A 230,686-nucleotide genomic window follows, 5' to 3' on the forward strand; every position below is an offset into this window, starting at 1 on the left:
CTGGCTCATGCGTGGCTTTGGTAGTTTACCTAATTCTCCATACCTGTAATCAAACGTGTGATAGGGATAAATATCATATACATACACATCGGCAAAACTGCCGCCCCATTGAAACACATCATCTATGGCCACTTTGGAATTTGATTTTACACCGGCGCCAAAACTATTGTGACTATCGTGCGTCATTGCAACTTTAGCACGGGGCTCAAATGTTTTGGCTATTTTGTAAACCTTCTCCCAACCATCACTAAACGTATTGGATTGAAAATTGAGAAAATCTATCCATTTTTTACAATCGTTTTTCACGGCCGGCAAGCTGTCAGGCATTTCATACCCAAAACGTCTCCTGAATTCTTTTTTCGCATACCGGCTATAATCAAATGACTCAGGGCCGGCATGAAAAGGCTCATCCTGGAACGGAAATATGTAGCGAATAACATCCAGCTCTTTCACCGGCAAAAGACCTTCTTTCATTTTCTTTCTCACTGCTACTTCATAATCCGGGGCATACACACTTATTGCAGGCGGGGCATAACGGTCAAACAACTCAAAGCCGTTGGTCATAAAATCTACGGACATTCCCTGCTGCTGTGCAAACTTTAATAAACCCTGAGCCTGTTTATTTGAAAAACTACGCACCCAAATAGTATTGAATCCTTTCTTATAAATATCTTCAACAGACCTTCGTTGCAATGCGGCAGTATCCCCACCACATTCAGAAGCGAGCGGTGTAAACTGAATGCTTGAAGGGAAAAAACTGTTGCCTTCAGGAAAAAATACCTGACGGGTTTCAGTACTCTGCGCCTCCGCTTCAACTGAAAAAATAATACCTAAAACTAATAGTGATATATAAATGAGTCTGTGCAAAAGATCAATTTTAGTTAGTTTAGAACAGCTTAATTACCGCAACAAATAATCTGGAAACTCCGCTACCTTCGAACCTGATTTATTCCTCAAATTGTTGGGCTCGCCGTTGTCAGGATACAAAGGCACATACATGCCGTCTCTCTTTTTCAATTCATCAAACATATCCTTGTTCATTTGTTTAACAACTTCTTTGTATGCAGGATCCCTTATAAGGTTCTTCGCTTCCTGCGGATCGTTTTGCAGGTCATACAATTCATCAGTGTCCCATATTCCTGTGTAGTGAATGTATTTGTATCTATCACCTCGCAATGCATGAATTGTAGGCGTTTGAGGATAATTGCGTTCCCAGTAATATTCATAGAGTAAGCCCCTTCGCCAGTTGGTTTGTTTGCCTTGCAGTAATGGAAGAAAGCTGACACCGTCCATATATGACGGGGCCTTTAAACCAGCCGCATCGAGCAATGTTTCTGCCACATCAATATTTGCTACAACATTGTCGACTACAGTACCGGGCTTTATAAGATCAGGACAATAGGCCAGCATAGGCACACGCATGGATGCTTCATAGGCAGTGCGTTTATCTATAAGGCCATGCTCGCCAAACTGAAACCCATTGTCGCCCATGTAAACTATCAATGTTGAATTCAACAGACCTTCCTGTTTCAATTCGTCCAGCACGCGACCCACACTTTCATCAACGCTGTATAATGTTTCTGCGTAGCGTTTATAATATTCGCCAATATCAAGGCTGCTGTGATAAGGGAACTCCACGCCATGCCATGAGTTGCGTTGATTCTGCAACCACATGGGTGCATCGGTCAAACTGCCGGGTGTCATTGTAAGAGGCGCAACAAATGTGTAATCTTTGAACATTCCCTTGTTGCGCGCAGCAGGCACAAAGTCTGCATGCACACCTTTGTGCGAGAGATACAGCATAAAAGGTTTGTTCTTGTCGCGGTTCTTTAAAAAGTCGATAGCGTAGTCTGTAAGTTCATCTGTGATGTATCCTTTTTGCGCCACATGCTTTCCATTCACATTTAATCCATTCGCCTCTGGCAAATAAGAGCCTTGCCCTTTGAAAGAAACCCAATAATTGAAACCGCGCTGTGGATCATCATGATCGCCACCCATGTGCCACTTGCCTATCATGGCAGTCTGGTAGCCTATTTGCTGTAAATACTGAGGATAGAAAACAAGGTCTGTACCAACAGGATTGTTATTATCAACCACTTTGTGTTTGTGCGCATACAACCCTGTAAGTATAGATGCTCGTGAAGGGGAGCATAGGGAGGTTGTTACAAATGCATTCTTCAAATAGGCACCGCCGCCTGCAAGTTTATCGAGGTTTGGCGTTTGAATAAAAGTTTGCGCTTTCAGAAAACCCAATGCATCATAGCGATGATCGTCCGTTAATATGAAAATGATGTTTCGTGGTTTTGCACCTGCGATTTTTTGCAATGCCAGCGAGCCTTTGGGCTGCTGCACCACGCCATTTTGCGCGAGCATAAACAATGGCATGGCTATGCATGCAGCCAACACACACCTACTGCTTTTGTAAATAGAATTAAAGCGATACTTCATCACTGGGTCAATTATGTTTTATAAAACAGCTATTACATTTTTCTACATCAACTTTATTTCATGATCACCTGATCCTAATTTTACTTTGATCGTTCCATTTTGTTTATCCACCGTTACATTGGATGTGTTCGTTGTTAAGACAACATCATCCACCAATATTTTTTTATTGCCTGGCAAAACGACATCTCCTGTTGTGTTTGCAGGAATCGAAATATTGTACGTGATGACATCTTTCGATCTTGTCCAACCTGCCTTCACATCGCCATACATCGTTTGATGTGAGGCTTTTGCCCATGTAAGCTCCGGCGCAAAATATGGCCGGAACAAAATGCGCTTGAAGCCCGCTGCGTCTTTATCGGTATTGATTCCTGCAAGATTTTTATAGAACCATGCACTTACATCGCCAAACATGATGTGATTGTGCGACTCGGTGCCGTTCCATTGTTCCCACAAAGTTGTAGCACCTTGTTCTATCCAATTGCCCCAGCTTGGAAACGTACGCTGGTTCACAATTTTGTAAGCAACATCACTACGACCATTGTCTGACAATGCATTCAATAAATATTTCGTGCCCAGCATGCCGCAATCAAGATGGTTATCGTTTTTCTTTATGCTGTCTGCCAATGCTGTAAGTGTGGCGTTCAAATTATTTCCGCAAAGTCCCTGGTAAATTGCACAGGACAAGGCTGTTTGACTGCCTTCTCCATAAACGCCTTTGTTGTGGTAATAGCGTTTGTTGAATGCTTCGTTTATTGAGTTGGCAAGAGTTGCGTATTTTTTTGCATCCTCACTGTAACCAAATATTGTCGCCATTTTCGATAACAACATTGCATCGACATAATAGTACGCCGTAGATGTAATGTCTGCAGGTGTTTTTGTTTTTGCAGGCGCCCAATCTCCCAATCCAATGCTCACAATATTATTCTCTGCTCTGGTGCCGAGATAGTCCACATATCTTTTAATGTGCGGATACATTTGCTGTAGTATCGTTTCGTCGCCACTGTATTCATACATGTACCATGGAATAAGCACCATCGCGTTATCCCATGCAGGGCCATTTCCCCAGAAATAACCCCAGCCCGCAGTTGGTACGATGGCTGCCAATTCGCCTGTAGACTTTTGTTCATCAGCTATATCGCTGAGCCATTTAGTATAAGCATTTTGCGACCTGAAATTGTAAAGACCGGTTTCCGCAGCTAAGTGCGCATCGCCCGTCCAGCCGTTCTTTTCACGTTGCGGACAATCCGTTGGATAACCCATGAAATTGCTTTGGTATGAATTGAGTGTTGCTTGCTGAATATTGTTAAACAGCGTATTGGAACATTCAAAACTACCTGCACTTTCCATCGCCGTGTGTACTTTGATACCTGTTAGCACTTGCTCATCAGGAGCTTGTGGCAGGCCGCTCACTTCCACATACTGAAAGCCGTGATACATAAATGATGGATGCCAGATTTCGGTTCCATTTCCTTTGCAGATATACTTATCTGTCTGCACCATTTTCCCTGCAACGTGTTGCGCAATATCCGCCTGATCTACTCTGCCGTTGGCATCGAGACGTTCAGCATATTTTAATGTGACTGTTGTTCCCGCAGGCGCCTTTAATTTCAACTCCGCAAAACCGGCGATATTTTTTCCAAGATCAAATACATAAATGCCCGGTAACGGTTGTGTTATTTTTTGGGGAACGAATCTTTCGGTTGCAGTTACAGGCTGTATCATTTGCGCTTTCAGCTTTCCTGCCGGACCGCTTACGATCAATGGTGCCAACCAGTTTGCATCATTGAAACCTGTTTTGTTCCAGCCTGTTGTTTCTTTAGTGGCATCGTAGAATTCACCTTGTCTTATGCTGTTGAAAACGATAGGACCTGGCGCAGTTTTCCATGATTCATCTGTGACAATAATTGTTCTGCTGCCATCTTCAAATATCATTTCTATTTGTGCCAGCACGCAAGGTGCACTCCTCCATTGGGCGTGATCATAACCCCAAACATCTTTGGTAAACATGTTGTACCAACCATTTCCTAATGTTACGCCAACAACGTTTTCGCCTGTATTCAATTTATCAGTGACATCATAAACTGAATACAATACTGTTTTATCATATCGTGTAAATGCAGGATCAAGTAAACGTTCGCCAATCTTTTGGCCATTTATACATGGTACGTTATAACCGATCCCGGAAATATAAAGTCTTGCCTGCTTTACTTTTTTGGCGACCGAGAAAGTCTTTCTGAACTGCGGCGCAGCATCACCCGCTTCAGGCTTATCTTCTTTAATGTACGATTTTCTTTGTGCAACGAATGAGGCCCAGTCATACACTTTAGGTGCTGACAACCATTTTCCCTGCCAGTCATCTTTCTTCATCAATGCCATTTCCCAACTGGCAACATCGCTATATTCAGAAGCTTTATCGTTCGTGTTCCAAACACGAACTTTCCAGTAATAACGCTGTCTTGAATTAAGTTGATGATCTTTAAAAGGAACAAGCACAGAACGATCTGACTTTATTTTTCCACTGTTCCAGACATCTGCACTTTGCTCTGTCAATTTCCCCGGTGAAGAAGCAATCAAAATCTGGTAAGCAGATTGCAAATAATCCTTTTCTTTACTTTCGATGATCCATGACAATCGCGGTGTTTCCACATCGATACCAACAGGGTTTGAAAGATATTCGGTTGTCAATTTTGTAACTGCTACCTGCGCACATGAAGTAGTCCGCGATGCAGCGATAAGAAACCACAGTGATAAAAATATAAGTCGCTTTTTCATCAGTCGTTTGTCTGTTTTTTGATCGAAGCCATCGAATTATTTTTCGGAGTTACTTTCAGCAATCTTGTAACGCCTGTTGGAGTTCCTTCCACAGCCATGATGGTGAATTTGGTTTGTCCATTTTCGTTTGTAAAAGCAACAGGGCGCCCCCACTCCACGTCCATGACTTCTCCGGGTTCAAAGCCAAGTCCAGAAAGGGTTAGGTCGCTGACAGGATTAGATGATTCGTGATTGATAACAAATACATAAGCCGCCTTATCACTTGCCCGTACTGTTACTTCCATATCAGGATTGGATGAATACGCATGAGAAGAAATCTTAGTGTCTGCAAAAATATTGTGTATCAAATCATACAATTGATTGCGTGAAGCAGTATCTTCTTTTAAATAAGTTTGGAAATAAGTGTCCTGCAAACAAAATCCCAACAAGTATGTTTTTCCTTTGCCTGTTTGTTTTTGTATGAGCAAAGGCTCACCTGAGTTCATTTTGGCAACAATGTTTCCTTCTGCATTCTGGCAATTTCTTGGCGACACAATGTTGAGGTCATATTGTTTTCCGAATGCATTACCTGCTGCTTTATCAAATACTTTTTCCGGCATAGGCGGTGGCGTTTTTAAACCATGCGCCCACTGTGCAGGCAGCATTGAGAAAGGGTTCCATTGCCCTTTTTGCAAAGCTCTGTCTGTGGATGCACTATTTACCCCAAATAATTTTTTCATTGATTGCAGCGGTTGCAAAGTAGCATCCTGTTGCGGCACACAATCTGCAATTACGATGCCTCCGTTCTCAACGAAGCGTTCAATGTTAGCGGCAACCTGAGCAGGCAGAACTTTTACATCTGCCAGTACGAGAATATCGTAACCATTCATTTTTTCATCTGTCACTTGTTCTTCATGTATGATGTCCATTTCACCAAAGGCACGCTGGCAAAGCTCAAACGTAAGTCCCACGTTGAAATACTCTTCGTTCAATTGCACATACTGACTTCTTGGGAAAAGAAAGCACGCACGTGATCTTAATTTAGGCGCAGTTAATATTTCGCCACCTACTTTTTGTATGGCACGCATGCCTTTTCCAAGATCGTCCCAATGGCGTGCATCTTGTGGAATGTTGATGCCCGTGATGATGAAGTTGGCGCCATTTGCAATAGCGGTATAAGCTAGTTCACGTTCGCCCCAATATTGCTTTTCCATTTCAGCGTTCATGTACCGACGGAACCAACCTTCGTTGTAAGTGCCTAACCAAAATCCAAGTTCTTTCTTGTAGGTTGTAGTAAGGTTGCGCATTTGCGCCATGGTGTAATGCATTTGGCTGATACGAGGGTTGGGCAATTTGCCATATTCACCATATCGATAATCGAACATGGTGTAAGGATAAATGTCGTAGAGGAACATGTCCGCATATTCTCCACCCCAGTGAAAGATATCGTCAATGCCATATCTTGAATCTGACTCCACACCACCACCCATTGTGTTATGACTGTCGTGTGTCATTACGATCTTTGGTCGTGCATCGAATGCTTTTACTTCTTTGTAAATATTTTTCCATGCCACCACAAAAGTGCTTGACTGGAAGTTGACAAAATCAAGATGTTTCTTCGGATCTTTTTTTGCTTCCGCATAACTTGCCGGCATTACATAGCCGTATTGTTTTTTGAATGCATCGGCAGTTTCTTTGCGATAGTCAAATGCAGTAGTGTCAGCATGGAAAGGCTCATCCATAAAAGGAAACATCGTGTTGGGGTTTGACAACTTTTTAATGCTGCCAAGCACGGGATCTATCTGTTTCCTAACTGCATTCATGTACTCAGGAGAATACACGCTGAAAGGAGGAGGATCATTGCGTTTAAAGAGTTGGACCCCGTTGGAGGTCCAATCTACTTTCATACCAATTTTTTGAGCATAGTTCAGCACCTGCTCATTTGCTCCACCTTTAGAAAATTCACCGGAAGCAATATGAGTAAAACCATGCGCAACGATGTTGTGCATGGTTTCTTTCATCAACTCATCGGAGAGCGGAAGTGGCTCATCCCGCCAGCCTTTACCGGAGGGCACAGGGGTGAACTGTACCGCAGCCGGAAAAGTCTTGGTTCTTATTGTATCCGTAGGGTTCGGTTGTTGCGCGAAATTTTTGGCTCCTGCCAGCAGCAACATTAAAAGTATATAGCTATGGTTCTTCTTCACTGTTGATTTGGTTTTAAGTTTAACTCCTAATTCCTATTTCACCCATCTTGCATACAAAATCACATCAAGGTATATCGGCTTGTTAGCGATATCATATGCAGGAAATTTTGGCGCCGCAGTGTTTTTTGTGGGATCGGGATTGGCATCCGCAGAGTTTGTAAACCAACCGGCAAATGTGTAACCGGTGCGAACCGGTACCGGTGCGTTCTGAACAAGCAACCCTGCAGTGGCAGCAACATTTACCGTATCTCCTGCCGCATTGGTTTGGTTAAGAATAAATGTAACGTTGCAGGTTTTATCTACCTCTTCGCTATTCTTTTTACACGCATTGATCAATCCAAAACAACCGATGAATGCAATGGATAGAAGTGTCAGTTTTATTGTTGATGTCTTCATTGTCTTTACTTAAAAAGTTATTGAATGAAAAGCTTACCATCCTGGATTTTGCGTAAGCGCAGAACCATTCCTTTGGTAGAAATCTACCTGATAAGTAGGCACGCAATCAAAGTAATTTCGGTCAAGCACATTACCATTGGCTGCGTTGCGCAATGTTTGCGATACTTTTAAATAACCGCTGCCGGTTGTAACGTTCGCTGCTGATGTAACATTGCCATTGATGTCTGCAAGGATAAGTCCTTTGGTTGTTGCATTTTTTGTTACCCATGCACCAAGGTTCTTTTTAGGATACAGTTCTGTATTTGCGTAGTCCAGTTTTCTCCAGCGTTTCAGATCGCGCAGACGGAAACCTTCATACAGCAATTCCAGTCTTCTTTCGCGACGGATCTCCCAGATCAATGAAGGCACTGTTGGATCTCTGTCTGCATCTTCATATACCGTTGTGCCTACTGCAGGCAAGCCGCCAATGATTTTCATATCCGGAAGTCTTGATGCAGTTGCATAACCCGTTCTTTTTCTCAATGCGTTGATGGTTATGTCAAGGTCATTTTGCAAAACTGTGTATTGCCCCATGTCAGCAAGCTCCGCGGCTGCTTCTATGTAGTTTAACATCACCTCTCCAAGACGAATAATCGGCGCATCTGTTATATTGAAACTTTGTACTGAAGTTGCATCGTTTTGTGTAGGTTCATCCAAAAACTTCCAGCATTTATATCCTGTAGTTGAATAACCGGTTTCAATGTATTGAAGATAGTATCTGTCTGTGCGGAAAGTGTTTGCCAAACGAAGATCTCTGTTTGCCAATTGTGATGTAACGCTTTGATCGCCCTGGTACTGCGGGTTTACACCGTTCGTTGTTTTTATCGGCATCCCATTCGTACACAGATAAGCATCTATTACATCTTTAGGTGCAGCGTAGCCTTGTATAGTGTTGGCGTTGTTGCCTGATTCGATCGCGTGTGTAACTTCACCGGTGTTATATCTGCGATAGAGGATCATTTCTTTGCTAACAGTTGCCGTAGCACTGATGTCGATGGTGCTGCAAAGTTTTTGATAGTTATCTGCCACAGAGAATCGACCAGAATTGATCACTCTTGCTGCTGCATCTTTCGCGGCTTGCAGGTAACCTGCTGCTTTGTTTTTGTCAGCAGCAGTCTTTGCAGGATCGTATTTAAGTTTAGTGCCGACATACAATAACAGTCTCGACATGAATGCATTAACTACATCTTTTGTAATTACCAACCCATTAGGACCGGTAAGCGGATCAGTGAGTTTTACATTTTGCGAAGCATAGTTCAAATCTGCCAATACACTATCCATCACAACTGTAGCCGGATCACGAGGTTTGAAAAGCAACGGATCATTATCGGTGAGTGGTTTGTTGTAAAAAGGTACGTCACCAAAATCGAACACGAAGCTTGCATAATCAAACCCTCTGAAAAAGCGTGCAATTCCGTTCCAGTGTTTGTATGTAGCGGTGTCGCTAAATTTCATTTTCGACACGTTCTCAATAAAAATATTATCCTTTCTTATTTTACTAAAGTAAGTGTCCCAGCTACCTCCGTTGACAGTTGGCTGTGCAGCAAAACCTGAGAGATTGATGTTGGTATAATCATCGTTCAATGTTTCGCGAACAGAATACGAACCACCCAGATCGTTCACACCAAAGCCGGAAAATCTGTCCGGATAATAACCCTGTGCAAACGCTCTCACACTTGATTCAGAAGTCCAGAAGTCTTCGTTGGTAAAAGATGCGAGGGGCTCCTGTACAAGGAAATCTTTTTTACATCCCGTGATGGCCATTGAACCGGCCAGTATGTATAGTAAGAATTTATTTTTCATGACAATGTTGAATTTTGGTTTATAGATCTACCTGCAGGCCGCAAGACCATGTTCTGAAATAAGGATATGTTCTTCCGAAACTTTTAGGATCAGTAAAGCCCTGCACAGAGTTTTGTTGAACTTCCGGATCGATGGACATTGTTACTTTATCGATGGTGAACAGGTTTTCACCGCTTGCAAACACGCGTGCCCTCGCGATGCCGATTTTTTGTGTCATTGTTCTTGGCAATGTGTAACCAACGGTAATGTTCTTCATGCGCATATATGCCATGTTTAGCAGATAGCGTGTTTGTGGTTGCCAGTTCGCATTGTGATTGTTTGCACCAGGATTGGAAGCTGCGGGATAGAAGGCGTTGAGATTATCTGGCGTCCAGTAGTCCATTTGATTTTGATACACTGCTTCTGCAATGGTGAAGGCGGGAATGAAAAGAGAACCGGTTCCCCAATAATCTCTTTTACCTACACCCTGAAAATATGCGCTGACATCAAAGCCCGCATAGTTGAGTCCTAGTCTCAATCCATATAAATAACGCGGAGTTGTGTTGCCGATCACATGCATATCACCATGATTGAGGTTTGTTCCTTTACCAAAGTCTACCGCGCCACTGCCATCTGCGTCCACATACTTTACATCGCCGGGACCAAAGTGAAATGCAGAGCTTGTATTTAATGCATCCTGGTTGGGTGTTTTTGCGTCGTAGTTCCATGTTGGATTGGCCTGGCCGTTGTTGCCGTTGAAATCAGAGGTCTTAAACAACCTGTCTGTTGTATAGCCCCAGATCTCCCCCATTGTTTTGCCCTGGTAGTTAGGCACATCGTTACCACCCGGCATGATGTTCACTTCTGTGTTGGCAAACTTTGTGATCGTGCTCGTAGCATCTGAAATGTTGCCACCGATGCTTATGCCAAGACCATTATTAAATATTTTGTCGTAAGAAATAGCAAGCTCCCATCCTTTTGTCACCATTTCACCGAAGTTGCGCTTAGAAGCCGCAGAACCCAGTGAAGACGGCACTTCCACACCTGTTGTCACCATTCCTTTTGTTGCGCGGCTGTACATATCGAAGTCAACAGACAACGCATCGTGGAAAAATTTCGCATTCAATCCAAGGTCCGTTGTTTGTACGGTTTCCCATGTCAGGGAAGTAGACACGTTATCATACACGTCCACTTTTGTTGGGTTTTGTCCCGCGCCGATCCACCAGCCCGAAGGTGATGCATTCATGCTGCGCAGGTATGAGTTTGAACCGATGTCGTTGTTACCAACAGAACCCCAAGAACCTCGTACTTTGAAAAACGACAATGGTGTTTTCTCTTTCACGCCCTGCATGAATTTTTCATTGGTAACAATGTAGCCCGCAGAGAATGAAGGGAACGTACCCCATTTTTGCGTTGGAGGAAAATTGGATGCTCCATCTCTTCGGATGTTTGCTTCCAGCAAATATTTTCCTTTGTAAGAGTAGTTAAGACGACCGAAATAGCCGAGTGTTGACCAGTGTGTAGGATAACCGTTCACTGTTTGTGTACCCGTTGTAAGATTCAATGTAGGTTTGGATGCCAGCATCAAACCTGTTGCTGAGGAATATTGGAATTCGGAAAGATAGTATTCAGCATCAACGCCGGCCATTGCTTTAAAGCTGTGGCCATTCATATCTTTTGTGTAAGTAGTGTATGCTTTGGCAACGTTTCTTTTTGTCCATACTGCATTCTCTCTTACGTAGTCTTCTGCAGGGAAATAGTTCGTTACCACTTTTGTAAGCGTTGCATCTGTCCAACTATCGATACCGGATATTGGTGAAGTGGCGATGTTGGAATGAGCGTTTTCTATAGAGTAAGTATAGTCAACATCTGCAGTCCAACCTTTCATGAAGGTCAGTGTAGCACCGGTTTGCAAACGAGCCTGGTCAGTACTCAGCGAGTTCATGTGGGCCTGTTGCAATTCCGTGAGAATGTTTTTCATTGGCGTTCCGTTGAAGGTGCCATAAGGATATGTTTCAGGATAACGATAAATATTGAACCAGTATTCATTCGCACCTGCTGTAGCATTAGCGAGCCTGAAGTTTGGATATTTCTTTTTAGAAGTAAACGCCATCAATGACGCCCGGGCGGTGAACCAGTTGTTTACTTTTGTTTCTACTCTTGCAGTACCATTGAAGCGTGTGAATCTGTCTGGCTCAGGAGTTACTTTCACCAACCCTTTCTGATCCATAATGCCTACGCTGGCATAATAAGTTGTTTTACCATCACCACCGGAAATAGAAAGGTTGTGTTTCATTTGCGGTGATGCGTTATTTAAAAATACATTGTCAGCGTCGAATGCACGATAGTAGTAAGTCTGACCCGCACGACGCTCAAAGTCGCGTCCTTCCACTAAGTCAGGACCGAGGTCCATGCCGCCGTATAATTTTTTCCATTGTCTCATACGATCGATGCTAATATCATCATAGTATGCTCCAAGAATGTTGAAGCTAGCGGTGTTAGGAGCTGTTCTTCTGTAGGCTTGTAACATGAACTCCGCACCATCTGCGCCGTCAGCGATCTTTGGCGTGTTCATTGGAGATGACCATGCGAAGTTGTTTTCGTAAGAAATGCGCGGAACGCCTTTCTTTCCTTTTTTAGATGTAAGCAAGATAACGCCCCACGATGCACGTGATCCGTAAATAGAGGCTGCTGCTGCATCTTTAAGAACAGAGATCGACTCGATGTCTGAAGGGTTTACCATCATCATGTTTGGAATGGGCACGTTGTCGAGCAGGATCAATGGAGTAGCGTCTGCATTCACAGAGCCGTTTATACCACGAAGGTGTATCTCCGGAGATTGTCCAAGATCGCCACTTGACGTTGTGATCATCAGGCCCGGGGAAGCGCCTTGCAAGCCACGGGCCAGATCAGGCACGGGCCGGGAGTCTAAAGTTTTTTGCAGATCAATGGTAGAAACAGCACCGGTGAGATCGGTCTTTTTCTGGCTACCATATCCCACTACCACCACCTGTTCGAGTGAAGAAGCTGTCTTCTTCAAAGTGATATTGATAGTGGTGTTGCGGCCGAGCACTACTTCCTGAGAAGCAAAGCTTACTGAAGTGAACACCAATGTTTGCCCGGTGTTGGCTTTGATAGAATAACTACCGGTGGCATCTGTGTGTGTGCCCTGTTTGGAACCTTTGACGGTGATGGTAACCCCCGCCAGCGGCAGAGAGCCTTCATCCACAACTTTACCATTTACTGTTGCCTGTTGCCCCCATGTGAACATGCAGGCAAAGAACGTGCACAGCAATAGCAGGGTCATTCTTTTTTTCATATGTCATGTTAGTTTTTGAGAGAATAAAGTCAATACATCAATCGTTAGAAAAATTATGGCAAATACAAAATGTTGTTATTGTATCGATCGCATTACGTCGGTAAACTCAAATGACTCCTTTTGCTGCCATGTGCCATGGTGCGTAGTGTTGTCCTTGAGGAATGCGATCTATATTTTTGCAATTCAATCGTGCTGTATGTTACACGACAATTGTGTTAGTAAACGGGTTTCTTTTCTGGATCCGGCTCTGCACCGTATTCACCACCACACTTGATCAATACGCCCTGTCCTGCCGTGAGCCAGATACCGTCTTTATGTCTTGCCTGCACCAGTTCTCCATTCTCTCCTACATTTAATGTCCAGATTTTCTCCTGGTCTATTTTTGTTTTGATATCAAACTTTGCAGAGCGTTCAAGACTAAGATTTACAACCATCACATATTTTGTTCCCGACACGCTCACAAATTCGCCTACCATCATCGGCGCATCTGTTTCTATTTTCTGCACCCAATTACCGGGCAATGCAGGCAACGAACTATCGGGTGCCGGTGACGTGAAATATAAACCTGTTGAAGTAAGTTTTTTCATGACAGGACCAAGCACACTCAATTGCCTGTTTACTTCCTGCAGGTATCTCCAGGTTAGTGTTTTATTTTCATTTTTATCTATTGGATTGTAACCGTATGCCTGTCCGTGGTAAGTGTACCATCTTATACCACCTGCGCCTGCTGCCAATGTAGTGTATGCCTGAAAGGCAAGATTGGCGGGCGATGGAATGGTAGTAAACGGTCTTATCTGATTAGCAGAAACAACATTCACAAACGGAAGATTGTACTTTAAAGCAATGCGGCGCATTTCTACCAAATTAGTATAGTAGCTTAGTCCTCTTGCCTTGTTAGTCATGTCCATAGACATTTCCACCATGTAGTTATCGTAGCTCAGTATCTGAGGCTTTACTTCGTTTACAAATTTTTCAAGATACTCTGTATAAGTCTTCGTGCCCAGTTGCGATTTAAGTTGATCAAGTTCCCAAATCGTTGCATAATTAGGATAAAGATTGATGGCTGCCAGTTTATCAGGAGCATACTTTTTTACTGCTGCCACCGCTTTTGCAAGTTGTGGAAAAGCTAACGCAGAAGGCTCATCACAGATATGATATCCAATGATCGATTTGCTTTTGCCCGCTTTTTTGATCATATTTTTTATGTAGGCGTCGATCTCATTGTCAGACATTTTCATCCACTCTTTGCCAGTTAGATGCGGTCCTTCGGAAACGATAACAGACAATCCAAGTTTTTCGCAAAGCTTGTAATTTTGCGGATCGGCGGCATCAGCAATGGTGAAGTTGCAATCTGCCATGCCTTCCAATCCTTTCTCGCGGTCAACAAATTTATTGTGGTGATAATCCCTGCCAATCAGGAAAGCATCGGTGGCAAATTTTTGTGACTTAGTTTTTCCAATACCCAGCTCGTCAACACTATTGCTTGTATTTACATTCTCAATATTTGTTTGCTGCGCAAATGAAGCAGCGGAGAATGTGAGTGCCGATATCAACAAATAATGTTTGCAATTGATCAACCTTCCGGCGAAGATTTTTTTCATGTGGTTCTCTATTTAAGCGATCGTTAGTTTAAAGCATTTTAAGACAAACCAAAAATAATTTGAGCAATTAAAAATTTCTTCAACTATTGTTTGGAATAGTAATACTATTTTTCAGAAGACAGGTTTGTAAGAAAATATCACAAGGACAAGTATGAAAGGTAATAAATACACTTATTCTGACCAACGAATGAGCGCTTAGGGACATAATAAGTCCGATTTGAGTTTGCACTCATTGCAAATGGTCTTAATAACAGATTTTACGGTCTCTTGCGATGATATTCCATGATCCGGCAACAGCACCATCTTCTATTATTACGGCATTTTTATACAATGCAACTGTAGGACACACATGCATAGGCAATGCATACAGCACATCATCGATCTTCCATGAATGCGCTCCGCTTGTTTTCAGTACGAGATGTTCCTCGCTTTGCCCAACAGGCGTTAACCCCGGTGCATTGAGAAAAGAAAAACGGTTGGCGAGCATATTTTCTGCAGCAATGGCTTTGTGCCCCATATCTACACATATCAATCCTTCTGCGGGCAGCGACACAACTCTTGTGATGACCAGTGCAGCTGTAAAAAATTTTTGTTCCGGCAAGCCATCGGTATATCCTTTATCCCAAAAAATAAATGTTCCGGGACTGCATTCCACATCCTGCTCCTTTGCATAAATGGGAAATGAAGGTGAACCACCACCCACCAGTTGCACATTTTCGTTGTGGCCACTGTCTGTAATCGCGGTTTTTAATTGTCGTACAGATGATAAAACTTCATTACACTCGCCACTGCGCTTTTCAAGATCAATCTCTTTTATGTGGCCATCATAAAAATGCAGGCCGCCGAATGATATTCCTTTAAGTGATGCAATATGCTTGTAAAGGTCGATCGCATCTTCACCTGGTGAAATGCCCGTTCTGTTCATGCCCACATTCAAATCAATGAGCACAGGAATCACTATATTTTCGCCGATAGCTGCGTTCGAAATCGTTTCTGCAATGGTTCTGTGATCAACAAGGCACGAGTATTTAGTAGCGGGATAATTTTTAACCAGGGAAATAAAACGCTGCAATTTCGGTCCCGCCGGCTGATAGGCGAGCAGCACATCGGGTGCCTGCACCATTCCCAGCATTTCCGCTTCCGCGATGGTGGCGCACTTAAATTTCCTGATACCTTCATCCATCATCATCTGTGTCGCCTCTTTCGTTTTATGTGTTTTCACATGTGGACGCAACCGTGAAGCATCGCCGATCATGAGTTTCAGCAACTTCACATTTTCTCTCATTCTGTCCGCATAAAAGATCAATGCAGGAGAATCTATGTTGTCAATTCCGGGAATATGGTACCAGCTTTCGGTTGTCATGACATTTCAATTTGTAGTAAACGCATCACGCCCAGGCATTGCGCAGAAACCTGATCCAGTTTTTGTGAAATATATTCTCTACATCATCCATCGTGTATCCACGCTTGAAAAGTAAAGACTGGTATTTCTGCAAGTCTGCAATGCTGTCCATATCCCAGGGCGATTGTTCGGTACCAAAGATACCGTCAAGATCGCTGCCAATTGCAATGTGATAACTGTTGCCGGCTATCTGGCAAATATGATCCCAATGATCAATTAGTTTTTCAAGTTTAATATCCAGTTGCCATGGATCAGATACAGTATCAATGAAACGTATGTCCATCGCCCAGCAATCAAGCATGCCGCCTATTACAGCACCATGATCAAGCAGTTGCTTTATCTGTTCGTCAGTAAGTTGTCTTTGCGTGGGCACGAGTTTGCGCACATTGTGATGGCTCGCCCATATGGGACCACGATATGTTTTCATGGCTTCGTCAAAGCCATCATCAGTAAGGTGTGTAACATCGAGAATAAGATTCAACTTGCTCATTTCTTTCAGCAATTCTTTTCCCAATGGTTTGATGCTTCCTTGTGTTTTAGTGCCCGGGGCATATCGTCCCGGTCCGAAGTGTGAGAGGCCAACTGCTCTTAAACCATAGTCGTACGCTCTGTGCAGATATGAAATTTCAACAAGCGAATCAGCACCTTCAAGACTCAAAATATATCCAATCGGTTTCTTTTCATCGTCTATACTTTCATCGTTCCAAAGTGCAAGATGAGCATCTAATTGTTTGGTGTCTGTAATCTGCACCATCTCGTTCATTGCTTCCATTTCTTTGTACCATGCAAGCTGTGCCTGCGTCATGGCCCATGCCTGTTGTGGGGAGTGCCACCCCGGCAGCGAGCTGCCACTCGCTGATACCCGGGAAATTTGTGTGGCTACTACCAAGCCGATCTTGCCTTTTCTCAGTTCCGGCAGGCACACTGTGCCACGGCCTCTGTCAGGTTTATCTTTCATATGCATTTCCCTCGCTCTTATTTCATCCAGCGGACGCGTAAGGTCGCGGTTCCACTCAATGGCATTCATTGCGAGATCAAGGTGTGCATCGAATATCAAAGTCTTTTTCATTGCTGTTTTTTACTGATCTTCTCCGAAAGGATATTTTCGAATGATGTGTTGCACTTCGTGACTAAATTTTCCTACAACTTCTTTCCATTGCTCCACTGCATCCTTATCATATTCATAGAAACCAAAACCATTCTCCATTCCCAAACCTCCCTGTCCCATTATCTCCTGGAAGAATGCAGGCGCCTTTGACGACCTCGACAATTCACGATTAAGATCTTTCATCACAAGCCCATACGCATAAGTTCCCATGAGGTCCATATATCTGAAATTACCGGCAAACGGCAGATAATAGCCCGCATCGTTTCTGCATGCACGATCCACGTCCTCTATTGATGCGTAGCCATTGTGTACCAGATGAAATGCCTCTCGGGCCATCGCATATAACATTTTGGCTCGCACGCTCACTTCACCCCAAATCAGATAAGGGTCTTTCGTCCAATGTTGTTTTGCAAGATTGAGAAGGTTAGCGGCCAACACTTTGTTAGTAATGTCATTGGTAATAATCTCGAGAAAATGTGTTGTATGGGCAGGTTCAGTCCAGTTCAACCCCATCAACCTTTCCGGTTGGCTGCAGTCTTTCTGCAACTCCTGCAAGGCAATACTTTCCATGTTTATGGCGATGATGGTTTCTACCCCAACCATTCTTTCTACAGTGCAGATGGCCATCTTTTTTTCAGACAGATCTTCCTCAGTAACAATTATTGCTACGCCATATTTTTTTTCATCAGGCTTTGTCTTTATCATTAGCCTGTCAGTCGCTATCCTATTGCCATTTGCCTTATATGCTTCATTACAATGTTGTTTTATACAATCTGATGCCTGTTCATCTTCTGTTATCATAGTCACCCAACATCCCGTCTGTAACATACAAACAGCTATACTGTGCGATAATTTTCCTTTTCCCCAAATCAACACGGGCAAGCGCTCATAGTTTTTATCCATATCAGTTATCATAGTTTTAAACAAGCCGCATCGCTGCTAATAACCCGCATCGAACTACACAACTTGCTGAAACCAAAACTAATTTTAACAACTATTTTTCGCTCTCACTTTTATATGGATTTATGGTACTATTTTTCAAAGGCATACTCCTGACATAAACGTAAAACTGATTCGAGAAATGAGAGCCCAATGCAGCTTCTGTTCACTGATTTGTTCACTGGAACTATAGCTAAAAAGTGCTATAAAGTAGAGACAGGCTAGAAATGAAATGCCTGCAAACACTTAATTTTGCAAGCTTCTTTAATGATGCTTTATCTGAGGGAATCGAACTTGTGTTGAAAAAGATGTTATTCAAGTTATTAGCAATCTCGCAAAACCATGTTCAATGAATTGTTCACTTCAATTTGCCATAAAAAAAGGCACCGATTACATTTGTGCCTGTCATCCCCACCAAGGCCGCGTTGCGCAGGTAGGCACTTTTCATAAGCTAAAATTCATATTCTAGCTTTCATTACAATTTAATAGAGAAACAAATCCCAAATGATAACCTACAACTCTTTACTGCTATCCGATTTCACCTTGAGTTGTGGCAACATTTGAACACCCCATTGTATTAAGTCTATACCATTAGAATTTAGTGTCAAGCGCTCACAGGAACCCTTTTAATGAATTTGTATTAAAAGCAATAATTTATACCAAATAAATAAGGGTTATCAATTATAATAACCATACAAACATTACTGCAATTTAAAATCGCTTTCCAGTCTTATATCATCCGAAGCACTACCTATCATCAAATGAAAATTACCAGGCTCTGCAATCCATTCAAGTTTATTGTTATAAAACGATAATTTTTCTTTGTCGATACTGAATTCAACGTATGTCGAAGCACCTGCCTCCAGGAATACCTTAGAAAAATCCTTCAACTCTTTAACCGGTCGGCTTATTGATGCCACATCATCGCGCAGATAAAGCTGCGCTACTTCCGTACCTGCATATTTTCCAACATTTCTTAAGCGAAAACGAACGGTGATTTTCCCGCGATCACTCATTGTGGTTTGATTAAGTTGAAGACTATCATATGCAAACTGCGAATAGCTAAGGCCATGCCCAAACGCATACTGTGGCTTGTTCCAACTGTCCTTATATGCAGAGACATAGCCGGTTTTACCTTCTTGTTTCAGCGGACGCCCAGTATTTGTATAGGCATAATATACAGGCACCTGTCCTATGTTGCGTGGAAAGCTAATAGGCAGTTTCCCTGCTGGATTAAATTTACCGAGCAACACATCTGCAATAGCATCGCCACCAGCCTGGCCCGGCCACCAGGCATACAAAATGGAGCTTGCTTTTTGAGCAATGTCATTGAAGATCATGGGCCTTCCGGCCATCAATACAACCACTACAGGCTTGCCCGCAGCAACCACGACATTAAACAATGCTTCCTGAACACCAGGCACATTGATATTGGTTTTGGATGCGGCTTCGCCCGTCATGGCTGCATTCTCTCCCAGTACCATCACGACTATATCAGCTTGTTTTGCTGCGTCAACAGCTTCAGCGAAACCGGCTGTAGCGCTGTCTTCTATTCCACATCCGTTGGCATATACTACTTGCATATTCTTTGCATGCGATAACATGCCTTCATATACACTGGAAACATTTGTCGTGTCTGTGTTGATGGTCCAGCTTCCCAACAGGTCTTTTTTATTTTTAACCAACGGCCCGATAAGTGCTATTTTGTTCTTTCCGGACAGCGGCAATATGGCTTGATCATTTTTTAGCAAAACCATTGAAGCACGTGCCATATCCAATGCAGCTCTGATGGATGCCTTGTCATTCATCACCAGCTGTTCCCGTGCCTCATTGCAAAATTTAAAAGGATCATCAAATAAACCCAATTCAAACTTCTTTGTCAGAATTCTTGCCACTGCGCTATCTACCAGCGCAGGGTTTACTTTCCCCTCCTTTACCAGTGCAGGCAAATTTTTTACATAAGCTCTGCTTTCCATATCCATATCGTTGCCGGCGGTGATGGCTTTCCATGCGGCATCTTTCATATCAGCGGCATACCCCCATTGCGTCATTTCCCCAATCGAGTTCCAATCGCTTACAACGAAGCCGGGGAATTTCCACATGGTTTTTAATATAGTTCTTTGCAGGTAATCATTGCCTGTTGCCGGTATACCATTCAATGTATTAAAAGCATTCATAAAAGTGGCGGTGCCCGCATCCACCGCTGCTTTGAACGGCGGCAGGTATGTTTGCCAGAGTTGTTTCTCGCTCATATCAACTGCATTGTAATCACGGCCCGCTATCACGGCTCCATAGGCTGCAAAATGTTTGGCACAAGCCATCACTGCATCTGTATCGCCCGGCGCTTCACCCTGAAAACCTTTTACTCTTGCTTTGGCAATCATGCTTCCAAGGCAGGGATCCTCTCCTGCTCCTTCCATAACGCGGCCCCAGCGTGGATCGCGTGCAATGTCTACCATAGGTGCAAAGGTCCAGTGTATGCCTGCCGCTGCCGCTTCTTTGGCAGCAATGTGCGCACTCAGGCGCATGGCATCCAGGTCCCACGAAGCGGCCTCTGCAAGCGGTATTGGAAATACAGTTTTGTAACCGTGGATCACATCCAGTCCAAACAGCAAGGGTATTTTACGTCTTGATTTCAATGCAACCTGCTGGATGGCCCTTGTATTGGAAGCACCTTTTACATTCAACAACGAACCGATCTTACCTTCCTGTATCTCTTTTAGCAAATTTGTTTGCCTGGCAGTAACAGGCCCTGTGGCATCACCACCTGAGTATTGATTCATCTGCCCAATCTTCTCTTCTATTGTCATTAATTTCAGTAGAGAGTCGACCCTTTGCCGAACTGGCTTATTCTGTGCAAATAATCCAAACGAATGCCCGACAAACAAAATTGTCAAAAAAAATGACTTGTTCTTTCGCATACCACTCTTAGATTAATACTGTCTTACAATGCAATTAATTTTTTTATCACCACTGTATTAGAACCTGCATTCCAGTTGCCGCTTTCTTACCACTTGATCACCATCGTTCCTTCAGGGTTAATAGTAACTGCTGTTTCTTGCAGGCTCCCTGCTCTGTCGTTAAAAAGCAATTGTGGATGTGTTGCACCGATGGTCGTCTTTAATGCAATTGTTTTTGTCTCTTTGGATTTATTGATGATAACAGTAATATAGCTGTTGCCGGAACGCAATGTTTTCATTAGCAATTGCGGTTGTATATTGTTAAACATGATGGGCTGCGTAGCCAGCACATTGCTCAATTCCTTTTGTAGAAAGTGCGACAGCGGCGCATAGTCTTTGCTGCATCTTGCGCCAAACCCCAACATGGACGGCACCCATATTACGTGTCCTTTACCGTATTTATTGAAAACAGCAATCGTATCTCCGTTTGAAATTCCTGCTACTTTACCAGTTTGGGTGAATATAGAACCTCTCCACAAACAAGCAGGCATTTCAACACCATCAATGGTTTCAGCAAAAGCAGTATCCATCATTTGAAACTCCTTGATGTCACCACCAAAAAGATCTTGCAGCGGAAAACCCTGGCGCAATATGCAATGAGCATTTTCATCATAATAAGCAGTAAGGCCATCAACGATCAGTTTACCGCCTTTGGAAACGAAGTTTTTTATTTGCGGCCAATAACTGGATGCGATACTGATCTGGTGCGATAAAATAATTACTTTACCGGTATAGTTTTCCTTTGAAAAATCATATTCCCCCATCTCCTGCAAGCTAACTTGCACACCCATTTGTGATAAGGTTTCAAAATATCCCAAAGCAGATTTCATTACACCGCCTACATCTCTTGCCTCATATTTACTGCCATTTGGCAATAATTTTTTTTCTACCCAAAGCGCCTCCCTGGAATATAAAATACTGATGCCACTTTCTGCAACTCTTGCCCGTGCAAACAATTCCTTATTGTCATCAATTACCTTGGCCACTACGGCAGCAGCTTCCATGCGCTCACTCGGCTTATCCTGGAAATCAAGCATCGCCCATTCTCCTGCTTCAAAACCACTGCTCCTGGGGTTAAGGCACCAAAATATAGCGCCCTTGCTGCCCGTACCAATAGTGGTCCATAGCCACTGGCTTGTCTCTTCTTTCGTAGGACACATAGGGTTACCGCCACTATATACATTGTTACCTCCTTGGATTTCCGTCATCAACCATGGCAGGTCACCCGCACCACTCCTGATGATTTCGCTATTGGCACTCATGGCCATTGCAAATTGGCGGCGATCGAAATAATTGAAATGCCAGCTGGCATGCGCAGAGCCGCCAAGACTTGTCAAAAATTTTCGCCATTGCGGAAAATCATATTCAGCTACGTTTTTGAAGATGTCATGATTGTTCACATGTATGGGTTTCGTCGGATCGTACTTATGAATTTCTTTTACCAGCCAATCAAGGAACCAAACGTTATAATACACAAGAAAACGCTGATCGGAAAAATCAAAAACCGGGTAGCCATTGCTGTTATAACTTGCAGTACGCTGACTCGTTTTCCATTGATAAAAAACATTCTTTGCAAACGAATCATTCGGCACGGCTCCATTGCCCGGCTCATTCACCGGCACCCAGCCGTATAAAGAAGTAAATTGTTTGAAATGATTGGCCACGTGTTTTATATAATTGGAAATGGCCGCAAGATTCTCATCACTTTTAGGAAACTTAAATCCGCCTACATCGGTAAAAGCGGTGGCAGGAAATAAATTTGCATAGATTTTAATATTGTATTTCTCCCCTGCTTTAAAAGCGAGATCAAATAAAGAATAGTCCCAGCTGCCATCAGGCTTGTGCATATAACTTTCAAACATGCGGATGCGTGTAACCGACATGCCTGCGTTTTTCATACTCTTGAACCAACCATCAATTTCTTCAGGTGTTTGACCAGGCTCAATAAATACTTCCGCGCCAATCATCGGCACGTCATTCATGCTTGTCTGCGCCTTCGCATATCCACTGCAGATAAGAACCGTCAATAAACCGGCAATGATTATTTTCGTTAGACTTAATGTAATTTTTTTCATACTTCTTTGCTTCATAGAATAATTATTAAGTACTGTTCATTTTTGAAGAGAGCAGGTTTGGGGAATGGTCATATTTTTTCTTTTTTGCGGTACGGTTTGTATGTATTGACCGGTGCGGAAAAAGAAGCCGCTGTATGCTTTTGTTTATTATGTTCATGATCCACTTCCAGGAAATCTAGGTCTTTGTGAAATGTTTCATCCATTTTCCATAAAGCCAGTACCGCTGCCGTGAGTGTGGCAAATCCCACTATCCATGCACTAAACAGCATATTAGTATCTGCTGCGATGTAGCGAAACAATAAGGTAAGCACCACAACTGCTCCCCTTACAAAATTGGGAACCGTTGTAGCCACTGTTGACCGCAGCTCCGTGCCAAATTGTTCTGCAGCGATGGTCACAAACATTGCCCAGTATCCAACTGAAAAACCAACAAACAAGCAAGCGGCATAAAAGCCTGTAAGTGTGCTTACCAGCGACAAGTAAGCGAACATGGAAATACCGGATAGAATCATAAAAATAGCAACCGCCTTTTTCCTGCTTTGCAGCCATTGACTGATAAGGCCGCTGCTTAGATCGCCAATGGATAAGCCGATATAGCAAAACATAATTGACTTGCCCGCGTCAACACCACTGATACCAAGTATCGCAGCAATCTCAGGCGAAAAGGTGATCAGTATACCGATCACAAACCATACGGGTAGGCCGATAACAATACAGCGTATGTATTTGAGAAATCTTTTGGCATTGGTAAATAAGGAGAGAAAATCACCTCTTACAATCTTTGGATGCTTACCAGTGTTTTTATAAATAGCAGATTCAGAAACTTTGATCCTCAATAATAGCAAGCACAAACCAAGACTGCCACCAATAACATAAGCTGCGTGCCAGTTAGTGTAGCTGGCCACAAAATAGGCGAAAACCGCCCCCAGCAAGCCAACCGCGGCAATGAGCGTAGTGCCGAATCCTCTTATTTTTTTGGGTAAAATTTCTGCCACCAAAGTAATACCCGCTCCCAACTCACCAGCCAATCCTACACCAGCAACAAACCGCAGGACCGCATACTGGTTAATGTCGGTAACAAATCCATTCAGGAGATTGGCAGCCGAGTACAAAAGAATAGACCCGAACAACACAGAGAGCCTGCCTTTTTTATCGCCAATAATGCCCCACAAAATACCTCCGATCAGTAATCCGATCATTTGGATATTGATAAGAAGAATGCCCTTATCAAGCACATCTTGCCCCTGGTAGCCAATTGCCTGCAAACTTGGTTTTCGAACAATACCAAATAAAAGCAGATCATATATATCTACAAAGTATCCCAACGCTGCCACGATCACAGGTGTCTGAAACAACAGCTTTATTGTATGATGACGCGTATTTTCCATTGTTATTTTTTGTTTGCAATCTGCACTGAAATGTTTGCAGGTAGTATGTTTGCAGCTGCGGCCTTTATTTGAAACATGCCTTTGCTACCAGCTTTTATTATGAGCTGGCACCTGCCATTGAATAATTTCCTTTTATATTGCCCAACAGCGATCTGGTCCGGTTCATGGCTGCTGGGGTCACCGTTACCAACGCCGATTATAGTCGCATCTCCTTCTATAAAAAAACTGATTTCATTGTCTGCATCGGGCACACTCCTTCCGTTGCTATCCAATGCGGAAACATTTACAATCACAGCATCGCCAGCCGAAACATTTGCCTGATCAGCTTCTATTTTAATTTGTGAGGACACACCTGTCGTTTCAATTTGCGTTTGAAATTGTTTGCCTTTTTTATAACCGATTGCTTTCAATACGCCTGCTTCATATGCAACGCTCCATTGCAGGTGGCCGTTCACAGGCATTGTCTTTTCGCCCAGGCTTTTATTGTTTAAAAAAAGTTCCACTTCTGCTGCGTTGCTATTTACCCAAACGTCTATCATCTGGCCGTTTTTACCTGAATGGTTCCAATGTGGGGAAAGCTGCAATACATCTTTATTGCTCCACCATGCCTGGTAGTAGTAATAATTATTTTTTGGAAAACCACACATATCCATGATGCCAAAATGTGAACTAATATTCGGCCATTTAAAAGGCGTTGGTTCGCCACGATAATCAAAACCCGTCCATACAAAACCTCCCATGAACCATGGTCTGCCATATGCCCACTGCCACCATTTCTCTGCCGTAGTGGCCCAATGCGGATAAGTAATATCGTGGTCCGGAACATATGCACTGCTGGTATCTTTCACATAAATGCCACGTGTGGTAACGGTACTTCCTACTTCAGTGCCAATCACAGGCTGCGACGGCCTTTTGAGATGATACGCATCAATGGCATCAAGAAAATAATTCACTCCTCTTACCGGGATCACTTCGTTGACGCCGGTAAGTATACTACCGTTGTTGGCGCCATATGTACAGGTGCGTGTTGGATCAATTTGTTGCTGCAACGCAATCATGGATTGCGCAATCCGTTTTCCATAGCTATTGTCCTGCGCCATTTCTTCTTCGTTTCCAATGCTCCACATCAACACGCTTGGGTGATTTAGGTCGCGGCGGATCAGCTGCGCAAACTGCTGAAGGTACTCGTTGCTGCTGTTGAGTAAACGTGTTTCATCCAGCACCAGCAAACCTAGGCTATCACAGGCATCCAGCACATCGGGTGATGGTGCATTGTGGCTAGTGCGATATGCATTGGCACCCATTTCCTTTAACAGGCCGATCCGGTAATATTGCAAATGCGTCGGTATCGCGCTGCCTACGCCTGCATGATCCTGGTGACAGCAAACGCCTTTTATCTTTATACTTTTACCATTGAGTAACAATCCCCTCGCACTGTCAATCACGATGCTACGGATACCAAAACGGTTAGTGGTTTGCTCCACAATGCTTCCTTTGTTTTTTATAACCGTAATAACGCGATACAAATAAGGATCATCAATATCCCAAAGATGCGGCGCACTGATAAACGAGCGTAACTGCAGAGAGGCCGAACCATTGGCAGATATTGAAACCTGTTGCTCTGCGGATCTTGCCACGATTTTGCCCAAACGATCTATGCAGTAGGCAGATACCAAACATTGCCCAGCAGCAATATTTTTATTATCAATAGCTACTGTTGCAGTAATCTCAGCTACTTTGTCTTTAATAGCAGTTTGTATAAAAACCCCATCAGGCTGCACATGTAAATTATTTTGTGTAGTAAGCCATGCATGCCTGTAGATGCCGGCTCCTTCATAGAACCAGCCTTCATATTGTGATGCATCTGCACGAACGACAACCACATTGTTGCCACCCCATTTTACAACATCAGTAATATCAAACCGGCACCCCAGGTAGCCACTAAAATTTGCGCCGATATAAAAGCCATTGACCCATATTTTGCTATCGCGGTAAATACCGTCAAACTCGAGCGAAATGCGTTTACCGCTATCAGCTGCGGGTATGGTAAATGATTTGCGGTACCAGCCGATGCTGTTTTCGGGATATAGACCACCAACAGGTTTGTAGCCATGTGCGTCCACGTCGCGATTGGTATTAAAAGTAAATGGCAGCCCAACCACCCAGTCATGCGGAAGGCTTACAGATGTCCAGTTGGAATCTTTAAAATCAGGTGCGATACAGGTACCTTTTGCTTTGCCGGTTTTATCGAACGTTTTGGCAATGCTATAATTGAAATCTTTTGCTGCATCTGCCGCATTCCCCAAATGGAATTTCCAATCACTATCAAACGATACATGCTGTGCATATACGCCGACGCAACAAAAGACAAGCACGACAAACTGAACGAACAACCTTACGCATTGCATAGCCAAAAAAATTTTAAACCGAAACATCGTTTCACCGTACAAATAGCGGAAGATCGCGTGACTGGCTTTTACTCATTTGCTCTTTTTCTTTGCTCTATCCTCCGTGATGCCAGTATTTTGAAAATCAATAGTTCCTTGTAAACGGATATCAGCCGATGAACTTCCAATCAGCACCAGGTTAGCCGTTGGATCTATCTCCCATCTGTTAGATAAGTCATTGAAATAAGAGAACGCTTCTTGAGACAATGAGATGACCACTTTCTTTGTCTCTCCGGCTTTTAGAAATATTTTTTCAAATCCTTTGAGTTCTTTCTCTGGTCTTGGTAAAGCACTCTTGCCGGACTTGATATACAATTGAGCCACTTCCGCCCCGGCTGTCCTCCCATTGTTGGTTATTGTAAACTCAACTGCATTCTTTTTTATTTGCAAATTGCCATAGCTGAAACTTGTATAGGACAGGCCATGACCGAACGCATACTGAGGCGCCACTTTATACGTATCGAAATAGCGGTAACCAACATAGATATCATCATTGTAATACACATTCACACTGTCCCCGGGATATTGACCCAGCACATGCGCAGGGCAGTCGGCCAGTGCTTTTGGAAAAGTCATGGGAAGTTTGCCGGAAGGATTAATTTGTCCGAAAATGATTTTTGCCAATACATTGCCGCCTTCCATACCGGGATACCATGCCTGAAGAATAGCGGGAACATTTTCCTTCCATTGCCTTATATCCAAAGGACTACCACCGCTTAGTACCACAATGGTTTTTGGATTTGCTTTGCGAACCGCGTTGATCAATTCATTTTGTCCCCACGGCATATTCATATCGGTTTTATCTGCGCCTTCATTATCTTGTATATGCGTCCATCCTGCCACGACAATCGCCACATCAGCTGATGCAGCAGTATTCACCGCTTTCTGTATAAGGCTATCGTTTGCCTTGTTATTTCCCACCATATACCCCATTGCATAATTTACCTTCGTGGCATTGCCAGCTATATTTTTAAATCCTTCCAAAGGTGTTATTTCATAAAAAGGCCTCACGCCGGAACTACCGCCACCATTGGCCAGTTTGCGATCAGCAATACCTCCTATCACCGCAATATTTTTTATCGTATTGGGCAGGGGTAACAAATGGTTTTCATTTTTCAATAGCACCATTCCTTCTTCAGCAATTTTTGCAGACACCTGCTGGTGTTCTTTTGTATTGGCAGAACCAGTATTAGAAGTTGTTCCAATCATTTTCGCTTTTAACATCACAAACAATATGCGGCGCACTTTATCATCCACCACATATTCCTGGACTTTACCTGCTTTGGTCAATGCAACAACTGTGTCGCCCATATAACTGCGGCCCCAGTTTTTACCCACGTTGGTGCCCATCTCTATATCGCAACCATTCCAAAGCGCCTGCATGGTGCTATGTATGGCCGCCCAATCGCTAATCACTACGCCTTTAAAGTGCCACTCATCTTTTAAAATATGTTTCAACAAATAGTTGTTGTGTGATGCCCATTCACCGCGAAACTTATTGTAGGCGCCCATTACAGCGTTTGCTTTTCCTTCTGTAACTGCGGCTTTAAAGCCCGGTAAATAAATTTCTCTTAACGCCCGTTCACTCATTTCTACATTGATGACGGTGCGTTTCGTTTCCTGGTTGTTGGCTGCAAAATGTTTTACACAGGCGATCACTCCTTGTTCCTGTATGCCCTGTATGTATTGAGGCGCCATACGTGATATGAGATAAGGATCCTCACTCATGTATTCAAAATTGCGTCCGTTCAATGGTGACCTGATGATATTGATGCCAGGTCCCAGCAATACATTCTTTTTCCTGAACGCCGCTTCTTGTCCAAGCGCAGCGCCGTAAGCATGCCCCAGCGCGGGGTTCCATGTAGCAGCCAGGCAGACACCTGTTGGGAAGTAGGTACTTTCTACATAGTCAATACGGATACCATGCGGCCCGTCTGTCATCGCCATATCAGGAATGCCGAGCCGTGACACACCGCCAGATGCAAAGCCTGAGACGGCATGCAGCATGTGTACTTTTTCTTCCAGCGTCAGTAATCGCAGGATGCTATCTGCTTTTAACTGAATCACTGCATCTGATTGTGCATTTGCGATCCTGCCAAACGAAAAGATCAATAAGAATACAAGGGAGATAAAAGATCTGCTGTTTTTCACTATACTTTGTTTATATTTTTTTGTACTGCTTTTCATTTGGCAGGCAATCGCAAATGGATAAAAGAATTATAGGTTTATTGTCGTATCAATTTGATATAGTCATTTTTTTACAGCCGAATGCAAACAGACATACCGCCAGCACTCCTGCACAAATCTCTTTTTTCATAAATGGCAATTTTTAAAATTGAATGGTGATATATTAAAAAACAATCGTTGATTCATTTTAATAAAAGAGATAGCAACAGCTTGCTGAGCCTTCCATTTTATCTGAAAGCGAATAAAAAAATGATATATGGTTTGGTTAGACTTTTTGTTGCAACGCTTTGTTGATTACCTGCATGGTATCTTTCTGTCGCGCATGTACAAACTGCATTGCTTTGGCTACCTTATCTTTTGCTACTTGGTAATTGTTATAATTCTGCATCAAAACATTTGTCCAATCTGCCGCTTTGGATTCATCTACGGGGAATAACCATTCCGGCAAACCGATGTCCCGGAACATAAAACACTTTCTGCCATGTGATGGCGGCCAGGCATGGATAATAGGAACGCCCATGGTTAAGCCCATGATCAATGAATGTGGCTCCATCCCGAAAATGCTGTGTGCACGGGCATAAACACTCATCGCTTCACTCACGTTCCAAAATGCACTTCTCCAAACAACTTTGCTTTGCACATCTTCGGGTAGCTGGTCATATACCCATTCTTTGGCTGGCTGCATTTCTTTGTTGGCCTCAGGTGCCAGTAACACTTTATAACCTGTATTGCGTACCCATTGTATAATCATTTCCCGCACATTGGCCATCCTGTCTTCATCCTGCTTTTTTTGCAGGGGCGACCTGTTTACCGGATTCAACGGATCACCTTTGCTGCCAATAGGCGGTGTGTTGGTGAGCGTGATCACGGCAAGGAATTTTTTTTCTTCCAATCCCGCTTCTTTCATATATGCAAGTCCTTTTTCTTCATCCCTGATATTGATACCAAACACGGCATCTGGACCAAATTCCAGCACCGGTGTTCGAAATTTATTTTCCTGCAAAAACTTTAAGGACTCTCCATCACGACAATATACAAACGCCGCCTGGCTCATCACGTTCCGGTAGATCTCCATGGAAGGATGCTCAAACTTGTCGAAGGATTGTCCGTAAATACCAAACGGAATACCATGTTCCCTACACCAGACAAAAGCAGTGAGGCCGCTCATGGCGCCCGCCCAGTCATGGCCATACAAACCAAAGTTCATTGCCATACCGCTGTTGAACACAAAAAGATCTGCTTTATCGAAAGCTTCTTTCAACGGCCCTTCGAAAGGCTTTTCAGGTTCATAAAATTTACCATGAACAATCTTTACATCGGGATAATTTTGCAGCATCTGTTTCTCTGTTTCAGGTACATCTTTACCGTGCCATAAAATAATCTGCACACCAGGGACATATTGGTACAACAATGCGATAAGGCCCGGCGTATGACCCTGGTCGCCAATATTTGTATCACCCCACGAAGTACGGATGATTACCACAGGATTTTTCTTACGGCTCCACTCCTGCTGATTGATCACTTTTTCTTCGTGCATAGCAGCAGCCGCGCTGCCTACAAAGCCAATCATGGAAGCAGCTGTTGCCAATCCTGATTTCTTTAAAAAATTTCTTCTATTGGTACTCATAGATAATTTTAATGGCAAATGCCAGTATATAATTTTCGTTGATCCTACCCGGATCAATTTTTTTCATATAAAACGACCCATCACTTCCGTTTGCTTATCTTGCTCCACCACTATTTCCTTTATCATCATTGTGTATCGCCGCCCCAGGCGATGCATTCATCATTAGCATTTGCTGTTGCTTATAATAAGACCATCCTTTATTCATGCTGCGCAAAGTGTCGTATGCGGGGTAAAATATTTTTCTACCTGTTGCGGAATCAAGGCCGGTTAAATTGAAATAATTTTTGCCTGGCGCTTCTTCGTGTAGCAGGTACCAGCAGATGGGTCGTTTCCAATGCATATTCGCCATCAGCTTCTCATACATACTTTTCATTGCCTGAGCTTTTTCCGCTTCATTGTTCAATCCTTTGTGCCCGAGTTTGCCAACAAAAAAACCTATCTCTGTTATCCATACAGGTAGATCATTTTTTGGTGCGGGCCATGTTTTCATCATGGCTTTAAAGCGCAGAAAGCTGTCTGTCACTTTATCGGGTGTGGTGGCATAGGGGTGATATGCCACTTCATCAAAATACTGATACGCTTGTTCAGCAGTTAGCCGTTTTACAAACGGTTCTGCCATATAGCTTGAAAGCCCGCCCAGCACCACCGTGGCGTTTGCATCCTGCAGCTTGATGGTGTTATAGGCCAACTTCAACCACTGTACATAATTGTGTACGCCCTTATTGTAAGGAGCCTCAGGGTCAACACTGCCCTGCCCGGCATTTTTACCAAGCTCCCAGTATCTTCCGTGGAGGTTGGGCTCATTATGAATTTCCCAATAATGAATGTTGTTTTTATAACGTGCCACCAGGAAAGCAAGCCTGGCTGAATCCTTTAGTTGTTGCCCAGGTGTGCCGAGATCATTCTTCGGATATGATTTTTTATAAGCTGCAATTATTTTCACACCGGCATCATTGCAATGCTGCACCAATAAATCAAGGGCCGCATCGGAGGAGTCGGAGCGAAAAAATACCCGTACCCATTTGATGCCTGCATGGGAAATATCCATCGCATCATCGTGCAGTGTATTGCCCCGCCAGCAATCATTATATGGCGCCCAAACAAGTCCCTTCCAATCCTGTTCTCCAAAATCTCTGGCAATATATGCTGAAGAAAAAATCTGCCGTTCTGTGCTTTTTGCAGCATGGTGCACACAACTTGCTACCATAGCAAGACAAAGGAGAAAGCATATTCCATTTTTTATCTTCATAATATTATTGCAAACAGTTCCTGTACTTATGTTTTTTTCTTCATCTTATAAATTACTACCCAATCTATCTCCACTGTTCCTTTGGCATTGCCTTGCGGGCAAGCCATGTCCACACAGGATTCAGATTGCAATGTCATACGCATGGGCTTGGTGGGCACTTCATTTCTTTCCGATACGCCAAACACTTTATCATCCAATAAGAATACAACTTTCGAAGGTGTCCATTCGCAACTGAATACATGCCATTGACTCATGTCCACATCCGGCAGTTTGAATTTATCCTGCTGCCTGGGTGCTCCTTCAAAATGCATGAAGGCTGCGGAGCCATTATTTTTATGCCCTTCGGCAAAATCAATTTCACCATCGTTCCACTGATTGCTTTTCGGCCAAAGCAACCATGCGTATTTATAACCACTATCTGCCTGCCACCTGAACTTCACGCTCCACTTGCCATACAGCTGATTCAGATAAGCGCCACCCTGCATCGGACTGATGGCTGCGGTCATACTGATATTGTTTTCTACATGCAGGTTCTCCGTAAGTACCCCTTTGTTTACGCTGATCACTTTGGAGGGATAATATTTTCCTGTAGGCGGATTATTTGTTACACCCATACCGTCGTGATATACGCTCCATTTCTTTCGATAATGTTTTCCGGGAAATTCCCCAAGGGGCACCTCTTTCTCGAAGTCTTCCCGAAACACTTGCTCCCATTCATTCAAATGCCCTTTGGGTGCATTGTTCAGTGTATCGTGCAGGCTATTACCAAAACACCAGCTGCTGAACAAACATGCCAGGCCACCAAGCAGGATGTTGTTTTTTTTCATAAGGAAAGTTTTATTGGTTAATAGCCCGGATTTTGCAATAGCGCCGGTGATTTGGATATCTCTGCCTGCAATATTGGAAAGAAATAATTTCGTTCCATGAATACATGTTGCGCGTAAAATGCAACAGGCACTTTTGAATATTTGTAACCTGCTCCCACTTTATCTATCTTAAGTGCCATCAATGTGATGTTCTGATTTTCCATAGCCGTTTTCCATCGACGCACATCGAAATAACGATGGTCTTCCCACGCGAATTCCACCATCTTTTCATTTTGAATGCAGGCTCTCATTTGTTCTTTTGTCATACCAGCTTTAAGGCCATACATGCCATCTGCTCCCTCTATTATGCCCGCTCTTTTGCGAATCAGTTTCAACTGATCATATGCGGCGTTCACATCGCCCAGTTCATTTTTTGCTTCCGCATAGTTCATCAATATTTCAGCATAGCGGATAAGGGGAATGCACCTTTCTGTGTTGCCACCGGCAGTTCCCGAAGTATTGTCATCCATCATTTTTCTCCAGAAATAACCTGTTGAATATGGAATGACACCAAAGCCATCTGTAGGTGCGCCATTGTAAGTATAGACAGGTTGTTTATTGCCCGTGCTGCCGAGATACCATGGGGTGCCATTGTAAATAAATGTGTACCCGAAACGCGGGTCGCGGTTAATGAACGGGTTGGTTGAATCAAAGCCGGATGCAGGATCTGTCAGGGCTTTACCATTGCTCATACCAAATGCCTCTGCAAGATTTTGTGAAGGCACTGCACGCGGCGTCCCTGCAAACGTGCTCCTGCTACGCGGTGCAAAATTTGTTTCCAGTACTTTGTTCAAGCCCTGCGTGCCGGTGAAAACAAACTCGGAATTTTTGCGCATGAGGAACACCTTTGAAAAGCCATATCCCGGCGCTGTTTTATTGTCTTCATACAAGGAGTAAATACCAAGATTCATTACGTCCTTCGCTGCATCTGCCGCTTTTTGCCAACGGGATTCATCATAGTTTTCATAACCCACGAGCTTTCTTTGTGCTGGCGTTTGTCCGATATTGCCGCCATTAAACAAAGGACTTGCGGCATACAACAGTACACGTGATTTAATGCCCTTACATACCCCTTTGGTAACACGTCCGTAATCGGCAGCCTGTGCATATGCAAGCGGCAGATCATTGCTCACCTCATCCAGCTCGCTGTTGATATAGTTCACACAATCTTCGTAACTGTCTCTTGGAATATTGAAATCATCAGTGGCTTCAAAAATGCGATCACCGATAAGGGGAACACCGCCAAAGTTTTTAATAAGCACTGAATAATACCAGGCCCGCAGGCAACGTGCTTCGGCTTTTGTACGTTTCTTCAATTCGTCTGAGATGGGCGACTTGTCTACGTTTGCAAGGAACACGTTTGCAGCACGTATACTGCTCCAGCCAGTGTACCACGCATTGCTGTAAGGGCCAGGTGTTAACGGGCTCAATGATGCTGTGGAAATAATCACGTAGTTGATTGTTGGTCCGGCATACGAGCCGTTGGCTTCATCGCCGCTTTCACCAAGCCCGGAATCGCTGTTCCATCGCCTCCATGAAAAAGTGTAATGCACCTGCGCGTATACACCTGCCAGGAAATCCATTGTTCTTGCGCTATCTGCAAACACAGTTTCTTTGGTAAGATCTGTTGTCGTTTTAGGATCAAGAATATCTACTTTGGCACAGGAAAACATGCCTGCTGTTATTAATCCTATTATTATTGCGAAATATATTTTTTTCATAAAAGCCTTTTGAAAGTTTATGGTTTGGTTATCTGCAGGTAGATTGTTTCTTTTCAGAATGACAACTGAATCCCTGCGTTATAAACCTTTTGTTGTGGATACGTACCATCGTTCAGTGTGCCTGAATTTGATTCCGGATCAATATCATATTTAAGATCACCTTTCAGCATCCAGGTTGCAAGGTTGTAACCATTTACATAGATCCTTGCGCCGGTGATCACCTTTGTTTTTTTGAGCAATGACTGACCAATAGAATAACTTAACTCCAGCGTTTTAAGTCTTACATAGTCAGCTCTTGTATACCAGTAATCAGAATTAAAACTGAGTGCATTATTGACTGTTCCTTCAATAGAGGTCAATCTTGGAAAGCTTGGATCAGCATGGTTTTCAGGTGTCCATGAGTTCAGGTGTATCTGTCTGAAATTATTCTGGAAAGGATTTACTTCAGCAGAACCGCCTTGCAAACTGAAATTAAGTGCCCCCTGGAAAGTAGCAGAGAAGCTTATGTTTTTCCAGCTCACTCCCAGTGTTGTTCCTAAAATTGTGTTGGGCATATTCGGATAGCGCATTACGCGCTGGTCATTCTGATCAATGTTACCGTCACCATTCAGATCAGCATATTTCAGGTCGCCTGGTTGTACTTTTGTAGTAGATGGCTTTGCGCTTTTTGCGATATCTATTGAGTCGTTGTAGTAACCTGTAAAAGTATAGCCAACAATGCTGCCAACCGGGTTGCCCGTAAGTGCCAGCCATGGGTAAGCAGGCTGTGCTTCTGAGCGTTGCAGTACTTTATTTTTTGCAAAAGAAGCATTGGCATTGATATAGTAATTTACTTTTCCAATACTGTTGCGATATCGGATATCAATTTCATAACCTCTGTTTTCTACAATACCGATATTCACCGCATTGAGGTTGACACCCAGCATAGATGGTATATCCTGGCGGGTAGTCAAAATATCATAACGATAGCGGTAAAAATAATCCGCTGTAAATGTTAGTTTGCCATTGAACATATTCATGTCCAAACCGATATTGCCGGAACGTTCTTTTTCCCATGTTACATCCGTACCAATCGCACCTTCTACAAGCGGTGTGTACGATGTGGGCGATTCACCGAAGGTATAAGTAGCTGTTCCGCGATTGTAATTTTGCTGGTATACATAGTTGCCACTTACAGTAAATTCATCGCTACCCATCAGGCCATAGGAACCTCTTAGCTTCAGCAGGTTAATGAAATGCAGTGCGCTGCTATTCTTAAAGAAATTTTCTTCAGAAACGTTCCAGCCCACAGATGCTGCAGGGAAGAATCCATATTGCGAGCCTTTGGCAAATTTGCTGGAGCCATTATAAGCACCGTTCAATTCAACGAGGTATTTCTTTTTAAAATCATATCCAGCTCTGAAAGTGATGCCACGAAAAGTAAGCGGCACATTGGCTCCGGCGATATTCTGGTACTGGTTCAGCAAGCCCAATCCATACACATGGTGCTTACCAAAATCGCGATCATATGCCAGCGCTATCTGCGTGTTTAATCGCCTGTAGCTAACGTTGGTAGGAATGTAGGTCATATTGAGCTTCTCCGGCCTGCTGATATTCGCGCCACCGATGTTAACTGGCGTATAGGTTTCTTTGTCTGCATTGTAATAATAAGACGGGAAGACGGCTCTTGTCAGATTTCTGCCGTATGAGTAGCGTGTGTTGTAACCCACGATACCTTTTATTGATAAGCCTTTTGTAACGAAGTCAAGCTTTTGCGTCAGCTTCACATTTACCAGCATATCGTTGGTATTTGTTCTTTCGTAACCGCCCCATGTAAGCCTGCCAACAATATTATTGGTCACCAATTGAGGACTGTAACCATAGCTGCCGTCAGGATTGTAAACAGGATAAGCAAATGGTGGCAGCGTTTTATAATCGCGTAGTTCGAGGAAAATATTGTTGGTTCCTGTGCCATTCTTTCCTTCACTGTGTGGTTGATTTTGCTCGCTTAGGTTACCAGAAAGGTCTACATTCAGCGACAAGGTTTTTGTTAGCTGTGCATCCAGGTTGGTTCTGAAATTATATCTTTTGTAGTAAAAATTATTGTTCAGGTTTTCAGAAGACTTGAAGGAACGAACCGTTCCGTTTTGCCACAGGTAACCACCGGCAATAAAATATTTCACCTTGTCATTACCACCCTGTATATTAAGATTGGTGCGGTTTTGCAAGGTATATGGACGTAAAATTGTTTTCAGCCAATCTACATTGGGATGGTTGTATGGATCTGTACCATCTTTAAAAAGTTGCAGGTCAGTATCTGTAAAACGCGGGGTCATACCATCATTTGTAAGGGCAAGATTTGTGAGACGCGCCGCCTCATAGCTGTTTACATATTTTGGCAATTTGCTGGCCACCTGTGCACCTGTTTCATTGCGAATGGTGATAGTAGGCTTGCCGCTTTTGCCTCTTCTGGTAGTGATCAGGATTACACCATTGGCTCCCTTCACGCCATAGATAGATGTGGTTGCAGCATCTTTCAACACACTGATGGATTCTATCTGGTCAGGATCTATTTCGCTAAGCAGGCCAGGAAATTCTACATCATCAACTATGTACAAAGGATTACCACCGCCGCTTACGTAAGTGTTCACACCACGTATGCGAATGCTGGCACCATCTGCACCGGGCTTGCCTGAGGTTTGTTGTGTAGTAACACCGGGCACGCGGCCCATTAATGCATTCTGTACGGATGCAGTAGGCGTCTGGCGCAGATCCGCGCCACTAATAGAACTTACCGCACCTGTGTTGGTGATCCTTCTTTGTTTGCCATAACCTACCACAATCACTTCATCAGTTCCTTTGCTATCTATGGTAAGCTTTATGGTAAGATTGGTTCCGTTTGCTTTTACTTCCCTGGTAAGATAGCTGACACTGCTAATGATAATAACGCCACTCTTTCCTTTCAATGTAAGAACGAATCGTCCGGCTTTATCAGTAGTAGAGCCGTTTTGAGGCAGGTCTTTCTCGTACACACTGGCGCCTTCCAGTGGTTCTTTATCACCCATTACTATGCCGCTCACCTGTTGCGCATAGCTGGATAGGGAGAAAAACACAAGTAGTATGGTAAGAATTTTTTTCATTGGTCTGCAATATTTTGGTCGGGTGTATAGGTCTTGTTTCTAATTCGCTAAGGGCATGGTATTACCAGCCGTAATTTTGTATGAGTTCCCTGTCTTTCATCAGCTCGCTGAATGGAATGGGATACAGGTACATTTTGTTGGCATCAAATACAGGTTGAAATACATCGAGCTTCTTATAGGTTGTTGCACCTGCAATGGCATCTTTTGTAATGATCAGTCCCGAAAGTTTTTTATTCATCACCACTTCTGCATCTTTCCATCTGCGGAGATCCCAATAGCGGTGTTCTTCAAAGGCCAGTTCCAGCCTTCGTTCCAGCTTAATGGCATCTCGCATCTCATCCTTGCTCATGTTGCTTTTTAATCCATACAATGAGGAAGTGCCCGCACTAATGCCTGCTCTTTTTCGAATATCCTTTAGTACCTGGTACACTTCTGTTGTGGCACCATCCATCTCGTTTTTTGCCTCTGCATAGTCAAGTAATATTTCTGCATACCTGAATATGTTGAAGTTGTGATTCTGAACTGTAATGGAAGTAGAAGTGCTAAGGTTGCCCATGAACTTACGCAGGTAATAGCCTGTTCTGGTTTGAGTAAGGTTGCCGATATTGGGTTTATCCAATCCGCCTTCAAACATTTCAAGGTTCCTGTTGAGCCATTTCACGCCGTTGTACAATACTGTATTGGCCAATCTTGGATCGCGGTTCGCATATTGGTTTTGCAATGAATACGTGGCCGATGCTGTAACAGGCGTTCCATCGATCATAGGAAACGCTTCTACAAGATCCTGCGTAGGGCTTGTGATTCCATTGCCCGTAGTGCCTGTGCGAAAACCAACAGGACCGTTGTTTACCTCTACATCATTGGAGGTTCCGCGTAAATAAGAAAGAATGTTTTCATTGCCTCTCCTATTGATAAATATGTTGTTGAATGTAGGATCCAGTGAATATTTATTAAGGCTGATCACATCTTTGGCTGCTTGTGCAGCAAGCGCCCACCTGTTGGCATCATAGGTTGGATAACCTGCCAGCTCTTTTTGAACAGCGCTTCCTTGCGATACAACTCCATTATACAAAGGACTTGCGGCATACAACAGCACTCTTGCTTTCAATGACAACACAGCGCCATTGGATATACGGCCGAAATCTGTTGTGGACAAAGGTTCCTGCTTTACCAAAGTTTTAATTGAATCGCATTCGCTTACGATATATTTGACACATTCCGCAAAACTGTTTCTTTTCAATTGCAAATTATCGGTGTACGTGTACACGCTATCACCTATCAATGGAACGCCGCCATATCTTTTTATTAGTTCGAAATAAAACATGCTGCGCAAAAAACGTGCTTCTGCTTTCCAGTTAGGTACTTTAAGCGGAATAGGAACAATAGCCGCATTTTTCAAAAACAAATTAACCTTGTGTATGCCCGTAAAGTTCTTGTTCCATGCGTCATCGGGATGTGTGGCCGCACTGTTGATATTGCTCAGCGCAATGTATTCCACAGCCTGGTTGTATTGTGAAGAGATGGCATCATCCGTGGCTGCATCCAAAAAGTTGCCACCCACCCTGTTGAATCCATTTGGTAAGATGGAATAGATATTATTCAGCACCTGCTCCACATTGGTACCAACCGAATCTCTTGGGTCGAATACATAATCCTCGGTGTATTTTTCAAGCGGCACTTCGTTTAGTTGTTTGGAACAGCCTGCAAATCCGGCAGCCGCCAATAGAAGTAGTATGTAGTATTTCATGAGTTCAAGCAATTTCTAAAAGTTAAAATTTGATGTTCAATCCTGCGTTCACCATTTTCTGCAACGGATAGTTGGCATTGTACCCTTCAGGATCCGCAAGCTTGAATGGACTTGCGGTAAGCAGGTTATATCCATTTATATAAAACCTTACCTCGTTCAGTTTTATTCTTTCTGAAATTTTCATGGGAACGGTATAGCCTAACTCAACACTTTTCATGCGCAAATAATTACCAGAGCAAACCCAGAAAGAAGAGAGTTGGCTATTGTTGGCATTGGTACCAACCGATACTCTCGGATAGGTAGCAGTAGTGGCTGTTTCAGGCGTCCACCTCTTAAGGTTGTTTTCATACGCCTGCCCACGGCCATTGTTTTGAAACTCCCAGAAATTACTGCCTGTGGTAACGATGTTACGATTCGCAACACCTTGTATTAAGCATGACAAATCAAAACCTTTCCAGCCAAGCGAAAGATCCATTCCATAAGTAAGCTGTGGCTTGGTATTACCAATCGCTGTTTGATCCAGCCCGTTGATGAGGCCATCATTATTGAGGTCTTTGTATTTTATATCGCCCGGTCTTACTGTGTTAAACGGCTTTGCCGCAACATCAGCATCATGCTGCGATTGAAAAAGACCATCAGCTACATAACCAAATAATTGTCCAACCGGCTGCCCTGTTTGTCGCATGTACGCATAAGTCCTTGCAGGCTCATCCTGGAACAAGACTTTGGTTTTTAAAACAGCTGCATTGGCTGAAACACCATAGCTGATTGCTCCTGCGTGATTCTGATAGTTCAATTGTAGTTCATATCCCGAATACCTGCTGCGACCAAGATTTTCATTGGGATAGCCAGCGCCCAGGATGGCAGTGGATTTGCCCCTTGTCAACAGCTGGTCATAATGTTCGTTGTTGAAATAATCGGCGCTCAATTGCAAATGATTATTAAAGAAAGCCGCATCGAAACCAATGTTTAATTTTTTTGCCTTTTCCCATGTTTTACCTGAATTTACCAATGCATCCTGGCTAAGACCATTTACGGCAGTTGGTGTATTGCCAAAATTGTAGCCCGTACCATCATTATAATATTGAATGTAATCGTAGTAGCCGGCAGGGTCATACCCACTGATACCATAGGATGCTCTTAGTTTTAATAAACTGAGCCAGCCTACGCGTTGTAAAAAACTTTCTTTGCTCAATACCCATCCAAATCCAATGGCAGGAAACATACCATTGCGATTGCCTTTGGCATAATGCGTGGAACCGCTGTAAGAAGCCGCCGCCTGTACGATGTATTTTTGATCGAGTGAATAAGACACATTACCAGACAAGCCCGGATAAAGGATAGTAAGATCACTGTTATAGGTACGATTGTCATTGTTTGCCACTACCAATGCATCCCATTTGCTCCTTCCAATTTCCCTATTGTAGCCAAGTGATACTTCAGAATAATATAGTCTGTTCTGGCTACTGATCGCCGATGTATTGGTCTGGTCGCCAATCGTATTGAATTGCTTGTAAGGAACATTGGCGCCCATATCCTGGTACACTGCAAAAGTGCGGCTGCGGTTGATATCTTCCTGAGTAAAACTGGTTAATGCCACAAGCGACCTTGCCCAAAGTCCAGTAGTGATATTATCCAGCTTCAGTTTGAGGCTTCCATCTACTTTAAAATCTTTTGCATTGGATGGTCTGTAACCACTCTGGTACACCTGTCCATATATATTGTTTTGAAAATTCAGGTTGCCTCCCAGCGAGCCATCCCTGTTCAGCGCCGGATAAGCACTATTAGGTGTGGCTCTGATGGCAGTTAAAATAGATTCAGATGTTGAGCCTGGCTGGTTATAGTTTTGGACACGTCCAAACATATTGACTGTAGCAGTTAGTGATTTGCTGATATCCAAATCGAGGTTAGAACGTACGATATATCTTTTGTAATCGGCATTGCTGTTGTACACACGGCTGTCGTCATTTTTAAACATCCCTTCCTGGTGCAGGTAATCAAGATTTACAAAATACCTGAAGCCAGCACCACCGCCGGAAACAGCCATATCGTAGCGGCTGAATTTGGATTGTTGTTTCAAAACCTTATCCTGCCAGTCGACATCCGGATGGCCGATGCTATCGGTTCCATTTCTAAAAGCATCCAGGTCCGCCGGTGAATAGGCAGGGCTATTGCCATCGTTTACTCTTGCTTCATTGTATAAGGTAGCGTAGTCATATGCGTTCAAAAACTTCGGCATGCTCATTGGCCGTTGAACACCGTATTGCGCATTGAATGAAAAATTTGCCTTTGATGGCACCCCTTTTTGGGTAGTGATCAAAATGGCGCCATTGGCAGAACGGATACCGAGCATTGCAGTCGCCAACGCATCTTTCAACACCGTAATTGATTCAATCTGCTCAGGGTTGATGGAAGAAAAGCTTTGTGGCGTTCCATCGATCAAAACCAAGGGCGTGCGACCACGCAAGTACAGCGCCACATCGTCATAACCGGGATTGCCGCTTGACTGGTTGGTGTACAAACCTGCAAGACGACCTGTAACCATCGTGCCCCAGTTGGCGGCAATGGTTTTTTGCAGGGCCGGCGTTTGTACTTCACTTATAGATTCCAGTGAAAGTTTTTCCTCACGTTTATGATACAATAAGTTGAATGATTTGGCTGAATTTGGTGCGACCGTATCTTTTTTTACAATCTTGTCCCCTTTATTGCCTTGCTGTGCTCTTAAAGATTGGGCAGGTACGGCAACCATGCCGCAGGCAAGTACGGAGATCAAAGGCAGGAGTCTTTTCATAATAGTTAAGCAATATTAGTTTACAGGTTACCGGAACAGCATCGCTTCATTCCGACATCACAAATATGCGATTACATTGGCCGTAGCCTTTGCTCATATCAGTCTTTTTTTTGCTTTTTTCATTCGATGGGCTTTTTTTTTCAAAATAACAGTGACTGTGCCTCGCAATCTTTTTCTTTTTTAAATGGCCTTCACCGGCTAAATCATCCGATTATTTTTTTCGTTTACCTTGTGCTACCTGTCACTTCCATCGCAGTGTTCATACAACCTGCTCATTTGTTCCTTTCTTTTGCTCATTTGCACGAAAGCGCTAAAAATAAGGGCTTTCAAGTCATCGCCAATGAATAAAAATCTTAATTTGCCTGTAACGAGCTGCGAAAAATTGCTATATGAGACCAAGTACCCTTAACCGAAATAATAGATTGATCCGAATTTTATTGCTCCATTTGGTATGCCCCGGTTTTATTTTGTTGTTTTTTTCGTCCATTGTTTATAGCCAGCCCCACGATGTGAAATTTACAATCATCGGTCGCGAGCAGGGACTTAGCAACAGCACCGTACTTTCCATTTACCAGGATCAAAAAGGTTTTATCTGGCTCGGCACTGTGGACGGCCTGAATAAGTATGATGGCCATAAAACCATTGTGTACCAAAAAAAACCAATTGACAGTACCAGCATTAGCGGCAATTATATTTCAGGAATACAGGAAGATGCGAACCATGACCTATGGGTGGGAACCAGCACAGGCCTAAATAAATTTTCCACCACCACCAACAAGTTTACAAGGTTTCCCTTTTTACCGGAGAATAAAAAAAGTATCAGCAGTTTCAATATTGAATGCATATATAAAGATACAAAGGGCAATATCTGGATCGGTACCAATGCAGGAATGAACCTGCTGGAAAAAACAGGAACCACATTTTTGAGATTTGCCAATGTTTACCCAAAGCCCCACGTCAATATCATTAAAGCCATTTATGAAGACAAAAATGGCATCTTTTGGGTCGGTACCGAGGCAGGACTGTTCACATTTGACCGTCAAACGAAAAAATATACCCCCTTCCAGGATGGCTCCAATACCGATTTGTCAAGCATGTCCATTGCTGCCATTACAGAAAACAACGAAGGGTGTTTATTTATAGGCACTTCTGTTTCGGGACTATTTATTATTGATCCTTCGCGAAAAAACACAACGCATTATACCCACAATGAGGCGTTACCCGGAAGTATCAGCAATAATGTGATCAAATGCCTGCTACACACCCAAAAAAACAATATCTGGATTGGCACCGAAAATGGCGCCCTGAATTTATGGAAGAAAGAAACCAGTACATTTATCCGTTTCGAAAACAACATTGATAACTCTTATAGTTTTTCACAAAAGACAGCGTCCTCCCTTTTTGAAGACCGCTCGGGCAATCTTTGGGTAGGCACCCATCGCGGTGGTGTAAATCTGTATAGCCCCGATGATAATAAGTTTGCCGCCTACACACAACGCCGTGGCGGGCTTGGTTATAAAGACATCAAAACTTTTTTTGAAGACAGCGACGGCAAAGTATGGATCGGCACAGATGGCGGGGGATTAAATATATGGGATCGCAAAACAGATGCATTCACTTATTTGCGGCATCAGGCTAATGATCCTTCATCCATCAGCAGCGATGCAGTATTGCATATTATGAAAGACAGTCACCATCGCATATGGGTCAGTACATGGGGTGGTGGGCTCAATTTATATACCGGTAATGGCAGGTTCAAAAAATACTTGCATGACGACAAGAATCCTTCCAGCATAAGCTCTAATAATGTTTGCCGGGTTATGGAAGATAGGAAAGGACGAATATGGGTGGGCACATATTATGGCGGGCTCAATCTGTTTGATCCTGCTGCAGGCACATTTATGCGCATAATGAGCGACCCCGCCAAAACCACTCCATTCATTGGAAACAATGTGGTGTCTATGAACGAAGACAAGAACGGTGATCTTTGGTTTGGTACAGATGATGGCGGACTCAATTACTTCAATGTGCAGGACAATAAATTCGATCATTTTTTTAACCAGAAAAAAGAAGATGGTACTGGCGGGATCGGCAACCTACGTGTCATATTTGTAGATAGTAAGAACCGTTTATGGGTGGGCCAAAAGGGCTTGTACCTGTTTGATTACAACAAAAGGAAGTTCAACTCGTACACCGACGACCCTTCCCTTGCGTTTGAAAACATACAGGTGATCAACGAAGACAACAATGGCATTTTCTGGATCACCACGCGCAATGGATTGATTGCCTTTAACCCTGAAACGAAAAAACTGCAACAATACAATACTGCCGATGGTTTGCAAGGGTTGGAATTTAACCAAAATGCCTGCCTGAAATTAAGCGATGGCAAAATGTTGATTGGTGGCTTTAACGGGTTCAATCTTTTTGATCCGGCAAAAATAAGCAACAGCCATTTGGACGCACCCGTGTTCATAACAGATCTGCAGATATTCAACAAAGACATGGGTTATGGCGTGCAAGGCTCACCACTGAAGCAATCCATTACAGAAGCAAAAGAAATTGTTCTTCATCATAGTCAATCCGTTTTTTCGCTGGAATATGCTGCACTTGATTATGCACCCCATAGCGAAACACATTATTCTTACAAACTGGAAGGCTTTGATAAAAACTGGAACTATGTAGGTAATCAACGTAAGGCTACCTTTACCAATCTCGACCCGGGCACCTACATTTTTCATGTAAGATCGGGTACCAGCGACGGCACATGGAGTGAACAGCAGGCAAGCATTCAAATTACCATCCTGCCGCCTTTCTGGGGAACATGGTGGTTTGAGCTGATTGGTATGCTGGTGATTGTAAGTATTGTTTATTTCATTTTGTTTTACCGCAGGAAATATGAGCTCAAAAAAATAGACGACCAAAAAGCAAGCGAGATGCACCAGATGCAGCTACAGTTTTTCACCAATATTTCTCATGAGCTCAGAACGCCGTTATCGTTGATTGCAGGGCCTCTCGAAAAAATGAAACAGGAAGATATCCTGCCGGCACACAAACACTACTACGAAATGATGCAGCGCAATGTAACCCGTTTACTGTCGCTGATCAGCGAGCTGATGGACTTTAGAAAAGTAGAAGCAGGGGTGCTCAGGCTAAAAGTAATGCCGGGCAATATGCACACATTTGTACAGCAAATTACGGAGGACTTCTCGGCTATTGCTCTACAAAAAAATATCGATTTTAAAGTACAAGTGCCGGCGTCAACAAAAGAAATGTGGTTTGATCACCAAGTGGTTGAAAAAATAATTATCAACCTTGTTCACAATGCCTTTAAATATACCAACGATAAAGGCAAAATTACCGTGGAGCTATTGCATTCATTGGAAAATTTCAAACCAATGTTTGAAAATGATTTGCTCGTAAAAAGCGATTACCATCCTGTTGCAAATGCCTACTTGCGTATCGCAGATTCCGGACGCGGCATATCCAAAGAAAGTATACGATATCTCTTTGAAAGATATTACCGCATCACCCAGGAGCATCTGGGATCTGGTGTGGGCCTCGCTTTTGTGAAAAGTCTCACGCTATTGCACAAAGGTTTCATTCATGTATACAGCGAGATCAATAAGGGTACCGAAATTATTGTTGCCATCCCTTCATCCAAAGAGGATTATTCAGATGATGAAAAATGGAGCGATAAGAGTAAGGAAGCCCTCGCATCATTAGAGAGCAATCACTACAACACAATTGGCCAGGACGTCTACAGCCATGCAACACCAGCAGCATTCGGACAAACACAAATAGCGAAAACCATATTGATCGTTGACGACAATGAAGAGCTTAGGCATTTTATGAAAGCAAGTTTTGGCGAAACATATCACATATCAATAGCGGAAAATGGACTGGTCGGATTACAAAAAGCACGCGAAGAAATGCCCGACCTGATCATTAGCGACTTGATGATGCCTGAGTTGAACGGCATAGAATTTTGCAAACAGCTTCGTGAAGACATCGAAATCAGTCATATACCTTTCATTTTGCTTACTGCAAAAGATGCCCTGGAAAGCAGACTGGACGGCATGAACGGCGGCGCCGACCACTACTTTACCAAACCCGTGAGCATTGAACTATTACAAATCACTATCAAAAACCTCTTTCTGCAGCGCCAGAAAATAAAGGAGCGTTATTCGCAAGACTATAAAGTGGAAGTGCGTGAACTGGTACATTCTGCAAAGGACAAAGAATTTATGGACCGCCTGCTGGAACTGACTGAACAGCAACTGGAAAACACCGAACTAAATGTGGATTTCATTTGCCACAACATTGGCATGAGCAAAACGAAACTATATAAAAAAGTAAAGGATATTACCGGTCAAACCATTAATGAATTTGTGAGAGCTTTCCGTCTTAAAAAAGCGGTTGATATAATGACTCATGAAGATGTCACCATTACGGAGGTGATGTTCAGGGTAGGTATACAATCCAATTCTTATTTTACCAATATTTTCAAAAAAGAATTCAACAAAACGCCGTCGCAGTTTTTGCAGGAGATAACGAACAAGGGACAGAAAGCAAATCTATAGTAGAAACTAAGACACGCTAGATTAATTCTGGCAACTGCATTATATATAGGCTTCAATGTGTCTGAGGGAATCGAACCAAGGCTGAATTACTGTTGACTTCAATCTATTGCAAACTAGACAAAAAGTTGTTCAATGAATTGTTCACTCTAAGTAACTGAACGCAACCAGTTTTTAATTTAAGATTAAAATGGCCGTCCTCACTGGACAGTTTCCGAACCGGTTTGTTGATGATTTGGAAAAAATAGCAAAGAAAATAGCTGAATATCCCCAAAAGAGATTGAATGACGTAGTCTTGCTATTTCAAAGGCAGACCCTTTATTGAACTAGGGATACTTGCTTCGCTTCGATGCCACGTTGTACATTTTCAGTTTTCTTTTACTGACGACTATTACCCCTTATGAACCCTTGTTTCGAATATTCCGTACAAAAAGCAAAATAGAAACATTCTTTTCTTTATTGCATCGCAAATAGATTGTGTCTTTATTTCTGTCCCACTTGCCTTGGCAAGCAATGCCTGCATCAACAGCAAAATATTTTTCTAACAAATCAAATGAACTACCAGCGTTACTCAAGACTAGTTGCATTTTTAAATCTTTATTTCTTTCCAGATATGTTCCGTTAATAACACTTTTTGAAGTATTACATGAACAATAGACTAAGATCGCTAAACAGCTAACGAGGTTTGAAGTCTGTTTTTTAAGTCGGCTACCATTTTATTTAAACCGGTCTCAAAAATTTCATGATACTTGCTTAGTGTATCCTTGTAATCGGCAGAAATAAAATAGTTGGATTCTTTACCCGGCTCTTTTAAAATAGTATCTATAACTCTCCTTCACCATTTATATCTCCCAAGTTTTTATGCTCCTTTGTCTTTTCATTATAGAGACTATAGCATTGGTTCTTTTTCTCCGTCACATAGTTTGTGTAGGGACGGCAGATTTGATTTAGTCCGTAATTCGTCGTTTTGTAAAAATTTCTAAATTATAAGGGAGGAGCCAGCGCTCCTCCCTTATACATATTTTACTTAATCATTAGTGATTAAAACCTATTGCCATCCTGGGTTTTGAGAAAAAGATATTCCATGATTGGTGTACAACTGCAACTGTCCTGTAGGAATAAAATCCAAATAGTTTTGAGGTGTTTTTACAACTCTTTTTGCTGCAGTGGTTGTTGAATACGGCAATATATATCCTGTAGCATCTTGTCCGCCTTGTGTGCCCGAAGTTCCGGCAGGAACTTTTGCACCTTTAAAGATATCCGGTTTTACAGACGCATCTAAGTAAGACAGTTTAGCCCAACGACGCAGGTCCCAATAGCGGAAACTTGTTAGCATCAATTCTGCCCTTCTTTCGCGACGAACCTCCCAAAGCAAAGCCGGCACATCGCCATCCCTTTTAGGATCATTGGGCACATTGGTTACGTTTAAAGAAGTTACACCAGCTCTTGCACGCAGCAGATTAATGGTTTTGTCAGCATCGGCTTGCGTAAAACTTCCCAGTTCGGCAAGCGCTTCAGCTTCATTAAGCAACACTTCCGGCAACCAGAAAACAGGAGCATCTGTTGGGTTATTGGGTGCTAACAGTTGTGTAGGTGTTAAAGTTGCATTATTAAAACGGGTGATTAAATAACCTGTGGTAGATACAAACCCTTTGGAGTTTGGCTTTCCTGTATAGCACAAAATACTGTCAATACTTGCGGTTAATCGCTTGTCCCTGTTTTTTAATGTAGTTTGAGCAATAGAAAGTGTTGTGGGATTACTGGCATCCCCCTGGTAAAGCGATGAAAGATTTATTGGTAACCCATCAGTGCATAAGAAAGATTCCACCGCATCTTTTGTTAATCCGTACACTTGTGTACTACTGTTACAATATCCAACCACAGAATGGGTAACAATGCCATCCAGGTAAACACGATACAGCAGCACTTCTTTATTCCCCGTCAAATCCATCGAACTGAATACAGTTCGAAAGTCAGGGTTCAATTGGTATCCACCACCATTCATTACAGCCTCCGATGCTGTTTTGCATTCCGTCAGGTATTTTGTTGCTCTTGTGGCACTGTTCAACTGATATTTACTGTAAGTGCCTTCGTACAAACAAATGCGTGATTTTAAAGCCTGGGCAACATCCTGCGTTACGGAATTGACGTCGGCCACACTTTTGGAATAAAGCAGGGTAACTGCATTGTTCAAATCATTTAAAACACTGTCCATAACTGTATTTCGTGGCACACGTGGTCCCCAAATGATAGAAGTATCAATAACCTGATCAAGATATGTATTTGTGTACGGAACATCACCGTAATGCCGCACCAAATCAAAATATTCCATGGCCCTAAAAAAATACGCTACTCCACGATAATGATTTTTTTGTACATCACTCATGGAAGACACACCGCCAATTCTTGTCAGCAAAAGATTAGCCATGCGAATATGGTAATACGGAGTCGTCCATGTAGTAGCGGTAGACCCGGCCGCTGTTGGAAATATATCAATGGCACTATTGACCTGGTCATCTGAGAAAGATGGAAAGTAGAAATTAGACTCGGTTCCGGCAGTAGTAGCAGGAGGTGCAATATTTGAACTGATGGTTGAGGTTGCTCCTTGTCCAAAACCGTTAAACAAGCAATAAAATCCGTTACAAAATATTTTCACATTCGATTCGCTTGTCCAGTATTCATTGTCGGTAAATTGTGTCAATGGTGGTTTGTCCAAATACTTTTTGCATCCCGCCAATATAAACAACAATAGAAATGTTATGCCTATTTTATTTATTGTTTTCATAACTTAAGCTCTTTTCAATTTAAAATGTTAATTGCAATCCAAATGAAGTAACCTTGTTGAAAGGAGATACAGCACCATACCAATTGTTGGTAGTAGATCCGGATGTTATTTCAGGGTCGATTGGAATATTCTTTTGACTGAAAGTAAGAAGATTCATCCCTTCAAAATAAATACGCAATTTATCGATCCCCGCTTTTCTTACAAGCTTAGTGGGTAATGTATATCCCAGCGATATTGTTTTTAATCTCAGGTATGCCAGGTTAAGCAAGTATTTTGTTTGCGGATAAAAATTATTTCCTGAAGGCTGGTAAGTGGTAACCAATGATTGCCCTACCCAATAATTTTGGTTAGTATAATTTGAAGAGCTGTTTCCCTGGTATGGAACAGGATATGGTGCGTTTGTATTGCTCGTTGTCCAGTAATCCATTTGATGGGCTAAAAAATTACCGTTGCCGCTCCATCCCGGAATGGCTATATTACCGGTGGCCCACATGTCGCGTTTGGCTACTCCCTGGAAGTATCCTTCTAAGTCAAATCCTTTCCAGCTTCCACCTAAACGGAAACTATATTGATATTTTGGAGTAGTATTTCCTATTCTTGTCAGATCACCGTGGTCTTTCACTGTCATTGCGCCGGCATCAATTTTTCCATCATTGCTTAAATCGGTGTATTTAATATCGCCGGGAGCGAAAGTAAAACTGCCGGACTGTAGCGCTTTTTGGGAAGGTGAGTTGGCTACATCAGTAGCATCTTTAAAATACCCTGCTGTTTTAAAACCCCAGATCTCGCCAACGTTTTCTCCCGCATAAAACTGAGATGCATTTAATGAGTTGGCGTCATTACCCTGCCATTTGGTTATAACAGTTTTATAATTGCTTACCGTAGCATTTGCATAGAACTGTATTCCATTAGTAAACCGGTGTTGATAATTCAATCCTACTTCCCAACCGGTTGTCCGCAAAGTTCCCATATTTGCTTTGCCGGGCGCTGTTCCAAATGTGGCAGGAAGTGAAGCCGAAGGCGCCACCATTCCCACATTATCGCGCTGGAACCAATCAACTGTAACATCCAGATTTTTCAACAATTTCATATCGGTTCCGAAATTCAAAGTATTAATTTTCTCCCATGTTAAAGAAGACGGAACTACCTGTGGCATGCCTGTATAAACGGTTTTTGCACCACCCGCAATCCAATTAGATGTTGAAGTGTTCATGGTAGGTAAAAAAAGATTGGTTGGTCCCAAATTCTGATTACCAATAGTTCCATACGATGCACGAATTTTCCATTCGTTTATTACATTTTTTACGTTTTCCATAAACGGCTCTTCCGTAATTCTCCAACCTGCAGATGCGGACGGGAAAAATGCCCAGCGATCATCTATGGGGAAGTTGGAAGACCCATCATACCGGGCAGCTACTTCCAACAGGTATTTACTTTTATAATCATAATTGACGCGTCCGAAAAAACCGGCTGTACTCCACCATGTATGCCCGGGTGCGTAGTTAACGCCTGTAGTTGTAATTACCGGCGGCTGGGTGTTGGATACTAATGCAATCTCGCCCCTGGAGTTATCCATCAGGCCATATCCTTTTGCAAAAGTTTGCTGAAATTCTCCCTTTTCGGCGTTCACGCCTGCTACAGCTTTCAAATTATGCACGCCAAATTTTTGATTGTATGTCAAATATGTATTTGACGTTAGTTGGGTAGTGTAAGAGTTTGTAAAGTCCGTTTCGTTCGCAGATGCCGAAGGCAATGCATTGTTTAACAAAAGGCTACCACCCCAGAAGTCCCACAATGTCATAAGTCCCCCGGTTTCATGCCGGATGCCGGATTGATACAAATAGCTGAAGTCCGAACGCAAGCTTAACCATGGCGTAAATTTCACGGTGGCTGCTACATTGATGTTTGGTGTATTTTGGCGGAAAGTACAATTATTGGCATTTGCTATATAACCATTATCATTTCTGAAATAATAAGAGTTTCCGGTGGCAGGGTTGGTATATGTTCCATAAGGCATGTTGGCCCCCCATCTCCACATATAGAAGAAGTAATCCTGGTATCCATAAGGATAGTCATAGTTGTACTGGCGATCAGACATTTTTGCATCCAGGGTTAGCCACTTGGTCACATCTGCCGTAATGCCTGCAATGAAATTATATTTATTAAGTTTATCAGGATGGATCTTCAAAATTCCTTCATCATGGCTGTAAGAGCCGGATAGGTAATAGGATATTTTATCTGTTCCTCCGGAAAAACTAAGATTATGGTTGTTTGACGGCATCGTTTGAAACATGATATCCACGGGATCCCAAATGCGATAAAAATTCGGTACACCGTTTACTAAGGAAAAATCTTCTCCCAATACCATCTCATCGCTTTTCCTGTTACCGGCATACTTTTGTTTCCATGTGGAAATGCCGGCCACCAATGAAGTTGGATTGGCGCCAAACATATCATAACTGCCTCCTGCTCTTAAAGCTGCGGCCTGTTCCATCGGTATTTCCTTCTCCGGATCGGCAAATGACGGTATTGAAGTAGGCTTACCCCACGAAAAATTATTGGAATAGGTGACGGTGGGTTTTGAATTTTTATTCCCGGATTTTGTTTTTATCAAAATTACGCCCCCTGCTGCACGGGTTCCGAAAATAGAGGTAGAAGCAGCGTCTTTCAAAACACTGATGCTTGCAATATCATTAGGATTAACCATGTTAATATCGGGAACTGCTATTCCGTCTACCAGGATAAGCGGTGTGCTGCTACCATTTATCGAATACATTCCCCGTATTTGTATTGATGGATCTGTAGCAATACCACCGTTTCCGTAAGTAATCTGCAAACCGGGCACGGCACCTTGCAATCCTTTACCTAAATCGGTAAAGGGCTTACCTACTAAAGTTTTGTCCACATCAACAGTAGTGACAGCCCCGGTAAGATCTGTTTTCTTTTGTGTACCATACCCAACAACTACCACATCGCTCAAAGCGCCTTGCTGAAGTGTTAGTTTGATGAAGAGATTTTTTTCATCGTTACTGATTGGGATGTCTTGCGTCAAATAACCCGCGTAAGACATTTCAAGGATTTCTCCTGTGTTTGCTTTGATTGAAAATGCCCCTGATGCGTCAGTTACAGTAGTACGCGTTGTGCTTTTTACATTGACGGTGGCGCCAACAAGGGGCTGGCTGTTCTGATCAACTACTTTACCGTGCACCACTCGTTGTTGTGCATACACTTTTAGTGTGCATAAAAGAATGACAAAGGATAAAGAGATAAATCTCTGCATTTTTCTCATAGCGCTTTTTTTGGAGTTGATAAAAAATTGAACTATTCAGTGTTTGTGTTTTGTTGATTACATGATTTCAATTTCCAGATTATGATATGGATTTAAAAGAGAATCAGTTGGTGACAACTCTGTTATCAAAACATCAATATTGTTTACATCGCAAACTTTAATAGGCTGAACGCTGTTTATCTTTTCAGAAATAGTAAGGCTGATAACTTTTTGAGAAGATTCTATCATGCTTTTTTTAACCTGCACAACTTCCCAGTCGTTATCGGTAATTCCATGCTCGCAATCAATGGCGTTAATTCCCATAAAGCAGAGATCAGCCCTTATTTGTTTTATTTTGTTGACAGCTTCGCTACCAGTAGTGATTTTTGATTTTTTTGAAATTTTATCGCCAATAACAATTACATCGATATTGGGATAATTCATGTATTCCAGAATGGCAGGAATACTACCCGTAATAAATGTTGCTTTCAATTGTGGAGGAAGCACCCTGGCTAACTCAAGAATAGTGCTGCCACCACCCGTTAAAACAAACATGCCATCTTTTATGAGCGAAACGGCTTTTTTTGCAATAACCGTTTTTTGCTGGTGGGAATAAACGTTTTTGGGAGAATAAAATACCCGGTTAAATGAATTAGATACGGCGCCGCCATGCACTTTTATCAGTTTGCCATTATCTGAAAGCTCCTGCAAATCTCTTCTTACCGTATCTTCCGAAACCTGTATTTCCTGGCATAAAACAGAAGACAAGATACTATTATGAAGGTTTAGCTGGTGCAAAATATAGAAATGTCGTTCTTTCTTAAGCATTATACGGCAGCGTTAGTAATTATAAATATAAGTTAAAAAAAATATAAAAACCAGCAAAAAACAGCAAAAAACAGAAAATATATTGATTTAAACAGTATTCCCTCTTTCATCTGTGACACGCCATGCCTATGACAGAAGCGCTCAGGTTTTGCGCACACGCCATTGCAAAGCAGATTAGTGACTTAAGAGAGAAGTTGTCATATATCATGGAGCTTTTAACTACGAAGCAATTGAGCTGAAGTATTTATGGAAGGAATCATGCCCACTTTTGTTACATGCCGAAGGATACCACGCTATTCGACATGTTCCGCAGGACATGTCGAATAAAAGATAACAAGGGATTTTAAAATCTCTCAATCGACTGTTCATTGTTCAGGATTAAAATCCATTTAATCTATCGTTCGAGATGTCCTGCGGAACATCTCGAACAGCACTGTAACTGCTGGATCTAAATAAGCCAGCAGTTTAATAAAACTTCTTCCATATCCTATAAAACTAAAAAGCCTGAGCTATGAGATTAAATACTAACTATTACACTGCAATTAATCACCATTTGAGTAGTCAGGAATTTTTTTGAACTACTTAGTTATAATCTGATGAGAGTTTAACCAAGAGGAGTCCAGTGCTTTTTTGGTATAATTATATAACAAATCTTTATCTGCGGCTACGTTTCGAGTTATCATAACCTTTCCATCTTCACTAACTTTATTCTTTACCTTATAATAATCCAATACCAATTTAAGTTTCCTGTAAAATGTATCATTCACCTCAAATTTGTGATACGTATTTCCCTCGAATAAAGTCGGCCGAAACTCAACATAACTATTTTTATTAAAAACAAAGAAAGCCGTTCCTATGATTGCAATTAATACTAAATACAAATACTTGTTTCCTTTAGTCTTCATAACTTATTTTTTAGTTCCATTTAAAATCAAATGAGTCAAACCATTATGGGCGTATCGTTATTGTTCCTGAGATTTTTGATGACCAGCCACGCTATTCGACATGTTCCGCAGGACATGTCGAATAAAAGATAACAAGGGATTTTAAAATCCCTCAATCGACGGATCATTGTTCAGGATTAAAATCCCATTAAATCTATCGTTCGAGATGTCCTGCGGAACATCCGAACAACACTGGTCATAAAACCTCGCTCCTAAATCATAGTCGTCTAAACCGGAACCATCGCTAAACTCCGTTATGCGACAGTTCTAGCAATAGCTAAAACTATTATTATCAAAAAGCAAAACCAAAAAAAAAGCCAAAGCCAAAAGAAAATTTATTACTAGGATTATTAGTCCATTGTAATAATGGATAACCTTGAAGAATAGTGCCATATTTATTCATGTATCTATAACCAAGGCTTACAATATATGCGGATTCAAATTTTTTATATATCACCGGAGGCGAGCCAGTTGAATCTATGAATTCAGGTCCAAATGCAGCAGTATAACCAACTCCCAGTTGCGCAAAACTGCTTTTTCCTCCAAAAAGACCATAGAAAGTTAAAGGGATAAAGGAAGTTCCTTTCATTTTTTTTCCATTATATTCACTTCCTGGATTGAAGCCTAAACCAGAGCTTAAAGTATAAATCATGGTTTGACCCTCATTAGAAAATATTCTCCTTTCATAATTCGCTGATATAATCCCCTACTATGTCCAATACAGCCAAAGAAAACATCTTGTTTTAACGGCATACGATATTCCGACATGGACTGAGCATTCAGATTGCGAAGTTCTAAAATACCAATAAGAAAAACGACTACTTTTTTAGCTAAATTCATAACCTAATTGCTGCGCTTAATCTTACCTAATTCGATTGAAGCATTCTGATATCCCAACTTCTTACCCACGCTATTCGACATGTTCCGCAGGACATGTCGAATAAAAGATAACAAGGGATTTAAATTCCCTGAATCGACTGATCATGTCCACCATTAAAATCCATTTAATCTATCGTTCGAGATGTCCTGCGGAACATCCGAACAGCACTGTCACTTTTTAACTCGCCAGAGCCTACAACGGGAAGCAACAAACGACTTTAATATTCAATTTTGCAGAAAATATTCTGGAAAACAATTTCGATTTTGAAATTCCGGTTATCCGAAGCTAAATCTGATGAGAAGGCAATAAAAAAAGCCCGCAAAAACTGCGAGCTTCAAAATTTGGTTGCGGTGAGGGTGGGATTAGAACCACCCTCAAATTTGTGACAAACAGGTAGGTTAACACATACTTTCGAAACAACTTCCCAACTGCGTTTTTATTTTCAATTGGGGCAATTGGGGATTGTTTTCCAACCACCTGTTGGCGAATCAATATTCAGAAGACAATCTGGAACTGGATTTTCTTCTAATACTACAATTTGGTTAGGTTTGTCAGGCACCAATTTTATAAAAAACTGTTTCCCAATGTCATTGGAATTTAAATGACTGGTACCCCTAGTATTGTTATACTCCTTGCCATCAAATAAGTATTTAATGGTAATATTTAACCCTCCTTTGCGGCCTTCAACATCAACTAAAGTTCCTTTTAGATAAACGCCATATGTATTGATCCTGTTATTTAAATAGACCTTATACAATCCAAGCATTGTAATAATAATTAAGAAGCCCCAAAGTACTTTCATGCGATCTGTTGAGTTTTCAGAACTTATTTCCATATACTATTTTTTCTTAGTTTTTACTTCATCCTGAAGCGCTGCACCAACATTGCCAGTCACAATATCGGAAAACATGTTAACAGCTGGAGCCTCTCCGAAAGTACCAATAGTTGATTTAAATCCTTCACCAAAGATTCCAAATTCTTTTACATTCATAAGCTTTTGTCTGCAAGGTGTCCAGATAAGCATTTATTTCCTTTGCATCCTCTTTTAGGCCCGTTGCCCTTCCGGAGTGTGGGTTCCAGCGAGAATGCTCCCATTTTCTTCGACATGACAACTCCTTTGGAACGCCGTCAACGGTAATTCTCAAATAAACATCTTTAGGCCCAGTTTTATAATTTTTGGGCTTTTTTAAAAAGAATAAGAGACCGATACCTTTTTCTAACATGATCACAATTTTTTCGATTAACAAATATGAGAAAGTGATCATTTGAAGACAAGATGTTCAATTAATGAACCCCTTACTGGGCGTGAGTTTGGTGAGAACCCGTTGAGTCATTTTTGGACTTCTTAAATACTCAACGATTTCCCCACTTTTATTATGAGATATTTTGGGCTTTTTTGATAGGGCGTAAAAACAAAAAAGCCCGCCAAATCTGCATTTGTGGGCTTTTGAAATGATATGTATATCTACTCTGCGGTGAGGGTGGGAAATGAACCCGCTCCGCAATATCTTAATTAGCAATTACTTGGAAGCCGTTATATTGTTCTGTTCAATGAATCGTTCACTACTTAAACTTTACAATGTAAGAACTTAAAATCCACGATAAAGTTAGCTAATGATTAACCGCGGAAGCAAATGTGTTAAGTTTTTATTTTACCTTCTCGTCGTGTGCGATCGGATAGACCTTTACCCACAATGAACTATTAAACAGTTGGTCATTTGTTTTGTACGAACAAAAATTATTAACCGCACCAATCTTCGTCCTTTTTTCCAAACTTACGGAGATGTGCATTTTCAAATCTTCAAATTAGCTTGCAAATGTGTTCCCTCAATAATTACAGGAGTGCTTTGATTTCCTGGACAGTATTTGCAAATTCTTTCTTGTTCTTTACATCTTTTTCCCATGCTAATTCACGCTCACAAAGATCAACCTCTTTAATAATTGTTGCACCTGGCTTGCCATCTTCCTGTGCAAGAATAAAAGTAGTATCGGCTAAGGCGACAGAAGTTTCGATATCGTGCGATACAAGAATCAGGGTCTTAAGCTCGTCCGAGAGGGATACTTTTAACAACAACTCTACCACCTTCTCCAGCATTATAACGTCAAGTCCGGAGAACGGCTCATCGAGCAATAAGAAATTCGAACCGTTCAACAACTGTTGAATTATGCTTGCACGTTGCCTTTGACCACCGGAAAGTTGCTGAGGATATTTATTTAAATGCTCAGTTAAATTAAAAAGTTGCGCCTGTTGGTCTATCTGATCTTTTATATCTGTTGGCTTAAGCTGAGGGTTTTTCTTTGCCGCCAGCTCTAATGACTGCCTTATGGTTCTCCACTCAAACAAATAATAATTCTGAAACACAACCCCCATATCGCCCTGCATGATTGGTTTGTTATCGATGCCCGTAACAGTGCCGGAAGTGGGTTTTTGCAAGCCCGAAAGTATTCTGAAAAGCTGCGTTTTGCCAATGCCGCTTCGTCCAAGTAAAGAGACTACCTGGCCCTGAGTAACACCCGGCCTTACAATGTTTTTGATACAAAGATCAATATCACGCAACACCTGTTTCTCACCAAAGAAAAGATTGATCTTCTCTGCTTTTAACAAAATTTCTTCTTTGCGATATTCCATCATTGCTATTGTGTTTGAAGTTTTGTGTAAGGGAACAACCATTTTTTTAGAAACCCTAATAAGAAATCGAAGAATAAGCCAAGCAGAAATATTGACAGCTGGATAGCGAGCACATTGCCCAGATCGTTGTACTTGTTATATTTTATAAGTAACGTGCCTATTCCTCCTTCACTCATGCTCAGTCCTTCAACCATTGTTATCATTAACCAGGAAATGGCAAAGTTTTGCCTAATAATTTCCAGCACCTGGTCCGCTTTACCAATAATGATTACCTCATAAAGCGTTTGCCATCTGTTATACCTGAGCGTTTTGCACAGATCGTATTCCTGGTTTTTAATCGATGTAATGACTGATAAAAATGAAGTCACAAAGAATGGCACTATACCAAAAACGAGCAGAGACAGTTTTAACTGGCTGCCATCCTGGGTAAGTAATGTGAATACGAAAATGAGTCCGGTTAAGGTAAGATAACGGCATTTGACGAGAAACTTTGCAAGACCGCTAAAAAATGGCACTACCGACAAATAAGCAAAAAATAAAGTTACCAAGATCGATATGGCCATAGCCTTTAACGTTAGTACCAGGCTGACCAAAATATTGTCCCAAAAAACTTTAGTAGGCAACAGCGCAAAAAAGTTTTCGGCAATTTTAATTGGCTTGGGAATTAATCCATGTGACAAATTATGCCACAACATAAGTGCAACCAGGAGCTGGCCGATAACCAGAAGATATATCACCTTGCGGCTCATATTTGCAAAAGGTGCAAATAATTGTTTCATAAGATGCGTTTAAAAAAATAGTTATAACACTGTTACGTTTGCGAACAATGTTATAACTATTTCGTGATTTAAAAATTATTGTCCTAACACGACCTCAACTCTCCTGTTTTTGGCGCGTCCCTGTGCTGTAGCATTGTCAGCAATAGGTTTTGCGTCGCCAAAGCCTTTGTATTCTATCTGATCAGATTTTAATCCTTTTCTCATCAGGTATTCTTTAACAGCCAAGGCTCTTTTTTCAGATAGAGGAATATTTGTAGCATCGGTACCTACGTTGTCAGTGTGACCGTATACTCCCATTTTCAAACCTTCTGCTACCACGGCAGATTCAAATATTTCGTTGAGCAATTGATAGGAAGATGGTTTTATTGTAGCGGATCCTGTTTCAAATTCTATCGAATATGATTTTGAAGAAACAGTGTTTGTGATCTTATCTGCATACTGAGCAACCATAGCTTTACCCTGCAACAATTCAGGGTGGTTTGCTATCACCGTGCTCAGGAATGACTTGTCAACTGCTTTTTCATATGGTACAAATGTTGGCATGATTGCAGGGTACATTTTCACCATAAGATTTCCAAAAGTGTTGTACACTGCTTTGTAACGGTCAATTTTATCTTCACCCAAACCATACATGTTTGCCATATCTGCAAGGTTGAAAACCATAGATCCACCCAGGTTGACAGAAAGCCCTTGAATGTCTTTTTCTTCCATCCCATTATAATATTTTAACCAGTAGTCAGCGTCTTGTTCATTGTATAATTTGGCGCTTACTTTGGCAGCAAATTGTTTTGCTTCGTTAAACGAACGTACCTGGTCGCCCGCTTGTGCAAGCGCTATGATCATATTCTCAACGTCTGTACGGTGATCATAGGCCCATTTTTTAATCGCAATGGTTTGGTTGGGCATTTGTGTTGAATACTGCTTAGTGCTAGCCAGTGTTATCAGGCCGCCTTTTTTCTTTGCTACGTTTACATCTCCCGGGGTCCAGGTTGCAACAGCATCAACATTTACAGTAGTGTCTTTACCGGTTGTTCTTCCGTCAACAACAATTTTTCTTTTCTCAGAATAACCTGTGATATACTTATTGGGAGCATCTAAAAAGTCATTAGCTGCAATAAGATTTACTGCAGTAGCATCGTAAGTTGTTTCATCAGGGTTTACTTTTATGTTGTTGTCGCTCGCCCATTTCAACAGAATGTTTACGTCACCATCTCTCAATACGCCGGCCACGCATTTACCTATTGCATTTTGTGGATTTTGTTTCCATGATGGCGGCGCCATTACCTGGTCCTCACCGTATGATTTACCATGGGTTACAGGAATAATGATTGGCTGGTATTCCGGTCCCAATGGTTCCAGTTCTTTTGCAAGTGATGTCATAAACGCAGGCATACCATCTCCCATAAATGTGATAAGTATTCCATTTGCATTTGGATTATTTTTATAATCGTTCGCAAATTTTACTAGGTCCGCCATCTGTTTATTACAATCATCCTGGCGTACATAAGTTATGTCCAGGTGAGCGCTATCGAACAAAGATTTTTTTGTTGTACGAACACCGCCGTTTGCATACATACCTGCAAACTGGCTGTTCCACGCCATGCGTTCCCATGTTATTTGGGTACCGCCATTGATAGCAGCCTGATCTGATGGAAGCGCTATCATTGTAGCATTACCAGATAAAGAAGCTTCAGGCGCATCAGGCAACGTTACTTTTCCTAAGTCAACGGCTTGTTGTGCTGCCTTGGGTCTTCCCTGGTACCAGCGAACACCCACGATTCCTACGGCTACGACAACTCCTATGATCAGAAGCTTGCCTGCAGGTTTTAATTTTACTGCCATGTGTATATGAAGTTATGAGGTTAATTAATCCAATAATCCTTTGTACCGTTCATGTATTTGAACATCTTTGAGCTTGCCGGTATTCGCATTTGCCCGAAGCGAATTTTCTGAATAATTGAAATTCGAATTGATATCAAACTGGTTGATAAGTTCAATCGCCTGTGCAGATTTTGCTTTGTCTTCCAGCGTTCTGTCGTCCATAAAGCGGGATGTTACATCAATCGCAGATTTTATATTGCCAATTTTTTCTCCAATTCTTTGTTTCAAAATTGCAAGTGCCTTTTCTGCGTCTCTGTTAAGGTCATCATCGCCGCTAAATGCTTTCATAGCGCTTGAAACAGCTGAAAGGCCCGTGGTTACAGAATAGTAAAGATCTTTCTTTGCTTCTAGATCAAGCTTTGCATCTTCCAGCATAATGCCACTCTCTTCGTATGCCGCATCTGCAAACGAAACAAGTTTGTTAAGATCGCCTACTATTGGAGATATATTATCAATATATTCCTGGTTACGCAAAACATTATTTGCATAAAGATCAATCTGTTTACTTGTTGGATTTTCGTTTTGAAGTATCTTAACCTTTTGAACGTTTAGCTTAAGCTCTTTTTCTTTTTCATCAAGTTTGCCCAAAAGCTCACTTTGCTTGCCTTTTAACTTTGCAGCTTGTTTATACAGCGTATCCCTGTCCTTTTGACCCTGTTCTATTTTTGCTTCAAGAATTTTGAAAGGGTTTAATTCAATTACCCAACCGAGTGTATAGGTAGCAAGAAATTCAGATAGATATTTAATGGCCCGCCAGAATTTTTTGTTCGTTACCAACATTAATAACGCAACTAGCACCACTCCGCCGATGATAAGGTTAATCATATTCCAGGTAACGCTTACGAGCCACGGCAATACAAAGGTCAAAAACACATATGCTAGCCCTATCACGAGACTTCCGCCTACGATGAAAGTGGCTACGTTTTTGGGTTCGGAAAAGAAACCAGTTCCGGGTTTCTTTATTTCGTTTGACATAAAGGGTATAGTTAAATGTATTGTTTGATTTTTTCTATATCAAGGTTTATCTTATTCAGCATATTCTGAGATTCGCTGTTATAGCCGGCTGTACTGTTGTTCAGTTTCGTTTCATTTTCTTCTATCTCGCCGGTAAGCAGACGGGTTCTATTTTCAAGATCCTGGATCTCGTTTTGCATTTGTTTGATCTTCTGATTATTGTTTTCAATCTCCGTTCTTTTGCTTGCTATTTTATCTTTAATTGTAGTGTCTACAGTCGAATTAAAGTTTTGCGCATCAGCCTTTAATATATCAATATATTTTTGGGCACTGCTGAGAAGTTGGGTTTTATCAAGCCCCTGAACAGAAAGCCCCGCAAAAGCAGTTGTAAACCTAGCCTTTTCATCAGCAATGCTTTTCATGGCATCCACCATTTTGAAAAATTCAAAATAGTCTGGCCCAGGAAAATTAGAATCACTAAATAATTTATCGAAATACTGCCGGAATTTTTCTACGCTTTCAGCGCTGGCAGGCTCTTGAGAAGGCTGTCGTGGCGACTTTGTTTGCACTGCTGTGTTGTTGTGCCCTGGTTCTTGTTCTTTTTTCTCGTTGTCATTAACTTCTACGAAGGCGGACAATATCTTCTTACCAAAACTCATACGGCGTTCTTGGGGGTTTGGAAAAGGTTATGATTTTTTTTTCAAATCGAAAAGGGTTTTGTAATACTTATTAACTTACTCATAAGCATTGAAAACAAAGATGGGGTATTGCTTTTAATTCTCCAAATGCAAATTTGCCTTGTGAAATAAATGTTTAAAGTGTGGCAAATCCAGATATAGCCTTGTCCGGGACGTTCAAATTTAAATCGATCCGCGATCTCAAATATAAACATTTCACATATTAATCATGACAAATCATGAAAATCTGCCAGCCAACTAAGGCCATTCAGGCGGGTGCTTCATCACTTTTATGTAATCGTTATTTTTAATTTAAAATATTATCTCTTCCTAATAAAAAATCGACTGTCAAATAGGTGTAATAGGGTACAAATTCTTTATTTAACTCTAAATAATATTCATTTTCCAACTAGTTCCTTTCGAACGAGAATTTTAATCCGCTTTCATTTAAATCTAATTTTAAAAACGTCATGAGCTTTCGCCTAATTAAAAAGTTTATTTGAGAACTGTTCACCAAACTTTTCAGACGGAACGACAGGTTCCAACCCCTTTTGTATCGCTACATGGAAGGAATTCTGCCACTCTTTGTTGCATGCCTAATGATATCGTTTATCAATGACATTAATAATACTCTGAGGGAATCGAACCTAAATTGAATACCGTTTGAATTCAATCTATTGCAAACTAGACAAAATTATGTTCAATGAATTGTTCACTCTGAGCAATACAAGGCATCCAATCTTTAATTTAAGATAATAGTTGTCGTATAGGTAAGTTTAAGCACACATCTTCATAATATCTAGTTGTATTCGACTTGGCTTTATCCATAAAACAAATGATGGGAGTCAATTAAAATAACATTCCTATTATCCTCTCAACACTTCATTTACTAGGAGTAAAATAATGTTTTGCCAAAAGAATTTATGATCCAGATAAAATAATTGGCAAATTTCTAATACGCTCCTTCTGCTCCCTTATAGCGAAGATATTATGCTGCCCTTCGAAAGCAAGGCCTGCGCTTTCGTTTCACTTCGCTTGCTCCTTCGGAGTTGATGCGGAAAATCTTCCTCCCGGTTGGCCGCCTTCGGCGTGCATGTTAGCGGGAGTGTATTTCCCTTCCAAGCCTTGACTTTCACGCGGTCAGCCTTAATGCCGGGTTGCTACAGGTTTGTGAACGAGGCGATCCAGCCGAGTACTTCAATAAGAATTGAAGAAAAAGACTCCAGGTATCCTCAGCAAATATTCAACTGTAAACCAGGCAGCGTATGTACAACAACATTCAACTATCAAAACTTATGTTTCTCTCATGGGAGATTCAACGCAAAAGAAAACTAAACCGCACGAATGCACTTCGTTCAGCATGGGCAATCCTTCAAAATGAAGACATCACCATTTATTACCTGACAAGAAGATTCAGCCACACCCACTACCCCAACAAAGTAGCATCCCAAAACCTCACACTATTTAACCGATAAGCATTTATTCACTTCTAAATATTACAGTTATGGAAATCACCAGCAGATTAACAGCAGACGCAACAACAGCGACATTAAAAGACGGTCGCGAAGTAGTAAACTTTTCCATTGCGATCAATGACCGCTACAGGCCAAAGGGACAAACTGAAGTGGTTACAAAAGTAACCTATATCAGTTGTTCTTATTGGAACAACACTACTGTTGCAGGTTATTTGAAAAAAGGCTCGGTAGTCGAGCTTTTTGGAAAAATAGGTTTGGATGTTTGGCTGAACATGGACGGCCAACCGAAAGGTTCCCTCAACATGCACGTGCAACAGTTGAAGTTTTTTACGCCTTCCCGTATTGAAGGGAACAATTCCTTTAACGAAAATCCTGCAGAAGAAGAACCGAAGGAAAACCTACCATTTTAAAACCGTCGCGTGGCACGGGTTCACTGCGCCACGCAGTTTTCAAATGTTCAAAGAAAATTTATTCAAACAATCTAAATCTGAAGATCATGGCACACAATATAAATTTCAACTTAACAACAGGCAAGCATAGTTTTTTTAGTGTACAGGAAAAAGCATGGCACGGACTAGGTACAATAGTGGAAAATTATCCAACCAGTAAAGAAGCCATTGAATTTGCGGGACTAAATTACACTGTTGAAAAAAGACAGTTATTTACCTATGATCTTCTTATCTAAGATTCTGGCATAGTGTTGCGTTGTCTTAAGATTACGATGTCCTAGCATTTTTGCAACAGTTTCAATTGGGACACCATTACTCAAAGTCACCGTTGTTGCAAACGTGTGACGAGCTATGTGAAATGTTAGGTTTTTAGAAATGCCACATAAGTCAGCAATCTCTTTCAAATAAGCATTCATCTTTTGATTGCTAAAAACAGGCAATAATGCATTCGTCCGAATGCATTGTGGATGGTCAATGTATCTTTTTAATATTTCAACTGCGGGAGGTAGCAATGGAATTCGAGCGGTGACTTTGGTTTTCTGTCTTTTACTATCAATCCACTGCTCACCATCAACGCCGGTAATTATTTCTGAGCGATCCAATTTTTTGACATCTGCATAAGCGAGCCCGGAAAAACAGCTGAAAAGAAAAATGTCCCTCACCAGGCTTAGGCGCTCAATACTAAACTTCTTCTCTCCTAGTGTTTTTAGTTGTGTTTCTGTCAATGCTACTCTTTCCACTTCCCGTCTTGACATGTTGAATCCAATAAAAGGATCTTTCTGTAACCAACCGTTTCTAATGCACCTGTTGACGATCTTCCTGAAATTGCTCAGATATTTAAGCGCGGAGTTGTGATCACATTTGCGGACACTTTTAAGCCAAAACTCATATTCACAAATAAACTCATAGTTTAATTCTGAAATATCCATGTCCGTTATATGGTAGCGTGCCTGTAGAAAGGCTTTTGTGTGTGACAGAGTTCTTTGAAAAAGTTGCAAAGTCCCTTTGGCGTATTCCTGTCCAACTAACGATTCCATTTGTTCATTGTGATGCTGAAACACCTCCACAATCGTATGGCGATTACGAAGCACATCGATTCCTAGAATTAACGACTTAATATTTTCAGCGGTAACAGATCTATTTAATTCAATCAACTGTCTTTTCGCTTCGAATACCCGTTGCTGTAATGTATCAAGATATTGGTTGAATAGCTTTGCATCCTCAGTTTTGCCATTGAGTCGTCCAGTGTCATAGTTCCATTTTTGCAAGTCACATTGCCTTTTGGTACTAATCTCAACTGAGCGGCCGTCAACAGTAATTCTTAAATAGATGTCGGCTTCAACTTCATTCTTCTTTCTTGATTTTCTAGGGAAAAATAATAGTCCAAAACTTCTGTTCATAAACACTCATTTTTATAGTTTAAAAATAGACTTAACGCATAACAAATAACATACATGCGTTCTTACAAAGTGTTAATAAACATCCCGTTGTGTAGGTTTCAGTGAACAGAAGTTAGATTAAGTAACTGTTCACCGATTTGTTCACTGAACTATAGCTAAAAAGTGCTATAAAGTGGAGACAGGCTGGAAATGAAAAAGCCTGCAAACACTTGATTTTGCAGGCTTTCTTAATAATGCTTTATCTAAAAAAATAGATATCAGCGGTGAGGGTGGGATTCGAACCCACGGTACAGTGTAACCCGTACGACGATTTAGCAAACCGTTCCTTTCGGCCACTCAGGCACCTCACCAACCTTGTCCCGATTTACAGGAGGGAGGCAAAAGTAAGACTTCATCACATACAATCCAAAAACATCGCTAAAAGTTTTTTTAGGTTTTGAGTTTTAAGTCTTGGGTTCTAAGTTCTGGGACTACATTACAGTCATAAAACATCTTATATTAGGCATTTATGCGCTTAAAATCACGCTTTTTATGTTGGAAACATATAATATCTATCTCTCACTTTCAGCCGGAAATGAAATCGCGATTTCCACAATGGCTTGCCTAATGTCGCTTCCCAACGATTGAGTTCGGTTTTCAAATCTGTTACTTTATCGGGCAACGTGGCGGAGAGGTCATTATGCTCGCCGGGATCTTTGGAAAGATCATACAGGTATTCCACTTTGTCCCGCTCGTTTATGTACAACTTATAATCTCCTTTTCGTATTGCTTTCGAGTAGCCATTGCGCCAGTACAAAATATCATGTGGCACGTTGCTTTTCTCACCAGTTACAAAAGGAAGCAGATTTACGCCATCATACACTTTATCAACAGGCGACGCAATGCCCGCGGCAGCAACGGCCGTTGAAAAAATATCAAGCGTACTTACCGGCGATTGATAAGTTGTTCCTGCCGGAATTTTTTCGGCATAACTCATAATGTATGGCACTTTTATGCCGCCATCAAATTCACACATCTTGCCTCCTTTTAGTGGCTCGTTGTCGGTGGCTGTTGTATAAGTGGCACCGCCGTTATCACTGGTAAAAATGATGAGCGTGTTTTTGTCGAGGCCGGTTTCTTTAAGCTTGTTTATTATTTTTCCTACTGCATTATCAAGCGCAGTAATCATCGCATAATACACTTGCTTTTGCGGTTCAGCAATATTTGCAAATTTTGCAACAATGTCTTTCGGCGCCTGGAAGGGCGTGTGCGGCGCATTAAAGGGCACATACAAAAAGAACGGATCGTTCTTGTTTTGTTCAATGAATGCAACAGCCTCTTCTCCAAATTTGGTGGTGAGATATTCCGTTTCGTCTACAGGTTTTCCATTTCTTACCAATGCACTGTACTTACGCCTGAACCATGTTGGCTTATCCAGGATATCATCGATGTGCTGATCAACGATTGTCGAATCTTTTTCCAAAGCATACAATCCAGCAGCCGCGTAAAAACCATAGAAATAGTCAAAGCCTTTTGCATCCGGCAATTGGTAGTCTGCCACTCCAAGATTCCATTTACCTATGGCTGCAGTTCTATAACCATTTTTCTTTAATACCTGTGCAAGTGTAATTTCATCTTTTGGCAAACCGTTGGGCACCACTACAGAATCTCTTGAAAGATCAATAATGTCACCTTCTTTATGCGCTCTTTTGTAAAACTTTTTTTCCTGCAAAAGTGAAAGTTTTCCTATGGGCGCATCCTTTTCCTGGAACTCAAATCCAAAACGCTGCTGGTACCTGCCGGTTAGTATTGCAGCCCTCGAAGGACTGCAGATAGGAGATGTACAGTAGCCATTCAACATTTTTACGCCACTCATAGCAAGCGAGTCGATGTGGGGAGTTGGCACCAGTTTGTTACCATAAGTGCTGATGTCGTTGTATCCAAGATCATCTGCGAGAATGACTACAATATTCGGTTTCTGCTGCGCCTGCAGCATATTTGCGTTTACGCTAAACGCCAGGAGAAATGTGACAATGACTCTCAAAAACATGTTTACAAATTAAACAGAATTAGGAGCAATTAATAATTAATAAAGAATAATTAATAGGTGTAACACCAAAATAAGAGAACAGACTGTCTGTCATTTAACATCAATGTTAAGGCCGCACTCAGTCACGAATGCGGCCTTATTAATTTTTAATTATTAATTCGTCCTACTTTACTCTTTCTTCCGGATTGTGCAATTCAACAGGCTTGTTGCTTTTTTTGCGTATACGCATATTCAATAGCTCAACACCAAATGAAAACGCCATCGCGAAATACACGTAATTTTTCAAATGCATTTCATGAGCACCTGCGCTGTCCCACCCTTCAATGATTAATACTACACCCACCATCACCAAAAATGAAAGTGCGAGCATTTTTAATGTCGGATGTTTGCTGATGAAGTCGGCTATTTTCTGGCTAAACAGGAACATGATGAACATGGCAATAACAACGGCGATGATCATAATAGGAACGTGTTTTGCGATACCAACTGCGGTGATGATACTATCGAAAGAAAACACCATGTCTACCAAAATGATCTGGCCAATGGCTGCGCCAAAACTTGCTGCCGCTTTTACATCACCGCCTTCTTCGTAGCCTTCAAGTTTATGGTGAATTTCCTTTACCGTTTTATAGATGAGGAACAAACCGCCTGCAAGCATTACAAGACTTGCAAGGTCAAACCCTTTGCCGAAGATTTCAAATACAGGCTTACCTTTTTGTTGCACGAGCCATCCCAATGCAATCAGCAAAAGAATACGAACAGCAATACCTGCGAACATCCATATTCTGCGTGCGCTGAGTTGCTGGTTCTTAGGCAATCTGCCCATAATGATTGAAACGAAAATAACGTTGTCGATACCCAGTACTATTTCCAGCACTGTAAGCGTAAGTAAGCTGATAAGGGAATCAACGGTGAATAGATATTCCATTTGACAGAGGGTTGTTTGTAAATCAAAAGTAAAAATTAAAAAGTCAAAAACTTGGGAACCTCGCTTTTGACTTTTTAATTTTTACTTTTTACTTTTTTTTTTATTTAAAGGTCTTTGTAAATCTTCTTCACAATGGTCGGTCCTTCGTAAATAAATCCTGTCCATACCTGAACAAGATTTGCGCCTGCCTGCAGTTTTTCTTTTACATCGGCTCCGGTAAAAATACCGCCGCTTGCAATTACAGGAATTTTACCGCCAGACTTATCATGTATGTATTGCAAAACTTCTGTAGACCTCTTCTGCACAGGTTTTCCGCTTAGTCCGCCCATGCCGATCGCTTCTACTTCAGCTTTATCTGTTACCAGTCCTTCACGGCTTATGGTAGTATTGGTAGCAACAAGCCCATCAAGATTTATTTCCATTGCCAGGTCAATAACATCATCTATCTGGGATGTGGTAAGATCTGGCGCTATTTTTAGCAACAATGGTTTTGCTTGTGCCTTTTGACGATTGATGGTTTGCAGGTGCGATAAAATTTTGCGCAGCGAATCTTTCTCCTGCAACTCACGTAAACCGGGCGTATTGGGCGAGCTTACGTTTACAACAAAATAATCTACATAATCAAAAAGGGAATTAAAGCAGATCTCGTAATCCTTCCACGCATCTTCATTTGGTGTCACTTTGTTTTTACCAATATTTCCACCAATAATCAAATTACTCTTGCGTGCCTTCCACTGCTGCAAACGTTTTGCCACTACTTCTACCCCATCGTTGTTAAAACCCATGCGATTGATGATCGCTTTGTCTTTTGGCAAACGGAACAATCTTGGCTTATCATTTCCCGCTTGCGGTTTCGGCGTTACGGTTCCAATTTCCACGAAGCCAAAACCCATGGTTTCTAGCTCCCTTAAATACAAGGCATTTTTATCGAAGCCGGCAGCAAGTCCCACCATGTTTTTGAAATGCAATCCTAAAAACGACGTCGGCTGTGTGTTTGCCGGAGCAAACGACGAACCGATAATACTCCTTACAAATGGAATGGAACAAAGCGTTTTAAACGAGTTCATTGAAAAGTAATGAACGCCTTCGGGAGAGAACCGAAAAAAAATAGATCTGATTAGAGGATACATAGTGGCCGCGAAGATAAGGAGGAAGTTTTAAGTAATAAGTGGTAAGTAATGAGTGGTACAGATGCATCTGGCACCGCACTTAAAACTTAGTACCTACAACTTAAAACTTGTCTTTTTTCACTCAAAACTTTTCCTATCTTTGAAATACAAAGTTGCATAAACAACCATTTTTTAAAACCTTACGATTATGCAAGAAGCTTATATAGTGGCAGGATTTAGAACAGCAGTGGGCAAATCCAAACGTGGCGGCTTTCGTTTTTATCGTCCCGATGATCTTGCGATCAATGTGATCCAGGGACTGATGGCCTCTGTTCCTCAACTTGAGGCTAAACTTGTAGATGATGTAATTGTAGGAAATGCTGTACCTGAAGCGGAACAAGGTTTGCAGGTAGGTAGAATAATTGCAGCAAAAGCATTGGGCATTGAAGTTCCGGGAATGACGGTGAACCGTTATTGCGCCAGCGGACTTGAAACTATTGCAATTGCAACTGCTAAGATCAGAAGCGGATTGGCCGATTGTATTATCGCCGGTGGTACAGAAAGCATGAGCCTTGTGCCAACTGCAGGATGGAAAACAGTTCCGGCGTATAGCATTGCTACTACGGAGCCTGATTACTATTTGAGCATGGGTCTTACTGCAGAAGCTGTGGCAAAGGAATATAGTGTATCCCGCGAGGCACAGGACGAATTTTCATACAACAGTCACTTAAAAGCGATCAACGCGATTAAGAACGGATATTTTAAAAACGGGATCCTTCCGGTGAACGTTGAACAGGTATTTGTAGATGCCAAAGGCAAAAGGCAAACAAAAAGCTATGTGGTAGATACGGATGAGGGCCCAAGGGTCGATACCAACATGGATGCCCTCTCAAAACTGAAACCCGCATTCGCAGCGGGAGGAAGCGTTACTGCAGGTAACTCTTCACAAACAAGTGACGGCGCGGCTTTTGTAGTAGTAATGGGAGAAAAAATGGTGAATCAGCTGGGATTGAAGCCAATTGCAAGATTGGTGGGTTGTGCAAGTGCAGGCGTTCATCCGAGAATAATGGGAATAGGCCCCGTTGCGGCGATACCAAAGGTTTTAAAGCAAACGGGAATGTCACTTTCTCAAATTGATTTAATAGAATTGAACGAAGCATTTGCTTCACAGTCAATTGCAGTAATAAAAGAAGCAGGACTTAATCCTGAAATAGTAAACATCAACGGAGGCGCCATTGCCCTTGGACATCCACTGGGGTGTACAGGCACAAAGCTTACGGTTCAGATAACACATGACATGAAGAGGCTTAATAAAAAGTACGGCATGGTTACGGCCTGTGTAGGCGGTGGCCAGGGAATAGCCGGAATAATTGAAAATGTAAATTAGTGTATTGCATTTCAACACATGAGAAAACAAGCAGACCGGTCGCAGTTGTGACCGGTTTTTTGTTTGGTTGAACCTGGAGCGAACTAATGATTACTTGATCTCCAGACGTCTTATTGCTTAAAACTAACCTATAAATATTTTCTTGCATAAAACAACAATTTACAATTCCCTTTTATATTTTTACTCAAATAATAGACCTGCAGCCTTATCTAATTTAGCAAAGGATAGAAATCAATTTTTTAAATATCCAAAACCCTAACCTGAATGATTAGCTTGTTCATCATAGACGACCATGAACTGTACCTTGAGGGATTATCACTGCTGCTGGTAAGACAGTCGGGTATTGAGATAAGGGGCTCTGCAAGAAATGGTCAGGGCTTACTGGATCAACTTCCGGGTCTTGAGGCAGACATTCTGCTTCTCGACGTAAATCTTCCGGATATTGAAGAAGAGTTGCTGCTTAAGAAGATACGTGAAATCAAACCGGATCAAAAAGTGATTTATCTTACTCTTATGCGTGGGACACGTTACGTGCATAAACTCACAAAACATAAGGTACAGGGTTACATTTTGAAAAATGCTTCCATCCAGGAACTGGTTGATGCCATTACTACTGTACACAGTGGCGGAACTTATTTCAGCAAGGATATAGACGTTCTGTCTAACGATGATTTCAGGCACACCATAACCATCGACGATACTAAGGTTGAGGACATTCTTTCCAAAAGAGAAATTGAAGTACTTAAACTGGTTTGTAAAGAATATAGCAACGCAGAAATTGCGGAGAAACTTTATTTAAGTATAAGCACAATTGAAACTCATCGGAAAAATCTAATCTCAAAGCTGGGCGTTACTAATACGGTTGGTCTTGTAAAGTTTGCTATAAAAAATCGGCTGATAGACTAAAACTTTTGTTTTTTGTGCACTTGAAAGCACTTACCACACTACTACTGCTGTTTTGCACAACGCCTTTGTGGGCGCAGAAAGTGATCGACACTGCTGCGCTGCGTAACTTATATGATCATTGTCTCGACCTTGACGACGACAAAGCAGACTCGCTATATCATTACTCTCACTATATAGATTCCTGCTCAAAGAAGTTAAATTATAAGAATGGACAAATTTTTGCATTAAGGCTCAAGGGCATTTACTACGAATTTAAAAACGACTATGACAACGCTGTAAACTACTATTTGCAGTCACTTACAGCTTCACGCAAAGTTGACAACGCGTCATATATTTCCTGTGCATTGAGCGATCTTGCTACTGTGTATGCATCATACCTCAATCAGCCAGCCAAAGCAAAGGAAATGTATTTGCAAATACTTAACCTTCCTTCCAGCAACTCCATTAGCTCACGTGTCACGAATTATATCAACCTCGGCGCTATTTACAACATGCTGAATAAACCTGACAGCGCATTAGTGTACCTGGAAAGCGCAAGAACAATAGCTGAGCCTTACAAAAGCAAAATGGACCTTGCGAATCTTTACAATAACATTGGAAATGTGTATATAAAAAAACACAACTTCAGTAAAGCCATTGGCTATTTTCAGCAGAACAAACTTGACCATGAATTAAGCAATGAAAAGACAGATCTGTGGAGCGATTATCTTAACCTCGCAGACACTTACATCGGCCTGAAAAAATTTGATTCTGCGCAGTTATATGCTTTCAAATCTTTGGACGTTGCTAAAAAACTCACTTCACGAAACAAAGAAGCAGGCAGCTATGCAGTGCTGGCCAAGCTTTATAAAGAAAGCAAAAATTTTCAACAGGCATTTGAATACCAGCAAAAATGGTATCAGCTCGATACATCACTTGTAAATACAGAAACCAACAACAATATTGCGGAACTACAGGAGAAGTACAACGCTATTGAAAGGGAACATGAAAATAATTTACTGCAATCGCAGGTTGTAGCAGAAAAACTAAAACACAAAATCTACATCTACCTCGTGATAGCAGCGGGCTTGGTCATACTGGTTGTTTCATTTGCATTTCTTGAAAAAAGAAACAGCAATCAAAAGCTGGAGAAGGTGAACACCACCATCATGAAGCAAAACGAAAAGCTTGCTGAACTTAACCAGGAAAAAAACTCGCTGATCAGCATTGTATCGCACGATCTCAACACGCCTTTTTCAAGTATAAAAATATGGACGCAATTGCTGGAAGGGGACAAAAAAAATCTGACCTCCGATCAACAAAAAGCCATCGATAGAATTTATCAATCTGCAGAGAAAGGAGAACTGTTGATCAACAACATTTTGATCGTTGAAAAAGCAGGATTGCAAAATGAAAAAATAGTGCTGGAATCTTTTGACTTTCCTGACTTCATCAAATACCAGATCGAAAATATAAGGCCTATTGTAGCTACTAAAAATATCAGGCTGCATTTTGAAAGCAACTGGGAGGACATTACTATTCTCTGCGACAAATCATACATGCAAAGAATTTTTGAAAACCTCGTTACAAACGCAGTTAAATACAGCCAGCCGGGAAAAAACATTTGGGTAAATGTTGACCAGGACGAAAATGCAGTTTTTCTCACGGTAAAAGATGAAGGCATCGGTATTTCAGAAAAGGAAATCATGCAACTCTTCTCCCGCTACGGTACAGTTTCCTCAAAACCTACCAGTGGAGAGTCTTCCACCGGCTTGGGATTATACATTGTAAAACGACTTGCCGAAGAATTAAATGGCAGCGTAGTGTGCAAAAGTAAAATTGGTGTTGGGTCAGAGTTTACGGTGGCGCTGACGAAATAGTTAAGCTTAATTGAAAATTGAAAGTTGAAAATGCAAAAGGTCGAACATATCTATAATGTTCGACCTTTTGCATTTTATAGACAACAGAGAAGCTGAAACTTTCCCAAACATCATTTTCAATTTTCAACTAATAGAATTACTTCGCAATTTTCACAACTCTCTTAATAACCATCAGATTTTTATATTCAATCTTCAGCGCATAAACGCCGTTTGGTAAATTATTAAGGTCGCTGACGGTTACGTTTGTTAACCCTTTGATCACTTTTACGTCTTCTGTTTTTAAGAGCCTGCTGTTGTAGTCAAAAACAGAAACTTTTATTGTTCCATCAAGCGGAGAAATTGCATTGAACGAAATACTATTGCTGAACGGATTTAAGACAGACTGCACATCAAAACGCAATCCGGCAGGGCTCAGAATAATTGTTTTACTATAAGTGAACTGTGCGCCGTCCTGTACTTTAAGTCTGTAGTAAGCAGGTTGATCCAACTCATTTGGATCCGTAAAACTATAGGTTGTCCCTGCCCCATTAACACCTTTTCCATTTACGATCGTAACAGGAGCATAATGAATATTGTCGAAGCTTTTTTCCAAAGTAAACTTTGTATGTTCACTTTCTGTGCCGGAGGCCCAGACTATCTGCCCAATATTCTTACTGTCCAGTGTGCCGTTAAATCTCAGCAACGTTGTTTGCAAAACGTCGTTACAATTATTTACGTACACCATAATCGTTGTGCTGGCAATAAACGAGCAACTGGGATTCGACAAGTTCGCCGCCGACGTTGCAATTCTCAGCCTGTACATATGACCGTTATTGGAGCTATCACCAAGAAAAGGCGTATGGCCGATCCTGTATTGGTATTTGCCATCAACGATCTGATTCACTCCAACATTCGTCGTATCAAGCCTCCATGTGCTGCCTCTGTCGGTACTTTTTTCCCACTGCCAGTAAGTATAGTTTGCAAAATAACTGCTAATCAGGGCAGTAAGGTCCACCTGGTTGCCATAACAAACTTTTGCATTGCCTGTTGGTTGCATATCAAGATTAGGTGTACATGTTGAAACAGCAATATCATCGATTGCCCAGTCGTTACCACCACCACCGGGAGCATTGTTCCTTATTGTAAGTGTGAATGAAGTTTGACTAGGACCCGTTAAATATGTAAATGCCTTTTTAATCCATTTTCCCGTATAGGCAATATCGCCTGTTGAATAATAATCCACACCGTTCAACTGATACGTAAGATTTGGATGAACACCTGAAGAGTCCTTCGGGCCCGTGGGAATATATCCTGTACTGCTCGGACCCCGGCCTAAAGAGTCTGCACCGCACTTGGAACAAATGTTATACAACCATGATGATATCTCATAGTAAGTGTTAGGGCATAGATTTGTAACGGTGTACTGAAACGCGTAGTCTGTTTTATAACTTGCATTCACCACCATCATATATCCTGCATTTGGATTTCTGGCCGTATCTGCTGCAGAATTACCAGCATAAGGATCTGCCGCTCCCGTATGGTCACCTATAATATCCCACACATTAAATACGCGATGCGTTGTTGGTGTTGTATTATCAGGTTTTGCCCAGGCATTACTTGTTGTATACGCTTCCGTACTTGTGTTATTTGCTACGCCGTAATAGTAATCATTTGGTGTACCTGTTGTAAAAGTTTTGAATTGATAAGTTCCTGAAATAGCAGACGAAGCGCCGCGATTACGTGGTTTACCACTTCCAAACGTACCTGCGTATTCCATACCTATTGCGTTGCCTCCAACATAATTTTCACAAATACCGATGTTCTTAAAAACAGCAACTTTATTTGTAGCGAAAGCAATACTATTTAAAGCACCGCTATATTTATAAGTAAACTTTCCGCCGCCCACATCAACATTTGCCCCATACGTTGCCGTAACGATAACTTCATAGGAAGCAACCATTACACAAGTAGATCCCCACAGTGTTGGCTTATCAGTACTTTTCATTTGACCACGTCGACTTGCAGTTGCTGTTTTTAACGTTGATGTATATCCCATATTGATGGTGATAAACTTTCCAAGATCAATTCTTCCAGGATCATCAGTGGCAGCATCGGTGAAGGATTTCCATGTCTTTCCTTCATTGGTCAGGATGCGCAGAGAACCGGGAACATAAATTGCGCCGGTACGAACGGTATCATAAAACGCACAACTGTCAATGGTTGCAAGAGAGCTGTTAACAACGATGGTGGTTCGAATTTGAAGTGTATCTCCGGGTTCAACGGTTCCCCCGGTAGAGTTCTTTGTTTTGTTGACATACGTTTTTCCGTAGTCTGGCGTTTGAGAATAAGCTGCATTATAAACGATAAAAAAGAGTATAAGCAACCATATACGTAAGAAGAAACGTACAGCGTAGTGTAGAGGTTTTTTCATAGTAAATAGTTTTTCTAGGTGGATTAAAAATGTTACCTCAAACATATGACAAGTAAACAAGATCAACTATAGTAAATCTACCCGCAATAAAACTATTTTTACTATTATGTCACTATTTATATCTATCGTCGATCACTATACGCTCTTTTTGCTGTAGAAACTCTCTTAAAATTGACCTCAGTCAATTATTATTTTAATAACAATTTTTAGCAATATGAAAAAGCGGTGACAAGATCAATGTAACAAATATGCTTTCGGCATCAGGCATCGTTAGTTTTTGGTTTATTTACAAAAGAAAACCGGCTGAATTACTTAAGCCGGTTTTTCTTTTAATGTTAGATGAATGATTACAAACCAATTTCAATTTTATATTTGATGGTTGCTTTGCAATTAAGTGTTTTTGTAATCGCTTTACGAAGCGTACCGGAAAGTTTATAAGAAAAACTTGTTGCGCCAAAATAAGGCTTCAAATCAAGCGCGGTATTTACCGGCACGCTTAAAGTTGAAGTAGCGGTTTCCGGATTGCTTGTTAATTCAGCAATGTTAACCATTGTTATATTCGCGTTGGAAGACATTGCCGCGCTGCATGCAGATACATTTCCAAAAGAGTTTAAATCATCAGAATTACTAATTGTCAATACGCATGACTCAAGCTTTACAGACTTGATATTAACAAGACCGTAGGTTTTTCCTGCTTGTTCCTTGATAAGGCTGTCAATGAGCAGGGAAGTGTTGAACTGGGACAGATCGCCAGTTCCGGCACTAGCTGGCTGAATAGTGAAATCAACATTTGATGATTGTGCGGAAACGTTAATGCTGATGAGATCTTTTACTTTGTTGCAGGAAGAACAGAGGCTCAAAAACAAAAATGCAAAAGCGCTTAGCTTTAAGGTAAGTAGTTTCATTGAATATCGAATTAAAATTTGCGCAAAGATATAGCTATAACGATAATGCGCAAGTGTTAATAACTGAATAACTGATTAACTGAATAACTGAAGTGGTTGATGGTTGTAATGCAAAATTGAATTTAAACTTTTCTGTTATTCAGTTATTCCTAAAAGCAAAAGGCCCCGACAATCGCCGGAGCCTTTGCAAAAAACTAATCTTGCTCTTATATCTTTCCTACCATATTCGCTGGAATTACCCACTCGTCGAATTGCTCCGGAGTAACGTAGCCAAGCTTCACGGCCATTTCTTTTAAGGTAGTTCCTTCTTTGTGTGCAGTCTGTGCTATTTCTGCAGCTTTGTAGTAACCGATCTTTGTATTCAAAGCAGTAACGAGCATCAAAGAATTGTCAACGTGGTTTTTGATGTTTGCTTCAATTGGTTCGATACCCACCGCACATTTATCATTGAAGCTTACACAACCTTCGCCTATTAATCTTGCGCTATGCAGGAAGTTGAAGATCATTACAGGTTTGAACACGTTCAATTCGAAGTGACCAGTTGCACCGCCAATGTTGATGGTAACATCATTACCCAAAACCTGTGCTGCTATCATTGTTAGCGCTTCACACTGTGTTGGGTTTACTTTACCCGGCATGATAGAAGAACCCGGCTCATTATCAGGAATGAACAATTCGCCTATACCGCTGCGTGGCCCGCTTGACAACATGCGCACGTCGTTTGCGATTTTCATCAAACTAACGGCAACGGTTTTCAATGCACCATGCGCTTCTACTATTGCATCGTGAGCGGCAAGAGATTCAAATTTGTTTTCTGCTGTAATGAAAGGCAATCCCGTTAATGTAGCAATATGTTTTGCAACGTTCTCAGAATAGTTTGCAGGTGTGTTGATGCCAGTACCAACCGCTGTTCCACCAAGTGCTAATTCTGACAAATGTGCCAATGTATTTTTGATCGCTTTTAATCCGTGGTTCAATTGAGAAACATAACCGCTAAACTCCTGTCCTACTGTTAATGGAGTAGCATCCATGAAGTGTGTACGACCGATCTTCACTACGTGCATGTAGGCTTTGCTTTTTTCGGCAAGTGTGTCACGCAATTTTTCAATACCAGGGATTGTTACGTCCAACAACATTTTGTATGCCGCAATGTGCATTGCTGTTGGGAAAGTATCGTTTGAAGATTGTGATTTGTTTACGTCATCATTTGGATGAAGGAATTTTTCTTTGTCGTCCAGTTTACCGCCGTTCAGCACGTGACCGCGATAAGCAACCACCTCATTTACGTTCATGTTGCTTTGGGTACCGCTACCAGTTTGCCAAACTACCAGCGGGAAATAGTCGTCCAGTTTTCCCTCGAGTATTTCATCACACACTTTACCGATCATGTCGCTTTTTTCTTTTGGCAAAACACCGGCTTCAAAGTTGGTGATGGCTGCTGCCTTTTTCAGGTATGCAAATGCACGGATGATTTCTTTCGGCATCCGATTGATGTCCTGTGCAATTTTAAAGTTTTCTATACTGCGTTGCGTTTGTGCACCATAATATGCATCCACAGGCACTTTTACCTCACCCATGGTATCTTTTTCTATGCGGTAGCTCATTGTTTAAATTTTTAGCGCGGTAAAGGTAGCAAATGTGCTAATTTGAAAATTTGAAAATTTGAAAATTCATTCTGTGCGCCATTACTTACTTAATTACTGGCTCTACGAAGGCTAGGTAGTATTAAATAGTGAATGTTTGCTCTTATGCATTTTCAAATTAGCACATTTTCAAATTTTCAAATTAACGCCTATCGGCCTGTAAATGCCGGTTTCCGTTTCTCCAAAAATGCAGAGGCGCCCTCTTTCAAATCCTCTGTAGCGAAGCATTCGCCGAATTTTTTGATTTCAAAATCGTAACCTTGCTGGGTGTGGTCGAAATTGTTAACGCACTCGATCACTTTGGCGATGGCTAACGGGGCTTTTGTATGGATTACCTGCAGGATCGCTTTTACGGTATTTAGCAAATCTTCCTGTTTAACTATGCTATTGGCGATGCCGTATTGCGCGGCCTGTTCAGCAGAGATCATTTCGCCAGTCATTAATAACTGCATAGCCCTGCCTTTGCCCACAACCTGTACCAAACGCTGGGTTCCGCCGTATCCCGGGATCAATCCCAGATTCACTTCGGGTTGACCAAATTTAGCATTGTCGCTGGCAATAATAAAATGGCAGGAAAGTGCCAGCTCGCAACCGCCGCCTAAGGCAAAACCATTCACGGCAGCGACGATGGGTTTAGGTGAATTTTCTATTTTATCGAAAACGGATTGCTGTCCTTTACGTGCAAGATCTTCGCCTTGCGAAGGATCCAATTGTAAAAACTCGCTGATGTCGGCACCGGCTACAAATGATTTCGGCCCAGAGCCAGTAATGATAGCCGATTTAATGGCATGGTTATTATACACCTCGTCGACCACGGAAGATAGTTCCGCTATTACAGTTTTGTTCAGTGCATTGAGTTTATCAGGCCTGTTGATAGTAATAACAAGTGTTTCATTTTCAATCGTCGTAAGCAATGTTTGATAATTCATACCTTAGTAAATTATTTGCCTAAGATAGACACTTATAAGGATTCGAAAGTTCTCACAGATCATGGAAAATTTCAAATTCTTATTAGCGTTACAGCATATAACAACATTGAATTATTTTCCTCTCATGAGCTTACTTAGTTTGATTACTTATACCGGGATTTTTGTGTTTGCGGGCACCGGTGCATTTAAAGCACGAACCTACCAGATGGATATTTTCGGCGCAGCTGTTTTGGCTTTTGTAACAGCCTATGGTGGAGGAACTTTGCGTGATCTGTTAATTGGCGTACGTCCCGTGAACTGGGTAAATGATTACCTGGCACTGGGGCTTGTTTTTTCTGCCACATTGATCACATTTATTTTTAAACTCAATTATGAACGCTTCAAAAGAACCATATTCATTACTGACGCAATTGGTCTTGGTTTGTTTACTGCAGCAGGAATAGAAAAAAGTATTTTACTTGGCATTAATGAAATGTATGCGGTTGTGATGGGCGTGATCACGGCATCCTTTGGAGGCCTGCTGGCAGACGTACTCTGCAATGCTGTTCCCAATTTATTTAAACGCGGTGAATTGTATGCAACCGCATGCGCGATTGGCGGCATTGTGTATGTGCTACTGCGCAAAGCAGGTTTTGAACAAAACATCAACCTCGTGCTGTGCGTGGTAATTGTCGTGCTAACGAGAGTTATTTCTAAATGGAAAAGAGTTGAGCTTCCTGAGATTTAAGAAAGTTGTTAGCTGATAGCTGTCAGTTGTTGGACCTTCTGTGGCGCTGTGTATGAATAGGTCTCATTTTCTCATGTGTTAAAATTCAGGTAGCTAAACTTACGCCTTCAGCGGTCACTAACAACCAACAACTATCAACCAAAAACTTTCTCTATTGTTGTTGCTGCATTTCCTGGAACCTTCTATAACTATTCTCCGGTATTGCCGGATTGTGTGCCTGATAAGAAACAACCATCGGCATTTCTATGACATTATTATTATTTGCAGCAATTTTTGACAAGCCATTTTCAATGCTTACAGAAACTTCAAGGCGGTGATCAGAAGAGCCTTTGTATGTTCCTTTTACCGGCGTGCAATCTCCAAAATTTCTTCCGATAGCAAGACGCACATGACGATCACTCACAACGCAATTGTTGGTAGGATCAAGACCTATCCATCCGTAGAAAGGAATGTAAGCTTCTACCCATGCATGCGTTGCGCCTTCACCGCGCAACTCGTGATTTTTAGGACAGATATAGCCACTTACATAACGAGCCGGGATGTTTATCATGCGAAGCATAAGTAAAAGCAAGTGCGCAAAATCCTGACACACGCCTGCTTTCAATTTCCACACATCGTCAATCTCTGTTTCTATGCTTGTAACACCTTTTTTGTATTCAAAATTATTGTAGACAAACGCAGACAGCGCCTGTGCATTGTAAAAGGGAGGCTGTTTTTCATTTACAATTTGAGTAACGGCATCACAAATATCCCGGTAACATTTAAAGGCATCAATCTTTAAAAAATCCATGTAAGGAAATTGCTCGCTAAGAAATGAAAGGTTCTCCCATTGCATGTTTGCGGGCGTATCATCGGCCGGCAATAAAACGGGATGTGTTATTACATCGATGGTTGAAAAGATCGTAAGCTCTGTGTGGGGACGAATGATGGAGAACACGCCCACCTGATTGTTAAAGTAATCTGTAAACAACTCTATTGTTGGCTTATAAGAAATTTTGAGGTCATGCTTTTTCACTTCCTGCAATTGATCGCTTACCGGATACAGCATTATCTGGTTGGTACAATCAATCACTGTAGAAGCATATGAGTAGCGTGTTATGTGCTTGATGGAATAAGATGGCATTGTTCTCTTTTTAAAATGTCAGACAATGTTGTTTACGTGTTGCCGAAATAAAACTGATTGAATGAATTGGCAACCTCCACTAATTCGGATCTTGTTTGATAAATAAAACGCTGCAGCTCATCAACACTTGCTGCGCGAATATTGCTGTACTTTACGTTGTTCATTGCTTTACCTATCAGAAACTCAAGCCGGCTATAACTTTCAGGCAAACTCTCAGCATTCAGCCGCTCAAAATAATTTGAAACCTGCTGCAAGCAGTATAAAATCGAATGAGGATAGTTGGTATTGTATAAAATCATTTGCAACACATTATCCGGGGTAAATGTGCCACGGTAAATTTTGTAGTACAACTCATAGCCCGAAAGCGAATGCAGCAATGATCGCAAGTGCGCTTCCATCGGCATTTTGAGCTCGTAGTTTATTTCCTGTATCTTGATGCTTAGGATATCGGCAGAGAGAAATGCTCTCTCTAACATTTTTCCAATGTTAAGGTAATTGAATCCTTCCCCACGAGGCATGGTGATATCAACCGTTCCATTGTAGGAAAAACTATGTTCGATCAAGTCATCCAGCACTGTTACAGGATCACCCACTCTTACCTGCAATTGCATGTTTGAATTGCGTATGACATGGTAGTAATCATTAAGGCATTGCCACATTTCTTTTGTGATGTGATCTTGTACCGCTCTTGCACATTCCCGCGATCTTATGATGTTGTTGATCACTGAAGAAACGTTGTTTCTGTCTAGTAAAATGTGCTCCAATACTTTTGATGAATCTCTTTCGATGTCGTCAATTTCATTGGCATGTAAAACACTATAGGTATTCAAAACGGAGCGCCAGCTAAAGTGAAGCATCTCTTCCTGCGACGAAATGTAGCTTGTGCGTAAAATGCGCAACATGCCGTTGGTTCGCTCCATGTAACGGGCCATCCAATAGATTGTATCTGCTACCCGGCTTAACATACTTTCCTGTTTAGTGTTTAGTAAAAAAATAACAATGCTGCTTAACTCATGTTAACAGGACGGCCTGTACCTTTTCGCAGGCAAGCAATTCGTTGTATGTAAAGTGTGTGATAAAATTTATAATGACTACGCCTATCGCTCAATAGAATTACTACTGTTGAACGGAGAAAAATGAACTATAGCTGACTTCCAAATTCTTCTATGCCACGACCCATGTGTCTTTACTACCACCACCTTGCGAAGAATTCACTACCAATGAACCTTCCCGCAGAGCCACCCGCGTGAGGCCGCCCGGCACTATGTCAATTCCATCAGGGCCGTACAAGGCAAATGGTCGCAAGTCCACCCTTCGCGGTTGCAGCACTCCATTGATATAACATGGCGTGGAAGACAAACTGATAATGGGCTGTGCAATAAAGCTGCGCGGATCAGCTTCGATGGCTCTTCTGAAATTTTCCATTTCCTGCTCAGTAGCTGCATTGCCTATCAACATGCCATAACCACCGGATTCGTTGGTGCGCTTGATCACCATCTTATCCATGTTTTCAAAAACAAGCTTCTGATTGTCCGGTGATGCCAGCTGATAAGTCGGAACCGTTTTGAGTATTGGTTCTTCGTTCAGGTAATAGCGGATCATATCGGGCACATGCGCATACACCGCCTTATCATCTGCAACGCCATTGCCCATAGCGTTTACAATAGCCACATTCCCTTTTCGGTAAGCCCAGTAAATACCAGGAACACCCAATATACTGTCTGGCCGGAACACGAGCGGGTCAATAAAATCATCATCCACGCGGCGATAGATCACATCTACTTGTTGAAGGCCTTTGGTGGTTTTCATGTACACGTGATGGTTGTCTACCACAAGGTCGCGACCTTCCACAAGCTCAATGCCCATGAGCCTTGCAAGAGTTGTGTGTTCAAAATATGCTGAGTTGTAAATGCCCGGCGAAAGCAATACAACCGTTGGATCACTGTTTTGCCTGTTTGCAAGTGCCAGGAGATTTTTCAGCAATAGATCCGGATAATGTTTTACCGGCTTTATATTATTCTTTGGCAGCAGATCCGGAAAGATGCGGTACGTTATGCTTCGATTTTCGAGCATGTACGATACACCGGAGGGCGTGCGCAAATTATCTTCCAGCACATAAAATTCTCCATCGTAATCTCGGATGAGATCGACACCTGCGATATGTGTGTAAATGTCAAACGGCACGTTCACGTTTGTCATTTCCCGTAAAAAATTCGGGGAAGAGTAAATGAGCTTGGCCGGAACAATTCCATCTTTTATAATGAACTGGTGGTGGTAAATATCTTTCAGGAAAACATTGAGTGCTTTAAGTCGTTGCTTTATTCCGGCTTCAATTCTTTTCCACTCGTCGCCCATAATGATCCTCGGAATAATGTCGAAGGGAAATATTTTTTCTATGCCCTCGCCGCTGTTGTAAACCGTAAAAGTGACTCCCTGGCTCATGAATAATTTCTTGGCCATTTCATCTTTGTGGGTCATTTCGTCGGACGAAAGGTCCTGGATGGCACCCACGAAGTTTTTATAGTGGTCGCGTACACCTTCCTGGCTAAACATTTCATCCCAAACGCCTGGCTGATCGCTGTAAGATTGGAGTAAAGTGTTTTCTGTCATAGTTAATTAAATATAGCAAATACTTTGAAAAAATATTAAAATATTTGAGTCAGACAGAAAATAAATGCATTATTATGCTAAACAGAGCCACCATAAACGAATTACACCACTAAAACATTAATATATTTTTAATTATAATTTATCAGCAACATTCGAATATTTCTGGCAAAAGGCTACTTGCGAACTTTTTTCACCTTCTCTTTCGCAGGCAAACTTTCGTGATCGCGCACGACCTGCAGATCATCCTTAAATAATGGAAAAGAGATAAGCTCTACGCCAAGTGCTTCTGAGATTTTTGCAATTGTTTCCAGTGTCAAATTCTCGTTACCACTTACTACCTTACTTATGTATTGGGGAGACACTCCAATTTTTTCAGCTAAAACTTTTTGATTAACCGTTTCGCTGTCTTCCAGTGCAGCAAGTATTCGCTGCGCGATATTTCCTGAATAACCAAGCCACTTTCTATTTTTCAGTCTATATCTCGCATTTTCAATGAATGCACTTTTCTTTACCATAAAATATTTATTTGTCAATTAAACCTTGCACGTCGGCTATGCCATGTGCTTTTAAAAACACCTTAACTCTTTTAACATTGTCAAACTCAACCTTAAATTCCGGACCTATCATTGCTTTATACAGCTTTATCGTTCCACCTGTAACCAAATAGGTTCCATCATCCAACAAGATCGCATACAAGCGCAAAATAGAACCTTGTATACTCGGCCGCGCTTTCCTTTCATCGTCATGATCAAAATGCAGCGATTCGACGTTACCGTAAAGACGCTTAAAAAGTTGATCCAGTGATTTGCAGCCTTCAATTTCTTCGTTTGCGTTGAGAAGTTCAACTGCAAATTTCACAACTTCCAATTTGATGGTACTAATGATATTTGAAACGGTAGCATCTTTAAAAAATATACTGTCGAGTGAATCAAATCTTTCATTCACAAAGGATCTTATAAACTCTTCATTGCTCCAGTTGCGGTAACAAGCGTCGAAAATATCAATCTCATGTTCAGGGTATATCACCGCCCACAGCCTGCATTCTAATTCGTTTTCGGTTTCAAAGATAGGACAAAATTCCATTAAATCAACTTATAGGTTTAGTCTTAAAAATATTTAAGCAAGTTGATTGACCATGGTAACCTTTTATTTATCAGTATTTTAAAAAGATGGGGCGGCAAATATAATCCCGATTACTTGTATAAATAAAAAGTCCAAAGAAGCAGCCTCCTTTGGACCTAATAATATATGAAACGCATTTAACCGCTACTTCATTTTCAATTTCAACTTTCAACTTTCAATTAAAAATCCCTGTGCTCGCCCACCCAACCTTGTATATAATTAATGATCTCTGTCGTTTCTGTGCCAGGAGCGAATAATTTGCCTACGCCCATGGTGTTTAACTCTTGCATATCGTCATCCGGAATAATGCCGCCGCCAGTAAGTAGCACGTCGTTCATATCCCTTTCTTTCATCAGTTGGATGATTTTTGGGAAAACGGTCATGTGAGCGCCGGATAAAATGCTTACACCAATTGCATCCACGTCTTCCTGTAAAGCAGCATTCACCACCATTTCAGGTGTTTGGCGAAGGCCCGTGTAAATTACTTCCATACCACCATCGCGCAGTGCAGTGGCAATCACTTTGGCGCCGCGGTCATGACCATCAAGGCCCACTTTGGCTACCAGTACACGAATCGGTCTTTTTGCTGTTTTCGTCATGCAATCGTATTTCAGGCAAAGAAAGTAAAAATTAAAAAGTAAAAAGTAAAAAGTCGAGCAGGTCGATGTCAATTTTACTGTTTGAGATTAGACATTTTTTGAGTTTTTACTTTTGCCTTTTGACTTTATCTAATAAATCTTTTCTTATGTCCAGCAATTATGCGTTCAATAACTTCATTTACTGAATCAGAGGGATTTCTGAATACGGCGAATTTTAATCCATTTTCTCTTGCAAGAGGCATACTCAGGGAATCGACGACAGTATAAGTAGCGAATTGTCTGTAAGCGGTTTCTGAGCTATCAGGCATGTTGTGCCCAATAAGAATGATTGCTCTCACTTTATATACATCCGGCATCCAGAGTAAAAAAGTAGCGTTGTCGCTATACACTTCCGGCAAGTGGTATTCGCGGCCATAGTAGTTGATAGCGCCGGCAACACCATACGATCTGCAATAGATCAACGTGTGAATTCGAATGGAATCATGCAGTCCATAATAAACATCTGCAGTTTTCAATGCTATCTCCTTCCAACCCATCATGTCGGCAAAGTCCTGAGGCAAGGGATGTTTTTTTTGATCTTCCCAGGTTAACGCTCCTGTATTTGCCACGCCAGATTTCTCATAATACTTATGCAATGTTTCCGGCTTTGCTACCGGAAGCGCTACAGGCATAGCGTACGCGCCCAATGTCAGACCAAAGATCAACATGGCATAACGTGTCCACTTCAACCTTCCGGTTGTTACTGCTTCTAAATGATAGGCGCCGAAGGCAAACAAGATAGGATAAGCACCGAGTGCGTAATAGTCTTTGCCATGCATCACTAATAGAAAAAGTATGATGAGTATATACGCCCAACCAAATGCACGATAGAGTTTTCCTCTTTCTGCAAACACCAAAAAGAACAAGCCCGCGATCCACACAAAAATCATTGGCAGGTTCATAAATATTTGCCCTGCAATAAATGAAACGGGACTAACATATTGCAACTGGTATTCCTGCAATTCATGCATGTGAAAAAACACCGGAAAGCGATGATTGTATTGCCATACAAGATTGGGAAGAAAAGTTAGAAAGGCAATCGCACCAGCATAATACAAGTGCTTATTGAGAAATATTTTTCTATGCCTTGTAATGAGTAACGAAACCAATATACTCGTTGTGTAAAACGCTACTGTGTATTTGCTAAGCAATCCCAAGCCCACAGCAACCCCAAAGAGATATAACCATTTGTTCTGCAAAGTTTGAATGTAACGCACAAGGCTAAAGCCTATCAGCGTCCAAAAAAATATTTCAATGCAATTGGGTTGAAATAAAAAGAACACCCGCACATAACCGTCAATCAAAAACGGCAACCAGCCAAGTATCAACGCAAACGCTCTTCCGCCCAATGACAGAATAATTCTTCCTACTAATAAAAATGTAAGCGAGCCAAAAAGTGATGGCCAGAATTTTATCCAGAACATACTACCTCCAAACAAATTGGTGAGCCATGCAAACACCGACAACATCGGCGGCACTTCCATGTATCCCCACGCCATGTGACTTCCTTCAGATAAATAAAGGAATTCATCTCTGTGCGGTTGGTAAATACTATTCTGTAAAAAATAAGGAATGATGAGGCGAAGCAGAGCGAGTAAGTATAACAGCCTGGTGTACTGTTTCATGTAAGGTTGTTTGAAACAAGATAGAAAACGGAACGCAGATTTTCATGATTTGAGGGATTAAAATACAGAACCCAGATTTTCATGATTCTCATGATTTACTAAGATTTTTAATAAAAAAATGCTGGCTGTTATGGATAGAACCAAGACAACCAGCATTCCTATATTTCACTCATAAAAAATCATAACAATCATGAAAATCTGCGTTCCTTCTCTCTAAGCGAGCAACGCGATTGTATGCTTGATCCTCGCGATCGTTTCATCTTTCCCGATGATCGCTGCGATGTCGAATACGCCGGGACCGAATTTCCCGCCTACGAGCATTACACGCAAAGGCATCATGAGTTCGCCGGGTTTCATTTGATTGGCGGCTACTATTTCTTTAAATTCTTTTTCAAGATCATCGTGTTGCCATGTTGGAAGCAATTCATATCCACGAATCAATTCTGCAAAAAATTGTTGTTTCTTTTCATCCCACTTTGGCTCGATGGCAGCGGTGTCAATTTCTTTTGGAGATTGGAAGAAGAAAGATGCCTGCGGTACAAAGTCGTTTAACAATGTGCAGCGATCTTTTACCAACTCTAACACTTTCGCAAACTGATCATCATTTGTAATGGCGATGTTATTGTCTGCAAATATTTTCATTACCTGATCTTTATATTCTGCAACCGGTAATTTCTTAATCCACTCATGGTTGAACCATTTTGCTTTTTCAAAATCAAAAATGGCTCCGCTGTGGCTTACGCGGCTGATATCAAATCGCTGGATTAATTCTTCCATAGAGAAAACTTCCTGCTCTGTTCCGTCGTTCCAACCCAGCATTGCCAGCAGGTTGACAAAGGCTTGCGATAAAAATCCTCTTTCGTAAAAACCTTCTGTCAACTCTTGTGATTTCGGATCTGTCCAGTTCATGGCAAAGATCGGAAAGCCATATTTGTTACCATGACGCTTGCTCAGTTTGGAACTATCAGGTCCTAAGATCAACGGCAAGTGCGCCCATTGCGGCATGTCATTTTCCCAGCCCAAATATTTCCATAGCAAAATATGAACAGGTGCGCTTGGCAGCCATTCTTCACCGCGGAATGCGTGAGATATTTTCATGGAGAAATCATCTACTACCACTGCGAGGTGATAAGTAGGCATGCCATCAGCCTTCAGCAAAACTTTATCATCGACAAGGCTGCTGTTGAAGCTTACTTCGCCACGAATCATATCGGTGAATTTCACTTCTTCATTCTGCGGCATTTTAATACGTACTACGTGAGGGGCACCTTCTGCAAGCAATTTTTGCGTTTCAGCTTCACCCAGCGTTAAAGAGTTTTTCATCTTTTCGCGGATCACATAATTGTATTGTGGCGATGGATTTTCGTCTGTTTTAAAATCTGTGCGCATTTTTTCCAACTCCTCCGCTGTATCGAATGCGTAGTAAGCATTGCCTTGTTTTATCAACTGCTCTGCATACTGGCGATACATTTCTTTTCTTTCGCTTTGGCGGTATGGCGCATATGGGCCGCCGTGTTTCGGGCTTTCATCAGGTGTAAGTCCGCACCACGCGAGGCAATTGAAAATATATTCTTCCGCTCCAGGCACAAAACGTGTCTGGTCCGTATCTTCTATTCTTAATATAAAATCTCCGCCATTTTGTTTGGCAAATAAATAATTATACAACACTGTGCGAACGCCGCCCAGATGCAAGCCGCCGGTTGGGCTTGGGGCGAATCTTACTCTTACTTTTTTGCTCATAGGCTGCAAAGTAATGTGGAAATTTGAAAATATGGAAATTTGAAAATGAGGGACGATTTGAAGATTTGAACATACGAGAATTTGAAAATTGGGGAGCCGCAACTTTAAGTACTATAATAAATTGATTTAATTATTTATTCTTTAACATTCAGGATGCCTTTTCTAAATAAAATCCCCCCGCGCAGAAGGCATTTTCAAATTCTCAAATTTTCAAAGTATATATTTGTAATCCACAAAATGGTTTATCAATAATGAACAAGCTCAGGCTGAAGGATTTCTTCACTTTATATATTCCCTTTTTTCTATTATCGCTGATCATTATCTCGCCCAAATTGTATTTCTTTTTTAAGGACAAGGATTTTGTTAACTTGTTTATCAACTTATTACTGATTCAAGCTCTCATACTTTTGCCTACTATATTTTTCTGCTTGCGCATAAAAGTTTACTATATTTTGTTAGCTTTTTTTTGCAGCATCATCTCTCTTTTTTTCATTCCGTTAATGCTGCTGCATAAAGAAATTCATAAGGGCTTGCTGGGCCTGGTTGTAAATAGCAGCATTAGAGAAGCGACGGAATTACTTGGGTGGCTCATTGTTCCCATATTAGCAATCGTGATCACTGCTTTTTTTGCAGGCTTCTATCTAATGAAGCAGCTTCCGCAAAAGATAAATGTAAAAACCGGATTTGTTGCTTCGATTATTGGCCTGATGCTGCTTTCAATACTGGGCCTGGCAAATATCAGGTACTACGACAATTTCTACAACGCAGTGAGCGCAAACTTTAAGAACTCATTTCCCACAAGATATTACTTCGATTTTTTGAATGATTACAGAAACACATGGAAAATTTCAAATGAAGAATATTTGCGTGCAACCAAAGACTTCAAGTTCGGGGCAATAAGAACCTCCTCTACAAACAAGCGAAGAATTGTTGTTCTGGTAATTGGCGAAAGTTGCAGATATGATCACTGGCAAATAAACGGGTACTCGCGGCAAACCTCACCTCTGCTTGCAAAGGAACATAACTTATTTTCCTTTCATAATGTGGCTTCCGGAGCCAGTGTAACTCACAGATCCGTACCAATGCTAATTACAAGGGCGGGTGTAGAAACCTGGTCAGATCATTTTACACAAAAGGGATTGCTTTATGCTTTCAGAGAAGCTGGTTATTATACCGCGTGGGTAAGCAACCAGGAAAAAGAAATATCAACTGCAAATCTTCACATTGCAGATGCAGATACTGCTTTAATTAAAGACTATAATGACAATAACAATTTTATGGTAGCCAATAACTACGACGAAAATTTATTGCACCCTTTAACCAGGCTGATAAAGGAAAAATCTTCGGATATTTTTATTGTTTTGCACACGTTGGGAAGTCATTGGGATTATCGCTTCAGAGTGCCTGCGGGTAAAGAGAAATTTCCGGTAAAAGATTTCTACATTTTCAATCATTCTTTGGCAGACAAACAAAACATTGTTAATGCTTACGACAACACAATTGCATACACCGATGAATTTCTGGATAGTGTAATTACAACGCTGAAAATGACATCTGAAGAAGCATGCCTTTTATTCATTTCCGATCACGGGGAAAGCTTAATGGATAACGGCGACTACAATATTCTTCATGCCTTTGAACCATGCTATTATTCAATACAGGTGCCTTTGTTCTTTTGGTTCTCTGATGCGCTTGTTAACGCAAATCCGCATTTTACTGATGGGTTAACCGGCAATCAAAATAAGGCGGTGTCAAGTGCTGAATCTATTTTTTATACAACTCTTCACCTTGGAAATATTGACATTCCCTCTGATCCAAATTTCAAAAAGCGTGATTTATTTTCTTCTTCTTTTGTGGAAAGCAAACAAAAGGTTTTAAAAGAAAATAACACCATAACCACATTGCCAGTGCTCAAAGCAGAAATGAACAGCGAAAAACGGAATTAACCTGTTATATTTTCCATAATCGCCATGCACGTCATTTTCAAATTTCCATATTTCAAAATTTTCAAATTACCTTCGCCTCCCACATATTTACCTGCAACAATTTTTTCCTCTTGTAAATTATTTTATGTTAGTTAAAACGTTTGGAAGCGCTGTGTATGGCGTGGAGGCTATTACTATAACTATTGAAGTAAATGTAAGCGAAGGCAGTTTTTTCGCGGTAGTTGGTTTGCCGGATGTTGCGGTGAAGGAAAGCGCACAACGTATTGACAGCGCCATTAAAACCAACGGCTATCGCATGCCGCGTACCAAAGTGGTTATCAATCTTGCGCCCGCTGATATTAAAAAATCGGGTTCTGCGTTTGATCTGCCAATTGCCATGGGTTTGCTTGGCGCTTCCGAACAGGTGGAACGTATTGATGCGCTGAAGGATTATATTATGATGGGCGAATTAAGCCTCGATGGCACCATTCAACCAATAAAAGGAGCACTGCCTATTGCTATCACTGCGCGTAAAGAAGGATTCAAAGGTTTGATCGTGCCGACACAGAATGCCCGGGAAGCTGCAATGGTCAATACTCTTGAGGTGTATGGCGTATCACACATTAATGAGGTTATCGAGTTCTTTCAGTCAGGAACAAATTTGCAACCTGTTGTTGTTGATACAAGGGACGAATTTTTCAATTCGCAATATTCTTTCGACTTCGATTTCAGCGATGTTAAGGGCCAGGAAAACATTAAACGTGCATTGGAAATTGCGGCGGCTGGTGGACATAATGCCATTCTGATCGGACCTCCGGGTGCAGGTAAAACAATGCTGGCGAAACGATTGCCTACTATTTTACCGCCGCTCACTTTGCACGAAGCGCTTGAAACAACAAAGATCCACAGCGTTGCCGGCAAGCTGCCAGACAATGCCACACTTATATCCAAGCGTCCGTTTCGTTCGCCGCACCACACAGTTTCTGATGCAGCGCTGGTGGGCGGAGGCAGCGTACCTCAGCCGGGTGAAATTTCGCTTGCGCATAACGGTGTGTTGTTCCTGGATGAGTTGCCGGAATTTAAACGAACTGCCCTTGAGGTGATGCGCCAGCCTATGGAAGAACGACGCGTCACAATTTCACGTGCCAAAGTTGCACTTGATTTTCCTGCCAGTTTTATGTTGATAGCATCCATGAACCCCTGCCCTTGCGGATACTACAATCATCCCGTTAAAGCGTGTACCTGCCCGCCCGGTGCGGTTCAAAAATATCTCAACAAAATCTCCGGTCCATTGCTGGACAGGATAGACCTTCACGTGGAAGTAACGCCGGTTCCGTTCAATGAATTATCGTCTTCCAAAAACGGCGAATCGTCAGAAGACATCCGCAGCCGCGTGATCTCAGCGAGGGAAATTCAGGCAGAACGCTATAAAGAAACCACCGGCATCTACTGCAATGCGCAAATGAATAGCAGGCATTTAAAGGAGATTTGTGTACTGGATAACGCGTGTTCTAATTTGCTCAAAATCGCCATGAATAAATTGAATCTTTCCGCCCGAGCCTACGACCGTATCCTGAAAGTCTCCAGAACCATAGCTGACCTGTCCGCCTGCGAAACCATTAAGGCAGAGCATGTAGCCGAAGCCATTCAGTATCGAAGTTTGGACCGGGAAGGTTGGGCGGGCTAAAGCCTTCGGCTTTAGTAATTTGAAAATGTGGAAATGTGAAAATTTGAAAATTCATTCTGTGTAGCGGAATGACTAGTTTTGGAGAACATGAGTATATGATAGTTAATTAATTGCGACCAATTTGTGGAGCGATTATAGTTTCGGCGCGCCCATTTTCAAATTTTCAAATCCTCAAATTTTCAAATTAATCGGAATTTTTGTCACTTTGAGTATCTCGCACGTTGTTTGCTGTTGGAACATCCTTGCCCTTCTTTTTGTTATAATTTTAAGTTATCATGAAAATTCTGTTACAATATTTAAAGCCGTATAAATGGCTAATAGGGTTGGCGTTGTTTTTGGCGACGATCAACCAGGTGTTTTCTTTGTTCGATCCGTTGATATTTGGTAAGCTGTTTGACAAATTGCTTATTCACGCACATGAATATGGAAGCGTTGATAAAGACAAAATTTTCCATGCGGAAGGCACTCGCTCATGGAACGAATTCTTTTGGAGTCTTTTGAAATACCTGGGAATGCTTATTGGTGTTGCGATGGTTTCACGTATCGCAAAGGCTTTCCAGGATTATTTTGTAAATGTTATTGTGCAAAAGTTCGGTGCGAAAATTTTTACAGATGGTCTTCAACATTCGATGAAACTTCCTTACCAGGAATTCGAAGATCAGAGAAGTGGTGAAACATTGTCGATACTTACCAAAGTGCGTACAGACACGGAAAAGTTCATCACCATGTTTATCAATGTTCTATTTGGGATTATTGTGGGCATCGTGTTTGTTACGGTTTACTCTTTTAGTCTGCATTGGTCCATCATGCCAATCTATGTAGTGGGTGCTGCAATACTAGCGTGGCTCACAAGTGCACTGAGTAAAAAAATAAAGATTATTCAAAAACGTATCGTGGCTGAAACAACTTCGCTTGCAGGCTCTACAACTGAGTCGTTGCGCAATATTGAATTGTTGAAAAGCCTCGGACTTACCAACCAGGAAGTGAAGCGCTTGAATGCAAATACTTACAAAATACTTGGACTGGAATTGAAGAAGGTTAAAAGTCTTAGAGCGCTCAACTTCATCCAGGGTACGTTTGTAAACTTCCTTAGACAATCGATCGTTTTTGTGTTGGCACTGCTGGTATTTAGAAACAGCATTACTCCGGGACAGGTATTAACGCTTACATTTTATTCATTCTTCATTTTCGGACCATTGCAGGAAATAGGAAACATCATTCTCGCTTATCGCGAGGCTGAAGCTTCGCTCATTAACTTTCACAACCTGATGGAGAAAGAGCCGGAGAAACAACCGGAGCATGCGAAACATTTGGGCGACATAAAATCGCTGAGTTTTAACGACGTAAGCTTTAAGCACCAAACGGCACACTACCGCGCCATTGAAGATATCAGCTTTAGTGTGAACAAGGGTGAGACTGTTGCATTTGTTGGCCCTTCGGGTTCAGGTAAAACAACCTTGATGAAATTGCTGGTTGGTTTGTACAGACCGAAGGAAGGAAAAATTTTATACAACGGCATCGATGAAAGCTCTATCAATTTTGATGACCTGCGAAATCAGATAGGCTTTGTAACGCAGGATACGCAACTGTTTGCAGGCACTATTAAAGAGAACCTGATGTTTGTAAATCCAAATGCGACAGAAGAAGACCTAATGGACGTACTGCAAAAAGCTTCCTGTCAAAAATTATTAAACCGTGCGGAGAAAGGTTTGGATACAATGATCGGTGAAGGAGGCTTGAAATTAAGCGGTGGTGAGAAACAGCGTTTGTCAATCGCCCGCGCATTGCTGCGCAAGCCGAAGGTTTTAATTTTTGATGAAGCCACTTCTGCATTGGATTCTATTACCGAAGAAGAAATTACATCAACTATCAGATCGGTATCTGCTGAAGGTGATCAGATCACTATCTTAATTGCGCACAGGCTTTCTACTATTATGCATGCTGACAGAATTTATGTGCTGGAGCAGGGTAATGTTGTAGAAACTGGTAACCACGAATATTTGCTGGAACAAAAAGGCTTGTATTATGCAATGTGGAGACAGCAAATTGGAGAAAGAAAGAATTTGAAGATAGCGTAATGCTTCGCATCTTTTTGCCACTGAGGCACAGAAAACACAGAGTTTACTAAAATATTATTGAACTGCAGGGGAAATTTATTTTCCTTGCCTTGGCTTACTACAATTTTCCGTAGTTCGAATGTTTGTCCGCACTTTTTGCGATCAAATCAAACCATGTTTTAACTAACCTCTGTTTTCCTTTGTGCCTCTGTGGCAAACTCACGGGCGAAGCCCCGAATTCAAATTTTTAAACTTTTCTTTAGAAATAATTGTTTTTTTTAGGTGCCGGTTTGAGGTGGATGCAACGTTTCAGGTTTTGGGAAGCTCAATATTTCTTTACGCATTTGTACCGTTTAAAACCTTATTATGATAAGAGCATTTTACAGCCTCGTTATTCTGACAGCTTTGGTCTTTTTTCAAAGCTGCTCAAAGAACGATGACCCTGTTCCTCAAAATGCTTCGGGCCCTTTGCTCACAAAAATTGAATGGAAAGATCAAAATGCTTCTGCCAGTTTCGAGTACAATACTGATAACTCACAGAGGCAAATTATCTATGATACACCCTACGGAATTGACACTTTAAATTTTGCTTACGCAAATAGCAAACTGGCCACCATCACCAGCACTAGGTCATTGAAAATTAGTCAGTATGCATACAATGAAAAGAACCAGGTGAGCAATATTACCATGTCAAGCATTTATTCGATTGCAAAATATCAGTTTGAGTATACTTATACATCTATCGGCAAAGTCGCATCGCTAAAATATTACCTGCTGAATGAAGGTGGCAAACATCTTATTTACAATTCTGTGTATGACTACGACAGTGCAGGTGATCTTTCAAAAATTACCTCAACTGATAAAAACAAGCAGCAAATCATCATCCTGATCAAATCTTATTCAGAAAAGACCCTTTTTAATCCGTGGCCATTTATAAGCACAACAGATCTTGAAGAGATGTATGAACTATACAATTATCCGGTGCTGAACAGTTTGAAGAAATTGCCGAAGAGAGTTGAAAAAATCATACAGGGTAACAAATCTATCTACGAAACTGATTTCACCATAAACTCGTTAAAACTTGGAAAAACCTTATCCTCTAATTATTACGAGGACGATCCCGGAAACAAGGTAACTATGGAAGCGACGTATTTTTATAATAACTGAATCATTGAATAATTCAGTTATTTGTTTAAAAAATGTCTTATCGTTAAAAATATTCCTACTCCAACAATCAACATCATAAACATATGTTTGTTGCTTATGCCTTTGGATGAATCAGATGTTCTTACTTGTGTTTGTCCTTTTTCATCATAACTGAATTCGTACTCCAGATTCTCTACCATTTTCTTATAATCCTCTTTGTACTTATCGACTTCTTCGGCAGGTATATGATCTTTAAAAGTTTTGAAGTGATAGGTTAGATTAACCCGGGAGCCTATAATCTCAGGTTCGAAATCAAATTCAAAAGCGTCATTCCTGATATGCAATTCATTTGCGTCAAGCGCCCAATCCTCGTAAAAATTAATCCTGATCGTGTTGGTAAGATCAAACGGGTAAGGTAGAGCAAGCGGCGCATCTTTCACGAGGCCCTTTGGATCCGGAAGCTGATCATAGATCCGCTGACCAAGTACACTAAATTTATCTGTGCCTTTTTCATTTTTCCAGATGGATGGTATCAAATAGCTTTTGGTAACGTTAATGGTATTCGTCTCGCTATCATCTTTTATCTCCCAATCTTTATCCTGTTTAATACTTTCATAGCTGGACGCATAATATTGAAGGGAACTTTTCTCAAGATCGCGAATGCTGTTTTCCGCAAAGGAACTGCGTGCATCATCTGCCATTCCTCCCTTGTAATTACAGTTGACCTCGAGTGTGCTTTTTTCTCCTTTTTTACCTATCCGGAAAGTTTCCGAAATCCTCGATGTAGGCAAGCCGGGAAGTTCGATTGCCGTTAGTGCGTTGATGCCATCACGCACAATAAGTGCCTGACCATAAGCTGGCAAAAACGTATTGATGAGGTCGCCGCCCTGGTGCGTGTAAGTGGGATCCACGAAAACATAAACTCCCGCAGATCTTTCTATTGCGACAATCGCATGATCAAAATGACCTGGCGCTGGCGTTGCGTCCAGCAATTTATTTCTCAAAGTAGTATTTACAAGCGCCACGTAGGCTTTGAGACCTCCTTTTTGCAGAATGGATGCGTACAACAATGCCTTGTCCTTACAATCACCGAATCTGTTTTTGAAAACTTCTTCCGGCGAATGCGGTTTGTGAGAGTTTTCCCCAATCTCCAATCCAAGATAGCGCACCTCGTCCTGAACGAACCGTAAAGCAAGAGAAGCAAAATCATCGTTGTAGCCTTTCGCCTGATTGTACCAGTAGGTAATCTTTGCATTTAACGCCGGCGAAAATGTGTACTGGTAGTTATTAAATGTTTTTAGTCCCCAGTCGACCACTTCTTTCCAGTTGCCATATTCAGTTACGCTTACGTAAGGCACATTAATATACCAACCGGGTATTTCACCTTCACTCTCCCAAAGTTGCGTTGCAGGGTTGTTCCAGTGATATATTGTGACCCCAGATTCATTCGTTTGCGTCGGTGCCTGTGCGTTATTAAAATACTTGAAGTTGAGTTTTGTGGAAGCAGGTGCGATCAATGTGAGAAAATAATTACACAAAGCAGTCGCACTTGTGAAATAGTAACTGTTGTCAAACCGGTTTCCAAACACCGGGTTAAATCCAATTACAGAATAGGAGGCTTCTATGCGATCGTCTTTTCTTACATCTTTTAAAATGATAAAGGCTCTCTTCATGCCGTTGTATTGCAAATTGGCCGCTTCAGTTTCTTCCTGTATCACCTGTATTGCGCTCTGGGTAAGCTGATTGATCATTTTACCATCGCGCCAGATAGCAACTTTATGAAAGATCACCTTCTGGTATTCCGGTGAGAAACTCACAGAGACTTCCGAGGTATTTTCAACGCCCGACTCATTTATAATATGTCTTATCAAGTGTGTGTACTCAGTTTGCAGTGGAATGTTTACCTGATCATCCATAAGCTCCAAATAGTAACCGTTACTGATGTTTCGGGCTTCTGGCTTCTTGTCGGGATTAGGGTTCACTTTATAAAGCCACGTAGGCATGGCCGTTATTGAAACCTTTTCTGCCGCCCGTGTGTTATTATAGAAATTGGCCGCCAAAAAAGAAATTAAAACGAGTTTCCGGAGCATATCAAGGGTTTAGGTTAAACGCAATTGTAAATATGCACAAAAGTACTTAGACTGGGTTGGGATAAGTATAAATACCTATAACGTGTTGACAATGAGGGCGCACTTTTTGCAATTACGAATTGATTTTTTTCGGGAACTGTTTTAAATGTCCAAATAAGTTTCTACTTTAGCGGTATCTATCTTTATTCCTATAGTAAGCCACGCGACCTTTAATCTCGTTTCCGCCAAGTCTTATCCTCCTATCTAAAGACCACATTTTTAGTAAGTCCCATTTCCTTTCTTTTTATCATCTGAAACTACATTTCGAAAACTAAAATTTGGTTTATGAAACACTTGTACTCATCTTACAAGAGGGTCTTCGCCACCTTGTTGTTCTTTTTTATCATCATCTATTCAAAAGCTAACATCTACCTCGTAACCAACACAAATGTGAGTGGCCCGGGTTCGTTTGGCGACGCTCTTAACCAGGCAAACTGGCATGTTGGCAAGGATACGATTAACTTCAACATTGCTGGCTCTGGCCCGTTTGTACTTAAGCCTGACGCAAATGGCTTTCCCAACATTATCGACGGAGTGTACATTAACGGTTACTCACAACCGGGTTCGACCGCTGGTGCCTTTACCTCGCGAAAAATCTTAATTATTCTCGACGGCGCCAATCTGCCGGTATATTTAAGCGGCCTGGACATTATCTCCAGCAACGTCGAAATTGCCGGTCTGAACGTCAGAAATTTTGGCGAATCCGGCATCGTTATTGGCGGCGGCGTGCAAAATATCAGCGTCTGGGGTTCATTCATCGGAACAAACGAAACCGGTACTGCGGCTGCTTCTAATGGCAGAAACGGTGTAAGGTCCGATCCTTTTGCTACTGCCAACTCAACGAACATTACGATTGGTACAAATGGTGATGGCGTTCAGGATGCATGGGAAGGCAATATCATCAGTGGCAACCGTGATAATGGTGTTGCCTTTATGTTGGTGAAAAATTCCAAAATCTCAGGTAACTATATAGGAATCGGAGCTACCGGTACTGAAGTTATCGGCAACAGCACTGCCGGTATCGTTTTAGACAAAAGCTCTAAAAGCAATCTAATTGGTACCGATGGAAATGGTACCAGCGATGCTCTGGAAGGAAACGTTATTGGCAACAACGGCAAGTATGGTGTTTGGCTGTATAATTCTTCTGATTCAAATACAGTTGCTGGTAATAAAATAGGTTTGAATACTTCAAACAATGCGGCTCCAAATTCTATGGGTATTATTGTTTGGAACTCCAGTGCCAACATAATTGGTGTTACCAACAATGCAGTACAATCGAACACAGTTTCCTCTAATACTGATTATGGTATTAAACTGCAAGCGGGTGATTACTTCGCAATACTTGGGGGCAATACTACTACACATAACATGATCTCTGGTAACAATATCGGAACCTTTGCTCCGGGTGTAGCAGACAGAGGTAATGGTATCTTTGGCGTGTACGCCGAGTCTTTAAGCGGTTACGATGTTATCAACAACTGGATTGGTAGCAATAATGATGGCGTTAACGATGCACTGGAAGGAAACACTATTGCGTTTAATAAACAATCGGGTGTTTCTACATATACAGGCTTTGCAGGTACGGGTAAACTTACCGGTTTAACCATTTCCAAAAACAGAATGTATGGCAATGTAGAACTTGGTATCGATTTGAAAACCGATTTAGTTGCAGGAAGAGGGGTTAGTAATAACCACAATGGTCCATTAACAGGGCCTAACAACTATATGAACGCTCCTGTGTTGCTGAACATCGTTGAAAGTGGAGATAATTTTGTCATCAATGGATTCAGTGATCCGGGCGCCATTATCGAGTTCTACAAAGCAGATGGCACACACCCTTCAAATCCGCTTCCAACGGGCTTTACAAGAAGCTTTGGGGAAGGCGTTATTGCATATATGCGTGTACGTGAAGATGGTATTCTGGATAACATTACTGATAACTCTAACGTAGTGGGAACTTATGACAGAACATTTGAAGGAGATAACAATCCTGCTATTATCACCGCAAACCGTTTCCAATTCACTATTCCCAAAGCGTTGTTTGCAGGCCTGACAACTACTTCAGGTTTGACGGCAACAGCTACAGATGCAAACGGCAATACTTCAGAATTCAGTGGTGTTGTTTATCCTCCGGTAAATGCAGCTCCGCTGCCTGTTGATTTCATTTCTTTCAAAGCAGTATTGAATGCCGGCAAAGCTAATTTGACATGGTCAACAGAAAACGAAGTAAGCAATGATCACTTTGATGTGGAAAGAAGCAGTGATGGCAGAACATTCGCCAAACTTGGTGCTGTAGCTGCGTCTCACGCTCCTGTTGGCAACTATACATTTGTTGATGCATCTCCGCTTAACAACAACTACTACCGTTTGAAACAAGTTGATGTGAACGGCGACTTTAAATACAGCAAAGTAGTTTACCTGCAAGCGCTGGCATTGCAAATGCAGATCAGTCCGAATCCATTTGTGGATCACCTGAATGTATCATACAATCTTGATAACGCAGGTAAAGTGAAAGTATACGTTTATGATATGGTGGGCAGACTGATTAAACAAGTTGATCTGCAGGGAAACAAAGGTTATAACTCACAATCTGTTTCAAGCCTTGGTTACTTACCATCAGGTCAGTATGTACTCAAACTGGTTGGCGACAACTTACAGACACAAGTAAGACTTGTGAAGTAAAATAAGTTTTAATGATCGATTGAATGAAGGCTGTCTCGAAAAGAGGCAGCCTTTTTTTAATTGAGTTATTGAATTCCAGATTGTGTCCATTGAACTCCACACACTCCCTCTTTTCACATTACAACTTTCATTTATTATAAAAAAAAACATTAACCTGCTTTTAACTGCCCGGTTTAACACCTTTTGAAGACAGCCAGCATCTACTCTGCACTAAAAAAACAAACGCTATGAAAAAAAGAACAATTGTACTGGCTGCATTTTTTCTTACAGGATCGATCACATTTGCACAAAGCAGCAAACCTCCGGCAACCAATCAAAGCGCCCCTAAACATGAACAGCACAAAAATGTAACCTTCACCGCAGAGCAGCAAAAGAAACTGGAAGCGATCATGGCCGATACTAAAGATAAATCTGACGCCATTAAAAGCAATGAATCTTTGACGAAGGAACAAAAGCAGCAACAAATGCTTTTGCTTATACAAAGCAGCAAGCAACAATCCAATGCTGTTTTAACGGCTGAGCAGCAGGCACAACTAAAGAGCCAAAGAAGTGAGACTATAAAAAAACGGAATGCCAATAACTATTAAATCTAAATCGCCTTTTCATAAGTAAACGAAAGGGAGCAAGTGTACGTCTTGCTCCCTTTTGCATTTAAAACGACTAAACAATTCAATTATTTAATCATTCAATTATTTATTAAAAAAGAGGGCCGGCAAGAATGCCGGCCCGAAAAATCAACCTATTGTAACACACTTTTTAATTGAAATACCAAAACATTTTGGTTTCAAATTTTATTTCCTCTACAGATAATTTAGAGAAAATCGCCCCTTGGGCGATTTTCTGCGAAAACTATTTTCGAATTAGTAACCAGGATTGGGAGCCAGGTTAGGATTTTTCTGAATGTCGTAGTCCGGTATTGGCATTATACTTCTTTGAGATGCCCAAGGCAGCGCATTAATACCGTAGTGAGCAGGCAATGTTCTACCTGTTCTCTGGAATTCGATAATGCCATGTCCCTCAAACGCCAGCTCAATTCTTCTTTCTTTCAAAATAGAATCAACCAGTGCAGGCTGAGTAGCAGCAACTACTGGCATCGCTGGGTTTGACCTTGTACGAACCTGGTTCAAATAACCGAGTGCGCTTGCATCTACAGCAGCAGTATTTAATCTTGCAAGAGCTTCTGCTTTTGTTAACAGAATTTCTGAATAGCGAAGTACCGGTACAAAATCCGTCGTGATGCCAGGATATTTTTTTGTCCAGTATAATCCGTTATAAATCTCCATCAGTTTCGTGTAACGTGCATCATGCAACGTATCAAATAGCTTCACATAGTCAGTAGAGATATTAATATCACCACGTGCTCGTGCGCCATAGTGCTGACCGAGTGAGTTATTCGTATTAGGATTATCCGCACCATTCATAGCAACAGAGAAGATAGATTCACCTGTTGTATATGGGCTTGCGAAAGTAAGTTCAGGCGACGTATTCAGTTTCAAAATTGAAGAATAAGTCATTACTGAATCCGCATAGTCAGATGCTTTTTTCCACTGGCCTTCATACAAATAAATACGTGCAAGCAATGCTAAAGCAGAACTTCTGTTAGCTCTTGCAGTACGTGTAAATGCATCAGTAGAAGAAGGCGCCGGTAATTTACTTTTTGCATCCAGCAAATCAGCTTCAATCTGTGCGTACACCTCTGTGACTTTAGCACGGGCTACCTGGTTGCTTGCAGCAAACGGATCGGTAGCGGCGGTCAGTACTAAAGGTACTCCCAGCGTTGTTGTGTCTGTGTTGCTCCAGGTTTTGTTAACCGGTTGCGCCCAAAGATTAACAAGGTAAGTATAGCACAACGCTCTGATGAATTTTGCTTCACCTATATACTGGTTGGCTTTGTCTGGTGTAACCACTGACGAGTGCGCCTGTAAGTTCTGAAGAAAGTTATTGGCGACAAAAATCGTGTTGTAACCATCGCGCCATGATGCCCCAACGGTTCCATCACTTGCTGTCAGGTTTGGTAAAAACCCTACGTTTCCAAAGTATGAATTCGGCGCTTCATCGATACCTCTTTGATCTGCATAAATCAAAATCCTTCCACAAAGGAAATTGAGGTTTTGCAAAGCGTCATACATACCCACAGCAGACTTTTCAACTTTGTCAGCGGTTGAAAACGCCGCATCCTGACTGATAGCGTTAAACGGATCTTCAAAAATGGTCGACTTTTTACATGCACTCGCTGCAAATAAAAGTGCGAGAGAAATATTTATTATTTTTTTACTTTTCATGTTTTTCATTTTTTTAATATGCCTCACATTAGAAACCAACATTCAATCCTACGGTAAACACTTTCATCTGCGGAGTCGCACGGTTATCTACACCAAGTGTAAGGTTAGCTGTGTTAGTTGAAGATTGAATAATGTAGTTTACATCAGGATCCATTCCACTGTATTTTGTAATGATAAATGGATTGTAAACCTGAGCATACACTCTGAATTTCTCAAGGTCCATTTTTCTTAAAAGAGAAGCAGGCAAAGTATATCCAAGAGAGATCGTTCTCACTCTCAAATAATCACCTTTCTCCAGGAATCTTGTTGAAGCTGCGTTAGCGGCATTGTCAATTGCATACAGTCTTGGAATATCTGTTACATCTCCTTTTTTCTGCCAGCGATTCAGCAAAACGCTAAAGTTGTTGCTGAAAGCATTCGTAAGCATTCCCGCTTTGGTAGAATTGTAAATGTAGTTACCACCGCTATAGTTTACTGCGAAGCCTAAATCAAAACTTTTGTATGTGAATGTGTTATCCCATCCACCATACCATGTAGGCAATCCGGATTTTCCAGTGTAAACATTATCAGCAATACCAAGTGCAGATGCAGCAGTACCGTCATCCTTCATCCATTTTTGGCCTGTAAAATCCCAGATTTTATGAGAGCCATCCGCTGCATACCACATTGGGTTACCTGTGTTTGCATCAACGCCTGCCCAGCGAGGCATCCAGAATGAACCCAATGGTCTGCCAACACTTGCCACTGTATAAGCAAAGGCACCGGTAATGTCTGCGTTCTTGTTAGCAGAAACTAACTCTGTAACGCGGTTTTTAATTGTTGTGAAATTAAATGAAGTGGTCCATGTGAAATCTTTTGAAGACACCGGAGTTGCATTGATTGTGAATTCCCAACCTTTGTTATACATTTTACCCACGTTGTAAGAAATGCTTGAGTTAGGAATACCTACAGTATAAATTACCGGTGCGTTCAATAACAACTTGTCTACGTTGTTGTCGAAATAATCAACAGTTGCAGATAATTTGCCATTCAGGAACGTCGCATCGAAACCGATATCCATTTTCTTTGCACTTTCCCACTGCAAAGCAGAGTTACCGGCCTGTTTAATACCTAGACCTGTTAAGCTGGTATAAGCTTTACCACTATACAATGTTCTTGAATCGTACGGCCCGATTCCACCTGAGTTACCAACCGTACCGTAGCTTCCACGAAGTTTCAGGTAGTTGATAAATTTAAGAGATTCCATGAAATGCTCTTTAGTTAACTCCCATCCTAATGAAATGCTTGGGAAGGTACCAAACTGATTATCAGCACCGAACCCTGAATAACCATCTCTACGAACAGAAAGTTCTACAAAATATTTGTTAGCATAAGCATAGTTTGCTCTTCCAAAATAAGAGATCATTCCTCTGCTGTTCAAATCACCACCTGTGTTATCCAACACAGTAGTTTGACCAGGTTGTGTATTAGTATAAGCACCATCAATAATGTGAGTAAAGAATGGATCGCTGAAGTTAGCAGCACCTGTGTACCAGTATTGATATTTCGTGTATTGATTTTCTATACCGGCTACTACTCCCAATTTATGATCTGAACCAAAGGTTTTATCATAATTGATGTAGTTCTGCCATGTCCACTGGTTCCATGTACGATTCTGATCCTGAACCAAACCACCGTATGTAGTACCTAAACCGGAAATGATAGGAGCAGTATACTGATCTTCAAGGTTGCCTAAATATTGCAAACCTAATTTAGATGTATACTTTAATCCTTTCAATGGTTGGATCTCTCCATAAATATTAGCTCTGAGGTCCTGCGCTGTGTTGTCGTTACGACCTGTTTTAAGCACAGCAAGCACGTTAGAGTAATAAGATGCTGAAGGCAGCAAAGAAACAGTTGTACCCGAAGATGTCTTAGCTGACGGTACGTTGTTTCCAAGATTCAACAGACCATTAGCGGCAAGATTGTAACCACTTGGACCGTCTGGGTTAAATGGAGACACGTTTGGTGGCGCCTGCCATCCTGATACGGAAACACCCGCGATATAACCATCAGAAAGAACACCATTATTCAAAGTTCTTGAATAAGATGTTTGCAAACCAGCTTTGAACCATGATTTAGGTACGAAATCCAAATTCAATCGGATCTGGCCGGTTTTTAACTGGTTAGTTATTATGATACCTTCTTGCTTTAAATATCTTGCAGAACCGTAAACAGTTATTTTATCTGCACCGCCTGAAAATGAAATACTATTGTCATATGTCATACCTGTGCGATATAACACACTGTTCCAATCCGTATTGTCACTTACACCATCTTTATTGATATCGCTTGGTCTTGCAGGAGGATAAGTTCCGTAAGTAGTACCATAACGGTTCGCTACTTTTTCGTTCTGAATAGTTGTAAACTGATCTACGTTTAACAAAGAAGGCAGTTTAGAGGCAGAAGCCCAGCCAACTTTAGAGTCAACAGATGTTTTAACTGTTCCTTTTTTACCTCTTTTGGTTGTAATTAATATTACACCATTTGATGCACGCGAACCGTATACTACTGCAGAGCCCGCATCTTTTAAAACTTCTACAGATTCAATATCTGCAGTGTTTACCAATGCCAACGGATCGAACCTTGTTCCGTTACCACTGTTAAAACCATTCAGGTTACCAGAAACGTCCAGCTGTGGAATACCGTCGATTACCACGAGCGGTTGAGCAGAGGCACTTATGGAGTTAACCCCTCTGATTCTTATTTGTGTACGGTCGGCAAGTGTACCGGTAGATAATCCGATTTGTACACCAGCAGCCTTACCTGCCAAAGCCTGATCGAAGCTCGCAAGAGGCTCCGATACAATTTTTTCAGCTTTTACCTTTGCTATGGAACCCGTAACTTCTTTAACGGTTTTTGTTCCATAACCAACAACAACGATTTCATCTAATTTTTTGTCGTCTTTTTCTAAAGAGACATTAATTGCTCCAGTTCCTACAGCAATTCTTTTTTCAGTAAAGCCAACGCCAGATACGATCAACGTTTTCGCAGCCGCCGGAGCGTTGAACGAAAATGTTCCATCTTCTTTTGTTACTGTACCAATTTTGGAATCTTTAACGATCACCGATACTCCTACAATCGGACTACCTTTTTCATCGGTGACTTTACCGGAAATCTGCCGGGTTTGGGCGAAAGAGAAGACGCTAAGCAAAACAATGCTTAGGAGCATCAACAGCTTCTTTCTCATGTGTGTTTAGTATTTGATTAAGAAAAATAGGTTACAACCAAAAATAAAGAAATGTTAAATAACACAAGATTTACTAACCATTTATTTCAAATTTTTTTTTTCCTCAAAAAATATGAGCTAAAAACCGCTAATAAATAGATTTTTTCAAATATTTGACAATGAACATATTAGATAAATTCTAAATAATACGTTGGGTAAAATTCATTTTTTGTGGTGTTTGGGCACGATTTTAAAATTAAGGCATAAAGATTGCAGATCCAATTATGTATTAGTTGATATGATCTAATAGGTTACACTTAACATCAATTAATCATTTAGTAGTTCATCAGCTATTAAAAAAAGAGGGCCGGCAAGAATGCCAGCCCGAAAAATCAACCTATTGTAACACACACTTTAATTGACATCCCAAAACACTTTGGTGGATGCTTTGTCACCACCTATTGCTTTGGCTGCTTCAGCATAGTGCTGATTGTTCAAAGTTTGTTCATTGGTTGGGTATGCGAAACGATTTGGATAATCTCCTTTAGGAGCCGCAGGTACAGGAAGTACAGGGAAATCAAGTCTTCTGCGTTCTGTCCATGTTTCATATCCCCTGTTATATAAGGCTATCCATTTTTGAGTTCCTATTTTTTGTCGCCATGTGCCTGTAGCTGTTGCATAAGCCACAGAAGGCTGAGCCAAATAAACAGTTGCGTCTGCTGTGGTTCCACCCCAATAAAGAATGGACGCAGTGATTGCATTGTTGTAGTGCTGCGCAGCAGTTCCAGCAACAGTAAAGCCACGTTCAATAGCTTCTGCTCTGTAAAATTCTATTTCTACATAGTCCATAAGCATTCCTGGGAAATCCATGGCAGTGATCTTATCATTTGCCTTGGCAAACAAAGAGAAAGTGTTTGTTGCACCCGGCACTCCGCCAACATATATCTTATTATCATTCGGCTTGAAGTAGTTTGACAAACGAGGATCGCTCAACGAATTCAATTTATCTATCAACAAATTTGCTGCGATAAAATCCTGGCGCTTGCTCTGTACAAGATCTGTCCAGATAGGATTGTTATTTGGTGTGATGGCGTAGTATTTGAACACGGCGTTATCCACTGCACTTCCAAACGCTTTCGTGTCAGCAGCTTCAACTGCGGATTTGGCTTTTGCCGCATTTACATCAGCCACAGTCATTGCCATTCTGATCTTTAAAGAATTGGCAAATTTTATCCAGGCACTTACGCTACCACCATAAACAATATCCTGAGATGCATCGAAACCTTTTTCAGCAGTATTCAATGCAGCGATATCTGCATCCAATCTTGTGAAAAGATCATCATAGATTGTTTTTGCATCATCATATGCCGGGAACAAATTATCATAGTCAAGCGCTTTTGTATAGGGCACATTTCCAAATGTGTTCACCAAAACAGAATATGTGTACACCATCATAATATCTGCCATAGCATTCTGATTTGTTTTTGTGCCGGCGGTAGCGCCTGTTGAGCCTGGCAATAAACGCTTGCATTCTTTAAGGTCTGACAAGACATCTCTATACAGGTTTGTCCACCATGTCTGCGGAATATTACGGGTATAAACATCGTAGTTTGGCTCATCCGTATAAGTTGTCGTTGTCCAGTGTTGCTCCGTAAGCCTGAAGATGTTTGTGTTCACGCTGGAACTTGTCAAAACATCTGCGAGGTTTCTCACTGCATTTGAGAAAAGAGTTGCAGGAGGCGCAGACGATGCTGCTTTTGTTTGGTCGTTATAGCTGTCAATGTTCTTTGTGCAAGCCGCCAAAGAGACCATTGACGCGAATATTATTAAATACTTCTTCATTGTGTTACAATTTAAAATTTCAGTTTAAGGTTTACACCGAGGCTTCTTGTTGTTGGATAAGCACCACTTTGATATCCTTGCACATTACCTGCAGAAAGATTTTCTTCAGGATCAGAGTAAGGAAGATTTTTGTGAATGATCCAAAGGTTTCTTCCTATCACAGAAATGTCAATTCCTTTAAAAGCTTTTGTTTTAGAAATAAAAGATTGCGGGAATGAATAGGTAAAATTCAGCTCTCTCAATTTTACGTAGCTCGCATCATACACAAACGCTGCTGCAGGATTGTAAACGTATCCATAGTAACCATAAGATGTATTATCAACGCGTTTAGTATTTGCTTTACCATCTGCTGTTACACCAGGCACAATCAAGCCACCGCCACTAGCAAGCGGCGCACGTTTTGGATTTCCCAAATCATTGTTACCAACTGTTTCAGGATACAGACCTGTTGCCATGCCATAGTAAAGATCAAGTGAGAATACATCTCCGCCCTTGCGCACATCGATCAAAAATCCCAATGAAAGATTTTTATATCTTAAAGTGTTGTAGATACCACCGATCCAGTCAGGGTTGATATTACCAATTACGTTATTTGTAGTTGACGTGATGGAATAATAACCATTAGACCCAACCAGTTTTTGACCGGTTGTTTTTTCATAGTTCCATGTTTTGCCCTGGATGGTTCCGTATGGTTCACCCAGCGTAGCATTGATAGATACACCACCTTGCAGGTTAGCCTGGTTGATCTGAAGGTTTTTACTGCTGTCATACAAAGACAATACTTTGTTTCTGTTTGATGTAAAATTCAGATTGATTGTCCAGGAGAAGTCTTTGGTTTTAACCGGTGTAGCAAATACTGACAGCTCAATCCCTCTGTTTCTGATTGTACCGGCGTTTACATATTTATTGCTGTAACCTGTGGCTGCAGAAACGGCAACCGGGAATATCTGATCTATACTTTTTGTATCATAGTAAGTAACATCAAATCCCAGGCGATTTTGAAAGAATGCCATTTCTAGACCAACTTCGGCACTCTTTGTTCTTTCAGGCTTTAGAGCTGGGTTGTTCTTTGTACCCGGCAGTGAAAACAGGGTGGCATTACCAAACACAGTTGGTTTGTCATATACATCTTTCAACTTGCTGAAAGGGGCACTATTACCCACTTCTGCGTAGTTCGCTCTAAGTTTTCCGGAAGACAACCATGATGCCTCAGGCAACAATTTGGCGAAGTTGAAGCTACCGGAAATTGATGGGTAGAAGTAAGTGTTGTTATCAGAAGGCAAAGTTGACGAATGGTCAATTCTACCTGAAACATCCAATGACAATAACTCTTTGTAAGTTAAAGTGGCGTTTGCATAATAACCGTCTACAAATATTTTGTCATCAGCTTCTGCTGGCGCAGAAATAGGACTCACTGAGTTACCCAGGAAGTAAAGATCCGGAACTACTAACCCACCGTTTGTGATGGCATAGATGGAGTTAACGTAATTTCTTCTAAGATTCATACCTGCTACCGCTTTCAGGTTCAGGTCAGAATTCAGATCCTTGTTTACAGTAGCCATCAAATCGTAGTTAAACTCTCTGAAGGTTCTGTTGAAACGGCTGTAAGAAGGTACAGCAACGCTACCTACTGCGATGCGCTCTTCTTCAAGTTCATCGTAGGAGTCGAGAGAAACACGACCCAAAACGTTCAACCAGCTGTTCACGTTATAATTTACAGAAGCATTACCAAACCATCTGTAACGTGAATCTGTCTCGTAGCTTTTATTACGTATGAAATATGGGTTGTCTGTATAGATGGGATACAATCCTGAGGGCTTGGTAGGATCGGCCCAGTTCCAGGTAATGTTTTGTCCCGTTCTGTTGTATGCATCTTTCAATTCCTGCACATCAACGTTGGTTTCCCACCACTGACGGAAGGCCTGATTTACGTTGTACTTGCTGTACCCTGTTCCGTATCTTCCGCGACCGTCAACTTTAGAAAAGTTCAGGTTGCCGGCGATGGATAGTTTTTCTGTTAGCTTATAAGTAGCGCCAAAGTTCAAAAGGTTTTTTATCAAACGGCTGTTTGGCAATACACCTCTTTCATCGGTTCTTGTATAACCCATTTTGAAGGTAGCCTGATCATTACCGCCATCAACAAAAACACTGGTGTTGGTAGCAATAGCCGTTTCATAGAAAGAAACAGGGTTGTTGTCAGCAGCCACCCAGGGCTTTTGTTTTTTATAGAATTGAGATGTTGAGTCAAACGAGTCCCAATGGTATACCATCAGGCTTGGATCGAACCTTGCACCGTAAGAAGCATCTTCTGTAGTAGGAACGATCAAGCTGTTTGAACCTGTACCAAAAGCATCTTTCCACCAGAAAGAAGTGTTAGGGGAACCATCGGAAGTTTTGCTATAGCCCCCTTGCTGATAGCCCGCACCGTATTCTCTCTGATATTTTGTAAATGTAGATTGATCGATCTTGCCCGCGGTTACACCGGCATTAACCACGATACCCAAACCTCTTTTGGATTTTTTAGTGGTGATCATTACAACCCCGTTTGCTGCACGTGAACCATAAAGAGCGGTAGAAGCCGCACCCTTCAATACCGTGATAGTTTCAATGTCATCAGGGTTAATATCAGCAGCAGCATTACCGTAGTCATAACCGCCACGACCACTTGTTTGGTCATTAGAAGTAGTAGAGCTTTTGTTTGCGCTGTTATTATTGGAGTTATCTACCGGAACCCCATCGATAACGAACAACGCCTGGTTTGAACTCAGGAAAGATTTTGCACCGCGAATTACAACGTTTGTTGATGCCCCCATTGCATTACCTTGCCTTACTTCCAAGCCTGAAATTTTTCCGGATAAGCTTGTAACAAAGTTGTTACTTCTTGTTGCGCTTACCTGGTCGCCGCTTATCTGTTGCGCAGCATACGGCAAAACATTTTTGTTTCTTTTGATACCCAGAGCGGTTACCACAACTTCGTTCATTGAAGATTGTGATTTCAATACAACGCCCACTGTGTTGCTTTCGGTTACCGCAAGTTCAGATGCATCAAAACCGGCAGCACTTACCAGCAGCGAAGGCTTGGCTCCTGTTACCTCAATTTTGAAATTACCATTCTGATCTGCGGAAGTTGCGTTTTTGGCGCCTTTGACTTTTACTGTAGCGTAAGGGATGGGTTGCCCTTTTTCGTCTTTGATTTGCCCGGAGACTTGCCGAGTTTGGGCAATGGTGCTGAGGCTAAGCAATACAATGCCTAGCAGCAGCGACAGCTGTTTTCTCATGTGTGTGTTAGTGTTTAATTAAGAAAAATCGGTACTAACAAAATTTAATAATTTGTTAAATAAATCAAAATTTACATCTTGATAATTTGAAAAATTTGGTTTTGTCAAATATTCCGATTTGTTAATTGACGGCGAATTAATTTTTTCAGTAATATTTTAGACAAAACGCATTCACAAAAACAACAACTTTCAAAATTCCAAATTTATTTTATTGTTTTTTAGGTAGAAAACACTGAAGAAGGGTTGGTAAATCGTTTTTATTTTTTACAAACTTATCTTGATTTAAAACAAGAAGTATATAGGCAAAAATGTGAGTTGGGTAATAAATAATGAAAGACGAAGCAGAAAGATTATTGAAATTGAATGACCAGGACAATATGGCATGTTTTTAAAAGGAAAAAACCGCTTCGATTGAAGCGGTTTTAGGAAAAGCGGTACTAATACGGCGCCACTAAAATTACCTGGATCCCCCTGCCCACCACACTGGCTGAGAATAAACATAAGTACCGTCGCCATAAGCTTCCCTTATGTTCTTGTTTGCAGAAACATCATCTGATCCATATGTAAATCTTAAAGGAAACATCCCTTTTTGATTTAATGGGTTCTCCAGAGTAATAAAATCATTGCCCATTGCTTTTAGTCTACGATAATCATCATATGCTTCTATTCCCTCGTCATCATAAAAAGCGAGATACTTCTGATTCATTATTTCTTTTAGGGGGTTAGCGTCAAATAAAGGCTTGACACTTGATGCATAATAACTTTGTGCGCTGGACGTCGAAAGATGCACTTTTACAAAGGCCGCCGAGATCGCATTCTTCAAAGCCAATTCGGCATTAGTAAGATCATTGAGGCGTGCATATGCTTCGGCTTTTAGAAACTGAATCTCGTGATAGCTTTGCAAATAGGTTGGGGCTGTTGCTGAAATAAGTACAGATCCCCCATACAAAGATTGACTCGCACTCACATTACCGTTAGGTGCAAAGGAAGCAGGGTCAAAATCAAAGAAGGCTTTATCTCTCGGATCTTTTCTCGACAACAACTTGTTATCTAAACTTTTGCTGCTTCCAAAATACCACCTGTCATTGGCAAGACTATAAAATGGATTTTGTGACGACGATCCATCATAGCCAAATTGAAAATCTTCCGCACTTGTAGTAAATGAATTTGCAATGTTGTCAATTACTGCCTGATAGTTTGGATTGCGGAATGATAAGCGCATAAGATATCTCGCTTTCAATCCGTAAGCCGCTTTTTGCCAACTGCTCGCCTTTCCCTTATAAATTAAATCCTGCGTTCCGATCAGATAAGTCGAAGAACATGTATTTGTTTTCCCGAGATTAATGATGGCGCTATCCAAAAGAGCAAAGACAGTATCATACAAAGCCTGCTGCTTATCGAGCTTTGGTTGGAAGATTACACCAGGCTGCAAAGCTTCTGAATAAGGAACGTCACCCATCAAATCCGTTAATATCGCAAGATTATAACCGGTTAAAACCTGAGCGATACCCAAACTTGTATAGTTACCTTTTTCTACTCCGTTTGGCCCACATTTTTGCCTTGCAATTTTTAATTCGTAAAGGTTCTCATATTGGTTGCCCCAGGTATTGTTATATGTACTGGATGCGGAAGGTTCTCCATTTCGCATTTCTGCGTCATACATCTGGCTATACACCCCGGCATTTAACTCCATATAGACAGACGAGTAAAAAGCGTAATCAGAACCAGTTATATTGAATGCTGTTGACGTCATTACATCCGTAAGAATAAATTTACTTGACACATCTTGCGGATTGTTCGGATTCTCGTTTATTTTATCCATCACTTTTTTACTGCACGACGCCAACAGAGTGCTACACGCAGCAATTGCAACAAACCTATTTATGTACTTTTTCATTTTTTTATATTAATATTTTAGAAAACCAGATTAACGCCCAACCCAAAGCTTTTTGTTTGCGGCAAAGAAAACCGCTCAAATGAACCTGCCATGTTGGTATTTCCCTGGGACGTTTCAGGGTCAAGGTTTGGATAATTTGTCCACAACAAAATATTTCTGGCAAATACCGACACGTTAATATCAAGAGTTTTGTAAACTTTTGAGAACTTATAACTAAGCGATAATTCGCGCATTTTCACAAAAGAAGATTTGAAAATAGCTGCCTCATCTATTGTGCCCAGCCTTGAAGCAAGATCATAGTAGGCCTTCTTATCATTTTCTCCACCTCTTAGAATGTCATTCACTTTGCCATCTTGCGTGTAGCCTGCATATGTAAAAGGAGTGCTGCGATCTTCAGATGTTTTATCCAAACCATAGTTATACATCAGCAAACCGTTGGTTCCTGAATACATTTGACCGCCATTCTTCCAATCAAATGTTGTAGCCAGCAGCAATTTTTTCCAACGCAATGAAGTTCCTCCACCCAAAGTAAACTTTGGGGAAACCACACCAATTACATTGGGTGCGCCTGCCATTGGCAGCCCTTTATCATCAACAAGAATTCGTCCTTGTTCGTCGCGGGCAAATGCAGTACCATAAATAACAGGAAATGTATAACCAATACCTGCGCGAACCTGTGGAGTTACGAAACCTCCAAGAAAAATGCTTTCGACGCCCGGTGCAAGCTTGTCAACATAATTTTGAATCTTGCTAAAATTGAAGTTTAGGTTCCAGTCAAAATCTCTTGTTTCAATAGCATTTGCTGTTAGAACAATCTCGTGAACATTCGTATGTATAGATCCTCCGTTCATCACTTGTGCAGCAGAACCTGTTGATGCTGCCAGTGGCACCTGGAATATCTGATCTTTTACATTTTGACGGGAGAATGTGTATTCCAGACCAATTCTGTTATTTAAGAACTTAAGATCAATGCCCCCCTCATATGAAATGGTGTTTTGCGGTTTTAATTGAGGGTCATAAATAACATTGTTAGGAATATAAGCACTTTTGCCGCCCAAAGGATATTGGATATGTGTGTCTGTCCACCAGCCTCCGGTATAAGAAGGTGTTGTATAATAGTTATTATAGTAACTGCCAGGTTGCCCCACTTCTGCATAGGAAGCTCTAAGTTTTGCGAAAGAAAGAACATCATTGCCTTTAAGTCCGTTCAACTGTGTTAACACAAAACCTGCTGAAAAAGATGGATAGAAAAATGACCTGTTGTTTGATGGCATAGTTGAGACAATATCATTACGACCTGTTACATTTAGGAATAACATGTCCTTGTAAGCCAGACCTACGTTTCCAAAAACACCAACAGTTCTGTTGCGATATTTTGATTCATCCGCATTTTTCACAGTGGCATTATTGATCTGGGGCCATCCACCAAAATTCAGGCTCGTTCCGTATTCTTCGTAAAGCTTTTGATTTCTGTCATTGATCTCATTACCCAGCAGCGCCGTTAACTTCAAATCGTGTGTGAGATCCATTGAATAGTTTGCAGTTAGCAACGAGTTCCAGGTCGTTGATGTTATACCCCTTAGATCTACAGATCCTGTACCCGTTTTACTTCCGTACTCATTGATGTCTTGCAAATGTGTCGTATAAGCATCTACACCCAACTGATAGCGAAATGACAACTTCTTGCCATTGTCTTTACTAATAATTGGAACAAATTCAATAAATGTATTGCCGAAAACACGATCAGTTTTTTCATCAAACAGATTGTGATTGGCAGACCAATAAGGATTATTAAATGTTGCCTTCCTGTACAAGATTTGAGTGTATGGGTCTTTGGAGTTCTCAGATGGAATGCCATTCAAATCATAATTTCTGGGTGTGGCATATACCGTTGCCAACGATCCGTCATTCGCAGAAGGCGCCTTTTTAATATAAGAGTGCGCATAGTTAGCAGAAAAACCGGTTTTCCAAAGATCATTAACTTTTATTTCCGCGACGCCTTTTGCATTGTAGCGTTCCATGGAAGTGTTAGGTACAATTCCTTTCTGTTCCACATTTGCCAGGCCAAATGAATAATTAGTTCCTTTCATTGCCTGGCTAATATTCAATGAAGTATTTGTACTGGTTCCTGTCTTAAAAAATCCTCCGAAGTTATCGTATGCCTGTGGCTTCGCCCATGGATCCAAACCCGCCGATGCTCTTTGTGGTACGTAATACATTCCCTTGTGAGTTTCCAAATCTCCGTTGGTGTATGTATTGTTTGTATTACCTCCATATTTTGGATCATTTGGCAAATCTGAAATTTTAGGCCCCCAGCTCGCCGAGTTGTTTGGATCAAAAGAATAAACACCTGCCGCATTTACTGTTCCTTGTGCCCATGTAGATTGATAGTTGGGCTTACGCGAAACCTTATCTATGTTGCTATAATTGGAAACAGTGATTACTGGCTTACCCACCTGCAGCCCCTTACCGCTTTTAGTTGTGATGATGACTACGCCGTTTGAAGCCCGTGTTCCGTAAATTGCAGACGCTGCTTGCCCTTTTAATACATTTATACTCTCGATGTCATTTGGATCAATATCGATCGACCTGTTTGCAACATCGGTTCCCGAAACGCCAGCACCGCCGTTTCCAGCATCAAAATCAGAAGTTGTGGAAACAGGCATTCCGTCTATTACGTATAAAGGCGTATTGTTTCCTGTAAAAGAGCGGGCTCCTCTAATAACAATTTGCGAAGATGCCCCCGGCATTCCGCTTGATGGTTTTATTTCGACTCCTGCCAGCTTTCCCTGCATTGCTGTTGCAAGATTTGCATTACCTGTGCGTGTCAAGTCAGCAGTCTTAATCTCCTGAGTTGCGTACCCTAAAGACTTTTTGTCCTTTTTCATTCCTAAGGCCGTTACCACCACTTCAACCAGCTTCTTATCATCATTTTCCAATGCAACATTAACAACGCCATTTCCTATCGAAGCACTCTTTTCAATAAATCCAACTCCTGAAACAACTAGTGCTTTTGTGTCTGCCGGAACACTAAACGAAAAGCTTCCATCTTCTTTTGTGGTGGTTCCAATTTTTGAATCTTTAATGGTAACCGATGCGCCAGCAACCGGGTTACCTTTGTCGTCGGTCACTTTGCCCGAGACTTGACGGCTTTGTGCGAGTACCTGCGTTATCAGGCCAATCATGACCGTTAGCAGCAATAAAAGTTTTCTCATGTACAAGGTTTTATTAATTAACAAATCAGAATTTGGAAATTAACCTGTACATAACATGTCATGAAGCCGCAGCGCAATTTTGAACCTTTTGTCGCAGAAAATTGATCCATAAAAGTCATCCACGTATAAAGCGTGTATACGTTAGCGTTTTACAACAGCTGAATTTTAACAAACAAACAATCTCGTTTTCTTCTTTTATTTAGACACGCATTAAAAATCTATGCCTTTTTTTAACCGCGATTTTAATTGTTAACAAGATTGGAATAATTAAATGGTCCGTTTATTAAATAGCCGGACCAAAAATAAAAAAGCCGCCACAAGGCGGCTTCAAAAAGCTTTAAACACAACTATACTACTTTCTTTAACTCGTTATCTTTCTTTTTCGTGGTGCTGATCAACAATGCCGGCAGCAATATCAGGTTTGTAAAAGTTGCAGCAACCAATGTAAGAGAAATCAACCAGCCCAAAGATTTTGTACCGCCAAATCCGCTGAAGCAGAATATTACAAATCCAGCAATCAACACCAACGATGTGTAGATGATGCTAATACCCGTTGTGTGAATCGTATCGATTACCAGTTGCCTGTAATCTTTTTCTTTGTCCTCATCTTTTTCTTGCTTATAGTTTACAAGAAAACGGATGGTGATATCTATCGCAATACCAAGTGCAACACTAAACACCAGTACAGTTGACGGTTTTAGACGAACACCCAACCAACCCATCACACCTGCGGTGATCAATAAAGGGATAATGTTTGGTATCAATGAACAGATCAAAATGCGCAATGATTTAAAAAGATAAAGCATACAAAGCGCTATCAAAAGAAACGCCCACATGATACTTTCTTTCAAACCATTTATAATAAAACTGCTTCCTTCGAGAAATGTTACGCTGCTTCCGGTAAACTGCACGCTGTATTTGCTGCTGTCAAAATATTGATTGGCTTTCTGTTTTACATCACTGATGATCTTTGGCAATTCTGCACTTCCAACGTCTTTCATGTTTACACTTATACGAGCCACTTGTTTCGAACTGTCCATGAAAGAGCTCACCAATTTTGTAAACGTGTTTTGAGGTTTCGCACTTCCACTGTCTGCTTTCATGTTCAAATAACCGGAAAGAAATGCCACATCAAATGAATTCGGCAAACTGTAATAACTGCTGTCGCCATCATAGTATGCTTGTCTTGCGAACTTCATACCTTCTACGATCGACAAAGGCTTCGCCATCTCCGGTCTCGAATCAATATAGACACTCAAAGAATCCATTGCCCCCAATATTTCGAGTGGCTTCGCCCGAAAGCCATTTTTTCTTTTTGTATCCACAGCAATTTCCAAAGGCATCACACCATTGAAGTTGCTTTCAAAATATTTGAGGTCCTTGTAAATTCTGTCTGTTTTTGGAAGGTCGTCTACAATAAACCCTTCAGATTTCAATCTCAACATTCCCAATATTGACACGACAGAAATGATGGCAGTGAAAGCGTAAATTGTTTTACGGTGATCTAATGACCAGTCCTCCAATTTATCGAGCAAAGACAGCAACCATCTGTTGTCCAGATAGCGTACATGTTTCGGTTTAGGAGCTGGAAGAAAACTTAATACTGTAGGAATGAAAATAAACGAGATCACAAATATCACCATAATGCTGATACCTGCTACCACTCCAAACTCTTTCAGCAAGGGGCTTTTCGTTAATGCAAAAACCGCGAAACCAATTGCTGCTGCTATATTACAGAACAATGTTACGATTCCCATTTTAGCGATCATTTGTATAAGTGCCGCATGTTTATCTTTCGTATCGCGCCATGATAAATGATATTTGTTGAGGAAATAAATGCAATTTGGAATGCCAATTACAACAACCAGTGGTGGAATCAAAGCATTGAGCAATGTAATTTTGTAATGAAATAATTCCATGGTGCCCGTTGCCCATATTACACCGAAGATCACCACAAGCAGTGACATAACTGTCGCACTCACGCTTCTGAAAAACACCATGAGGATGACTGCAGATAAGATCAAAGAACCAATTAGCAACCAACGCATTTCAAATGCAATTCTATCGGCTACCTGTGTACGGATCAACGGCAGACCGCTGTAGTGCATTTCTATTCCTGTGGCTTTGCTGAAGGTATCTCCCGCTGCAACAATGTTGTTTACAACTGTTGTTCTCAGCTTAGAGGCCATCGCCTCTTTGTTAATATGTACACCAGTCAGGTATGCATTTGTTTCGGGATTAAATAAAAAACCGCGATAAAAAGGAAGATTTAAAAATTTGGCTTTGCCGCTATCCAGGTCTTGCTGAGAGAGATTGCCTTTGGGAAATATTTGTACTGCTTTTAATTTTTCCGAGCTGTCGTTTTTTGCGAGTGTAATGGAATTGGCCACGCTGATAACATCTTCAACCTTATTTACTTTTTTAAGATTTTCTACCAGTTTCCTGTATTCGTTAAAAACATTTTCTTTGAACAGGTCTTTTGTTTCAAAACCAATCACCAGCATGTTTCCGTCTTCACCAAATTTCTGCTTAAAAGCAAGATATTCCTGGTACTTCGCGTTGTCTGTAGGAACGGCCCTCGAAAAGTCATAGCTCAACTGCAATTTGCTTGTATGGTAGCCCATAAAACCCGTTGCCGCTAAAAGTAGTACTAGTAAAATAACTCTGTTTTTCAGTACAAATTGGCCCAGTTTCTCCCACATAGGTTTGTATTATTATATTGAGAGCAAAGAAAAGGAAAATAGGCAAGGAATTAGGATTTAGAAATTAGGAATTGGGAATTAGAGGCAGATCGCAAGCTGCAGGCAGCAAAACCTTTTGTGCAATCCGTGCCGATTTTTTGCTGCTATCATTAAAAGGCTGCCTCCTAACAACTATCGACCAACAACTAACAACTCCCCTCTAATTTCTAATTCCTAATTCCTAACTTGCTTTCGTATGATCACATTCAAAACCAAAGGGCTTGTTTTAAAAACGGTAAAATATGGGGAAACCAGCGTGATCGTTACCGTGTTTACAGAGCTTTTTGGTACGCAAACTTACCTGCAAAACGGCGTAAGAACGGGCAACAAAAAGGGACAGGGAAAAGCAAATCTATTTCAGCCTGGCGCCATTCTCGACCTTGTCGTTTACCATAATGAGTTAAAAAATATCCAACGCATAAAGGAGTACAAATGGGGCTTTTTGTATCAGCATATTTTCTTTGATGTATATAAAAATGCTGTTGTTCTGTTTATTGTGGAGCTATTGCAAAAATGCCTCAAGCTTCCCGAAGCAAATGCTGAGCTGTATTATTTCATCGAAGATGCGATGATCCATTTGGATGAAGCGGAAGATCCTGTCGTGGCAAATTATCCGCTCTTTTTCGCGCTGAACCTTGCCAACTTTTTCGGTTTTAAAATCTATGATGATTACGAATTGGGAAATAACATTTTGAATTTACAGGAAGGTGTTTTCCAAAAAGAATATCCACTGCATCAATCCTTCATTGAGGGCGATCTTAGTTATACTGTTTCCCAACTGCTCAAAGTGCAGCAACCTTCGGAACTATCGCAAATAAAGCTTAACAGACAAACCCGCCAATCACTAATGCATTCTTTGGAGCTATTTTACGCATTGCATATCCCCGAGTTCGGACACATGAGGACGCTGGCTGTGTTGCAGGAAGTGTTGTCATAATGCCCAACGCATAATGCCTAACGCTAAACGCGGCATCTGTGTAGCGATCCACACATTCAGCGATCTGCGTTAAGCGTTAGGCATTGAGCATTTTGCCTACAAGAATAAATCCGGCATCAACTTATTATCCGTATTTACTGCATATTTCTTGAAATCTGTAATGCCTTCGGCGGTCAACACTTCTTCGTCAATAAAGAAGTTGCCAGAGCATTCATAAGAAGGTCTTTGCAATATGTAAAATGCGGCATCTGCCACTATTTCGGGTGTGCGGCTACGTTGTATGAGAAAATCCCCGCCAAGCAAATTTTGTACGGCAGCCGTGGCAATGGTAGTTTTCGGCCAAAGCGTATTTGCCGCAATACGGTGAGTAGCTAACTCTTCCGCCAGTCCCATGGCGATCATACTCATTCCGTACTTGCTCATCGTATAGGCAAGGTGTTTTGCAAACCAATGCGGATCAAGATTTAACGGGGGAGATAAATTTAAAATATGCGGATTATTCGCTTTTTTCAGGTAGGGAATGCAGGCCTGGCTCATGAAGAATGTGCCGCGAACATTGATGTCGTGCATCAAATCGAATCGTTTGGCTTCCAGCTGCTCTGTGTTGGCCAGGTTTATGGCGCTTGCATTATTAATTAATATATCAATACCATTAAAAGTGTCAACGGCTTTTCTTACCGCACTTACAATGTCCTGCTCAAAGCGCACATCCAGCTGAAGCGGCAATACATTACCCGGCCCTTGTTTATCTATTTCTTCAGCGGCGGTAAAAATAGTTCCTTCCAGTTTGGGATTGGGATCCACGGTTTTAGCGGCAATTACGATGTTGGCTCCTTCGCTGGCCAGCTTCATTGCAATGGCTTTGCCAATGCCGCGGCTTCCTCCGGTGATAAAGACAGTCTTGTTTAAAAACTTCATTCGACATTTTTTGAATAGGGTTTTTGCGGAAAAATCTCCTCATGTGTATGCATGCATTCCTGAATTTATCAAATATTATTCGATAAATACCTAGTTATCTTGACCGTTCATGTAAAAATGGGTAATTATCCGAGACTGGCAAATAGTAATGTTACTATTTTTTGCAGGAAAACTGAAAAATAAAATAGAGCGTTTATGCTCTTGCAAAGCATGTGCCTTCTAAATACTTTTGTAATAGAAATTGATTGATAAGCGGAAGAAATCCATATCCAAGACCAAATATCCAAAATCCAGAATTACCGTTATTATCCAGTTTATCTCTCAATTAGAAATTTATCCAATATCATTGAAGCCTAATCCAAACCTAGGAAGAAACCGTCCTAAAATTTGTACCTATTGATGGCCCCCGAGTAGTTGGTTAAAGTTTTGTACAAAGAATTTAAAAGTCCTGAAGCATGTCTTCGGGACTTTTTCGTTTTGTTTTGCCACAGAAACACAGATGAAACAGAAGTATTGAAAGAGTTTCATAAAAAGCGACATCAAGATGTAAAAAAGTGTTTGAAAAAAGATGCTCCCATGACTTTACTCTATCGTCCACTTAAAACATCTCTGTGTCTTCAGTGCCTCTGTGGCTAATATAAAAAAATCCCGAAGTGTATAACCCCGGGACATTTTCTATAGAGTCTATGACTTATTGATTAATTGATCAACTGAATAACTGAGGTTTTGTGATTATTTCTTACCGTAAGTTTTTGTTCATCCGTTATTCCTGTTCCACATCAGTTATTGAATCGATCAATTATTCAATTATTTTCTAGTGAGCCATCGATGTATCTATTTTTTCGCCTTTGTTCTTTTTAGCTTTTATCATTAATACAAATGGTACGCACAAAAGGAACAGTAAGCCAATGTATAAGAATACGTCCATGTAAGTCAACACGATCGACTGTTTCATTACCATGTAATCCAAAGATTGGTAAGCATCCTTGAGTGCTGTTTGAGCTTCGATGCCTTTTCCAATGAAACTCTGCTGCATCCCGTGTATTCGTTGCATTACAGTAGGATCGTCTATCGATAATTTAGAAACGAGATTGTTTCTGTGTTGCATACTTTGTCTGGCGATAAAGGTTGTGATCAGCGCCACACCAAACGATCCGCCCAACTGCCTCATCATACCGGTGAAGGCGGCACCCTGACCGATCTGTTTTCCTTTTAATGTAGACAGAGAAAGAGTTGTAATCGGCACGAACAACAGACCCATACCAATACCCCGGAACATTAACATCCAAGTGAAAGCTTCCTTACTTGTGTCCGGTGTAATAATCTTATAACCCCACATACAAAAGAAGAAAAAGATCACCATACCCAATGCTACAAGTATCTGCTGTTTGGCGCCTCGCTGCAGCAACTGACCAACGATCGGCATCATGAATGCTGTTACAAGTGAAGCCGGAATCATCAGCATACCAGACTGCGTGGCCGTCCAGCCGAGTGTTGCCTGTGTGTACAAGGGAATGATGAACGTTGTTCCATACAACCCAAAACCAAGTATGAATGAGAGGATCGTACCGGTCCGAAGGTTACCGTTGCCCAACACACGAAGTTCCACAATCGGATTTTTCGCCCGAAGCTCTCTCCATATAAAGAAGAATATACCTAATACGGTTGTTACAGCTAATAAAGTGATCATCGGATCACTGAACCAGTCATCTTCCTGTCCTTTTTCCAATACATATTGCAATGAACCTACCGACAGTGCGAGCAATGCTATACCAGCCCAGTCCACCTGCTTAACACTCAACTTATCGCCATATTTGGGACTGCGAACAAATTGCAGTGTAAGCAGCATAGCAATAATACCTAAAGGAATGTTGATGTAGAATATATACGGCCATGAATAGTTATCGGTAATAAAACCACCTAAAGGAGGGCCAAGCGTTGGACCCACAATTACGCCCATACCATAGATGGCCTGTGCCATACCACGTTTTTCAGGAGGATAACTTTCAGTGATCAGCGTTTGTGAAGTTACCAGTAAGGCACCTCCGCCCACACCTTGCATAAACCTGAAGGCTACGAGCTCCCAGATGCCGTTTGCGTTACCGCATAAAAATGAAAATATCGTGAATATAAGAATGGAAGCTGCAAAATAGTTGCGGCGTCCGAATTGTTGTGAGAGCCAGCTGGTCATTGGCACGATGATTACGTTACCAATGGCGTATGCAGTCACCACCCATCCCACTTCCAGTGTAGTGGCGCCAAGGTTACCCTGCATATCGTGCAGTGCCACGTTCACAATGGTGGTGTCTACAATTTCAAGCAGTGCGCACATTACCGCGGTAATGGTAATGATCACACGCCTGGAACCATATTCTACCAATGAATTCTGTTGCATGTAAATAATATTTTAAAAGAAAGCGTAAGTGATCGGGAAATCGTGAACGGTGAATCGTGAATGGAAGTTGCCCATTATTCACGATTCACAATTGACGTTTCTCGTTCTTAGTCCAAATGCACATCCACATTCACGTTCATACCAGGACGCAGTTGCTTAACAAGAGAGTCAGAAGGGTTTGTAAACTCAAGTTTTACCGGCAAACGTTGAACAACTTTTACGAAGTTACCAGTTGCGTTGTCGGGAGGCAATAGCGCGAAGCGTGAACCTGTTGCAGGCGAGAATGAAGTCAATGTTGTTTCAAATTTGTGACCAGGAAATGCATCTATAGTAACAATTGCTTTTTGACCAACTCTCATTTTACTCAACTGAGTTTCTTTAAAGTTCGCAGTTACCCAGTTTGACTGATCCAACACTACGCTGAACAATGACTGACCTGCTTGCAAGTACTGACCAACCTGTGCACTTACTTTTGAAATTTTTCCATCTGCAGGAGCCAATACCACTGCATAAGAAAGATTCAATTTTGCATTTGCCAAATCAGCTTCACGTTGTTTGATCACCGCATTTGCTACAGCAATTTGTTGAGATGTTGCATTGCTTTGAGAAGCAGTAGCAGCAGTTTGTTTAGCAGCTGCATTTTTTTGTTCTACCAAAACTTGCAACTGACGTTCAGCAGTTTGTTTAGCCGCAAGCGCTTGCTCGTATTGTTGTTGAGTGATTGAATGATCTTTGATCAAATTTGCATAACGCTCGTAATCCTGTGTTGCTCTCCAAACGTTAACTTTTGCTGCTTCAATTTGCGCGTCTGCAGTTGAAATGCTAGCTTGTGAAGTTGCAATGTTTGCTTTAGAAGCATTGGTTGTTGCTTCTGCTACAGAAAGATTGCTTTTTGCACCAAGCAAAGCTGCTTCTGATTCTTCTACTTTAATAAGTAGATCGCGGTTATCAAGAATAATAAGTGTATCACCTTTTTTTACAAACTGGTTATCTTTTGCACGCACTTCAGTTACATAGCCAGATACGCGAGGTATCACAGGGCTGATGTTTGCATCAATTTGCGCATCGTCTGTTTCTTCGTGGTGCTGACCATGAATGTATTTTGACACACCGAAAGTACCACCGCCAATTACAAGCGCAGCGAGTACAATAATAAAACCAAAGTTTCTTTTCTTAGGTTGCTCCTGACCATGAGCACCTTCTGTATGATTAGATGAAGCCACTTTATTTTGAGTTTGAGTTTCCATTTTATGAAGTTGTGAGTTTTAAGTTTTGAGACGGATAATTATCCGTCTGTACCGAGTTTTCTTATTTGCTTATACCTTTTTCTGTTGCAATAATTCCCGATGCTTGCAACAGTTTGTTGTAAGCCACCACCGCATCTGCTTTCGCGTGATTGTAATTGATCTTTGACGTAAGTGATGCAACGTCCGCGTCAAGCAAGTCTGTAGTTGTAGCAAGATTGTTCGCCTGTTTGTTCTTTGTTATTCTGTAGTTCTCATCTGCCTGTTCTACTGCTTTTGTGTACACATCTATTTTCTTCATTGCTAAATAGTAAGCTTCATATGCTTTAGTAATGTCAAGACGAATATTATCATCCAGCATTTCCTGGTGCACCTGAACTTCCTGCAATTGAGAATTCGCTTTATTCAGTTTTGCTTTTGTTTTCCACAAAGAAGAAACGTTGTACTTCACCCCTACGCCCGCTGTGAAGGCTGTTGTAACCGTTACAAAATTTGGAATGTCCAATCCTACATAACCAGCTGTTAAAGCAAGTGAAGGATACATATCACCTTTTACAGCTTTAATATTTGAATTAGCTGCTTTTTCATTCAAAGAAAGCACCTGGATATCTTTTCTGTTTTGGTGAGCCAGTTGTTCCCACTCATCTATTGTCTTGTTCTGCGTCAGTAGTTTGAAACCTGTTGTGTCGACCACCAGTTTCGTGCTTTCAGGAAGACCTAGCATAAGATTCATATTCACTGTAGTGATCTTCAGCTCTGTTTGGGCGTTCATTAATGCAAGCTCAACATTGTATGCTTCCAGTTGTACCTTCAACAGGTCGTTACGGGCAAGAAGACCATTTTTCTCAAGGCTTTCAAAATCTGCTACGCGTTGTTGAGAACGTACAAGATTTTCTTTTACCAGATCAACTGATACTCCTGCTTTGTACAGGTTTGCATAAGCAGAAACTGCGTTTGCAATAATCGCATCTCTGTCATTATCCGCATCGAGCCTTGCAGCTTCAGCCAGATATTGTGCAGATTCGATACTCGATTTGATTTTGAAACCGGTGAATAACGGAAGTGATCCGTTCACCATTGCATACATCGCCTGGTTGATACTAGGCGTCGAAGATCCGCTGCTTGAGCCACCCCCATTATCAGGCTTTTGATTTTTTAAAGTCAAACCCGGATCAGTTAACCTCAAGTAAGAAGCAGACACACTCAAATCCGGAAGTCTTGCATCTTTCGCTTCGCGAAGAGTAGCAAGAGCCTCGTCTATTTTTGCGTGGTTCAACTTCAGTTCTTTACTGTTTTTAATACTTAGATCAATTGCTTCCGAAAGCGAAAGCAATTTGGCCGAATCTGATGATTGGGCCGAAGCGCCTAGCGTCATAAAACTGATGATAAGCGCTAACGCTGTGTGATACCAAAATTTACGCTTCATGTGTCAATATTGCTTTGAATAGTAGTTTTAAATGCTCGAAAAGCTTGTCTTTCATTATGGCTTTGAATTCGTCTTCCGGCAAGTCTTTCAGCTCATCGTTCATATACCTGTAGAAATCCATGGTACTGATTAAATGATTAGTGGTTCCGGTCATTGTGAGTACGAGCATTTGGAGATCAATATCCTTTCTAAATACCCCTTTATTTACCCCTTCTTCAATTAACTGCTGTATCGTATTAAGGCTTTTCTTTTTAAAAACCTTCAGCATTTCGCCGAGCTCATTATCGTGATTACGCATTTGCTCTCTCACCATAATCTTGTGAAAACATTGCTGATTGAAAACCTTATCCATATAGCTTGCAATCATGTGATTCACCTTTTCCAGCGGCGTCATTTTCTCGTCGTTCAACACCCTTTCCAACTGATATGCATTGCTTCTGTATTCAAACAGTGCCTGCATCAATTTTTCTTTCGATCCGAAATAATATGATATCATGGCAAGATTCACGCCCGCTTCATGTGCTATATCCCGAACCGAGGTGCCAGAAAAACCATTGGTTGCAAACAGCTTTTCAGCAGCCTCAATAATGTGTATTTTCTTTTCTGAATATTCCATAGTCATTTTTGTGTCGTAGAGACGGATAATTATCAGTCTGATAGAATATAATAATCCGTCAATTCTGAAAACAAAATTAAACAAACGTTTGAATTAAACAAACGTTTGATCAATTTCTACCATGAATAGTGTATGAAATACAGACGGATGATAATCGACTAAACCGAAAAATTGAAAGGCTGCTTTCTCAAGCAGCCTTAACCGTTTTTTACGGTTTTCCACAGGGTTTTGGATTAACCCTAAATATTTAGGAGAATGGGACTCAGTTTTTTATGATTGCATGATTTCTTTAGAAAAATCAGAATCCGATAAGGTGCAATGGTACGTTCTACTTGTTACTTATAGCTATTTGAAAATCATAACAATCTTAACAATCATGAAAATCTGCGTTATGTCTTATTAGAATGTAAAACTAAAATTGATTTAGACTGCCTCAAAAGCACATTCACCCGATTTTAAATAGTGGTAAAAATGCCAGGGTTATGCATCTTTGCACCTGCTAGCCTGCTTTTATACGTTCACATATTCGCGTAAAAACACAATGGAATTATTTTTAGACGCTTCCGCAATTGATATACAAGAAAAGGAATACATATTACAAGTATATAAATCATTTATTTATAAAGATTCAGAAGATGTTACGCTGATTGTGAATAACGCTTCAGATATCCACAACGCATTTTCCTGCCTGGGTAAAATTGCACAAGCCCCCAAGCCTTCCCTTATCGACAAGCTGAAAGCGGACGCTGGTTTTGGCGATTTTGTCTCCAAAACGCTTAAAAAGGCATCTAACGGCAGGTGGATCACCAATCATCCGCTTCACATTTTACCAAATACCGCTAAACAGGTTTTACTGGTAGCAAATCTTGAGTTTTTACAAAACCCCGCTGGATTCGACAAGAAGATTTTTAATAAGAAAAATCTTACGGCCGCTGTTCAAAAGGCAGGACTCATTGTAACACCTTCCGAGCATTACAAGGCTATCCTGGTAAATGACTTTAAGTTGCCAGAGACCAAAATTCAGGTGGAAAAGCCGCAGCCGTCGTCATTTGCAAAGCCGTTGAGTTGGGATGAGAAGCAAAAAATAAAGGACAGATACACCGCAGGCAAAGATTATTTCGTTTCCATTATTTCAAATGAACAGCACGAATTCATCAATTTGCTTAAGGCCTTTACCATCTTTAAAAAGTGGCAGCAGTCTTCTATGCAACTGATCGTTATGTATGATGACAATGCGCACAAAGATTTCTCTAAGCTGGAAACCTACAAACACAAAAGCGATGTGCATTTACTTCAACTGGTAGGTGAAGAAAAATTGAATGTCCTTGCTTCCGCATACGCCTGTATGCACACCGTGACACATGAAAGTGTTCCATTTACAGTGATCAATGCGATTTTTTGCGAAACGCCAATTATCACTTCTGAACTTCCTGCGATTAGAGAACTGGCAGGCGATGCAGCTCTTTACACGCTCCCAACCAATGTGGATGATATTTCCAGAAATATGATCACTATTTACAAAGATGAGAGCCTAAGAAAGAAGCAAGTGGAGAAAATGAGAGAGATGGCTAAGTAAAAATTAAGAAAATCAAAAGTCAAAAAGGTTGCCCATAGGAAACAGTCCTTTTGACTTTTTACTTTCGAATTTTGACTTTCCATCCTACCTTCGCACATTCAACTATAAACTATGGATCAATCAACCATTACAATTGATGTAATATTAGACCGTGATAAAACGCCCGAAAACATTCTGTGGAGCGCATCCAACAGCACGGCAGACGGCAAACAAAAAGCAAAAGCTGTGATGCTTTCTCTGTGGGACGGAACTGACAAAACCGCTCTTCGTATAGATTTGTGGACCAAGGAAATGATGGTCGACGAAATGGCCGATTTCTTCTATCAAACACTGATGACCATGGCCGACACCTACAACCGCGCCACAAAGCATACAGAACTGGTGAACGATATGAAAAACTTCGCAAAGGACTTCTACAACAAGTTCCGCGAAGAACAAATGAAAGAAAACAGCTTGAAATAATGGAAAATTGAAAGTTTAAAATCGGGCCTAAACCAATACAGCCTTACTTTCAACACTGTCACGCACAAAGCATTTTCAACTTTTAATTTTCAATTTTCAACTCTCTACCAATTCCTAATTTCTAATTACTAATTCCTAATAAAATGAGTCTCGAACAACAAGTAATGGCAGAAATGAAAGATGCCATGAAAGCAAAAGATGAAGCATTATTGCGTGGCCTGAGAGCAATCAAAGCAGAAATTATAAAAGCGAAAACAGAACCTGGCGCAAATGGCGAAGTTTCTACTGAAGGCGAATTGAAACTTTTACAAAAGTTGGTGAAGCAACGTAAAGATTCTCTTGAGATCTTCACGCAGCAAAACCGTGCAGATCTTGCTCAAAAAGAACAAGATGAAATCACTGTAATCGAGCGTTTTCTTCCAAAGCAGCTATCTGCAGAAGAACTGAAAGCGGCACTTGAAAAAATTATTGCTGAAACAGGCGCTGCATCTCCTGCAGATCTTGGTAAAGTAATGGGCGTTGCCTCTAAACAATTGGCTGGCAAAGCAGACGGTAAAGCAATAAGTGCAACCGTGAAAGAATTGCTCACGAAATAACGACTGAATTACTAACTAACTGAATAACTGAATATCTTATTCTCGATTTTGCTTTACGACAGTCGACCACTCAGTTATTCAGCTAGTCAGTTATTCAATTATTATTCTATGATAATCGATATCCTCTTCATAATTATTCTCGTTTTCGCTCTTTACAAAGGTTGGCGAAACGGTTTTGTGGTGGCAATTCTCTCAGTAGTAGGATTGATAATTGGTCTGGTGGCCGCCATGAAATTGTCCGCGGTTACCGCTAATTACTTAAAGGACAGTACCAATATATCTCTTCGCTGGCTGCCTTTCATTTCCTTTCTTATCGTTTTTATTGCAGTCATGCTGCTCATTCGCCTGTTGGCCTCACTCATTACAAAGACCATGGAAGTAGTGGCATTGGGGTGGGCAAACAAACTCGCTGGTATCATTTTATATGCAGTTGTCTATACGATCGCTTTAAGTGTTGTTCTTTTTTATATACAAAAGGTGCATATAATCAGCGATAAAACAGTTGAAGAATCGCATTTTTATGGTTTCATACAACCATTGGGCCCTGTTGCCATTAATGGCATCGGGAAAGTATTGCCGTGGTTTAAAGACATGTTTTCGCAACTTGAAAGTTTTTTCGACAACCTCGCAGCTAAAGGTGCAAAAGCAGTAATTTTTTAAGATTGACAGAAAATAAAAACTGCGGCGATATTTTTAAATTACTCTCTATTGTATTATTTTTAGTTACAGAAAAACCTCGTCAATACACTTAACAGAAGCTTACCGTTCAATGTTTTAGCTTTGTATTTCTAAAGCAAGGCTTTTTTTGGCGCAAAACAACTATTTTAGCGCATAATTGAATAAGTGATATTTACAGAACAGATGAATTACGAAATCAAACATCAGGATAAATTCAGATTTATTGAAGAAGGTGAAGGAGAGCCCCTAGTATTGCTTCATGGATTATTTGGAGCCCTAAGCAACTTCATGGATTTGATTGAATATTTTAAGCACCACTACAAAGTAGTGGTTCCCATGTTACCCCTATTCGAGCTCGACATTTTGCATACTTCCGTAAGCGGTTTGGAGAAATTCGTGCACAAGTTTATAGAAACCAGGAACTATCAGAATATTAACCTTCTCGGAAACTCTTTAGGCGGTCACGTGGCCCTGGTACATATATTGAAGCATCCTGAAAGGATCAAGTCACTTATTCTTACAGGTAGTTCTGGTTTGTTTGAAAATGGAATGGGTGACACCTATCCTAAACGTGGAGATTATGAATATATCCGCAAAAAAACCGAACTTACTTTTTATGATCCCAAGATGGCCACAAAAGAGTTAGTTGACGAAGTATACGACATTGTAAATGTGCGTCTTAAAGTCATAAAGATTATTGCGTTGGCAAAAAGTGCCATTCGAAATAACCTTGGCGAAGAAATAAGCCAGATTAAACAACCCACATTATTGATTTGGGGTAATAACGACACAATTACGCCGCCGTTTGTTGGCCGCGAATTCAACAGACTTATCCCAAATAGCGAACTGCATTTTATTGATAAATGCGGCCATGCTCCAATGATGGAGGTTCCCGCAGAATTTAACGTGATCCTTCACAAATTTTTAAAGAAACTAAACGAACCGGCCACAGTGGCTTAACGTATATACTTATAAACAAGCAATTTGCTAAATAAAGAACTCATATCAACTTCGATTCCCGTATTGGCGCCAACCGATAGCGTGGACAAGGCTTTGCAGTTAATGTCAGACTATCATTTATCTCAATTACCTGTAATCGCTGAAGATAAATTTGTGGGACTTATTGACGAAGAAGAGTTGCTTAACACAGACACAAACGCAACTGTTATCCAGCTTCAGGCGTCTTTTGTGAAGCTAGCCGTACAGGATAATAAATATTTTTTTGAAGCGGTAAAACTCTCAACAGAATATAACCTTTGCGTTATTCCCGTTATAGAACAGGACCTCACATGGGTAGGCGCTATTAACGCCTATGACCTTTTGAAAGAATTTGCGCGAATGACCGGTGTTAACGACCCCGGCGGCTTGATTGTACTGGAAATAGAAAAACAGAATTTTTCTTTTTCTGAGATCAGTAAACTTGTCGAAACGAACGATGCGCAAATCACTCAGATGAATACTTACTACGATTCAAATAATTCTGTGTTCTTAGTAACAATTAAGATTAACAAATTGGAAATTTCAGACATCATAGCAACCTTCCAGCGCTATGAGTATGTTGTTCGATATTATTTTGGGGAAGAACTCTACGAAAACGAGCTTAGGAACAATTACGACCACCTGATGAATTATTTGAATATTTAGACAAATAAATATTTCGGTTTTTGATGAGAGAAAACATTTTTGTTTTCTATTTAGAAATATTGATAATGGGCAGAAAAAATTACTTGGTTGTCGTATTATTGTTTTTTGTTCCGGGCATCTTATTTGCCAGGAATAGTTTTTCTTTAAACAATGCTGTTAACTTAATTTCTTCAACAGACAGCCTTCCTTCCGCGGCCAGTTTTGATTCTACAAATGACCACAAGCTAATTGTCGGTGACATTTACATTACCGGCAATAAAAAAACAAGACCTTACATTATCGAGCGGGAACTCCCGTTTAAAAAGGGTGACACTCTTTCATTGCAGGATCTTACCCAAAGATTTGTAACCGGGCGCCAGCAACTGATCAACACACAACTGTTTCACGAAGTGGTAATTTACATAAAAAAATTTCACGGCTTCGTAACAGATATTCAAATTGAAGTGAAAGAACGATGGTACATTATCCCTCTTCCATATGTAAAACCCGTTGACAGAAACTTTTCTGCATGGGCCGACAAAGGCTACAAACTTGACAGGCTCAACTATGGTTTGAAATTCTACTACGACAATTTTACCGGAAGAAACGATAAGCTGAAGCTAATGTTCATAACCGGATATACCCATCAGTACTCTATTTCTTACGATCAGCCGTATGCCGACAACAGTTTAAAACATGGCTTTGGAGCAAGTGCATCCTATTCGGCAGTAAAAGAATTAAACGTAAGTACTGTTAACAATAAACAGTTTTTTCTTAATGTAGATTCTGTTGATAATTCAAACAAGTATATCAATGAGCTGTTCAACGTTACGTTAAGTTATTATTATCGCCCGGCTATTTACACCAGGCATGTTTTTCGAATAGGCTACACCGTTAATAAAGTTGACAATTCAGTATTGGAGCACAACCCCAAGTATTTTCCCAACGGATCTACAAGCATGTCCTATCCTGAGTTCAGCTACACCTGGCGCTATCAAAATATTGACTACATGGCTTATCCAAGAATAGGAAAAGCAACAGAGATTAATTTTTTAAAGCGGGGTTTCTCCCAGGAGATGAACCTGTGGCAATTAGCCGCCAAGTATACCCAGGCATGGCCGCTCGGCTGGAAACTATTCTATGTGGGTCAGTTGAATGGTGCGGTTAAACTGCCATTTGACCAGCCTTATTACAATCAAAGATTAATCGGCTACGGAGATTTTTCTTTTCGTGGCCTGGAGAAATATGTGGTAGACGGTGTTGCAGGCGTTGCAGCTTTCAACACCATCAAAAGGGAAATAATAAACACTAGTTTCGACAACTTCCTCCCGCTTTCTACCTCAAGAATTCCTTTACAGGTTTTTGTAAAAACATTTACTGATATAGGTTACTCGTACTCAAAACCTCCAGTATACAATTCTTTGCAAAACAGTTTTCTTTACACCTATGGAGTGGGTCTTGATGTTGTGACCTTTTATGATCTGGTTTTCAGATTTGAATACAGCTTTAATCAACTCGGAGAAAAAGGATTGTTTTTTCACCTAAGGAATGATTTTTAAAGTTTTGGGTCGTGAGTTCTAAGTTGTGAGTTCTGGCTAAACAATATAATCACATCATAAATGTCCTTTGCCCGCGTATTTAAACTCAAAACTTACTAGTTTTGAGGATACCGAAAATTAACAGCACCACAGCATATGAAAGTTGCCATCTATAGCCGGGTTTTAGATTTTCAATTTAAGGATGAAGTACAAAGCTTATTCAATGAACTGACTCGTTATAATATCGAGCCAATTATTTATCAGCCATTCTTTGAACAGATCATTAGCTCGGTTCATTTGAGCAATAACATCACCACTTTTAACTCTTATTCAGATCTTGATAATTCAATTGAGTTCCTGATAAGTCTTGGCGGCGATGGCACCATGCTTGACACTGTTACATTGGTTCGCGATCAGAACATTCCAATACTCGGCATCAACTTCGGAAGATTGGGATTTCTTGCAAGCATTGGTAAAAACGAATTGGAGAGTGCTGTGGCATCTCTTGTTCACCGCACGTTTGTGGTTGACAAAAGATCACTTATACACCTTGATGCAAATATTCCTCTGTTTGGCGATACGTCATATGCCCTAAATGAGTTCGCCATCCAAAAAAGAGATTCGTCTTCGATGATAAAAATTCACACGTACATGAACGGTGAATTCTTAAATACGTACTGGGCAGATGGCCTGATCGTTTCCACACCTACCGGTTCCACTGGCTATTCATTAAGTTGTGCCGGCCCGATCGTTTTCCCCCAGTCCGGCAGTTTTGTAATTACTCCCGTGGCACCACATAACCTGAATGTGCGTCCTATAGTGGTTCCTGACAACAATATAATTTCTTTCGAGGTAGAAGGCAGAACAGATGATTTTATTTGTACATTAGATTCCAGAAAAGAAGTTGTTGAAAAAAGTGTACAGCTCGCCATCAGAAAAGAATCCTTTACAGTAAGCCTCGTACGATTAAATGAAAACAATTTCTTACAGACATTACGCAACAAATTGTCGTGGGGTCTGGATAGAAGAAATTGATCACTTAAATCCTTTGACGTATACGAACATTAAAAATGTATTACATTTCACATCTTTAATACAATTATGTGGAATGAATTTCGTTGTTAGAGACCGGCGTGTTTTAAATGCAGGAAATTTTTTGTTTATTACTGCATAAATTGGAATTCAACCTTAGATTTGTGCGCCTTTAAAGTATATAGGGTTCAATAACCAACTCCCATTATCCAATTACCTAGGATTCACCACAATTTTTTACCTGTGCTTTAAACAACAGAAAGACAAACTAATTTATTGCATTTATGAAACTACTTAGTCTATTTACGGTGAGCCTTCTGCTTTTGATCCAAACTACTACCCAGGCTCAGATGGAAAGCATTGTTCATGAAGGAGAATTTGGTATTGGCATTGGCGCAGCACATTATTTTGGCGACATTAATACCCGCGCAAGGATCAACCGTCCAAAACCTGCAGTAACTGCATTTTTCCGTAAACAATTTGGCAATTATATTGCTCTTCGCGTAGGGGCCACTTTTGCACAACTTGGTTATTCTGATATTTACAACAAGGACAATGAATACCAGCAACGTAGAAACCTCAGCTTCAATACCAATATTTGGGAGCTTGCGGTTCAGGGCGATTTCAATTTCTTTAAATATGTTCCCGGCGATCCGTTGTATGCTTTCACTCCTTATGTTACAATAGGTTTAGGCGCATTTAACTACGACCCATATACTTATTTAAAAGGTCAAAAATATTTCCTGCGTCCGTTGGGCACAGAAGGTCAGGGTTCTCCATTGTATCCTGATAGAAAACAGTACAGCACTATGGCAATGTGTTTGCCAATAGGTGTAGGTATTAAATATAGCCTTACAGACAAAATAAACTTGGGCCTCGAGATTTTGTATCGTTTTACTACAACAGATTATCTTGATGATGTGAGTAAAACATATGCTCCCGATGCATTTGCTCAAACGCTTCCTGATGGCACCCCTACAGTTTGGTATCAATTGCAGGACAGAAGCTACGAAACAGGCGACCCGATTGGCATCAAAGGACGCCAGCGCGGTTATCAAAATCAAAAAGATCAGTATGTAACAGCAATGATCACAGCTTCATTCAACCTTACATCTTACAGATGCCCGTCAGCTAACTAATTAATAATTAACAATTAATAATTAATATGGGCCGCATTCATTTAAGAATGCGGCTCTTCAATTATTGCCCAGACAATAGCATATATTCCTTTGGGCTGCCACACCTATTAATTATTCTTTATTAATTATTAATTACCTACCCCTCCTCGTATATTTCCAGATTTAAATATTTACATAACGAATTTTTGTAACTTCGCTCCCTTCTAAAATCCGGTTTATGGAATCGCTCAAAGAGAGCATAATCAGTCAGAAATTACCGCGCCACATAGCTATAATTATGGATGGCAACGGCAGATGGGCCAAAGAAAAGGGCCAGGACCGCCTCTATGGCCATTTTCATGGCGTGGAGAGTGTGCGCACAATCGTGGAAGGCTGTGCCGAACTGGGCATTGGTTATCTCACTTTGTATGCTTTTTCTACCGAAAACTGGGACAGACCAGAACAGGAAGTTACTGGCCTGATGGAACTACTTGTTGAAACCATTCGAAAAGAAGTAGATACTCTTAATAAAAACAACATCAGGCTTCACGTAATCGGTAATATGGAAATGTTGCCGGCTTACGCACAAAACGAGCTTAATGAAGCCCTTTCTCTTACTTCGAAAAATACAGGACTTAACCTGGTAATGGCATTGAGCTATAGCAGTAGATGGGAAATGGTGAACGCCGTTAAAAATATTGCTATAGATGTAAAGAATGGCAAGGTTGACCCGCAATCAATTACGCAAGATACTTTACAACAATATTTGTGCACCAGCAATTTTCCTGATCCGGAACTAATGATCCGCACAAGTGGAGAGTACAGGATCAGTAACTTTTTATTGTACCAGCTTGCCTATGCGGAGCTTTATTTCACGCCGGTTCGCTGGCCGGATTTTTCTAAAGAACATCTCTATGAGGCTATCATTGATTTCCAGAATCGCGAAAGGCGCTTTGGGAAAACAAGTGCCCAGATAGAGCAGGAAGACGGCGATGCCGATCAATTAGTTAGTCGTTAACAAATTTTCGTATTAACTAGATAAGAAACTGTCGCGTTTTAGCCTAATTTCCTATCTATTTAACAAATGCTTACGACAAATCCCTTTAATTTGCTTTTTTTTAAAACAACCAGATGTTAAGAAGAATCCCTGTAGCTACGTCATTGTTGGTTTTTTGTTTGCTTACGATAACTGCTTTTTCGCAAGATACAACGCATCCTACATCGATCGATCCGGAACTGGAAGCTATTCCCAACGCAAAACAGCCTAAGGAATATGTAATTGCAGATATAAAAGTTACAGGAACTCAAAAATACGATGCCTCTATTATTACAAGTATCGCCGCGTTGAACGTGGGCGATAAAGTAATTATCCCCGGAGGTGACAATTTCAGCAAAGCCATTCAAAATCTTTGGAACCAAAAGCTATTCGCCAACGTAAAGATCTATTTTACAAAGGTTGACGGCAGAAACCTTTCCATAGAAATTAATATCACTGAACGTCCTACTCTCGCCAACTACTATTTCAAAGGCATAAAGAAAACCGAAGAAGACGATCTTAAGAAAAAAATAGGGCTTGTAAAAGGCAGGGTAATCACGGAAAACATGACCCGTACTGCAATTGAGCTCATTCAAAAATATTACAGCGAAAAAGGTTACAGAAGTGCAGACGTCAAAACAGAGTTGAAAAAAGAGCCTGGAATGGCAAACGCTCAATCACTTACTTTCGACATCACTAAAGGACCTAAAGTACGTGTAAACGAAATCAGCTTCTTCGACAATCATAACGTCTCCGGTGACAAACTGAAGGGCCAAATGAAGGGCACTAAAGAGATGACGCATTTAACGTTGTTCCCGCCCAAAGAAATGAAAGCTTACGGTACCAGCGAGCGCATGACCCTGGACAGCTTCGTTAGAGAGCATGACTACCTCTACCCTACAAAGATCAAGGAATACATAGACCCTTATTTCCGTTTTAAACTATTCAGTTCAGCTAAATTCAGCGAAAAGAAATACGAGGAAGATAAGGACAAAATACTAGACTACTATAACTCCAAAGGTTATCGTGACGCCGGCATTGTGCAGGATACGCAATACTATACTTCCAAAGGAACTTTGAACGTAGATATCAAAGTTAGTGAAGGTCACAAATACTATTTTGGTAACATTTCCTGGAAGGGAAATACAAAATATTCCGACTCTCTTTTGACGCTGATAATGGGCATCAAAAAAGGCGACGTATATAACCTTGAGATACTTAACAAAAAGCTTGGTAAACAAATGGCACCGGAAGGTGGTGACATCAGTGGATTGTACATGGATGATGGCTATCTGTTCTTCCAGGTAGATCCGGTGGAAACAGCCGTTTACAATGACACTATTGACTTCGAAATAAGAATGCGCGAAGGGCCGCAGGCTACTATCAAAAACATTCGTATTGCCGGTAACGAGAAAACTAAAGAGCACGTTATACGTCGTGAAATCAGAACCGTTCCTGGCGATAAATTCAGTCGCGAGGCACTGATCCGTTCTCAACGTGAGATTGCTAACCTTGGCTTTTTTAACCAGGAAAAAATTGGTATCAACCCTGTTCCAAACCCTGAGGATGGAACGGTGGACATCAACTACACGGTGGAAGAAAAGTCCGCTGACCAGCTTGAGCTTTCTGCCGGTTGGGGCGGCGGTATCGGCTTGACCGGTACAGTGGGTGTTACCTTCAACAACTTCTCCATTAAAAACATTTTCAATAAATCCGCGTGGGATCCATTACCTACAGGTGACGGACAAAAACTGAGCTTGAGAATTCAAAGTAACGGACGTGCTTTCCGTTCTGAAAACATCTCATTTACCGAACCTTGGTTGGGTGGTAAAAAACGTAACTCATTAACGGTGAGTTTCTACAACACCCGCTATTCAAACTCATACGACTACCGCACGGGTACATACAGCCGTAAAGCCAGCGATACTTCATACCTGAGAACGTTTGGCGCGTCTATCGCGTTGGGTAAACAATTGAAATGGCCGGATGACTATTTCACATTGGTCTACTCTTTGAACTATACTCAGTATAAGTTGAGAAACTATCCGAACCTGTTCCCTGGTTTGAATAACTCTACGTCGCACAACGTGAGCTTTAAAATAGCATTGAGCCGTAACTCGGTTGACCAGCCAATCTTCCCAAGAAGCGGTTCTAACTTCTTGTTAAGTGGCCAGTTTACGCCTCCTTACTCATTGATAGATCCGTCTTTGGTAACATCAGCGCATCCGTACGAGCTGCCTGAGTTCCACAAATGGCGCTTCAACGGAGAATGGTACGTACCGTTGAGCAAACCAAGCGGTGCAGACAAGAGCCACCAGTTTGTATTGAAACTGGCTGCTAAATACGGCTTCATGGGTAAATACAATCGTAACCTGGATTACTCTCCGTTCGAGCGTTTCCAATTGGGTGATGCCGGTTTGACAAACAACTTCGGTATCCTTGGTTACGACATCATTGCACACAGAGGTTATCCGATCTATGATAACTCAGATCCAAGTGTGAACCCTGATAAGAGCCAGGCGAGCAGATTCTTTACCATCTTCAATAAATATACTGCAGAGGTTCGCTATCCGTTTACAACAAACCCAAGCAGCACTATTTATGGTCTGGCGTTCTTTGAAGCAGCGAATGGCTGGTTCGATTACAAAGACTACAATCCGTTCCGTTTGAGAAGAAGCGTTGGTCTTGGTGCAAGATTCTTCCTGCCAATGTTTGGTTTGTTAGGATTTGACTATGGTGTGGGTATTGATCGTATGCAACCCGGAGGCAAACTGAAAGACGCCGCTAAATTCACATTTATGCTGGGCTTTGAACCAGAATAATAAACCTAAAAAGATTCTTTATGAAAAAGCTAATTTTTTCAGCCTTATGCATTCTTGCTGTCATTTGTACAGCTTCTGCACAACGATATGCGATTGTTGACACCCGATATATTTTGGAGAAAATTCCGGATTACACCGATGCTCAAAAGAAACTGGATGACATCAGCGCACAATGGCAAAAAGAAATCGACACAAAACAACAGGCTTTGGATAAAATGTACAAAGACTTTGATGCAGAGCAGGTTATGCTGAGTGACGTGTTGAAGAAAAAACGTGAGGATGAAATTTTCGTGAAAGAAAAAGAATTGAGAGATCTTCAAAGAAAGCGTTTTGGTTTCGAAGGCGATCTTTTTAAAAAGCGTCAGGAACTGGTAAAACCAATACAGGACAAAGTTTACACGGCTATTCAGAAACTCGCCGTGGCCAAGATGTATGATTTTATTTTAGATAAAAGTGAAGGAATTACCGTTATATTTGCCGACCCTAAACTGGATAAAAGCGAAGATGTGCTCCGGGAATTGGGTGTTAAATAAACGTGAAAGCGAGTTTAGCAAAACAACTAAAAACTAAGAAATAACAACTTCAAAAAAACACAATTTCAGAACACAATGAAAAAATTATTAACAGTAGTGTTAATTGCTGGTGCCCTGATGGTAGCAAACAACAAGGCTAACGCTCAATCGAAAATTGGATATGTGAGTTTGAATGAGATTATCATGTCTATGCCTGAAGCTAAAAAAGCTGACTCTTCTTTACAACAATTCCAACAAGCTCTTATAGAAAGTGCAAAAGAAAAACAAGCTGCTTTTGAAGAAAAAGCACAAAAATTTATTGCTGACTCGTCTAAAATGACTCAGGCAGTAAAAGATGTTAAAAGAAAAGAATTGCAAACTATCAGCCAGGAATTGGCAGGTGAAGAGCAACGCATTCAACAAGAATTGCAGAAAAGACAAGATGAATTGACTGATCCAATTCAGAAAAAAGCAATGGATGCAATCCAGGCTACAGCTAAAGAAAACGGTTACAGCTATGTGTTCGTAAAAGAGCAATTGATCGTTTATCCACCGGCTGATGATTTGGCTCCGTTGGTAAAAAAGAAATTGGGAATTAAATAAGTAATTTTCAAGAATATAGTTAAAACGTCCCGCTGGTTAAGCGGGACGTTTTATTTTTGTTACATGTCAACAGAATATCATCCAATTGGCGTATTTGATTCGGGTTACGGCGGACTTACTGTTTTAAAAGAAATAGTGAAAGAATTGCCGCAGTACGATTACATGTATTTAGGCGACAATGCCCGCACACCATATGGTAACCGCTCCTATGAAACTGTTTACCAGTATACATTAGAGTGCGTTAAGCATTTGTTCAGCATGGGTTGCCGTCTTGTGATATTGGCTTGCAATACTGCATCTGCAAAGGCTTTGCGAAGCATTCAGCAAAATGATCTGCCAAACATCAATCCTGATTATCGTGTGTTGGGCGTAATCAGGCCCTCCGCTGAAGTGATTGGCAATTATTCCAAAACAAATCACTTAGGAATACTTGCCACCAAGGGAACAGTCAATTCACGTTCATATATACTCGAAATAGAAAAGTTCTTCCCCGAAGCGCACGTGAGCCAGCTCGCCTGCCCTATGTGGGTGCCACTCGTAGAAAACGGAGAATATGCCAATGAAGGAACTGATTTTTTTGTAAAGAAATATGTTGACCAGGCAATGAACCAGGATAAAGAGGTCGATGCCATTTTGCTTGCCTGCACACATTATCCGTTGCTTTTGGACAAGATCAAGAAATACACTCCCGAGGGAGTAAAAGTCATTACTCAGGGAGATATTGTGGCCAAGAGCCTAAAGGGTTATCTCGAACGCCATCCTGAAATGGAAGCCCAGTGCTCTAAAGGTGGCAAGCTGGAATTCTACACAACCGACTCCACCGAAGATTTCAGCCGCCAGGCCGCAATATTTTTCGGAAGACCGTTGGAGGCGAAGAAGGTAGAGTTTTAATGGAAAATTGAAAGTTGAAAATTGGATTTTTTTTATAGTAAACTCATTTCCAATAGTTTAACATCCTTCATTTTCAACTTTCAATTTTCAACTTTCAATTACTAAAAATCTTTTTGAATTTTACCCTCCCTGATTTACCTTTGCCGTCCCTTTCACGCCGACGGGTATGGTGACCCGTTGTGAAGTTGAAGTAAAATTGCCGCAAGGCGCATTAGTTAAAACGGGTTAAAAAAGTAATAAAATGAAACGTACATTTCAACCACACAAACGTCGTCGTAAAACCGTTCACGGTTTCCGTAAACGCATGCAAACTGCTAACGGACGTAAAGTATTGGCTTCCCGCCGTAAAAAGGGTCGTAAGAAACTAACTGTTTCTGACGAGAAAAAAGCGAAATAAAACTTAGCTTTATTCCAAATAATTTATAGCTCCGCTGTTGTGGAGCTATTTTTGTTTAAATCATATTCATTGAACAAAGTACATACATTAGGAAAAACAGAACGGCTTAAAAGCAGAAAACTGATAGATTCACTTTTTCAAAAAGGTAAGTCTATGAACGTGTTTCCTTTTCGTGTGTACTACTTGTTCACCGAGTTGTCTGCCGATACCCCGGTGCAAGCCGGAGTTAGTGCCAGTAAGAAATATTTCAAGAGAGCTGTAGATAGAAACAGGATAAAGCGCCTTACCCGCGAGGCTTACAGGTTAAGAAAAATTCCTTTGAAGGAAATTCTTGAGGCAAAGAATCTGCAACTTGCCGTGTTTTTTATTTACACAGGTAAAGTAATTCCTACCTATACCGAGGTGTGCGAGAAAATGGATATTATCATCACTAAACTTTCGGAACAAATTGTGCAGCGATCATAACCATATTGAAGAAGTTGAGAAAGTAAGCCTGGTCAAGCGAATATTGATCTCTCCTTTTGTGTTATTGATCAAACTATATCAGTGGATAATTTCGCCCATTCTGGGCCCTAAATGCCGCTTCACTCCTACTTGTTCCACTTATGCCTTGCAGGCTTTCAGAAAGTATGGCCCGCTAAAAGGTTTTTGGCTAGCCTTCAAAAGAATCATTCGCTGCCATCCGTGGGGAGGGCATGGGTATGATCCATTGCCGTAGGCAATGGCAATTAATAATTAATAATTTAAAATTAATAGGTGTCACACTGTAAGTTTAGCACAAGCACACCTGTGTGCAAATAAAAATAGAGCGGCATTCAATAACGAACGCCGCTCTATTAATTCTTAATTATTAATTATTAATTGGTTCTTACTGCTTCAGCATCTTCACTGTTCTATCCAACACTTCTCTTGCATCTGGCGCTGTGTAGAATTTATATACCTCAGGAGCTTTATCGTTATCAGAGCTGAAAGAACCTGGCAATTGATTGAATGGTCCGAAGATTTGTGCGTCTGTATTTGCACTAACTTTCTGCAATTTGCCCGGTACGATGAAGAAGTTCTTTTTGGCTTCTGTAACACCCTGACCATTTACCAACTGTTGCAAACTGTCAATTTTCTCCTGTAGCTGAGCCTGTGTGATTTTTGTTTCTCCAGGACCGCTACCGAAGTTTTTGTAACCGCCCACCAATGTATCTGTTTTCAAATTCAATACATACAAACCCGGAGCATCAACGGAAAAGCTTTGTTTGCCGGAAGGCGTTTCTACGTTCAATACAACTTTATCGCCTGTATTAAAAGTTACATATTGTTCGTTATGCTGAGTGCCTGGCTCTTGTTTAATGTTTGCCATGTTCTGTGCATCTACTGTAAGCTTGCCGCTCGACATGATCAATACTTTTTTAGTGTTGCTACCGCCTGAGCAGGATACAAGTGCTACAGAGGCAGCGATTGTTACCAGTGAAAATAGTTTTTTCATTTTTGTGTTTTAAATGGTTATCAGGTTACTTCTTCGTGTTAAAAAGAATCCCGGAGCTAAAGTTCCGGGATCGCAAATAACAACTTTTTTTTATTACTACTGGTTATTTTGTAGCAGCGGCAAAACGCTCAGCTACTTTGTTCCAGTTAACTACGTTCCAGAAAGCTCCAAGATATTCAGGACGACGGTTCTGATATTTCAGGTAGTAAGCATGTTCCCATACGTCAACACCCAAAATTGGCGCGCCTTTTACTTCAGCAACATCCATCAAGGGATTGTCTTGGTTTGGAGTAGAAGAAACTTCCAGTTTGCCGTCTTTTACCAACAACCATGCCCAGCCGCTACCAAAACGTGTAGCACCCGCAGTATTGAATTTTTCTTTAAATGCATCGAAAGAACCGAAAGCAGCATTGATAGCATCAGCTAAAGCACCGCTTGGCTGACCACCTGCATTTGGTGCCAGTGATTCCCAGAAAAAGCTGTGGTTCCAGTGACCACCGCCATTGTTACGAACAGCAGGAGAAATAGTACCTGCAGCAGCAACTAACTCTTCAAGGCTTTTATTTTCGTTTGGAGTTCCTGTGATTGCTTTATTCAGATTATCTACATATGCCTGGTGGTGTTTACCATGGTGGATTTGCATAGTAAGCTCATCGATGTGAGGCTCCAGGGCATTGTGCGCATACGGCAGCGCAGGTAATGTAAACGCCATAATTATAGTTTTTAAAGTTAAATGATTGTTCTAAAATTCGTTGAACGGATAACAAATGTAATGGTTTTTTTGGGAGTTGAAAGTGAAGAGTTGAACGTTGTAAGACATTTGCCACAAACCCTTGAAAGCGGGCCACTGCCGACTGTTTTGTTTAGCAAATCGTTGTATTAAATTATCTTAAACAAAATTATGTGACCTGCCAACAACAACTCTCAACTCTCAACTTTCAATTTTCAACTTTCAATTCCCGCCTATCTCCTTGCCTTAAAAAAACTTTTCATTAATTCCGAGCATTCCTGTTTCATGGTGCCGGTTGTAATCACCGTTTTGGGATGAAAAGGGAAATTGACACCGGTGATGCGCTTATGTCCATTTTTTTCATCATCGGCTCCCCACACAATGCGCCCCACTTTTGCCCAGTACAATGCACCGGCGCACATAAGGCACGGTTCTACGGTTACGTATAAGGTAGCCTCCGGCAAATATTTTGCCCCGATGTAATTGAATGCCGAAGTAAGGGCAATAATCTCGGCGTGCGCAGTAGGATCGTTCAGTTTTTCTACCTGATTATATCCTCTTGCTATAATCTTATCATTCATTACCACAATGGCTCCTACGGGCACTTCTCCTTCCTCAAAGGCCTTCTGCGCTTCCCGGTATGCCATCTGCATGAAATATTCGTCTGTCATTAAACGAAATTATTTATTTGCCCTGAATTAGCTGTAAATTGATTTGAAATTTGAGAATGAAAAATGCTGCCTCAAATTTCAAATTTCAAATCTCAAATTGAGTATATGCTTGCAAACGTTCCCGATATTGTTCCTGCTTCTGCGATGCCTTACACCACGTTAACGGGCAATGCAGAAAGGTTGCGCAGCTATTTCGAGTCCGGTGCAACGAGAAGTTATGAATTCAGAAAGCAACAATTGCAGCGTTTCAAGCAAGCAATCATTGAGCACGAGGAAGAAATCTTGCAGGCGCTTTTTACTGATCTCAAAAAAAATGCTGCTGAAGCATATGCCACAGAAATCGGACTAACACATGCAGAAATAAACAAGGCGCTTAAAAATCTGCATAAATGGATGCTTCCTGAAAAAGTAAGCACCAATCTTGTAAATCTTCCATCCAAAAGTTATTTGATTCGCGACCCATTAGGCGTGGTGTTTATTATTGCTCCGTGGAACTATCCTTTTCAACTTTGCATGCTGCCGATTGCGGGGGCCATTGCTGGTGGAAATTGTGTTGTCGTGAAACCGTCAGAACTAGCACCGGCAAGTGCAGCGGTTATCGAAAAGATCATTACAAAAACTTTTCCGAGTGAATACATTTTTGTTGCGCAGGGAGATGGATCCGTTGTAGTTCCGGAGCTGATGAACACGTTCCGTTTTGACCATATCTTTTATACCGGAAGTGTTCCTGTTGGAAAAAGCGTTTATGAACTTGCTGCGAAAAAACTTGTGCCTGTTACGCTTGAGCTCGGTGGAAAAAGTCCCTGTATTGTAGAGAGCGATGCTGCGCTAAAAACGGCAGTGAAGAGAATTGCGTTAGGAAAATTTACTAATGCGGGTCAAACCTGTATTGCCCCAGACTATGTGCTCGTGCATGAGTCTATAAAGGATCAATTCATTCAGTCACTCACGGAAGCAATAAAACAAATGTATGGCAATGATCCATCTAACAGTAATGACTATGGTAAAATAATTACAAGAAGAAGATTTGATACCCTTGTAAAATATTTATCGCAGGGGAAACTAATTTACGGAGGAAAGACAGACGCTGAGACGCTTTACATTTCACCAACATTAATAACTGATATAAACCTTGATAGTTCTTTGATGAATGAGGAAATTTTTGGGCCCATCTTGCCTGTCATTTCTTATTCAACTTTTGAAGAAGCCAGAAAAATTGTTATGCAAAATCCAGATCCGCTGGCATTCTATGTTTTTACCAATTCGAAAAAGAAAGAACAGCAATGGCTGGGAAGTGTTAGTTTCGGCGGTGGTTGCGTAAACAATACGGCGCTGCATTTTACAAATGACAATTTACCTTTCGGCGGCATTCGTAATAGTGGCATCGGTCGTTATCATGGCAAATATTCTTTTGAAGCATTTACCCATACAAAGGCAGTTTTAAAAACACCTAACTGGATCGACCCTTCTCTAAAATATCCGCCGTACGAAGGCAAGCTGAAATGGCTGAAAAAAATATTGAAATAGACCCGTTGCCAAAGCTTTTCTAAGTTTTATTTTTGCATTTTGAATTACAACTATGACGTTCAAACAAAAAATACTGAAAGCAGCTTATCCGTTGCTGATGAAGATGACAAACCGATTTGGCGCCAGAAATAAAGCATTGCAAAATACAGGGAAGTTGAAATCCATTACATCTATCTACGATTTGTCTTTGCATTTAAATAATGGTCAACGCGTTTCCATGAATAGCTTTAAAGGCAAAAAAATACTCCTCGTAAATACAGCCAGCAATTGCGGCTATACGGGCCAGTACAGCGAATTACAAACACTACACGAAGTTTATAACAATCAACTCTTGATTATTGGGTTTCCTGCAAATGATTTTAAAGAACAGGAAAAAGGCAGCGACGAAGAAATTGCCGGCTTTTGCAAAATCAACTACGGCGTTACTTTTCCTCTTGCAGCGAAAAGCAGTGTAGTAAAAGGCGACGATCAAAATGCCATTTTTAATTGGTTAAGCAACAAGGGAAAAAATGGATGGAACGATCAGCAGCCGTCATGGAACTTCTCAAAATATCTTGTTGATGAAAAAGGAAATCTGACAAACTATTTTGACCCATCAGTGTCGCCATTGAGTGAGCAAATTGTTAGTGCAGTGAACGCTGCGAAATAAATGGTGTACGAAGTACGATCTACGGTGTACGAAATTCGTTATGAAGTAACACTTTAATGACTTTCGTACACTGTACTCCGTACATCGTACATCTCAAAGTCTTAACTTTGCATCTTAATATTTTTGTGCATGAAAAAGAGAATTGTGCCTGTTGTGTTGGTTATATTGTTGAGTTTCAGTCTGTCTGTGGCGAAAGCACAATGTTCTATCTGTACAAAAACGGCGCAACAATTGGGAGAAAAACCCGCCAAGGCCCTCAACGTCGGCATTATCTATCTCGGATTTATGCCGCTGGCTATTCTCGGATTTATTGGTTTTCAATGGTGGAAAAACAATAGAGAAGCTTAGTCTACAGTCTGCCATTTTTCTACAAACGCATATAAGTTAAAGCTCCTGTTTTCAAGGGCTTTTTTTATGTCCTGTTTTAAAGACACTTTGTCAATGTCCTTCATTCTTTTATGCTGAATTAAATGGAATGCTTTTTCCGTCAGCAGCCATTCTCTTTTGTTATTGGCTGACTGCGTTTTCAATCTTGCATTGATGGTATGAAAAAGCTTATCCACTCCTTCTCCTTGCGAAGCAATTGTTTTTACAATTGCAGGCGGTTCGTTTTTATGATTGGTAGAGAGCAGCAATTGCAGATTTTTCATAAAAAGATCAGCAGCGGGCCTGTCGCTTTTGTTGACAACGAAAATGTCTGCGATTTCCATGAGGCCCGATTTCATCGCCTGCACTTCATCGCCTGATTCCGGAACCAGTACCACCACAGTGATATCTGCTAGTCCTGCAATTTCAATTTCGCTTTGTCCAACACCTACCGTTTCAACGATGATGTAGTCAAACGCGGCCATTTTTACGAGATCAGTCAATTCAATGATCTTTGGATGTAACCCACCCAATGCGCCGCGGCTCGCCAGCGATCTGATAAACACATTTGGATTGTTGTACCACTCACTCATGCGTATGCGATCTCCTAATAATGCGCCGAGGTTAAAAGGGGAAGACGGATCCACACAAAGCACAGCAACCTGTTTTCCCTGCTTTACTATTTCTTTGATCAACTCATTGGTAAGCGTGCTTTTTCCGGCACCGGGAGGCCCGGTTACCCCGATAACAGGAGTGGCATTATGGGGGATTGATTTTAAAATGTCCTCATATCCCCGAACTTCGTTTTCCACGAGGGAAATGCTTCGGGCTAAAGACTTTGTATCACGATCTGGCATGGCAAGTTGTGAGTTTTAGGTTAAACTGGTCGCAATTCCCCGCTTTGCACCGAACAGTCGCGTACACCGGCTACATTATACTCTTTTGAATTTTGACTTGTCCTTTTGACTTGCGACTAATGCACAAATCTATTATTTACCCATCAGATATCCGCTAACTATTGTTTACTTTGCGGCCCTTATATTTAAGTTTTAAGAAGATTAAACCTGACCCGCCTATAACTCTAAACCCTTTCTGACATTTGTATGAATATTATCAAGAGCGTAAAAAGCGGCGAGATTTTAAGAAATCACAAGTTTGCTACTTTTTTGTGGTTCACGTTATCGTTTGTTGGCGTGTTGCCAGAAGTGCTAAAAGGACGCATTCACAACTACATTGTATTCAAGAATGTGTATCTGAACCTGATTGCACAACACAACATTTATATCCCTTTTAATGAAAACCTCTACGGTCCTGTATTTGGGCTTGTCATAGCACCCTTCACCTATTTGCCGAATGGCATCGGCGCCATCGTATGGGCGCTTGCGAATGCATGGTTGCTGTACTTCGCCATCAATAAGCTGGACATTTCTAAAGACAAAAAAGCGTTTATCCTTATCGTTTCTTCGATGGAGATGATGAATGTTGCTTCGTATGTGCAAACCAATGGGGCTGTGGCTGCCTGCATTATTCTGGGCTATTGTTTTCTGAAAGAAGAGAAAGAATGGAAGGCTGCCTTTTTCATAATGATCGCTACGTTTGTTAAAATCTATGGTATCGTGGGCCTTGCCTTTTTCTTCTTTTCTCCCAAACCATTCAAATTCATATTATGGTTGCTGGTGTGGTCGGTGTTGTTCTTTGTGGCGCCAATGTTATTGTCCAACCCATCATTCATTCTGCAAACCTATGTTGACTGGAAGAATACACTTCAACGGAAAAATGCAAACAACGGTGAAAGCATGTTTCAGAATATTTCCCTGCCGGGCTTCCTGCAAAGAGCGCTTCACCTGGAAGTAAGCAATGGCATCGTTATTATTACTGGAATGATTTTGTTCGCCACTCAATATATACACTTCAAATACTTTAGTGACAAGCGATTGCAATTATACATTCTTTGTTCAACACTTATTTTCGTTGTGATATTCAGCAGCGGTTCTGAAACGCCGACTTACATTATTTCGTTTGTTGCAATATGTCTTTGGTATACGCTGCAAAAACCTGCAAGATGGGTAAACATAGTAATGGTTGCCTCATTTGTACTGACCAGCCTTTCGCAAACTGACCTTTTCACGCCGCATTTCAGAGATGTTTTTATGAGGCCGTATTGCATTAAAGCAGTTGGCAGTATTGCTGTGTGGTTTATCATTATTTACCAGATTTGGAGGAAACAATTTCTAACAATTCCGGAACCTGCATAAGAGAAATTATTTTTAGATATTTTTGTTTTTTTCCAGACCAATCAGTTACAACCATCATGATCAGCATAATCACGTCTATTCATAACCAGCTTGCCATGAATCAATTATTCATGGAGCGGTTGCGTGCCACTACTTCCGTGCCTTACGAGTTGATAATTATTGACAATAATTCTACCGATGGCAGCAGAGAGTTTTTCGAAAAAAATGCTGATGTAGTAATAGCAAACGAGTCTAATTACTCATACCCATATTGCCAAAACCAAGGCATCGACGTGGCGAAATATGAATATCTGGCTTTCCTTAACAACGATATTATTCTTTCAAAAGATTGGGATAAAAGAATCATCGACGTGATGAACAAAAGAGGCATTGAAGTGATTTCTTTTGCAACCAATGATCATCTGGAAAATAAACAGGTACAGAAAAAAGTGCACAGGAAATGGAAGAAAATAAAATATCCTATCCGCGCCATTTTTGGAGTTGGCTACAAAGCACTGAACTGGATGCTCGAATTAATGTACGGCAACTTTGACAAGTATTGCGAAAAACGATATGAGCAATTTGGAGATGCTGTTATCGAAGGATTCAGTGGTTCATGCATTATCATTAAAAGAAGTGCGTTGGAAAAAATTGGCAAATGGGATGAAAGAATTCAATCTGCTGACTTCGATCTCTTTTACAGAACCAAAGCAAGATCGCTCGAACATAAAGATATTCAGCCGCTGCAGCTTGCATTGGGAGTATACATTCACCACTACCAGCGCCTTACGCTGCGTTCAAAAAAATTGCCTTCGTTTACAGACAAAGGCAATCTTATCAGCTTAAAAGAAAAATGGGGCGACAGGGAAAAAGTCCTGTATAAAGACGTTATCGGCTAGGCTTTACTTTTATATAGTTTTTGAAAGAAGCAATCTGTTTTCCTCCTAAAATATTTTGTTCGATAAAGCTAAGTACACGGTACTTGGTTTTATCGTGCTTATGCTTTTGATAAAACGAGCGATTCGGATATAATTGATCCTGCCAGTTGAACCTTGCAATAAACTCATTCATCGCAGCAGGATGTGTTTCTTTGAATACTTCGAGTTTACTAAGATCGCCATAATCAAATTCGTTTGACGCATCTTTAAACATTTCTGCTACCTTCTCTTTACCATTTACGTCTGTTTCAAAAGAAATTTTCTTTTTCTGCATCAGCTGCGGAGGCCTTACCCAGCCGTAGTGATAAATGCATGCGTCAACCTTAACTACTTTAAGCTTAAAGGTATCTTCTTTCTGGAAATAACTTCTTCCGTCAAAGTTTGGTATACGCCTGAATGACTGTGCGTCGCGCCAGGAATGAATATCCGGATTGTTTCTTATGATCCGTATTTCCTCCGCGTACCACGCATGAGAAACAATGTGATGGGAGTAGTCTCCCCAAAAATGTTTGTAGTCGAACAAAAGTCCTTCAATCTCATTGTTATTCTCAAGCTCCTCACATTTTTTCCTGATAGCAGGCAAATATTTTTCATGCACCACTTCATCGCTTTGCAAATAAAAAAGCCATTTGCCTTTGCATTCGCTCTTTGCAATATCTGTTTGATGCGCATATTCGCCGCCATTAGGATAACCTTCAAGATCCCAAACTGTGTTTACAATTCTTATTTTATCTGAGTTGATCTTTTGTATTTCCTCCAATGTGTGATCTTCTGCATCACAATTTCCAAGTGCTACTACAAATTCATCTACGATTGGCAAAATGGATTCTATCGAAGCTTTAATTGGGTAATAAAGCTTGGTGGCATTTCTAACCATTGTGAATCCGCTGATGAGTATTTCATTTTGGGGTTTCATGAGCTGCAATCTGGGATTAAGGGGTTTTGACTTGTTTATTATTGGCTGGCGAAACAGGAATGCCGTTTTGCAATGCGTATAGTTTGTAATACTTCATAAAGGTAAGGCTCGCAATATTTTTTGCAATAACATATCCGAAATAACCATCCAGAAAACCCATGCGTACAAAGTAACTGTTGATAAATGCCCAAAACGGATTAACTGACATTTTGATCCAACCCGACTTTCTTCCCAATTTAAAGTATGACATCGCTGAGATTGTACTAAAGCGATTATTTTGAATAATATGCTCTTCGAGATTGTTATACGAGTAATGTAAAATGTCGCCTTTTAAATATTGTTTGCGAACATTCGCACTATCGAAAACCACTACGTCGTGAGGATTGATGCCTCCCCATTTCGCAATCTTCTTATTGAATAAGCGAACGCGCCGATTCGGATACCATGCGCCATGTCTGATAAATTTGCCGCAGTATTGCGTGCACCGATTCATGTTGTACACATCGGCCTTTTCATAATTCTTATTCAATGCTTTAATAGCCTGTATCAGTGTTTCATCAAGTACCTCATCCGCATCAAGACTCAGCACATAATTATTTTCAGCATACTCCAGGGCCTTATTTTTTTGCTCCACATAACCCAAAAAAGCTTGCTCGTATACTTTGGCCCCCATTTTTAATGCAATGGTTTTAGTGGCATCATTTGAGAATGAATCCAGCACAACAATTTCATCTGCAATTGCCTTAACTGAATCAAGGCAACGTGCAATGTTGTGCTCCTCGTTATAAGTAATAACCACTACAGATAAGCCATTCATTAAACAAATCTTTTAAAAAATGTGAAAATCAAAGTTTGCAATTTTACCATTTTAAATTTATCAGGTCAAAAAAATTAACTTTATTGAACTTCGTAACTTTCAGCTATAATAAGATGTTATGACAAATTTTATTCCCATATTTCCGTTGGGGGTTGTGGTGTATCCGGGGGAAAATTTGAACCTGCATATTTTCGAGCCGCGCTATAAGCAATTGATAAACGAGTGTAAGGATAACAATAAACCATTTGGAATTCCAGCGGTCATCAATAACCGTGTGAGCGAGCTGGGTACTTTGGTTTCCATACAGGAAGTCTCGAAGACCTATGATAACGGTGAAATGGATATTAAAACCACCGGAGTTGAGATTTTCCGGGTATTGGAAACGATCAGCACCATTCCTGAAAAATTGTACAGCGGCGCAATCGTAAACTACCCCGAAAACGTCGAGGACAAGGGAAACCGCGAGTTGATGCAAAAAGTGGTTCTGGCGGTAAAAAATCTTCACGAACTACTCAAGATAAAGAAAGACTTTAACAAGCCGGACGAGGCACTAATTAGCTACGATATTGCGCATCACGCCGGGTTATCCCTTGAAGAAGAGTACGAACTGCTTGGCCTTTTTCAGGAGCTACAGCGGCAGGAATATCTTAAGCGCCACCTCAACAAAGTGCTGCCAATAATCGCCGAAATGGAACACTTGAAAGAACGTGTTAAGCTGAATGGACATTTCAAGAACCTTTCCGGGCTGGATCTGGAGATTTGAGAGAGCACGCAGATGACGCTGATTAGACTGATTTACGCTGATTTTTCATTTGCTGGCTAACAAGAGCCTTTTCATCTTTTTTACCGCAAAGAACACAAAGAAGCTACAGCAAAATAGATAGCAAGCTGCAAAGCCGCAAAGGGAACGAAGATCCTAACATGCCCTCGTTTCCTTTGCGCACACTTCGCGTTCTTTGCGGTTTAGAAAAAAATCAGTGCAAATCAGTCTAATCAGTGTCATCTGCGTGCCATTTTCTTCCCTACTTTTGGCGCACAAAAAACCTGACTGTGGTGACTACTATTTGTTTTGACTTCGGAAATACACGATTGAAATACGCTGTTTTCGAAAATGACCAATTAAAGGGGGTAGAAAATCTTGAAAGAGCAGACAATGATGAAGTAGCGATGTTGCTGGAAAAACTGCAACCTCAAAAAACAATTCTCTCATCTGTTATCAATCACGATGAAGCAATAGAAAAAATTCTTGCAGAAAAAACTTCTTTTCATAAACTCTCGCATCTTACAAAACTAAATTTTACAACACCTGTTGCAAAGCCTGAAACCATTGGCGCCGACAGGCTCGCGTTGGTTGCCGCAGCAGTTAATCTTTTTCCGGGAAAGCATAATCTTGTTATAGCCCTTGGCACGTGTATTACATATAACTACGTAAACAAATACCACGAGTTTATTGGTGGAAGCATTTCGCCGGGCATGGATATGCGTTTCAAAAGCCTGCAAACTTTTACTGCGAAACTTCCATTGGTAAAAGAGAACTGGAATTTTCCACTGATAGGATATGATACTACAACAAATATTTTAAGTGGCGTTTTGCTGGGCATGGCCAAAGAAATTGATGGCATAGCAGAAGCTTATGCTGAAAAATATAGTAATTTCAATGTTATGCTTACCGGAGGTAATGCACAATATTTTGTACCGCATTTGAAAACGCAACTGACTTCCGATCCGGACCTATTGTTTAAAGGTTTGTACGCCCTGAGTGAAGCGAATTCGTGAAGACGCGAATCGTGAATGGTGAATCGTCAATCGTGAATGGATGTCCCCTGTGAGGCATGCATGATTGTCGGCTATCGTTCACGATCCACCATTCACCATTCGCGATCATCATTCATAATTCATCATTAATTTTGTCCCATGTCAGAACATGCGTCCTCATTTATAGCCAAAAGTACCATCAAAGCTGCCGATCTTGACCATAGAAGAAAGATCAATTTTAATATTGGAAAATATAACTCTGTGGTGCCGGTCGGCAAAAAACAATTCTCTGATGTAAACACTGCAAGAGAACGGGCTAAGAACCTGAAGTGGCGAGCCATTGAGACGCTTGATCAACAACTCGAAGAATTTGAGGCAAATCTTACCAAACGTGGAGGCAAAGTAATTTGGGCAGAAAACACCCAACAGGCGCTTGACGAAATTTACCAGATATGCCTTGCTAAAAATTGTAGGACGATTGTAAAAAGCAAGAGTATGGTGACCGAAGAAATTAAGCTGAATGAATTTCTTCACGAAAAAAATATTGAAAGTGTAGAAACCGATCTTGGCGAGTACATACAACAACTGGACGGCGAAACGCCCTACCACATTGTAACTCCGGCGATGCACAAAAGCAAAGAGGATGTGGCCAAACTTTTTTCAGAAAAACTCGGCACCGATCCTAAGCTTACTCCTGAAGAACTCACTCTTGTAGCAAGAGCAAAACTCCGCGAAAAATATGTACAGGCGGAAATAGGCGTTACAGGCGCAAATTTCATCATTAGCGATATTGGCGGCATTGCCATCACGGAAAACGAAGGAAATGGAAGATTGAGCTGCGGATGGCCAAAAACGCACATTGTGATCGTGGGCATTGAGAAGGTAATTCCTTCCATGGGCGACCTTGGTCTTTTCTGGCCTTTGCTGGCAACTTTTGGTACGGGACAAAAAATCACTTCTTACAATACAATCGTTTCAGGACCGCGCCAGGAGGGTGAAACAGATGGCCCTGAAGAAATGTATGTGATATTGCTTGATAACGGCCGCACCAATTTGCTGGCCAATCCTAAAACCCGCGAAAGCCTTTACTGCATTCGTTGCGGCGCCTGCCTTAACGCCTGCCCTGTTTATAAAAATATTGGCGGCCATAGCTACGAAACCACTTACAGCGGACCAATCGGTTCTGTAATCACTCCGCACTTAAAAGAAATGAATGAATGGAAGCATTTAAGCTATGCTTCTTCTCTTTGCGGCAATTGCACTGAAGTGTGTGCTGTTAAGATCAATCTTCACGAATTATTGCTTGAAAACAGATACGAAGCTGTTGAAGAAGGCGATGCCAAATGGGGTGAAAAAATTGCCTGGAAAATGTGGAAACAAGCCAGCCTTCACCGCAACATGATGAACATGGGCAACAGGAAAATGAAGAACTGGATGGTAAACAAAGTCTTCAAAGGCTGGACGGGTCAACGGGCTGATCTGGATTTTTCTGGAAAGACTTTTAATGAGCTGTGGAAGCAAGGCAAGACAATTTGAAAATGTGAAAATATGGAAATGTGAAAATTCATTCTGTGTAGCGGTGTTGACGAAGTGCTACCTTGCTAATTTTCTTAATTAGATTAATTAATGAGAATCTCATGGAAAAAGATTTTGTTCACGAAAACTGCATGACCCGCATTTTCAAATTTCCATATTTTCACATTTCCACATTTGCCCTCATCTTCTATCAATGAAGCGCACCACCTTCCTCCCGCCTTCCACAAATTGCATGCGCTGGATCTCTTGCGCGGATGCATATTTGATCGATGGAATGACGCGGAGTTTCGCTTGTAAGAGTGAACGAATCTTTCTGTCGTTTTCTTCAGAATAATTGGCAGGCAACACGTGAATCAGCAGTTCGTCCATGCCGATGGCGTTGGTAGAAACTTCCGTTACATAATCTTTTATCTCATCAATAGAGGCAAGGATATCGAACAACACCGGAGGATACAAAGTGGTTCCTTTAAACTTGATCATTTGTTTTTTACGACCAATAACCGGGGACAAACGCAAGGTATTTCGTCCACAGGAACAAGGCGTTTTTTCATAGCGGCAGATGTCTCCCGTTTTATAACGGATCAACGGCATTGCTTCTACACCTAAAGTTGTAATGGTCACCTCTCCTGGTTCTCCGTCAGCAACAGGATGATTGTTTTCATCAAGCAATTCTATAATAACCAATTCAGGATTGTGGTGCCCGCCTCTGCCAGCCTTGCACTCTGTAAAGGCCGTTTGCATTTCTGTGCTGGCGTAAGTGGAATATAGCTGAATGTTCCAGTTATCTGTGATCTTTTTGCCCAGGGTATTTAAAGAAAAATCACCGTTGCGCAAATTTTCACCAATACAAATTGCTTTTCTTACAGACGACCTGTTGATATCGATGCCATTTTCATTTGCAAATTCTATCAATCTCACAATGAACGAAGGAACCGCTACCAGTGCGGTTGGCTGCAGGCGTTGAATGATGTCCCACTGCATTGCAGGTACTCCGGGACCTACGCGTATCATGCCCGCATTCATTTTGCGAATGCCACTGTAATAAGCCATGCCCGCCATGAATTGCCGGTCGAGGGTAAGCATCAATTGATACACATCGCTTTCAGAGCCATCGGCACATAAAAAAGAGGAGTACTCGTTATAAGCCAATCTCTCCAAATCATTCTCTGTAAGCGCGATTGTTACTGGTTTCCCAAGTGTTCCGGAAGTTGCGGTATACTCAACGATCTTTGATTTGTCCACGCAAAGAAAATCCCAATTGCGTTGTTGCACATCTTCCTTTTCCGTTACAGGAAGCAATTGCAATTTTTCAAGCGCATCTATCTTTTGCACATTTATATTGTGCTTCGCAAATAACTCCTTGTAAAAAGCAGAGTGCTGGTTGACATAGGCCAATATCTCCTGCAATTTTTCCAACTGCATTATATCGATTGATTCTGTAGATGCGAAAGCTGTTTCTGTTGAGTACATATTTATTCGATAATTACCACCGCCGATGCTACGCTTTTCAAGTGTGACATCGACAAAGAAATACGGTTAATATTTTTGTTCTCTAAAAAAGTTTTTGTGTTGCCGAGCAATTGAATAGTCGGCTTACCCAGTTCATCGTTTATTACTTCTATTTCATTGAATACAACATTGCCAAACCAACCCGTACCAATAGCCTTCAGGAAAGCTTCTTTTGCGGCGAATCTTGCTGCGTAGTGCTCAAACTTATGCGCCTTACTTTCACAATACACAATTTCTCCCTGCGAGAACACCAGTTCACGAAACCCGTTCTCCTTACTGATCTTTTCAGTAACACGATCTACTTCTATTATGTCGATACCTACGCCGTGTATCATGGTTTTATTTTTTGATGCTTTTGGCACGCAGATGACGTGATTTAGCTGATTAACGCAGATGTTTTGCAAACAATCTATTTGAGATTTAAAGCCGTACATTAATCTGAAATATCAAATCAAAGATCAGCGCAAATCTGCTAAATCAGCGTCATCTGTGTGCCAATTCCTCCTCGCATTTCGCAATCTGTCTGCGTATATGTTCCTCTTCCTGTTTCGTTGCAATCACTTTTGTTAATGCAATCGTGTATTCTTCTTTTGCTTTTGCAAAGTTCTTTTGTTTAAACAAATAATCTCCTGCAATTACATATGTATGATAATATTCGGGGTTACTTGTAATTAAGCTATCAACGTTAATACTTTCTTTGTCTGCTACGCGTTGCTTGTAACTCCTGTACAGCACAAAATCTTTGTAAGCGCTTGTGGTTATAAAGCTGTCAGCAGGAACAGTCAATGCGCTATCAACTATTTCATGATTGTCTTTCATGCCGTGCATTGCAAAGACTTTGTTCAAGTCATAACACACAAACTGCCCGAGCTGCCATGGCGAAGAAGAAACCCATACTAATCTTTTCTGTGGCTCAAAAACAATCGAGTGATGCGCAATCAATTGATTGACCGCCTTCTCATTGCCCATTCCAATATTCGCACCATGCAAACCCTTTTGATCGCGCAGAATATTGATGGTTTTTTGAACCGTGTTAGGGCCATTATTTTGCATCAGCTCTGTTAGTCTTTCGTAGCGATAAACTGATGCGCTTTTTTCCTTCTGCTCCTTGTTCTCTTTCGTTTGCCCCAACAAATCACTTTGAAAATGATTGGCACAAAGAATGTAATTTTTCTTAGGATCGTACATCGCCAATTGCTCCGGTGTCTTTTCAATGATCACTGCTTTGTTATCTAATGCTGAGCCAACAAGGAAGGCTTCTGAAACAAACATTTTCCTTTTCGCAGCAATGGTATATGCCTCCTGAATATTTTTTGCGTACTGTAAAATTTCTCTTGCCACTAAAGAAACAGGCGTAGCAGAGCCAGCAGGGATAGCTGTTTTATCTGCATTGATTGTTACGGTAAGGCCCTGATCATTCATGCCGGAAACCGCGCCAATAAAGCCGCCCCAGGTCACCGTCATAAACTTGTGTCCCTGCGAGGGATTTGTAAACGACACGATCTTATCCTCTGCGAATTGATCGCCCATGTAAAAATCAAAGTTTCTTCCTATAATCATCGTACTATCCGCAGATGCAGAACCCCATGTTCCAAATGAGGTACAACCGACAAGTGCCATACTTTGCAACGCGTGGCCGATATCGTGTGCAGCATGGTAATTCAAGATGCGTTGATAATTCGTCCCGATATAATCATACTCCGTCGATGCTGCTAACGATTCGCCATAAATTTCTTCTTTGTATTCCTCTTTTACATTCTTTGCAAGGTCACGATTGAACCATCCAATAAAGTATTTGAGGAAATGCAAATAGAAAGTAGATGGAATCATCTTCTTTATCTGGCTCACAAAAACATCTTCCTGTCTTTGTATTAATTCTTTTGACAACTTGCCGTTAACTACTCCGCGTTCGAATGGTTCGCCTTCAACATACATTTCATACAAACCGCTTTTGCTTTTGCGGAACCAGTTATTGTCGATGTAATACAACCCTTCTTTCTCCATGCGTTGCAATGTCTCTACTTTAGCATCACTTATTTTAGGATTGGGTTCTTTTGCAACAACCACCAAATAAGTAAATCCTGCCAACAATAGAATGACCAACACAAGTAGTGTGTAACCGAGTATCTTAAATATCTTCTTAAGTACGTTCATGTTAAATTCAAAAGTAAAAATTCAAAAGTAAAAAAGTTGCAGGCTCCTTCAAGTCATTTTTTTGCCTTTTGAATTTTGATTTTTTAATTAGCGGGTATCAACTTCTTCTGATCCTTTCCAACACTTCATGCATATTCACCAGCGACGAGCATGTAGCCAGTGCACTGATTGTAACTCCCAAAATTCCATGCATGGAAATATTTTGACCGGTAAAAAACAGATTGGGCAATTTTGTTTTTGGTGAAATAAAAGTTTTCAACGGCTCTTTATAATCTCTGATAATGCCGTACAGGGAGCCATCATCACCGCCTATATAATCTCTGTAGGTTAGCGGAGTAGAAGTATAATACGATTGTATGCAATCTTTCAAACCTGGGATTTTTTTCTCGGCTTCATCAATCAACTTCTCTGCTTTTCTTTTCTTGAACGCTTCGTATTCTGCACCACGGTCGTCTTCTTTGGAAACGGTATTGAAAGTATTCTCCCACTTTTTCACTTCTTCATACTGCATATAAGTAAATAATGTCAGCCCCTCGGCATACTCATGGTTCTTTGATGATGAGGACGCGAATACACCATAGTTTTTCGGCCACTCTTCATCAGTATAATTCCAGCTATCCCAAACGGCGCCTTCTTTGTTGAAGTAGATATTATGTTTAAAGGATTTGAAACAATTCTTTTTGCAAACAATATTTATAATAAAGCATGAAATTGTATTTTCCAATGAACCGATTCTGCTTCTATATGCATTTCTTATCAACTCCGTTTTCAGCATTTTCAATGTGTTGTACGGATGAACGTTTGATATGAAGTTCTTTGCAAAAAGCGTCTCACCATTGTCCAGCACTACATGATCCGCAACGCCGTTTTTTTCAACAATCTCTGTTACAGTGCAATTTCTTTTTATGTCGCCGCCATTTTCACGAATTATCTGTACAAGATATTTGCCGATCTGTGAGCCGCCGTCCACAAATTTCCACGAGCCCTCAATATAGCTGTTCAAAACAAGCGCATGAACATAAAAAGGAGCCCTGTCGGGCAGCCCCGCATATAATACATTATTACCAGCCAATACTTCCTGCAATCGTGTATTGCTTGTTATCGATTCAATGAACTCCTTCGCACCAAGTTGCATCACCTCTCCTTTCTCAAAGTTTTCATCAAACTTTAGGTTATAAAGAGGAAACTTCCTGCACACTTCCTGCATTTTATCACAATACTTTCGAATGGCAATTTCTTCGTCGGGAAAATATTTTAGCAATTGTTGCACAAAATTTTCATATCCCTGTGCCATCGGATATTTGTTGTCATCATTTTCAAACACGATATAATCAAACGCGTCTTCATCCAGTTTCTCCAACCTTAGCTTATCCATTATACCGAGGTATTTGAATATCTGGTGGAGGTTTTGTCCTTTGCCTAAGCCACCCACATAATGAACGCCAGAATCAAAGATCACTCTTTCTCTTACGAACGTCTGAAGACAACCGCCTATCTGTTTGTTCTTTTCAAGTACGCACACATTGAAGCCCTCCTTGCTGAGCAACGCACCGCAAGTCAGTCCTCCCATTCCGCTTCCTATGATTATAACGTCGTACATTGGTAAGTTAATTTTATTGCAAGAACACGAATCAATTAATAATTAACAATTAATAGGCTTGCGTTCAATATTGAATATAGCCGTCCCACTTCTAAAGAGGTTTGTGTTACATTTTGTCAAGGTGTTGCCCGTTTTAATTATTAATTGTTAATTATTAATTTTCTCCTCATCACAAACACCACATTCGATGTCAGCTTTGTGTTATCAAGTTCTTCGCAACTCATGCCTTTTGCTTCTGCAATTGCATGAATTGTTTTGCCCGATAAAAACGACAACCCGTTGCCGGATGTTTTATTAAAGCCGATCAATTTGGTAGAAAACAGTTCCGTTAGTTTTGTTCCCTTATGTCTTTCTTCTAAATCTTTATTTCCATCTCTTATGATGATTACACCATTTTCGTTCAAATGATGAATACATCTTTCAATAATCATTTTTTGTTCATCTGGTAGCAGGTAATGCAATATGTCACTTAAAATGATCGCATCATAATTTTCAAACTCAAATTTCAAAACATCTGTGTATACAAAATTGATGTTTTCATTTTTGCTAAAACAATGATTGGCTGTTTCTATTTTCTCCTCATCATAATCAATTCCGGTTATCACACGGTCCTTGCCAGTGAAGTGCAGCACGTACGACATAAAGCCGTAGCCGCAACCGGCGTCGAGTACTTTGCCCGATTTTGGCACCAGGTTGTTGAACAACTCGTAATTGTTCTCCATCCTGGTTTTAATGCGCATGTACCATTCCAGCACCGGCCCTTTGTAAATATAGTTGTTAATCAGCTGTTTTCTGAAATATGCCGGTGTTTCTGTTTGCTGGCGCAGGTCCTGGTACTCCTTTTTAAAATAGCTGCTTATTTTTTTTGCGCGGGCAGCATAATTGTCGCCCCAGCTTTTGTCCTGCGGGGTAATGCGTGGCAGATATTGCAGGGTCACCGTTCCGTCCTTCAGAAAGATATCATTGCGGCTCAGTGTATAGCCTGTTCCATGCATAAGGATTGGCAAAATATCGAGCTGCAATTTATCAGCAAGGAAAAAAGCGCCTTTGTGAAAGCGTTTTAAATTGCCGTCAACAGAGCGTGTGCCTTCGGGAAATATTACAATGGAGTAACCTTTTTTTATTGTTTCCTCCAGCTGCTCAACACTCACTTCCGCGCCCTCAGAAATCGGATGATAACCGGCCATTCGGATAGCCGCACCGAAGAACTTCGAATGATAAACACGTTTATTGGTAGCCAATATAATGCGAGGGCTCAGCATCATCATCGGCAATATATCAAGCGATGATTGATGATTTACGATAACGACAGCGGGCTTGCTAAAATCTTCTTTAAGCGGATTGATGATCTTCTTTTTTACGTTGCCCATTATATACATGATCGACCATGAAAAGCGACGTATCACATGGTGGTACATTATCTTCGAACGGTTCTTCCCAAAGAGATTCCATTTCATTAAAACAACGCCAATGATTGTCAACAGCAGGCATCCAAACATAAAGTACAGAAATGCAAAACCCGTTTTGAAAATTCCTGACGCTGTCCATGGGAACAATCCTCTGGAAGTTCTATTCCTGATGAGCAAATTGAACAGATACGGTATTAAGATCTGCGAGATAACTACAACACATAAAATACCGATAATAGCAATTAATGCGATAGATCTTAACGCCGGATGCTTTGCAAAGATCAGCACTCCCAAACCAACAATGGTTGTGATGGCAGAGAGGAAAATAGATGACTTGTATGAAGCCAGCACTTTTTTACCTGTCTTATATTCCTGCAGCAAACCATCCATTATAAAGATGCTGTAATCATCGCCCAGGCCAAATATCAGTGTGGAAATAATAATGTTAATGATATTGAAATGAATGCCGAAAAGCCCCATGATGCCCAATATCCAAATCCATGTTATGACCATTGGAATGAAAGTGATGAGCGCCAGTTCTATGCGGCCGTAAGTAATGAGCAACATCGAAAATACCAGTATAGATGACATCCATGCAATGCTGTTAAAATCAAGTCTTACATTTTCAACGAGCTTGCTGGTGAGGTACTGTTTGTCGATTGCAGTGATACCATTTTTATTGTCAAACGAGTTGTAAATAGCCTTCTTGTGTTCATTATCAGTTTTCACAAGGTTTACCACCATTGTTTTTTCAGGCAATTCGATCACATAATCGGAAAGGAAATTTTTTCGAACTTCATCCAAATCTTTCTCATTGGCCGGAACAAAACTTTTATTCAGCAGGTTGTTATTGAAATTATCAAAAGCTGTTGCTTTGTATCCCAGGGATGCACCTTCTTGCTGCAATGTTGCCAACAGCTGTTGCTTTTTTCCCTGCGTCCAGAAAGCGTTCCATTTTGCTATTCGTTGTTTTTGCAAGGCATCAGAAATGATTACCGAAGAAACACCTGCATACCTGCTGATAACACCTTCATGTTTTAAATTGTCCAGTTCCTTAACTGCCTCCTCATTCTTTGATAACGCTTCATCCAGATTTTTTCCGGTGGAAACGACATACACAGATTGCAGCGCATGTGCATTGATCGCATTTAATTGCGCCTCTGCCTTCTGCAACTTTTCCTGCATGTAATTCATGTGGCTCATGTCCGTTTCAAACTTCACATAGCGGCTTGTGTATAAAAACCCTGCGGTAAGAATAGCGATTAGCAAAATAAACTTCCTGCTAAATCTGACATTGCGAGAAGCAATCTTATCGAGCCATGTTGGGGCTTCGTGGTGATGCGCATTGTCTTCTTTCCTGCTTGCAATTAAATGAGGTAAAAATATAAGCGAGCAAAGTGCGGCACCAATCAAACTGAACGCAGCAAACAAACCGAGATCTTTTAAAAGATCTGATTTTACAAATTGCAGGATAAAGAAATCTCCAATAGTAGTCACGCTGCCAACGGTCATCGGCAATGCCAGATCCTTAATCACTTCGCGGATATTATCTGCATGTCGATAATGATTGAAAACATGCATGGAATAATTGATCGCAACTCCCAATACCACCGAGCCCGTACCTAAAGCGATCACTGAAATGTGCCCTCTAAGAAAATAAAAACACATCAAAGCAAACAATGCTCCAAACGCAACTGGCAACATCATTAAAAACGGTGCCCGCTTCTTTTTGAAATACCATGCAATAAACACTACCAGGAATACAACAGTGATTCCTTGTGTAAATAAGTTGTCTTTGCGTATCTGCTGCGCATTGCCCACAGACACCGCCGTTGCTCCAAAACAGGAAGAACTGACAGTTTTAAATTCAGCAGAAAGTGAATCAGATATTTTATCCAAACCCTTCAACAATATGGCATTCTTTCCTGTGTTGCTCGGAGGGTTTGAGGGTGTGATAAAAAACAACAAGTGCTTTTTATCCTTTGTCATTATGTAGCTGTCATACAGTTCAAAAGTATCGTCGTATTGTAGTTGCTGTAATTTTTTTAAACCCAAAAATGAAATACCTGAAGGATCAGCGGCAATCACCTTTTTTAGTGCAAACCCGGCAGGCGAGCTTAGCGTCTTTATGTTTTGTTCAAGATTCTTTTTTACTGCATCCTTCGTGATCAGCGTGTCAAGCGATTCGTAGTCTTTGTCGGTAAGATAAACCGGTAAGTGATTCAGAATGTTGTCAAACATCTGCATCACCAGTTCATCATTTACTTTGTCATCTATCTTTTTTACATAAGGTTGAAGATCTGCATTTACCTTTTCTATGAAACGTTCCGTATAGGCAACGAGACTGTCAGGCTGTGGTTCTTTGGTGGTATCAGCGAGTGAAACAGTTATCACCAGCCTATCCATGAAACGGGAGTTTTGAAAAACTTCGTTGAGTTTTTGGGTTTTCGCGTCTTTAGGTAAAATCGCGGTAATGTCTTCTTCAAATTTTACTTTGAAAGCAAACCATGCCATAAAACCAAAGCACACGATCAACAATGCAAACAGCACAGCTCTGCGTTTTTCAAAAAATTTGTATATGGCTAAGAAAAAAGTCTCCATAGATGTATGTTAGAATCGAAAGTCAAATTGAGTTTGAGGTGTAGTTTGCAATAGTGGACAAAAACCGCTTGTCATCCCGAGGAACGAGGGATCTGCGCCTTGCACGGGCACTTTGTTTGAGCGGTCTCTCAGATCCCTCGTTCCTCGGGATGACAAGCAATATTCGTTTGTTTGTTTTTTTAAGCATTCTGTTTTGGCGCTTTCAATGTTTTAATTTTCAATAAAGCATAAGACAGCACTCCAAAAAACACTCCTGCAACTACTGCCAGCGTTATACTTCCAACAATATATTGCTTCAGGCTTTGTTGAATTGTGAGCAATGAAATGCTTTTTGTAAATGAAATATCGATTGCATTTTTCCCCATCCACAATGCGCCGGTTTTTATACTTGTAAAAATGATCAACGGAATCATTGGCGGAATGCTGATGTTCGCCGCAACAATTACCAGCGGTTTATTCAACTTAAAAAGTATCGCAAGAAAAACAGCCACAGCCAGTTGAAAGCCCCAAATGGGAACAATGCCCATGAATACACCAAAAGCTATTGACATTGCTTTCACTTCATCACTTTCTCCGGGCACTAAAAAGTAATCGTTCCAAACCTGTTTTCTTTTTTGCGAATCAAATATCCCTTTCACAAAATCACGGGGCTTGATGTAAAGGAACGTGATCAGTACAAGAACGGTATTCAAAACACTTATGCGAAAGAAATCCTTAAAGGGCCTGAAGTGGGAAACGCGTTCTTCCTTGGGCGCGTAATACACGGAAACGGGCACCCAGTCTATCTTTACTCCTTTCCATGCCGCACGAACCAACACTTCGATTTCAAATTCATACTTACGGGTGAAGAAATGCATTTTACCTAAAGGCTTCAATGGGTACAAGCGGTACCCCGATTGCGTATCTGGTCCTTTAATGCCCGTTTCCACCCGAAACCAAAAGCTCGAGAACCGATTGCCAAAGCTGCTTTTGCCGGGCACGCTTGCCTGGTCCATGTTGCGTGCACCAATCAAAAGCGCATCTGGTTCGGATTCTGTTCTTTCCAGAAACACAGGAAGATCCTTTGCAAAATGTTGCCCATCGGAATCAATTGTGATTGCATATCTGTAGCCGCTTTCTGCTGCGTATTTCAAGCCTTGACGCAAAGCCCAGCCCTTGCCCTTGTTTGGCGAGTAGCTGATGACCTTTAACTGAGAAAATGATTGAAGTATTTTTTTTGTATCGTCTGTAGAACCATCGTCTACCACAATTACGTGATCGGTATATTCGAGCACATCGGTAATGACCTGCTCTAAAGTGTGGGCATTATTGTAGGTAGGAATCAGAACACATGCACCGAGAATATCTGCCTGTTTTTTAAACAATGCTTTAGCTGTAATCGGGTTAGGGTTTTGATGCTGTAACAGGCTTTCCATCTCGTTTCTCTTCACAACAATTTAAATGTTTGCGTAACCGCAAATGTAAGCGAAAGGGTTGATAGTCCGTCATTTCCACGCCGCAGTTCATGAACGATTTTATGCACTTCAGGCAATGTTTTTCAGGCTGTTACCTCAATCGATTCGTGGGAAACAGGAGAAATTATTGTTTGCACCGTTTTTCTGCCTTTTACCTCAGCAAATTGTTCATCATAATCTTTGCGCAGCGTGCCCATTATTCTGTCCCAGAAAAGAAAATACAAGCCGTAATTACCTTTAAAATGTTGATGATGCTGATTATGGCTCACAGACGTATTTATCCATTTGCCAACGCGGCTCTTGCTAAAACTTTTTGGATACAATTCAAACCCTAGATGCCCATACACGTTGTAAATGATGGACATAAAAAAGAACAGGAAAAAATGCAGCCTGTGCATGGGAAGTGTAAACAAAAAAATAGGGAAAATGCCCGCTTCCACGACAGCTTCCAACGGATGGAATGCATATGCCGCCCACGGTGAGGGGTTGGTGGAACGGTGATGTACAAGGTGAAATAATTTGAACACCTTCTTGTGATGCATGGCCCTGTGCATCCAATAAAAATAGGTGTCATGCATTATGAACATCACTGGAAAAATGGCGAAGAAATAGAACCAGCCACGATCTTCGATGTTTTTGTAAAGTGTTGTGTGCGGTGTTATCGGGCTTTTTAGCAATAGCACGCTAACGCCTCCAAAAATACAGATGGTGATGGCAGAAAATAGAACCTCTCTCCAGTAATCATTGTTTTTGGGAAATTTCAGCTGGATCTTTTTGTAGCTGACTCTTCTTCGAAAAAGCAGATAAAAAATAATAAAGCCGATCCCTGCTACCTCAAAATAGCGAAACCCAATGCGGTAAAGGTGAATGAAATAGTCTGTCCAATGCATATAATTGGATTTGTGTATAAAATTAGAGAAAGAACGCAGATTTTCATGATTGTCATGATTTGTTATGATTTGAAATTTGAGACTTAAAACTGGATATTGATTTTGGCGCCAGGCAATCTCATATCTCAAATTTCAAATCAAAAAATCTTGAAAAACCATGAAAATCATAAAAATCTGCGGCCTCTCTTCCCACTCTCTTCCCGATTTCGTAACAATCAGTAACTTTTTCACCTGTAAATTTGCAGGCTTATAGGAATAGCATTGCAAAAGAGAAACGTTAATATAGCCCTGGTTGGTAATCCGAATAGTGGGAAAACCTCACTTTTCAATACGTTGACGGGGCTGAATCAAAAGGTTGGCAACTTTCCGGGTGTTACGGTCGATAAAAAATCCGGCAACTGTGAAATTGCCCCGGGCACGGTAGCGAATATCATCGACTTGCCCGGCACCTATAGTCTTTACCCCAAAAGAGCTGATGAATGGGTTACGTATAAAGTACTTCTCGAGCAGGATGACGAAGTTAAGCCAGACATGCTGATCCTTCTTGCGGACGCCAGCAATCTTAAAAGAAATCTCCTTTTTGTTTCACAAATCATTGACCTTAAGTTTCCTGTGGTAGTAGCATTGAGTATGCTCGACCTTGCACAAAAAAAAGGTATCAGCATTGATGTAGAAGGACTTGAGAGAGAATTGGGCGTTCCCGTTATTCCCGTGAACCCGCGCAAAAACAAAGGAATTCCGCAACTTAAAAAAGCGTTATTTCAAACTGCACAGCAATTATACAAAGCACCGGCACGGGACTTTATTCCCAATAGAGAATTGGCGGAAGATGCAATCGAAAATATTCAGATCCATTTTCCATCACTGAGTGATTATCAGTCTATTCACTACCTGATCAATCACGAAAATTTTGCACTTGACAATGACAAGCAAGAACTTGTAGAGAGCATTGAGGCGAAGCATAAATTCAATCCAACCAAAACGCAGGCGGATGAAATTATGAAACGTTATCACCGCATTAAACAAATAATGGCGGTAAATGTCTCTGAGCCCGATCCTCTGCAAAAAACACTGTTTACCGAAAAGCTGGACAAGATTTTACTACACAGACGATGGGGTTATCTGATCTTATTGAGTGTGTTGTTTCTATTGTTCCAAAGTGTTTTCTGGCTGGCTCAGTTTCCGATGGATGCAATTGAGTGGAGCTTTGGCGAATTGGGAGGCTGGCTTAGCAAAATACTTCCGGAAGCGTGGTGGAGCAATCTTTTCATTAACGGAATTGTGGCTGGACTGAGTGGTATTTTGGTTTTCGTTCCACAGATCATGATCCTGTTTGGTTTGATTACCATTTTGGAAGATACCGGCTACATGGCCCGCATCAGCTTCCTAACAGATAAGCTCATGCGAAAAGTTGGATTGAACGGGAAAAGTGTGATGCCGATGATCAGTGGTTTTGCGTGTGCCGTTCCTGCCATCATGAGCGCAAGGAACATCGAAAATAAAAAAGAACGCTTGCTTACCATTCTTATCACCCCGCTGATGAGCTGTAGTGCAAGGCTTCCGGTGTTCACGATCTTGATCGCGTTGGTTATTCCTGCAAAAAAAATCTGGGGCATTATAAGTGTGCAGGGTTTGGTAATGATGGGGCTTTATTTGCTCGGTGTTGTAATGGCGCTCATTGTTAGTTATGTTGCCAAATGGTTCATCAAAATACAGGAGAAAAGTTTCTTCATACTTGAGCTGCCTGTTTACCGTGCGCCACGTTGGAAGAACGTGATCGTTACGATGGTAAACAAGGCTAAAATATTCGTGACAGATGCCGGTAAAGTGATCATGGTGATCAGCCTTATTCTTTGGGCGCTGAGCTCTTACGGCCCTACGCAACGTATGCACAACGTGGAGCAGAAGTATGCTGAGATGAAGCAGGCAAATCCTTCTGACGCTCCCATACTTGAAAAACAAAGGAAGACTGCTTTATTGGAGAATTCTTATGCAGGTATCTTGGGAAAAAAATTAGAACCCGTTATCACTCCGCTGGGATATGACTGGAAAATCGGTATTGCATTGATCACATCATTTGCCGCACGTGAAGTTTTTGTTGGTACAATGGCAACCTTATACAGTGTAGGCGATGACGACGATGGCTTATTGCTTCGCCAAAAAATGGCAGCTGCACGAAAAGCTGATGGCTCGCCGGTGTATACAGTTGCGGCGGGCGTGTCACTAATGATCTTCTATTTACTGGCCATGCAATGTATGAGTACACTTGCCGTAGTGAAAAGAGAAACAAGAAGCTGGAAATGGCCCGTGATACAACTGGTTTACATGACGGGACTCGCATATGTGGTTAGCTGGTTGGCGTACGAGCTACTGAAATAGAGAGCACGCAGATGACGCAGATTTAGCAGATTTACACTGATTTTTTTAAATAATAGATACTAGCCTACTGAAGTAAAAGGTTGAACTGATCGTTCAACCTTTTTACTTTTATGCATTAATTAACGGTCAAGTAAATTAGGAAAATATCAGTGTAAATCAGTCTAATCAGAATCATCTGTGTGCCATCATTTCATGGCTCTCAGCATTTCTCTTTTATAAGGAGAACCTGGGATTTTAGAAACGGTAAAACCTGCTGCCATCAATGCTCTTCGCACATCGCCCTTCGAACAATAAGTAACCAGCACACCCTTCTCATTCAAAGCATCAAATAATTTTTTGAAGACATCCTCCGTCCACAATTCAGGTTGTGCATTGGGAGCAAACGCATCGTAATAAACTAGGTCGTATTTTTCTTTTGGCTGTAGTTCTAATAACGATGCTTGTATTTTATTTAAAGTGAAAAAAGGAGAAAGCTGTACTTCCTCATTCCATGCGGAGGTATGCATGGTTGTAAAAAGTGCTGCAAGATCAGGGCGCTGCAATGCGTCACAATAATTCAATGAAGCAACAATTTCCGTTTCCAAAGGAAACTGTTCTATTGACGAATAATGAATGTTGAGATTATTCTTTGCAGCTTCAATACAAGTTAACAAGGCATTCAACCCCGTACCAAATCCCATTTCAAAAATGCGGACACGGTTCGAGCCATGCTGTTCCAACCAATGGTTCAATCCGGCGTCAATAAACACATGCAAAGATTCATTGATCGCTCCATGCCTTGAATGATAAGTAATATCAAGTGAAGGAATAGCGACTGTGTGTGAGCCGTCTGTTGTGAGTTGGATTGTTCTTTGAGGAGAGAGCATAAACTGAATAACTGAATGACTGAATAAACTGAGTGACTGATAGTTGAAGTGTAAAATTGAATTTAAACATTCAGTTTATTCAGTCATTCAGTTATTCAGTTATTATTAAGAGAATAAGTATTCCACATCTGCTTTCGTCAAATTCTTCACGAAGCCTTCATCATCGGAGATAAGGTCCTTCGCGAGCGAGCGCTTGCGATCCTGCAGTTGCAAAATTTTATCTTCAATTGTGTCTTTACAAATCATGCGATAAGCGAAAATGCTTTTCGTTTGCCCGATACGGTGCGTACGGTCAATCGCTTGTTGCTCAACGGCAGGGTTCCACCATGGATCAACAATATACACGTAATCGGCAGCAGTTAAGTTCAAACCGACACCACCAGCTTTTAGTGAAATGAGGAACACGCGGCATTCATCATTCCTTTGGAAATTCTGAATGGCTCTTTCTCTTTCTATGGCAGAAGTACTACCATCAAAGTATTCAAACTTAACGCCCTGTTCTTTTAGTTTCTCACGTATCAAACCAAGCATGCCAAGGAATTGAGAGAACACCAGTGCTTTGTGATCGCTGATGTTTTCTGTGATCTCTCTAGTCAGTTCGTCCAGCTTGATAGAAACATTCGGAAATTTTTCCTCTTCGTTCAAAATCGCCGGCGAATCGCAGATCTGGCGCAACTTCATCAAGCCCTGCAAGATCGTAAGTTGTGATTTCTGAATACCCTGCGATTCGATCGTTCCCAAAATTTTATCACGGAAATCATTCCTGTAAGCATCGTAAATGCTGCGTTGTTCTTCTTCCATTTCGCAGAACAAAATCGTTTCCACTTTTTCCGGAAGGTCTTTCGCCACCTGCTCTTTTGTTCTCCTCAAAATGAATGGGAAAAGCAATTTGCGTAAGTGATCTTTTCTATCAGCTTCGCCGAATTTGTCAATCGGAATGGCAAATTCCTGGCGGAAAAACTCCATGCTTCCAAGCATGCCCGGATTCAGGAAGTTCATTTGTGCAAATATGTCGAACGTATTGTTCTGCAAAGGCGTACCACTCATACACAAGCGATGCTTCGCTTTCAATATGCAAGCTGCTTTTGTTACTTTACTTGCAGGGTTTTTAATGGCCTGCGATTCATCCAGTACAACATAGTCGAAGTTGATTTCAGCGAGCATTTTTATATCGCTTCTCAATGTGCCATATGTCGTAATGATCACATTGCTTTTCTTCAACGTTTCTTTATCACGGGTTCTATCGCCGCCATGATGGATATAACTTGTAAGCGTTGGCGTAAATTTCCTGATCTCGTTTTCCCAGTTAAACATCAGCGTTGTTGGGCAAACGACAAGGGCAATTAAAGGGCCATGCTCGTCGTTAAAATGCTGCAGGTAAGACAATGCCTGGATGGTTTTACCAAGACCCATGTCATCTGCCAAAATACCACCCCAATTCACTTCTGTTAAGTAGTTCAACCATTGGAAACCGAATGCCTGATATGGACGCAATATTTTCTGCAAATGCGCCGGCGGCTCTACTTCATTAATACTTTTGAAACCACGCAGGCGTTCATATTTTTCTTCGAGTTGTACAAACAATTCCTCTTCATTTCTTTCTGCATACAACTCGTCAATAACACCGGCATGATATTTAGAAAGCTTAAGCTCATTTTGTTTTCCCTCACCTACCCGGAAAAGCAATGAATATTTTTTTATCCATTCTTCCGGCAAAATACCAAGCGTTCCATCATTCAGTTGAACGAACTGCTGTTTGTTTGCCAGCGCTTTCTTCACTTCAGAAATGGTCACTTTCTGATCGCCGAAAATGATGTCCACTTTCGCATCAAACCAATCGGTATTGCTGCTGATGTAAATTTTCGTTTGCGGTTTCGCCGTGTTAAAGCGGAAGTTTTTCAACGCATCAAATCCATACACCGGCACTTTCATATCACGCATGGCATCCACAAAAAGGAAGAACCAGTTATTGCGCAATACATCTGCACCTTTCAATACCAGGTTGTGTGTGCCTTCGGGCTTTATAAAGTTGGAGTGAAGTGCTTCAATTTTGCTGATGAACTGTTGCTCTGTCGGCTTATCACGATGAACAATCAACACACGTTCACCATCGGGCACAATCAATTCATCTTTATCACCGGCTTTTACTTCGAAGCCTTTGTAGGAGAACACAGGTTGAAAAACAAGGTAATCTCCTTTTTCCACCAGCATTACTCTCTTCTCAGGTTCGCCGTCTTTTATAGCCGTAACTAAAGTGTTTTCAAATTCTACGTGATAATTCTTTGTTAGCGGAATGATCATCGTGCGCAGTTTCTCCGGCCATTCACTTTTTGAAATAGTGATGCTTCCTTTTTTGAAGAAAGATTCAATCCTGCTGATGTCTTCCACATCTCTCCAGAGGTACAAGTTCTCCTTGTAGAAGAAAAGAATATTTCCTGAAAGTTGATTGTCTGCAATACTCAACTCTTGTCCGCTAAGATTTACCCAGCAACTTACTTCGTATTGATTTTTCTTGTTAGTAGTAACCTTGAAGTAAGGTACAATTGGCTCTGCTACGATGCCGATTGTTTTAAGGTTTTCCGTGCGGAAAACTTTATGACTGTTGAGATAAAACGTAAACGGATTGCCGGAAATTTCTCCGAAAAGTTTTTTCAGTTTTGGGTGAAGATATTCTACCATCAGACTTTTTGTTTCTTCGGGTAGTTCGTCAGTTTCGTGATGAACAATGTTTTCCCAAATACCGCTGAAAGGAGAATTTCTGTTGAGATATTTTGTGATCTCGGATTCCTGCATTTTGCGTAGTGCAGGAACGAGTAGTTTATCATCATCGCTTAACACATCCACGTTGATAAACTTAGATAGATCAAGTTTTTCTATTTTTCCCAGGAACGCCTGCCGCTCTTCGTTTGCTTCGCCCTGCACGGCTTCTACTAAAAAGCCGGGATATGAATCGTGATTGAAATTAAACACCACACCAATCCTTTGAGAAGCAGTCAATACAGTTACTTCCTCCTCCGTCTCTTGCTCTGCAACTACTTCAACTGGCTTCGGTTTAACGGCAGTCGTTAAAGGATTAATGCGTTTGATGCTTATATCCAGCACACGAAGGAATGGTTTCCCTTCTTTATAGCTAAACTCAAATTTACCTTTGAGATCGTCACTAAGTGAATAACCGTAGGCTTCGAGTAATTTGTTTTTTTCCTTGTCCCAATTGCGAATAGTATCAAAATAATAAGGGCCATGAGCATTGAGTAATTGCAGGAAAACAATCACTTTGGGAAGAGATAAAGGATGCGCTTCGTCTACGTAATCGCTACTGGTATCAAAGTTGCGCTCTTCGTTTTTGCGGATAACAACATTGTATACCTTACCATCAAGGTCAACTTTTGCTTTTACCAGTTCATCTTTGGCTTGTTCAATGGAAGCCTTATTAGTACGCAAATATTGTTCAGCATCAGTAAGAGTTTGCGGCGAGCAGAGCAAACGGATCGTTTTAAGATCAATCGTTTTCATTTTCACTACCGTGTGTCGCTGATCGTACACCACTTCTTCCATTTTCAGCATGTTCCTGTCAAGTAGTTCCTGCAACTGAATTAAAGCAGCAGCTTCGTGGCGACAAATATCACCCAGGTTGTATGGACAGGTACAGCGAAGAGAAAGTGTTTTGGGATCCTTGAACTTTTGAATATGAACCTTATAATAAGTGCTGTAACTATCGTCTTTAACCCTAAAAACTACAGAGCCCAGCAACTCATCATATTCTATCAGCTCCACATATCCGATAGCATGAATCTTCTTCCCCCTCCTGATCACTTCATCAGTACCATTGGTATAAACGTATTTAATAAGATGCGGTAGCGCCATAGTAACTATTAAAATCGGCGAGGAGTGTTCATAGCCGGAAATTCGTTTTTGCACACTCTCAAGACCGAAAAGGTTAATCTGCAAAAGTAAAGCAAAGTATTGCAGATTTCAATATGTTTCAGGAACGTTTTGTAAAATTAACCTGGTGAATGGTCAATCGTGAATAGTGAATGGCCCCCTATTATTTTGAAATGCAGACAATAGACGAATAATTCCCGATTCCCGATTGACCATTCACGCCTTATAAAAAAAACAGTCAGGATCGCTAAATCCTGACTGTTTTCATTTACTAAATGTAATTGATTAAAAGTATGATGTCTTGTGTGTAAAGATCTCTGCTTATTTAAGTTTGCGATTTTGCACTGGAATCGGAACCAATACTGGTCTTCTCTTCAAAAGCCAATTTAGTATCAGTGAAAGTTTTGAAAGTACTTGCTTCATGATGTCTGGTTTATTGTTTTTTTACGATGCAAATTTCCGATCTATTTATTTAAAGGTAAAATCCAAATGGCTTTATTAACACATAACATTGTTAATAAAAATCATATGTTAACCTGTTGCAGGCAATCAGTAAGCTAATACGCTCACGATGTAATCTAAGTCGTAACTACAACGTGAATATCTTGTATTAATTGTAAGTTAAGAAAAATACTTCTTAAACAAAGTGTTAATGTTGGAGGCCACAATTTGAAAATTTGAGAATTCATTCTGCGCACCGAGTCGTCAGAACGGCCGTCTTACACAATGTTTGAAAAATTCTCAGGGACTTTTCACAGAAACCCAATTTTCAAATTTTCAAATTACCACATTTTCAAATTGATGTATTTACCTTTGACTTTCAATCACCAAACAATGCAGCTATCCGAACTATATGCGAAAGCGTTGAATTTTGAGTTTTTAAGCGTGGAAGAAGGCGTATTTCTGTTTGAAAACACACCGTTGACTGACTTAATGCACATTGCGAATACTTTGAGGGAAAAGCAAGTACCTCATGGAAAAGTTACCTGGATCATTGACCGCAACATGAACACGACAAATGTGTGTGTGGCGAACTGTAAATTCTGCAATTTCTACCGCATCCCTGGTCATGCGGATGCTTATATCACTGACATTGAAACGTACAAACGTAAGATAGACGAAACTTTTAAATACGGTGGAGAGCAATTGCTTTTGCAAGGTGGTCACCATCCGGAACTGGGTTTGGAATATTATGTTGACTTGTTCAGACAATTGAAACAACTATATCCAAATCTCAAATTGCATACACTCGGACCACCCGAAGTGGCACACATCTGTAAAGTGTCAAAAGTTAGCCATCGTGAAGCTTTGATTGCTTTGAAAGAGGCGGGTATGGATTCAATGCCGGGCCCTGGTGCAGAGATTCTGGTTGACCGCGTCCGCAGATTAATTTCCAAAGGAAAATGTGGTTCGCAGGAATGGCTCGACATTATGCACGAAGCGCATAAAATCGGTTTGACTACTACCGCAACAATGATGTTTGGTCATGTGGAAACATTGACAGAACGCTTTGAGCACTTAGTTAAAATTCGTGATGTACAGGCTCGCAAACCAGCAGATGCAAAGGGTTTCATCGCATTCATTCCATGGACGTTCCAGGATGTAGATACATTGCTTACACGTATTCGTGGTGTACACAATCTTACTACTCCTGAAGAATATATTCGCATGATTGCTCTGAGTCGCATCATGTTGCCTAATGTTAAGAACATCCAGGCAAGTTGGTTGACAGTGGGTAAAGAAGTGGCGCAAATTTGTTTACAAGCGGGTGCGAATGATTGGGGTAGCATTATGATCGAAGAAAACGTTGTGAGTGCTGCCGGTGCTCCTCACCGCTTTACGAGCAAAAGTATTCAGGCCGCTATCCGCGAAGCCGGTTTCGAACCTCAATTACGCAATCAGCAATATGAGTTCAGGCAGATGCCACAGGTGATGGTGGAACAGGTGATCAATTATTAATCAATTAGGAATTAGCAATTAAGAATTCTTTTAATGCTGAGAACCTGAGGAAATATATACGGTGTACGAAGTACGATGTACGAAATTCGCTAGGAGGTTATACTCTGATGCATTTCGAGCATCGTACTTTTTATTTTCAATACTTTACATTATCTCTTAGTGAATCCTGTGCCCCGAGTGCCTTTGCTCTTTAAGGCTTGTAGCCTTAAAGATATATTCTGTTGTTTCCGACAACAAAAACATCGCCGGAGGCGATAGAATATAACTCCGAAGCTATAAGCTTCGAAGAGCACGGGATAAGCTACGAAATAAAAAAAGCCGGACCCTTTAAGTCCGGCTTTTCGATTAAAACATAGGAGGTCCTCCTCCATCACCTGGCGGTGGTCCTGCTCCTCCCGGAGGCATGCCCATACGCATTCCGGGTGGCCTTTGTTCGTTGTATTGATTTTCAGGAATCGTCGTTCCTTTTGTTTTAAAATTGCGCAATGTGTAAGTGAACGTTAGCATGAAGTAACGTTGCAACACATTTGTTTTCACATCCTGATAGTAGGAAGGATCAACTGTTCGCGTGATGCTTTGATTTTGCTTCAAAATGTCATACACGCTCAGTCGCAGATCACCACGGTTGTCTTTCAGGAATTTTTTACCCACTGCCATGTTCCATAGGAAATAGTTGGGGTTACCAGATATTCCGTTGTAGTATGTGTGAGTGATGTCTGTATTGTAAACGAAATTTTTACCAAAGATCCAGTTGAAACGTAATGAAGTGGCCTGACTAAAATAGTTGTTATTAGCATAGGACTGGGCAGTATTTTTCGTTATGTTATAACCTGAGTTCGATGAAATAGTAAAGTCAACTTTTTCACTAATGTTACTAGCCAATACGATACCAACGGAATAGTTCTGTGTTTTCGCAACATTCTCTACAGAGTTTACCAACCCGGGAGCATTCGTATAACCTGCTGTTGCATTCAGGTTAAGATTTGATTTCAGGAAACCAACCGGGAAACCAAACGTAACAAACGCCCTGGAGTTCCAGTATCCATTGATGTTTACGGGATATATAAATTGAGAACCTTTATGCAGTGTATCCCCCGTAAGCAAAACAGAATCACGAACTGCAGTAATCGTATTGTTGGTAATATAATTATCGCTGAACGATCCGTTGATGAATGCAAACATCGACGTTCCTTTTTGTGTATTCGATTTATTATATCGAATGTTCAACGTTTGCTGATACGTTTGTTTCAGGTTTGGATTACCGGTTGACATTTGCAAAGGATTTGATTTATCCAATACATTCTGCAATTGAGAAATAGAAGGATTGTTCGTGTTTGTGCGATAGTTGATCCTTAAATTTTCATGTTGCGATACTCTGTATTGAAACAATGCCATTGGCAAAAAGCTGTTGAAATCTTTTTTCAGATTAAACGGCTTTGGAAAAAATTGTTCATTGTTCAGATCTGCCCACTGGAACGCACCACGCACCATCAGGTTGATTTTCTGTTTTTGATAATTGTATCCGAGCCCCGCTTGTTGCGTTATGTAATCGCTTTTGAATTTGTTTGTTTGCGTGGTATCCAATTCATTATACTCTTTCTGATTGGCGTTGTACAAAAACGTTTCTTTATCAGATTTACTTTGCTGATCCGTCCATTGATAACTTCCCATCAATTGGCTGTACTTTCCTATCGGCTCTGTGTAAGTTCCGTTTATGGCCATCGTCCAGCCGTTTGCATTTGACTTCGAAATTTGATTGGTCAGCGTTGTATCAGTTGGATTACCCAATGAATTGTAATAGTCTGTTTCTGCTAACAATTTTCCATTGCCGTCATTCTGTGTAAACCCATTATTGATGTTCAAAGAAAAAGTTCTTCCCTTTTTTCTAAAGCTGTGACGGAACAAAATGTTATTGCTAAAATTATATCCGTTCAAATCAGAGTTTGCAAGATTGGTTGATCTGTTGACCGGCAAACCTGTTATTGTATCTGTGCTTCCATTTGTCAGCGAATTACCATTATTTATCTGATAGCTTAAACGCGGACGTATCTGCAACGAATTGAACGAATCAATCTTGTATTCAAATAAAAAGTTGAAGCGATGATTCACATTCATGGTTTTGCTCGCAAGATCTTCGAGATAGTGCGTTCTTCCGCTATCCTTCAACAGGTTTGTTCTGTCTGTATTCTGCAGAAGGTCATTATCACTTCTATTGAAGAAATAACTTCCGCTTACATTTATTTTTTTGCCCCAATTATCGGTGTAGTTAATACCAAAAGCATTTGTTTTTGAAATACCACTTTGTTGCCCAACCTGGAAGTTGCCAATATTATTGTTGCTTCCACCGGGGCCTCTTCCACCTCCGCCTCCACCGCCAAATCCGCCACGGCCACGGCCTCCGCCACCACCTCCTGTTACGCCAAGCAAATCTTCTGTGCTGAAATTTTGCTGATTCACATTATTCGATTGACCAATGATCGAGATGCGACTGTCACCATTGAATATATTGACGTTACCTCCGACCGTGTAGTGATTGTCTGTTCCGTAACCACCAAACACTTTACCAAACTGCCCTGCACGACGATTGGATTTTGTAACAATGTTGAGCGTCTTATATTGGTTGCCGTCATCGAATCCTGTAAACTGCGCCTGGTCACTTTTTTGATCATACACTTGTATTTTGTCGATGATCTCTGCAGGAAGGTTTCTCAGTGCAGACGTTGCGTCATCACCAAAGAAAGGCTTACCATCTACCAACACTTTTTGTACGTTTTCTCCCTGCGCCTGTACCTGTCCGTTTTGCACGGTAATGGTTGGCATCTTTTGAATCAGATCTTCTGCCGTCGCATCAGGATTTACTTTGAACGCTTTTGAATTAAATTCTGTTGTATCATTTTTTTGTTGTGATGGTGGCGTTTTCGCCGTTACAACAACTTCAGATAATGATTTTGCTTCACGCACTACTGTGATGTCACTAAGGTCAATATCAGTATTTGTAACCTCAATGTTTTTCTGAAAACTTTTGTAGTTAATGCGGGAGATTTTCAAAATGTATTTTCCTGGTTCTACATTCTGAATTAAAAATGATCCTTTGTTGTCGGTAACAGCACCTCGTTTTACGGCCGTACCTTGAGTAAGTTCTACGTTGGCGTTGGGGACAGCTTTCTTAGCAGTATCCTCTACAATTCTTCCTTTCACAGTAATGCTTTGGGCATTTGTGATAATTGCAGCGAATACAGCGAAAACCAAAAATAAAAGTCGTTTCATAATTTTTCATCTTAATAACTGAGAAGTTTATATTCGAAAACCGTGTTTGAAACTCAACCACTCAGTTATTCAGTTATTCGGTTATTCAATCACTTATCTCTCGAATTAGACGCCATTATTAAATAAAACTTTCGTGCCGCGCATAAAAAAAGAGGTGTCATTTTTATTGACACCTCCTATAATGAACCCGTCCAAGTTTTTACTGTTGTGGGGCATTTCCGCCACCGCCCTGGCCTTGTCCACCGCCACGCTGGCGCATTTGCTGTCTTTGCTCCTCCATCAAATCAGAGTATTTTTTAAACTGATCTGCAGACAAAACCGCTTTCACCTTGTCGTCTCTATCTGCACCCATTTTCTGCATTACTTCTCGAGAAGGTCTTTCACCACCTGCATTGCGGATAGAATCCATCTTCGTAAAATACTCTGTATAAATTTTGTCCATTTGGCTTTGCTGATCGTTTTTCAAATCCAGCTTGCTGAATATGTTATCATTCGTGCGTTTCAGCCTTTGTTCCATCGTAGGAGGAGTTCGTTGTCCACCACCGTTTTGCGCAACTGCGGCGCCAGCCATTAATACTGTAAATACCAATGCCAGTGTAAGAATTTTACATTTCATAGTGCTCTTGTTAAGTTTAAAAAAAGAAAAACGTTTAAGGATTTTTTTAAAAGGGTGTTATATGGCCATCTTAAAGATGGTTCATTAGGAAAACTTTTTCAGCTATTGTTGCTGTTGTTGTGGTTTTCTGGGACCACGTTGCATGTTGTTAATGCGACTTATAATAGTGTCGAGTTTAACCTGTTGCTCAGGTGTACAAATACCGCGCACTTTTTTAAAGTGGTAAAAACTTTCTTTCTCCAGCGTGGTTAACTCTGCACCGATTTGTTGTGTGTAACGATCTACTAATGCAGAATCGTTGCTTGCATTAGAGTTGAAATACAAAGAATCTTTCAGCACTTTTATGCGTCCAAATATTGCTTGTTGTTTATCCGAAAATATTTTGTGTAACGAATCGTGCTGTATTTTCTGCTGGGCATTAAGTCCCAGTTCTTTCTCAATAAAATCTCTTCCTCTTTTCGATGGCGCAGGCTTCTTTTTATCTCCTACTCCTACATAAAGGTAGGCAAGCGTGGCAGCGTTAATAAGCAATAAAACAATAACCAACCATTTTAAAAACACAGGTTTTGATAGCGTACTCATCGTTGTAATACCTTTAGTTGTAATTATAGTTATTGGAGTTTATTGTGTATTCGTTTGCCAATGACGTAATGGAGCCATTATCGTCATTCTGGTTATCATCTTGATTAAAATAAAAGAATGCAGCAATGTTCAATCCTGTAAACAAAATCATCGCGAAGGCGAGTTCCCATGACAGTCTTAAAAACTTCCTGGCAGACACGCTTCTGTTTTGCAACCTGTTCATCACTTTAGAGTATATGAATGGGCTCGCCTCGGCACGTTCGGCACCGTCAAGACTTTGCATTACTTCCTCTACCTTATGTTGAATATCTTCCTTTTTCATCTGTAGCAATTTAATGTTAAAAAGCTATTTTTCACTAATCATATTTGAATAATATTCGGATAAATTTTCCCTCAGGTTCGTTTTTGCCCGGTGCATCAGCGACTCTACCGACGAAAGCGATGTGTCCAGAACGGTTGCAATTTGCTGATAACTTAGCGCTTCCAGTTTATGCAATGTGAACGCGATCCGCTGTTTTTCCGGTAATTCGTTAATCGCTTTGAAAAGCATTGCGGCATTTTCCCGTTGTTCTAAGACCACCCCCGGATGATGAAAGGTTGCAGGTTCTTCCGCTTCCTTCTTTTCCGGGTCAAGAAACCTGAAAATCACGGCCGACCTTTTCTTCCTGTTCTTTTTCCTGATGAAATCCAGCGCTTTAGATATAGCGATCCGGTAAAGCCACGTACTTAATTTAGAATCACCTTTAAAGCTTTGGATGCTTTCGTAGGCCTGAATAAATACTTCCTGGGTTATATCCTCCGCGTCCATTTCATTCTGTACAAGGCCCAAAACCGTATTATAAAGCTTGTTTTTATAATTATTTACGAGTTCTTCGAATGATCTTTCCTCTTTTTGCTGCAAGCCCTGTATAAGTAGAATTTCCTCCAATCAATGGCCGATTTAGTTATTAGACGCTGCAACAAGATAAAACTTGTGGCTGAAATACAAAATAATTTGAAAATTTGGGGATTTGAAAATTTGAAAATGAGGGATAACGAGGTCTTTGGCTGTTAACGAGGCCAATTTTGAGGATTTGCGTAAAAATACTCGCCTAGAGTTGATTTGAAGCCTTCGATTATTCCTTTAATCTATATTTCAAGTTATCGAATAACCTTTCGATTAGCCTTCTGTTGCTAGTAACCACTTCGCCAGTTCCTTTCGTATCAAAATGAAAACTGAGTACTGAACCATAGTTGGTTGTTAGTTTTTGAGGCAAAGAAACCTCGACCAAGTACGTATTTACTTTTGATTGCCCGTTTGAGTTTGCAAGATTTTGTGTGTTGGTAACCAACGATATTTTTTTAACCTTACCTTTTACTGAACCATATTGCATATACGGATAATTATCCAGTTTAATAATCACATCCTGATTCATCTTCACTTTACCGGCGCCAGCTTCGGGCAAATACATAAATCCAAGCATTTCATTTTCCTTGGGTACAATTGAAAATATTTCTTGCCCTGATTGTACAAAGTCTTCTGTTTTTAGAATATTTAAAAAATCTAATGTGCCGTTTATAGGGCTTATGATGGCATATTTTTGGAACCACTCCTTAATACTGGCCTTTAAATCAAAGTAACTATTATGAAGATTAATGTCCAACTCCCGTTCTTTTTCAATCTGTTGAACATCTAGTTGTTTTAATTTATTAGAAGCGTCTTTTAATTGATAATCATTATTAATAGCATCTTTTTGTACCGATACGAGTTCCTGCATTGTATTAAGCTCTGAGACTTTGGACTTTTCAAAATCTGCCTCTGAATTTACTTTATCTTTTAGTAATACCGAATCTCTTTGGTTTGCCTTTTGAGCAATAGCTTTTTTGGATTTAGCCAGGCCAATAGACTGATTATTTATTTCCAACAGATTCTTTTGGGCATTGAAAAGATTTCCTCCTGCCTGCCTTTGCAACTCAAAAGGATGGGTGTTTGTATAGTCAAGAAACTGGTACAATGCGTTCAAAAAAGCGAAATATTTAGCATTGAGCTCCCCAACAGACAAATTTTTTGGAAAAAAATAACGACTGGAATTGTAGTTAAGCCTATCAATATTGGTACGGTTTAGTAAACTATCTAATAATTGGACATCTGCGAGTCGGGCATCGTTTTTTATAATCGCAATGCAATTACCTGCATTTATAGAATCGCCATTTTTGAATTTTAAGAGCTGTAACGTTCCGTTTGTATTGGAAGTCAGTTTCACATTAGTCTGCTGTGCATTAATCGTTATCTGACCTTGCAACACTTCAGGGAATTTGACTAAAAAGCCAAAAAGAATCATTGTGCCTACCAAAAACAAGACGATCGCACCTACCCACAATCCAAACTTAGTGGGCATGCGTTCTATTATATGCGAAACCTCATCAGAGCGCTTTTTGAAGTCATTTCCTATCGAACTATCCTTTTCTACGGTAGCTAATTGCAAATTATTTTTAGTCATATAAGTCATCCTCCCATCTGTGCTTTTACTAATTGATAATAATGACCTTCTTTTCTTTGCATTAAAGATTGATGATTGCCTACTTCCACCACGGTTCCACTTTTCATTACAATAATTTGGTCAGCCTTCTGAATTGTACTCAGGCGGTGGGCAACAACCATCACCGTTTTATCTTTAAAAATCGAGTCCAATGCCATTACTATTTTTTGTTCATTGATCGCATCCAACGCGTTAGTAGCTTCATCAAAAAATAAATAATCAGGATTTTTATATAGAGCTCTGGCTATCAAAATGCGTTGTTTTTGGCCCCCGCTTAAGCCCTTTCCCATTTCACCCATTATTGTTTGATAGCCCTTGGGCAAGGCTTCTATTTCAGTTGCAATGTTTGCAGTCGTAACGGCATTCTTTAAACGGCTGTAGTCAATATTTTCATCGTCCAAAACGATATTATTCAAAATCGTATCGTTAAACATTTTTCCATCCTGCATTACTGCGCCGCAGATATCGCGCCACTGCCTAAGGTTAATGTTTTGAATGTTCAAATTGCCAATAGTGATATTTCCATGTGTGGGTTTGTATAACCGCAAGATCAATTTTAGCAAAGTCGTTTTGCCACTGCCGCTATCGCCTACAATGGCGGTAACTTTTCCCTGCGGAATGATGAGAGAAACATTTTTTATTACAAAGTCTCCCGTCTTACCATATTGGAATGAGACATTTCGAAGGAGCAAGTTTCGTGTCTCCGACAATTCAATTTTATTGTTTACAACCTCCTCTTCTTCTTCCTCTAGCTGATGAATTTCATTTAATCTTAAAAAGCTAATTTTTGCATATTGATAATTCTGAATAAATGATATGAATTGCATTACAGGAGCATTGAGCATTCCAATAATAAATTGAGAAGAAATCATTACCCCAAATGTTATTTGGCCGTTTATTACTGCATTTGCACAGAAGAAGGTAATACCCAAATTGGTAAGCTGATTAATAAACTGAGCACCGGTGTTCTGGAGATTAGTGACGGTTTGCACTTTACGGCTTATTTTATAGAGTTGTACCTGTATATCTTCCCACTTCCAACGCTTTTGCTTTTCGTAGTTATTGATCTTAATATCCTGCACATTGCCAATGGCCTCTACCCAATAACTTTGATTTTTTGTATTTGCTTCAAAATACTCCCAATCCAGTTTTTTTCGTAGCCGCATAAAAAACAATACCCAGAAAATAAAGAGTGCACTACCGGTGAGATAAATAAGACATAAATAAAAATTATAGAACAATAAGATGATACCGAATATAAAGAACGTAAGTGTTGAAAAAAGGAAGTTCAAAGAGTTGTTCATCATGAACTGCCTGATGCGATCATGATCCTGTGCTCTTTGCAAAATGTCACCTATTAACTTGTTTTCGAAAAAGGTGATTGGCAGCTTCATTAATTTTATCAGGTAATCAGAAATTATAGAAATATTGACGCGTGAGGTAATATGCATTAATATCCAATTCTGTGTTATGGTGCATAAAAGCGTGCACACGATGATTGTAATATTTGCAATCAGCATCATGTTAATGAACGTAATATCGTTGGCTTGAATGCCTACGTCAATAACAGACTTTGATATAAACGGTAAAACCCCTTGCAATAAAGTAGCCAGCAACATTACAATCAAAAGATTGGCGAAGCTTTTTCGATACGGCGTAAAATAACTCAAAAAATTTTCAAATGTTTTACGCCGCTCTATTTTGGAATTTTTGTGTCGCTGGCTGAAATCTGCCATAGGCTCTATGGCAATGACTGTTCCAACAGCTCCATCGGCGTCTATCCAATCTCTTTTAAATTCTGCAATAGTGTATTTCAGTAGTCCTCTTCCGGGATCGGAAACCTTTACATGACTTTTGGTAATTTTATAAACAACAATAAAATGATTGCTCTTCCAATGTACAATAGATGGGAGCGGCATTACCTTGAAATCATCAAATGACAGTTGAATGCACTTTGTTTTTAAACCAATAATTTCACAGGCATTACAAATGTCTAGAAGACTTACCCCTTCTGTGCCAATATTGCATAGGTCACGCAAATACGGCAAGCTGTAAAATTGCCCATAAAATTTAGAGATGATCTTAACACAAGCCGGGCCACAATCTTTGCTGTCAAGTTGGTATTCATGAGGAAAGTGAAACATTTAGAAAGAATTTCGCCAGTGTTGAGTTATTGTTGTTGTTCAATAGGTAAGTATTTGAGCATATCAACGTATTCTTAAAGTGCAGAACTTTTCAATATTCTCCTTCGTCTTAGTAAACACGCTAATCATGGTTACGTCAGCCTTGTTTGCTCTGTACATTGGATCAATAATTATTCTTAAGAGATTATTTTCATCCACAAGAAATTTGCGATAGTCTTCATTCACAATTTGATTGTCAATGACAAAAAAAACCACAGTACTGTCCGAAAGCTTAGTATACTTTTGCTTTAAGGCATTTAAAGAAATGATCCGGGGATTGTAGTTCCTGTTTATACTATAAAAAAACATTTTGTTACCCGGCGCTACGTGAATACTATCAAGTACATCTCTGGGTATAGTACTGACAAGGGATTCGTCAATTCGTTTATTATCGAGGTAAAACTCGACATCGGGATTTTTCAAAAATCTTTCCCCGTAATGCACTTCCAATGTTGTACCTACTTTTTCACTTCCTTTAATAACAACCCGCGTTTTGTCCCCAGTGATCTTTTGTCCAAAAGAGTTTGTTACAAAAAAAGCAAGTATTAGAGTTAAGGTTTGTTTCATAATAGTGATTTGATAGTTTTGCTTAAACATTCAATTCTAAAAAGATTACCGTATAATCATATACTTTTCGTTCCAAGCCCTTTCTTCTGCTGGTGTTAATAAGCAAATGACGGTAATATTGTTGGCTTTATTTGTGTGATCCATTGGTTCTACAATCATTTTTGAGAAAAGCTTTTCATTGACAATGTATTTATCATAATCGTCATTGATAATTCTTCCGTGAAGCATAAAAAGAACAGCGGCAGTATCAGGCAAATTAGTAACCTTAGCTTTTAATGCTGTTAATGTGATGGGCTTGTGAAGCCAATCATTTTTTGTGTTAACGTGCACCTGATTATTATTAACATCGACATTACTGATAAGCTCTGGTTCTAAATCTCCTACAATGTATTCGTCAACTAATACATTATTTATAAAGAATTTAGTATTGGGTTTTAAAGGTTGCTTTTTAAAATATTCAACCCTTAAAACAGTATCGCTACCGGCAATTATAACGCCACTTACTTTACTGTTTGTAATCTGCCCAAATATATTTGTTGCACATAGTAGCAGTGTTAATGTTATTAGTTGTCTCATATAAATAATGGAGCTTATCTTATCATTATTTTTTGTGTTCGATTGTCGGAAGCCTTTTGATATGACGACAAGACGAGTGTTTTAGGATGAGAAGCAGGAAACTCCCCTGATAAACGGACTTCCAAAAATGTTGCCCCCGCGGAAAACGGGAAGTCCAAAATATCATATTCCCACTTTTCACCATTACATAGTTCGGCGTATTGATATGGCTGAAAACATATATTTACATTATAGCTTTCAGATTTCTCAATAGTAAAAGAACAAGGTTTACAACCTATATAAATCGCTTGACCGGTAACAGGAAAATCACTATCCTTTAACATAAAAGTGTGTTGACCTCCGTGGGAATCTAATGAGTGCCGATATACCGTGTCTCTATTTTTGTTTAATAAAACTGCAGATATATAATTGATCGCCTTAAGCCCGCTACTGTCCATTCCTTGAACAGTGATTATTTTATTCGAATCCCTACTACTTTTTTGTTTAATAATGTTAACTCTTGTTTTTAGAGCAGGGACGACATCGGAATTTTCAAAATTCAGGTACAGTTTTTTACCAGATATTTTATATGTACCTTTCCCAAACCCGGCAGTCTGGTCAATAAGCCATTTTGAATTATTCCAATAGAAAAAAGAGTCGGTGCCATATTTAAAAGTAATCGATTCATAAAAATAGGTTGTATCCTTCTCTGTATCCAAGCTGCCAACATAGGTTCCTCCTATTTTATTCTGCAGTTGTGAATACGAAGTATCCCGATTGCGATTAGCTTGCCCAAAGCAAAAAGATTGACTGACGATTAAACTAAGTGCCAAAAAATATTTATACATGCTCATAATTAGTGGTTAGATATTCATCATTTAAAATATTGCAGAGCCTCAGTTTTGCCCAATAGCTAATAGATTAAAGTAGAACAGCATACAAAAAGTCTCTACAATAATATTCATTTACTAATTTCATTTAACTGATGTAAGAATTTTTATCGAATACGCGGCTACGGCTCCAGAATTAAGAGACTGAAGTGACATTGTATCCATTCTTCCAGTCATCGTATTGGCGTATGAAAATGTGGGATTACCATTCGCGTCCTTGGTGTAACTTGTAAAAGTAATTTCATGTCCCACTCCTGAATGGTAGTAATTAGGTATGATAGCTAAAACAGGCTGGTTATTATCCAACGCTTTCATAATATCGCCCGCGCCGCTTATATCCTGATAGTTAAAAAAATGACCAATGATAGTGTTATACTCGCCGCTACTGGTGTTTGTTCCGCTGTTTATTACATCTGTACTGCTGGTATTAGCTTCCACCCAGTCAGTTATCTTCTGTACATCAATTGAATGTCCTAATAGCGCTGAGGCATAGCTCATATTTGTTTCCACGCAACTTTCGCCATCCTGAACAGGAATGGGAACAGAAGAGAAATAAGAAAAAGCGTCCGGCATTTGATGAGCATTTGCACTATAAAACCCCATCGCATCGTTAAAATAGCCTGAACTGTTTTTCATCCCATCTTCAATACCCTTTTGCCATAAATCTCCATACATCCATGCGTAGTCATAACTTTGCCCATAGTTACTAGCATCATCTAACGCATTAAACAAATATGTTGGATCAATATTCATTTCCAACGCCGCATTCAACATATCTTCCACATAGGTTTTTTGGCTCCAGCCAAGGCCTTTCAAATCATTACTGGCCTCAGATGCCTGAATTGAATCATATCCACTGGTAATACCCCCAACCCTGGAGCCCAATACAATGTCTTCCATATCTTCGAAGCCCACTCCAAGGCAGGCGTCCTGCCCATACGCAGCCACAGCGGCATAAAAGCCATCAATATATTTACCAAAATATCCCGCTGCCTCACCATTAAAATTGTCCATAGAGCCAACCGCTGCCACCAATCCATTATTAGTATAAACAAAAAGGTTGCCTCCCTTTTTACTCTTCATGTCTTCTTTTGTAAGATTAACCTGAAGTTCCCCAAAACTCAGTTTTTGTGTTTTCCTCATACTTAAATTTTATATTTTGATTAATGTGTAAAAAATCTAGCTTCTTTTATATCGCAGCACTACCTCACCGTCTTTTAAAATAAGGCTGTCCTTAGTAAGCGAAATAATCTTATAAGCCATCGTATCTATACCTTCAGTATGATTACCTATACTTTTACTTACAAGATGAAGACTGTCAGAAGCTGCCCACCACTTGGTATATATCAACGTGGCACTATTGATAGATTTTGCGGAGCTGTCGGATAAAAGCTCAAACCCCTGTATTTCTTTTTCGTTACCGGGAATAGGCTCTGCCCATCGACCTGTTAAGGATTGTTTATCGAGATGTGCAGAATCATCAGGAGAGATTATAACGTCAGTTTGCTGACTTGTATTTACTCTTTCATTGCAAGAGCAAAGTATTGCAGAGACGACAAAAACACGCAATAGAAGCTTATTCATATGGTATCGCTTTTAAGATTATGGCTTTTGAAGAATTTGAATTCCAGCTCTTATGAGCTAATGAAGATATATTCAAAATCCAATGCAGGCATTTATAAAAATGCCATTTTTTTGTTGAAAAGGGACTTTTTAAAGAGGCTTAAAAAGGGTATTTTTCTCTCTGGTCGCCCAAAATTTCAAATTAAAAATACCTTTGTTTCAAACTTTAGGGATATGCGAAAATACTTGTTCATATTAGTTGCGTTGGCTGCAGCATGCTCTCCGTCGAAACGTACACAGTCTACGACTTCTTCGTCAATTGTTATCGATGGCAAACTCTGGGCATCTGTTTACCAGCAAAAAGCGGCAGAATACAAGGCGCTTTGCTACCAGGCTTATAATATCGCTCAGTTGAGATTGGATCAATCTTTACAAGCTGCTGGAAAGCCGAAAGCAGTTGTTACGGATATCGACGAAACGTTTTTGGACAACAGTCCTTATGCTGCTAAGCAATCTTTAAATGCCAGAGACTATGAGGCGGCAACATGGAGTGAGTGGACCTCACTTGGACAGGCAGACACACTTGCCGGTGCGCTTGGATTCTTTAAATATGCGGCTTCAAAAAATGTAGAGGTTTTTTATATCACCAATCGTGAGGAAAAGGAAAGAGCCGGCACATTAAAGAATCTTCAACAATTCGGATTCCCCTTTGCGGATGATGCGCATTTGATAATGCGCCAACCGGGCAGCTCTTCCAGCAAGGAATCAAGAAGGCAAACTGTTTTGCAAACGCATGATATCATCCTTTTATTGGGTGATAATCTTGGCGATTTCAGCGTTTTGTTTGATAAGAAAAGTCTGGATGAACGTAATACAAATACCTTTATAAGTGCCCAAGAGTTTGGCAAACGATTTATTGTCCTGCCTAATCCATCCTACGGAGATTGGGAAGGCGCTTTGTATAATTACAATTACAAATTATCTCCTGCCCAAAAAGATTCGGTAGTAAGAGCGAATGTGAAGGGATTTTGAGAGAGACGAGGCATTGCCTTGTCTTAGCTGTGAAAAATGCCTGTCTTTGTAAATTTGAAATTAGTTGCTATTCGACATGTTAGCGAAGCGCATGTCGAATAGCCTAAGCTTCAAATAAAAAAATCATAACAAATCATGACAATCTGCGTTCCTGTATTTATTTGTTGCTGTATACCGGCGTTTTCACATCATGGTAAAACAAAAATGTCCAGCCTTCGTCGTTGCCTTGTTGCCACCATTTTTGCCTGAGTTCCATACAAAGTTTTCCGTCGTAATCGTATTTGGCCACGAACTTACTTTTCATTTGCTGAAGTTGTGGCGCTACATCTGCTCCAAAGAAAACTGTCTCGCCGCCGTCAACGATCCAAAACACCTGGTGAAACGGGCAATGCGCACCAGTTACATGATATTTGATATAACTGTCGATCACGCCATCACCATCGAGCCACTTTACATTGGATGACAGCTTTAAACAGTCGAAGTCTTCGGTTAAATAGGAAGGTATCCCTTTTTCAAATGCGTATTCGAACTCTTTCTTTTGAATGTAATAAGTGGCATTGGGGAAGCTTAATTCTCTCGAGTTATCGTTGCCAATGTTACGACTAATGCCGCCTGCATGGTCCTTGTGTAAGTGCGACATCAATACCTTTGTAACATCGGATGGATTAATGCCCACATTGGCAAGGTTTTGATGCAATTGTAATCTGCCATCTTTCTCAAAACCCAAGCCTGCATCGAGCAACAAAACGTCTTCTGAAGTAATGACAACGAACGGTTGTACTTCAACGAGCAAACTCCCTACTGCACGCTTTTGCAGATCATCACTTTCCGTATCAAACGGCACAAAAAGCTTTGTTTTATCTATGGAAAAACTCCCCTCTGATAGTGGTATTACTTTCATTAATTAGGAATTATGAATCAGGAATCAGATAGTTCTTAATCGCTAATTCGTTTTCAGCTTTCACGTTTTTCGATCAAGGGCGAATGCAATTCGCCCCTACAACCCATTTTCAATTTTAAATTGGGCGTATGCGATACGCCCCTACAATTTTCAATTACCTCAAAACCATCTGCCTGTCGGCATCAAGACGAATGAGAATGAATAACAGAATTGTAAAGGTAAGCAATGATGTTCCTCCATAACTAATGAATGGCAATGGAATACCAATTACCGGTGCAAGACCAATGGTCATGCACACGTTGATAGCAATATGGAAGAATATAACGGAGGCCACGCCGTAAGCATAGGCGCGGCTGAAAACACTTCGCTGTCGCTCTGCAATGGTTACTATCCGCATCAATAACAAGAAATACAACCCGAGCAATACAAAGCTTCCAAGGAATCCAAAGCCTTCACCAATGGTGCAGAAAATAAAATCTGTTCGCTGTTCGGGAACGAAATCGTATCTCGTTTGTGTACCTTTCAATAAACCTTTTCCAATCAAGCCACCACTGCCAATGGCAATTTTGCTTTGCCGCACGTTGTAGTCGCCGTCGTCTTTTTTCTTTGTTCCGTTTGCTTCGAGGTCAGCAATGTCTTCGGCGTTTTTCGGTACGTACTCTTTACCGATCGTATCGTAAATACGTTTTACCTGGTAAGGTTTAAACACATGATCAAACATGAATGGCACGGCAAAGCGTTGCACGCCCACGCATACCACCCAAATGCCAATGATGAGAAACAGCAATCTGCGTCTACGTTTGATCTGCCTCCTCATTATATAAATGCATAACAATGCAATGACTGTTAAGATGATCGCCAGTGTATTAGGCTCCATGAGCAAGGTTGCTACTACTAGTACCGCAGCAGAGAACCCAATAATCAAAATGCCTGCAGGCAAGCCTTCACGGAACATTACCAGGAAGAATGAAAAATATACAAGAGCCAACCCTGTTTCGTGTTGTGCGATGGAAATGAATCCCGGCACAAGCGCGATGGCTGCGGCAATTAGTTGTGATTGTGTCTTAGAGAAATCCGTTTCCACACGCGACAGATATTTTGCCAGGGCGAGGCTCACAAAGACTTTACACACATCGGCTGGTTGCAGCTGAAATGCGCCACCAATTTTTATAATAGATTCTGTTCCCTTAATATTTGTGTGAAATGGAAATACAAGCAACAGCAAGAACATGCCCGCAGCATACCAAAGGTTTGCGGTGGCGGTAAAAAATTTACTGTCTGTTAGCAGAATAAAAACCGCGAGAACACTTGCAATACCAAAGAATAACGTTTGCCTGCTGTAATCTGTCTTAAAAGAAAGAAAGCTTTGCAATACATTGTCTCCTTCACGATAGGTAGCCGCGAAAATACTCATGATGCCAATGCCAGAAAGTATGATGAACAACCATACCAGCAACCAATCTATACCTTTTGATATTTCGGGATTATGCTGATTCATTGCGGCGGTTTGAGGATTTTGGATAATTGGTTTTCTCTGGCTCCATCATAGGATTCACTTGTGTTACGGGTAAAGGGTTGTCCTTCTTAGGTTGTGGTTTAACTGGTGCCTTTTTCGTTGCAGTATCTATAACCGGAGGTCTATACCCTCCTTTCAGATATTTACGAATAAGGTTGCTGTCTTTTGTGAGCGAAAAACGCCCCCAGGCACTAATGGAATCCAGTATGTACTGCTCACGTGGTAAATAAGATGGCAAGAGATTGGCGTTGGAAATACGATCTGCTTCCAGTTTCCTGTCTGCACGCAAACTATCGGTGAGGTATTTTTCAACCAACAGATATGCCATCGGACCGGCCCATGTAGCACCGAAACCTCCGTTCTCAACAATTACAGACACCGCAATCTTTGGATTGTCTCTCGGTGCAAAGCAAACAAACACTGAGTGGTCCTTTAATTTGATCCTCTTTCCATCAAGAATTTTATAGTTTTCAGCAGTACCTGTTTTTGCACAAATGTCAATACCTGGTATTTTAGGAATTCGTGCAGCTGTACCTACGATGGTTACATCATTCATGCCGCCGATTACGGTATTATATGCACTGTCAGAAATGTGTGTCAGCACCTCATGCTGCCTGCGATACTTGCTCAGCACAGTGTCTTCCTGCGTTTCGCCATCAAAGGTTTTCACGAAGTGTGGCGTGTAATAATATCCTTTATTCGCAACGATACAAATGGCATTGGCGATCTGCAGGGGAGTCGTGGTCATTTTATCCTGGCCAATTCCTATTGTAACCATTGTACAAGAATTCCAGGAACCTCTGTACTCCTTATCATATTGGGTTGTATCAGGAATGTTACCACCGTCTTCACTTGGCAAATCAACGCCGGTTCTGTGGCCGTACCCGAACGCATTTGCATATGTTTTCCATTTCGTCAACCCGATGCGTGGATTATGGTATTCAGGATTATCAACGATCAATCTGAACGCATTTGAGAAAAATGAGTTACACGAGTGCGCAATCGCCAGTCTTAGGTTTGCCGCATGGCCGGCCCAATGCTCAGTACACTTTACGGGTCTGTTACATCCGTAATAAGCACCGGAGCAAGCGATGCCGCTTCTTGGAGTGATCACTCCTTCATCAAGTCCTATAAGTGCTTCAAGTGGTTTGTATGTAGAGCCCGGTGGATACTGACCCTTGATCGCTCTGTTGTACAAAGGCTTACTTGCATCCATAACCAACTTGCCGTAGTTAAATCTTTTCTCGGGACCGGTTAATAAGTTAGGGTCAAAATCAGGACCGGACACCATTGAAATAATACCTCCGGTTTTTGGCTCGATTGCTACGATGGCGCCGATTTTATTTTTCATTAGCTTTTCTGCAAGCTGCTGTACTTCCACATCTATATAAGTGCGCAGATTTTTCCCCGCAACTGCTGCCGTGTCATAAATGCCGTTTTCATATCTGCCTACGAGCCTGTTCTTATTGTCTTTGATCATGTATTGCACACCACGTCTTCCCATCAAAGTACTTTCATAATACTGTTCAAGACCGCTTCTTCCCACATAGTCACCAAGCCTGTAAAATCCATTGGAGCGTTTGATGATATTAGAATCCGCCTCGCCAATGTAGCCGAGAACCTGTGCACCTGTGTTGAAGGGATAAACGCGTACTGGTCTTTCTACCAAATCGAAGCCCGGAAACTTCCACATGTTTTCATCAAGTTTCGCATACATATCTGCAGGCAAAAGGTCTCTAAACACAGACGGGCGATAGCGACCGTTTTTAAATTTGGCCTCTATCATTCGACGGTTAAACTCTGCTGTATCAATCTGCAACAGCATGCAAAGCAGTAATGTATCTACGTTCTTTACCTGGTTGGGCGTTACCACCAGGTCGTACATGATAGTATTGTTGAGGATTGCTTTTCCTTTACGATCGTAAATAATTCCACGACTTGGATATACCACTTTTGCGAAAACGGCATTGTTAAATGCGAGCTGCTTGTACTTGCCTGAAAACAGTTGCAAGTTCATCAGCTGTGCAATTATGATGATAAATATACCTAAGAAAATTAAGCGGATTATTGTGCTTCTGGACTGGTTAAACACGGACATATAACAAAGGTAAATGAAGGTTTGGTCTGTTATAAACTTAGCGCAGTTATTATTTTTTTGTCCGGTAAAAGTTGTGAGTTATGAGTTTTAAGTAAGACGCCGCGCATTGAACATCTCGCCCTGGTTGGGCATCAAACAAAAAACCTCATTTTCCACTTTCAACTTTCAATTTTCAATTATACCGTATTCGTTCTAAACTTTTCTTTCCGGTTAAAAAGCAATTCTGCTATAACGATTAACAACAGGCTCATTGCGGTAGTGGCCAGAATTTTTCCAAGGAAATAAAGGAAGTTTCCAAACTGCAACCATTCCAGCAATACCAGGTAGATATTGTGAATAAGTGTCAAAATCACCACATAGGTTGCATAAGGAGCCCAGCCCATACTTGTGATGGAAGGAGACGAATAGTTTGTGTCTGCTCCTTCCTGCGAGATCAAAATATTAATAAGGAACGGTCTTATATATGCGATCAAAACACATGCTGCTGCGTGAAGACCAGGACATTTCAGAAAGTAATCAAGTGTCAGGCCAAATAAAAATGCGATAAACATCAATGCTGCTCTCGACGTTTTGAAAGGCAACCACAAAACGTAAAGGAAATAAACGTAGGGCACAATGTATTCATGCAAAGGTGGCACCTTATGCAGTACAAATACCTGGACTAGTATAAACAGCACAAACCTGATAATATTTTTAAGCGTTGTACTCATTGATTTTTTTGTGTTGCCTCTTCCAAAGCTTTACGTTCATCGAGCTGCAAGTTTTCCACTACATTGACGAATTGGACGCTCGAAAAGTTGGTAGCTGTCTTTAATTTTAATGTATAAAAGTTACTACTTGCGTCATTTACAATTTCCGCTACTGTTCCAATCATAATATTTGGCGGAAAAATGGACGACAGATCACTTGTAAGCACAGAATCGCCTTTAGCTATCGGAGCGCTCTTAGGAATGTTTTTAAGGAAAATATATTGCGGACTGGCACCATCCCATTCTACGCGGCCACGGTCGCCACTCTTTTTCAATTTAGCATCTACTTTAAACTGGCGATTCAGCACGCTCATAACCGTTGAGAAGTTTTCGCTCACATTGACTATGCGTCCTACAATTCCCTGCGACCCTATCACGCCCATGTCTGCATGAAGGCCCTGCTTAGCGCCCCGGTGCAGCATGAAGTAATTGGTTTGTGTAGTAACAAAATTACCCACCACTTTGGCTTCGTAATATTGATATTTCTGATATTTAAGAATACTGTCTACTCTTATAGAATCTACTACTATTTTCTTTGTGATATCGTAGCTTTCGTAGTTTTCCCTGAGCATCTTGCGCAACTCAAGATTTTCATGAACAAGCGCCTCATTGGTTTTCTTAAGCTGGAAATAGTATTCCACGCTATTGTATTTCTGGCTAACCCTGCCGGTTACCTCATTTGAAAAACCGTTGAAAACGGCCTCATGATATTTGTTGAAACGAAAAAGAAAGGATAATGCAATTATCTGTAGCACCAGGAACAGTAAAAAGTTGGAGTACCTCCTAATGAACAGAAAAATATTACGCATATGGGGGGAAGAAATTAGGAATTAGAAATTAGGAATTAGAGATTAGGAAGGAACAAGACTATAAACGATGTTCTGATTCCTAACTCCTAATTCCTAATTCCTGATTTTTATCTCATTACAAATGGGTAGCGATCGTAGTGTTTTAAAGCTATACCTGTACCGCGAACAACACTCTTTAACGGATCATCTGCAATGTGTACAGGCAACTTAATTTTTTGAGCAAGTCTTTTATCAAGACCGCGTAGCAGGGCACCACCACCTGTCAGGTACAGACCGCGGCGATAAATATCTGAAGCCAGCTCCGGAGGCGTTGTTTCGAGTGCTTTCAAAATCGCTTCTTCTATTTTGAAAATGGATTTATCAAGCGCTTCTGCAATTTCCTGGTAGCTTACCATAATTTGTTTTGGAATACCTGTTACAAGGTCACGACCGTTTACAGGCAAATCATCCGGCGGATTTTCAAGATCTTTCATTGCGGCACCGATCTGAATTTTGATCTGCTCGGCAGTACGCTCACCAATCAGCAAGCTGTGGTAGCGGCGAAGCGCTTCCATAATGTCGGCCGTAAATTCATCACCGGCGATACGGATACTTTGATCACAAACGATACCGGCCAAAGCGATTACGGTAATACCTGTGGTACCACCGCCTATATCGATGATCATGTTACCAACGGGCTCTTCTACATCGATACCAATACCGAGTGCAGCAGCCATTGGCTCATGCAGCAGATAAACTTCCTTTGCGCCTGCTTGCTCAGCACTGTCACGCACCGCACGTTTCTCAACCTCTGTAATGCTTGAAGGAATGCAAATCATCATTCTCCAGCTTGGTGAAAAGATCGGTTTTTTGGGATAAACCATCTTGATCATTTCACGGAGCATTAATTCTGCCGCGTTGAAGTCAGCGATTACGCCATCTTTCAGCGGACGAATAGTGCGGATGCTTTCATGCGTTTTTTCGTGCATCATCAGGGCCCTTTTGCCTACCGCGAGAACGTTCTTAGGGTTATTCCTGTCCAGCGCAACAATTGAAGGCTCGTTTACTACCACTTCATCGTTGTGAATGATAAGGGTATTTGCAGTACCCAGATCTATTGCTATTTCCTGTGTAAAAAAATTAAAAAGGCCCATGTTTTAAGAGTCAGAATTTTGAAAAGAATAACGCATGCAAATTTGATGCAAATAATTCGATTGACAAAGCAAAACCGCTTTGCTTCTAATCATTTTTTATTTTAAAAGCAAAGCGGTTTGCGATTTCATCATGATTCTTTAGCAAGATAAGCAAAATGAAAATACAAGGGTGCTAACATTTTTTGATGCCTGGCTTTCGAATTTGAAAATTTGAGGATTTGAAAATTTGAAAATGCTTTAGGTGCGTCCTTTTTGAATACTTATTGCTCCCGAAAACATTGGAGAGTTAATTTGAAAAGTGAAAAGTTGCACAGAAAGCATTTTCAAATTCTCATATTTTCAAATAAAGCACAATCTTGAAATCCGCCATCAAAAAGCTGTCTGCCCCTGGTTACTTTATAAACCCAAGTCGCTTTTCCATCTCCGGACTTAATTCCGGAAGTTTTCTTCTTTCGATTAAAAAACTGGTGAGTCGTGCAATTTCCTTGAAAATGTAATGCTTGTCCAGCGCGGCTTTCAGGTAATCTCTCCCGGAACTGCCACCAGTTCCCAACCTTGTTCCGATGATTCTTTGCACCATGCTCATGTGCCTGTATCGCCAAATGCTCAGTTGCTCATCTATTTCTAGTAAGCTGTTCAATAGTTGAAAAGGCAATTGCAAAATAGGATAACCACGATACAGCATGATGAAAAGTGCGGCCCTGTTCGCTTTTGCGGATAACGATCCGTTTTCTGCTTTTACTGTATCGCTTTGAAGAAAAATATCATCGAAGTAAGCAAGGTTGCCAAATTCTGCTTCTGACAAACTTTGGCGGTAGCATTCTCTGTAAGTGGCCCAATAAGTATGCGTTCCGTTTTTATCTTCAAGTCCCTTGAAGTTTTTCCAGTTTTCCGGTTCATTGAAGAACGGCATTCTTTCCAGCCAGCTGTTCACGAGTTCCAGCAAAGATTTTTCATGCTCCGCTGCTTTGATAATTTCAACTTGCTGTGGCCTTAATTGCGCAGTGTAGTATTCTTGTCCGTGGCGATGCTCAAACTTCAGTCCCAGCTTGGCTTCTATCGTTTTAAATTGCCAGCTTTGGAAGCCGGATGCGGGTCGCAGCATGTCCCGGAAATCAAGAAAATCCATAGGCGTCATGGTCTCCATGATGTCGATTTGATGAACCAGCACTTTTAGAATGGTTACGCAACGGTTGAAACGATGAACGATGGTTTGCAATTCAGGCGAATTGTCGTTCATCGGCTGATGCATGATGGCTATGGCAGAATCAATTTCAAAAAGCACTTGTTTGAACCATAACTCATACGCCTGGTGGATAACGATGAAAAGCATTTCATCATGCGCATGCAAACTTAGTTTGTCGCTTTCGAGTTCTTGTGCATTCAGGATTTTGTCTAGCTGCAGGTAATCGCTGTAATGCACTGCTTTGTTAGTCATGTTTAATTTAGTTTGGCAACGAAATGTACGAAGAGTGTACGAAGTACGAAATTCGGTCGGGTACATCACTCTAATGACTTTCGTACATCGTACTTCGTACATCTAACATCGTACATCCCCGCTACATAAACTCGTAGCCTATATCTTTTCTGAAATACATTCCGTCAAATTCAATATCGGCAAGGGTTTGCTTAGATTTATTGATGGCGTCGCTTACAGAATCGCCGTAAGAAGTAGCGCAGAGAACACGGCCGCCTGCGGTTACCACCTTATCTTTTTGTGCAGCAGTACCGGCATGGAATACCATGGTGTCGCCGGAAACTGTTTTGCCGCCCAGCCCTTTTATTTCAAAACCTTTTTTGTAATCACCAGGATAGCCGCCGCTTACCGCTACTACTGTGCAGGCAACACGGCTATCATGCTCGATTTTCTGGCTGTTCAGCGTGCCATTTTGCGTAGCGATGAAAAGATCTACAAGATCGTTTTTTAACCTTGGCATTACCACTTCCGTTTCGGGATCGCCCATGCGGCAGTTGTATTCAATTACGAAAGGGTCGTTTCCAACTTTGATCAACCCGAAAAATACAAATCCTTTGTACGTGATATTGTCCTTGTAAAGCCCGTCGATAGTAGGCTTTATAATAGTATCGGTTACTTTTTTCATGAAAGTAGCATCTGCAAATGGAACCGGGCTTACCGCGCCCATACCGCCAGTGTTGAGGCCTGTATCTCCTTCACCAATTCTTTTATAGTCCTTTGCTTCAGGCAGTAACACATAGTTTTTACCGTCTGTTAAAGCAAACATGCTCAATTCAATTCCATCCAGAAATGCTTCTACGACTACTTTTTTGCTGGCGTCGCCAAATTTGCTTTGCTGGATCATTTGCTCAAATTCTGCCAGCGCTTCTTCATGCGATTGACAAATAAGAACGCCTTTCCCTGCCGCCAAACCGTCTGCTTTCAACACGATTGGCAATGAGTGATTCTTAAGATAAGTAACACCATCCTGGTAATTATTAGCGTCAAACTCAGCGTAGGCCGCAGTTGGGATATTGTGTCTCTTCATGAAAGCTTTTGCGTAAGCCTTGCTACCTTCCAGTTTTGCGCCTTCGTGCGAAGGACCGATCACGGAGATGGAAGAACTGTTTGTTTTAAAGTAATCATACACGCCCTTCACCAATGGATCTTCCGGCCCTACGACGATCATTTCCACGTTATTGCTGTCGCAAAACTTTTTAATGGCATCAAAATCTGTTGCCGAAATTGCAACATTGGTACCGCATTGTGCCGTACCGGCATTTCCAGGAGCTATAAAGAGTTTTGAGCATTTGCTGCTTTGAGAAAGTTTCCACGCCAGCGCATGTTCCCTGCCGCCTGAGCCTAAAAGAAGAATGTTCATTGAGTTGAGCTATTATATTTTAAGTAAATATGAGGCTGAAAAACGGAGCAAAAGTAGAAAATATATAAACTAAGCAACTTTATTTTGATAAAATGCTGCCTGATAAAGGTCGCGTTTGATTACATGTTACAATTAATCAGTATTTTGGGCACTTTATCAACCTAAATTAAACTGAGAACAGAAATTTCGCCGTATGGATACAGCAGTAGCAACCGCTAGCCCGGCTAGCAAAACCAGCAAAAAACACCCAAAAGGGCTCTGGGTTCTTTTTTCGACGGAGATGTGGGAGCGATTTAACTTTTACGGAATGCGTACTCTCCTTACCCTATTTATCGTGAATTCACTGATGATGAGTAAAGAAACCTCATCGTTGATTTATGGGGGCTTTCTGGGATTGTGTTATTTAACTCCGATGCTCGGAGGATTTATTTCCGACAGATTTCTTGGTAACAGATATTGTATCATTCTTGGTGGTACTTTAATGGCAATCGGACAGATGTTCCTGTTTACCAGTGCCAGTGTTTTCGGTGGCAACCTGGAATTCGCAAAAACATTGTTGTACATCGGTCTGGGCGTAATCATTCTTGGTAACGGCTTTTTCAAACCAAACATTTCTTCGATGGTTGGAAGCTTGTATCCTGCACAGGAAAAAAACAAGCTGGATACCGCCTTTACCATTTTCTACATGGGTATTAACGTGGGGGCGTTCCTTGGTCAGTTCATCTGCCCGGTTTTAGGCGATGTTGTTGATGCTGCAGGTCATCGTGACATTCACGCATTCAAATGGGGCTTCCTGGCTGCGTCACTCGCGATGCTTACGGGAACCATTACATTCTTTTTCTTAAAAGATAAATATGTAAAAACTCCTGAGGGAAGACCTATCGGTGGTTTACCAAAACACAATACAGCTGCAGATTTTGCGGAAGGCGAAGCTCAAAATGCGCATTTCACAGGCAAAGCACTAGGTGGTGCAGTAATTGCGTTTGCGATTCTAGCGCTTCTTTTCAATAAAGTTGCCGGACAAAACGTAATCTACTCAATTATCTACGGTAGTGGTATTTCTCTTGCAGGATTGATCCTTACAGATAAATCATTGACAAAAGTTGAAAGAGACAGGATCCTTGTTATTTATATTGTTTCCTTCTTTATTATTTTCTTCTGGGCAGCTTTCGAGCAGGCAGGTTCATCACTTACATTTATTGCCGATAACCAGACTGACAGAAATTTCCTTGGCTGGCAAATGCCACCTTCAATGGTTCAAATCTTCAACGGAATTTTCGTGGTTGCGTTTGCGGTTCCATTCAGCCTTCTTTGGGATAAATTGAGAGCGAATGGCAAAGAGCCTATTTCTCCTTTCAAACAAGCTATTGGATTGTTTTTAATTGCACTTAGTTATTTTATTATAGCACATAATGTAAAAGATCTTGGCAATTCAGGTTTGTTGGCTGTAAAATGGCTGATCCTGCTGTATCTGATCCAAACTTTCGGTGAGCTTTGCTTATCACCAATTGGTCTTTCCTTGGTAGGTAAACTGGCTCCAAAACGTTTTGCTTCTTTGTTGTTCGGTGTGTTCTTTTTGTCAAATGCATCTGGTTATGCATTAGCAGGAACGTTAGGTTCTATCCTGCCTGCAACCGGTGAGCAGTTTAAAAAAGCAAACGAAGCAGGTATTAATCTTCAAGGTATTTTGGACAAAACTGTGACTGCTACTCCGGAGCAATTGAAGTTTCTGGAAACAGCAAAAATCAGTGTAACCAATCCAGTTTTTGCAGGCTTTGAGATCCATAATTTATTCCAATTCTTCATGGTGTTTGTAGTGCTTTGCGGTGTGGCTTCTGCATTGTTATTTGCACTTACTCCAGTGTTGAAAAAGATGATGCACGGTGTGAGATAAATCTCGTTAATCTATAAACGAAAAAGACGATGTTAACAGCATCGTCTTTTTTATTGTCTCGGTAATAAATCATGTTATCGAATTGTCTCTCCCTTTCTTTCTCTTTTTCTTTTGCCTTGATGCAAAAGAAACAAAAAATCAAGGCAAACCCGAAGCCTCCGGCCGTTTTGCCTTGCCTTCCCCTCCCCCTGTTCAACTGTCTTGAGTATTGGCGGGCTTTCAAGAAATTATTACGGCTAAGGCTCTATAGTAAACTATGCGTCTACAAATTACAGCTGCTATGAAATACTACCGATGAAAGTATTGCGACGCAACGATGATGACCAACGAACTAATGCCCGGTTCATAATCATTGAATAATTGAATAACAGAATAGTTAAAACTTCCATAGAGGCTAGCCCTTCTAATTCCTAATTCCTAATTTCTATTTCTTAATTGTGCTTAAACGGAACGATCATTTCAAATGCAGGAATGTTCACATCGAATCCTCTCTTGTTACTAAGATTGAGCATGGAGTAAGTGCCGTACATTTTGCCCATTTCGGTGCGAAGATTGCAGCCGCTAACGTATTGGTAACGTTCACCGGGATTAAGTGTCGGTTGTACACCAACAACACCTTCGCCTTCTACCTCGCGGTATTGGCCATTGCTGTCGAAAATATGCCAGTGGCGGCGCTGTAACTGAACGGGGAAGTTATTGTGGTTTTCAATACTGATGCGGTAAGCAAACATAAACTCGGCCGACATTGGGTTTGAGTAGTCCGGCTGATAAAAGGTCTCTACACTTATTTCTATACCTTCTGATATCTTGCTTACCATTACCAGGTTTTTGATAAAAATAATGAAAATAACCTAAGGTTTTAATTTTTTGTTACCGAATTATGGGGACGAACGCGTATCGTTAAGATTATCATGGTTTATTATGATATTGTTTAAAAGTCATTATCCACCCTAAAAAAGATAATAATCTGCATTTCTTTCTTAAACTAAAAATTATCTTTGCGTCTCCATTTTTTATTGACATCTGTTGCTCGCCCTGAGGAGATTCTTTTAAACATTTAGACTAAAAATTCAATTATGAATATTGCTGTTGCAAAAGGTGATGGTATCGGTCCAGAGATCATGGATGCCGTACTAAAAATTTTCGTTGCCGGAAAGGTTCCCCTTGAGTATGAATTTGTTGACATGGGAAAATGGGTGTTTGACAAAGGATTCAGCAACGGTATGACTCCAGAAGCCAAGGATACCATCGAGAGACTGGGCATCCTTTTTAAGGGCCCGATGGAAACCCCAAAAGGTAAAGGGGTAAAAAGCGTGAACGTTACCGCACGCAAAACCTGGAACACTTATGCAAACAAACGTGTGTTTCAAACTTTACATGGTGTGGATACTGTTTTCAGTAAAGCCGGCATTCCTATCGACGTAACAATTGTTCGCGAAAATATTGAAGATACTTACGGCGGCGTGGAGCACATGCTTACACAGGACGTTGCGTTGAGCCGCCGTTTCATTACCCGTCCGGGTAGCTTGCAGGTGATTAAATATGCCTTCGAAATGGCCAGCAAGAAAAATGCTAAAAGAATTACCTGCGGTCACAAGTCTAACATCATGAAGATCACAGATGGCTTGTTCCTTGATTGCTTCTACGAAGTGGCAAAGGAATACCCGCACCTGAAAGCCGATGATGTAATTGTGGATGACCTTTGTATGAAGCTGGTTACCCGTCCTGATCTTTTTGACGTGGTGGTGTTGACCAACCTTCAGGGCGATATCGTTTCTGATCTTTGCGCGGGTCTTGTGGGTGGTTTAGGTTTTGCTCCTTCGGGAAATATCGGTGACCACATCTGTATTTTCGAAGCTGTTCACGGAACTGCTCCTGATATTGCCGGCAAAAATATCGCGAATCCAACGGCGCTTTTGCTGAGTGGTATCGCGATGTTGCGCCACCTTGGATTGATGGAAAATGCTGCGATCATTGAAAATGCATTGCTGTATACATTGGAAAGCGGTGTACACACTGGTGATTTTGGTGACAAAAACACGCCTTCTGCAAACACTACGCAATTTGCGGATGCCGTGATTGCAAACTTTGGCAAACAACCTCAACACGGTGCGAAAGAAATTCTTCCAAACAAACCGATTACTCCAACCGTTTTTAACCTGGAGAAAAATCCGATGTTGATCACCGAAGAAACTGCGGCAGAAAAAATCGTAGGTGTTGACATGTTTATCGAGAGTGAGGAACAACCTGAAGTGATCGCACAAAAATGCCTTCGCCATGCAGGTGTTAAATTCAGCCTTGTAAGCATCAGTAACCGCGGTACGCAGGTTTGGCCTACAGGTTCTAAATTCACTAACCTTGTGAACCAATACAATGCACGTTTCGAAAGCCTTGATGGTAGTGCGTTGAATCAACAAGATGTTATTGGTTTGTATGTAAGTCTTAGCGGAAACTTCAAAATCTGCTCTCTTGAGTTGCTGAACATGTGGGGAGATAAGAAGGCGTATAGCTTAGCGCAGGGTCAATAATTGAATAACTGATCAGCTGAGTAACTGATGGCTGATCGGATAATATAATGACTGAATAATTGAGTAACTTTAATGAGTTTAATTTCAATTATTCAGTCATTTTTTTTCAACCATTCCTCATGTCAGACGAAATAAGAAAATATAGTAATGGCGATGTAACGATCCTTTGGCAGGCTCATCTTTGCCAACATTCTACCATTTGCTGGAAAGGATTGATACAAGTTTTCAATCCTAAAAATAGACCCTGGATCAATATGGATGGCGCCACTACAGAACGTATTATTGAACAGGTAAAAAAATGTCCAAGCGGCGCGTTGAGCATTGAGAAGTTGAACACCTGATTGTTTCGGAGTATCACTAACTCAATTATTCAATTATTCTGTCATTGGAAGCTAGTGGGTTTCAGTGGATGCAAGCATATTAAGCAGTATTACTCCCGCGATGCAGAAAAGTGTGAGTGCAGTAAAATGAACTTTTTTATAGAGTTGTTCCTGCTCTTCATTCTCTCTCATTCTTGCCTGTGAGAAAAGGAAAAAACTTATTACAGAAATGATACCACTTGTAATGGTTAGAAATTTCATTAAGGCAAGAAAGAAATTGAACATCTGTGTTTTTGGTTTAAGACCTCATGCAAGCCCTCTCCAAAGGAAAGACAGCAGAGTCCGCCATAGCAAGAGGCTTTGTCAAATAAAGATCTCTATATTTTTTTGGCTTTTGTAAATTTATTTTTCTGCAGCCATTGCAACACTTTATCTCTCTGATCACCTTGAATGATCACCAGGCCATCTTTTACCGACCCGCCTGTTCCGCAAAAGTTTTTTAGTTGCTTACCGAGCACTTCAAGATCTTCATCTTTTCCAGCGAAACCTTCCACAAGCGTCACCGCTTTGCCGGCACGCTGTTTCGTATCGAGTTTTATTTTCAATAATTGTTTTTCCGCAGGCAAGGTTTCTATTTCTTCATGTTCTTCTTCGAATGAAAAACCTGGATCAGTTGAGTACACAACGCCGTCTTTATTATTATTGGGTTTCTTCTTGCTCATGGGTCAAAAATAAAAAAAATCGGGAAACGCGAATCCTGTTCAAGACGCTGTTTTTTAACTACAGAGGCAACAGAGTTTTTTTCACAGAGGTAAGGAGATTTGTGAACCATCCCTTCTTCCCTCACTGTTCAGGGAGCAACACTTATTTTTGAAACAAAGCCTCTGTTTTCTCTGTGCAAAAACTCCTTTCCTCTGTGGTTAAAAATATTCAAGCGAGCTTTGCCTTCAAACTCAAATCCAAACTTCTCGCCTGGTGAATCAATCCGCCTACACTTACGTAGTCTACGCCAGTTTCAGCATAACTTATAATGGTATTCAAATTAATGCCGCCGCTGGCTTCGGTTTCGAATTGGCCATCGATTATTTTCATTGCTTCCACAATTTCTGCGGGACTAAAATTGTCGAGCATTATTCTGAACACTTTTCCTTTTGCGAAATCCACTACCCTTTTCACATCATCGAGTGAGCGGGTTTCCACTTCAATTTTCAGCTGGGGAAATTTTTCCTGCACATATGTATGGGCCTTTTCAATTGCTTTTTCAAGACCACCGCAGTAATCGATATGATTATCCTTCAGCATGATCATGTCATACAAACCCATTCTGTGGTTTACTCCACCGCCTATAGCTACAGCTTCTTTTTCAAGCAATCTGAAATTCGGCGTTGTTTTGCGGGTGTCCAGCACTTTTGTTTTATAGCCCTTCAGTTTCTCCACGTATTGATGGGTGAGCGTTGCTATGCCACTCATGCGCTGCATGCAGTTAAGCACCACACGTTCGCACTGCAGAATGGTTTGCACATTGGCCTCTACTTCAAAAGCCGTTTCTCCATTAGTCATTCTATCACCATCCTTCTTAAACGCTGTGAATTTAATGCCGGGCTGCATGTGGTTGAAAACAGCTTCTGCTACTTTCATGCCGGCTAGTATACCATCTTCCTTGATCTTCAAAATCGCGTGCCCCTGCACGTTGGCAGGAATGCAGCTGAGCGTGGAATGATCCCCATCACCAATATCTTCTTTCAATGCCTCGTTTATGAGATGTTGTAATTGCTGTGCGGTAGTTAACATGGAGCAAAGGTAGGAGAGCCAATTAATAATTGAGACTAAAAAGGGCCATGGATAAAAATCACATGACCCCATCAGCTTCAAGGGATAAATTTATTATTCTGTAAACTGGAAACTTATTTCCTGCAGGAATTGTTTATCGCCTTTTTGTTTCATGAATAAGGTTGTCCGGTATTTGCCGCTTTTAGTCATTAAGATACCGATGCAATATTGAGAGCCGCTTTTTTCGCCTTTGTGTTTGATCTCGAAATCCTGTACTACATTATTGCTGAAAAAATCTTTGATGATCATTTCTGCTTGTACACGACTAAAATTATCACTTTTATCTGGCAATTCAATGTCAATTCTGGAGTCGAAAAACCGGGAGAGCATGCCTGCGTCGCCTACTTTGAGGGCGGTAACAATCGAGTCCATTTCCGCCACTTCGGGCTTGGGGTCTCGGTTTGCCACCAGGAAAATGGCTAACAAAAGGCCAATAATAGAAAGTTTCATAAACAATATTGAGTTTCAAATAAACGGTCAGCAGGTCTGGCTTTTCGTGGATTTCTAAATTCTGCCAAAAACATGCCAATTTAGTGGTAATGCAATAACTTTATCCGCCCTTACGACGATTTATGCGTTTTTGCACTATTTCGTACAGGAAACCCACGATTGTTTTGCAAATTTTATAACTGGCACTTAAAACGACCTGCATTATTTCATAGAAAATAGTCGCGGAATTTTGTTTTATGGTCAACCAATGGTAATGGATTTCAGAAAATATTTATAAAACAGTTCAACATTTATGGAAAAAAAACGAGCGATCCTGATCATTATGGACGGCTGGGGACTTGGACAGGTTCCTTCCAGCGATGCAATTCAACATGCAAAAACTCCTTTCGTATCTTCTTTATATTCTAAATACCCAAATACGACCCTGACTACCTGTGGTGAGCAGGTTGGTTTGCCAGAGGGCCAGATGGGAAACAGCGAGGTCGGCCACCTGAATCTTGGAGCCGGACGTATTGTAAACCAGGAGCTTCAGCGCATTAACCTGGCTATTCGTGGCGGAGATTTTTATAAAAATGAGGTATTGCTGAACGCCATTAAATTTGCGAAGCAAAATGACAAACCACTCCACTTTATTGGCCTGGTGAGTGATGGCGGTGTGCATTCTCACATCAATCACCTGAAAGCGCTGACTACCATGTGCCAAACGGAAGGATTAACAAATGTTTTCATACATGCGTTTACTGATGGCCGTGATACCGACCCTAAAAGTGGTTTAGGTTTCATCACAGAACTTCAGGAGCATTTGAACACATCTACCGGGAAAATTGCGAGTGTTAGTGGGCGTTATTATGCCATGGACCGCGACAAGCGCTGGGAAAGAGTAAAACTTGCGTACGATGCTTTAGTGAACGGCGTTGGTGAAAAAGCGACTGATGCCATCGCGGCTGTTGAAAATGCGTATGCTCATAATATTACGGACGAGTTTATCAAACCGACAGTTGTCCTCGATTCTGCTCAACAGCCTTTGGCTACTATAAAAAATGACGATGTTGTGATTTGCTTCAACTTCCGTACGGACCGTTGTCGCGAAATTACGGAGGTACTAACGCAAATGGATATCCCGGAACAGGGTATGAAACATTTGAATCTGCATTACACTACAATGACGGAGTACGACAAAACGTTCAAAAACGTGAACGTTGTTTTTGAAAACGACAACCTGAACAAAACGATAGGTGAAGTGGTGGCAGAAAACGGATTGAAACAGATCCGCATGGCTGAAACCGAAAAGTATCCTCACGTTACATTCTTCTTTAGCGGTGGCCGCGAGGTTCCTTTTGAAGGAGAAAGCCGTATCATGAAACCATCTCCTAAAGTCGCCACCTACGACCTGCAACCAGAAATGAGCGCAAATGACCTTACCGATGCATTGGTTCCTGAAATAGAAAAAAAATCTGCGGACTTCATCGTATTGAATTACGCAAACGCTGACATGGTGGGCCATACAGGTGTTTGGGAAGCTGCGATCAAAGCAGTAGAAACAGTTGATACGTGCGTGGAAAAAGTTGTAACGGCTGCGCTGAAAAGTGATTATGTAGTTTTCCTCACGGCAGACCATGGCAACTCTGATTACCTGATTAATGCTGATGGTTCTCCAAACACTGCGCACACACTGAACCCCGTTCCATTGTTCATCATTTCCAACGATTGGAAAGGCACTATTAAACCAGGTAAACTTGGCGATATAGCGCCTACTATGCTGAAGTTTATGGGATTGGATATTCCGAAGGAAATGACGGGAGAGATTTTAATTAATAATTAATAATTAGTAATTAACAGGGCAGCATTCTTGAGTGAATGCTGCCCTGTTGTATTTTAAGTATAAAACAGCTTTTTTCTGCCTCGCTGCAAAACCTATTAATTTTTAATTATTAATTATTAATTGCTCTCTATTCCGTTCTCAAACTCTTCACCGGATTAGCTATCGCGGCCTTAATTGCCTGAAAGCTAACCGTGATAATGGTTATGATCAACGCACCTGCTCCAGAGGCAACAATGATCCAGAACGAAATGTTTGTTCTGTAGTCAAACCGTTGCAGCCAGCTATGTAAATAATACCATGCCAATGGAATTGCTATGAAACATGAAATGATTACAAGCACTGCAAATTCCCTTGACAATAGTTGCCACAAATTAAAGACTGATGCACCGAGCACTTTGCGAACACCGATTTCCTTTTTGCGTTGCTCTGCTACAAATGAAGCAAGGCCAAACAAACCAAGGCATGAAATGAAAATGGCCAGTATGGTAAAGAATGTTGCGAGTTTTCCTATGCGTTGTTCGTCAGCGAATTTTCGCATGTATTCCTCGTCATTAAATTTATAAGTGAAAGGCGAAGAAGGATTGTATTTCTTGAATACAGTTTCAATTTTATTCAACGCGTCACGAACGGGCACAGCTTGTTTTATTGCAATTGTAATCACATTTGTCCAGTTACGATCAAAAAAGAATACTGTTGGTTTCACCGGTGTATAGGGGGATTCCATGATCATATCTTTTACAACGCCTATCACTGTATAATTCTTGTCGTTGAATTTTATTGTTTCTCCAACAATGTTACGCTTCATATCAACTAGTTTTACAGCAGCCTCATTTAGCACCATTGCCAAACTATCTGTTGCAAATTCTTTGGAAAAATCGCGGCCCTCTTTGACTTTCCAGCCAATAGTGTTTCCGAAATCTTCGGTTACTGCAATGGTGCCAAAACTCGGCAATGTGTTAGGATCTTTTCCCTGCCAGTTGAAACCTATTTGATTCGACCATACATCCGTTGTGGGGCTTGATGACTCAGCCATGTTGTCCACAACATTGGTTGCAAGTAGATCACTCCGTATGGCGTCATAATGACCATACAGATCGGGAGTGGACATATTGATGGTGATAAGTCCTTCGCTCCTGTAGTTTACTGGTCTGTTTTTCGCGTACTGAATCTGTTTGAAAATAATGATGGTTCCTATGATCAATGCTATTGAAAAAGTGAACTGCACAACTACCAGCACCTTGCGTGGCAATGATGCAAACCTCCCAACACGAAATGTTCCTTTCAATACTTTGATGGGCTCGAATTTGGAAAGATAGAATGCAGGATAGCTCCCGGAAACTAATCCGGTAATTAAAGTGAACACAATTATCAGTATCCAAAAGATGGGATTACCTAAAGGCAAAAAAACATCTTTGTCTGCAAGCTTGTTGAACAGCGGCATCAGTATAACCGCTAGTATAAGTGAGAATATCAGCGACACAAAAGCAACCAAAACCGACTCCGCCAAAAACTGACCTATCAGCTGTCCACGAACAGAACCCACAGTTTTGCGAATGCCCACTTCTTTTGCTCTTTTCTCGCTTCTTGCTGTGGAAAGGTTCATGAAGTTGATACAAGCCAGTAGTAACACAAAAACGCCAATCACCGCAAACAACCAGATAAACTGTATTTTCCCTCCTGCGGCTTTGCCATCTTTAAATTCGCTATAAAGCCTCCATTTGTCCATCGGAAATATCACAGCCTGCTCTTTGCCATCGGTAGCTGCCACCTTATGGTCCATCACAATGTTCCTGATCTTTTGTGTCTCCTTGTCCATATCAATTTTATTCGCCACCTGCACATACACCTGCCATGAGTGGTTGTTCCATTGTGTGTTTGCACGTTTTATCCAATCTTCTGTTGTGATGTATTTTTTCCATGGCAAAAAAAGCTTTACCTCATTCATAGATGTGTTGTGCGGAAGATCTTCGAACACGCCGGCCACTTTGTAATTATCCTTATTGTCAAGTCGCAGCATTTTGTTGATCGGATCGGCATTTCCAAAAAGCGATGTTGCGGTGGATGCACTTAGCAGAATAGTGGAGGGGTCTTCCAGAGCATTTATATTTCCCTTCAATATCCTCAGTGAAAACATAGTGGGAAAACTTCCTTCAACCCACATTCCTCTTGAAGTGATCTTTTTATCTCCAACCACAAGGATGTGATCGAAGTTCCAGGATGCCATCGAAATATTTTTGAAGTCGCTTCCGTATTTGGTTCGTAATTCATTGCCTATTGGCAGGCAAACTGCCGGCCCGGTTGCCATTTTACCGTCGTTATCAACAAAAGTGGTCATTATCTGGGAAAGCTCCTTATGGTTGGAGTGGTATTGGTCAAACGTTACTTCATCCCATATCCATAGTGCGATCAACATGGCAACCGCCATTCCAGTGGCCAGGCCAAGCACATTGATCAGCGAGTACACTTTACTTTTAACCAGATTTCGCCATGCCAGTTTAAAATAGTTTTTAAGCATAAAAATTCTTCTGATTTAAGTTGTAGGACGATTTTTTGAGAATATGGTTACAATGAAACAGGAGATATCAATCGCCAAAAATATGCCCCGTTACAATTAACTGATAAATAAACAGTTAATTGCAATACTACTTTTTGCAGTGTACGGTTTTGATACGCGTATTGTATGGTTTCGATACTTGAAAAATTGGAGACCAGTTGTTAGTTGACAATTGATCGTTCTTAGAAGAGCCTGAAGCGCATAACGCCTAACAACTATTAATCAACAACTAACAACTCTTTTTCGCAAAAACCCTAGTTTTCCCATTATTATGTTTGAGAAAAAATGTCTATATTAGAAGAGCAATATACACCATGACTGAAGACGCAATTTTTCAAGGCTGTTTACAAAACAATGCTTCTGCGCAAAAGGAGTTATACAACAGGTATAGCCCCAAGATGCTTGCGGTTTGCTACCGGTATGGTCACAATCGCGAGGATGCGGAAGACATGCTTCAGGAAGGTTTTATAAAGGTGTTCTCCCAAATGCACACATTCAGGAACCAGGGCGCATTTGAAGGATGGATAAGGCGCATCATTGTTCACACCTGTATTAATCATTTAAAGAAAAACAAAAAATTCAACGACAGTGTAGATATCACTTATGCAAGTGGTATTGAAATTCGTGAAGAAAATATTCCTTCTGTAATCCAGGCCAAGCAAGTGGTTGAATGCATCAGGCTATTGCCGATCGGTTATCGAACGGTACTCAATCTGTATGCTGTCGAGGGCTATACACATAAAGAAATTGCTGACATGCTGGATATAGAAGAGAGCACGAGCCGCTCGCAATACACGCGTGCACGGCAAATGCTGGAAGACGTTCTCGTTAAAAAGAGCATTATACAAAAACCAAAACAAAAGACAAGGCTGCTGGCACTTTTTGCCAAGTAAAGCAGCAGCTTTGAGTAGTACCCCAAATTGCTTGTAGAAATGGACAAAGACTTTTATACAGACGAATTTGAGCAGTTTTTGAAAAGCAAGGCTGACCAACACAGATTATACCCTTCGGAGATGGTGTGGAAGAAAATCAATAGAACTCTTCACCCAACAAAGAGCGGGCTTATTGTGGCGGCACTGTTCCTATTATTCCTGCTCACGGGCGACCAAATCTTGCGCCTGCAAGCAGGTATTGATAAAAATGAATTGTCCGGCTCAATAATTAAAAACGACGAAATTGCTGCAACCGATTTCTTACAACAAATAAGGGCTGGCCTGAACCTTACACAGAACAAAAGCACTGTTCACATTTTTAACCAGCCCATTTATTCCAATAGTATCAACATTTACAAATGGTTGAATAGCTACGATTACGTAGCAAATTCATCATTGCCAAAGGTGATTGCGGATAAATTACCGATTGCACAACGCATCACTTCCGCTTTCAGCACAAGGTTCAGCGATTTACCTCCTCTAAATGCGATTGCAGCTAGCTATGTGGCAATACCTGAAAATGAAGTGGGCAAAGTAGTTATAAATAATAATTACACCGACGTAGCTACGTCAATGAACCCGACTTCAATTAAAGCGATCAGGAACAATAACTCTGTAACACCTGCTGTTGCAGCCAAACCAATCATAAATATTGAACCCCAAAAATCTTCAGTTGCAATTATAAGTACACCCGCGTCTTACGCAAGTGTAAAGATTCCAATAGCTGCAGAGAAAAAGCATTTGCAGTTGCAATATTATTTTGCACCCACAATCAGTTTCAGAAAACTCGAAGACCCAAGTTCAAAATCTACATCCAGCCAGGATTTACCGCTGGCATCCAACCATCTTGACGTAAACAAATTTGTGAATCACTCACCTACTATTGGCTTGGAAGCGGGCTCTGCAATGCTGTTTCCTATTACGAAAAACATTTCGCTTAAGGCTGGCCTGCAGTTGAATATGAATGGTTACAACGTGAGTGCATATACATATTCGCGTGAAAAAGCAACTATTGCTTTGAATACACCGGGAAATAATGACACGATCAGAGCATTCACTTCTATTAGAAATATGAACGGTTATTCGCAGGAGATTTTGCAGAACAGATACTTCCAGGTGTCAGTGCCTGTGGGTGTTGATGTGAAGATCATAGGCGATCATCGCCTGCAATTGAATGCCGCCGGTACATTCCAGCCATTTTATATCATGGCACATAGCACTTACTTGCTTTCCAACGATTATAATAACTACGTAAAAGAACATTCACTTGTGCGCCGTTTCAACTACGCCGCGAATCTTGAAACATATATTTCCTACACTGGTGCCAATGGCCTGAAGTTCCAAATGGGGCCACAATTCCGCTATCAGTTAAAATCTACTTATTCAGACAAGTATCCTATTCATGAGTACCTCATGGAGTATAGCATTAAGTTTGGTATTATAAAGACTTTGAAATAATGACTAAGTAACTGAATAATTGAATAACTGACTGGTTGGGTTTCGATTTTTCGTTAAAACTATCGACCGCTCAGTTATTCAATTATTCAGTTATTCAGTTATTTTTACTCCCATGAAGTACTTACAATATTCTATTTTCCTATTGTTGCTGGCCGCTTGCAATAACAATAATAATACTGCGAAAACAGCCGCCAATCAGGGGACTGCGATTGATACTGCAAATCCTAACATTGATTTTTTTCCGGTGGCTGATTATATCAAAAGCCAGGTGCATATGGTTGATTCAATGCAATTGCCCATTATGAAAACAACCATTGTTGGAAAGGATTCAGTTCCTGCTTCGATGAAGCAAGAAGAGTTTAGTAAGATCGCTGCTGAGTTTTACACGCCGGATATAAGTGATGCGGGTATAAAGAAAGACTATAAGGAAACTGCATTTGCAGATCAGTCTATTCCAAGTGTTACGTTTACTTACACTACAAAGAACCCTTCGCTGGAAATACTACGTCTGGACGTTTTGGTAAAACCAGATCCTGTACAAAGCGACAAAGTTCGCACCATCTATCTAGAAAAATTCTTTGAAAAAGGAGATACGTCTTTTACACAAAAACTATTCTGGAAAGCAGATAAAAATTGCCAGATCATAACCACCGCCCAACCTAAGAATGGAGCGGAGATTACGAAGATCGTAAAGGTTTCCTGGAGCGGCGAATAGAAGCTTCGCTTCTGAGTTTACCCTGAGACCCTCAGCATGCACTGAGCATCACTCAGTTTTTTCTAACCACGGAGTGAAGGAGTTTTTCACAGAGGAAACAGAGAGGTTGCCTTGAAAGTGATGCTTCTTACGAAGGTGCAGACGAAAGGAGCATATGCCACAAGTCTCCCTTCCTCCGTGAAAAAAATCTCCGCTACCTCTGTGGTTAAAAAATCCTTAGTGGTAAAACCCCGATATTTGCATAGCATTTGATATATTATGACAGCCAGTGAGTTCCAGCAGATAGCACATACAATTCCTACTAATCCTGGTATTTACAAATACTTCGATACTAAAGATGAGCTGATATATGTTGGCAAGGCCAAAAGCCTTCGTAAACGTGTAAGTTCCTATTTCTCCAAAACCTTTGTCAACTACAAAACCCACGAGCTTGTTCAGCGTATTACGAAAATTGAATTCACTATTGTAGATTCTGAACAAGATGCCTTTTTGCTTGAGAACTCTCTAATCAAGCAATTTCAGCCGAAGTACAATATCAATTTGAAAGATGATAAAAGCTATCCTTTTATTGTTATTAAGAGAGAACCGTTTTCAAGAATATTTCTCACAAGAAGAAAATTAAATGATGGTTCAAAATATCTGGGACCGTTTACCTCTGTCGGCAAGGTGCGAGAGTTAATTGAATTCATCAAGCAAAATATTCCACTGCGCACTTGCAAACTCAATCTTACAGAAACAAATATTAAACGCGGCAAGTTCAAAGTTTGCCTTGAATATCATTTAGGTAATTGCAAGGGGCCGTGTGAAGGCCTGCAATCACTAGAGGATTATAATGCCGGATTGCAGCAAATTGAAAATATTCTCAAAGGAAATCTTGGTCCTATTTTGCAACAATTCAAACAGCAAATGAAAGCGCATGCGGAAAATATGGCGTTTGAGAAAGCAGAAATGATGCGCAAGAAAATTGAACATCTGGAGAGTTACCAGGCGAAGTCTGTTATTGTAAGCAGGCACCTCGGAACGATGGATATATTTAGCATTTTGAAGGATGGCGACCTCGCTTATGTGAACTACCTGATGATTCAAAACGGTACGGTTGTACAAACCAACACCATTCAACTGGAAACGCATTTGGAGGAACCGGAGCAGGAGGTTTTACAATTTGCTATTGCTCAACTTCGTTCCACATTTAATAGCATGGCGCATGAAATTATTGTTCCGTTTGAGATTGAATATCCTGATGACACGGTTGAAATAATTGTTCCGAAAGGCGGAGACAAAAAGAAATTACTGGAGCTATCAGAAAAGAACGTGAATTATTTTAAAGAGGAATTGAAGAAAAAGAAAATTCTTCAACTGGAAGGCAAATCAGATTTTGAAAAGAAGCAAGTGCTGTATCAATTGCAGGATGATCTTTCGCTTACGGAAGCACCTGTTCATATTGAGTGTTTTGATAACTCCAACTTCCAGGGAAGCTATCCGGTTTCTGCAATGGTTTGTTTTAAAGATGGAATTCCGAGTAAAAAAGATTATCGCCATTTTAATGTAAAAACGGTTGAAGGTATTAACGACTTTGCTACGATGAAAGAAGTTGTTTACAGGCGATATAAGCGCTTGCTGGATGAAAATCAGGACCTGCCTCAACTAGTAATCATCGATGGTGGTAAGGGACAACTTGGTTACGCAATGCAAGCTATTGAAGAGCTCGGCCTGATTGGACGAATGACACTTGTTGGTTTGGCAAAAAATGAAGAGGAATTATTTTTTCCGGGAGATAGTGAATCGCTCAAACTGCCATATAATAGCGAGAGTTTAAAACTGATCCGTCGCATTCGCGATGAAGTGCACCGCTTTGGTATTACGTTTCACAGAAACAAGAGAAGTAAAGGCACGTTTAAAAATGAATTGGAAACAATTGAGGGCATCGGCAAATCCACTGCAGACAGGTTATTGAAGACGTTCCGTTCTGTCAATAAAATTAAAATGCTCACGAAAGAAGAATTAATCGCCGAGGTAGGAAAATCAAAGGCTGAGATTGTGTGGCAGCATTTTAATAAGTAGAATTTCACGCAGGGATTTCACGCAAAGGCGCAAAGGGAAAACAAAGGGCGCAAAGACATGATGTTGTTTTTGCGTCCTTTGTTTTTTTGAAAAAAGACTAAAATTTCTGAAAGGGCTTCCTTATACCCTTCTGCTTTTTTGCAAGTTCGTTTAAAAACTTTTCGTCCTTTGTTTTCCCTTTGCGCCTTTGCGTGAAATAAAAAATCATTTCAATTCAAACTCCGCAATGTTCTTAGTATTTGAATCGGTGCCGATGAATACATTGAACTTTCCAGGTTCTGATTTAAACTGTAATTGGTTGTTATAAAAGCGAAGCATCTCTTCGGTAATCGCAAAAGTGACGGTTTGTGACGCCCCAGCATTAAGTGATATCTTCTTAAATCCTTTCAATTCTTTTACCGGCCGTTTAATGCTCCCAACAACATCCTGAATATACAATTGAACTATTTCTTCTCCATCGTATGTGCCGTTGTTTTTAATAGTAACACTGGCTGTTATTTTTCCTGTGCCATTTAAAGTTGCAGCAGATAATGTTACGGGAGAATATTCGAACGAAGTATAACTCAACCCATATCCAAATGGGTACAGTGGTGCACTGGAAATATCCAGATACTTAGAAGTGTATTTATTTCCTTCCTGCTCGGGACGACTTGAATTATTGTGTGCATAGTAAACAGGAATTTGCCCTGCATTTCGCGGAAAGGTCATTGTAAGCTTTCCTGACGGATTGAATTTTCCGAGCAATGCGTTCACAACTGCTTCTGCTTCTTTAGTGCCCAAATACCAGCAATCAATAATTGCATCCATGTTTTCGGCTTCCCAATCAATAATTAGTGGTCGTCCGTTTTTCACGACTAACACAATTGGCTTGTTTAACTTCCTCAGTTCTTTCAATAAATCACGTTGATTCTCCTGTAGCTGAATATCTGCCATACTTGCCGCTTCGCCTGTCATACCTCCGTGTTCTCCCATTACCGCTACAATCACATCTGCCTGCTTCGCAACAGTAATTGCTTCTGCTTTTAGGGCTTCGGCACTGCGCACATCTTTCTTCTGATAAATTCTTTCCATCAACATATCATTCTCAGAAATATTCGCCCCCTTTGCATACAGCACGTTCGACTTTCCTTTTAATTGACTGGTAAGTTCTTCGTAAATATTCGGTGAGCGGGAAGCATTTGTTGCGCCAATGTTTTGTACATCTTCTGTTTTCGCAAATGGCCCTATTAATGCAACGGTTCCAGTTGGCCGCAATGGCAAAAGATGGTTATTGTTCTTGAGTAATACGATTGACTCTTGCGCTATTCTCAATGCATGTTGCAAATGCTCTTCTGACAGAATATCTTTTGCAGCACGTTGTGCATCGCAGTATCTGTAGGGATTCTCGAATAGTCCCAACTTATACTTTGCAGCAAGTACATCGTATGCGGCGCGGTCAATTTCCTTTTCACTCACTTTCCCCGATTGTACTAATTGTTTCAAATTCTTCTGAAAAAATTCACTTATCATATCCATGTCCATTCCTGCATTCATGCTTAGTGCAGCTGCATCAGCGTCTGTTGCAACAACACCGTGGTTCTTCATTTCTTCAATGGATGTATAATCAGAGATGACCAATCCTTTAAAGCCCCACTGCTTGCGCAACAGGTCAGAGAGTAACCATTTATTGCCTGAGGATGGAACACCCTGCACATCATTAAAAGATGACATAACGGATCCCACACCTGCGTCTACAGCAGCCTTATACGTTTTCAGGTACACATCATACATTATGCGCTTGCTCATATCCATGCCTGTGTAGTCTTTTCCGGCTTCTGGTGCGCCGTACATGGCAAAGTGTTTCATGCATGCCATCATGTTTTGATTTTTCAGATAATCAGTTCCCTGAAAACCTTTAACCCTTGCCGCGGCAATCAAACTTCCCAAATAGGGGTCTTCGCCTACACCTTCCGAAACCCTTCCCCAGCGTGGATCACGACTGATGTCTATCATTGGTGCAAATGTCCACGCTATGCCCTGTGAACTTGCTTCATTGGCGGTGATAGCCGTTGAACGCTGCATTCCTTCTACATCCCAACTCATCGTTTCTGCCAGCGGAATAGGGAAAATAGTTTTATAGCCCTGTACCACATCTCCACCAATGATCACCGGAATTTTTAAACGGCTTTGCATGGCGATATCCTGTAGAACTTTTGCATTCTTTTCAGGATTGGGAATGTTAAATGACCCGCCGACTTGTCCATTTTTTACTTTCTGCGTATAAGCAGCTTTACTGCTTTCATTGGAGTCATCCCAGCCACCTTGCAGGTTAAGCTGTCCTATTTTTTCATCCAATGTCATCTTGCTTAGTAGCGGTTTGATGAATGCATCCATTTTAGCGTTGGATGTTTGTGCCATCGTAGGAACCGCGATGGAGCAAGCGACAAGTATAGATAGTAATTTTTTCATTTTATTTTTTTGCATTGCATACATCAACGGTTTACTTCAATTCAAAACCTGCTTCATTCATTGTTGCTGAACTGCCACCAATAAACACTTTAAAGTCGCCCGGCTCTGATGCATATTTCAAATTTGAATCGTAGAATGCCAACATCCCGTTGGTGATCGTAAAGGAAATCTCTTTGCTTTCACCCTTCTTTAAAAATACTTTTTGAAAACCTTTCAATTCTTTTACCGGCCGTGTTACAGATCCCACCATATCTCTTATATACAACTGTACGATTTCTTCACCATCGTAGTTGCCAGTGTTGGTAAGAGTTACAGATGCTTTAATGCTTCCCGTTTTCGTAATGCTGCCAGCAGATAATTTTACAGCACTGTAGGAGAAAGTTGTATAGCTTAGTCCATAGCCGAATTCAAACAACGGTTCATTAGGAATATCGAGATAATTGGATTTGAACTTTGTGGGGCCGCCTTTTACATAAGGGCGTCCGGTGTTTTTATGATTGTAATAAACGGGAATCTGGCCAACGTTTACAGGAAATGATGCGGTCAATTTTCCTGATGGAATTTTGTCTCCAAATAATAGATCAGCCACTGCATTACCGGCTTCTGTTCCACTGAACCAAGTATCCAGAATGGCATCGGCTTTTTTTGTTTCTTCTTCAATGGTCATTGGCCTTCCATTCATGAGCACCAGCACTACTGGTTTGCCTGTTTTTTTCAACGCATCTAGCAATTTTTTCTGGCTTGGCTGCAAATCAATATTTGACAAACTGGAAGATTCTCCAGACATATTTGCGGACTCGCCTAATACAGCTACCACAACATCAGATTTATTCGCAGCATTGACCGCTTCATTGATCATTTCGTCAGGTGAACGTTTATCAATATCTATTTCATTCATGAAGGCATTTACTTTTTTTGCAAATGCGGTGTCATCAGAAATATTCGCGCCTTTTGCATGAATGATCTTTACATTGCTGCCTCCTACATTTTGCAATCCCTGTAGCACTGTTACAGTATTTTCAAAATCGCCCGACACACTCCATGTTCCAAGCATGTTCATGTGGCTATCTGCAAGAGGGCCTATTAATGCAATTGTTCCAGATTTCTTTAGTGGTAAAATATTGTTTGCATTCTTTAACAATACTGCCGAACGTGTTGCAAAATCACGCGCCGCCGCTCTGTTAGATGCATTAAAAATATCGCCGGCACGATTAACGTCGCAATAACGATATGGATCATCAAACAATCCCAATTTGTATTTTGCTTCTAAAATTCTTTTACAGGCTGCATCAATTTGTTTAACAGATACTTTGCCTTCATTCAAAGATTTTTTAAGTGTGGTTAGAAAACCCTCGCCTACCATATCCATGTCAACGCCTGCATTCAATGCCTTTGCAGATACTTGCTGCAGGTCACCCATTCCATGATCTATCATTTCATTAATGGAAGTATAATCTGTAACAACCATTCCTTTGAATTTCCATTGGTCGCGCAATACATCTGTAAGCAGCCATTTGTTAACAGTAGAAGGAACTGCGTCAACTTCATTAAAGGCACTCATTACACTACCTACTCCTGCATCCACTGCGGCTTTGTAAGGAGGAAAATAATTCTGAAACATTTGCACACGACTCATGTCTGTTGTGTTATAATCGCGGCCCGCTTCCGCTGCTCCGTATAACGCATAGTGTTTTACACATGCCATCACCGTGTTGTTCTTAGAAAGATCATCACCCTGGTAACCCTTTACCATAGCTGTAGCGATCTGCGAACCCAGGTAAGGATCTTCGCCTGAACCTTCTGCAATTCGTCCCCAGCGCGGATCGCGGCAAATATCTACCATCGGCGAAAACACCCAAGAGAGTCCTTCTGCTGTCGCTTCTTTCGCTGCTATTTGTGCACTTTGCTGTATCATCGGCATATCCCATGAACAGGAAAGCCCAAGTGGAATGGGGAAAATGGTCCTGTGGCCGTGTATTACATCCAATCCAAAGATCATTGGAATTTTCAATCGGGAGTTGTTCACAGCGATCTCCTGTGCTTTGCGAATTTTATCAGCGCCGGTAATGCCGAACATTCCTCCCACTTGTCCACTTTTAATTTTATTATCAACATCTCTACTCACCACAGCGCCAGTTACAGCGCCGCCAGGTGTTACAAGATTTAACTGACCGATCTTTTCATCAAGCGTCATTTGCTTCATTAGATTATTTACAAAGACATCCATTTTGGATTGGCTTGCCACTGCTGTTTTAGTAACTTTTTCTTTTGTTTGCGCAAATGAAGAAGTTGCCAATGCAGCTGCAATAAGTAACGCAACTGTTTTTTTGCTCATAGTAATTTATTGTTTGTGCTGCGAAGCCAAAAAGTGCAAGAATTTCCCCTGCGCTTCGGTGGCGACTGTTTATTCGGCTTTTGCTTTTGTTAGTGTAGAAACGCCATTTTCATTGATCGCTTCTATTGCGAAATAGTAAGGTATTTCTTTGTCCATTGCTTTATAGAAATAATCATTTGCATTGTGCACCATAATGCAGTTGTACAACTTGTCTGGCGCAGTTCCTACATAAATATTGTATGCATAGGCATTATCGACGGATTGCCATCTTATCCAGGCACTACGTTTATCATCTTCTGTGCGCAACACAATGAATTGCTTTACAGCATCTGGTTTCGCTCCATTACCCAGACCAAACACCCGTAATCCTGAGATGGCAAATTTGCCTGTTGGCATGTGTATATTCTCCAGCTTAATGTAACGCGCCTTTACAGGATTATCAAGTTGTACATAGTCATGTGGAACATCGGTTTTGTTGTTGCTTTTGTCCGCCAAAACATTCCATGTTTTACCATCTGTTGAATAATACAATTTGTATTGATGGTAAATACCTTGTTGTTTTCCTAAAAATTCAGCGTCCTGATCTGCATAGTTTATTTGTACCGCATTAACCGTACTTACTTCGCCAAGATCTGTCTGTATCCATTCACCTTTGTTTGCTGTTTGTGCGCTCCAGTATGTTTTTATGTTTTCATCTACAGCATTGTTTGCATGAAAGCCTCCAAGTGTTGATGAAACCTGTACGGGCTTGTCGTAGTTCAACAACATCCAGCCGGTGAACTGGCTTTGCAAATGATCTGCTTTGCCGGAAGGTATATAATGCGGATAATCTCCCCACGCGGTATTGCAATACATTACATCATCGTTATCAAAGCCAGCGGGCCAAATGCCGATGCGTCTTTCAAAATTATTTTTGACGCCAATCACCATTGTTGAAACGTGCCAATAGTTATCCCATTTGTCCTGAAAAGTTGCGCCATGTCCTGCACCGCGTGCAAAGCCGCCCGGCTTATAACTCATCGGCAATGATGCATGCGTGAATGGCCCCAGCGGATGATCACTTACTGCAACACCGTCTGCATAATGACTAAACTCTGTTCCAGGCCCACCCCATTGCAGATAGTATTTGTTGTTGTGTTTTGTCATCCACGAGCCTTCCATAAATCCTTTGAGAAATGTATTATCCATATACTCGCCAAAGCGGTGCCAACCGTAACGCTCGCCATTGGTTAACAACGTTTCTTTTCGTGTACCTATCGGGCTGAATGTTTTTCTATCCAGTTCAATACCGTACATGGGATACACATTGCTGCTTCCATTGTACATATACAGTTTACCATCATCGTCAGTGAAAAATGCGGGATCCCATCCACCGATTTCGAAATGATCAACTGCCTTTTCCCACTTATTGTTTTTGGGATCTGTGCTTTCCCATATTGGAAATTCGCTTGTATAAGTAGATCCAAATACAAACATGGTATCACCTTTTATGCCAACTGCCGGGGCACACAAATCATCATATAAACCGGGATATTTGTCTGTAAGTTCTTTTGTAAGAAAATGTCTGAACACAAAGTTCCAGTTCACCATATCACTGCTCCACCAATACCCCCACTGATTGGTAGAGAACAAATAATAATCACCCTTGTAATTAACGATTACGGGATCTGCTGTTGCACGATGCTTGCCCCAGGTGGTGAAATTTGGAATAGGGCAATAGCCGTAGTCTATGTTGATTGGATTACAGTAAGTTTTTTTCTGTGCAAACATTGAGATGCTTGAGACAAAAAGAAAAATTAGCAATGATATTTTTTTATACATAGTGATGATATTTACGCTGCCGCAAAAAATTGTTATTGCCACTGAGGCACAGAAGCACAGATTTGTTTACATGAAAATGAATCTGTTATTTTTATCAATGGCCCTATTGCCATATATTTCTATTAATAAATCACTCTTTTGATTTCCAATTTTTGCTTTGCAAAATTTAGTATCAGGCCAACCTTGCATCGCGAACATTTAAGATAATTTATGACTTGCGCATAATCTTCTTCTGCAATCCCGCCTTCTTTAGCTTTAATTTCCAATATAACATTACCATACACAACAAAATCTGCATTAAAACTATGAGTCAAAACAGTGTTCTTATATTTTATTCGAAAAGGCTTTTCTCTCTCAAAATAAATTTCATTAGCCTTAAACTCATATTCCAAAGCATCTTTATAAACTATTTCTAGAAAACCAGCACCTAATATTTTATGAATTTCTATTCCTAAGCCAATAATCTTCGTAGTTTCTTCTTGCAATGGATAACTTTTACTATCCGAAAAAAATGTATTCACGCGTACGCTTTTGTTAGTTATTAAAACATTACACATCCATTTTCTTGCAAAGAGTCGATAAATGTCTTGAAGAATTAAATTCTTTTTTTCTGTGTTTTCTGTGCCTCTGTGGCAACCTACTTCGCTAAAGAAGGACTCTCAAAGCTTAATTTCTTTAAGCCATTTTTTACTTCCGGGCAACTCATAAATAATTTCCACAACAATCCTGTTCTATAATTTTCAATCATTACCACAATAGGTCCCTGATCTATAGCGAGATAAGAATCTGCGTACCAGTTTTGTGTTTCGTTAAATGCGTCTACAAATCCATATTCGCCCCATATTTTATCTCCAAGATCATAGTAAAAATGTTTGAGTGCCTGCATGGAATACTCCGGCGTGTAGGGAAATGCAGACAATGCAGCAGTTGGCGCAATTGTTCCAAAATCATTGGTTGGAGAATGGGCATTATATCCATTATAGGTATCGCATGCCGTTAGCCCCCAGCAGTTGGCGCCATAACCTTTGAAATGATTTGGATTGCGAACGCAATGTTCACGATTGATCAAAGTATGGTTTCTGTTTTGCTCCCAATAATCTGCATATTGATCTTTTAATCCGCGAGGATCAAGCCCTACAAAAGAATAGTGAGAAAAAAACAATGGCCCACCGTAATCAAATCCCAGCGGTAGTTTGATGCCGTAAAACTCTTTGCCGTTTTTAAAGAAATCACTTTGTGCCCAACCTCTGTGATACACATTGGCGCCGACAGGATGGCTACTTGAAGATGCTGCCAGCACATAAGTGATGAGGCATTCATTGAACCCACGCAATGGAAAATTCATCACCCAGCCATTATTAGGACTCCAGTGCCAATATAAAACATCCTGCCCATCACGGGTGAACCAGTTCCATTCTATCTCTCCCCACATCCAGTTTATCCTGTCACGTATTTCACGCTCCGTTTTATTATCCTTATTGAAGTATTGTCTTGCACATAGCAAGCCTTCAAACAAAAATGAAGTCTCTACAAGATCCGCTCCGTCGTCCTTTCTTCCAAAGCGAATTACTTTGCCCGTTTCTCCATTCATCCAATGCGGAAATGCCCCATGAAAAGCATCAGCTTTCCATAAGAATTTTACGATCTTACTCATGCGCTCGGCTGCTTGTTCATGTGTTACCCAGCCACGTTCTACAGCTACAATGATGGACATTATACCGAAGCCGCTGCCACCAGTTGTTACTACTTCATCGCCGTAATCAAATGATTTATTGCTGCGCTCACGCGCCAGCCCACTTACCGGATGTCCAAAATCCCAGAAGTATTTAAATGTCTGTTTTTGTACTAGTTCGAGGAGTGCCGTATCTGAAAGATTTTTCGGCCGCTTGGTTGGGTCAAAAGCCTCAGCCTGCTTTTTCTGGGCGACACATGACAAAGCGGTAAACAACACACAAGCAAATAATACTCTTTTAGCCATTTTATTTGATCGCTTTAAAAGTTGTTATAAGTAAAACAAGCACTCTAAAAATAAGTTTAGAGTGCTTGTTTGAAGTTTGGTCTATGTTATCTCAAAAATGGATTCAAATCAATCTCATTCTGTGGAATTGGGTAAAATTCGGTTTGTCCTTTTATAAACCCTGGTAAAAAATTTTGCGCCTGATCAATTCTGATCAAGTCAAAATAACGTTCGCCCCATTCATTAGCCAACTCTGCACGTCTTTCATCCAGTACATTCTGCAAGGTTGCACCATTGATACTATTTAGTTTCGCTCTGTTTCTAACTAACTTTAATGGAGCATCGCCACTTTGTCCCTGTCTTATTTTAGCCTCTGCATTCATCAATAAAACATCTGCGTATCTTAATATTTGAATATTATTATTAGCTCCATAATTTGTTCTTCCCGGAGTCATCTGTTCTGATGGAGTATATGCTTTCCCATTGTAGCAAGTTGGCATATCCTGATTAGAAGGAACCAACGTATCACCGGAAGGAGTTACAGCACCTGCATACAGCAGCGCGGTTTTAGCCCTTACAGAATCATTTCTGGAATTAAGGAAAGATATCAGATCATTGGTTGGTGACATAAATCCCCAACCGGAAATAGAAGACGGTCTATTCTTCCCACCTGGCCCCTGAAAAGCAAACCAGGCATCGCTTTCAACAATATTACCACTACCCGCGCCAAAATCTGTAAACTGCAATTCGTATAAAGACTCATCGCTCAACTTACCGGGTATTTTAAATAAATTGTAATAGTCGTTGTACAAAGTAAAACGCCCACTGTTAATAATTTTATCCGTACTTGCCTGCACTCCAGGATAATCTCCTATTAACAACTGAACTTTTGCTTTCAACGTCAAAGCCGAATATTTTGTAACGGCTCCTTTTGCATCTGTGCGCTCATTAGGTCGCATGTCAGGTAAATTCGCGATACAAGTGTCCATCTCATTTAAGATAAATGTTCTTACATCTGCTAACTTAGTTTTTTTAGGAGATGCTGTACTGCTATTGTCCAATAATAAAGGAACATCGCCCCAGAAATTGGAAATACGGAAAAATGCATATGCACGCAGAAAACGCACTTCGGCTGCGAAAGATTTATTTGTTTGCCTTTGTGCATCTGTAGTTAAATGTTTGGCATATTCGTTTAGCGCAGTCAAAGCATCATTTGCAACAGAAACAGTTTTATACAGCCCTTGCCATGTAGCATCTAAGGCCCAGTAAGATCTGATTTTATCGTACTGAAAGTTTTTGCAATAAGAAAACTCAATCTGGTCGTTGGGAGAGCCGCCTTTGTTCATGTCATCACCCCTTACTGTAATTAAACCCTGCGCGGCCCAGAATGAAAATTTTGTGGCGGCGGTGCCGTAAACGCCAGAAACGGGCATATACATCTGTGAGATATTCGAATAATCAGTGTTAGCCACAGGCACTTTTGTTTCCGGACTTACATCAATATATTTCGAGCAGCTTGTAGACAGTATAAAGGATCCTATCAACAAACAAACCGATATTTTAAAAGTTATTTTTTTCATTTTAATTTTTTTTGATAAAGACAGAATTTCACAATGCTGTACGCAATTAGTTCCATTATTGACTTGAGAATATTAATACGTCATCTTTATACCAAATGTGTATAGCGATGTAACTGGATAGATGTATTGATCTACGCCGTTCGCAACTTCCGGAGTAAATGCATTTGCTTTAAAGAATGTAATTGGGCGCTCAGCGGTAGCGTACACACGCACACTTCCACGCTTTAAACCTTTAATGAGTCTGTTATCAATTGTATAGCCCAGTTGTATATTCTGAATTCTGAAGTATGATGCATTCTCAATATAGAAGCTATTAAAATTACTTACGTTCCACGGTTTAATTGAGCCTTCAGCAGATGGATACAAATTGCTTGTACCTTCACCGTGCCAACGGTTTACAACTTGTGCTTCGTCGTAGTTAACTGATGTTTCCCATCTTCTGACACCTCTTTTCAAATTCGCTATTTTGTTGCCGGAAACGCCTTGAAAACTTGCAGAAAAATCAAATGCTTTATAACTAAATCCAAGTGCAAAACCATAAGTAAGTTTCGGAATATAAGATCCTATAACCACTCTGTCCTGATCATCAATTTTTCCATCGTGATTCTGATCTACGTATTTAAAATCACCAGGCTTAAGTCCGTTTGCAACCGCAACAGGATCGTTGTCTATTTCTTTCTGGTTCTGATATACGCCTGCTTGCTGATAGCCATAAAATGCATCAAGAGGTTTGCCTACCATACAAATTTGTCTGAACTCTGCAGTACCTGTAAGAATGTATGGAATGCCATTTAAACTTTTGATCTGGTTTTTCAATGTGGATATGTTGCCATTTACATAATAGCGGAAATTGTTGCCAATCTTATCGTTCCAACCAAGGTTAAACTCAACTCCCTCATTCAATATCTTGCCACTGTTTTGCATTATTGTGCCGCCTATATTAGGCACAGGGTTATTGATAACTGCATTCAATGTCATTCTATGGAAATAATCAAACTCGAATGACAACCTATTTTTTAAAGTGCGCAATTCAAGACCCAAATCTGTTTCTGCAACTTCCTCCCATCCTAAAATACTGTAGGGACCATTACTCGCGTATCCAGGTGCTATGCCGTTTCCTAGTACACCAGACGTCGGAAGGTTGGAAGCAAAGCCATCATTTGCAGGAACTTTGTCGTTACCGAGTTTTCCCCAGCTACCGCGGATCTTAAGAAAATCTACAGCATGTTGAGAACTCATGAAATTTTCTTTGGACACAACCCATCCCAAACCAACGGAAGGGAAGTAGCCCCATTTATGCTGATATTTAGAACTGCCATCTGCACGCATTGTTGCGGTGAACAAATACCTGCCATCATAATCATAATTCAATCTTCCAAAGTATGAAAGCCCTCTGTCCAAACTTCCATTGTCATTTGTTTTACGACTTGCGTCGTCTGTTCCATTGGTTATATACAAATACTCTTCCTTATCACCAGGCACATTGCTTGCTTGTCCCATAAGAAATCTGTATTTGTTACTTCTAAAGGAATTACCAACCAATACGGAATAATTATGCTTGTTGTAATTGTTCTTAAACGTCAGCGTATTGTCCCACACATAGTTTTTATAATTATTAGTCTCTTTCCGAAGTGTAGAAGAGGAGGCTTCTTGACCATTGCCAACAAAATACTGAGGAGTATATTTTCTTAAATCACCAAAAGAATAATCCTGATTAAATACAGTTTTAAATACAAGCTTATTTTTGGGCAGTAAACTAGCTTCTGCATATATGCCTGGAATTACTCTCGTTATCAGTTCCTTAACATCACTTTTATAAACAAGCTCTGCCATTGGATTGCCGAAATACTGAGATAAGCCAACCTGCTGTGGTGTTGTGAATGGTATTGGAGTACCTATCGGGTCTTGCTTGTAATCATACACCGGATACACTGATGGATTTACAAAAGCACTTTGCATTGCATTGTTATTAGGTATCCATTGAGTTGAATTTGAAACAACAAAGTTCACACCCATTTTCAAAAAGTCTGTTACCTGAAAATCTACTTTGGCCCTCATGTTCAAGCGCTGATATGAATTGTTCACATCCATTATTCCATTTTGCTTCAAATATGTTCCGGCAAATGAATACGCCGCTTTAGAGGTACCACCAGATAAATCCAGGTTATAATTTTGCATCATTGCAGAAGATCTCAAAACCTGATCAAACCAATTTGTGTTGGTTGAAGGTGTTAAACTCGTTTGATCGCCTCCATAAAGTGAAATTGATTTAGAAAGCATGGTTGTGTTGCCCATCTCTTTCATCATGGTTGCATACTCTTCGGAATTGGCCATTTTTAATACATTCACAGGCTTTTGAATACCCAGGTACGTATCAAAAGAAATTGTAGCGGGTTTGTTAAAGCCGCCCTTTTTAGTGGTTATTACAACAACACCGTTTGCCGCCTTCACACCATAAATTGCAGCAGCAGATGCGTCTTTCAAAACAGACATATCCTGAATATCGTCGTTGTTAAGAAAGTTAATGTCGTCGAATAGCATACCATCCACAACATATAGAGGCTGGCCGTTTGTGGTTGAGGCATTGGTTCTTACATGGTCACCAGTTTTTACTGGCAAATTATAAACGCCCACGCCTCTTATCCGCACAGTTGGGGCACTTCCGGGAGCGCCACTATTTACGACCTGCACGCCAGCTACCTTTCCTTGCAAAGCAGACATAGGTGAAGTAGTTGGACTCTTTGCCAATTCTTCTCCTTTAACTTGTGTAATAGATCCTGTTATATCAGCCTTTTTCTGAGCGCCATAACCCACAACCACAACCTCATTCAGATCCTTGGAGGCTGTTTTCAATTTTACGTTAATTACACTTTGTCCTTTTACAACAATTTCCTGGCTCTCATGGCCAATGGAATTAAATATCAATGTGGCGTTTTCACCAACTTTGATACTGAACTCTCCTTTTTCATTTGATTGTGTTCCGGAGGATGTTCCTTTAATAAGTACACTTACGGAAGGGAGCGCTTCACCAGTGGCGCCGTTTGTAACCCGTCCGGTTACAACCTGTTGCGCCTTTACCTGCATAAAGCTGAAGCATACTGCGAAGAGAATTGCGAGTAGTTTCTTCATAGTGGCAATTTTAATTTTGTTAAAAAATTTTAAACGCCGCAATTTGTTGGCAATGGCCAGCTTAACCAAAAAAAACACCTCAACATCTCTACACACTTCTAAGAATTACTTAGGGAAGGATCCGGCATATGATGTGAAGAGATTACAATCAACCACTTACAAATGAAAGCAATAGCAAATACACGCAAAATGATGTATCTGTTTTTTTATGAATGAGAGGTAATGTTGTGGTGTTATATCTCTAATAAATACTCGACAAGATTCTTCTCATGCTCCAGGCTCAGCTTTTTACGAAGGCGGTATCGTTTAATTTCGACTGCTCTTATTGTAATGTTGAAAATGGAAACAAGTTCTTTGCTGCTCATATTCATGCGCAGATAACCGCAAAGTTTTAAATCGTTTGGAGAAAGTTCAGGATGCTTTTCTTTTAGCTTTTTAAAGAAGTTTTCATGCGTCTCATTAAAACTGGATTCAAATAAATTCCAATCACGTTCATCATTCATGCCGTCGTTAATCACATTCTGTATTTTCTTCAATTGACTTGACGATAGTTTTTTCCCATCCTTGTCTTTCAATTCTACAATTTCGTCGTTGATCTTTTGGAGCAGTTCATTTTTCGACACAATGTTCATTGTGGAGTTGGCGAGTTCTCTGTTTTTATTTGCCAGATCGGCTTCCAATTGTTGCGTCTTTATTTGATTGATGCGTTGTTCGTTAAGAAGTGTCTCTTTCGATAAAAATTCTGACTTTTCCTTTTCAAGTCTTTCCAAAATTTTTTCCTTCTGTTTCTCCCAGTGTTTTTTGTAAATCCGGGCAACCAGAGGA

General features: G+C 40.9%; 165 protein-coding genes and 1 tRNA gene (2 of these 166 running past the window's edge). 51 read left to right on the forward strand and 115 right to left on the reverse strand.

Annotation, left to right across the window (positions count from 1 at the left end; translation table 11 throughout):
- The 23 genes from QJ048_RS01175 to QJ048_RS01285 form a co-directional block, all read right to left on the reverse strand.
- Positions 1-867 carry the beginning of a beta-galactosidase trimerization domain-containing protein gene (locus tag QJ048_RS01175; protein WP_282332483.1) on the reverse strand. The gene continues 1,278 nt to the left of window position 1, outside the view, so the window shows 867 of its 2,145 coding nt (coding positions 1-867); the start codon lies at positions 865-867; its stop codon lies off the left edge, out of view.
- Between the two features lie 33 nt (positions 868-900).
- Positions 901-2,448, reverse strand: a complete 1,548-nt coding sequence (locus QJ048_RS01180; protein ID WP_282332484.1) for a sulfatase family protein — start codon at positions 2,446-2,448, stop codon at positions 901-903.
- Positions 2,449-2,490: 42 nt separating this feature from the next.
- On the reverse strand, positions 2,491-5,220 hold the full coding sequence (locus QJ048_RS01185) for an alpha-L-rhamnosidase (RefSeq protein ID WP_282332486.1): 2,730 nt from the start codon (positions 5,218-5,220) through the stop codon (positions 2,491-2,493).
- On the reverse strand, positions 5,220-7,403 hold the full coding sequence (locus QJ048_RS01190) for a type 1 glutamine amidotransferase family protein (protein ID WP_282332487.1): 2,184 nt from the start codon (positions 7,401-7,403) through the stop codon (positions 5,220-5,222). Before QJ048_RS01190 ends, QJ048_RS01185 begins: the two co-directional genes overlap by 1 nt.
- Positions 7,404-7,436: 33 nt before the next feature.
- A complete protein-coding gene (locus tag QJ048_RS01195) occupies positions 7,437-7,799 on the reverse strand; it encodes an InlB B-repeat-containing protein (RefSeq protein ID WP_282332489.1) in 363 nt (120 codons plus the stop codon).
- A 33-nt stretch (positions 7,800-7,832) separates the two neighbouring features.
- Complete coding sequence (locus QJ048_RS01200) at positions 7,833-9,641, reverse strand: RagB/SusD family nutrient uptake outer membrane protein (protein WP_282332490.1); 1,809 nt, start codon at positions 9,639-9,641, stop codon at positions 7,833-7,835.
- A 19-nt stretch (positions 9,642-9,660) separates the two neighbouring features.
- Positions 9,661-12,939: a SusC/RagA family TonB-linked outer membrane protein gene (locus tag QJ048_RS01205; RefSeq protein ID WP_282332491.1), complete on the reverse strand. Its 3,279-nt coding sequence runs from the start codon at positions 12,937-12,939 to the stop codon at positions 9,661-9,663.
- A 215-nt stretch (positions 12,940-13,154) separates the two neighbouring features.
- The gene (locus tag QJ048_RS01210) at positions 13,155-14,540 is read right to left on the reverse strand and encodes a hypothetical protein (RefSeq protein WP_282332492.1); all 1,386 of its coding nucleotides are present in this window, start codon (positions 14,538-14,540) and stop codon (positions 13,155-13,157) included.
- 244 nt (positions 14,541-14,784) lie between these two features.
- The gene (locus tag QJ048_RS01215) at positions 14,785-15,903 is read right to left on the reverse strand and encodes a D-TA family PLP-dependent enzyme (RefSeq protein WP_282332494.1); all 1,119 of its coding nucleotides are present in this window, start codon (positions 15,901-15,903) and stop codon (positions 14,785-14,787) included.
- 25 nt (positions 15,904-15,928) lie between these two features.
- Entirely contained in the window at positions 15,929-17,011 is a 1,083-nt protein-coding gene (locus tag QJ048_RS01220) for a dipeptidase (protein WP_282332495.1), read from the reverse strand.
- A 9-nt stretch (positions 17,012-17,020) separates the two neighbouring features.
- Positions 17,021-17,953 (reverse strand): 3-hydroxyacyl-CoA dehydrogenase NAD-binding domain-containing protein, encoded by a 933-nt coding sequence (locus QJ048_RS01225; protein WP_282332496.1) that lies wholly within the window; start codon positions 17,951-17,953, stop codon positions 17,021-17,023.
- A 737-nt stretch (positions 17,954-18,690) separates the two neighbouring features.
- The gene (gene bglX, locus QJ048_RS01230) at positions 18,691-20,799 is read right to left on the reverse strand and encodes a beta-glucosidase BglX (RefSeq protein ID WP_282332497.1); all 2,109 of its coding nucleotides are present in this window, start codon (positions 20,797-20,799) and stop codon (positions 18,691-18,693) included.
- A gap of 197 nt (positions 20,800-20,996) precedes the next feature.
- Positions 20,997-23,039, reverse strand: a complete 2,043-nt coding sequence (locus QJ048_RS01235) for a beta-galactosidase trimerization domain-containing protein (protein ID WP_282332498.1) — start codon at positions 23,037-23,039, stop codon at positions 20,997-20,999.
- Positions 23,040-23,092: 53 nt separating this feature from the next.
- Positions 23,093-24,412 carry an MFS transporter gene (locus QJ048_RS01240; RefSeq protein ID WP_282332499.1) on the reverse strand — a complete coding sequence of 440 codons (1,320 nt, stop codon included), beginning with the start codon at positions 24,410-24,412 and terminating at the stop codon, positions 23,093-23,095.
- Positions 24,413-24,414: 2 nt separating this feature from the next.
- Complete coding sequence (galA, locus tag QJ048_RS01245) at positions 24,415-26,820, reverse strand: beta-galactosidase GalA (protein ID WP_282332500.1); 2,406 nt, start codon at positions 26,818-26,820, stop codon at positions 24,415-24,417.
- Positions 26,821-26,892: 72 nt separating this feature from the next.
- Positions 26,893-29,010: a glycoside hydrolase family 3 C-terminal domain-containing protein gene (locus tag QJ048_RS01250; protein WP_282332501.1), complete on the reverse strand. Its 2,118-nt coding sequence runs from the start codon at positions 29,008-29,010 to the stop codon at positions 26,893-26,895.
- Between the two features lie 301 nt (positions 29,011-29,311).
- Positions 29,312-30,673, reverse strand: coding sequence for a polysaccharide pyruvyl transferase family protein (locus QJ048_RS01255; protein WP_282332502.1), 1,362 nt, complete (start codon positions 30,671-30,673; stop codon positions 29,312-29,314).
- A gap of 94 nt (positions 30,674-30,767) precedes the next feature.
- Positions 30,768-31,922: a hypothetical protein gene (locus QJ048_RS01260; RefSeq protein ID WP_282332503.1), complete on the reverse strand. Its 1,155-nt coding sequence runs from the start codon at positions 31,920-31,922 to the stop codon at positions 30,768-30,770.
- 26 nt (positions 31,923-31,948) lie between these two features.
- Entirely contained in the window at positions 31,949-32,749 is an 801-nt protein-coding gene (locus tag QJ048_RS01265) for a glycoside hydrolase family 16 protein (RefSeq protein ID WP_282332504.1), read from the reverse strand.
- Between the two features lie 17 nt (positions 32,750-32,766).
- Positions 32,767-34,509 (reverse strand): RagB/SusD family nutrient uptake outer membrane protein, encoded by a 1,743-nt coding sequence (locus tag QJ048_RS01270; protein WP_282332505.1) that lies wholly within the window; start codon positions 34,507-34,509, stop codon positions 32,767-32,769.
- Between the two features lie 53 nt (positions 34,510-34,562).
- Positions 34,563-37,628 (reverse strand): SusC/RagA family TonB-linked outer membrane protein, encoded by a 3,066-nt coding sequence (locus tag QJ048_RS01275; protein ID WP_282332506.1) that lies wholly within the window; start codon positions 37,626-37,628, stop codon positions 34,563-34,565.
- 61 nt (positions 37,629-37,689) lie between these two features.
- Positions 37,690-39,375 carry a RagB/SusD family nutrient uptake outer membrane protein gene (locus tag QJ048_RS01280; RefSeq protein ID WP_282332507.1) on the reverse strand — a complete coding sequence of 562 codons (1,686 nt, stop codon included), beginning with the start codon at positions 39,373-39,375 and terminating at the stop codon, positions 37,690-37,692.
- Between the two features lie 22 nt (positions 39,376-39,397).
- Positions 39,398-42,166, reverse strand: a complete 2,769-nt coding sequence (locus QJ048_RS01285) for a SusC/RagA family TonB-linked outer membrane protein (RefSeq protein ID WP_282332508.1) — start codon at positions 42,164-42,166, stop codon at positions 39,398-39,400.
- A 509-nt stretch (positions 42,167-42,675) separates the two neighbouring features.
- On the opposite strand from QJ048_RS01285, the gene QJ048_RS01290 reads away from it, so the two are divergent.
- Entirely contained in the window at positions 42,676-46,746 is a 4,071-nt protein-coding gene (locus QJ048_RS01290; protein WP_282332510.1) for a hybrid sensor histidine kinase/response regulator transcription factor, read from the forward strand.
- Positions 46,747-47,791: 1,045 nt separating this feature from the next.
- Here the strand turns inward: QJ048_RS01290 and QJ048_RS01295 are convergent.
- The 13 genes from QJ048_RS01295 to QJ048_RS01350 all read right to left on the reverse strand — a co-directional run bounded on the left by QJ048_RS01295 (position 47,792) and on the right by QJ048_RS01350 (position 62,350).
- The gene (locus tag QJ048_RS01295) at positions 47,792-49,528 is read right to left on the reverse strand and encodes a RagB/SusD family nutrient uptake outer membrane protein (protein WP_282332511.1); all 1,737 of its coding nucleotides are present in this window, start codon (positions 49,526-49,528) and stop codon (positions 47,792-47,794) included.
- Between the two features lie 19 nt (positions 49,529-49,547).
- The gene (locus QJ048_RS01300; protein ID WP_282332512.1) at positions 49,548-52,817 is read right to left on the reverse strand and encodes a SusC/RagA family TonB-linked outer membrane protein; all 3,270 of its coding nucleotides are present in this window, start codon (positions 52,815-52,817) and stop codon (positions 49,548-49,550) included.
- A gap of 57 nt (positions 52,818-52,874) precedes the next feature.
- The gene (locus tag QJ048_RS01305) at positions 52,875-53,624 is read right to left on the reverse strand and encodes a DeoR/GlpR family DNA-binding transcription regulator (RefSeq protein ID WP_282332513.1); all 750 of its coding nucleotides are present in this window, start codon (positions 53,622-53,624) and stop codon (positions 52,875-52,877) included.
- Positions 53,625-54,202: 578 nt separating this feature from the next.
- The gene (locus QJ048_RS01310) at positions 54,203-54,529 is read right to left on the reverse strand and encodes a hypothetical protein (RefSeq protein WP_282332514.1); all 327 of its coding nucleotides are present in this window, start codon (positions 54,527-54,529) and stop codon (positions 54,203-54,205) included.
- Positions 54,530-54,860: 331 nt separating this feature from the next.
- Positions 54,861-55,220: a hypothetical protein gene (locus QJ048_RS01315; RefSeq protein WP_282332515.1), complete on the reverse strand. Its 360-nt coding sequence runs from the start codon at positions 55,218-55,220 to the stop codon at positions 54,861-54,863.
- Between the two features lie 670 nt (positions 55,221-55,890).
- Positions 55,891-56,283, reverse strand: coding sequence for a hypothetical protein (locus tag QJ048_RS01320; RefSeq protein WP_282332516.1), 393 nt, complete (start codon positions 56,281-56,283; stop codon positions 55,891-55,893).
- 3 nt (positions 56,284-56,286) lie between these two features.
- Positions 56,287-56,439 carry a hypothetical protein gene (locus tag QJ048_RS01325; protein ID WP_282332517.1) on the reverse strand — a complete coding sequence of 51 codons (153 nt, stop codon included), beginning with the start codon at positions 56,437-56,439 and terminating at the stop codon, positions 56,287-56,289.
- Entirely contained in the window at positions 56,408-56,713 is a 306-nt protein-coding gene (locus QJ048_RS23410) for an Arm DNA-binding domain-containing protein (RefSeq protein ID WP_425607780.1), read from the reverse strand. Before QJ048_RS23410 ends, QJ048_RS01325 begins: the two co-directional genes overlap by 32 nt.
- Before the next feature lie 569 nt (positions 56,714-57,282).
- Complete coding sequence (locus QJ048_RS01330) at positions 57,283-58,080, reverse strand: ABC transporter ATP-binding protein (RefSeq protein ID WP_282332518.1); 798 nt, start codon at positions 58,078-58,080, stop codon at positions 57,283-57,285.
- 2 nt (positions 58,081-58,082) lie between these two features.
- Positions 58,083-58,856 (reverse strand): ABC transporter permease, encoded by a 774-nt coding sequence (locus QJ048_RS01335; protein WP_282332519.1) that lies wholly within the window; start codon positions 58,854-58,856, stop codon positions 58,083-58,085.
- Positions 58,857-58,931: 75 nt separating this feature from the next.
- On the reverse strand, positions 58,932-60,698 hold the full coding sequence (locus QJ048_RS01340; protein ID WP_282332520.1) for an OmpA family protein: 1,767 nt from the start codon (positions 60,696-60,698) through the stop codon (positions 58,932-58,934).
- A 24-nt stretch (positions 60,699-60,722) separates the two neighbouring features.
- On the reverse strand, positions 60,723-61,712 hold the full coding sequence (locus tag QJ048_RS01345) for a hypothetical protein (protein ID WP_282332521.1): 990 nt from the start codon (positions 61,710-61,712) through the stop codon (positions 60,723-60,725).
- Positions 61,713-61,723: 11 nt separating this feature from the next.
- Complete coding sequence (locus tag QJ048_RS01350; protein WP_282332522.1) at positions 61,724-62,350, reverse strand: hypothetical protein; 627 nt, start codon at positions 62,348-62,350, stop codon at positions 61,724-61,726.
- Between the two features lie 1,283 nt (positions 62,351-63,633).
- Here QJ048_RS01350 and QJ048_RS01355 point away from each other — a divergent pair.
- From QJ048_RS01355 to QJ048_RS01365, 3 genes are all read left to right on the forward strand, one after another.
- On the forward strand, positions 63,634-63,843 hold the full coding sequence (locus tag QJ048_RS01355) for a hypothetical protein (protein ID WP_282332523.1): 210 nt from the start codon (positions 63,634-63,636) through the stop codon (positions 63,841-63,843).
- Positions 63,844-63,872: 29 nt separating this feature from the next.
- On the forward strand, positions 63,873-64,253 hold the full coding sequence (locus tag QJ048_RS01360; protein ID WP_282332524.1) for a single-stranded DNA-binding protein: 381 nt from the start codon (positions 63,873-63,875) through the stop codon (positions 64,251-64,253).
- 86 nt (positions 64,254-64,339) lie between these two features.
- On the forward strand, positions 64,340-64,528 hold the full coding sequence (locus QJ048_RS01365; RefSeq protein ID WP_282332525.1) for a hypothetical protein: 189 nt from the start codon (positions 64,340-64,342) through the stop codon (positions 64,526-64,528).
- On the opposite strand, the gene QJ048_RS01370 is transcribed toward QJ048_RS01365, so the two are convergent.
- The 5 genes from QJ048_RS01370 to QJ048_RS01390 all read right to left on the reverse strand — a co-directional run bounded on the left by QJ048_RS01370 (position 64,502) and on the right by QJ048_RS01390 (position 69,779).
- Complete coding sequence (locus tag QJ048_RS01370; RefSeq protein WP_282332526.1) at positions 64,502-65,692, reverse strand: site-specific integrase; 1,191 nt, start codon at positions 65,690-65,692, stop codon at positions 64,502-64,504. The two genes, QJ048_RS01365 and QJ048_RS01370, sit on opposite strands and share 27 nt — an antisense overlap.
- 261 nt (positions 65,693-65,953) lie before the next feature.
- Positions 65,954-66,042, reverse strand: a tRNA-Ser gene (locus QJ048_RS01375).
- Positions 66,043-66,221: 179 nt separating this feature from the next.
- Positions 66,222-67,721, reverse strand: a complete 1,500-nt coding sequence (locus QJ048_RS01380) for a sulfatase (RefSeq protein ID WP_282332528.1) — start codon at positions 67,719-67,721, stop codon at positions 66,222-66,224.
- 163 nt (positions 67,722-67,884) lie between these two features.
- Complete coding sequence (locus QJ048_RS01385; protein ID WP_282332529.1) at positions 67,885-68,649, reverse strand: TerC family protein; 765 nt, start codon at positions 68,647-68,649, stop codon at positions 67,885-67,887.
- Between the two features lie 104 nt (positions 68,650-68,753).
- Positions 68,754-69,779, reverse strand: a complete 1,026-nt coding sequence (locus tag QJ048_RS01390; RefSeq protein ID WP_282332531.1) for a quinone-dependent dihydroorotate dehydrogenase — start codon at positions 69,777-69,779, stop codon at positions 68,754-68,756.
- Positions 69,780-69,966: 187 nt separating this feature from the next.
- Between QJ048_RS01390 and QJ048_RS01395 the strand changes: the two genes are divergently transcribed.
- The 3 genes from QJ048_RS01395 to QJ048_RS01405 all read left to right on the forward strand — a co-directional run bounded on the left by QJ048_RS01395 (position 69,967) and on the right by QJ048_RS01405 (position 73,910).
- Positions 69,967-71,145, forward strand: a complete 1,179-nt coding sequence (locus QJ048_RS01395) for an acetyl-CoA C-acyltransferase (RefSeq protein ID WP_282332532.1) — start codon at positions 69,967-69,969, stop codon at positions 71,143-71,145.
- 264 nt (positions 71,146-71,409) lie between these two features.
- The gene (locus tag QJ048_RS01400; protein WP_282332534.1) at positions 71,410-72,051 is read left to right on the forward strand and encodes a response regulator; all 642 of its coding nucleotides are present in this window, start codon (positions 71,410-71,412) and stop codon (positions 72,049-72,051) included.
- A 14-nt stretch (positions 72,052-72,065) separates the two neighbouring features.
- Positions 72,066-73,910, forward strand: a complete 1,845-nt coding sequence (locus QJ048_RS01405) for a tetratricopeptide repeat-containing sensor histidine kinase (RefSeq protein ID WP_282332535.1) — start codon at positions 72,066-72,068, stop codon at positions 73,908-73,910.
- 136 nt (positions 73,911-74,046) lie between these two features.
- Here QJ048_RS01405 and QJ048_RS01410 read toward each other — a convergent pair whose 3' ends face one another.
- From QJ048_RS01410 to QJ048_RS01425, 4 genes are all read right to left on the reverse strand, one after another.
- Complete coding sequence (locus tag QJ048_RS01410; protein ID WP_282332536.1) at positions 74,047-76,320, reverse strand: T9SS type A sorting domain-containing protein; 2,274 nt, start codon at positions 76,318-76,320, stop codon at positions 74,047-74,049.
- 347 nt (positions 76,321-76,667) lie between these two features.
- Positions 76,668-77,225 (reverse strand): hypothetical protein, encoded by a 558-nt coding sequence (locus tag QJ048_RS01415; RefSeq protein WP_282332537.1) that lies wholly within the window; start codon positions 77,223-77,225, stop codon positions 76,668-76,670.
- Positions 77,226-77,431: 206 nt separating this feature from the next.
- The gene (gene fumC, locus QJ048_RS01420; protein ID WP_282332538.1) at positions 77,432-78,829 is read right to left on the reverse strand and encodes a class II fumarate hydratase; all 1,398 of its coding nucleotides are present in this window, start codon (positions 78,827-78,829) and stop codon (positions 77,432-77,434) included.
- Positions 78,830-79,017: 188 nt separating this feature from the next.
- Entirely contained in the window at positions 79,018-79,797 is a 780-nt protein-coding gene (locus QJ048_RS01425; protein ID WP_282332540.1) for an enoyl-CoA hydratase/isomerase family protein, read from the reverse strand.
- 124 nt (positions 79,798-79,921) lie between these two features.
- On the opposite strand from QJ048_RS01425, the gene QJ048_RS01430 reads away from it, so the two are divergent.
- Positions 79,922-80,524, forward strand: a complete 603-nt coding sequence (locus QJ048_RS01430; protein ID WP_282332541.1) for a trimeric intracellular cation channel family protein — start codon at positions 79,922-79,924, stop codon at positions 80,522-80,524.
- A gap of 151 nt (positions 80,525-80,675) precedes the next feature.
- On the opposite strand, the gene QJ048_RS01435 is transcribed toward QJ048_RS01430, so the two are convergent.
- From QJ048_RS01435 to gltX, 8 genes are all read right to left on the reverse strand, one after another.
- Complete coding sequence (locus QJ048_RS01435) at positions 80,676-81,647, reverse strand: transglutaminase family protein (RefSeq protein WP_282332542.1); 972 nt, start codon at positions 81,645-81,647, stop codon at positions 80,676-80,678.
- Between the two features lie 32 nt (positions 81,648-81,679).
- Positions 81,680-82,612 carry an alpha-E domain-containing protein gene (locus QJ048_RS01440; RefSeq protein WP_282332543.1) on the reverse strand — a complete coding sequence of 311 codons (933 nt, stop codon included), beginning with the start codon at positions 82,610-82,612 and terminating at the stop codon, positions 81,680-81,682.
- A 199-nt stretch (positions 82,613-82,811) separates the two neighbouring features.
- A complete protein-coding gene (locus QJ048_RS01445; RefSeq protein ID WP_282332544.1) occupies positions 82,812-84,257 on the reverse strand; it encodes a circularly permuted type 2 ATP-grasp protein in 1,446 nt (481 codons plus the stop codon).
- 173 nt (positions 84,258-84,430) lie between these two features.
- The gene (locus QJ048_RS01450) at positions 84,431-84,772 is read right to left on the reverse strand and encodes a helix-turn-helix domain-containing protein (protein ID WP_282332545.1); all 342 of its coding nucleotides are present in this window, start codon (positions 84,770-84,772) and stop codon (positions 84,431-84,433) included.
- Positions 84,773-84,779: 7 nt separating this feature from the next.
- On the reverse strand, positions 84,780-85,340 hold the full coding sequence (locus QJ048_RS01455; protein WP_282332546.1) for a hypothetical protein: 561 nt from the start codon (positions 85,338-85,340) through the stop codon (positions 84,780-84,782).
- Between the two features lie 218 nt (positions 85,341-85,558).
- Positions 85,559-85,978: a cobalamin B12-binding domain-containing protein gene (locus QJ048_RS01460; RefSeq protein WP_282332547.1), complete on the reverse strand. Its 420-nt coding sequence runs from the start codon at positions 85,976-85,978 to the stop codon at positions 85,559-85,561.
- Between the two features lie 125 nt (positions 85,979-86,103).
- Complete coding sequence (locus QJ048_RS01465) at positions 86,104-87,642, reverse strand: glycosyltransferase family 39 protein (protein WP_282332548.1); 1,539 nt, start codon at positions 87,640-87,642, stop codon at positions 86,104-86,106.
- Positions 87,643-87,855: 213 nt separating this feature from the next.
- On the reverse strand, positions 87,856-89,382 hold the full coding sequence (gene gltX, locus QJ048_RS01470) for a glutamate--tRNA ligase (protein ID WP_282332549.1): 1,527 nt from the start codon (positions 89,380-89,382) through the stop codon (positions 87,856-87,858).
- A gap of 500 nt (positions 89,383-89,882) precedes the next feature.
- Here gltX and QJ048_RS01475 point away from each other — a divergent pair, with 500 nt between their 5' ends.
- The 4 genes from QJ048_RS01475 (at position 89,883) to QJ048_RS01490 (ending at position 96,218) form a co-directional block, all read left to right on the forward strand.
- On the forward strand, positions 89,883-91,328 hold the full coding sequence (locus QJ048_RS01475; RefSeq protein WP_282332550.1) for a phosphoethanolamine transferase: 1,446 nt from the start codon (positions 89,883-89,885) through the stop codon (positions 91,326-91,328).
- A 124-nt stretch (positions 91,329-91,452) separates the two neighbouring features.
- Complete coding sequence (locus tag QJ048_RS01480; RefSeq protein ID WP_282332552.1) at positions 91,453-92,994, forward strand: YifB family Mg chelatase-like AAA ATPase; 1,542 nt, start codon at positions 91,453-91,455, stop codon at positions 92,992-92,994.
- A 275-nt stretch (positions 92,995-93,269) separates the two neighbouring features.
- Entirely contained in the window at positions 93,270-95,072 is a 1,803-nt protein-coding gene (locus QJ048_RS01485) for an ABC transporter ATP-binding protein (RefSeq protein WP_282332553.1), read from the forward strand.
- A gap of 345 nt (positions 95,073-95,417) precedes the next feature.
- The gene (locus QJ048_RS01490; protein WP_282332554.1) at positions 95,418-96,218 is read left to right on the forward strand and encodes a hypothetical protein; all 801 of its coding nucleotides are present in this window, start codon (positions 95,418-95,420) and stop codon (positions 96,216-96,218) included.
- 17 nt (positions 96,219-96,235) lie between these two features.
- Here QJ048_RS01490 and QJ048_RS01495 read toward each other — a convergent pair whose 3' ends face one another.
- A complete protein-coding gene (locus QJ048_RS01495) occupies positions 96,236-98,287 on the reverse strand; it encodes a DUF3857 domain-containing protein (protein WP_282332556.1) in 2,052 nt (683 codons plus the stop codon).
- A gap of 324 nt (positions 98,288-98,611) precedes the next feature.
- Here QJ048_RS01495 and QJ048_RS01500 point away from each other — a divergent pair, with 324 nt between their 5' ends.
- On the forward strand, positions 98,612-101,008 hold the full coding sequence (locus tag QJ048_RS01500; protein ID WP_282332557.1) for a T9SS type A sorting domain-containing protein: 2,397 nt from the start codon (positions 98,612-98,614) through the stop codon (positions 101,006-101,008).
- A gap of 227 nt (positions 101,009-101,235) precedes the next feature.
- On the forward strand, positions 101,236-101,595 hold the full coding sequence (locus QJ048_RS01505) for a hypothetical protein (RefSeq protein ID WP_282332558.1): 360 nt from the start codon (positions 101,236-101,238) through the stop codon (positions 101,593-101,595).
- A 273-nt stretch (positions 101,596-101,868) separates the two neighbouring features.
- Here the strand turns inward: QJ048_RS01505 and QJ048_RS01510 are convergent, their stop codons facing one another.
- The 7 genes from QJ048_RS01510 to QJ048_RS01540 form a co-directional block, all read right to left on the reverse strand.
- The gene (locus tag QJ048_RS01510; protein ID WP_282332559.1) at positions 101,869-103,290 is read right to left on the reverse strand and encodes a RagB/SusD family nutrient uptake outer membrane protein; all 1,422 of its coding nucleotides are present in this window, start codon (positions 103,288-103,290) and stop codon (positions 101,869-101,871) included.
- Between the two features lie 28 nt (positions 103,291-103,318).
- The gene (locus QJ048_RS01515) at positions 103,319-106,519 is read right to left on the reverse strand and encodes a SusC/RagA family TonB-linked outer membrane protein (protein WP_282332560.1); all 3,201 of its coding nucleotides are present in this window, start codon (positions 106,517-106,519) and stop codon (positions 103,319-103,321) included.
- A gap of 393 nt (positions 106,520-106,912) precedes the next feature.
- Positions 106,913-108,340 carry a SusD/RagB family nutrient-binding outer membrane lipoprotein gene (locus QJ048_RS01520; protein WP_282332561.1) on the reverse strand — a complete coding sequence of 476 codons (1,428 nt, stop codon included), beginning with the start codon at positions 108,338-108,340 and terminating at the stop codon, positions 106,913-106,915.
- Positions 108,341-108,351: 11 nt separating this feature from the next.
- Positions 108,352-111,618: a SusC/RagA family TonB-linked outer membrane protein gene (locus QJ048_RS01525; RefSeq protein WP_282332562.1), complete on the reverse strand. Its 3,267-nt coding sequence runs from the start codon at positions 111,616-111,618 to the stop codon at positions 108,352-108,354.
- A 457-nt stretch (positions 111,619-112,075) separates the two neighbouring features.
- Positions 112,076-113,515 carry a SusD/RagB family nutrient-binding outer membrane lipoprotein gene (locus tag QJ048_RS01530; RefSeq protein WP_282332563.1) on the reverse strand — a complete coding sequence of 480 codons (1,440 nt, stop codon included), beginning with the start codon at positions 113,513-113,515 and terminating at the stop codon, positions 112,076-112,078.
- 17 nt (positions 113,516-113,532) lie between these two features.
- Entirely contained in the window at positions 113,533-116,730 is a 3,198-nt protein-coding gene (locus QJ048_RS01535) for a SusC/RagA family TonB-linked outer membrane protein (protein WP_282332564.1), read from the reverse strand.
- Between the two features lie 347 nt (positions 116,731-117,077).
- Positions 117,078-119,432 carry an efflux RND transporter permease subunit gene (locus QJ048_RS01540; protein WP_282332565.1) on the reverse strand — a complete coding sequence of 785 codons (2,355 nt, stop codon included), beginning with the start codon at positions 119,430-119,432 and terminating at the stop codon, positions 117,078-117,080.
- A 235-nt stretch (positions 119,433-119,667) separates the two neighbouring features.
- Between QJ048_RS01540 and recO the strand changes: the two genes are divergently transcribed.
- Complete coding sequence (gene recO, locus QJ048_RS01545) at positions 119,668-120,408, forward strand: DNA repair protein RecO (protein WP_282332566.1); 741 nt, start codon at positions 119,668-119,670, stop codon at positions 120,406-120,408.
- A 96-nt stretch (positions 120,409-120,504) separates the two neighbouring features.
- Here recO and QJ048_RS01550 read toward each other — a convergent pair whose 3' ends face one another.
- From QJ048_RS01550 to QJ048_RS01570, 5 genes are all read right to left on the reverse strand, one after another.
- On the reverse strand, positions 120,505-121,326 hold the full coding sequence (locus QJ048_RS01550; protein ID WP_282332567.1) for an SDR family oxidoreductase: 822 nt from the start codon (positions 121,324-121,326) through the stop codon (positions 120,505-120,507).
- An 814-nt stretch (positions 121,327-122,140) separates the two neighbouring features.
- Entirely contained in the window at positions 122,141-123,721 is a 1,581-nt protein-coding gene (locus QJ048_RS01555; protein WP_282332568.1) for a DHA2 family efflux MFS transporter permease subunit, read from the reverse strand.
- A gap of 107 nt (positions 123,722-123,828) precedes the next feature.
- Complete coding sequence (locus tag QJ048_RS01560; protein WP_282332569.1) at positions 123,829-124,968, reverse strand: HlyD family secretion protein; 1,140 nt, start codon at positions 124,966-124,968, stop codon at positions 123,829-123,831.
- 61 nt (positions 124,969-125,029) lie between these two features.
- Positions 125,030-126,391 carry a TolC family protein gene (locus QJ048_RS01565; protein WP_282332570.1) on the reverse strand — a complete coding sequence of 454 codons (1,362 nt, stop codon included), beginning with the start codon at positions 126,389-126,391 and terminating at the stop codon, positions 125,030-125,032.
- The gene (locus QJ048_RS01570; RefSeq protein WP_282332571.1) at positions 126,381-127,007 is read right to left on the reverse strand and encodes a TetR/AcrR family transcriptional regulator; all 627 of its coding nucleotides are present in this window, start codon (positions 127,005-127,007) and stop codon (positions 126,381-126,383) included. Before QJ048_RS01570 ends, QJ048_RS01565 begins: the two co-directional genes overlap by 11 nt.
- A gap of 541 nt (positions 127,008-127,548) precedes the next feature.
- Between QJ048_RS01570 and QJ048_RS01575 the strand changes: the two genes are divergently transcribed.
- The 17 genes from QJ048_RS01575 to yidD all read left to right on the forward strand — a co-directional run bounded on the left by QJ048_RS01575 (position 127,549) and on the right by yidD (position 142,609).
- Positions 127,549-128,583 (forward strand): glycosyltransferase, encoded by a 1,035-nt coding sequence (locus tag QJ048_RS01575; RefSeq protein ID WP_282332572.1) that lies wholly within the window; start codon positions 127,549-127,551, stop codon positions 128,581-128,583.
- 111 nt (positions 128,584-128,694) lie between these two features.
- On the forward strand, positions 128,695-129,045 hold the full coding sequence (gldC, locus tag QJ048_RS01580) for a gliding motility protein GldC (protein WP_282332573.1): 351 nt from the start codon (positions 128,695-128,697) through the stop codon (positions 129,043-129,045).
- 143 nt (positions 129,046-129,188) lie between these two features.
- Positions 129,189-129,641 carry a GatB/YqeY domain-containing protein gene (locus QJ048_RS01585; RefSeq protein ID WP_282332574.1) on the forward strand — a complete coding sequence of 151 codons (453 nt, stop codon included), beginning with the start codon at positions 129,189-129,191 and terminating at the stop codon, positions 129,639-129,641.
- A 108-nt stretch (positions 129,642-129,749) separates the two neighbouring features.
- Complete coding sequence (locus QJ048_RS01590; protein WP_282332575.1) at positions 129,750-130,301, forward strand: CvpA family protein; 552 nt, start codon at positions 129,750-129,752, stop codon at positions 130,299-130,301.
- 201 nt (positions 130,302-130,502) lie between these two features.
- Complete coding sequence (locus tag QJ048_RS01595) at positions 130,503-131,279, forward strand: alpha/beta fold hydrolase (RefSeq protein ID WP_282332576.1); 777 nt, start codon at positions 130,503-130,505, stop codon at positions 131,277-131,279.
- A 24-nt stretch (positions 131,280-131,303) separates the two neighbouring features.
- Positions 131,304-131,963: a CBS domain-containing protein gene (locus QJ048_RS01600; protein WP_282332577.1), complete on the forward strand. Its 660-nt coding sequence runs from the start codon at positions 131,304-131,306 to the stop codon at positions 131,961-131,963.
- A gap of 65 nt (positions 131,964-132,028) precedes the next feature.
- Positions 132,029-133,501 carry a POTRA domain-containing protein gene (locus QJ048_RS01605; protein WP_282332578.1) on the forward strand — a complete coding sequence of 491 codons (1,473 nt, stop codon included), beginning with the start codon at positions 132,029-132,031 and terminating at the stop codon, positions 133,499-133,501.
- A 135-nt stretch (positions 133,502-133,636) separates the two neighbouring features.
- Complete coding sequence (locus QJ048_RS01610; protein ID WP_282332579.1) at positions 133,637-134,515, forward strand: NAD kinase; 879 nt, start codon at positions 133,637-133,639, stop codon at positions 134,513-134,515.
- 281 nt (positions 134,516-134,796) lie between these two features.
- Positions 134,797-135,651, forward strand: coding sequence for a type IX secretion system protein PorG (gene porG / locus QJ048_RS01615; RefSeq protein WP_282332580.1), 855 nt, complete (start codon positions 134,797-134,799; stop codon positions 135,649-135,651).
- Between the two features lie 217 nt (positions 135,652-135,868).
- Entirely contained in the window at positions 135,869-136,648 is a 780-nt protein-coding gene (gene uppS, locus QJ048_RS01620) for an undecaprenyl pyrophosphate synthase (RefSeq protein ID WP_282332581.1), read from the forward strand.
- A gap of 113 nt (positions 136,649-136,761) precedes the next feature.
- Positions 136,762-139,488 (forward strand): BamA/OMP85 family outer membrane protein, encoded by a 2,727-nt coding sequence (locus QJ048_RS01625; RefSeq protein WP_282332582.1) that lies wholly within the window; start codon positions 136,762-136,764, stop codon positions 139,486-139,488.
- 20 nt (positions 139,489-139,508) lie between these two features.
- Positions 139,509-140,021, forward strand: a complete 513-nt coding sequence (locus tag QJ048_RS01630) for an OmpH/Skp family outer membrane protein (RefSeq protein WP_282332583.1) — start codon at positions 139,509-139,511, stop codon at positions 140,019-140,021.
- 75 nt (positions 140,022-140,096) lie between these two features.
- Positions 140,097-140,603: an OmpH/Skp family outer membrane protein gene (locus QJ048_RS01635; protein ID WP_282332584.1), complete on the forward strand. Its 507-nt coding sequence runs from the start codon at positions 140,097-140,099 to the stop codon at positions 140,601-140,603.
- 63 nt (positions 140,604-140,666) lie between these two features.
- The gene (murI, locus tag QJ048_RS01640) at positions 140,667-141,494 is read left to right on the forward strand and encodes a glutamate racemase (protein WP_282332585.1); all 828 of its coding nucleotides are present in this window, start codon (positions 140,667-140,669) and stop codon (positions 141,492-141,494) included.
- 241 nt (positions 141,495-141,735) lie between these two features.
- A complete protein-coding gene (gene rpmH / locus QJ048_RS01645) occupies positions 141,736-141,891 on the forward strand; it encodes a 50S ribosomal protein L34 (protein WP_217793100.1) in 156 nt (51 codons plus the stop codon).
- Between the two features lie 69 nt (positions 141,892-141,960).
- Positions 141,961-142,356 carry a ribonuclease P protein component gene (gene rnpA, locus QJ048_RS01650; protein ID WP_282332586.1) on the forward strand — a complete coding sequence of 132 codons (396 nt, stop codon included), beginning with the start codon at positions 141,961-141,963 and terminating at the stop codon, positions 142,354-142,356.
- A 58-nt stretch (positions 142,357-142,414) separates the two neighbouring features.
- A complete protein-coding gene (gene yidD, locus QJ048_RS01655) occupies positions 142,415-142,609 on the forward strand; it encodes a membrane protein insertion efficiency factor YidD (RefSeq protein WP_282332929.1) in 195 nt (64 codons plus the stop codon).
- 150 nt (positions 142,610-142,759) lie between these two features.
- Here the strand turns inward: yidD and QJ048_RS01660 are convergent, their stop codons facing one another.
- From QJ048_RS01660 to QJ048_RS01670, 3 genes are all read right to left on the reverse strand, one after another.
- A complete protein-coding gene (locus QJ048_RS01660) occupies positions 142,760-143,368 on the reverse strand; it encodes a hypothetical protein (RefSeq protein WP_282332587.1) in 609 nt (202 codons plus the stop codon).
- A 103-nt stretch (positions 143,369-143,471) separates the two neighbouring features.
- Positions 143,472-144,080, reverse strand: coding sequence for a superoxide dismutase (locus tag QJ048_RS01665; protein ID WP_282332588.1), 609 nt, complete (start codon positions 144,078-144,080; stop codon positions 143,472-143,474).
- A 251-nt stretch (positions 144,081-144,331) separates the two neighbouring features.
- Positions 144,332-144,769 carry a nucleoside deaminase gene (locus QJ048_RS01670; protein WP_282332589.1) on the reverse strand — a complete coding sequence of 146 codons (438 nt, stop codon included), beginning with the start codon at positions 144,767-144,769 and terminating at the stop codon, positions 144,332-144,334.
- Between the two features lie 105 nt (positions 144,770-144,874).
- Between QJ048_RS01670 and QJ048_RS01675 the strand changes: the two genes are divergently transcribed.
- From QJ048_RS01675 to QJ048_RS01685, 3 genes are all read left to right on the forward strand, one after another.
- A complete protein-coding gene (locus QJ048_RS01675) occupies positions 144,875-146,296 on the forward strand; it encodes an aldehyde dehydrogenase (RefSeq protein ID WP_282332590.1) in 1,422 nt (473 codons plus the stop codon).
- A gap of 52 nt (positions 146,297-146,348) precedes the next feature.
- Entirely contained in the window at positions 146,349-146,945 is a 597-nt protein-coding gene (locus QJ048_RS01680) for a glutathione peroxidase (protein ID WP_282332591.1), read from the forward strand.
- A 129-nt stretch (positions 146,946-147,074) separates the two neighbouring features.
- Positions 147,075-147,293, forward strand: a complete 219-nt coding sequence (locus QJ048_RS01685) for a hypothetical protein (protein ID WP_282332592.1) — start codon at positions 147,075-147,077, stop codon at positions 147,291-147,293.
- On the opposite strand, the gene meaB is transcribed toward QJ048_RS01685, so the two are convergent.
- Complete coding sequence (gene meaB / locus QJ048_RS01690; RefSeq protein WP_282332593.1) at positions 147,290-148,168, reverse strand: methylmalonyl Co-A mutase-associated GTPase MeaB; 879 nt, start codon at positions 148,166-148,168, stop codon at positions 147,290-147,292. The genes QJ048_RS01685 and meaB overlap by 4 nt on opposite strands.
- Before the next feature lie 246 nt (positions 148,169-148,414).
- Here meaB and QJ048_RS01695 point away from each other — a divergent pair, with 246 nt between their 5' ends.
- Both QJ048_RS01695 and QJ048_RS01700 read left to right on the forward strand, forming a co-directional pair.
- Entirely contained in the window at positions 148,415-149,566 is a 1,152-nt protein-coding gene (locus QJ048_RS01695; RefSeq protein WP_282332594.1) for a glycosyltransferase family 87 protein, read from the forward strand.
- Between the two features lie 56 nt (positions 149,567-149,622).
- Positions 149,623-150,444 carry a glycosyltransferase gene (locus tag QJ048_RS01700; RefSeq protein WP_282332595.1) on the forward strand — a complete coding sequence of 274 codons (822 nt, stop codon included), beginning with the start codon at positions 149,623-149,625 and terminating at the stop codon, positions 150,442-150,444.
- On the opposite strand, the gene QJ048_RS01705 is transcribed toward QJ048_RS01700, so the two are convergent.
- Entirely contained in the window at positions 150,434-151,399 is a 966-nt protein-coding gene (locus QJ048_RS01705) for a glycosyltransferase family protein (RefSeq protein WP_282332596.1), read from the reverse strand. The two genes, QJ048_RS01700 and QJ048_RS01705, sit on opposite strands and share 11 nt — an antisense overlap.
- Before the next feature lie 16 nt (positions 151,400-151,415).
- The gene (locus tag QJ048_RS01710; protein WP_282332597.1) at positions 151,416-152,216 is read right to left on the reverse strand and encodes a glycosyltransferase family 2 protein; all 801 of its coding nucleotides are present in this window, start codon (positions 152,214-152,216) and stop codon (positions 151,416-151,418) included.
- Positions 152,217-152,334: 118 nt separating this feature from the next.
- On the opposite strand from QJ048_RS01710, the gene QJ048_RS01715 reads away from it, so the two are divergent.
- The 3 genes from QJ048_RS01715 to QJ048_RS01725 all read left to right on the forward strand — a co-directional run bounded on the left by QJ048_RS01715 (position 152,335) and on the right by QJ048_RS01725 (position 155,507).
- Complete coding sequence (locus tag QJ048_RS01715; protein ID WP_282332598.1) at positions 152,335-152,979, forward strand: LON peptidase substrate-binding domain-containing protein; 645 nt, start codon at positions 152,335-152,337, stop codon at positions 152,977-152,979.
- A gap of 290 nt (positions 152,980-153,269) precedes the next feature.
- Positions 153,270-153,992 (forward strand): type III pantothenate kinase, encoded by a 723-nt coding sequence (locus QJ048_RS01720; RefSeq protein WP_282332599.1) that lies wholly within the window; start codon positions 153,270-153,272, stop codon positions 153,990-153,992.
- A gap of 138 nt (positions 153,993-154,130) precedes the next feature.
- Entirely contained in the window at positions 154,131-155,507 is a 1,377-nt protein-coding gene (locus QJ048_RS01725) for a LutB/LldF family L-lactate oxidation iron-sulfur protein (RefSeq protein WP_282332600.1), read from the forward strand.
- A gap of 180 nt (positions 155,508-155,687) precedes the next feature.
- Here QJ048_RS01725 and flxY read toward each other — a convergent pair whose 3' ends face one another.
- From flxY to QJ048_RS01760, 7 genes are all read right to left on the reverse strand, one after another.
- Positions 155,688-156,977, reverse strand: a complete 1,290-nt coding sequence (gene flxY, locus QJ048_RS01730) for a flexirubin biosynthesis putative acyl-CoA ligase FlxY (protein WP_282332601.1) — start codon at positions 156,975-156,977, stop codon at positions 155,688-155,690.
- A 2-nt stretch (positions 156,978-156,979) separates the two neighbouring features.
- The gene (acpS, locus tag QJ048_RS01735; RefSeq protein ID WP_282332602.1) at positions 156,980-157,351 is read right to left on the reverse strand and encodes a holo-ACP synthase; all 372 of its coding nucleotides are present in this window, start codon (positions 157,349-157,351) and stop codon (positions 156,980-156,982) included.
- A 148-nt stretch (positions 157,352-157,499) separates the two neighbouring features.
- On the reverse strand, positions 157,500-159,170 hold the full coding sequence (locus tag QJ048_RS01740) for a C45 family autoproteolytic acyltransferase/hydrolase (RefSeq protein WP_282332603.1): 1,671 nt from the start codon (positions 159,168-159,170) through the stop codon (positions 157,500-157,502).
- A gap of 97 nt (positions 159,171-159,267) precedes the next feature.
- The gene (locus tag QJ048_RS01745; RefSeq protein ID WP_282332604.1) at positions 159,268-160,770 is read right to left on the reverse strand and encodes a phytoene desaturase family protein; all 1,503 of its coding nucleotides are present in this window, start codon (positions 160,768-160,770) and stop codon (positions 159,268-159,270) included.
- 140 nt (positions 160,771-160,910) lie between these two features.
- A complete protein-coding gene (locus QJ048_RS01750; RefSeq protein WP_282332605.1) occupies positions 160,911-164,780 on the reverse strand; it encodes a trifunctional MMPL family transporter/lysophospholipid acyltransferase/class I SAM-dependent methyltransferase in 3,870 nt (1,289 codons plus the stop codon).
- A 179-nt stretch (positions 164,781-164,959) separates the two neighbouring features.
- On the reverse strand, positions 164,960-166,210 hold the full coding sequence (locus tag QJ048_RS01755) for a DUF2062 domain-containing protein (protein ID WP_282332606.1): 1,251 nt from the start codon (positions 166,208-166,210) through the stop codon (positions 164,960-164,962).
- Between the two features lie 107 nt (positions 166,211-166,317).
- Positions 166,318-167,124, reverse strand: coding sequence for a sterol desaturase family protein (locus QJ048_RS01760; protein ID WP_282332607.1), 807 nt, complete (start codon positions 167,122-167,124; stop codon positions 166,318-166,320).
- 261 nt (positions 167,125-167,385) lie between these two features.
- Here QJ048_RS01760 and feoB point away from each other — a divergent pair, with 261 nt between their 5' ends.
- Complete coding sequence (feoB, locus tag QJ048_RS01765; protein ID WP_282332608.1) at positions 167,386-169,503, forward strand: ferrous iron transport protein B; 2,118 nt, start codon at positions 167,386-167,388, stop codon at positions 169,501-169,503.
- 185 nt (positions 169,504-169,688) lie between these two features.
- On the opposite strand, the gene mnmC2 is transcribed toward feoB, so the two are convergent.
- Positions 169,689-170,369, reverse strand: a complete 681-nt coding sequence (mnmC2, locus tag QJ048_RS01770) for a tRNA (5-methylaminomethyl-2-thiouridine)(34)-methyltransferase MnmC2 (protein ID WP_282332609.1) — start codon at positions 170,367-170,369, stop codon at positions 169,689-169,691.
- Positions 170,370-170,474: 105 nt separating this feature from the next.
- Positions 170,475-174,233 (reverse strand): DEAD/DEAH box helicase, encoded by a 3,759-nt coding sequence (locus QJ048_RS01775; protein ID WP_282332610.1) that lies wholly within the window; start codon positions 174,231-174,233, stop codon positions 170,475-170,477.
- A gap of 852 nt (positions 174,234-175,085) precedes the next feature.
- Between QJ048_RS01775 and mqnC the strand changes: the two genes are divergently transcribed.
- A complete protein-coding gene (gene mqnC, locus QJ048_RS01780) occupies positions 175,086-176,210 on the forward strand; it encodes a cyclic dehypoxanthinyl futalosine synthase (RefSeq protein ID WP_282332611.1) in 1,125 nt (374 codons plus the stop codon).
- 345 nt (positions 176,211-176,555) lie between these two features.
- Here mqnC and QJ048_RS01785 read toward each other — a convergent pair whose 3' ends face one another.
- From QJ048_RS01785 to QJ048_RS01840, 12 genes are all read right to left on the reverse strand, one after another.
- Entirely contained in the window at positions 176,556-179,477 is a 2,922-nt protein-coding gene (locus QJ048_RS01785) for a TonB-dependent receptor (RefSeq protein ID WP_282332612.1), read from the reverse strand.
- A 199-nt stretch (positions 179,478-179,676) separates the two neighbouring features.
- On the reverse strand, positions 179,677-180,093 hold the full coding sequence (locus QJ048_RS01790) for a hypothetical protein (protein ID WP_282332613.1): 417 nt from the start codon (positions 180,091-180,093) through the stop codon (positions 179,677-179,679).
- A 102-nt stretch (positions 180,094-180,195) separates the two neighbouring features.
- Positions 180,196-180,675 (reverse strand): Spy/CpxP family protein refolding chaperone, encoded by a 480-nt coding sequence (locus tag QJ048_RS01795; RefSeq protein ID WP_282332614.1) that lies wholly within the window; start codon positions 180,673-180,675, stop codon positions 180,196-180,198.
- 13 nt (positions 180,676-180,688) lie between these two features.
- Positions 180,689-180,997 carry a hypothetical protein gene (locus QJ048_RS01800; RefSeq protein WP_282332615.1) on the reverse strand — a complete coding sequence of 103 codons (309 nt, stop codon included), beginning with the start codon at positions 180,995-180,997 and terminating at the stop codon, positions 180,689-180,691.
- Positions 180,998-181,021: 24 nt separating this feature from the next.
- Positions 181,022-181,603 (reverse strand): RNA polymerase sigma factor, encoded by a 582-nt coding sequence (locus QJ048_RS01805; RefSeq protein ID WP_282332616.1) that lies wholly within the window; start codon positions 181,601-181,603, stop codon positions 181,022-181,024.
- A 187-nt stretch (positions 181,604-181,790) separates the two neighbouring features.
- Positions 181,791-183,155, reverse strand: coding sequence for an HlyD family secretion protein (locus QJ048_RS01810; RefSeq protein ID WP_282332617.1), 1,365 nt, complete (start codon positions 183,153-183,155; stop codon positions 181,791-181,793).
- Positions 183,156-183,160: 5 nt separating this feature from the next.
- Positions 183,161-185,338, reverse strand: a complete 2,178-nt coding sequence (locus tag QJ048_RS01815; protein ID WP_282332618.1) for a peptidase domain-containing ABC transporter — start codon at positions 185,336-185,338, stop codon at positions 183,161-183,163.
- Positions 185,339-185,401: 63 nt separating this feature from the next.
- A complete protein-coding gene (locus QJ048_RS01820; protein WP_282332619.1) occupies positions 185,402-185,944 on the reverse strand; it encodes a hypothetical protein in 543 nt (180 codons plus the stop codon).
- A gap of 45 nt (positions 185,945-185,989) precedes the next feature.
- Complete coding sequence (locus tag QJ048_RS01825; RefSeq protein WP_282332620.1) at positions 185,990-186,520, reverse strand: hypothetical protein; 531 nt, start codon at positions 186,518-186,520, stop codon at positions 185,990-185,992.
- A gap of 14 nt (positions 186,521-186,534) precedes the next feature.
- The gene (locus tag QJ048_RS01830) at positions 186,535-187,353 is read right to left on the reverse strand and encodes a hypothetical protein (RefSeq protein WP_282332621.1); all 819 of its coding nucleotides are present in this window, start codon (positions 187,351-187,353) and stop codon (positions 186,535-186,537) included.
- Positions 187,354-187,473: 120 nt separating this feature from the next.
- Entirely contained in the window at positions 187,474-188,532 is a 1,059-nt protein-coding gene (locus QJ048_RS01835) for a C39 family peptidase (protein WP_282332622.1), read from the reverse strand.
- Positions 188,533-188,568: 36 nt separating this feature from the next.
- Positions 188,569-188,973, reverse strand: a complete 405-nt coding sequence (locus QJ048_RS01840; protein WP_282332623.1) for a lipocalin-like domain-containing protein — start codon at positions 188,971-188,973, stop codon at positions 188,569-188,571.
- A 213-nt stretch (positions 188,974-189,186) separates the two neighbouring features.
- Between QJ048_RS01840 and QJ048_RS01845 the strand changes: the two genes are divergently transcribed.
- Positions 189,187-189,984, forward strand: a complete 798-nt coding sequence (locus QJ048_RS01845; RefSeq protein ID WP_282332624.1) for a 5'-nucleotidase, lipoprotein e(P4) family — start codon at positions 189,187-189,189, stop codon at positions 189,982-189,984.
- Positions 189,985-190,141: 157 nt separating this feature from the next.
- Here the strand turns inward: QJ048_RS01845 and QJ048_RS01850 are convergent, their stop codons facing one another.
- The 8 genes from QJ048_RS01850 to purD form a co-directional block, all read right to left on the reverse strand.
- Positions 190,142-190,885, reverse strand: coding sequence for an MBL fold metallo-hydrolase (locus QJ048_RS01850; RefSeq protein ID WP_282332625.1), 744 nt, complete (start codon positions 190,883-190,885; stop codon positions 190,142-190,144).
- 154 nt (positions 190,886-191,039) lie between these two features.
- On the reverse strand, positions 191,040-192,383 hold the full coding sequence (gene rodA, locus QJ048_RS01855) for a rod shape-determining protein RodA (RefSeq protein WP_282332626.1): 1,344 nt from the start codon (positions 192,381-192,383) through the stop codon (positions 191,040-191,042).
- Positions 192,370-194,499 (reverse strand): penicillin-binding protein 2, encoded by a 2,130-nt coding sequence (gene mrdA / locus QJ048_RS01860; RefSeq protein ID WP_282332627.1) that lies wholly within the window; start codon positions 194,497-194,499, stop codon positions 192,370-192,372. The genes rodA and mrdA overlap by 14 nt, the downstream gene beginning before the upstream one ends.
- Positions 194,500-194,675: 176 nt before the next feature.
- Complete coding sequence (locus QJ048_RS01865) at positions 194,676-195,209, reverse strand: rod shape-determining protein MreD (RefSeq protein WP_282332628.1); 534 nt, start codon at positions 195,207-195,209, stop codon at positions 194,676-194,678.
- Positions 195,206-196,057 (reverse strand): rod shape-determining protein MreC, encoded by an 852-nt coding sequence (gene mreC, locus QJ048_RS01870; protein WP_282332629.1) that lies wholly within the window; start codon positions 196,055-196,057, stop codon positions 195,206-195,208. The genes QJ048_RS01865 and mreC overlap by 4 nt, the downstream gene beginning before the upstream one ends.
- 107 nt (positions 196,058-196,164) lie before the next feature.
- Positions 196,165-197,190 carry a rod shape-determining protein gene (locus QJ048_RS01875; protein WP_217791636.1) on the reverse strand — a complete coding sequence of 342 codons (1,026 nt, stop codon included), beginning with the start codon at positions 197,188-197,190 and terminating at the stop codon, positions 196,165-196,167.
- 391 nt (positions 197,191-197,581) lie between these two features.
- The gene (locus tag QJ048_RS01880; protein ID WP_345774525.1) at positions 197,582-198,730 is read right to left on the reverse strand and encodes a tryptophan 2,3-dioxygenase; all 1,149 of its coding nucleotides are present in this window, start codon (positions 198,728-198,730) and stop codon (positions 197,582-197,584) included.
- Positions 198,731-198,749: 19 nt separating this feature from the next.
- Positions 198,750-200,027, reverse strand: coding sequence for a phosphoribosylamine--glycine ligase (gene purD, locus QJ048_RS01885; RefSeq protein ID WP_282332631.1), 1,278 nt, complete (start codon positions 200,025-200,027; stop codon positions 198,750-198,752).
- Positions 200,028-200,220: 193 nt separating this feature from the next.
- Between purD and QJ048_RS01890 the strand changes: the two genes are divergently transcribed.
- On the forward strand, positions 200,221-201,921 hold the full coding sequence (locus QJ048_RS01890) for a peptide MFS transporter (RefSeq protein WP_282332632.1): 1,701 nt from the start codon (positions 200,221-200,223) through the stop codon (positions 201,919-201,921).
- Between the two features lie 431 nt (positions 201,922-202,352).
- On the opposite strand, the gene apaG is transcribed toward QJ048_RS01890, so the two are convergent.
- Positions 202,353-202,739, reverse strand: coding sequence for a Co2+/Mg2+ efflux protein ApaG (gene apaG / locus QJ048_RS01895; RefSeq protein ID WP_282332633.1), 387 nt, complete (start codon positions 202,737-202,739; stop codon positions 202,353-202,355).
- A gap of 258 nt (positions 202,740-202,997) precedes the next feature.
- On the opposite strand from apaG, the gene QJ048_RS01900 reads away from it, so the two are divergent.
- Complete coding sequence (locus tag QJ048_RS01900) at positions 202,998-204,449, forward strand: NADP-dependent isocitrate dehydrogenase (protein ID WP_282332634.1); 1,452 nt, start codon at positions 202,998-203,000, stop codon at positions 204,447-204,449.
- Between the two features lie 119 nt (positions 204,450-204,568).
- Positions 204,569-204,790, forward strand: coding sequence for a (4Fe-4S)-binding protein (locus QJ048_RS01905; protein ID WP_282332635.1), 222 nt, complete (start codon positions 204,569-204,571; stop codon positions 204,788-204,790).
- A 51-nt stretch (positions 204,791-204,841) separates the two neighbouring features.
- On the opposite strand, the gene QJ048_RS01910 is transcribed toward QJ048_RS01905, so the two are convergent.
- The 4 genes from QJ048_RS01910 to QJ048_RS01925 all read right to left on the reverse strand — a co-directional run bounded on the left by QJ048_RS01910 (position 204,842) and on the right by QJ048_RS01925 (position 207,049).
- Positions 204,842-205,030, reverse strand: a complete 189-nt coding sequence (locus QJ048_RS01910) for a hypothetical protein (RefSeq protein ID WP_282332636.1) — start codon at positions 205,028-205,030, stop codon at positions 204,842-204,844.
- A 116-nt stretch (positions 205,031-205,146) separates the two neighbouring features.
- Entirely contained in the window at positions 205,147-205,491 is a 345-nt protein-coding gene (locus tag QJ048_RS01915; RefSeq protein WP_282332637.1) for a translation initiation factor, read from the reverse strand.
- A 208-nt stretch (positions 205,492-205,699) separates the two neighbouring features.
- On the reverse strand, positions 205,700-206,560 hold the full coding sequence (gene nadC / locus QJ048_RS01920; RefSeq protein WP_282332638.1) for a carboxylating nicotinate-nucleotide diphosphorylase: 861 nt from the start codon (positions 206,558-206,560) through the stop codon (positions 205,700-205,702).
- Positions 206,561-206,653: 93 nt separating this feature from the next.
- Positions 206,654-207,049: a DUF4783 domain-containing protein gene (locus QJ048_RS01925; protein ID WP_282332639.1), complete on the reverse strand. Its 396-nt coding sequence runs from the start codon at positions 207,047-207,049 to the stop codon at positions 206,654-206,656.
- Between the two features lie 292 nt (positions 207,050-207,341).
- Here QJ048_RS01925 and gpmI point away from each other — a divergent pair, with 292 nt between their 5' ends.
- On the forward strand, positions 207,342-208,871 hold the full coding sequence (gene gpmI / locus QJ048_RS01930) for a 2,3-bisphosphoglycerate-independent phosphoglycerate mutase (protein WP_282332640.1): 1,530 nt from the start codon (positions 207,342-207,344) through the stop codon (positions 208,869-208,871).
- A 127-nt stretch (positions 208,872-208,998) separates the two neighbouring features.
- On the opposite strand, the gene QJ048_RS01935 is transcribed toward gpmI, so the two are convergent.
- Entirely contained in the window at positions 208,999-211,386 is a 2,388-nt protein-coding gene (locus tag QJ048_RS01935) for an ABC transporter permease (protein ID WP_282332641.1), read from the reverse strand.
- Between the two features lie 353 nt (positions 211,387-211,739).
- On the opposite strand from QJ048_RS01935, the gene QJ048_RS01940 reads away from it, so the two are divergent.
- The 4 genes from QJ048_RS01940 to uvrC all read left to right on the forward strand — a co-directional run bounded on the left by QJ048_RS01940 (position 211,740) and on the right by uvrC (position 216,591).
- A complete protein-coding gene (locus tag QJ048_RS01940) occupies positions 211,740-212,318 on the forward strand; it encodes an RNA polymerase sigma factor (protein WP_282332642.1) in 579 nt (192 codons plus the stop codon).
- Between the two features lie 39 nt (positions 212,319-212,357).
- Entirely contained in the window at positions 212,358-213,815 is a 1,458-nt protein-coding gene (locus QJ048_RS01945; protein WP_282332643.1) for a hypothetical protein, read from the forward strand.
- Between the two features lie 112 nt (positions 213,816-213,927).
- The gene (locus QJ048_RS01950; RefSeq protein WP_282332644.1) at positions 213,928-214,530 is read left to right on the forward strand and encodes a hypothetical protein; all 603 of its coding nucleotides are present in this window, start codon (positions 213,928-213,930) and stop codon (positions 214,528-214,530) included.
- Between the two features lie 258 nt (positions 214,531-214,788).
- A complete protein-coding gene (uvrC, locus tag QJ048_RS01955) occupies positions 214,789-216,591 on the forward strand; it encodes an excinuclease ABC subunit UvrC (protein ID WP_282332645.1) in 1,803 nt (600 codons plus the stop codon).
- Between the two features lie 204 nt (positions 216,592-216,795).
- Here the strand turns inward: uvrC and bglX (QJ048_RS01960) are convergent, their stop codons facing one another.
- From bglX (QJ048_RS01960) to QJ048_RS01995, 8 genes are all read right to left on the reverse strand, one after another.
- Positions 216,796-219,039 (reverse strand): beta-glucosidase BglX, encoded by a 2,244-nt coding sequence (gene bglX, locus QJ048_RS01960; RefSeq protein ID WP_282332646.1) that lies wholly within the window; start codon positions 219,037-219,039, stop codon positions 216,796-216,798.
- 31 nt (positions 219,040-219,070) lie between these two features.
- A complete protein-coding gene (gene bglX, locus QJ048_RS01965) occupies positions 219,071-221,374 on the reverse strand; it encodes a beta-glucosidase BglX (protein ID WP_282332647.1) in 2,304 nt (767 codons plus the stop codon).
- Between the two features lie 69 nt (positions 221,375-221,443).
- The gene (locus QJ048_RS01970; RefSeq protein ID WP_282332648.1) at positions 221,444-223,195 is read right to left on the reverse strand and encodes a discoidin domain-containing protein; all 1,752 of its coding nucleotides are present in this window, start codon (positions 223,193-223,195) and stop codon (positions 221,444-221,446) included.
- A 122-nt stretch (positions 223,196-223,317) separates the two neighbouring features.
- Positions 223,318-223,716 carry a GxxExxY protein gene (locus tag QJ048_RS01975; RefSeq protein ID WP_282332649.1) on the reverse strand — a complete coding sequence of 133 codons (399 nt, stop codon included), beginning with the start codon at positions 223,714-223,716 and terminating at the stop codon, positions 223,318-223,320.
- A gap of 116 nt (positions 223,717-223,832) precedes the next feature.
- Complete coding sequence (locus tag QJ048_RS01980) at positions 223,833-225,173, reverse strand: glucoamylase family protein (RefSeq protein ID WP_282332650.1); 1,341 nt, start codon at positions 225,171-225,173, stop codon at positions 223,833-223,835.
- An 86-nt stretch (positions 225,174-225,259) separates the two neighbouring features.
- Complete coding sequence (locus QJ048_RS01985) at positions 225,260-226,732, reverse strand: RagB/SusD family nutrient uptake outer membrane protein (protein WP_282332651.1); 1,473 nt, start codon at positions 226,730-226,732, stop codon at positions 225,260-225,262.
- Positions 226,733-226,804: 72 nt separating this feature from the next.
- The gene (locus tag QJ048_RS01990) at positions 226,805-229,861 is read right to left on the reverse strand and encodes a SusC/RagA family TonB-linked outer membrane protein (RefSeq protein ID WP_282332652.1); all 3,057 of its coding nucleotides are present in this window, start codon (positions 229,859-229,861) and stop codon (positions 226,805-226,807) included.
- A 233-nt stretch (positions 229,862-230,094) separates the two neighbouring features.
- A protein-coding gene (locus QJ048_RS01995) for a ligand-binding sensor domain-containing protein (protein ID WP_282332653.1) crosses the window boundary here: on the reverse strand, positions 230,095-230,686 show its 3' portion. It continues 2,306 nt past the right edge of the window; only the last 592 of its 2,898 coding nucleotides appear in the window; its start codon lies off the right edge, out of view — the gene reads right to left on this strand; its stop codon occupies positions 230,095-230,097.

This window comes from Pinibacter soli (assembly GCF_029961145.1).
GTDB lineage: Bacteria > Bacteroidota > Bacteroidia > Chitinophagales > Chitinophagaceae > Pinibacter > Pinibacter soli.

What these genes read in the sequence shown, in the direction of transcription:
- QJ048_RS01180 (WP_282332484.1), bottom strand. Translation starts at nt 2,448, where the DNA reads ATGAAGTATCGCTTTAATTCTATTTACAAAAGCAGTAGGTGTGTGTTG.
- QJ048_RS01185 (WP_282332486.1), bottom strand. Translation starts at nt 5,220, where the DNA reads ATGAAAAAGCGACTTATATTTTTATCACTGTGGTTTCTTATCGCTGCA.
- QJ048_RS01195 (WP_282332489.1), bottom strand. Translation starts at nt 7,799, where the DNA reads ATGAAGACATCAACAATAAAACTGACACTTCTATCCATTGCATTCATC.
- QJ048_RS01200 (WP_282332490.1), bottom strand. Translation starts at nt 9,641, where the DNA reads ATGAAAAATAAATTCTTACTATACATACTGGCCGGTTCAATGGCCATC.
- QJ048_RS01205 (WP_282332491.1), bottom strand. Translation starts at nt 12,939, where the DNA reads ATGAAAAAAAGAATGACCCTGCTATTGCTGTGCACGTTCTTTGCCTGC.
- QJ048_RS01210 (WP_282332492.1), bottom strand. Translation starts at nt 14,540, where the DNA reads ATGAAAAAAATCTTCGCCGGAAGGTTGATCAATTGCAAACATTATTTG.
- QJ048_RS01215 (WP_282332494.1), bottom strand. Translation starts at nt 15,903, where the DNA reads ATGACAACCGAAAGCTGGTACCATATTCCCGGAATTGACAACATAGAT.
- QJ048_RS01220 (WP_282332495.1), bottom strand. Translation starts at nt 17,011, where the DNA reads ATGAAAAAGACTTTGATATTCGATGCACACCTTGATCTCGCAATGAAT.
- QJ048_RS01225 (WP_282332496.1), bottom strand. Translation starts at nt 17,953, where the DNA reads ATGGATAAAAACTATGAGCGCTTGCCCGTGTTGATTTGGGGAAAAGGA.
- bglX (WP_282332497.1), bottom strand. Translation starts at nt 20,799, where the DNA reads ATGACAATAGAAGAGAAGATTGGGCAGATGAATCAATACTCAGGTGGT.
- QJ048_RS01235 (WP_282332498.1), bottom strand. Translation starts at nt 23,039, where the DNA reads ATGAAGCAAAGAAGTATGAAAAAAATTACATTAAGTCTAACGAAAATA.
- QJ048_RS01240 (WP_282332499.1), bottom strand. Translation starts at nt 24,412, where the DNA reads ATGGAAAATACGCGTCATCATACAATAAAGCTGTTGTTTCAGACACCT.
- galA (WP_282332500.1), bottom strand. Translation starts at nt 26,820, where the DNA reads ATGCAATGCGTAAGGTTGTTCGTTCAGTTTGTCGTGCTTGTCTTTTGT.
- QJ048_RS01255 (WP_282332502.1), bottom strand. Translation starts at nt 30,673, where the DNA reads ATGAGTACCAATAGAAGAAATTTTTTAAAGAAATCAGGATTGGCAACA.
- QJ048_RS01260 (WP_282332503.1), bottom strand. Translation starts at nt 31,922, where the DNA reads ATGAAGATAAAAAATGGAATATGCTTTCTCCTTTGTCTTGCTATGGTA.
- QJ048_RS01265 (WP_282332504.1), bottom strand. Translation starts at nt 32,749, where the DNA reads ATGAAAAAAAACAACATCCTGCTTGGTGGCCTGGCATGTTTGTTCAGC.
- QJ048_RS01270 (WP_282332505.1), bottom strand. Translation starts at nt 34,509, where the DNA reads ATGAAAAAAATATATTTCGCAATAATAATAGGATTAATAACAGCAGGC.
- QJ048_RS01275 (WP_282332506.1), bottom strand. Translation starts at nt 37,628, where the DNA reads ATGAAAAAAATTCTTACCATACTACTTGTGTTTTTCTCCCTATCCAGC.
- QJ048_RS01280 (WP_282332507.1), bottom strand. Translation starts at nt 39,375, where the DNA reads ATGAAATACTACATACTACTTCTATTGGCGGCTGCCGGATTTGCAGGC.
- QJ048_RS01285 (WP_282332508.1), bottom strand. Translation starts at nt 42,166, where the DNA reads ATGAAAAGACTCCTGCCTTTGATCTCCGTACTTGCCTGCGGCATGGTT.
- QJ048_RS01295 (WP_282332511.1), bottom strand. Translation starts at nt 49,528, where the DNA reads ATGAAAACAATAAATAAAATAGGCATAACATTTCTATTGTTGTTTATA.
- QJ048_RS01300 (WP_282332512.1), bottom strand. Translation starts at nt 52,817, where the DNA reads ATGAGAAAAATGCAGAGATTTATCTCTTTATCCTTTGTCATTCTTTTA.
- QJ048_RS01305 (WP_282332513.1), bottom strand. Translation starts at nt 53,624, where the DNA reads ATGCTTAAGAAAGAACGACATTTCTATATTTTGCACCAGCTAAACCTT.
- QJ048_RS01310 (WP_282332514.1), bottom strand. Translation starts at nt 54,529, where the DNA reads ATGAAGACTAAAGGAAACAAGTATTTGTATTTAGTATTAATTGCAATC.
- QJ048_RS01315 (WP_282332515.1), bottom strand. Translation starts at nt 55,220, where the DNA reads ATGATTTATACTTTAAGCTCTGGTTTAGGCTTCAATCCAGGAAGTGAA.
- QJ048_RS01320 (WP_282332516.1), bottom strand. Translation starts at nt 56,283, where the DNA reads ATGGAAATAAGTTCTGAAAACTCAACAGATCGCATGAAAGTACTTTGG.
- QJ048_RS01325 (WP_282332517.1), bottom strand. Translation starts at nt 56,439, where the DNA reads ATGAATGTAAAAGAATTTGGAATCTTTGGTGAAGGATTTAAATCAACT.
- QJ048_RS23410 (WP_425607780.1), bottom strand. Translation starts at nt 56,713, where the DNA reads ATGATCACTTTCTCATATTTGTTAATCGAAAAAATTGTGATCATGTTA.
- QJ048_RS01330 (WP_282332518.1), bottom strand. Translation starts at nt 58,080, where the DNA reads ATGATGGAATATCGCAAAGAAGAAATTTTGTTAAAAGCAGAGAAGATC.
- QJ048_RS01335 (WP_282332519.1), bottom strand. Translation starts at nt 58,856, where the DNA reads ATGAAACAATTATTTGCACCTTTTGCAAATATGAGCCGCAAGGTGATA.
- QJ048_RS01340 (WP_282332520.1), bottom strand. Translation starts at nt 60,698, where the DNA reads ATGGCAGTAAAATTAAAACCTGCAGGCAAGCTTCTGATCATAGGAGTT.
- QJ048_RS01345 (WP_282332521.1), bottom strand. Translation starts at nt 61,712, where the DNA reads ATGTCAAACGAAATAAAGAAACCCGGAACTGGTTTCTTTTCCGAACCC.
- QJ048_RS01350 (WP_282332522.1), bottom strand. Translation starts at nt 62,350, where the DNA reads ATGAGTTTTGGTAAGAAGATATTGTCCGCCTTCGTAGAAGTTAATGAC.
- QJ048_RS01355 (WP_282332523.1), top strand. Translation starts at nt 63,634, where the DNA reads ATGTACAACAACATTCAACTATCAAAACTTATGTTTCTCTCATGGGAG.
- QJ048_RS01360 (WP_282332524.1), top strand. Translation starts at nt 63,873, where the DNA reads ATGGAAATCACCAGCAGATTAACAGCAGACGCAACAACAGCGACATTA.
- QJ048_RS01365 (WP_282332525.1), top strand. Translation starts at nt 64,340, where the DNA reads ATGGCACACAATATAAATTTCAACTTAACAACAGGCAAGCATAGTTTT.
- QJ048_RS01370 (WP_282332526.1), bottom strand. Translation starts at nt 65,692, where the DNA reads ATGAACAGAAGTTTTGGACTATTATTTTTCCCTAGAAAATCAAGAAAG.
- QJ048_RS01380 (WP_282332528.1), bottom strand. Translation starts at nt 67,721, where the DNA reads ATGTTTTTGAGAGTCATTGTCACATTTCTCCTGGCGTTTAGCGTAAAC.
- QJ048_RS01385 (WP_282332529.1), bottom strand. Translation starts at nt 68,649, where the DNA reads ATGGAATATCTATTCACCGTTGATTCCCTTATCAGCTTACTTACGCTT.
- QJ048_RS01390 (WP_282332531.1), bottom strand. Translation starts at nt 69,779, where the DNA reads ATGTATCCTCTAATCAGATCTATTTTTTTTCGGTTCTCTCCCGAAGGC.
- QJ048_RS01395 (WP_282332532.1), top strand. Translation starts at nt 69,967, where the DNA reads ATGCAAGAAGCTTATATAGTGGCAGGATTTAGAACAGCAGTGGGCAAA.
- QJ048_RS01400 (WP_282332534.1), top strand. Translation starts at nt 71,410, where the DNA reads ATGATTAGCTTGTTCATCATAGACGACCATGAACTGTACCTTGAGGGA.
- QJ048_RS01410 (WP_282332536.1), bottom strand. Translation starts at nt 76,320, where the DNA reads ATGAAAAAACCTCTACACTACGCTGTACGTTTCTTCTTACGTATATGG.
- QJ048_RS01415 (WP_282332537.1), bottom strand. Translation starts at nt 77,225, where the DNA reads ATGAAACTACTTACCTTAAAGCTAAGCGCTTTTGCATTTTTGTTTTTG.
- fumC (WP_282332538.1), bottom strand. Translation starts at nt 78,829, where the DNA reads ATGAGCTACCGCATAGAAAAAGATACCATGGGTGAGGTAAAAGTGCCT.
- QJ048_RS01425 (WP_282332540.1), bottom strand. Translation starts at nt 79,797, where the DNA reads ATGAATTATCAAACATTGCTTACGACGATTGAAAATGAAACACTTGTT.
- QJ048_RS01430 (WP_282332541.1), top strand. Translation starts at nt 79,922, where the DNA reads ATGAGCTTACTTAGTTTGATTACTTATACCGGGATTTTTGTGTTTGCG.
- QJ048_RS01435 (WP_282332542.1), bottom strand. Translation starts at nt 81,647, where the DNA reads ATGCCATCTTATTCCATCAAGCACATAACACGCTACTCATATGCTTCT.
- QJ048_RS01440 (WP_282332543.1), bottom strand. Translation starts at nt 82,612, where the DNA reads ATGTTAAGCCGGGTAGCAGATACAATCTATTGGATGGCCCGTTACATG.
- QJ048_RS01445 (WP_282332544.1), bottom strand. Translation starts at nt 84,257, where the DNA reads ATGACAGAAAACACTTTACTCCAATCTTACAGCGATCAGCCAGGCGTT.
- QJ048_RS01450 (WP_282332545.1), bottom strand. Translation starts at nt 84,772, where the DNA reads ATGGTAAAGAAAAGTGCATTCATTGAAAATGCGAGATATAGACTGAAA.
- QJ048_RS01455 (WP_282332546.1), bottom strand. Translation starts at nt 85,340, where the DNA reads ATGGAATTTTGTCCTATCTTTGAAACCGAAAACGAATTAGAATGCAGG.
- QJ048_RS01460 (WP_282332547.1), bottom strand. Translation starts at nt 85,978, where the DNA reads ATGACGAAAACAGCAAAAAGACCGATTCGTGTACTGGTAGCCAAAGTG.
- QJ048_RS01465 (WP_282332548.1), bottom strand. Translation starts at nt 87,642, where the DNA reads ATGAAACAGTACACCAGGCTGTTATACTTACTCGCTCTGCTTCGCCTC.
- gltX (WP_282332549.1), bottom strand. Translation starts at nt 89,382, where the DNA reads ATGAGCAAAAAAGTAAGAGTAAGATTCGCCCCAAGCCCAACCGGCGGC.
- QJ048_RS01475 (WP_282332550.1), top strand. Translation starts at nt 89,883, where the DNA reads ATGCTGCTGCATAAAGAAATTCATAAGGGCTTGCTGGGCCTGGTTGTA.
- QJ048_RS01480 (WP_282332552.1), top strand. Translation starts at nt 91,453, where the DNA reads ATGTTAGTTAAAACGTTTGGAAGCGCTGTGTATGGCGTGGAGGCTATT.
- QJ048_RS01485 (WP_282332553.1), top strand. Translation starts at nt 93,270, where the DNA reads ATGAAAATTCTGTTACAATATTTAAAGCCGTATAAATGGCTAATAGGG.
- QJ048_RS01490 (WP_282332554.1), top strand. Translation starts at nt 95,418, where the DNA reads ATGATAAGAGCATTTTACAGCCTCGTTATTCTGACAGCTTTGGTCTTT.
- QJ048_RS01495 (WP_282332556.1), bottom strand. Translation starts at nt 98,287, where the DNA reads ATGCTCCGGAAACTCGTTTTAATTTCTTTTTTGGCGGCCAATTTCTAT.
- QJ048_RS01500 (WP_282332557.1), top strand. Translation starts at nt 98,612, where the DNA reads ATGAAACACTTGTACTCATCTTACAAGAGGGTCTTCGCCACCTTGTTG.
- QJ048_RS01505 (WP_282332558.1), top strand. Translation starts at nt 101,236, where the DNA reads ATGAAAAAAAGAACAATTGTACTGGCTGCATTTTTTCTTACAGGATCG.
- QJ048_RS01510 (WP_282332559.1), bottom strand. Translation starts at nt 103,290, where the DNA reads ATGAAAAGTAAAAAAATAATAAATATTTCTCTCGCACTTTTATTTGCA.
- QJ048_RS01515 (WP_282332560.1), bottom strand. Translation starts at nt 106,519, where the DNA reads ATGAGAAAGAAGCTGTTGATGCTCCTAAGCATTGTTTTGCTTAGCGTC.
- QJ048_RS01520 (WP_282332561.1), bottom strand. Translation starts at nt 108,340, where the DNA reads ATGAAGAAGTATTTAATAATATTCGCGTCAATGGTCTCTTTGGCGGCT.
- QJ048_RS01525 (WP_282332562.1), bottom strand. Translation starts at nt 111,618, where the DNA reads ATGAGAAAACAGCTGTCGCTGCTGCTAGGCATTGTATTGCTTAGCCTC.
- QJ048_RS01530 (WP_282332563.1), bottom strand. Translation starts at nt 113,515, where the DNA reads ATGAAAAAGTACATAAATAGGTTTGTTGCAATTGCTGCGTGTAGCACT.
- QJ048_RS01535 (WP_282332564.1), bottom strand. Translation starts at nt 116,730, where the DNA reads ATGAGAAAACTTTTATTGCTGCTAACGGTCATGATTGGCCTGATAACG.
- QJ048_RS01540 (WP_282332565.1), bottom strand. Translation starts at nt 119,432, where the DNA reads ATGTGGGAGAAACTGGGCCAATTTGTACTGAAAAACAGAGTTATTTTA.
- recO (WP_282332566.1), top strand. Translation starts at nt 119,668, where the DNA reads ATGATCACATTCAAAACCAAAGGGCTTGTTTTAAAAACGGTAAAATAT.
- QJ048_RS01550 (WP_282332567.1), bottom strand. Translation starts at nt 121,326, where the DNA reads ATGAAGTTTTTAAACAAGACTGTCTTTATCACCGGAGGAAGCCGCGGC.
- QJ048_RS01555 (WP_282332568.1), bottom strand. Translation starts at nt 123,721, where the DNA reads ATGCAACAGAATTCATTGGTAGAATATGGTTCCAGGCGTGTGATCATT.
- QJ048_RS01560 (WP_282332569.1), bottom strand. Translation starts at nt 124,968, where the DNA reads ATGGAAACTCAAACTCAAAATAAAGTGGCTTCATCTAATCATACAGAA.
- QJ048_RS01565 (WP_282332570.1), bottom strand. Translation starts at nt 126,391, where the DNA reads ATGAAGCGTAAATTTTGGTATCACACAGCGTTAGCGCTTATCATCAGT.
- QJ048_RS01570 (WP_282332571.1), bottom strand. Translation starts at nt 127,007, where the DNA reads ATGGAATATTCAGAAAAGAAAATACACATTATTGAGGCTGCTGAAAAG.
- QJ048_RS01575 (WP_282332572.1), top strand. Translation starts at nt 127,549, where the DNA reads ATGGAATTATTTTTAGACGCTTCCGCAATTGATATACAAGAAAAGGAA.
- gldC (WP_282332573.1), top strand. Translation starts at nt 128,695, where the DNA reads ATGGATCAATCAACCATTACAATTGATGTAATATTAGACCGTGATAAA.
- QJ048_RS01585 (WP_282332574.1), top strand. Translation starts at nt 129,189, where the DNA reads ATGAGTCTCGAACAACAAGTAATGGCAGAAATGAAAGATGCCATGAAA.
- QJ048_RS01590 (WP_282332575.1), top strand. Translation starts at nt 129,750, where the DNA reads ATGATAATCGATATCCTCTTCATAATTATTCTCGTTTTCGCTCTTTAC.
- QJ048_RS01595 (WP_282332576.1), top strand. Translation starts at nt 130,503, where the DNA reads ATGAATTACGAAATCAAACATCAGGATAAATTCAGATTTATTGAAGAA.
- QJ048_RS01605 (WP_282332578.1), top strand. Translation starts at nt 132,029, where the DNA reads ATGGGCAGAAAAAATTACTTGGTTGTCGTATTATTGTTTTTTGTTCCG.
- QJ048_RS01610 (WP_282332579.1), top strand. Translation starts at nt 133,637, where the DNA reads ATGAAAGTTGCCATCTATAGCCGGGTTTTAGATTTTCAATTTAAGGAT.
- porG (WP_282332580.1), top strand. Translation starts at nt 134,797, where the DNA reads ATGAAACTACTTAGTCTATTTACGGTGAGCCTTCTGCTTTTGATCCAA.
- uppS (WP_282332581.1), top strand. Translation starts at nt 135,869, where the DNA reads ATGGAATCGCTCAAAGAGAGCATAATCAGTCAGAAATTACCGCGCCAC.
- QJ048_RS01625 (WP_282332582.1), top strand. Translation starts at nt 136,762, where the DNA reads ATGTTAAGAAGAATCCCTGTAGCTACGTCATTGTTGGTTTTTTGTTTG.
- QJ048_RS01630 (WP_282332583.1), top strand. Translation starts at nt 139,509, where the DNA reads ATGAAAAAGCTAATTTTTTCAGCCTTATGCATTCTTGCTGTCATTTGT.
- QJ048_RS01635 (WP_282332584.1), top strand. Translation starts at nt 140,097, where the DNA reads ATGAAAAAATTATTAACAGTAGTGTTAATTGCTGGTGCCCTGATGGTA.
- murI (WP_282332585.1), top strand. Translation starts at nt 140,667, where the DNA reads ATGTCAACAGAATATCATCCAATTGGCGTATTTGATTCGGGTTACGGC.
- rpmH (WP_217793100.1), top strand. Translation starts at nt 141,736, where the DNA reads ATGAAACGTACATTTCAACCACACAAACGTCGTCGTAAAACCGTTCAC.
- QJ048_RS01660 (WP_282332587.1), bottom strand. Translation starts at nt 143,368, where the DNA reads ATGAAAAAACTATTTTCACTGGTAACAATCGCTGCCTCTGTAGCACTT.
- QJ048_RS01665 (WP_282332588.1), bottom strand. Translation starts at nt 144,080, where the DNA reads ATGGCGTTTACATTACCTGCGCTGCCGTATGCGCACAATGCCCTGGAG.
- QJ048_RS01670 (WP_282332589.1), bottom strand. Translation starts at nt 144,769, where the DNA reads ATGACAGACGAATATTTCATGCAGATGGCATACCGGGAAGCGCAGAAG.
- QJ048_RS01675 (WP_282332590.1), top strand. Translation starts at nt 144,875, where the DNA reads ATGCTTGCAAACGTTCCCGATATTGTTCCTGCTTCTGCGATGCCTTAC.
- QJ048_RS01680 (WP_282332591.1), top strand. Translation starts at nt 146,349, where the DNA reads ATGACGTTCAAACAAAAAATACTGAAAGCAGCTTATCCGTTGCTGATG.
- QJ048_RS01685 (WP_282332592.1), top strand. Translation starts at nt 147,075, where the DNA reads ATGAAAAAGAGAATTGTGCCTGTTGTGTTGGTTATATTGTTGAGTTTC.
- meaB (WP_282332593.1), bottom strand. Translation starts at nt 148,168, where the DNA reads ATGCCAGATCGTGATACAAAGTCTTTAGCCCGAAGCATTTCCCTCGTG.
- QJ048_RS01695 (WP_282332594.1), top strand. Translation starts at nt 148,415, where the DNA reads ATGAATATTATCAAGAGCGTAAAAAGCGGCGAGATTTTAAGAAATCAC.
- QJ048_RS01700 (WP_282332595.1), top strand. Translation starts at nt 149,623, where the DNA reads ATGATCAGCATAATCACGTCTATTCATAACCAGCTTGCCATGAATCAA.
- QJ048_RS01705 (WP_282332596.1), bottom strand. Translation starts at nt 151,399, where the DNA reads ATGAAACCCCAAAATGAAATACTCATCAGCGGATTCACAATGGTTAGA.
- QJ048_RS01710 (WP_282332597.1), bottom strand. Translation starts at nt 152,216, where the DNA reads ATGAATGGCTTATCTGTAGTGGTTATTACTTATAACGAGGAGCACAAC.
- QJ048_RS01715 (WP_282332598.1), top strand. Translation starts at nt 152,335, where the DNA reads ATGACAAATTTTATTCCCATATTTCCGTTGGGGGTTGTGGTGTATCCG.
- QJ048_RS01725 (WP_282332600.1), top strand. Translation starts at nt 154,131, where the DNA reads ATGTCAGAACATGCGTCCTCATTTATAGCCAAAAGTACCATCAAAGCT.
- flxY (WP_282332601.1), bottom strand. Translation starts at nt 156,977, where the DNA reads ATGTACTCAACAGAAACAGCTTTCGCATCTACAGAATCAATCGATATA.
- acpS (WP_282332602.1), bottom strand. Translation starts at nt 157,351, where the DNA reads ATGATACACGGCGTAGGTATCGACATAATAGAAGTAGATCGTGTTACT.
- QJ048_RS01740 (WP_282332603.1), bottom strand. Translation starts at nt 159,170, where the DNA reads ATGAACGTACTTAAGAAGATATTTAAGATACTCGGTTACACACTACTT.
- QJ048_RS01745 (WP_282332604.1), bottom strand. Translation starts at nt 160,770, where the DNA reads ATGTACGACGTTATAATCATAGGAAGCGGAATGGGAGGACTGACTTGC.
- QJ048_RS01750 (WP_282332605.1), bottom strand. Translation starts at nt 164,780, where the DNA reads ATGGAGACTTTTTTCTTAGCCATATACAAATTTTTTGAAAAACGCAGA.
- QJ048_RS01760 (WP_282332607.1), bottom strand. Translation starts at nt 167,124, where the DNA reads ATGCATTGGACAGACTATTTCATTCACCTTTACCGCATTGGGTTTCGC.
- mnmC2 (WP_282332609.1), bottom strand. Translation starts at nt 170,369, where the DNA reads ATGCTCTCTCCTCAAAGAACAATCCAACTCACAACAGACGGCTCACAC.
- QJ048_RS01775 (WP_282332610.1), bottom strand. Translation starts at nt 174,233, where the DNA reads ATGGCGCTACCGCATCTTATTAAATACGTTTATACCAATGGTACTGAT.
- mqnC (WP_282332611.1), top strand. Translation starts at nt 175,086, where the DNA reads ATGCAGCTATCCGAACTATATGCGAAAGCGTTGAATTTTGAGTTTTTA.
- QJ048_RS01785 (WP_282332612.1), bottom strand. Translation starts at nt 179,477, where the DNA reads ATGAAACGACTTTTATTTTTGGTTTTCGCTGTATTCGCTGCAATTATC.
- QJ048_RS01790 (WP_282332613.1), bottom strand. Translation starts at nt 180,093, where the DNA reads ATGAAATGTAAAATTCTTACACTGGCATTGGTATTTACAGTATTAATG.
- QJ048_RS01795 (WP_282332614.1), bottom strand. Translation starts at nt 180,675, where the DNA reads ATGAGTACGCTATCAAAACCTGTGTTTTTAAAATGGTTGGTTATTGTT.
- QJ048_RS01800 (WP_282332615.1), bottom strand. Translation starts at nt 180,997, where the DNA reads ATGAAAAAGGAAGATATTCAACATAAGGTAGAGGAAGTAATGCAAAGT.
- QJ048_RS01810 (WP_282332617.1), bottom strand. Translation starts at nt 183,155, where the DNA reads ATGACTAAAAATAATTTGCAATTAGCTACCGTAGAAAAGGATAGTTCG.
- QJ048_RS01815 (WP_282332618.1), bottom strand. Translation starts at nt 185,338, where the DNA reads ATGTTTCACTTTCCTCATGAATACCAACTTGACAGCAAAGATTGTGGC.
- QJ048_RS01820 (WP_282332619.1), bottom strand. Translation starts at nt 185,944, where the DNA reads ATGAAACAAACCTTAACTCTAATACTTGCTTTTTTTGTAACAAACTCT.
- QJ048_RS01825 (WP_282332620.1), bottom strand. Translation starts at nt 186,520, where the DNA reads ATGAGACAACTAATAACATTAACACTGCTACTATGTGCAACAAATATA.
- QJ048_RS01830 (WP_282332621.1), bottom strand. Translation starts at nt 187,353, where the DNA reads ATGAGCATGTATAAATATTTTTTGGCACTTAGTTTAATCGTCAGTCAA.
- QJ048_RS01835 (WP_282332622.1), bottom strand. Translation starts at nt 188,532, where the DNA reads ATGAGGAAAACACAAAAACTGAGTTTTGGGGAACTTCAGGTTAATCTT.
- QJ048_RS01840 (WP_282332623.1), bottom strand. Translation starts at nt 188,973, where the DNA reads ATGAATAAGCTTCTATTGCGTGTTTTTGTCGTCTCTGCAATACTTTGC.
- QJ048_RS01845 (WP_282332624.1), top strand. Translation starts at nt 189,187, where the DNA reads ATGCGAAAATACTTGTTCATATTAGTTGCGTTGGCTGCAGCATGCTCT.
- QJ048_RS01850 (WP_282332625.1), bottom strand. Translation starts at nt 190,885, where the DNA reads ATGAAAGTAATACCACTATCAGAGGGGAGTTTTTCCATAGATAAAACA.
- rodA (WP_282332626.1), bottom strand. Translation starts at nt 192,383, where the DNA reads ATGAATCAGCATAATCCCGAAATATCAAAAGGTATAGATTGGTTGCTG.
- mrdA (WP_282332627.1), bottom strand. Translation starts at nt 194,499, where the DNA reads ATGTCCGTGTTTAACCAGTCCAGAAGCACAATAATCCGCTTAATTTTC.
- QJ048_RS01865 (WP_282332628.1), bottom strand. Translation starts at nt 195,209, where the DNA reads ATGAGTACAACGCTTAAAAATATTATCAGGTTTGTGCTGTTTATACTA.
- mreC (WP_282332629.1), bottom strand. Translation starts at nt 196,057, where the DNA reads ATGCGTAATATTTTTCTGTTCATTAGGAGGTACTCCAACTTTTTACTG.
- QJ048_RS01875 (WP_217791636.1), bottom strand. Translation starts at nt 197,190, where the DNA reads ATGGGCCTTTTTAATTTTTTTACACAGGAAATAGCAATAGATCTGGGT.
- QJ048_RS01880 (WP_345774525.1), bottom strand. Translation starts at nt 198,730, where the DNA reads ATGTACGAAGTACGATGTACGAAAGTCATTAGAGTGATGTACCCGACC.
- purD (WP_282332631.1), bottom strand. Translation starts at nt 200,027, where the DNA reads ATGAACATTCTTCTTTTAGGCTCAGGCGGCAGGGAACATGCGCTGGCG.
- QJ048_RS01890 (WP_282332632.1), top strand. Translation starts at nt 200,221, where the DNA reads ATGGATACAGCAGTAGCAACCGCTAGCCCGGCTAGCAAAACCAGCAAA.
- apaG (WP_282332633.1), bottom strand. Translation starts at nt 202,739, where the DNA reads ATGGTAAGCAAGATATCAGAAGGTATAGAAATAAGTGTAGAGACCTTT.
- QJ048_RS01900 (WP_282332634.1), top strand. Translation starts at nt 202,998, where the DNA reads ATGAATATTGCTGTTGCAAAAGGTGATGGTATCGGTCCAGAGATCATG.
- QJ048_RS01905 (WP_282332635.1), top strand. Translation starts at nt 204,569, where the DNA reads ATGTCAGACGAAATAAGAAAATATAGTAATGGCGATGTAACGATCCTT.
- QJ048_RS01910 (WP_282332636.1), bottom strand. Translation starts at nt 205,030, where the DNA reads ATGAAATTTCTAACCATTACAAGTGGTATCATTTCTGTAATAAGTTTT.
- QJ048_RS01915 (WP_282332637.1), bottom strand. Translation starts at nt 205,491, where the DNA reads ATGAGCAAGAAGAAACCCAATAATAATAAAGACGGCGTTGTGTACTCA.
- nadC (WP_282332638.1), bottom strand. Translation starts at nt 206,560, where the DNA reads ATGTTAACTACCGCACAGCAATTACAACATCTCATAAACGAGGCATTG.
- QJ048_RS01925 (WP_282332639.1), bottom strand. Translation starts at nt 207,049, where the DNA reads ATGAAACTTTCTATTATTGGCCTTTTGTTAGCCATTTTCCTGGTGGCA.
- gpmI (WP_282332640.1), top strand. Translation starts at nt 207,342, where the DNA reads ATGGAAAAAAAACGAGCGATCCTGATCATTATGGACGGCTGGGGACTT.
- QJ048_RS01935 (WP_282332641.1), bottom strand. Translation starts at nt 211,386, where the DNA reads ATGCTTAAAAACTATTTTAAACTGGCATGGCGAAATCTGGTTAAAAGT.
- QJ048_RS01940 (WP_282332642.1), top strand. Translation starts at nt 211,740, where the DNA reads ATGACTGAAGACGCAATTTTTCAAGGCTGTTTACAAAACAATGCTTCT.
- QJ048_RS01945 (WP_282332643.1), top strand. Translation starts at nt 212,358, where the DNA reads ATGGACAAAGACTTTTATACAGACGAATTTGAGCAGTTTTTGAAAAGC.
- QJ048_RS01950 (WP_282332644.1), top strand. Translation starts at nt 213,928, where the DNA reads ATGAAGTACTTACAATATTCTATTTTCCTATTGTTGCTGGCCGCTTGC.
- uvrC (WP_282332645.1), top strand. Translation starts at nt 214,789, where the DNA reads ATGACAGCCAGTGAGTTCCAGCAGATAGCACATACAATTCCTACTAAT.
- bglX (WP_282332646.1), bottom strand. Translation starts at nt 219,039, where the DNA reads ATGAAAAAATTACTATCTATACTTGTCGCTTGCTCCATCGCGGTTCCT.
- bglX (WP_282332647.1), bottom strand. Translation starts at nt 221,374, where the DNA reads ATGAGCAAAAAAACAGTTGCGTTACTTATTGCAGCTGCATTGGCAACT.
- QJ048_RS01970 (WP_282332648.1), bottom strand. Translation starts at nt 223,195, where the DNA reads ATGTATAAAAAAATATCATTGCTAATTTTTCTTTTTGTCTCAAGCATC.
- QJ048_RS01980 (WP_282332650.1), bottom strand. Translation starts at nt 225,173, where the DNA reads ATGGCTAAAAGAGTATTATTTGCTTGTGTGTTGTTTACCGCTTTGTCA.
- QJ048_RS01985 (WP_282332651.1), bottom strand. Translation starts at nt 226,732, where the DNA reads ATGAAAAAAATAACTTTTAAAATATCGGTTTGTTTGTTGATAGGATCC.
- QJ048_RS01990 (WP_282332652.1), bottom strand. Translation starts at nt 229,861, where the DNA reads ATGAAGAAACTACTCGCAATTCTCTTCGCAGTATGCTTCAGCTTTATG.